Here is a 223,229-nt window from a genome sequence, read left to right as displayed (position 1 = left end):
GCTCAAGCACGAGGGACACATCAGTCACGGCGGGCACGGAACCGTAGCGCACGGTGGCGCTTTCGACATGCAGTGCCAGAGGTGATGCGGTCATCATTCGACCCCCAGATAAGCGGCCAGGACGGCCGGATCGTTGCGGATGGCTTCAGGACGGCCTTCGGCAAGCTTGGTGCCGAAGTTCAGCACGATCAGGTGGTCGGTCAGATCCATGACGAACTGCATGTCGTGTTCGACGATCAGGATCGTGACCCCTTCGGCGGCCAGGGAGCGCAGCAGCACGAGGAGCGACTGCTTCTCCTGATAGCGAAGACCAGCTGCCGGCTCGTCCAGAAGCAACAAAACCGGATCCATGCAAAGTGCGCGTGCGATCTCGATCACCCGCATCTGGCCGAGCGCAAGCGAACCCGTCTCCAGGTGAGCCACATCCGCAAGACCGACCCGCTCAAGCGCCGACATGGCTTCTCCCCTGATCTTCCTCTCCTCGTTCCTGTTGAGCCGGAACATGCTCCGGATCGGTCCCGCGGAACTGCGCAGATGTGCACCGACGGAAACGTTCTCCAGCACGGACATGTCGTTCACCAGCTTCACGTGCTGGAATGTCCGGGCGATGCGCCTGCTGGCGATTGCGCGGGAACTCAGCCGTCCGATGGCCTCGCCCAGGAAATCGACCTGTCCGCTGCTGGGATGGACTATCCCGGTTATCAGATTGAAGGTCGTGCTCTTGCCCGCGCCGTTCGGGCCGATCAGGCCGACAATGGACCCGGCTTCGACGTCGAAGTGGACATTGTTCACCGCAACCAGGCCACCATACCGCTTCTCCAGCGCCCGGACCTTGAGGATGGCGCCTTCGCCCCGGGGCTTCTGCGAGATTTCCAATCTTGCGGCCGATGCTTGCGGTTTAGCGGATTTCGGAAACAGGAACGTCAGACGACGCATGATCATCGGCCACACGCCATCGGGCGAGCGCACGAGCAGAAGCACGAGGATCATTCCGAAAACGATGATGTGGTAGTTGCCGCCGCTCCCGAAGATGAGCGGCATGAGATCCTGAAGATAATTGCGCGCCAGGATGACGGCGGCGGCGCCGAAGATCGCTCCGAACACGTTTCCAGCCCCGCCGATCACCGCCATCAGAAGATATTCGATCCCGGCGCTGAGACCGAAGGGCGAGGAACTCACGGCGCGCAGGAAGAGCGCGTAGAGCCATCCGGACAGTCCTGCAAGAACGCCTGCATAGACGAACACGAAGAGCTTGAGCCTGGCCGTGTTCGCGCCGAAAGCCTCAACGACGGTTCTGCCGGTCCGCAACGACCTGATGACGCGTCCGGGCCGGGAATCCAGCAGATTGAGGGTGAGAACGACGACCAGTGCGACAGCGGCCCAGATGACCGGATAGAAGTCGCGCGGGTCGACAAGCGAGATCGAGCCTATCGACAGCGGTGGTATCCCCGACAGGCCGCCATATCCTCCAAGCGTGGAGGACGCGCCAAAGTAATAATAGATGGCGAGACCCCAGGCGATCGTGCCCAGCGGCAGGAAATGCCCGGAAAGCCGGATCGTCATGAGGCCCAGCACGAGCGAAGCCAGCCCGCTCGAAACGAGCGCCACCGGAAGTGCCGACCAGGCCGACCATCCGTAGTTCAGGCAGAGGATCGCCGTGGTGTAGGATCCCACGCCCATCAGGGCGGCCTGACCGAAGGATGTCATCCCGCCGACACCCGTCAGGACGACAAGGCCGATGGCGACAAGGGCGGCCATGCCGATATAACATGCGAGCAGTACGATCGACCCCGATGGGACAAAGAGAGGAACAAGCAGTGTTGCGGCTGCCGTCAGCAGCGCAACCAGACGGGCGACGGGGCTCATCAATCGTGATCCTCTTCTGCTGTGAACAATGAGCGGAGCAACAGTGCCGGAACGATAAGACCGAACGTGATGACTTCCTTGTACTGGCTGGCCGTGAACGACGCGAAGGACTCAAGCACACCCACGCCGACCGCGGCCATTGCCGTGATGGGGAAGCTGGCGAGAGCGCCGATGACGGCGGCGACGAAGCCCTTGAGGGCGATCGTGAACCCGGTGTCGTAGTAGATGGTGGTCACGGGACCGATGAGTATTCCGCAGAGCGCACCGATGAAGCCCGCAATGATGAAGGCCGATTGACCTGCCAGGGCAGGCGGAATGCCGACAAGCTGCGCGCCCAGCCTGTTCACCGCGGTGGCCCTCAGGGCCGTACCCTGGAATGTCTTTCCGAAGAACATCCTGAGGACGAACATGACGAGCACCGCCGTCCCGAGAATGATGATCTGCTGGGCGGTCAGGCGGATCGCACCGATCGATGCCGCCCCTGTCGCGAGCGGCGGTGCGCGCAGACCGTCCGCTCCGAAGAAGACGAGGCCGAGGCCGAGCAATACCAGATGCACGCCCATCGAGACGATCAGGAGAACCAGCACCGAAGAATTGGCGACCGGCTGGTAGACGATGGTGTAGAGGTAGCTCGCGAGCGGCACCACGATCAGGAATGTAAGGACGACGTCGACCGGCAGCGGCAGCGCGGTCGGCGCAAGCCAGATCGTGCCGAGCGCGAGCAATGCCGGATAGAAAACATAGATCGCCAGGACCCGCAGCACCTGCAGCGAACCTAGATGGCTTCGACGCCGATAGAGGTTCATCGCTCCGGCCACGATGCCGGAGACCAGCGTAAGCCAGATGATCTTTGGTACGACATCCGCCTGTAATGCAATGAATGTCAGCGCGCCATACGCGACGAATTCCCCAAGGAAGACGGCGATGACACGGGTGAGCGTGAAGATCAGCACGAGCGCAACGCCGACAAGCGCATAGACCGCGCCGCTGATCAAGCCGTCCTGCGCCAGGAAAAGAGCAATATCGAAATCCATCTCGTCTCCGGAGACCGGGTAGGAAGGGCATGGGAGGAAAGGCAGGCGTGCGGGAGGCGGCACTGCCGCCTCCCGCACTATGCGCCTACTTTGCGATTTTCCAGGTTCCGTTCTGAACGACGGCCATCACGCGGCTGGCATCGCTGTTGGAGAGGTCGTGAAGCGTCGCCGAACCACTGTAGCTGCCGTGAACTCCCGGCACGCCGTTGAGGTTCTCGATCGCGGTCCTGAGCGCGGCCCGGAACTCCGGCGTTCCCGGTTCGGAGCCGGATTTGAGGGCGGTCGATGCCGCTGCGGCGACGATGAGGCTCGAGTCGATCAGATATCCCCCGAACGGCGATACGGATCCCGCGCCGAAGGCAGCCTCGTACTGGCTCGTGTATTTAAGCGCCGGGGCCTTGGCAGGATTGGAATCATCGAGTTGGGAAGCCACGACGATGGGGCCGACCGGAAGAAGCGTGCCGTTGGCCGCGGCCCCTCCCACCTTGAGGAAGGCCGGGCTGGCCGATCCGTGCGTGTGGTAGATTGCTCCCGCGTAACCGCGATCGGCCAGCGCCAGGTTGGGACCAGCGGCAGGCGCACCGGAAGCGACGACAAGGACGGCGTCCGGTCTCGCTGATGCGACCTTGAGTGCCTGGGCCGCGACGCTGGTGTCGTTGCGGGCGAATCGCTCAACTGGCCCGACCGTGATCCCCGCTTCCTTTAGCAAGGGGCTAATGGCATTGAGCCAGAGGTCACCGTAAGCATCGCTGTAGCCGATGAAGCCCACTGTCTTGATACCGCGCGTCTTCATATGCTCGACGATCGCCTTCGCCATCAGGCTGACGGGCTGCGGCACCACGAAAGTCCATTTGAACTGCTCGTCCTTCGTCCCGACCGGGCCGATCGAGAGAAACGGGGTCCTGGTCTCCGCCGCCACGGCCGCCAACGCCGCCGCCACAGGAGTAGCCGCCCCTCCGATAAGAACGTCGGCCTTCTGTTCTGCAAGGCACTTGCGCGCATTCTGCGTGGCCGCGCCGGGATCGGTCGCATCGTCCAGGACGGTGTACTTCACGGCCTTTCCATCGATCTCCTTCTGCAGGAATTGCACTGACGACTGCTGCGGAGCGCCGAGGGCGGATGCAGGTCCGGTGATCGAGAGCAGTGCGCACACGGAGACATCCGCATGGGCGAACGCTGTGGATCCGAGCAAGATGCCGGCGGACAGCAGGATTTTAGTGGTTTTCATTGTGTATTCCTCCCAAGGGCCTCCTCTGGCCCGGTTGCTACGCCGCCGCGCCCCTCGCGCTAGCGGTATCCGTTGTCCGCGATTTCGAACGCCCTAGAACTGCATCGATGACTTCCGCAAGCTGCGCCGTGGCCTCGTCTCGGTTCGCGAGGCTTGCCTTGCGCCGCCAGGCAATCACGCCATCCGGGCGAACGAGCAGCGCTCCACCTTCTTCAATTTCTCGCAAGCGAGCCCAGTAGAAGTAAGGATCACTGTAGCGCCCTACGCCAACGCGAACACAGCGAAGGAACGGCAGATCAAGAGCGGCGACGGCCTGTTCCCAGGCATCTCCGGCGATCCCGGTCACGAGCGTGAAGCAGCCGTCGCCCACGACATCGAGCGTCGAGATCCGCTTGCCGTCGGGGCCGACCAGCCAGGCATGCGGGATCTTGGCACCTGGTCGCGAACTCGGCTGGTGATAGAGCTGCCTGTCCCTCGGCCAGTTTTCCGGCTCGGTTTCCCCTACGATGCCCTCGGATGTGTACCGCTGGTTCATCTCGGTCCCTTCGGCGTTGAACTCGTAGTTCTTCAGCTCCAGCGCTTCGGCCATCTTTCGACGCGCCTCCACCCCTTGCTCGTCGGCCGCGAAAAAGCCTTCGAGGAAATGCTCGAGCTTTCCGGAAAAACCTGACGGCTTACCATAGAAAGCCGTCCGCATCGGAGCATAGTCGAGACGCGACTGGTTGGCCCGTTCCACGATCTGGCGTCCGACAGGCGCGCGCTCGTCGCTGTAGGATGAAAGGTGGTCGAGGCTGGCATATCCCTTGACGACGTAGGCGAGCTTCCAGGCAAGGTTGAAGCCGTCCTGGACCGACGTGTTCAGACCAAGCCCGCTCGACGGCGGATGACGATGGACGGCATCGCCGCCGCAGAACACGCGGCCACGGGAGTATTCGAGCGCGTACTGCTGGTTCACGTACCAGGGCGAGATCGACAGGATTTCACATTCGAGGCCAGGATCGCCCACCAGGCTCCGGATCTTTTCGAGAGCGTTCTCCCTGCTGGTGTCCGGGTCACCCTTGGACATGTCGAAGCCCCATCCGGCGATCCACTCGGTCCAGGGCTTGACCGCACGCAGAAGCCCCATTCCGATCTCGCCGAAGCCAGCTTCCGGATTGACGATCCAGTGGAGGATGCTCGGCCGGTGAGCGACATATCTGGAGAGGTCGGCCCTGAACTGGACGTAGACCGTCCCGGCTCGCGCGAGAACGCCCTCGAACGGCAGCCCGATATCGGCAGCGACCTGGGACCTTGCACCGTCCGCGCCGACGAGGAAGCGCACGCGCTGCTCGTAGTCCTGCCCGGAGATGTGATTGCGAAGCCGGACGGTCACGCCTTCCGCATCCTGCTCGTGGCTCAGATATTCGGTGTTGAACGACATCTGGGCGCCGCTGCGGGCGGCGGCATTGACGAGGATCGGCTCCATGACGGGCTGCGGTACATCGAGCATGGGACACGGGCTCGCCTCGATGTAGTCACCAAAGCGGAGGTCACCCGTGCCCCATGTCTGAAGCCTGGCGATCTCGGGACCGGCGAAACTCGTGGTGAACAGGGTGTCGCCCATCTTGTCCCAGGGGGTGGCCTGCTGCTTGAGTTCTTCCTCGATGCCCAAGCTCCGCAGTACTTCGACCGTTCGCTGGTTGGTGATGTGCGCCCGCGGGGTATTGGCCAGCCAGTTCCACCGGCTGATCGCATGGACGCGCACCCCGTATTTGGCGAGAGCAAGCGCGGTGGTCGCACCCATCGGCCCCGTGCCGACAACAAGAACATCGGTGTCAAATTCACGCTGTGTCATCTGTTGGATCCTAAGCTTTCACGTGCCCGAGCTGGCCGGATTTAACGGCGGCCTCGCTCGCCGACTTGGACGGATGGTCGGAGGTCGCGTCCTGCAGGGCGGCCTCCCTTCTGCCCCATGGCCCGGGAACGAGCATAAGGGCGACGATCGAGATGATGGAAACGCCGACCATGTAGGCGAATAGCGGCAAGGTCGACTGGTATGAGGCGTAGAGGGCGCTGGCGATCAACGGAGCGAATGCCGATCCCAGTATCTGCGACAGCGTGTAGCCGATCGAGGTGCCCGAGTAACGGACCTGGGGGCTGAAGATCATCGAGAACAGGGATCCCGTAGCACCGCCGGCGGGCGACATCGCGAGACCGAAGATCAGCACGAGCGCGAAGGTGAAGTAGAGCGGGTTGCCCGTGTTGATCAGCCACAATGCGGGTCCGATCGACAGGGCCATTGCCGCAGCGCCGATCATGTAGGTGGTCTTGCGCCCGATGCGGTCGGACAAGGCGCCGAAGACCGGGTAGAGCACGGTCGCGACGACGGCTGCCACCAGCACGGCTTGAAGAGCCTCGCCGCGCGGGATATTCATGACGCTGGTGCCGTACGACACAAAATAGGACATGGATATGTAGGCAAAGACACCCTGGCTGAGGTAGATGCCGGCCACCAGCAGGATCTCCCGCGGATGTGTCCGGAGCGCTTCGACCGCGGGCATCTTCACGGCCTGTTTATGTTGCCTGACCTTTTCGAAGGCAGGGCTCTCGTCAATTTTCATACGGATGATGAGGCCGACCAGCACAAGAAGCGCGCTGACGAGGAAGGGAAGCCGCCAACCCCAGCTATAGAACAGTTCATCGGGCATGCCCGCCACGAGCATGAAGGCGAAGGTCGCTAATCCTGTTCCGGCTGGCGCACCCATTTGCGGGAACGCTCCGAAGAAGCCCTTCTTGCCCTTTGGTGCATGCTCGACCGCCATCAGTACCGCACCGCCCCATTCGCCGCCGACACAGAAGCCCTGTATCAGCCGGAGCAGGGTCAGCAGGATCGGTGCGGCGATCCCGATCGAGGCGTATGACGGAAGAAGCCCCATCAGCACGGTCGATAAACCCATTCCGACCAGCGATATGACCAGCATCTTCTTGCGGCCTATGCGGTCGCCGAAATGGCCGAACACGACACCGCCGACAGGACGCGCGAAGAAGCCCACGCCGAATGTCGCGAATGCGAGCAGCGTTCCCATCAGGGGCGACGCGTCGGGGAAGAAGATCCGCGGGAAGACGAGCGCCGCGGCCGTCCCGTAGATGAAGAAGTCGTAGTATTCCACGCTCGTCCCGATGAAGCTCGCTATAGCGACCTTGGCTGGCGAGCCGGAACGTTTTTCCTGGGTCATTCGTATTCCTCCCGAATGAAGTGCCGGACAGACATGCCGTCCGGCGAAATGCTGAAGCTACGCCCGCTGCGCCGTCCTCGCGGCAAGGTCGAGCGCCACGTCGACGATCATGTCCTCCTGGCCTCCGACCATCCGGCGGCGGCCCAGCTCGATGAGTATCTCGCGAGTATCCACGCCGTATTGGCGGGATGCGTTCTCGGCATGCCGCAGGAAACTCGAATAGACCCCTGCGTAGCCAAGCGACAGGCTTTCCCGGTCGACCCGAACCGGGCGGTCCTGGAGCGGGCGGACCAGATCGTCGGCCGCATCCATCAGCCCGTAGAGATCGCAGCCGGTCTCGATCCCCTTGCGGTTGAGAACCGCGATCAGCGCTTCCAGAGGTGCGTTTCCGGCCCCTGCCCCCATGCCAGCCAGGGAAGCGTCCGCCCGGACGGCTCCCGCCTCGATCCCGGCGACGGCATTCGCCACGCCCATGGTGAGGTTGTGGTGGGTGTGAACACCAATCTCGGTTTCCGGTCGAAGGGCGTCACGGAGCGCTTTGACGCGAAACGTGTATTGCTCCGGAAGAAGGGCACCCGCCGAGTCCGTCACGTAGACGCATTCCGCACCATAGTTCTCCATGAGCCTGGCCTGTTCGACCAGCTTCTCCGGCTCGGCCATGTGCGACATCATCAGAAACCCGACCGTGTCCATGCCCAGCCCGCGGGCCGCCTCGATGTGCTGCCGGGACACGTCTGCTTCGGTGCAATGCGTGGCGATACGAACCGATCGCGCTCCCGCCGCATGGGCTTCCTTCAGATCATGGACCGTGCCGATGCCCGGAATAAGAAGGACCGTCACCACCGAATGACTGCAGACCTCGCTCACAGCAGCGATCCATTCGATGTCGCTATGGAGCCCGAAACCGTAGTTGAACGTGGATCCCGCAAGACCGTCGCCGTGCGTGATCTCGATGGCATCGACCTTCGCGGTATCGAGAGCCCGAGCGATGGCTTGGGCCTTTTCGAGCGTGTACTGGTGGCGGATCGAATGCATGCCGTCGCGGAGCGTGACATCCTGGACATAAAGTTTGTTGGGATTTGCACGGGCCATTATGCGACCTCCTTCGAAAGCGTCTCGGCAGCCCAGTGGTCTGCCGTCATGAGCGCTGCGGATGTCATGATGTCGAGATTTCCTGCATAGGCTGGAAGATAGTGGGCAGCTCCCTCGACCTCGAGCAATATCGTCGTCTTGAGGCCAGAGACCGGGCCAATTCCGGGCACCATGACAGGAGCGTTGTCGCCGATGACCTCGAACTGGACTTTCTGCTTGAGGCGGTAACCCGGAACGTAGCCCTGAACCGTCTTCACCATGTCAAGGATCGATGCCTCGATCGCATTGCGATCTCCGCCCTGCGAGAGAACGAAGACCGTATCACGCATGATGACCGGAGGATCTGCAGGGTTGAGGATGATGATCGCCTTGCCACGCTCCGCGCCGCCGAGGGTTTCGATCGCCTTCGAGGTGGTTTCCGTGAATTCGTCGATGTTGGCGCGCGTTCCGGGCCCGGCAGACAGAGACGAGATCGACGCGACGATTTCTCCGTACACCACCCGGTCGGTGGCACGCTTGACGGCGTAGACCATCGGGATGGTCGCCTGCCCGCCGCAGGTCACCATGTTGACGTTCGGCTCGTTGAGGTTGGCATGGCCGTTGATGCTCGGGATCGTGAACGGCCCGATGGCAGCCGGTGTCAGATCGATGACCTTCTTGCCGTCCTTTTGCAGAAGCGCGTTGTTCGAGACATGCGCCTTCGCCGAGGTCGCATCGAAGACGATCTGGATATCCTTGTATTCCGGCATGCGCAGCAGGCCGTCGATACCCTCGTGCGTTGTCGCAACGCCCAGGCGCTGGGCCCGTGCCAGGCCATCCGATGCCGGGTCTATGCCCACCATGGCGCCCATCTCGATGTTTTTGGAGGTGCGCATCACCTTGATCATCAGGTCGGAGCCGATATTGCCCGAGCCGATGATGGCGCATTTCACCTTTGTCATGTCTTCGATCCTCCGTTCATCCTCGCGTCCCGCAGAATTGCAGGTGCGGCGGTCTGTTCGCGGTCACGTCACCGGACGGCGTTCTTTCCGACTTGCTGTTGTTTCCGGCTGGCGGACTAGCCGTCTTCCTTGCCGAACAGGGCGCGGACGACGCCGAGCCCTTCGATCGATGCCTCGAAGCGGTCTCCGGGATTGATCGGGACCATCGGCCCCAGCGCTCCAGTCATGACCAGATCGCCAGCCGCGAGAGGCGTGCCCAGTCTGGCCATCTTCCTCGCCAGCCAGAGAGCCGCGTTCAAGGGGTGCCCGAGGCACGCGGCTCCATCACCGGTGGAGACGACCTCATCGCCACGCTTCATGGACATCTTCACGAACTTTAGATCGAGACCCGCCAGCGGGGTCGGCACCCCACCGAGCACCACCATGCTCGACGAAGCATTGTCGGCGACGGTGTCGTTGAACCGGATGTTCCAGCCAGCGATGCGGCTGCCGACCACCTCGATGGCGGGAAGAGCGAAGTCGATCGCCTGGATCAGTTCGACGAGGGTGAGGTCTTCGGCCGCAAGATCCTTCTTGAGGACCAGCGCGACCTCGGCCTCGGCCTTCGGTTGCAACAGGCGATCGAAAGGGATCAGTTCGTCGTCACCGTAGACCGTATCGGCGAAGATCGTTCCGAAATCCGGCTGGTCAACTCCGAGCTGGGCCTGCACCACTTTCGAGGTAAGACCGACCTTTCGTCCGACCACGCGGCGGCCATTCGCCTTCCAGTATTCGACGTTGACCTTCTGGATCGCGTATGCGGTCTCGCCATCGTCGTCGGGCATGCGCTCGCGGATCGCCGGGATGGGCTTGCGCTCCTGTTCCGCCTGCCTCAGTTCCGTTGCGAGCGTCTCGATCAGATCTGCAGATGTCATCGTTCCTCCGAATGCCCGGACTCGGCTGCTCAAGAAGCATCCATCAGCCGAACGCGCCCACTTGCGGGCGTGACTGCGTATATTCATGAATTGCTGTGAAACGCCGGGCCTCCCAGACCGAACCGATGACCTCCTCGTCTCACGGTGTGCGCCGATCTATAAACCGCATTGCCAAACTGACAATTCTCATGTCAATTCTGTGCACTCAGTGCACACATTCGAATGCTGGCAGGAGGAGATTTTGGACGAAAGCCCGTACAAGATGGTGCAGGGCCTGTCGCGTGGCCTATCGATCCTGCGGGCGCTCAATCAGGCGGACGGCGGTTGGGCCAGCGTGCGTGAACTCGCACAGGCGACAGGCCTGCATCGAACGACAGTGCGTCGACTTCTCGAAACGCTACAGAGCGAGGGCGTGCTTCGCCGCTCGGCATCCGATGACAGCTATCGGCTGACCCATGAGGTGCGCGGATTGAGTGATGGATTCAGGGAAGAGGAATGGATTTCCGAGGTCGCCTCTCCCGTCCTCGGCGAACTCTTGGTGAAAGTGGTGTGGCCTTCGGACTTCGCGACATTGGACGGCGCAGACATGCGGGTGCGGGAATCGACGCACCGCTTCTCCCCGCTATCGTTCCACAAGGTGACCGTGCGCCGGAGACTGCCTCTGGTCACGACAGCCGCCGGGCGTGCCTATCTGGCATTTTGCGGGGATGATGAACGCGAGGATCTTCTCGGTCGCCTTGCCGCTATTCCTGATTCTCCACTCCGCGGACCAGGCAGGCAGGCGCTCATGGTGCTACTGGCTCAGCACCGCGAAGCAGGACATGCCTACAACAATGGCGAGTGGGCGACCGAACAGCGTATACTCGCTCTCGCGGTTCCGGTGATGCAGGAGGGCAGTGTGGCGGGATGCATCAACATCGTCATGCTTCGATCCGCGCTCTCTCTGGCGGAGGCGCGGAAGCGGTATCTTTCCCATCTGCATGCGGCGGCCCATAAGATCGAGGAATATCTGATCGCGCCGCGCTGAAAAAGGGGGCCGTTTCCAGCCCCCTCCCCGTGATCCATATTGTTTTCAGACCATTTGGCCACCTCAAATTACTTGAGGTGTAGCCCGGCTGAACCGGTTGTGTCGCGGCCGCGGCTTCCCGGTCTCGTGTCGATCGGATCTCCATACCAGGTAAGGCCATCCGGGAACGCCTCTTCCTTCCACTCGATAGGCTCCCAGTCCGGGTCGAATATCAGGTAGCCGCCCGCGTAGAGTTCGACGCGGTGGTCGGATGCCGGATCGTGGACATAGAGATACATTGCCTGCCCGATCCCGTGCTTGCCCGGACCTGCGCTGAACGAGACGTCGAGATCCTTCAGGACGTCGGCAGCAACCAGGCTGTCAGAGAAGTCCTGGAGGTTGAATGCGACGTGATGGAGCTGGGCCTTCTTTTCCTGCCTGTTGGCGACGATCGCAAGATCGTGCATCTGCGGCGTGACTGACATCCAGGATGCCATGACGGTGCCGGGGCTTTCCGGCAGATAGGCGAACTCGCGGCGCTTGAAGCCCAGGTTGTCCCTGACCCACTGCTCCGCCTGGTTGATCGTCGATGGCGAGGTCTGGATGTTGAAGTGATCGATGCGGCGGACACCGAGGCCACGGCGCTTGGAGGAATTGGACGGAAGCCGGGAACGCATGTGCTCAGGCGCGAGCGGCTTGGCGATGTCGTAGTAGAGTTCGAACGGATGGTCGCCGCCCGGTAGAAGGAAGCGGATGGCCGTTCCGCGGCCGATTTCGGTTTCAGCCGGAACTTCGAGAACCTCGATTTCCTGACGCTTCAGATCCTCCGCGAACAGTTCAACGTCCTGAGGCCGACGGACCCTGAACGAATACGCGTTGACGATCGCTTCCGCCTGTTGCGTCAGGACCAGGGAGTGATGGCCGAGTTCCTGATGGCAGCGGAGGTAAGATACGTTTCCGCGGCGCTGGACTTCTTCCATGCCGAGCGTGTCCCGGAAGAACCAGAGGGATTTCTCCAGATCAGTCGTGCCGAGGTTGATGCCGCCGCATTGCGCTATCTGCGGGCCTGGATCGTATTTGTCAGACAGTTTTGTCATATTCTCCTCCTGAGTTTGCATGCCTGTCCGGAAGCGAACACAGGTTCACGCGAGGTGTTTAACCTCAAATTCCGGGCGTGGTTCGGGTGCCGCTGGCGCGGCATGGGACGGACATAGACGAAGGGCGGGGCAGGCAGCCGATGCCCTCCCGCAGCATGCCGTTGGGGCAACGTCTTACAAACGCTGACTGCCAATTCAACGCGCAACTCCTCAACGTGCACTATGTGCTCAACCGAACCCGCTGGGCGCATGATCCAAAGGGGGACGAAGAAATACCATCAAGAGTGTGCACTTAGTGCACGGGAGAAGCATTGCATTTGCGGGGACATCAAGCAGCCTGCTAACACGGCAAAGCCAATGACGCAGAGCCGTCGGGCGTCGAGAGGGAGGCTCGGCAGACGTGTGTGAAACGCACTGCGTACGACCCCGTCACTCGCCTCCCCTACAATTGAACAAGCCGTAGGAGCCCGCTCAATGAGCCAGGAATTCACCGAATCCGCGACAAGCCGCTTCGTCAATATCAAGGAAGGCGATGGCGAGCTGAAAATCCACTATAACGACTGCGATCCGGGCAATGGCGGCGAAACAGTTGTTCTGCTCCACGGTTCCGGCCCCGGTGCGAGCGGATGGGCGAACTTCAATAGGAACGTCGCCCCGCTGGCGGAGGCAGGTTTCCGTGTCATCCTTCTCGACGCTCCTGGCTGGAGCAAGAGTGACACTATCGTGTCGACAGGATCGCGTTCGGAGCTCAACGGCCGGATCCTCAAGGGTCTGATCGACCATCTCGGACTCGAGAAGATCCATATCGTGGGTAACTCCATGGGCGGCCACAGCGCCGTCGCCTTTGCACTCGCCAACCCTTCGAACGTCGGCAAGCTCGTGCTGATGGGCGGCGGGACCGGCGGTGTGAGCTCGTTCGTACCCATGCCGACAGAGGGCATCAAGCTCATCGGCGCGCTGTATCGCGATCCAACGATCGAGAACCTCAAGAAGATGATGGCGGTCTTCGTCTACGACACATCCGCGCTCACCGAAGAGCTCTATCAGGCGCGTCTCAACAACATTCTGTCGCGCCGCGATCATCTCGAGAACTTCGTGAAGAGCACCGCCGTCAATCCCAAGCAATTTCCCGACGTTGGCCATCGCCTCGACGAGATCAAAGCCGAGACTCTGATCATCTGGGGCCGGAACGATCGGTTCGTATCGCTCGACGTAGGCCTTCGCCTCGTTGCAGGCATCCCGAATTCCGAACTGCACGTGTTCAACAACTGCGGACACTGGGCACAGTGGGAGCACTATCAGAAATTCAACCGAATGGTCGCGGAGTTCCTGACCAGGTGATCGGCAGCGGGGGAGCGCTGTCGGATCCGGCTCGACTTTTTCAAACGCTCAGGGAGGAGCAAAACATGCGTGCAATCCATAGCCCCCTCAGTCCATTTGCTGCTGCGATTTTGTCGCGGGACCCGGAAGCGTTGCGATCCTCGGATTCGATATCATCCCGTTTTTTCGGAGCTTGCTGGATCGGCCCCGACCAAATCAACGCAAAGTTCAACGCCGACACGGACCAGAAGCTCGGTCTCAAGGCAAAAAAGCTGCTGCGTCCGTTCAGGAGGTGAAAGGAAGCGGCGGTGCCGAGTTTCTACGACGATAGATTTCAAGAGGAGGACACTATGCTTCACATGATGAAGGCGGCAAGACTTCATGCCGTCGGAACGAATTTTTCCATCGACACCATCGATATCCCGAAACCGGGTCCGCACGATGTGTTGGTGAAGGTGAAGGCATGCGGCATCATACCGAACATGAAGAATGTCATGGCGCATTATTCGGAATGGTTTCCCTATTTGCCGCTCCCGCCGCTTCCCGCGATCTACGGACTGGACGCTTCGGGAGACGTCGTGGCGGTAGGAGAAAAAGTGAAGTCGATCTCGAAGGGCCAGCGGGTCTACGTCAACCCGGGCACATCATGCGGATCCTGCCACGCATGCCGCTGCGGCCAGCCGATCAACTGCGATGCCTATACCTTCCTGGGATATTTCGGATTCGGTCCGCGATCCGAGGAGCTGTTCCAGGACTATCCCTATGCGGGTTTCGCCGAATACATGACGGCCCCGGCATCCTCTCTGGTGAATATCCCTGACAGCGTCTCATACGAGGCGGCCGCCAGGACCGGTTACCTCGGCACGGCGTACTCGGCCCTTCGTAAAGCTGGCGCGAGATCTGGCCAGACGGTCATCATCAGTGGCGCGACGGGAACACTTGGTCTTGGAGCCGTGCTTTCAGCTCTCGCGATGGGAGTCACCAGGATCTTTGCCGTTGCCCGCAACAGAGAACTCCTCGAAAGGGTCCGCAATCTCGCACCCGGAAGGATCGAAGTTCTCTCCGCGGGAACAAAACCACTCGGGGACTGGGTCAGACAGCACACCGATGGTCTTGGGGCGGACATCTTCATCGACGCGGTCGGTCCCGGGGCGCCACATGCGCTTTCGTTGGAGGGTATAGGCGCTCTTCGGCGGGGTGGCAGGATGGTCGATATCGGCGGCATGTCCGAGCCCCTGCCGCTTGAGATGTTCCGGCTGATGTGCTTCCAGATCAGCGTGATCGGATCCCTGTGGTTCGATGTGTCTGAAGGCGAGGACATGATGCGGATGGCGCAGGCGGGAACGCTTGACCTGTCGGTGTTCGAGCATCGAACGTTCTCGCTCGATCAGATCGGCGAAGCTCTCGACGCCGTTGACAACAGGGCCGGCGGCTTCAGCAACGTCGTCGTAATGCATGCAGGAGCATAGCCGATGAGTTCGAAACTGATCGTCGTTGACAACCGTGATGGCAAGTCTCAGACCGTGTCCGAAAGTGATACGCCCTCGAACGCCTTCGCGTCGGTACCGGGTTTCGATCCAGCAGTCGTCTGGGGAACTGCAGCCTCGGCATCCCTGCCCTGGGACGGGGTGAATTCCGCCACCACAACCAGGTCTCTGATGCCGCCGACGGGAGGCACCAGGCTGTGGCGGGTGGTGTTTCCGCCTGACAGCGTCATGGCCTCTCCTGACTTCGATCCGGGAAAGGCCGGAGCCGAATACGCGCAGCGTCTGCCCGGTTTCATCGAACATTTCGAGCCCGACAATCCGGGAATGCATACCACTCCAACCGTCGACTATGACATCGTCCTCGAGGGAGAGATTTCTCTGGAACTGGACGACGGCAAGCTGATCGACCTCGAACAGGGCGACATCGTCGTGCAGCATGGTACCAGACACGCTTGGCGCAACCGGGGTACCAAACCCGCAACGATGATCTTCGTTCTGATCGGCGCCGAGTCGAAGGGCTGAGCAAAGTCAGCGTATGGACGTCCGGGCGGAGATCCTCATCTCCCGCCCGGACGCCTCACCTGCTTTGCCGAACGAAAAACAGGTGGCATTCCCGCAGGGCAAGCGCGGCATCCCTTATCGCTTTCTTTTCCTCCCTGGCTGCGCCAGCGACGTGGATCGCTGGAAGCCGCGAGGCAGACGCGAGCAGGTCGTGACAACAGCAGTATGTCGGCAATAAACAAGCTCACTCCGGCCGTACGCAGGACACTCAATCGCCGCGATGTGAGGAATAGGAGCGAAGAATGAGCCCCATGTCGTCCCGAAACAGTGGGGTATCAGTGCAAAACGCACGCCAGGATATCCAAAGATGGCCTATCTCATGCTTACACAGTGCTTACATGCAACCACCACCATGGTCGTGTAAGCAAAAAAGCGCGCCGAAGGACACTTTTTAAGCTCTTGATTTCCTTAAAGAAAATTGGAGCGGGCGAAGGGATTCGAACCCTCGACCCCAACCTTGGCAAGGTTGTGCTCTACCCCTGAGCTACACCCGCTCGCGCCAGTCATTCCGGAAACCGTTCGTTTCCGTCAGGCAGGCGCTATATGGACCAACGCTCCGGAGATTGCAACAGGGAAATTTGCTTCTTTGTGCAAGATATTTTCCGGGTCCCTCCAAAGCTGTGGATGAAGTCAACGCCCGAGGCGTGTGACGCTGATCAGCGAGGCAAACAGCGCGAAGCCGGACGCGAAGAAGAGAATATAGGGTGTCGCTTCCACGCCCCATTGCGACAGCAGAAAGGCGACGAATGCCGCTCCCAGCGATTGGCCGAGAAGGCGCGCCGTGCCCAGCATGCCGCTGGCGGCACCGCTGCGTGAGCGTGGCGTGGAGGTAATCATCATGCGATTGTTCGGTGCCTGAAAGAGGCCGAAACCAATTCCGCAAATTGCCATGCGCCAGCATATATCCGGGATCGACGGATGTTCCGGCAGCATGCCGACCAGAGCAAGGCCGATGGCGAATATGATGAGCCCAAGCAGGCCCAGAATTGCCGGTGAATGCTTGTCGGACAGTTTGCCCGAAAGCGGCGCGACGATGGCAAGCGCTATAGGCCAGGGCATCATCAGGAAACCAACCTCGATCGGCCTGAAGCCAAAGACGACCTGAAAGAGGAACGGCAGCGAGATGAACGCCATCATCTGCGCCAGAAACGACATGATCGAAGTGCAGATGGAAAGCGTAAAGACGGGAATGCGCAAGAGGTCGAGCGGCAGCAGCGGATCGGCCATGCGTAGCGACCGCCGTGTGAGGAGAACAGCCGCGGTTACGCAGCCCACCGCCTGCAACAGCACGACGAAGGAACCGATTTCGTTGCCTGCACTGTCGATGGTTGTGACCAGAAGACCGAAGGTGAGCGCTGACAGGATGGCGCTGACCACGTCGAATTTGCGTACGGAGCGCTCATTCTCGGGCAGGCTTTTGAGGCCCATCACGACGGCAGCAACGCCGAGTGGAATATTGATGACGAAAAGCCACGGCCAGCTCAGGGACGATAGCATGACACCGGCAAGCGTCGGCCCGATAGTCGACGAAACGGCGACGAAGAGTGCATTGAGGCCGATGGCTGTACCGAATTTCGCCTGCGGCACCGTATAGCGCAAAAGGGCGGTGTTGACGCTCATCAGGCCTGCTGCACCCAGTCCCTGTATGATGCGGGCGAAAGTGAGCGCTTCCAGTGAGCGTGAGAAAACGCAGGCGACGGAAGCGACGGTGAACAATGCCACGCCGCCAAGATAGACACGCCTGTAGCCATAGATTTCGCCAAGTGCTGCAAGCGGAAGCAGGGTGACCACAATTGCAAGCTGATAGCCGTTGACGATCCAGATCGAGGCTGCAGGACCAGCCGAAAAATCGGCGGCAATCGTCGGGAGGGCGACATTTGCGATGGTGCCATCGATGACGGCAAGCGTCAGGCCCACCATCAGGGTTGCCCATGCCCAATAGATTCTCGGCTTGGGCAAACCGTCCGGAGCGACGGACGTGCCTTGATGGATCGCGGTTTCGTGCTTCATATTATGACCAGTATTCGGATTAATATGGCTGGCGCTTCCATGTTCGCCGGAACCGCTTCAAATGCCAAAAATAAAAACAGGTTTCCTGTAACCTTAACCCTGTTGGGAAGGTCGGCAAGTTATCTAGCCGAAAATTGCCGGACGAAAACTGTTTTCGGCCCATAAACTGGCCGAGTAACGCTATTGTGTGCCATTTTCCGCCTGAACCGGCAGTTTCATGACATGCGCATACTTGTGCGGATTGAAGCTCAGATAGAGCGGGCAGATGCTCGCGACCAGAACGAGATGCATGATCCAGCCGGAAGCAAACGAACCGGTCAGGCCATGCAGGAAAGCGGTCGCGACGGGCCCGAGTGCCGCGATCAGAAAGCCGCCGCCCTGCATCATGGCAGCCAGTGCGCCTGCTTCTTCCGGTTTGGGCAGGTGATCGAGCGATGTAATCATGGCGAGTGCGAAGCTGCCGCCGAGACCTGCGCCGCAGATCGCAGACCAGAAGAAAGGCGAAAGCTGGGGTGCCAAGGCAAGGCCTGCGAAGCCAACTGCCTGCATAGCCAATGTCAACAGCAGCCACGGGCGGCGGTCGGTACTGTGGCGCGCGACGAGCGGCAGTCCGAAAGCCGCTAGCGCCTGTGCAACAGCCATCGCCGCGACGAGATTGCCGGTGGTGGAGGCAGCAAGACCCAGCGATTGATAATAGGGCGCGAGCCAGGCGACCATGGACGAGTAGCCCGCATTGACGAGACCGAAAGCAGCCATCAGCACCCAGGTGCGAGGGCGCTGCAGCAGGTGCCCGGTTATTCCGGATTTTTTGCCCGACGATGGCGTCTCGCGGAGAATGGGCAGTGCCGTTAGCAAGGCCAGCACTGCGGGAATTGCAAGGACGGCAAGGGCGAAGCGCCAGTTATGCTGGCTGCCTGCAAGCCATGGTGTCAGCCGCGCGCCGAGAGCTCCGCCGCCCATGATCATGGCAGAATAGAGCCCGGTCACGGTGGCGATGCTCGACGGGAAATTGGCTTTGATGAGGCCGGGCATCAAGGCCTGAATCATTGCAACGCCAGCACCGCACAGAACGGCGGTTAGCACTAGCGAAACGCCGTCCGGCACAAAACCGCGCAGGAGGGAGCCTGCTGCAAGAATGGCAAGTGCTGCGAACATGCTGCGCCGGGTGCCGAACAGCAACTGGATACCCGGAGCCGCGAAAGCGCCAAGCCCCATCAGCATCATTGGCAGGAAGGTGAGTAGGGACAGCCCACCGAAACCCATGCCGGTATCGGCCGCAATATCCGAAAGCACCGGCCCCGGCGCGGTCAGGAACGGACGCAGGTTGAGGCCGATCAGGACGACGAGCGTGATGAGGGCGAGGCTTGCTGTGTTCTTGCTGCCGGTCGCCGGATGAATGGTAGTCTGCATGTTTCAGGCGCCAGTCTTCTTCTTGCTTTCCCATACTTGGTAGAGGTCAGGATCGTTTTCCGGCGGGGAATGTTCGAAACTGATGCCTGTCTGTGCGCCGAGGGGCTTGGCGAGTTCAACGGCGATTTTTGCGGTTGAAAGGCCGAAGGGTTCGGCCTGCTCATTGGAATAGGCGAAGCGGATTTTTTCAATACCCGCCATGCGCATCGCGGCAAAGCACATGGGGCAGGGCTGGCCGCTGGCATAGACTTCACAGCCGTCGAGACGTGGCGATTGCAACGTCTTGCCCGCCGCGCGCAGTGCCAGCAATTCGGCATGGGCGGTCGGATCGCAATCGGCCTGCATGCGATTGACGCCTGTGGCGATGACCTTGCCGCCCTTGACGACCACGGCGCCGAACGGGCGTCCGCCTTGTTCGACATTGTCGAAGGCGAGCCTTATGGCCTGATCGAGATATGTGCGGTCGTTGCTCATTTCGCGCCAGCCTTTTCCAGCATGGTCACCATCGGCGCAAAGCCGCGGCTGCGGGCATGCTGAAGCGGCGTGACGCCGTCATTATCTGCCAGATTGACGTCGGCCCCTGCATCAATGAGAAGCTTCACGATATCGACGTGGCGCTGGCCGCCGTCGCCGAGCATGATGGCTTCGAGGAGCGCCGTCCAGCCAAGATTATTGACGTGATCGACCTTGACGCCCGCCTCGATCAGCGTGCGCACCGTTTCGACATGGCCGCGTTCGGAGGCGGGAATGAGTGCAGTTCCGCCATAGCGATTGGTGCTCTTCAGGTCCGCACCGTGCGCAAGCGTCATCTTGAGGATTTCGAGGTGTCCGCGCGCGCCAGCATAAAGATAGGGGCTGTCCTTGATGGCATCCTTGGCATTGACGTCGGCGCCAGCATCAATGAGCGCATGGGCGACATCGACATGATTGGCATGGGTGGCCGCCAGAAGCGCCGTCTCGCCATTCTTGCCGTGCGCTTCGAGGTCCGCTCCGGTCTTGATGGCTGCATTGACCGCAGCCAGATCGCCAGCTGCTGCGGCCTGAAGAAGAGACGTTTCGGTCTGTGCATGGGCTTGGGCTGCGGCGTGGTGGCCCGGCAATGTCGGTTCGGTCATAACTATCGTCCCTGCAATCAATGCCAAGGCACTCAAGCTGAATATTGTTTGACGCATCGGCTGGTTCTCCTGCTTGTTGCGTTCATACAAGCAGGGTGTCATATTTGGAAATTAAATGTTGAACTGATATCCAGTGGGTTCATGAATACTTCTTTCAATCTCGATCTTTTGCGGGCCTTTGTGGCTGTTGTCGACAGCCGTAGTTTTACGGCTGCGGCCTTGCAGCTGCACTCGACCCAATCGACCATAAGCCAGAAGATCATGCGGCTGGAGGAAGCTGTTGGACAGGCGCTTCTGGAACGTGCCCGGCATGATGTGCGCCCGACGGATGCAGGCGAAAAGTTGCTGGGCTATGCGCGCCGTATTCTGCACTTGCATGACGAGGCGGCAGCCGCGATGACCGGCACAGCACTTGCTGCCGTGTTCCGCCTCGGCCTGCCGGAGGATTTCGCCTCACGGCTGGTTACGCCTGCGCTGGCGCGTTTCATGCGCACACATCCCAACACGAAACTCGAAGTGACGAGCGGTCTCAGCCGTGACTTGCAGAAAGGTTTCGAAACCGGTGAGTTTGACCTTGTCATGGTGAAACAAAAACGTGGCGAAACGGTTGGGACCATGCACTGGCCGGAGCCGCTGTCCTGGCTCGATAGCGCCGATTTTCCCGTTTCCCACGTTGATCCGCTGCCACTCGTCGTGTTTCCACCGAACGGGCTTTATCGCAGCGACATGACGGAGGCTCTCGATCGGGTGGGCAGGCGCTGGCATGTGGTTTTCACCAGCTCCAGTCTGGCGAGTATTCAAAGTGCGGTCGCCGAGGGGCTGGGTGTCAGCCTGCTGCCGACGCGTGTTGCGCTTCCCGGTCATCAGGTGGTGCCTGCCGCAGCAGGATTGCCGTTCGTCGAGCCGATGGAAGTTGTCATCCGGCACATGGACAACGGCCCCGACCAGATCCGTCAGCTTGCCGAAATGCTGGCGGAGATTGTCGGAGACTGAGAAGGTTTCAGACAGGCCGCGGACCCGTGCTTTCCCTCGACAATTGCTTGCTCTGATTGATTGTATCGTTTCGAGTGCCTTTCACGAAATTTCCGGTCTTTCATTCTCTGTTTAATTTCTGAAAAGCACATCCGTTTTCAGATTGACTGATTTTGTATCCAGGATATTGTGTCCAGAAAAGTTGGGAGGCTTTTCTATTGGCGGCTTTTGAATGGCGCAGTCAGACCCGTTTGCTGGACGAAGTGGCAGAGGCGCTTCGGGAGCGAATCTATGCGGGCGTTTATGCGCCGGGCGCGATACTCAGGCAGGAACATATAGCAGCAGAGTTCGGCATCAGCCGGACGCCCTTGCGTGAAGCCTTGCGCGTTCTGGAGCGTGACGGGCTGGTCATTCACCTGCCAGGTCGGGGGGTGCGTGTCGCTTCTGCCGATCTCACTCGCCTGATCGATGCTTATGCCGTGCGCGAAGTGCTGGACGGTGTGGCCGCGCGCTTTGCCGCCGAGCGGGCGAGCGATGCGGATATTGCAAAACTGCGTGCGCATGTTGCGGGGCAGGGCACGGTCGTCGATCCATGGGATGCGAAAGCCTATACCCAGTCCAATGTTGATTTCCATATGGCGGTGATGAACACCGCGGGCAATGCCTCGCTGATCGCCTTCGTGCCGCTTCTGCGGATGACATCGCAGGTTTTTGCGCCTTCGTTCTCGTTGTCCGTGGACAGGGCGCGCGATGCAATCCGCGAACATGGTGCAATTGTCGAAGCCATTGCTGCACGCGACGGCGAAGAAGCCGAGCGGCTGGCGCGGGCGCATATCCGCGCCACAACCGCGAGACTGGAGGCGGAAATGCCTCTTCGGGAGAACGAAAATGAAGCATGAGAACAAGACGGGAGGAGCCGGCTTGCTCCGTTATGGCAATTTCATCGCAGGCGAATGGCAGGATGCCGTTGGCGGCGAGTATATCACGCTCCGAAATCCTTCCGACGGCAGCGATCTTGCGCTGATTGCGCGCGGCACCAAGGCTGATATCGATCTGGCGGTGGCTGCAGCCCGTAACGCGCTTTCCGGCGATTGGGGCAAGCTGACGGCGACCGAGCGCGGTCGTGTGCTGCACCGCATGTCGGAAGAAGTGCTGAAGAACATTGATCTTCTGACTGATCTGGAATCAAAGGATGTCGGCAAGCCGGTCGGCCAGGCCCGTGCCGATGTGGTGGCGCTGGCGCGTTATCTCGAGTTTTATGGCGCTTCCGCCGACAAGGTGCATGGCGACACGCTGCCCTATCAGAACGGCTTTACGGTTCTGTCTATCTATGAGCCGCATGGCGTCACGGGGCACATCATTCCGTGGAACTATCCGATGCAGATTCTGGGTCGCAGCCTTGGCGCAGCGCTGGCCATGGGCAATGCAGCCGTGGTCAAGCCTGCCGAGGAAGCCTGCCTGACCATACTGGAATTTGCGAAGATTGCCGAAAAGGCTGGTCTGCCGGTCGGTGCGCTCAATGTCGTCACCGGGCTTGGCGCGGAAGCGGGTGCAGCGCTTTCCGAACATCCTGACGTCAACCATATCTCGTTTACTGGCTCCGTTCGTACCGGCGAGGCCGTGCAGGCAGCGGCTGCGAAGAACACCGTGCCGGTGACGCTGGAACTTGGTGGCAAGTCTCCGCAGATTGTCTTTGCTGATGCCGATCTCGACCGCGCTTTGCCGTTTCTGGTCAATGCCGGTATCCAGAATGCCGGTCAGACCTGCTCGGCTTCGTCGCGCATTCTGGTTGAGCGGAGCATTTATGAAGATGTCGTGGCGCGCATGAGCGAACGCTACCGTGTGCTGAAAGTCGGCCCTGCCAGTGCCGATCCGTCGGTCGGTCCGGTGGTGTCGCAGCGCCAGAAGGCGATTGTCGAAACCTATCTCGAACTGGCGCAGGAAAGCGGTCTGGCCATTGCCGCGCAAGGCGTGCTGGCTGAAGACGCGCCGGAAGGCGGGGCCTATGTGTTGCCGACGCTGATCCGGGACGTGCCTGTCGATCATCGTCTGGCGCAGGAGGAAATCTTCGGCCCGGTGCAGGTCATCCTGCCGTTCGATACCGAAGAAGAAGCCATCGCGATTGCCAATGGCACATCCTATGGCCTCGTCTGCGGCATCTGGACCAATGACGGCGGACGTCAGTTCCGCCTCGCGCATGCCATCCATGCCGGTCAGGTGTTCATCAATAATTATGGCGCTGGCGGCGGCATCGAACTGCCTTTCGGCGGCGTCAAGAAATCCGGCCATGGCCGCGAAAAGGGTTTTGAGGCGCTTTACGGGTTTGCCTCGCTGAAGACGATTTCCGTGTATCACGGCTGAAAATAGCATTCGGGAGAATTACAGTGTCGCTTGAAGGTAAGGTCGCGCTCATCACGGGAGCAGGTTCGGGGTTTGGCGAAGGCATGGCAAAGCGCTTCGCTGATGGTGGCGCAAAGGTCGTCATCGTCGACCGCGACAAGGCGGGAGCCGAGCGCGTTGCAGGCGAAATCGGCGATGCGGCGCTGGCCGTGGCGGCCGATATTTCCAAGGAATCTGATGTCGATGCAGCAGTGGAAGCCGCTTTATCGAAATTTGGCAAGGTCGATATTCTGATCAACAATGCCGGTATCGGTCACAAGCCGCAAAATGCCGAACTGGTGGAGCCGGAAGAGTTCGACCGCATTCTCGGCGTCAATGTGCGCGGCGTTTATCTGATGACGCGCAAGCTCATTCCGCATTTCAAGGGCAATGGTGCCAAGGGCGAAGACTGCGTTATTCTGAATGTCGCTTCGACCGGCGCTGGGCGCCCGCGCCCGAACCTCGCCTGGTACAATGCCACCAAGGGCTGGGTCGTTTCCGTGACCAAGGCGCTGGCTATCGAGCTTGCTCCAGCAAAGATTCGCGTGGTTGCACTGAACCCGGTTGCCGGTGAAACGCCGCTTCTCACCACCTTCATGGGCGAAGACACCGAGGAAATCCGTAAAAAATTCCGCGATTCCATCCCGATGGGCCGCCTGTTGAAACCCGACGATCTGGCTGAAGCGGCGGCTTTCCTTTGCTCGCCCGCTGCCTCTATGATTACCGGGGTTGCGCTCGACGTGGATGGCGGGCGTTCGATTTAAAAAAGAGACGAGGGGAGCCAAAGAGGAACAATGGGTAAACTGCTGAAAGCCGGGCTGATAACAGCCGCGATGCTGGCATCGATCAACGGTGCATTTGCAAAAGATACGCTGGTGGTTGGCGAAGTACTGGAACCGCCGGGCCTCGATCCGACGGCCAATGCCGCCGCCGGTATCCGGCAGGTTACCTATGCCAACCTTTATGAAGGTCTGGTGCGCATTGTCGAAGACGGCACGGTGAAGCCGCTTCTGGCTGAAAGCTGGACTGTTTCCGACGACAAGAAAACCTATACGTTCAAGCTGCGTCAGGGCGTGAAGTTTCATGACGGCACGCCGTTTGACTGTTCGGTCGTGAAATTCTCCTATGAGCGCGCTGTCGCGCCGGATTCCACCAATGCGCAGAAGGGCCTGTTCGCGCCGATTGAAAGCACGCAATGTCCTGACCCGGCGACCGCCGTTGTCACGCTGAAGCGCCCGACCTCGAATTTCCTGTTCAATATGGGCTGGGGTGACGCGGTCATGGTCGCGCCGAATTCGGCTGCCGACAACAAGACCAAGCCTGTGGGCACGGGTCCGTTCAAGTTCAAGCGCTGGGTGCAGGGCGACCGCGTCGAACTAGAGCGCAACCCGGATTATTGGGGTGAACCTGCAAAGCTTTCCGCCGTCACGTTCCGCTTCGTGAGCGATCCGTCGGCTGCTGCGGCTGCCATCCTTGCCGGTGACATCGACGTGTTCCCGATGTTTCAGGCGCCGGAGCTTATCAGCCGCTTCAAGAGCGACGACAAGCTGCAGGTCGAAGTGGGCGATACGGCAGGCAAGGTGCTGCTGTCGCTCAACAATGCCAAGGCGCCTTTCGATAATGTGAAGGTTCGTCAGGCGCTGGCTCATGCCATCGACAGCAAGGCGCTGATCGAAGGTGTTTATTCAGGTTTCGGCACGCCCATTGGCTCGCATTATGCGCCGGTCGATCCGGGCTATGTCGATCTGTCGGAAACCTATCCGTATGATCCGGCCAAGGCGAAGCAGTTGCTGGAAGAGGCTGGCGTTCCGACTGGCACATCGATCACCATCACGCTTCCACCTCCGGCCTATGCACGTCGCGGCGGTGAGATCATTGCGGCCATGTTGGCGGAAGTTGGCATTCAGGCCAATCTCGTACCGATCGAGTTTGCACAATGGCTGGATCAGGTGTTCAAGCGCTCGGATTTCGATGCGACGATCATCGCGCACACCGAAGCGCGCGATCTCGATATCTATGCCCGCGACAAATACTACTTCAACTATAACAACCCGGAATATAAGGCGCTCTACAAGGCCTATGCCGAGGCTGGAAGTGATGAGGAACAGCTCGAACTCGTGAAGAAGCTGCAGGAAAAACTTGCTGCTGACGAGCCGAATATCTTCCTCTATGCACTACCGAAAATCGGTGTGTGGAACAAGAATGTGAAGGGTCTGTGGAAGAACATGCCGATTCCGGCTGACGACCTGACGCAAGCCTATTGGGCTGAATAACAAGGTTCGCCCCGTCGTTTGCTCGGCGGGGCGGTTTTACGCGAATGGCCGCGCACCCCATAAAGATAAGGGGAGGGCGTGCGGCGAGTTGGAATGTGGAAAGCGGATATCCGTCTTTTCAAGGAGGTCGCTTTGCTGGCTTACATATCCGGGCGATTGGTTTCGCTCCTGCTTACGACGCTTGCGGCTTCCGTCATCGTCTTTCTGCTGATGCAGGTGCTACCGGGGGATCCGGCGGCGGTGATCCTCGGTATCAATGCGCAACCTGAAACGCTGGCAGCACTTCACAAGCAGCTCGGCCTCGATCAGCCACTCTGGTGGCGTTATCTCGAATGGATTGGCGGTTTTCTGAAAGGTGATTTCGGAACGAGCTATACTTATTCCGTGCCGATCAGCGAACTGCTCGGACCACGCATTATGGTCACGCTGCCGCTGGCGCTTTTGTCCATGGTGCTGTCCGTTGCTGTTGCCATTCCTGTTGGCGTCTATGCGGCGTCCAAGCGTGGCAAGACCGGTGATGTGCTTTCCATGGGCGTGGCACAGGTCGGTGTTGCAATTCCGAATTTCTGGCTCGGTCTTCTTTTGATCCTGTTCTTCGCCTTGCAGCTCGGCTGGTTTCCGGCTTCGGGTTTCGCCGGATGGGAGAATGGTTTCTGGATAGGGATACGCTCACTTTTTCTGCCTGCGCTGGCCCTTGCCTTGCCGCTTGCTGCAATTCTGGCCCGCGTAACCCGATCTGCCGTCATTGAAACGCTGGGTGAGGATTTCGTGCGGACTGCGCGCGCCAAGGGGCTCACACGTAACGCAGCACTCTGGCGTCACGCAGTGCCCAATGCACTGATCCCGGTTGTCACCATCATCGGCCTGCAATTCTCCTTTCTGCTGGCAGGAACCATCATCATCGAAAATGTCTTCAATCTGCCCGGCCTTGGAAGGCTGGTGTTTCAGGCCATCGCGCAGCGCGATCTCGTCACCGTGCAGTCACTGGTGACGCTGCTTGCCGCTTCGGTGATCGCGGTCAATTTCATTGTCGATCTTGTCTATGGCTTCATCGATCCGCGCCTTTCGACGGGAGGCAGCCGATGAGTGAAACGCAGACTCTCCCGAAACCGGGTGTGTTCAAAACAGTGCTGCTGAGCCGCAGCCTGGCTGTCGGTACACTGATCACAGTCATCCTCGTCGCGATGGCCGTCATCTCCTATGTCTGGACGCCCTATTCGCCGACCGCCATGAACTTCCGTGACAAGTTGCAGGGTCCGAGTTTCAGCCATCTGTTCGGCACGGATAATTTCGGGCGCGACGTGTTTTCCATGATCATGGTCGGCGCTCGCAATTCGATTGCCGTTTCCATCATCGCCGTGTTGGTCGGTGCGGGCATTGGCATACCGCTTGGGGCTTTCGCGGCTGCACGTGGCGGCATGGTGGACGGTTTCGTCATGCGCATGACCGATCTGGCCTTTGCGTTTCCGGCGCTTCTTACCGCTGTCATCATTACCGCGATTTTTGGCCCCGGCGCCGTCAATGCCATGATCGCCATCGGCATTTTCAATATCCCGGTGTTTGCGCGCGTCACGCGTGGCGCATCACTGGGCCTATGGAAGCGCGAATATGTGCAGGCTGCGCGTTGCGCCGGGCGTGGCGACGTGGCAATCACGCTTTTGCATGTGCTGCCCAATATCAACCATGTGCTGATCGTGCAGGCGACGATCCAGTTCGCACTCGCCATCGTTGCCGAGGCGGGCCTTTCCTATGTCGGGCTTGGCACCCAGCCGCCGATGCCAAGCTGGGGCAAGATGCTCAACGATGCACAGACCTTTATCTATGACGCGCCATGGCTCGCCATTTTCCCCGGCCTTGCCATCACGCTCGCCGTACTTGGCCTCAACATGCTGGGTGACGGATTGCGCGATGTGCTTGATCCGCGCGTCAGGAGGCAGAGATGACAACACCTTTGCTTGAAATGGACAATATGTCCGTTGAATTGCCTATCGGTCTCAAGGTTGCGGATATCGTGTCCGATATCACGCTGACGCTCAATCGCGGTGAACGCCTTGGTGTGGTGGGTGAGTCCGGCAGCGGCAAGTCGATTACCGCCCTTGCTGCCATGGGTCTGCTGCCCGATCGGATGCGTGTGCGCGGCACGTTGCGTTTCGACGGGGAGAATCTGGCAAGCAAGCCGGAAGCGGAACTGTGCAGGATGCGCGGACGGCGCATGGCGATGATCTTTCAGGAGCCTATGACGGCGCTCAATCCGGTCAAGACCATAGGTGCGCAGATTGCCGAAGGTCGCCGTCTGCATTTGGGCGAAAGCCGGGCCGATGCGGAGCGGAAGGCGCGCGAGCTTCTGGATCGCGTGGGGCTGCCTGCGCCGCGCTTTAATCTCGATCTTTACCCGCACCAGCTTTCAGGCGGACAACGCCAGCGCGTGATGATCGCCATGGCGATTGCCTGCGAGCCTGATCTGCTGATCGCCGACGAGCCGACCACCGCGCTCGACGTGACCGTTCAGGCGCAGATTCTCGATCTCATGGATGAGCTGATCGACGAAACCGGCACGGCCCTGATGCTGATTACGCATGACCTTGGCGTGGTTTCGGAAATGACCGACCGTATTGCGGTTATGTATGCGGGCCGCATCGTTGAGACCGGGCGCACGGAAGCCGTCTTCCATCGTATGGCGCATCCTTATGCAAGGGGACTGTTCCAGGCTTCTCCGCATGGGGCAGCGCTTGTGCGCAGCCATGGCACGGGACGCCAGCGCCTTGCCGCCATTCCCGGCGTGGTGCCCGATCCGCTGGCGCGTCCGCCCTATTGCACCTTCGCCGACCGCTGCGCCTTCGTGCAGGACGATTGCCGAAAGGCGATACCGGGGCTGGATTTCATCGCTGAGAATGACGGCGTCGCGCATCGCGCCGCCTGTATTCACCCGCGAGACGGCGAGGTGGTGTTATGAGCAACATGATTTTGCAGGTGCGCGATGTGGTGCGCGAATATCAATTGCCGCGCGCATCATTCTTTTCACGAACGAGCGCGTTGCGCGTTCTGCATGGTGTGAATGTCGAGATCGAAGCAGGCCAAAGCCTTGGCATTGTCGGTGAAAGCGGTTCCGGAAAATCCACGCTGGCTCGCGCCGTGATGGGGTTGGAACGCCCGCAATCGGGGCAGATTCTCATCAACGGTCAGGATATCTACGCGCTGGATCGCTCGGGCCTGCGTGAGGCACGCAAGGGCTTTCAGGCGATCTTTCAGGACCCCTACGGTTCTCTTGATCCGCGCCATACGGTCAAGCGTATCATTTCCGAGCCGATTGTTTCGCTGGAGCGTGGCACAAACGCCAAAGAACGTGACGACCGCGTGGCTGAAGTGCTGGAAGCGGTTGGGCTGCCCAAGGCTTCGGCGGAAAAATATCCGCATGAGTTTTCCGGTGGGCAGCGCCAGCGCATTGCCATCGCGCGCGCCCTGATCACCAAGCCGGCGCTGATCGTCGCCGATGAGCCGGTTTCGGCACTGGACGTTTCCATCCAGGCGCAGGTGTTGAACCTGATGATGGATTTGCAGGAGAAGTTCGGCCTTTCCTATCTTTTCATCAGCCACGATTTAGGCGTCGTGCGCGCCATCACCGACCGCGTGGCTGTCATCTATCGCGGGAATATCGTTGAGCAGGGGCCAACGAATGAGGTCTTCGACAATCCGCGGCATGATTATACGCGCGCGCTGGTTGATGCCGTGCCAAAGCCTTTCTCCGGTCGCCGCAAGCGCGTGCGGCGATCCGATGCCACACTGAAATTGCCTGAGTGATTTGAGGAAATATCCAATGTCGAATCTCGCCGATTTGTCAGCTGTTGAACTCGTGTCCGCCTATAAGACGAAGTCGCTTTCGCCGGTCGAGGTCACGGAAGCCGTCATCACCCGTATCGAAGCCTATGAGCCGAAGCTCAATGCACTCTGGGCTTACGATCCGGATGCGGCGCGGGTTTCGGCAAAGGCTTCGGAAGCACGCTGGTCGAAGGGGGAGCCCGCCGGACCCATCGACGGGGTGCCGCTGACGATCAAGGAAAATATCGCGACCGAGGGAACGGCGGTTCCGCTTGGCTGCGCAGCGCTGCCGCTGAAGCCTGCCGTCGCCGATGCCCCGCCTGCGGCGCGCACCCGCGAGGCTGGCGGCGTGCTGCTCGCCAAGACCACCATGCCCGATCTCGGAATGTTGTCGTCGGGCCTGTCGAGCTTCCACAAGCTTGCGCGCAATCCGTGGGATTTGAACACCAATCCGGGTGGATCGAGCGCTGGTGCGGGCAGCGCCGGTGCGGCCGGTTATGGTCCGTTGCATATCGGCACTGATATTGGTGGCTCCATCCGCCTGCCTGCGGGTTGGTGCGGTCTTGTTGGCCTGAAGCCGTCCTTCGGGCGTATCCCGATCGATCCGGCCTTTCTTGGTCGCGTTGCGGGGCCTATGACCCGCACGGTTGCCGATAGCGCGCTTTATATGTCGGTTCTGTCGAGACCGGATCGCCGCGACGGCATGAGCCTGCCCCCGCAGGATATCGACTGGATGAACCTCGGTATCGATGTAAAGGGCTTGAAGATCGGCCTTTGGTTGGATGCCGGTTTTGGCGAAGAAGTTGGCGAAGAAACGAAAGCTGCCGTGGAAGCATCGGCAAAGCTTTTTGCCGATGCTGGTGCGATCATCGAGCCGGTTGCACCATTCCTCAATCGCACCATGATCGACGGTCTTGATCGTTTCTGGCGCGCACGTTCCTGGTCGGACATCAAGAAGATGACGCCGGAAAACCGTGCGAAAATCCTGCCTTATATCTATCAGTGGACAGAGACGGCGGAAGGGCTTTCCGGCGAGGAAGTCTATCTCGGCTTTGCCCAGATGGACGCCATGCGCAATGCAGCACTTGCAGCTTCCAAGGGCTTCGACTTCATCATTTCGCCTACCTCGCCGATGGCAACCTATCCGGCGGAATGGGCCTCACCGGTCAACGATCCGCAGCGCCCATTCGAGCATATTGCTTTCACCGTGGCGATGAACATGTCGGAACAGCCGGCGATTTCGATCAATTGCGGTTACACGTCGACAGGACTGCCCATCGGCCTGCAGATTTTCGGCCAGCGTTTTGATGATCTGGGTGTGTTGCGCCTCGCCAAGGCATATGAAGAGATGCGGCCAGCGCAGCGCTCCTGGCCAGTTCTCTAGATTTCGCCTCTGGCTGCCTGCAAATGGCGTCGCTCTGCGCTTCCGGTGTTCATGTATGTTAAGTACACTCCGCTCCGGTTCTCGAGTGCCACCATTTTCGGCTACCCATAGATGGAATCACTCGCGTTGCGAGAAAAAGGCGATTTCAAACCGCCTTTTTATTTCTTCGGGCGAAGCGGCGCACGTTCCTTGTAACGGTCCATGGCGGTGAGCTTCTGGATCAGCGGATCGGCGTCGCGCCATCTATAAATCTCGGTGCGCAGATATTCGAGTTCAGCTTCGAGTTCCTCTTCGCCGATTTCCGTCCACCATGATTTTGGACGTCCATCTGTGCCATCCGACCAGCGATAGCCACGCGTCTTCAGGTGGTCTTTCATTTCGAACGGACTGTTCTCTGCATAGACACGCATCCGCGCGCGCTGGCTTGCCTTCAGCAATTCGGCAAAGGGCGTGGTGTCGCCAGACTGTTCTTTCAGTACCGCGAGCAGGGCCTGACAGTCATCTTCGGCCCGATGGCCATTATGGAAATAGCCGCTTTGGCCGATCAGGTAGCCAAGCTTGGTGCCTTCAAAACCGCGTGCGGTCCAGTCGATCTCCTTGACCGAACAGGCCCAAGGCTTGTTAGCGAAAGCGATTGAGAAACGCTCGAGAAATGGGCGGTCAAAACCGGCATTATGCGCGATAATGATGTCGGCTTCGGCGATGAGCGCATCCAGCTTCTCGCGCGGGATCGTCTGGCCCTTCACCATGTCGTCGGTAATGCCGGTGATGCGGGTAATGTCAGCGGGTATTGGCTTAGATGGCTGCTGCAGCGCACCGAACGTGGCGCAAACATCGCCGATGGAGCCGTCGTCCGCATAGCGGAAAGCAACGGCACCGATCTCGATGATTTCTTCCTGCGCGGGATTGAGGCCGGTCGTTTCCGTGTCGACGACGACGCCCAGTCGCGGAAAGGCGATCCGGTCGGCATCCGGTACTGTCGGTGGTGGATCGAGCCGCTGCAGGATGCGGTAACGTCCGCTGTCTTTCAGGCGCTGCACCATTTCCGCTTCATCGATGCCGGTCGTCTTGCCGGGCTTGGCGCGGGCAGGGCGCAGTTCTGCCCGTTCCTCTCCTTCCGCAGGGGAAAGAGCAAAAAGGTCGAACTGATGGCGCATGGAACTTCTCCGCATGGGGGAACGGGTTTGGCAAAGAATGCCATTTTGCGGTGCTGCAACCAAGGCCGCAATCGTATAAGTAACAGGTAATCATCCTGTCGAGCGGTAGCAAGGCGGGGCGCTGCGCCGGGAAAGGCATGAGGAGGGACTTCGTGGCAGATTATGATTATTGCGTCATCGGCGGCGGCATTGTCGGGCTTGCGACAGCAAAAGCCATGCAGGAAGCGGAGCCGGGCGCAAGGATCATCCTGCTGGAGAAGGAAAGCGATTTCGCGCGCCACCAGACAGGACACAATAGTGGCGTCATCCATGCCGGTATCTATTACCAACCGGGTTCATTGAAGGCGCAATTGTGCCGGGCAGGTGCGGAAGCCACGAAAGCCTTCTGCAAGCAATATTCCATTCCTTTTGAAAGATGCGGCAAGCTTCTGGTCGCGACCTCTCAGCAAGAAGTCGACCGCATGGAGGCGCTCGCCAAGCGCGCGGTCCAGAACGACATCACCTTCCAGCATGTGGACCAGCAGGCTTTGCGCAAGGTCGAGCCTGCGGTTGCAGGCCTCGGGGCACTGCTCGTTCCGGCGACGGGCATTGTTGATTATGCGAAAGTATCGCGGGCGATGGCTGCGGAAATCATTGAGCGCGGCGGTGTCGTGCGGCTCAATGCGCCGGTTACGGCAATCCGGGAGGATGGCAAGGGCGTTACGGTAATGGCAAATGGCGAGACCTTGCGCGCTTCCAAGCTGGTCGCTTGCGCCGGGTTGCAGTCAGACCGCATTGCGCGGCTTGCCGGGTTGGATATCAGCCATCGCATCGTTCCTTTTCGCGGTGAATACTACACCTTGCCGAAATCGAAGGCGAATATCGTCAAGCATTTGATCTATCCGATCCCCGATCCCGACCTGCCATTTCTCGGCATTCACCTGACTCGTACGATTGACGGCGGTGTCACGGTCGGCCCGAACGCAGTTCTGGGTTTTTCGCGAGAAGGCTACGACAAAGGCAGTTTCCGTGCAGGCGATGTCGCGGATATGTCGACATTTCCCGGCTTCTGGAAGATGGCGATGAAGAACTGGCGCTCGGCTCTAGCCGAATTCAGCAATTCCGCGTCTCGCACACGCTATCTGAAAGAGTGCCGCAAATATTGCCCGACGCTGGAGCTTGCCGACCTTGGTGCGCCGGGCGCCGGAATCCGGGCGCAAGCCGTTCTTGATGACGGTACGCTGGTGCATGATTTTCTCTTCAAGGAAACGGAGAGAATGCTGCATGTGTGTAATGCGCCGTCACCGGCCGCGACGTCTTCCATACCCATCGGCCGCATGATCGCCGAAAAGCTTCTGGGGATAAATCTGAAGGTAAAAACGACATAAAAAGAGATCGTCGCCGAAGGATGTTGTTTTCAATTTATTTTTAGCAATCGCTTATTCTCAGTGTTGCTCTTTTAGGTTTTAGTGTTCATCAATATTGCAAGCTTACAACTTGACTTTGACGCTGGTTTGTAATTGCACATTGGGTTCAATTTGAAATAGCGTTTTAGCATTCTCATTTTCAACCGATTTAGGGCCTGTTCGTGAAGTTTGTGCCGCCGCTGGTAGTATTGCTGTTTGCTGCGACGATGTTAGGCATTTGGATGCTCGACACGAAGCGCAGGCATCTTTTGCTTTTCGGCCTGAGCTTCGCCAGTTTTGCTTTCGGGCTTCTGGTTCCTATCTCGCTGGTCTCGGACCGCCTGGCCCTGACCTCGCCGATTGCCACGACTTTCCATTTTCTGGGCGGCTGGCTGCTTTGCGAGGGTGTAATGATACGCATGGGCGGACGTTATTCCCGCCTTGCATCAGGCCTGATCGGGCTCGGTCTTCTTGGAGCCATGGCCTATTTCATTGCGAATGATACGAGCTATTCGCGGATTGCGCCCACTGTCCAACTGGCTCTGGGCAGTCTGGTGGCCGTGCTTTGCATTCAGGCGCGCAATCTTGCACGCCGAAGCTGGATTGAGCGCGTGCTGTTTGGTGCATTGTTGTTGTTGATGGTGCATTTCTATGCACAGGCTGGAATGGCGCTTGGGCTCCCCGCCGACATCACGCGACCGTCAGAACTCATTCATTCGCGCTATTGGCAGGGCATCATGATATTCGGTGCCTTTGCGGGTGTCTTTGCCGGTCTGGTTCTTCTGGTGGTGACGACTTCGGATGTGGTCAAGGAATTGCAGGCAGAGCGTGACTCCGATCCGCTGACCGGTGTTCTCAATCGTCGCGGCCTTGAGCGTCATGCGACTATGCGTTTGGCCGAGGCCCAGCGTGGTGATCATGGGGTCATTATCGCGGATATAGATCACTTCAAGTCGATCAATGACGAGCTGGGTCATGCAACCGGCGATCAGGTGCTGGTTGAGTTTGCCTGCATTCTGCAAACAGTGGCAGCAAATACAACGATTGTCGGTCGCGTCGGTGGCGAAGAATTTGTTCTTCTGGTCCAGGGGGATGCCGAAACATGTGAACGACTGGGCGATAGGCTTTGCGGGCGCGTGGCCCGACACAGTTTTCCCATGTTGCCTGCAGACCGCCGGATGACATGCAGTTTCGGCATCGCCATGGTGCGCGGCGCTGAAACATTATGGGAAACAGCAGCACGTGCCGATCTTGCCCTGATGCGGGTAAAGCACCGTGGACGCAATCGCGTTGCGGTGGAGGGGCTGGAATTCCCGAGCGCCAAACAGGGCGCTTATCTGCTGACCGCTTGAGTTGGTTTCCGAAGCCAGCTGAACCGGATTTTTTCATTCCGTAAAGGATTTGGTTACCATAATTGACGATGTTGGAGATGACCTTCCAGTCACCGCTTTGCCATGTCTTGTTCGTCTTTTTGCCGAACTGACATGCAAAGCGGTGCCGCGAAAGTTGATTTCCACTCGGATTTTGTATCATGGCGTGTGTAACAGAAGTGTATGGCTACGCAGCTCCGCGCAGCAACGGCATCAGACTTCCGCTCGGTTTCAAAGGTTTTACGCGCGTTGCGATTTTCGCTGCGACGGGACTTGTGGCCGGAAGCTGGATGATGACCGCGCTCGGCACGCTGGAAACGGTCGTGCCGGCCTTTGCGCCTGTTGCCCCGATCATGCGCCGTGTTTCCCTGACCGCGCCGCAGGCACTTGCCGTCGTTGATCACAAGATCGCGCCATCGCGGCGGATCAGGCAGAGCTTCATCGATGCTTACACTGCTGATGCGGCCTATTCCAACCTCGACTGGCACCGGGCCAAAAACGTAAACGATCAGCCGATCATTGCTGACATCGGTCCCGATTCCGTGATCGAGGACAAGCCTGTCGATACGGCATCCCTCATCGAATTGCGTGCTGATCGCGTCAGGCGCGACGAGCCTGTTGTGGCGAGTGTCGAGCAAGAGCAACCTGCCGCGACGGCTGGCGTGACTGTGGCTGCCTATGCGCCAGTGCCGACTGCACCGAACACTGCGGCGGCCTTCAACAAGATTGATCCGCTTTCGCAAGCTGAAGAAATGGATGCCGCTGAAAGACAGGCACATCTTCCTACCGGCAATGCCGTTCCTGTTCCGCAGCTTGCTCCGGATCAGAAAACCGACATGGCCGCAGAGGATGAAGCCAGCCGGGATGCATTCCTGCCCGATGATGTGCCGCTGCCGGGCGCCAAGCCTTCGCTGCGCCGCTCCCGTATGCATGAGAAGACCGAACTCGCCTATGCGCCGGAAAGCGGTGCAACCGAAGAACCGCGCCCCGGCCTGTTCAGCCCGCTTCTCAATCAGGCTGCACGCAGCAAGGTTGCTATCTATGATATTTCTGCAGCCACTGTTTACCTGCCGAGCGGCGAGCGCCTTGAAGCCCATTCCGGTCTCGGTCCGATGCGCGACAATCCGCGTTATGTGAACCAGAAAAACCGCGGGCCAACGCCGCCACATACCTATGATCTGCGCATGCGCGAGGCTTTGTTCCATGGCGTCGAGGCAATCCGCCTCACGCCTGTCGACGGCAACAACCGCTATAATCGCGATGGCCTTCTGGCGCATACTTTCATGCTGGGGCGCCGTGGCGATTCCAATGGTTGTGTCGTGTTCAAGGACTATCCGCGCTTCCTGCGCGCCTTCAAGCGCGGCGAGTTCAACAAGATGGTTGTGGTGACACGAATGCAGTCTTCGAAGCCTGCGCGGATCGCATCGCTTTTCTGATAAATTGTCCGTCAAAACAAACAGCTAGAGCGCCGATCTGATTCAGTCTGATCGAAACACGCTCCAATGCAACTACGCAAGGAATTGTGATCCCCAATTCCTTGCGGGGCACACCAGAATTGATAGAGGTCTTTCATCGAAAACCGATGGGAGATTTTTATGAAGCTTTACTACAAGGTCGGCGCTTGTTCGCTCGCACCCCACATCATTCTGAGCGAGGCGGGCCTGCCTTATGAGCTGGAGGCCGTGGATCTCAAGGCCAAGAAGACAGCGGACGGTGGCGACTATTTTGCAGTCAATCCGCGCGGCGCGGTTCCGGCGCTGGAAGTGAAGCCCGGCACTGTCATCACGCAGAACGCGGCAATTCTCCAATATATCGGTGATCATTCCGACGTTGCGGCATTCAAGCCCGCCTATGGTTCAATCGAACGCGCACGCCTGCAGGAAGCGCTGGGCTTCTGTTCGGATTTGCATGCGGCCTTTAGCGGCCTGTTCGCGCCCAACCTGAGCGAGGAAGCGAGGGCGGGCGTCATCGTCAACATCAATCGTCGTCTGGGTCAGTTCGAAGCCATGCTGTCGGACAAGAACCCCTACTGGCTTGGCGATGACTTCACTCAACCAGATGCTTATGCGTCGGTGATCATCGGTTGGGGCGTTGGTCAAAAGCTCGATTTGAGCGCCTATCCCAAGGCGCTGAAACTGCGCGAACGTGTGCTGGCCCGCCCAAACGTGCAGAAGGCATTCAAGGAAGAAGGCCTGAACTAAAAATCACAGCCGGAGGTCCAAACCTCCGGCTGTTTTATTGCCTGGGTTGCGGATGCGGTAACCAGTCTACCGTCTTGAAAGAGGTAACTCGCGTCTGTTGTGGGGAAAATCAAATGGCGGAGAGAGAGGGATTCGAACCCTCGATACGGTTTCCCGTATACACGCGTTCCAGGCGTGCGCCTTCAACCACTCGGCCACCTCTCCGTCTGCCTTGCTGTCGGGAAACCGTGTCTCACGGTGAAAACTGACTGCAAACGTGACACCGCTTTTCGAAACAGGCGCTGGTTAATCGCCAACTAGCGGGTGCGGCGCGAATATAGCCAGAAAATGCATATGTTCAACAGCTATTTGCAAGTTTTTGCGTCTAAATCGCAGAGCCTGTGCAAAGAGCGATATCAACGAGATAACTGTCTGAATTTATTATATTTTATTTTAATCGTGCAATAGTGTTCCAGCTTGGCTTTGAGCCTGACGGGTTCTGTGTGCTATGCTTTAGCAACATCAAAAAGACAAATCTTCGGGAGACCGGTCAGAAAACCGGCGTCGAAATCAAGGTAGGAAATCCGGGGCAGAGAATCGTGATCCGATTTGTATTGCGTAGTTTTGCGGTTGTTTTTCTGGCTTTGGCGGTGATTTTCGCGGTCCTTGATGGCGCGCGTTCCGTCGGCGCGTCGCAGTTCATAGCGAAGCCGCTTTTTTCCATGTGGTCGCGCAACGCGCCCGAGACATTGGCCGATGCAGAAACGTTCGTGACACACTATATAGGGGCAGGAGTCTGGAATGCCGTCTGCATCCCTTTGCTTGAGCGACCGGGTTGGCTTCTTTTCGGCATTCTCGCCCTTTTATTCTATGCAATCGGTCATCGTCGGGAGCGCCCTCTGGGACGCTTCACCGCTCGATAATCAGGAGGTGGATACCATGAGTTTCTTGGACAGCTATCGCAAGAAGACGCAGATGCCTTCGACGGATGAAGCTTTGCCGGGACGCGCGCAACCGATCCCGACATCTACGACCCACTTCGTCAATGGTCGTCCGCTGAAAGGACCATGGCCGGAAGGCTATAAGCAGGTTCTGTTCGGAATGGGCTGCTTCTGGGGTGCCGAGCGCCTGTTCTGGCAGGTGCCAGGCGTATATGTAACGGCTGTCGGTTATGCGGGCGGGGTCACACCCAACCCCACCTATGAGGAAACCTGCACGGGGCTGACCGGCCATGCGGAAGTTGTGCTGGTCGTTTACGATCCGAAGGTGGTGAGCCTTGACGAGCTGCTGACCCTTTTCTGGGAGGAGCATGATCCGACGCAGGGCATGCGGCAGGGCAACGATATCGGTACGACCTATCGTTCAGTCATCTATACTTTCGACAAGACAGATCGTGATGTGGCGGAAAAGAGCCGGGAAGCCTATTCGCAGGCGCTTGCCGGTCGTGGTCTCGGTCCGATCACCACGGAAATCGAGGATGCGCCGGAGCTCTATTATGCCGAGGATTATCACCAGCAATATCTGGCGAAGAACCCGAACGGTTATTGCGGATTGCGCGGCACTGGCGTGAGCTGCCCGATCCCGCTGGCACAATAAGCGGGCTGTAATCAACAGATCGCGCGGTCCTTACCGCGCGATTTTCTTTTTCATGATCAGCATCCCGGCATAGTCGCCTTCCAGATGCTCGAAATCGCTCCAGCCGATCTGGCGGTAAAGGTCGGGCTTGTCTGTGTAAAGATAAGCTTCCGCATAGCCGAGTTCCCGCGCGGCATCCTCGATGGCGTCAACCAAACCTTTGGCAATGCCTTTACTGCGATAGTCAGGCGCGACGAACACACTTGCCACCCATGGCTTCAGATGCGGATGTGTTTCCAGATCGTTGTGGATCAGAAGGGCAAGACCGGCGGGTTGTTCGTTCCAGAGGGCAACTCGCGCCACCTGTCCATCGTCTTCGCGGGAGATGTCGTTAAAAGCCTTGACGGTCTGTTCGAGGGTGGAGCCGCTAAATTCACCCCATTCCGCATGGTTCCACGCGGCACAAATGGGCACGAGATCGGGGCGGTCGGCGAGGGAGGCAATCTGAAGCATGGTGTTACCAGTGCGGTGGTTTGGTGACCGGTACGTCCGGAGCAGTCTGTTCTTCCAGTTCCAGAAAGCGGTCGGTCAACGCGCCGAGCTTCTTGGAAAGCCGGTCTATGGTTTTCCATTGTTCGGCCAGAACGGATGACAACTCGTCGATTGTCTTTTCCTGTTCGGCTACGCGAATTTCGAGCTCGGTCAGGCGCTGGTCCGGTGTCATGGCTGGCTTCCATTGGTATTTGGGCGTCGGTGGTCAGCGGGGTTTAGCCGCTTTCGATCCATATCGGAAGTACGGTATCACATCATTGCGTCAGCACGAGTACGCCGTTTGAAACTTCATAGTGACGCAGACGTTTCAGAAAGCTCATGCCGAGAAGCGTATCGGACAGGGCATCGTCGCGCAGAACCATGGCCTCCACATCCTCTACACGAATACGCCCGATTTCGATGCTGGGCAGGATGGCGGATGCAGCGACGGTTTCGCCATTGGCGGTCGAAACGCGATACTTGAAATCATCGGGTTTGAGCGACAGGCCGATGCGTCGTGCAGCGTTTGCGTTGATCGCAACCACGCTCGCCCCCGTGTCCACCATTGCACGAAGGGATTGCCCGGCAATTTTTATGTCCGTGATGAAATGGCCACGACTGTCCGGTGTGATCTGCGTGCGGCGTCCGCTATAGGCGGCGGGGTTTTGCGAAGGAGCAGTTGAAGCTGTCGCTGACGTGCCTGAACCGGATTCTGGCTGTTGCCTGAATTTTTCAAACAGAAGCGGGAAGGCAATTGCCAGTCCCGCAAATACCAGAAGGATCGTAAAAACCCGCGCCATACTGCCCCCGTTTCCAGGTACATTAGCAGGCGCGGGTTAATGCTTACTTCGTACCGTACATACGGTCGCCGGCATCGCCGAGACCGGGAACGATATAGCCCTTTTCGTCGAGGCGTTCGTCGATGGAGGCCGTGAACACGTCGACATCCGGGTGGGCTTCGGTAAAGCGCTTGATGCCTTCCGGTGCAGCCAGCAGACAGAGGAAGCGGATATTGGTCGCGCCGCGTTCCTTCAGCTTGTCGATGGCTGCAATTGCCGAATGTCCGGTGGCGAGCATCGGGTCGACCACGATGATGAGGCGGTTGACGATGTCTTCCGGCGCCTTGAAGTAATATTCGACCGGCTGCAGCGTATCGTGATCACGATAAAGGCCGATATGGGCGACGCGCGCGGCGGGCACCAGATCGAGCATGCCTTCGAGAAGACCATTGCCTGCGCGGAGGATCGAGGCGAAGACAAGCTTCTTGCCTTCAAGGACCGGCGCATCCATTGGCATCAACGGGGTTTCGATCGGCATCGTGGTCAGTTCGAGATCGCGTGTCACTTCATAGCAGAGCAACAGCGATATTTCCTTCAGCAGCCGCCGAAAGCTGGCTGTGGACGTTTCCTTCTTGCGCATGATGGTGAGCTTGTGCTGGACAAGCGGATGGCTGACGACTGTAACGCCCATGATCTTTCCACTGTTCTTGTTATCTTTTTGACTTTAGCGGCAGTTTGCGCCGGAGAAAACGCCGGGCCAAGCGCGCGCACACAGTTTTATGTCTCTTTGGCCATTTTTAAACGCTAACGCAAGACAGTTCACAAGTGCCGGATCACAAAAGGGGTAGTGGAGGACGGTCTCTGCTTGTATCGTCTGGCACAAGCTTTATATGCATTACGGAAATCGTTTTCGTCTTAATATTCAAAAGCAGGATGAGCTATGAGCCAGCAGAACGGCAATGCGGACCGCGTGGGCGCACAAGGTGGCATGGAGCATTCATTCGGCTTCAAGGCGGTTGACGAAAGCGAAAAGCAGGGTCTGGTCAACGACGTTTTCCATAAGGTCGCCAGCAAGTACGACGTGATGAACGATCTCATGTCGGCGGGCATGCACCGCGTTTGGAAAGATGCGATGATCGCATGGCTGGCACCATCGAAGCGCCCAGGCTGGACCTCGCTCGACGTTGCAGGCGGCACCGGCGATATTGCTTTCCGCATTGTGGAGGCTTCCGGTCGTCAGGCCCATGTCACCATTCTTGATATCAATGGCTCGATGCTCGGCGTCGGTCGTGAACGGGCGATCAAGAAGGGCCTTGCCGACAATCTTGAATTTGTTGAAGCCAGTGCCGAAGAGCTGCCATTTGAAGATGCGAGCTTCGATGCTTACACGATTTCGTTCGGCATTCGCAATGTTCCACATATCGACAAGGCGCTATCCGAAGCTTATCGCGTGTTGAAGCCGGGCGGTCGTTTCCTTTGCCTCGAATTCTCCGAGGTTGAACTGCCGGTTCTCGACAAGGTTTACGACCAGTGGTCGTTCCACGCCATTCCGCGTATCGGCAAGATGATTACCGGCGATGCCGATTCCTACAGCTATCTGGTCGAATCGATCCGCAAATTCCCCAAGCAGCAGGATTTTGCCGCGATGATCGAGAAGGCTGGTTTCGAGCGCGTGAGCTATCGCAATTTCACTGGTGGCATTGCCGCGCTGCATTCCGGCTGGAAGCTTTGATTGTGCCTGTGGTGAGTTGGGGTCAGGAACGGGGCATCGGGGCATGAGTAATCTATCCGCCGCTTTCCGGCTGATGCGGGCCGGATGGGTTTTGACACGTGAAGGCGTTATCAGCGCCTTGCCGGTGGAAGGGCTCTCTGGCCTTCCGGCATTCGGACACAAGATTGCCGGTCTTCTGGCGCGTCCGCGCGCACGCCACATGCAGCGTTCCGAGCGTATGTCGCGGGCCATGAACAAGCTTGGTCCGTCCTATGTGAAGCTCGGCCAGTTTCTTGCAACACGGCCCGATATTGTCGGGCGCGATGTCGCTGCCGATCTCGAACTTTTGCAGGACAGGCTCGACTTCTTCCCGCAGGTCGACGCAGTTGCTGCTATCGAAGGTTCGCTTGGCCGCAAGATTGACGATCTTTACCTGCATTTCGATGCGCCGATAGCAGCGGCGTCGATGGCGCAGGTTCACCCGGCTGAAATCATGAAAGACGGAACGCGCCAGAAGGTTGCGGTCAAGGTCATTCGTCCGGGCGTGCGCCAGCGTTTCGTCCGCGACCTTGAAGGTTTCTACATGGTCGCGCGCATGCAGGAGCGTCATGTTCCGTTTACGCGCCGCCTGCGCCCGGTTCAGGTTGTCGAGACGCTGCAGCAGACAACCCGCATCGAGATGGATCTGCGTCTTGAAGCGGCAGCGCTGTCCGAGATTGCCGAGAATATCAAGGGCGATGCTGGGTTCCGCGTTCCACAGGTGGACTGGGAGCGCACCGGTCGCGATGTGCTGACGCTCGAATGGATCGACGGCACCAAGATGTCGGATATTTCGGCGCTGGCCGCTGCCGGTTTTGATCTCAAGAAACTGGCCGAAACGTTGATCCAGTCTTTCCTGCGCCATACGCTGCGCGATGGCTTTTTCCATGCCGACATGCATCCGGGCAATCTGTTCGTCGATCCGCAAGGCATTATCGTTGCGGTCGATTTCGGCATCACCGGGCGGCTCAACAAGCAGCAGCGGCGTTTCCTTGCCGAAATTCTCTATGGCTTCATCACGCGTGATTATATGCGCGTGGCGGAAGTGCATTTCGAAGCAGGCTACGTGCCGCACACCCACGATGTGGCAAGCTTTGCGCAGGCCATCCGCGCCATTGGCGAGCCGATCCATGGTCAGCCGGCGGAAACCATTTCCATGGCCAAGCTGCTCACGCTGCTGTTCGAAGTGACCGAGCTTTTCGACATGGAGACCCGACCGGAACTTCTGATGCTCCAGAAAACAATGGTCGTCGTGGAAGGGGTGTCGCGTACGCTCGATCCGCATTTCAACATGTGGAAGGCTGCGGAACCGGTGGTGGGCGACTGGATCGCCAAGAATCTCGGACCGCAAGGTATGCTTGCCGATGCGAAGGACAGCGCTTATTCGCTGCTGCATTTCACGCGCAAGACGCCGGAACTTGTTGCGCGTGTGGAACGGGTTTCCGTTGCTCTGGACGATATGGCAGCGAACGGATTGCGCTTTGACGAAGCGACGGCAGAAGCTATCGGCCGGGCTGAAGCGCGCCACTCACGTTGGGGTCGCATCGCGCAGGTGGTGATTGCGGTCTCGCTCGCAGCGATAGCGATTAAGCTTTATATTTGGCTGTAGGATCAATTTTAAGGTGACATCTACCTTCTAAAGTGATTTCAATGATTGCACTTGTAACAAGCAGGTGCAATCAAATGGCCAGCATTACCATCCGTAATCTCGATGATGACGCCAAGGAACGGCTGCGTATCAGGGCAGCGCAGAACGGGCGCTCCATGGAAGAGGAAGCGCGCATTCTGTTGGCCGGGCAGGATATAGCTCCGCAGGCTGTTGCAGTGTCTCCCGGCGCGGGTGCGTCGCTGGCCGGGCAGCGCATTCTTCTCATTATCGGTGGTGGCATTGCCGCCTATAAGACGCCGGACCTCATCCGCCGTCTGCGTGAACGTGGCGCGCATGTGCGCCCGTTGATGACGGCTGCAGCGCAGCAATTCGTGACACCGCTGACCATTGGCGCCGTTTCTGCCGATCATGTCTTCACCGATCTGTTCTCGCGTGAGGACGAGCAGGATGTCGGGCATATCCGGCTTGCCCGCGATGCGGACCTGATCGTCGTCGCGCCCGCGACCGCTGACCTTATGGCGAAGATGGCGAACGGGCTTGCCGATGATCTGGCCAGTGCGGTGCTGCTTGCTCGCAAAGTTCCAGTGCTTGTTGCGCCTGCCATGAACCCGGCCATGTGGGACAATCCCGCGACGAGACGCAATCGTCTGACGCTCGAAAAAGACGGCGTTCGCTTCATCGGCCCGGAGAGGGGGGAGATGGCGGAAAGCGGTGAAGCCGGAACCGGACGAATGAGCGAGCCACTGGCGATTGTCGCGGCGATCGAGAACCTGCTTGCTCCGCAGGCAAAGCCGCTTGCAGGCAAAACCATTGTCATGACGTCCGGCCCGACGCACGAGCCAATTGATCCGGTGCGCTACATTGCCAACCGTTCGTCGGGCAAGCAGGGCCACGCTATTGCGGCGGCGCTGGCGCGGCTTGGTGCGACGGTGCATCTGGTGTCCGGCCCGGTCACCATTCCTGACCCCGAAGGCGTCGATGTCATTCATGTCGAGACGGCGCGTGAAATGAAGGCTGCTGTGGAGCGGCATCTTCCTGCCGATGCGGCAATTATGGTTGCAGCGGTTGCCGACTGGCGCACGGCCAATGAAGCCGGACAGAAGATCAAGAAGAAACCCGGTGAAAGCGCGCCGACGCTTGCCATGGTCGAGAACCCGGACATTCTGGCCGGTGTCGGCCATAGCGACAAGCGTCCCGGCCTCGTCGTCGGCTTTGCAGCAGAAACGCAGGACGTGGCCGAAAACGCGAGAGCCAAGCTTGAAAAGAAGGGCGCGGACTGGATCGTCGCCAACGATGTTTCGCATGCGCCGGATGGCAGTAGCGTCATGGGCGGCGACCGCAATCGTGTCCGCATTCTAAGCCGTTCCGGCATCGAGGAATGGCCGGAAATGAGCAAGGAACAAGTGGCTGAAAAACTGGCGGAGAAGATTGCTGAGCGGCTTTTGGAAACGAAAGGCTAAGCGTTTTTGGGCGATGCCGGTTTAGAAAAACTCGTCCAGCAAACGGTAATAGGCAATTTTCGTTTCGTCGATTGCCGGGCCGCCATAAATGTCGAGAAAAGGCTGTACCCATTCGTCGCCCAGATTGTAGCGAATGCTCCAGCAGGCTAGTGCGAGATCCTGATGGCGGTCTGCACGGCCGAGCCTGCCACAGTCGATAAAGCCGGTGAATGCACATTCGCTGGCCATGAAATTTGGCAAGCAAGCATCGCCGTGAGTCACGACCACATCTTCCTGTGACGGTTTCAGGCGGCAAAGTTCGGTGAACAGGTCTTCGGCGCTGCGGCCTTCGCGCTCGTCATCGAAATCATCTTCATCGACGGCACCGGCTTCGACCCGCTTGCGCGCGTCTTCAATGCGACGGTCCAGCCGGTGGTCGAAGGGACAAGCGGCGGGATCGACGCTGTGCAGCGCCTTCAAGGCTGTCGCGAGAATGGAGACGATGCTGTCCGCCGGGAGAGTGCCGACAGATGAGGCGAGGTCCGATCCGGCAAGGCGCGTCATCAAAAGAAAGTGGTGGTCGGCCTGCGTCTCGTAAGCGACGACCTTGGGGCAAGGCAATCCCTGCCTTGCGAGCCATTCGAGCCGGGCGCCTTCACCGGCAAGTTCGCTGACGGTGCTGGCCGGTTCGATTTTCAGAACGAGCGGTTCATGTTCGTCATGATCGAGAAGCAGGACATTGGCGGTCGAGCGGCCAAGCTCATCCTGCTGGCTGCTATAACCGGCAAGCCGATGCAGCAACGCATCGGGCAAATCGAGAGCAGCCAGAACAGGATCGGTCATATCACCATACCGTATCAGGCCTTGTCGCGGACCTGATAGTCCTTGACGGTGGCAAAGCGAATATCCTTCCAGCGTTCGGCTTCGTAATTGAGAGAGAAGCCGTTCTGGGCAAGGAAGACCGGATCGTGATCGAGGTCATGGGCGATATCGGCACGATGCGAGGCGATGAAACGGTCGAGTTCGGCCGGATCATCTGCCGTAATCCACCGGCAGACCGAGAAGCGCGACATTTCAAAGCCGACCGGCAGCGAATATTCCACTTTCAGGCGTTCGGTCAGAACGTCGATCTGAAGAGCGCCGACAACGCCGACAATGGCTGGAGAACCGTCATCAGGCACGAAGAGCTGTACAACGCCTTCTTCAGCCATCTGCTGCAGCGCTTCACGCAGCTTCTTGGCTTTCATGGCGTCGTCCAGACGCACGCGGCGCAGGATTTCCGGCGCGAAGTTCGGCACGCCACGGAACAGGATATCTTCACCCTCGGTCAGCGTGTCGCCGATGCGCAGCGTGCCGTGGTTCGGAATGCCGACCACGTCGCCCGCAAAGGCTTCGTCGGCAATCTGGCGCGAACGTGCGAAGAAAAATTGCGGCGCAGACAGGCTCATTGGCTTGCCGGTGCGCACCAGCTTTGCTTTCATGCCGCGCGACAGCTTGCCCGAGCAGACGCGCAGGAATGCGATGCGGTCGCGGTGGTTCGGGTCCATATTGGCCTGAATCTTGAACACGAAACCGGTCATCTTGTCTTCGGTGGAGCCAACCATGCGCGTGTCGGCCTGCTGGTCGCGGGGTGAGGGGCCGAAATCGCAGAAAGCTTCGATCAGGTCGCGCACGCCGTAATTCTTCAGCGCCGAACCGAAATAAACCGGCGTCATATGACCTTCGCGGAAGGAGGCGAGGTCGAACGGACGGCAGACGCCGCGTGCCAGTTCCACACCTTCCAGCCATGCCTCGCGTTCGTTTTCAGGCAGCAGCGCGGCGGCTTCTTCCGGGCCGCTGACCTTGGTCGGCTGCTCTTCATTGTCCTGACGACGCATCGTGTCGTTATGCAAGTCAAAGGTGCCTGCAAAGCTCTTGCCTGAGCCGATAGGCCAGGTGATCGGAGCCGTGTCGAGCGCCAGCTTTTCTTCGATCTCGTCGAGAATTTCGAGCGGATCGCGCGCTTCGCGGTCCATCTTGTTGACGAAGGTGACGATTGGAATGTCGCGCATACGACAGACTTCGAACAGCTTCAGCGTGCGCGGCTCAATACCCTTGGCGGCGTCAATGACCATGACGGCGGAATCCACGGCAGTCAGCGTGCGGTAGGTATCGTCCGCAAAGTCTTCGTGGCCCGGTGTATCGAGCAGGTTGAAGATGCAGTCCTTGTATTCGAAGGTCATCACCGAGGTGACGACCGAGATGCCGCGGTCGCGCTCGATGTTCATCCAGTCCGACCGGGTCTGGATGCGGTCCTTCTTGGCCTTCACCTCACCGGCGAGCTGGATGGCGCCGCCGAACAGCAGCAGCTTTTCGGTCAGCGTGGTCTTACCGGCGTCCGGGTGCGCGATGATCGCGAATGTGCGGCGCTTGGAAACGGGATGGTCAGCGGGCATGAAGAAACTCGTGATGGCGAAACGTTGGGCTGCGCGTGAAAGCGCGCCGCGAAGATGTTGGGGAGCATCTAGCAGGACTTGGCCGAAAGGTCGAGTTCAAATGAAAAAGCGGCGCAGTGCGCGCCGCTTTGCCAGTGATCTGTGATGTTTATCGGCTCTTGATGCCAAGGCCGAAGGCAATAAAGGACCAGCCCTGGAAGATCAGGTCTATCGCCAGGAAAAGACCAAGAATGAACAGGCTGTTGACCGGCCATTGCATGGCGATGATGAGACCGAGCAGCATGGTGATGACACCGGCTGCGACGATCCAGCCCCAACCGGCGGACGGTTTCGATTTGAAGCCTAGCCAGATGCGGAAAGCACCGGAACCGAGAAGGGCTGCTGCCAGAAGGAAGGTCATCACGCCAGCCGCTAGCACCGGATTGATGAAGGCGACGATACCGGCTGCCGTGTAGAGCAGGCCGCTCAGGAGCCAGAAGAAGAAGCTGCCCCATGTTTTGACGCCGAAGGCGTGAATGATCTCGATGACGCCGCCAATCAGCATCATCAGGCCGACATAGTAGACCGAGACCACGGTGGCCAGAACGAGATTACCGAAGGCGATGCCTCCGAGGATCAGCAGTGCGACCCCAAGGGCGACGAACCACCCCCATTTGCTGGAAAGTTCCTTTGGAAAGGTCGGGCGGTCGAAATCATTATGAGCTGTTGCCATGAGACGTCCCTCAAATTGTCATGCCTCGGGAACAATATAAGGCATGTCCGGGATTTGACCAGCTTTTGTGCGAGGCGTGTGGGATCATCGTTGTCTACTCTGTTCGTTCGCTCGACCGCGCATTATATCTCTTTGCTATTGCAGTCGTTTTCCGCTTAAAGTTCATGTGATGTTCGATCTCGTTTCCCACTACTGGCCGCATATCCTGTTCGTTCTGTCGGGCGTTCTGGGCGCGATTGCCGCCATTCACGCGACGATGACGAAGGACGAGGTACGCACGGCCATCGGCTGGGTAGGCGTGATTGTGCTGTCGCCCATCGTCGGGGCGGTGGTCTATGCCATTGCGGGCGTGAACCGTATCCGGCGGTCGACGCTCACCCACCAGCGCGCCAATATGGGCAAGATCGCGCTCTATCACCTGTCGCATTTCGATACGACGAACGACCTCGTGCGCGCCGCCTTCGGACGTCAGTTCGGGGCGATGAAGATATTGGGCGATGCCGTCAGCCTCTATGATTTCACCAGCGGCAACAGCATCGAGATGCTGGAAACGGGGGACGAAGCCTACGCCGCAATGCTCGACGCGATAAGCAGAGCCGAGCGCAGCATCATGCTGGAAACCTATATTTTCGACCGGGACGCCATTGGCGAAAAATTTGCCGATGCTCTGGGTGATGCGGTCAAGCGCGGTGTGGAAGTGCGGGTGCTGGTCGACGCTGTCGGCGCGCGCTATTCCTTTCCGAGCATCGTGAAGCTTTTGAAGGACAAGGGTGTTGCCGTCGATGTGTTCAACGGCAACATCATCATCGGGTTGCGCCTGCCTTATGCGAACCTGCGCACCCACCGCAAAATTCTCATTGTTGACGGCAAGATCGCCTTTACCGGCGGCATGAATATCAGAGCGGGTTTCGTGCGTGCGATCGCGGGCAAAGCGGTTGCCTTCGATACGCATTTCAAGCTTGAAGGCCCGGCGATTGCCGATCTCTTCCATATTGCATCCGAAGACTGGCGCTTTGCGACCGGCGAACTTCTGACCGGCGAGGCATGGAAGATAGCGCCGCCGGAAAACCCGCCGGGAACGGGAACGCTGGTGCGTGTCGTCGGGTCTGGCCCCGACAAGAATGTGGAAACCAACCAGCGCATGATGATGGGCGCTTTCTCGATTGCCGAGCAGCATATTCTCATCATGACGCCTTATCTTCTGCCGGACCGTGAACTGATCAGCGCGCTGGTGACGGCGGCGCGGCGCGGCGTGTCAGTCGATATCGTCGTGCCGGGCGTCAACAATCTGAAGCTGGTGGATCGCGCCATGCGTGCGCAGTTCGACCAGCTGTTGAAGGATGGTTGCCGCATCTGGCGGGCAGGTGGCGCTTTCAATCATTCGAAACTGATGACCATCGACGGTGCTTGGTCTTATGTCGGATCGTCCAATATTGATCCGCGCTCGCTGCGACTGAATTTCGAGGTCGATCTTGAAATTCTCGACCGCGACGTGGCGCGTCAGGTGGAAGAACGCATCGGCAAGGTGATCGAGGGTAGCCGCGAGGTCAATCTTGCGCGTCTCAAGAACAGGCCATTTCTGGAGCGGCTTCTGGACCGGATTATATGGCTGGGTTCGCCCTATCTCTGAGAGTTATCCCGTCCTGCTCGTGAAGATTTCCGGGCTGAATTCTTCCAGCAGGTTCGTTGCCGATTTGAGGTCAAGATGCGCCTTGATGGGCAGGTGATCGGATGCCAGGCGCGCCAGTGGCGTGTTGTGTACTTCAACCGATGTGACGAGATTGTGCGGTGCTCCGAGCACGCGATCCAGCGCAAAAACCGGGAACCGCGACGGGAAACTCGGGACTGCTGTGGCGACATGGTTGAATGTCGGCATGAGGGCAGCGAGTGACGAGCGCTTGCCGATGCGCCATTCGTTGAGGTCGCCGATCAGCAAGGTCGGCACCGTATCGGCTTCCTGCAAGGCAGTAAGAATACTTTCGGCCTGCTGCTCACGGGAGCGTTTCAGAAGACCAAGATGCGCGGCGATCACGCGCAGGGGGCCTGCCGGAAACTGCAGGTCCGCAACCAGTGCACCGCGCGGTTCGACACCGGGAAGCTTGAGCTGCTGCACATTGCGCACCACACCTTCACGGAACAGAAGCACATTGCCGTGCCAGCCGTGGCCCTTGGGCATTGTCGCGGTAATGGGGACTGGAACGAGCCCATGGCGGCGCTCAAGCAGGCCGAGATCAAGCAGGCCGGAACGCTCGCCGAAACGCCTGTCGGCTTCCTGCAGGGCAATCACATCCGCGTCGATTTCACTGATGACTTCAGCCGTTCGTTGCGGGTTGAACTGTTTGTCGATACCGATGCATTTGTGGACATTGTAGGATGCAATGACGATATCACCGCCGGTAATATTGGCGTTGAGCGGCCTGAAACCCGGCCTGTTCCGGATAGCAGTCAGGATGGACTTCGATATCCGGTTTGGTTCTTTCTTTTTCAGCACCCGTTTTTCACCTGTCAGGTATTCTGTTCTGAAAGACTATGACTATACCGGAGAAATGAACCGGCGATCAGTCTTTATATAGTCAGATTGTATCTCTGTTTGAATAGCAATTCCCTACACAATCAGGCGATCTCAATATCCGAACGCAGAGGATGCTGGCATAGTTCCCAACCTCATCTTGCAATGAAACGGATCAGCCTGTCAGTGAGGCCGGTATAGGGCGGCTTGATGAGGTCGCTCGGAGCCGGGGCATATTTGGTCAGGACGGGCATTGCCTTGGAAAAGGTCAGAAAACCGTCATGGCCATGATACTGGCCCATACCGCTTGCACCCACACCGCCGAATGGCAGGCTGCTGCAGGCGAAATGGTAGAGCGTGTCGTTGACGCAGACGCCACCCGCAACGATACGGCTGAGCATCATTTCAATTTCTGCAGTGTTATCGCTGAAGCAGTAAAGCGCCAGCGGACGGTCAAGCTTGAGAACAAAGCCGATTGCATCGTCGAGCAGGCGATAGCTGATGATCGGCAGAAGCGGACCGAAAATCTCCTCCTGCATGATCGTGCTGTCGGCGGCAGGTTCCAGCACGAGCGCAGGCGCCATTGATCGCGGCTGTTCGGAGCTTGCCGGAAGCTCAATGACGGCCTCGCTCCTGTTTGCGGCATCGGCCAGGAGTTTCGACAGCCGCGCTTCCTGAGCATCGTTGATGATCGTCGTGCGGTCTTTTTCCGCTGATACGCTGCCGTAACGTGCCTGCATTTCGCCTCGCAGAAGGTTCACGAATTCGTCGCGCTTGCTGTGATGGATCAGAACATAGTCAGGCGCGATGCAGGTCTGCCCCGCGTTGAAGAATTTTCCCGTCGCGATCGCTCGGGCGGCGCGTTTGAGATTGGCGTTTTCGCTGACGATGGCAGGTGACTTGCCGCCAAGCTCAAGCGTCACCGGGGTCAGGTTTGGTGCCGCCGCCGCCATGATCTTGCGCCCGACAGCAGTGGAGCCGGTGAAAAAGAGATGGTCGAATGGCAGCGATGCAAATTGTGCTGACAGGGAAGCATCGCCAAGCGCCACGGTAACACGATCCTCCGGGAACACATCGGCAAGCAGGCTTTGCAGGAATTCGGCGGTGCGTGGCGTGTGTTCTGATGGTTTCAGGAAAACGTGGTTCCCGGCTGCAATTGCCGCGACAAGCGGCGCCAATGCCAGATTGACCGGATAATTCCACGGCGCGATGATCCCCACCACGCCGAGCGGAACATAACGGATTTCGGCCTTGGCGGGCCACATTTTCCAGCCTGCCTTACGGCGTTTCGGTTTCATCCAGCGCTTGAGATTGTGCAGGGCATCATCAATTTCGGAAAAGACGACACTGGCTTCACCGAGCAGGGTTTCGTGCAGCGAGCGATTCCCAAAATCCGCGCTGATGGCCTTCGCCATTTCATCCAGTCTTGCTTCGAGCCGCTCGCGCAGGCGCTTCAGGTCGTCCAGACGCTGCTCATAGGCAGGGCGGTCTTCAAGCCATGCGTGACGCAGGCGCTCGAATGAGAGCTGCAATGCCTGTTCTTCAGTTGTCATAGGCAAAATCCTCCGTTGAACGGGCAAAGAGGAATTGCGCAGCATAATAGGTTGCAAGCACCCACAGACCGTTCAGCGGAATGTCGAGGCTGAAGCGTCCATAAGCAAGCAGCGTGTCGCTTGCCATGAAGAAGAGGCCGCCTGCTGCCGCGAGCCATGCGGCATAGCGCTGTGGCGTTTCCGGCTCGGTGCCGAGCGCGCGGCTCATCGCCTGCGCCGCCATGATGCCGAGCGCTGCGGCATAGATGACGACCGGGATTTTCATCGACGTCGGCAGCGACGACCAAAGGCCTGCTATGATGGCCAAGGCCGCGATGGCAAAAAGGACGAAAACGCCTTTATGCGCGGCAAAGCGCGTATGGCGGCAAAGCGCATAGATATAGGCGCAATGGGTGATGAGAAAGCAGATCAGGCCCGCCATGAAATAATCGCCGGGCAACATCAGGAAAAAGTCCCCGAGTGCTGCAAAAGCCAGGCCAAAGGCGACGGCAAAGCCATAGGATTTCGATTTGGGGCGTTCGGCGCAAAGGACGGCGGCGAGCAGCAGCAGGGTTGCGGTTGGCTTGGTCAGATAGTGCAGCCAGCGCCAGGCGGAATCCTCGCCACTATAGCCCATGAGACTGCCCGCAATGGCGCAGATCGCGCAGAACAGAAACAGGCCGTAAAGCGTTCTGTTTCTCCCGAATTCCAGCAAGCCTTTACGGCGCATATTCGCTCCCCGTTATTATATTTGTAAGCAAATGAATTTGAGCAAAGGACGTCGGATTGTGCCGCCAATTGCGAGATCAGCGCAATAGGCACAATTCATAGGGCTGTTGACAAAGCCTTGCCGAAGGGGCGGGTTCTCTACTCCAATGGTTCGGGAAGCCCGGCTGGAATCAGGAAAGGTTCTTACGTCGCTCGATTTCTTCTTCCGATGGGTGGTCCATCGCAAAAGATCCGGTCTTGAGTTCGCCTGAACGCTGATAATTGGCAATGATGACGCCGCTGGGCGATGTGGTGGAGCTGACCAGCTTGAAGGCTGATGGCACGGATTGCCCGTCGAAGAGACGCTTACCTTTGCCAAGGATGACCGGATAGATCAACAGCCGCAACTCATCGACCAGATCGCTGGCAAGTAACTGATGGACCAGTTCGCTGCTGCCCGAGACTGACAGGTCAGGGCCTTCGGTGGCCTTGATGGCTCTCAATGAGGCGATGATATCGTCGCCCAGCAGTTCACTGTTCTGCCAGTTCAGGCTTTCCGGCCTGTGCGTCGCGACATATTTCGTTACATCATTGAACATTTTGGCGATCTCGCCTTCGCCGGATACGAAGCCGGGGTCGTTGGGGTCTGTTACCTGATGCGGCCAGTGGGCAGCAAAAATATCGTAGGTGCGTCTGCCCAAAAGCAGGTCGAACGGCTTGGAAAAGCTTTCACCCATGGCTCCGGCAACCACATCGTCCCAATAGGGCACTGTCCAGCCGCCATATTCGAATTGGCCGGTACGATCTTCCTCCGGCCCACCTGGCGCCTGCATCACGCCGTCGAGGCTCAGAAACGTTCCAACAATGATCCGTCGCATGATTTTCCTCCCAGAAAGCCCGCCACGCGGGGCCTACCTTACAAGGTAGGGGCGGATCAGGATAGATGCGGGCTGTCAGGAGGTATTTCTGCCGCCTTGCGTCTCTTGCGCTCTAGGAACGATGCCAGATCGTCGCTTTGTTTTTCTGCCAGCCGTTTCGGTGCAGCAGGGGTGTGTCGTCATCAGCCAGTGGCCAGCCGATGCACAGATAGAGGCTGAAGCGCCAGCTGGGCGGAGTCTTGAAAAGCGTTTCCATTGCATGTGGATCGAGAATGGAAACCATACCGACGCCAAGCCCGAACGATCTTGCCGCCAGATTGAGATTCTGGACCGCCATTGCCGTGCTGTGCTCCAGGGTATTGGCCATGGATTGTCTGCCGAGGCCTTGCCCTTCGACGGGCGCAGTCTCGGTAAAAATGGCAAGCTGCACTGGAGCAACGCGGATGCCTTCCAGTTTCAAATCGCGGTAATGCTCCGCGCGCGAGCCTTCATAGATTTGTGCGGCCGACCGGTTGGCTTCCAGAAAGTTGTCGTGCACCGCTGCACGTATTGCAGCAGTTTCAACTGAAATCACGCGCCAGGGGCGGGCATTGCCGACGGAGGGAGCATAATCCATCGCTTCGTGCAAAGCATCGATGATTCCGCCGTCTATGGCTCTATCGCTGAAGTGACGGACATCGCGCCGCCATTTCAGCAATTCGAAGAAAGCGTCGCGTTCGGAGGGAGAAAACTGCATCGACTGCCAAATCTGTTGGTCGGATTAACCGGCTTGAAGCTTGATCCTGTCGGGACGACAATCCAGAAACAAAAAAGCCCGCTTGCGCGGGCTTTTTGAGGTGCTTCTGGACCTTGGTAGTGGTCTGAAGACTTGGAAATGGTGCCCAGAAGAGGACTCGAATCACCTGGATATTTCTCTTCTGAATCAACGGTATAGCCTTTTGTCCGCCTAAGTCATACCGTGTTTCGTACCGTGCATCCCTACTCATAACCAATTGATTTCAATCAGTATCAATCGGTATCAGTCCAGAAACGTATCGTTGAAGTTCTCGATCAGGTCAATGCGTTCAGGCCCGACGTGATACTCCCCTCCACGTTTCCGCACGACGATTTCCGTGCTTCCTCTGACTTGTTCGCCGTATTTGGAGATGATTTCAGTCGGGAAACGAAGCGCGTCAATTTTGAAAGGTTCTGTCTGGGTTACGCCCACAACGGAACACTTCTCGTACTTGTTCGTAATGGTGAAACGAGCCGTGCCTGTTTCGTCAAAAGCCGTCCCGCTGCTCACATGAACACGATGCTGGCGACCTTTGATGATGGCATAGAAATCGACGTAAGCTGCGGCTTCATCCGTGACCTCGGGGATGGCGCATTGCCACCCGCCAAGTTGAATGAAACCGATGAGGCAATTGCGAAGCCCGTCGCCCATCACCTGCAGTCTCTGCTTCAACGCACCGTCGATTTCAGGGATATTGCCGCTCAGTAGCCAGGCAGGATCGACGCCCAACACCTTTGCCAGAACTGTAAGCTTCTTATTCCGGGGACGAGAGTGTCCGTGATACCAGCGATGGACTGACTGCAAGGTGACATCCGCACCATTCGTTTTCAGTTCTCGCATCAGCCACGTTAGACGCCCGTCCATCAGGCCGGGTGCGCGGGGATGGTTATCAAGGGTGACTTCCATTCTTTTTGCGAAGAGTGGGTCGACCGCTGGCTCTTTCAGAGTACCGTCGTGCTTTGTCATTTTTGTAATCCCATTACTCTGCGTTACGTAACGGGTAGTGACAAAATGGCACGTAGTCAATTTAAAAGTTACTAGTTCCTTTAAAAGTTAGCTCGTGATTCTCTATATTTGTCAATAAGGTTAACGCGGAAAGCTCGCATAATCGAGTCTTGAGTCTGCGAGCGGTCGCTGAGTAGCAGCAGCATATCTTCGTCATATGTCCCGCGTGCGATAATGTGGTGTACCGTGACAGGACGCTTCTGCCCCGGTCGATGAAGACGCTTTCGGAACTGCAAATAAATTTCCAGATCGTGCAATAGACCGTAGAAGACCATGATGTTGCCGCCGAACTGCAAGTTCTGTCCGTGCCCCACCGACTGAGGGTGCGCGAGCAGCATGTCAATTTCGCCGTTGTTCCACGCGGCCTTCTGCTTGCGCACGTCGCCTTGTCCGAAGACTATGGCTTTTTTGAAGCGCTTCTGGATGCGGGCGAGGTCAAATTTGAAGTTGTAGCCGACGAGGATCGGCTGGCCGTTGGCTTGCTCGACTATCTCTTCAAGCGCGTGGAGCTTCTCGTCGTGAATGTGGATGTCACGTCCATCTTCGTCATAGATCGAGCCGTTGGCCGCCTGCAGGAGCTTCCCGGCCAGGACGCCATTGTTAACCGCCTCAACATCCCAAAGCTCTGACACGAGTGTCTTCTCGAAGCGGTGATACTCTTTGAGCGCCTTCGGCGGCAGATCGACCTTGAACGTTTTTGGCAGCAGTGGCGGGAGTTCTGGATAATCGTCGTCGTCGAGCGAGAACATAATGTCGCTCAGCTTGTCCGTGATCTGCTTCTCGGCACCCTGCCGGGGCGTCAGATTCCAGCCCATGTAGTCGGCCTCGAACCAACGCTGCTCGAACTTGGTGCGACTGGTGCCAAGGCGCTCGCCCAGGTCTGCGATGTAGGCGAGGCCCCATAGGTTACGCAGTCCCTTCGGCGCCGGTGTGCCAGTCATCAGAACAATGCGTTTGGTCAGTTTCCGGGCTTTAGCCGCAGCACCGAAGATGCTCAACTGTTTGAGCTTGGTGCGCTTTTTTGCGTTCTTGAACACGGAAGCCTCGTCGACAATGATCATGTCGTAAGGCCAATTCTTCCCATTGCCGAAATAGTCCCAGAGCCAAGGCAAGGCTTCCTTGTTGATGATGTGGACTTCGGCCCCGTCAGTGGCGATCCTGCGGCGTTTCCACTCCTTCACCTTGCTTTTGTGGCGGTTTGCCCATTTAGCGGCATCTGACGCCGCAAGCCCGATGGTATCGCGGGCGAACCGATACTCACTCTGTCGGCCGGCGATGACATCATCATCTTCATCCTCTGCGCGAATGAGCGACCAGTCGATGTGTGAGAGGTGTGCCCAATCTGAGAACTCATCTGGGAAGGTGGCTTTCGCGACGAGGAGGGGGGCTATGATGAGGACGCGACGAACGATGCCGTCTTCGAGGAGGTCATCCATCGCAGTGAGGGCGGTGACACTTTTCCCGGCGCCCATGTCCCATGCTAGGATAGTCGCCTCGTTGTCGTAAATCTGATCTACGCCCCACTTCTGGTATCTGCGCATGTCGCGTCGCCGGATGCCATTGCTCATGCCAGATCCTCGATGTCAAACAGGCGACGGGCCTGCGAAACCGTGCTGACAACGCGGACGTCAAAACCGAGGGCACGGAGCCGTTTGTGCTCACGTGCTTGTTGCTCGCTCGGTTCCTTTCCGGGCCGCTTATGCTCAACGATTATCAGTCGCCCGTTTGGTCCAAAATACCAATCGTCCCCGGCGCCGCGTCGCCCCTGATAGACCACTTTTCGATGCAGGAAACCTGCCCGCTTGGCCGCTTTGTTGGTGGTTTGAACGACTTCCCATTCGCCCACATCTTTCGTGAACCGGGGCCTCATCAAGCAGCCTTCTTTTTCTTGATAGGCTTGCCGATCAGGTCGTCGTGATAACCAATGTCTTGCAGAATTTGCCGCGCATCGCGGACATAAGCTGCAAAATCGACATCCGACGGAAATTCATCAGGAAGCTCCATCAGCGGACGGCAGCCGTCGCTCTGAGGCACCCGGTTGAGGTTCGTCTTGTAGTGGAGCGCACCGAGAGATTGCGTGGAGCGGTAGTAGCGGACAGCCTTGCCGAGGTACTCAGCGCCACTGGCGTCGAATTTAACACCGGGCTTCAACACCTTGCCGGTCTTCTCGCTGATGCGCTCGAACTCGACTTCCCTCACTCCGTATATCGCCCCGCCGTTGACGGTACGGACAGTGACGAACTGACGAATATCTCGGCACTTCCTGATCGTTTCTGAGATCGGGGTGCCGTGTTCGAGGAACTGAGCGACGGCCTCCGAGCAGATGTCGTTCGCCGGGTTGACCTTGGCCTCGAGTCCGGACTTCGCGTAGAGACCCTTGCGCTTGGTCCCGCCACCGGCCTTGAGCGCGAAATACGAATTGACGCTCGACTGGTACATCGCCTTGTAGGGCGTCTCTTCCATCTCAAACGAGGTGGCCTTCTGCCAGTCCGCGATGATCTCGCGCATCAGTTCCAACTGTGACTCATGTGGGCGCACGACGATGCCGTCGGTATTGCCGCTGGCGACCGAAATGCCTTCGTCTTCGAGCCATTCGATCAGCATCAGCAGCGACAACTGGCCCGTGAGGGTCACGGTCAACATCAGATCGTGCGAACACAGAACGGAATATGGCGATCCGAGCTTCCCGAAGGAGCCGTTGATCATGATCTTGCCGCCTTCATTGGCGACGTTCTCGACCTGCCACTCTGCTTTGAGTTCCGCCAGACGCTCTTCCATAAGCTCCGATGGTCCGTTTGCCTGCTTGATGCGGGCTTCCAGATCGTCGATTTCTTTTTGCAGGGCCTTGGCTGCGGCCTTCGCCTTGAGGCGACGTTCGACGATGGCGCGGTAAACCTTGAGGAACGCCTTGCCGAGATGCTTCGGATACAGGCCGAGATTGAGGATAATGTTCGGGTAGTAAGAGGCCACGTCCACGTCGAAGAGCAGATAGCCATTATCGGCGAGCAACTTCCGGTTCTTCTCGGACGAGTGCAGCCCGCCGATCCCCAGGCGATAGATGCTGTCGCCGATCCGTATCTCCGCTTCCGAGAGGAAGTCTGGCATCAGCACCTTGCCCCCGAGCGAGATGCGGAAATCCCAATCCTCGATCATGTCGAGAATGCGGTTCAGATCGGGGTTACGGAACTTGATGTAGCTCGGCGCCCGGTAGCGGAATTTCATGCCGCCATGCAACTCGGGCTTCTTCACGCGCTGGCCGAGGAGCTTCTCGACCTGCTTTTTGATTACTGCTTCTGCAAGCTGCGCGTCGGACTTTGAGCGCAACTCCAGCCCGTACTGCTTCCCCATGGCGGTGCGCAGATCAAGCTGCGTCTTCAGGTTCTTATGGAGGAGTTCGGTAGCTGCGAGGTCGTTTTTCCAGTAGGAATAGACGTTCTCAATCTCTTCGTCGCTGAGCCGTAGGTTCGGATCATATGGCAAGTCCTGCATGCGCTTGCCATGCATACGACCATTGTAGATTTTCAGTGATGCTTTGCCGGGGGCGACTTCTATGAGGTCGATAAAATCGAGGTTTCGCGGCACTGTGATGCCGTACTCGTCTTCGGCTTCCCACGATTTCATGCCACCGACGATGATGTCGTCGCGCAGTTCCCTGAGTTCTCGGACGGTCAGACCGGCGATAGCGCCGTAGATAATGAGAAGATCGAAGCCGTTCAGATTGAAACCGATGATCCGGTTGCGGCGCATGAACTCGCGCAACCAATTCCGATCTTCTTTTGACAAGCGCTCGTCTGGACCGAATGCCTCAACAGACCAGACCTTCCCGGTCGCTTTGTCCCTGAAGCCGATCAGAAGATAATTCGGATAAATCTCTGTGTCGTTGATGCAGGTCTTCTTCATGCCGCCCTCAGAGCGGCGGGGCGGAATTGATCCGCCCACACACGCTAACTTTTAAAGTGATTCTCTGGTCAAGCCAGATCGTCTTCGTCGCGGGAACGACGACCACCACCACGACGGGAGCTACGATCATCGTCGTCGCGAGAGCGGCGGCTGCGGCGTTCGTCCCGATCATCGCCACCGTAGTCATCACGGTCGCGGGAACGGCGACTGCGGCGTTCGTCCCGGTCGTCACCCTTGTCACCGTCATCATCCCTGTCGCGGGAGCGACGGTTGCGGCGGTCATCGTCACCGTCATCGTCCCTATCGCGGGAGCGGCGGCCACGGCGGTCATCGCCACCGTCATCGTCGTCATCACGGTCACGGGAGCGACGGCGCGAACCGCGATCATCATCCTTGTCGTCGTCATCGTCCTTGTCGCGAGAACGACCACCGCGACGAGAGCCGCGATCATCGTCATCCTTGTCGCGGGAACGACCGCGACCCCGGCTGCTGCCGCGATCATCGTCGTCATCATCGTCGAACTCATCGGGATCGAGCGGTGCGGCACCGAATGCATCGCCGTCGTCACGGAATCGAATACCTTCCAGCGAGGCGTTGATACGCTTGCCGAATTTGTTGTCCTGCGCCCAGACACGGACAATCATGTCCACGAAGCAACCCGAATACGGAGCCTCGTCATCGCCTTCCTGAACGTCCACTTTGTCGCTGTCGAGAATGCGCGGCTTCTTGGCATTCGATGCCGAGACGAACATCATGCCGTCGTAGCCGTCGTAATCCATGTTGCTGCCGTCTCGCAGCGGGAGCTTCGCTTCAGGGAACTTAGGCGTTTTTCCGCCAGACCATTTGTGCGCATCGATCACGTAGTCGATGGCGTCTTCCATCTTAGCGATATTGGCCTTCCCCTCGCGGGTATCGGGGTCGAGCAGCGCGTTCGCCGAGAATTTCGGCTCACTCTGACTTTCCCCGTCACTGCCGCCGTATCGCTTCGCCTTGTAGATATCGGCGAAGGACAGGCGCACGTTCTTCAACTGAACGCGAGCCGGGTCTTTCTTCTTCTCTGCCATGATTAGAGCCTCCTTTATGGCGTCTTTCACTTTAAAAGTGATCCTAACTTTAAAAGTGATTCTCAGTCGTCGTCATCGAACAGGTCGATGATCGTGGAAACGGCTGGACGAGCGTCTTCCGCTGGCACCAGCACGGGTTTCTTCTCGCCGTTATCGACGAGACGTTTCAGCTTCATGTATTGCTTTTCGGGCAGGGTTTTTTCCGCCTGCGTCGGCGAGATCACCTTCTTGCTGTAGACCTCTTCATCCGGCAGCAGATTTTTGAGCCGAGCCTCTGCGGTCTCGTTGTCCTTCCACTTGCGCGGGGGAGAACGACCTTCGACAGCTTTCAGGCCGGGCGTGGGGAAGCCCTTGAGGGCGTCGTCCAGCGTGTCGGCGTGAAGTCGATCGAGGAATTTGTTGATCATGGGGCGGTGCTTCACAATGAAGCTCCGGCGCTCCGGTGTTATCAGCGACGGGCGCGTCATACGCATTGGCAGATCGTGCTCGGCTGCCTCGTCCATTTCGTCGAACTCGTCGATGAGCATGTCCAGATTGAACTTCTGGTATGTCTCACACGTCATCTTCTTCGCGCCGGGACAGTAGGTGCTGTCGCAGTGATCGCCTGCGGTACACGGTGCATTCGGGTCACGAGTCAACCGGGCGCGTTTCTTCACCCAATCTCCGAAGTCGAGGAGTTCATCCAGGCTGATGTCCCATTCGCCACCACCACCGGGCGCACGAGGTTGCCAGATGATGAGCCTGAACGTCTCTATGTCGGGATACCGGCCACGGATATAATTGTCATAGACCCCGAGGCCATAGATGCGAAGCTGGTCGTTCTCGACTGGCGAGACAGGGATGTAACCGAACTTGTGATCCCACACCGTCACGCGACGCTTGCCAATGATAATCACGTCAGAAGTGCCAAACTGACCCGGCATCCACCGACCCAGATCGACACGCTTTTCTATGAGGAGTTTGCCCGGTATCGCGTCGATTTCATCGAGACCGAACTGCAACATTTCGGCGATTTCATCGGTCACTTCGAGGGTGACGTTGTTGAGCTTGTGCGTCTCGCCAATGAAATCATAAGCGTCCAGGTCGTCGTGCAACGCCCGTTCCATCAAGCCGTGCAGAAGTGTCCCTTCGTCCGCCGCGTCATTGGAATCGTCTTCTTCTTCGAGGGCTTCGATGAAGTTGACCGATCCGAGGCAGCGGAGCCATCTACGGGACGCTGAGGGGCTGAGACGGGCGTGCGCACGCGGAGCCATCAGGACTCCATCTTTGCTCGCACGAGGCAATCTTTTGCTTCGAGGAGTTTACGCAGCCCCTCATCTTTTTCGGCGCAATCAGGGAGCGTATCGTCCATCTCGCGAGCGAGGTCGCCGATGGGCTTGCTCACTTCCCGCAAGCGCGGAGGAAGATGCTCATATGCGAAATATTTCAGGATATGTGATGCCATTGGATGCTCCTGCGGCTGGTTGAGTTATTGGACCAGACGGAGCTTCGGCTCCCGCGAGCGCTTGGCTGCGGTGATCTGGCTACTTGTGATGAGAAAATGGTCGGCACGAGCTTCTGCCGATTGGCGCGCTTCGGTGTCGTTCGGGTCAGTCGGCCCATCCCAATTGAGAAAGACCTGCACGAAATGTTCGCGCAGCGCCCTCGAATAACTGCTCATGATGTTCTCCATGATCTTCAGGGGAACGGCGGATGCGGCTGCTGCTTGGGCTAACCGCATGGCGAGCCGCCGCTCACCAGAAGACCCCGCAGAGCAGGGTCGCTTGGCTCAGCCGATGGCGCTCTCGGGCCACCAGTTTTCAACAAGACGGCCATCGCCTGCCTTGTAGCGAACGAGGTAACGATCTTCGTCGATCTCATATTCAGCGCGCCCGACAACGACGCCCTGTTCACCGCTCATGGCGAGGGTGACAGTCTGACCGAGTTCTAACTTCCACTTCTTCATGCTGTTCTCCTTGCTGCATAAAGACCCTGTGTAATCACAGTGTCTAACTTTAAAAGTGATTCAAAGATCAAGCGAGATCGTCGTCTTTGTTACCGGAGTCGCCGTCGTCACCGAGACCTTCAAACGGGTCTTCACCGGCCTTGTAGGTTTCGAGCATGTCGAGAGCCTTCTGGCGGTCGCCTTCTTCGATCTCGCTCATCTTCTTTACGCCGAAATGGCCGACAATATCGACGACGAGGGCGCGGCGATCCTTGTATTCAGCCTCGTTATCCACGTCGAGGAACTCTGTGGTCGCTTCGCCCATTTCTTTTGCAGAAGGCACCTTTTCCTTCTTCGAGGAGGCGCGGGAGCGGGAAGCAGCCTTCGGTTTATCCTCGGCCTTCGGCTTGTCGTCGCCCTTCGCCGAGGACTTCGCGGCAGCGGCCTTATCGCCCAGACCGCCCTTCGCCGCCGAAGTCAGGAATTTCAGCAGTTCGCTGTTTTCCTTGATGGCTTCACGAAGTTCAGCGATTTCCTTTTCAAGGCTCATAGAATGTTCTCCTGTTTGGGTTTTTAGCAGTCTCGTCTGAGAATGTGCTCCACTAAAATCACTTTAAAAGTAAGTTGTCAATTATTAAAATCACTTTTATAGTTATCACAAATCGCTACTCTGAAAGGTATGAAATGCGCAATGTAAAACCTGCGGTCGCCATCGGTCGTTTCGTCAATGGTCGTCAACCGAGTGCCCTTTACAAACTGCTTGTCGAGAAGCTCCCAGAGCACCGTTTTCAGGAAAAAGGTCGCGATATCCTCGATGTCGAGAAGATCGCGGCTGACTTGGTGGTGAAGAACAAGCAGACCGTCTATGTTTGGACGAAGAAAAACTGCATTCCGGCGAATCGGATGCGGCAGTTCATTGCTTTGGTTGGCTCCAAACTGACGGTCGAAGACCTGACGCCATTTATCACCAGCAAATAACTCCCCCTGTTTCCTCTTAAAAGACCGGAAATTAGGGGGCGAAATGCATAGTTCTATGATCTTGCAGTCCGTTTTCGGACGCGCAGACCCTCTTCGTCACATTCCAAGCCTTCATGCGGAGGCGAGACATTGTTGAAAGAGGCTATACGGCTGGCGAAAGCTGGCTTTTCTGTCATTTGGCTGAAAAACCGTTCAAAAGCGCCGGTCGGCAAAGACTGGACCGAACTGCCGACCATGAGTGTCGCGGAACTGGACAAGACATACGTCCCAGGCCGCAACATTGGCGTTCGTCTCGGCGAACCGTCCCGAATCGAGGGCTTTTACCTACTCGTCATCGATATGGACATCCGTGACGAGGGATACACGCGGATCGCGCGTAAAAAGCTCGTCGATCTGCTGCAATTGCCAGATTCTGAGGCGCTATATGACTTCCCCACAGTTATTTCCGGCTCAGGTGGTGAGTCCCGACACTTCTATCTGCTGTCTGAGAAGCCTTACAGGTCGAAAAAGCTATGGCATAGTGATGAAAAGATCGAAGGCGCCGACGGCAAATTGCACTGGTGCGCCGAGATTGAGTTGTTCGGCACCGGCAAACAGGTCGCGCTTCCGCCCTCAATTCACCCGGATACGGGTAAAGAATATCGATGGGAAAGTCCGTTTGACCCAGAGCAGACACTCATTCCGACCATCGAACCCGATCTTCTCGATGAACTGACCGGCGAAGACGATGAATATGATGTCGAATTGGACGCCGATCCGCTCGGGATCAGCTATGCCGAGGCCGAAGACTACCTGAAGCATCTCGATCTGCCAGACTGGTGCGACGACCGCGCCGGATGGGTAAAGGTCGGCATGGCGCTGCACCACGAGTTCGGCGGTGCGGTCGAGGCAATGCACGTTTGGGCCGACTTTTCGAAGCAGTCGCGTAAATATCAGGCGCGAGTGCTCAAGGATCAGTGGCGCTCATTCAAATTCAGCAAGGAACGGCCCGTCACCTTCGCCAGCATCGTGCAGGCGTCGAACGACTGCCGGTGGCAGGCAGAATATGATGCGATCGCCGACGAGTTCGACGACATCGAGGATGAAGAGCCGGAGACAGAACCCGAGATCGACATCGCCGACGAGTTCGATGACTTGCCGCCGCGCGAGGGTAGGGAGAAGTCAGATCAGCCGAAGGTAAAGGGAGTTCCGAGACGCCTCCTGACGATCCCCGGCAAGCTTGGCTTGGCCGTCGATCACTACAACGCAACATCCACCCAGACGCAGCCACAGTTCGCCGTGCAGGCAGCGCTCGCCCTCGGCTCCGTCGTTGTGGCGCGCAACTGGTCGACCACGCTCGACAATCTCGCGTCGATGTATCTCGTCAATCTGGGTGCCACCGGCTCGGGCAAGGAGTTCGGGCGTAAGTTCCTGAGTCGCGCGCTCACCGAAGCAGGCGTCGCCCATCTGATGGGGCCGAACAAGTACGCCTCCGAAGCTGGTATCATGGGCGAGCTTGCCTGGAAGCCGCGTCACGTCACCGTTTATGATGAGTTCGGCAAACTTCTCGCCAGCACCGGCAAGTCGTCGAACACGAACCTCCGCGATGCACAGACGATGCTCATCTCCCTGTTCGGCATGCTTGATGGCGTGGCTCTGCCGACCTCCTATTCAACGAACGGAAAGTCGAAAGAGCAGGTCGAAGCGATGCGCTCCATGATCGTGAAGCGTCCCGCCGTCACCATGCTCGGCCTATCGACCCCGGAGACATTCTTCGACGCCCTGTCGCAAGATGATGTCGCCAACGGCTTCCTCAACCGTCTTCTGGTCGTCAATAGCCGTGAGCCTCGTCGCGTGGAGCAACCGCGTCGCTGGAAGCAGATCCCGAAGGCATTGCAGAAGTGGATCGTCGAGTACGGAAACCCGGATGGCGATGATGATTTCCTTGCTCAGGAGAGTGCGACAGAGGTCGACGAGCCTATCGAAGTACCGTTCTCGGATCGGGCGCTACGTCGGCTCGACGAGATCGCGCAGGAAGTCGTCGACCTGATGAACCAATATGAGCCATCGCGGCTGGATGGCATGTTCTCTCGTTCTCGCGAGATAGCGATGCGTATCGCCTTGGTCGTCAGTGCTTCATGCAACAGCAAGCGCATCGAGGAAGATCACATCAATTGGGCGTGGGACTACGTTATTTTCTACACGAAGGAAATGGTAGCCAACACGAGAGAGATGATGGGCAGCGGAAACGTTGTCCGTGTCGCTGACCATTTGGCGACGGTCATCAATGCTGCCGGTGCGAAGGGTGTCGGCATCGGAACCCTGATGCATGGTGACGTGACATTCGGTCGAATGAGCGAGCGGGAGGTGAACGAGGTGATTTTCAGACTCGAAGCCAAGCACAACATTTTGAGTGTCGTTCCGCGCGGTCGCGGTCGTCCGACGAAGAAATTCGTGCACGCTGATTACGTTAAGGCGAAAGACGACAGATAGTGCGCAACACGCAAATTGAGAAAAAGAGGCCCGCTTCGAGCGGGCTTTTTTGTATCCGCAGTTTCGTGTCGTGAATCTCGCGCCCGATTTGTTGCGGAATATCCGCGGTGCGCAACGCAGAAAATAAACATAGCTGGACTCCCTGTAAAATAAGGAATCTCGAAGTGTTGCGGACTATTTTCTGAATTTCCGCGGGGAGGCGCACATGTACGAGGTGCGAAGTGCGAAAACACGCAGTTCAACATAGAGGCACAGCCCCCCGCGGATATTCAGAAAATAAAACACACATAAGATAATGTATTGAAACTACAGTGTTTTTTAGCATTCGATTTTCTGCATTGCGTCCCGCGGATATTGCAGAAAATCATTTTGGGCGATCTTGTCGATTCCAAAATCAAAACGCTCATCACCCCCGGCTCTGCGCCCCCCGCGGACCACACCCCCAGGAGGAGGGACCCGAAGCCGGGCACGTGTCTATCAGTGTCAAGCGGCTTCACGCGCTATCAGGCAGCACAACGCGCGCCCGGTCACGCTCTATCAGTGTCAATGTGTTTCAATTGCTATCAGTCACGCGCAATCACATTCACATATTGTCAGGCTATATCAGGCGCGCACTAGCAGGCTCATGCACCTGCAGTCATGCACATGCACGGGCTTGATTGTTCATGGTCTCAATTGAAACGATTGCCTAATCCATCCTCGATCTAGGCTCATGGTTTAGCTCTATAGGCTGCATACCAGGCGCGCATATGAAGCGATGCACCTGCAGCGCGTCATAACTGGCGCCTTGCCGCTCACTTTTATATTGACATAATCACTTTAAAAGTTATTATGCCTACACGAACTAACAAGGAGTCAGTCATGCCCGCCGTGCCAGCCTACCGCCTCGCAAACGCCACCATGTCAAAGGCAGACAAGGCCGCTCGCGCATGGGTCAATGGTTCCCGCCCTGCCGCTCGCAACGCCTGCCACACGCTCGCGCCTGTCATACATGCCAGCACAACGGATAAGGCTTTCGATTATCGGTTCGCGGCCTTGAGCATGGTTGCCGTCATGGCGTCCGCCTTCATAGGCGCATCGCTCGCGCTTATCTAAACAATCACTTTTAAAGTTATTCGGAGTCACACAATGATAAAGACGTTCGCACTTATCGCGCTCATTCACGGGCAAGCCTACACGATGGATTATGACATGTCCTATGACGACTGCCGTCTAGCAATGGCGGAAGGCGTTTCAACCATTCAAATCGACGTGGACTCGTGGATTGACGCTAAAGGCGCTCAAATCATGTGCGTTGTCGATAACGCTGAATAAGGGGAACGGATATGAAGACACTTGCAGATTTGCAGCGCGAGCTATCCGAAACCGATGACGGCCAAACGTTCATGAAAGCCGGTTTCGAGGTCGCACATATGGGCGGCGGTTGCCTCGCGTGGGAGCGTTATCAATTCGGACTTGGCTTGACGCTTCGCATTACGGAGTCGGAAGGCGTTGACGTTCGGTTAGGTGACGCGCATGCGGATAACCCCGACAAGCCCGATGCATGGTTGATAGGGCTTTACACGTCCGAGCATTGCGAGGGCTTCTATATGGAAGCGGCGACTGCAGGCGAAGCCGTGGCGGCATGCCTTGCGCTTGTATTCCGGTTCATTGTGAAGCGCGACCTTGCCGCTCATCTGGTCGACATAGACGAACGGAACGCGGCCTATAAGGCGGCGGGCAAGCTGGACATTTGCGCAACGCATGATTTCAGCGATGCGAACATGCTTATGCTGGAAGCGTGGGAAAAGTTCTGTTTGAAGCCGATGCGCCCGCATGTGCAAGCTGATGCGGATTTGTGGAACCGGGCTTGGATCATTGCCCACTCGCGGCCTTTCAAGGAGTCCTGATATGGATAATCAATGGATCATAGTTGCCGGTTCAATGGGTGGCGGTTTCTTCTTTCATGGGCCTTTCGATAGCCCGGAAGAGGCGCAAGAACATGCCACTTCGAACGGTTTCGGCACATGGGAGGTTTCGCCCTTGCAAGCGCCGCATGAGTCCGATTGCCCGGCAGTTGACGGCATGGGTTGCCGTTGTGGGGAAAGCAATTAGCGCGCCCGGCCTGTCACTTTAAACGTTATTCGAGGAGTCAGAACGATGAATGAAGCCCTTAAAACCGCTTGGCATGATAACACCGTCCGCATGCAGGATGAGCCTTTGACGTTGCTTGTGCAAAGCTATCGCTGGCACCGCTTGCGCAATCGCGCATGGTTTTCGCCTCATGGGCCGGTGCGAGGTCCGATTGATGCAGTCACGGCGTTGCGCAATGCCCGCGAGGATGTTGAAGCCGGAAAGCGCCGCTATCCGTCCGAGTCCGGTCCTGCAGTGTCATGGCAGTCAAACGACAAGCCGCGCTCATCCGATCGGCTTGCATATGTGGAGTCGCCTGAAAAGGCAGGCTTGCGGTTTGTTGGGCGCGTCATGGCCAATTGTGGCGGGCGCAACGGTATATGGGACACTCGCGACGATTCGGGTTGGTTTACCGATCCAAACGCTGATGTTTTCAAGGATGGAACCGGCCTTTGCTATGGCCTTGTGTATCAGTTGCCGGGCAGGGGCGGCAAAGCCCGCTTTGTTGCCGGTTATCAGTTTGGCGGTTGCGACGGCGGGCCTATGATCGACTTTGGAACCGTGTTTGAAGAGCCTGCAGCAGAACTGGTCTTTGGTAGATACGGCAATTACTGGTCATGGCAGGATAACCCGCGCGAAATGGATGCGGCTTTGACTGCCGCCCGATCCGCCGATCATATGGCGAAGCGCGAGGCGGAACATGAGCGCGAATATCAAACGGCATGGCAGGCGGGCAATCTTTACGCCACGGCAAAAGAGGAAGTAGCCGACAATCGCGTGACGTGCCTTGCGTTGCTGGCGGATCGACGGAAAGCCCGCGCGAACGGCCTAGCCGGTTATGACGCCATTTGCGCGGCAATTCGTGACAAGGTTTCAGGCTATCTTTCCGACATATCGGACGCTCGCGAGAAAATGGCAAAGCTTGCCAGTGGCGATTATCAGAAAGGTGAAACCTGGTATGGCTTTTTTACGGGCGACGCCAGACTCCGCGCGGCTTTCAATGACGGCGCGGGCGAAACAGTTTTGAAGTGAATCACTTTTTGCGCTTGCATAATAACTTTTAAAGTGATTATGTGTTGCCAGACAAACACGGCAAAGGAGTCATGCCATGAAAAATTATCCAGTCGTTTCGGAAGAATACGCGCATTCAATCAATGGCGTTTCCGGGCGCATGTTCGCCCGCACAATCGGCGGCAATAACTACAAGTCGGAAACGTTCACAAGTCAAAAGTGGAGCGCAAGCCGCGAGTATAAGGACGGTTCCGCAAAGTTGCGCATGCGGGTTAAAATCCGCTTTGATGATGAATATCGCAATGGGCATAACACGTTTTCAATCACATGCGTTATTGACGAATGGCGTGGGAATGCATGGCGCGACTATGGCGGCGGCGAGGCTCATGATGAGATTGCGCGGGTATTTCCAGAATTGGAACCGCTGATTAAGTGGCACCTTTGCAGCACCGATGGTCCTATGCACTATGTTGCAAATGCCGTCTATTTCGCAAGCAACAGGGATCATAACGGCCTTTTGGAAGGCGAAAAGCGCCAGATTATAAACGGTAAATCTAAGCTTCCAGCATGGCAACTTGTGGCGATTGACGCGAGCGGTGCGGAAATTCCGCTCTATTCGCTTGAGAAATACGCGGACGCGGCAGAAATGCCGAACGTTCCCTATACGCTGGAATATCGCCCATGGTGCCGAGTTGGTGAAGGCAAAGCCCGTGACTTTGATGCGGCGCGACGTGCCGCAGTTTGGCCGGAAGCTACTGAAGAACAATTGAGCGCGGATAAGGCCGAATTGACGGCAATGTTAAACGCCCGCTTGCCGGAAGTAATTGCCGAGTTGCGGAACGATATCGAAGGCGCGGGCTTCCACTGGAAAGCCTTGAAAGCTTTGGATGAATAATCACTTTTAAAGTTATCACTTAACATTGTGAGGAGTCACACAATGGCAAAGCCGATCATGCTTCTAACCACTATCCCGTTTGACGGGTTTTACCATTCCATTTGGTCTAGCGAGATTGACACGCAAGAAGAGTCGCATGTCGAATATCAGGCCGACGAAGGTCAAGCCGAGGATGGAGTCGCGGAAGAATTGCGACTTGGTCAAAACGAAATTGCGCAAATCCTTTTCGATGTTACAGAATATCGCGCCGCATATCTGAAAATCGCGCAATGGTATGCGGAAGCGTTCGACTCGTGGGCGGGCGAACAATTGGGAATGACGCGCAAGGCTAAGCGCAATCGGTATGATTATCAGACGGAAAAAACCGTTGTCGAAACTTATGACGCGGATTCCATCGGCCTGAAATTCGAGTCGATGGACTCGCCACGTGAATACAATTTCGCGACCGATCGGATTTTCTGCCATATCCCGCTGAAAACCGTCCGCGCCTTATTCAAGGCCAGCAAGGCCGAAAATCATATCAGTTTGCGCGCTGCTATCCGCGAGCGCTTCACAAGCTATGACGGCTTCATATCTCATTATGATAACGCGCTGGATTCGTGGTTAGCCAAGCCTTTGCAGGAATGGGACCATAACGAAATTGAAACGTTGCTTGTCGCCATGACGGGCGAACCGGAAACGATGGATTTTTATTATCGCATGGGCGACTCGTGGGGTTATCAGGCATGGGAAAGCGCCGTTGACTGGTCGCGATACGACGCAAAAGTCGCGGAATTGCGCGCTGAAAAGCTTGCCGATATTCAGGCCGATAACCCGGATTATGTGCCGCCGTATCGTTGCCCGGAAACTGCCGACATGTTTGCACGGGAGTCGCGGGTATGAGATTCGCAACGTTCTATAAGCATTCAACCGGATATGTTGCCGGGTCTATTCCGCCCCGATTCGACGGTGAAAAGAAACCTATTCCCGCATTGGGATCGGACGGGATTTATATCTTTGACGGGCGCTATTCAATTGATAGTTGCGCCGCTATTGCCCGCGACATTTGCCGCAAGCGTTCATTCATAGGCTTCACGCTTGAAAGCGGCGAATCCTTCACGCGCTCGCATGTTGTTCGTAAACTGGAATTGTTGGAGTCGCGGCCATGAAATGCGGCGATAAAGTCAGATACACGCAAGCCTATTTGAGCGCGCCATGGGCGAAAGGCCGCGACGGCATTTATGAGGTGTTAGCCGTTCAATCCAACGGCTTAATCCTCATTCAAAAGCCGGAATTAGTCGGGCTTGTTAGCTCGCGTGAAGCTTATCCGGAATGGTTAGAACTGGCGGAGTCGTCAAATGTATAAAGAATCTATCATTGAAACGAAGGCTCAGGCGCTGGCGCTCATTAACTGGAAAAGCAATTTGCTTTTTTACCGCGATGAAAGCGGACATGCGATTCACGCCAACAAAGAAAAGGTAGAGTCGGCGTGGGGCTTAGTGGATTTTTTCACATGCACCTATCCGAACCCGCGACGGCTTGAACCTATTTCCGTTCGCATGCTTATCGGCGCTAACGCCTATGCATGCATAACGAAGGGCGGACGGAAAACCGACATACTTTTGCAAGCCGGTAAAAGCGCTCAATCGTCATTGCGTGAATATGCCGTTGAACAACGCGAGCGGGCAAAGCGGATTCTGGAAATGGCCGATTTAGCGGCAATGGCCGCTGATAAGCTGGACTCGGAAAAGGAGTCGCGCTCATGATTAACCCCTATGTGGGCTTTTTGATCGGTTGCGCCGCGTTCGCGGTATGGCAAGCAATCAAGGCGCAAAGCTTGTTACCGCTCGCAATCGTCGCCTTATTGGCTTTCATGTTAAAGCCTTTCCTACCGCCTCGCGATTGACTCCCGCGAGGTACAACGAAAGCCCGGCAGGAATGACTCCCTTGCCGGGCTTTTGCTTGTCTGGTTGATCCCGTGAAGCATTGCCGCCAGCGTTCGAGTCGCTTAGCTAATGGCGACGTGAACCTTTAACCCGATAGCCAATGTGCGATTGTGCCACGGCCTACCGTTTGATTGTTCGCAATCTCTGTCAATTCAAAGCCCGTTCCCATGTGGAGTCGGGCTTTCTTTTTGCCCGTGTTTAGGCCGATCCCGTCGCGCCTTTACTGCCGATTCCGGCCGTATTTCCTAATCGAACCATTAAAGCCCGCTGGCGCGTTTCTTGTGTCTGGCTTGTCATTCCCTATCCGAGTCCATTGCCACGCGCTGGCAGGTGGATTCCGTGACGGGTAGGTGCCGCCTGGACGCGATGAATGACCGCCTGGCCGCCCATTTCGAAGGGCAGTCGGGCCGGTTGCATCCCGTCCTCCTCGATCGAGGATCGACCGGGAACAGGCCGCGCCGGATCTGCACACGCTACCTTGGAGCTTTGGCGTCAGTTCTGGCGGCGCTACCTTGGAGCTTGAGATGGCGTCGTTACCTTGGCGTTCCAGACGGCTAAGCGATCCGCTACCTTGAAAAAATCTTCGGAGAAATGCGTTGGTGATATTGCCAACGGCAGAGATTGTTGGTATAAACACCAACATGAAAGCAACACGTATCCTCAACGACCGGAGACAGATCAGCGACAACATGTTCGCTCAGATGGTCATCTGGCATGTGCCTGCCCCGTTGAAGGGTAGCGAGCACCAGTTCAAGTACCGTCTGGCCTTCGTCGTCGATGGAGTATGCGTGATGCGCTACGACAACGAGGCAGGCAAGGGCGATCACAAGCATATCGGTGAGCGCGAAGTGCCTTACACCTTCGAGGGTATCCGGCAGCTTCTTGAGGATTTCAGGGCAGACATGGAAGGATGGATCGATGAACACGCTTAGAGTCAGAGTTCAGACTTACGACGACACCATTGCCGAGGTCGAGGCTCGGGCTGCAATGGCGGCTGCGGGCAGGGCCGTCGAGGATCGCTCGACGTTCACGTTCGACAATTGGAGCGTACTGGTCAAGACGCTCTCGGCTACGCGCATGGAGATCATCCGAGCGATGAGCGGTCGAGGCGCGATGAGCGTCAGGGAGATCGCCCGTCGAGTTGGTCGAGATGTGAAGAACGTCCACGGAGACCTCGACGCGCTGGCGAAGAGTGGCCTCGTCGACAAGGGGGACAGCGGATTTGAGTTCCCGTTTGATCGCATCCACGTCGAGGTCGACATCGAGGCTGCGGCCTGACCTGCGGAAGCGGATAAACGAATCCGTTCTGTAGTTCTGCCAAAACGAATCCGTCTGTGAGTTTCGGCAAAACGGATTCCGCCGTGAGTTGAGCCATACGAATCCGCGCATGAGTTCGAGCCGATCCTGAGAAATGGAGTCGGAAGCGACTTTGTGCTTGCTGAATAACTTTAAAAGTGATTATATAACTTTAAAGGAGATCGACAATGCAATTCATATTGGAGGTTCCAAGCGCTCAGTTCGTCAGCGTCTACGAGCCGATCTATTCGCAGGACTTCCCCTGCTATTACAGCGTCAGTTTCGACCACCGTTTGCTCCCAGATAAAGCGCAGGAGTTGCTACGTCCGGAGATCGCAAGCTCGTTGAGCAAGCCGCTCGCACTACCCTCGCATGGGCTGCTGCGCGCATCCTCGCAGCGCCGACCACTCGTGATCCCGCTGAGAGGTCATTGGGATGCTGTCCAGAGGGTGCTGATGGACGCCGACATGTGCAACCTGAAGCGCGATCTGTTGCTCAGGGATACGCCGGCCAAGCTCAATTGCCGCATCTACGAGTATCGCAGTTCACACGGAAGCGGACATAGCATCGCCCTTGAGTCCGTCCAGGTGGACGGCAGCGCCATGCGCCAGCGGTTCAACCTGCTTATTGAGGAAGCCCGCGCCCTCAATGACGAGACCGAAGAAGATGAAGCGGAGAATGAGGTGGCGCTATGAACAGCCTGTTTCGCGACCTCCTCGCTTTAGGTGCGAGCCTCGTCGGCAATTTGCCCGCAGGGTCAGACCTTAGCAGCATCCGGCATCCACGAGCGCCCTATAAGCAGCGTCTCACGAAAGCTGAGAGCAAGAAGCGCCAGACCATCAAGGCAAAGCGCGCCAAGGATAAGGCGAACCGTAAGAGGGCACGGGGATGAAGTGGGAAACCGTTGATGCTCGGCAGGAACGGGCCGATAACCTGACCGTCTATCATATGAAACATGACCATAAGAATGGCTGCTGGCGCATCGTGTTCAGGGACGAGCACGGCGAGGACATAGCCCTCAAAGTCGCGTGGCTCACGATCTTCTGGAACAGTGACGGCAAGCCGGTCGATGATGGTCATCTTAAAATTGGCGACATCGTGAGTGTCGTAGCGGACAACGAGCACAAGGTTGCCCGCAGCATCCGGTTCGTCACAGGCATCGAGGATGCTGTGAAGAAGGCCGTTGAGTTCGCCCGCGACTACCTCGGCGACAAAGAGGACGCCACCTACGTTCGGCGCAGAATACAGGTTAAGGCATTCCTCGAATCTGTGGGTAAAAACAAGGTCAGCGAACTCAGTGCAACCGAGGCCGAGCGCTTTGTGCGAGAAATTGATCGCCTGACTTTCTCGGTTTCCCACGACGAGGTGCGAAGCCAACTGCCGGAGATACTGACTGAACATCTCAACGCCCTCGTAATGGCCGCCGCGACCTACGGAATGTACACAGCCCAGGGCGTCAATGTCGATGACATCGAAGCTTCGATCAAGAAGCAAGAGAACGCGCGCAGAGGTCTTGAGACTATCATTTGGGGGCTGCTGATATGAAGTGGGAATCGATCAACGACCGCGAGGATCGCTCCGATAAGCTGACAGTGGTGGGAGGGCGTTTCCGTACATCTCACGCCGACTGGTTCATCACATTGGCAGATGAGAAGGGTGCGCAACTCGAACTCAACGTCAACAAATTCACACAATTCGTCGACTCGACGGGCGGATCGGTCATCAGCCTCAGTGACAATGATGTGGTGCGGGTCATAAGCGACAAGAAGCACAAATACATGCGAGCCGCGATGATCGTCACGTCTGCGCAGCCGGTCGAGTTGGTCGACCATCTGCCGAAGCCTGTTAGGCCCGTGAGGGACGCCACGAAGGCCGAGCGCACCGAGATCGACCTCATCGCCGCCGGTTTCGTCGACGCATGGACCCCGCCGAAGGACGTGCGCAATGCCTTCATCGACATGATCGACGAGGCCGAACTGACCGAATCTGTGGCGTTCCTGATCACACAGGCGATTTTGCAGGATAGGGGGTTGAGATGAACCTTACTCTTATGATTTTCGAAAACAGCATCATGGCACACCGGGCCGGGTTCAGGGGGCACAGGCATCCTCATGATGCCGACTTGGTTGCATGGTGGCCTGCGGCAGGGGAAACCTCGATCTCTGCGATGCGGTTTCCACGCATCATCGTCTCGGCGGAAACACGCCTCCCCGGTGAATATGAGCACTTCCTGCGCTCAGGTCAGCGCGTATTCGAAAACCCGATCTGGATTGAGCTATGAGTGACCGCCTTGATGAAGCCTTCGAACAACTCCGGCGATACGCGGGCGAGCCTGACGACCGGGTGCTGAGATTGGTCGAGGTGCTCACTGACATCAACGATGATCTGCACAACATGCGCAGTCCGGAAACAGTAGCCGAGGGCATTATGAAGGCGAACGAATTACTGGTCGAAATCGCCTTCAAGCCGGAGCTTGTGTTCACCGTCCATCAGGACAAATAAAAAGGCCGCCCATCACAGGGACGGGCGGCTAGTCTGGAGGCTCAGGAGCAACCAAAGCCTCCTCTCAGAAGTGAAGAATGAATTACGGCGCTTTTGGCGCTTCGCCGGTCTTGATCGTAGTGGCGATCTCTGTGAACTTCGTCTTCAACGCATCGCCGAGACCGGTAAAGGCCGCGATAACAATGACTGCCATCAGAGCGGCGATCAGGCCGTATTCGATTGCTGTAGCGCCACTTTCATTCTTACGAAACTTGCGGAAAATCTTCATCATGGTAATGCCCTCGTTTAACCCTATACCCTGTTACCTTAATTATTCGTTTCGAGGCGTTTTGCTTCGATGGGGCTATTACTACCTTAGATTTGTTTCGCCTCATTTAAGAGTTGTAGTTAAGCCGAGATTAAATACACGTATTTCGTGAAATTGATAAAATGTCGCAGGGGCGAATATGACCGAGAGTGAATTCATCGCGGAGATCATCCGATTGAAACAGGGCGACAAGGCGTTTCTGCTTTGGTGTGAAGATGAGGAGTACGGCCGTCGTCCGTGGCTCGCCGCCATCGGCAATAAGTCACCACATGTCGGCATCGGAGAGGCGCTAGCTTATGGAAATCAATACGTGGATTTCTGTGCCGAAGGGGCTACCCCGCTCGAAGCCATCGCAAATCTCCATGCCTTGCTCAAGGGAGCGGCGAAATGAATAAGACCGACACAACGACGGACTACAAAAAGATGCTCGCTGACATCAGAGAGAACCACCGTCGATGGCGCGAATGTCCGCGTCATCTGTACCGGGCATGGGACGCGAACAAACACAGGCTCGGTCAGAAGCACACCTGTCTCAATTGCGGATCGTCGAAGTCACTCACCGACATCGGTTGTTACATCGAGGGTTACCGGGCCGCAGGTGGCGATCCCAATGACATCATGCCGGGGTACGCATAAGAAGTGAAAAGGGACGCCGAAGCGCCCCTTTTTTCTAATTAGTTGCTGCCGGATATTCTCTGCCGGGCAGTTGTGAGGCGTTGGATTGCTTCACTCAATTCAACCAAACGTTCACGCTCAGCTTCCACGATTTCCGGCTTTGCATTTGCGACGAACTTCTCATTCGAGAGTTTATTCCCTACGCGCTCTATCTCCTGAGCGAGCTTGGTTAGTTCCTTGTTCAGGCGAGCGTCTTCTGCCTTGAGATCGATAAGGCTGCCGAGCGGGATGCAAATCGTGGTTTGATCCAACATTAGCTGTGCGGATGAGCCGGGGGCCTGTTCCGCGAAGGAAATGTCTTCAACGCGAGCCAGACGCTGGATTGCTGCCTCATGGCGCTCGAAGCGCTGTTCCACCAATGCATTTGCATCCAGTACCACAATAGGAGCCTTTGCGCTGGCGGGGACGTTCATTTCAGTGCGAACCGAACGAATGCCGGTGACGAGATCAACCAGCCAGTTGATGTCCGCTGCGGATTCCGCATCCTCGAAGGTGAGGGTCGGCCATTCTGCGAGCGCCAGCACGCTTTCACGCGGCTTGTCCTCGTTGGCTGTAAGCGACCACAGTTCTTCCGTCATGAACGGCATGAACGGATGCAGCATCTTGTAAATCTGATCCAGACAATATGCTGCGGTCCCCTGAGCTTCCGCCTTTGCGAACTCATCATCGCCCATGAAGATTGGCTTCAGGAGTTCGAGATACCAGTCACAGAACTGGTTCCAGACGAACTTATAGGCCGCTCCTGCAGCATCATTGAAACGATAGCCTTCAATGCCTTCGGTAACAGCGCGCGTCGCTTTGGTCAGTTCCGTGAGAATCCAGCGGTTGACGGGAAGTTCCGTCTCTTCTGGCCGGAAATTCGGATTGAGCTTCACGCCGTTCATTTGAGCGAAGCGGGTCGCATTCCAGAGCTTGGTGCCGAAATTGCGATAGCCAGCAATTCGAGCAGGGTCCAGCTTAACGTCGCGGCCCTGAGCGGCCATGATTGCAAGGGTGAAGCGGAGCGCGTCGGCGCCGTACTCGTCGATAAGCCCGAGCGGATCGATGACATTGCCCTTCGACTTCGACATCTTGGCGCCGTTCTTATCACGCACGAGGGCGTGCATGTAGACGGTGTGGAATGGGATTTCCTTCATGAAGTGAAGTCCCATCATCATCATGCGAGCGATCCAGAAGAAGATCAGGTCGAAGCCCGTAACCAGCACACTTGTCGGATAGTAAGTCGCGAGTTCTGGCGTCTTGTCCGGCCAGCCGAGCGTCGAGAAAGGCCATAGAGCAGAGGAAAACCACGTGTCGAGAACGTCGGTGTCGCGTTCCAGCGCAACATCTTCGCCATAGTGAGCACGCGCGGAAGCCTTTGCTTCCTCTTCGCTCTTTTCAACAAAGCAATGGCCATCGGGACCGTACCAGGCCGGAATCTGGTGTCCCCACCAAAGCTGGCGAGACACGCACCATGGCTGAATGTTTTCCATCCAGTCGAAGTAAGTCTTTTCCCAATTGGCCGGGATGATCTTGGTCTTGCCTTCGCGAACAGCCGCCATGGCCGGTTTCGCCAGTTCGGCTGCGTTCACGTACCACTGGTCAGTCAGATAAGGCTCGATTGGCACGCCGCCGCGGTCGCCGTGCGGAACCATGTGCGTATGGTCCTCGATCTTCTCAAGATACCCGTGCTCATCCATCAACTCCACGATGCGCTTGCGAGCCGCGAAACGATCCAGTCCGTCCAGATCATGGATCAGAGACTTCAATTGCGGACTCAGTTCGAGACCTTCAAGGAAGTCGGCATTATCCTTGATTGTGATCGACGCATCTGGTGTCAGAATGTTGATTGCACGCAGGTCGTTACGCTTGCCGACTTCGAAATCGTTGAAATCATGCGCAGGTGTGATTTTCACCGCACCGGAACCGGCTTCCGGATCTGCGTAATCGTCCGCGACAATCGGGATATGGCGACCGACAAGCGGAAGAACTACGTCGTTGCCGACCAGAGCGTGGTAGCGTTCGTCGTTCGGATTGACGGCGACGCCCGTGTCACCAAGCATTGTCTCAGGGCGTGTTGTGGCGACGACAATATAAGTGTGCGGGTTTTCCGGATCGAAAGGGACGTTTTCTAGCGGATAGCGGAAGTGCCAGAGGTGTCCCTTGGATTCCTTCGACTCGACTTCGATGTCGGAGATCGCGGTCAGAAGCTTCGGGTCCCAATTAACCAGCCGCTTGTCGCGGTACATTAGACCTTGCTTATAAAGTGTGACGAAGACTTCTAGAACAGCGCGAGATAGACCTTCGTCCATCGTGAAGCGTTCGCGGGACCAGTCGCAGGATGCACCGAGGCGGCGCAGCTGATTGGAGATCATGCCCCCAGACTCGGCCTTCCATTGCCAGATGCGTTCGATGAACTTCTCACGACCCATGACGTGGCGGTTTGGCTCCTGCCGTTCCGCCAACTGACGCTCGACGACCATCTGCGTTGCGATGCCAGCATGATCCATGCCGGGCTGCCACAGCACGTTCTTGCCACGCATGCGCTCGAAGCGGACCAGAATGTCCTGAATTGTGTTGTTAAGCGCGTGCCCCATATGCAGTGAGCCGGTGACATTCGGGGGAGGGATTACGACGGCAAACGGGTCCGCGCCGGGCTTCGCTCCTGCGCCAGCCTTGAATGCGTTGGCATCTTCCCATCGTTTAGCGATCTTCGGCTCAATCGCCTCGGCGTCGTATGTCTTCTCAAGCATGAAACTGTCCGGTGTGAAAAAGTATGGATAAGTTTGCACGCCTATTAACAATTAAAGCTACTAAAATCACTATCTAAGTCAGAGATTGGCTCCTCGCGGCGCTCAGTGGATGATCCCTCTTGACTCTCATGGGGAATGTTCTCTTTATGTTCTCATGCAGATTGAGACCCTCGGAGACGCTTTTACCCACAGCGCACGCATCACCATGTTTTGCAACCATGGGAAGCGCGACGGGATGTATTCGATACGCGAGTGTCAGTTCGAGGTCGAACTGGACTTGATGACGTTGTTGTGCACGCGCGGGCGAGCCATGCCGATTTCAATGCTGCGTGAACGTCTCAAATGCCCGCGCTGTGGCTCCCGTGAGGTGGTATTCGTCATGAAGTTTCCCGATCTGCCTAACGCACAGGCTGCCCGCATCGTCGGAGCACGACGCTAAAATTATCGATAATCACTTTTAAATTGACTTTCCTTCTATTATCACTTTTAAAGTGATTATGAATAAGGAGAACGTTATGCAGATTCGAGAAGGTGGGTATTACAAACAACGCAACGGAACAGTCCGCGGCCCGATGCAGATCGTAGAGGGTGAGGGGTTCACGATCGAGGAAACGAAAAGCGCCAATCCGAGGCCGATGCGATGGCGGCTGAATGGGCAGTATATGCCTAGGTCGGAAGAGCTAACTAACGAGAACGTCGATTTCGTCGAAGAACTGGCCGTGTTCCCGATGCCGGAATTGTCACCTCGCGACAATACGGTGGCGAACGACGAAGACGGCTACATCCTTGAGTTTGCTTCGGACTACTACGCCGACTCGGATGACGACGGGCTGTATCTCTTCACGCGCAGCCGCCTGCTCGACATGCTCAAGGTGCGCGACGGATACAACAAGCGCGTGGTGAGCCTGAACGTCTCTGTCGACACGACTGAAGCGCGGGACAAACTGAGCGAGGCGCTTGAGCAGATTGCCCTCGAACGCATCATGATCAGCCATCTGGCCCCACTCGTACCAGCACAGATCATTAACATCAGCCCGAGGAAGATTTACTCGCTCGCTGCCGGTCTGGCGCAGAGCATCACCGACAGCATCACTGTCCATGGTTTCGAGAACGACCGCGATGCCGCGACTGTTCTCGCGAACCAGAAGAAGACAATCGAGTCTGCCATCGCCGAACGCATGCTGAACTTCCTCAATATGGAAGGCGTTTCGACGTTCCACGACGGCGGTGTCGTCAAGGGGCCGCTAGAAGGTGCCATTCCGGCGATATTGAGCACTGAGACGACCATTTCTCGCGAAGACGCCAAGCGTTGGTCGAAGCTCGGCGTCGATATCAAGCCAAATAAAGCACCTGAACCAGACAATCGTCCGCGAACCTTTTGCCATGAAGAGCAGAGAAAGCGGGGATGGGTGACAGAGGTATTGGTCCGCGCCGACGACAGAGCGTCGGAAACGCTCCACCTCTGCAAGCCTGCACCTGCTCCGGTTCCGATGCCGGGTAGTGTCTGGTCGCACAAGAACGGCAACCGCTATGCCGTAGTGCTAATCAGCAACGCGGACAGCGAGCGGCAGGATAAGTACCCTGCCACCGTCGTCTACCGGAATGTGGAGAACGGCAAGGTCTACAACAGGAAACTCTCGGACTGGCATCGCTCCATGACAGAGATTGGGGCACCATCGTGAACGACAAGATTATCATCGCTCCAAAGGGTCGTCTCACATTCGGCGATCTGGTTCCACCGAAGCCGCGCAGCGTTATTGACGATCTGCTCGGCCCGAACCCGAGCGCCGACGCCAAGATGGTCTATCTGACCAATCCTCCGTCCGACTGTGCGGTAGAGTATAGGACTCACCACACAGTCGACGGCCTCACGGAAACGGTGCCCGCACGATATAAGTTTAGCGGAGCCGACGAACGTCATTTCCCCGATGTCGAGGACAATGCGATCCCGCTGGCGATGACTCGGGAGCCGACCTACCGCGCCGGGTTTAAATTGCGTCCGTATCAGGTGGAGGCCCTCGAACAGATCAAGGAGATAAGCACTCAGACCTATGAGCGCTACCAAAATGCCATAGATGAGATGATCGCCGTGCAGTTCCTCGTTCCGGCCCGGCATTTCGGCAAGACAGTCACCGCGACAACGGCTGCCGAGACTGCTCTCCGTGCGGAGGAAATGATGAGGAAGGTCAGGGGGTATGTCAACGACATCCGCGCCAACAAAACCCCCGCCAACATCGTCTATAGCAAATACGCCACCAAGCCCACGAGCGAACGCCTGTTCCCGTTCAGCCGTCATCGTTCGCATCGCATCGAGAAGAAGCTGATCAAGCGCTTCGGCGGTGTCTATCGACAGGAGCATACGATCTGGAGGATGGGCTACCTCATCATCGCTCATCCGTCTTTCCAGGCAGAGATTGAGGCGAAGCTTGCGAAGATCGCGGAGGCAGATTGAGCGATGGCCGTCTCCCGCGTCTACAACATGAAGCGCGACCAGATCGTCTGTGACGACTGCGGAGGCGTCCAACTTCGAGGCATGGCGACCAGGCACATATTCGGCGACACGCTGCGGCTGTGCGTCACCTGCGTCGAAATTCACGACAAGCACCCCGAGGTAGTCTCGGAACTCGAACGCAACACTTGGATGGATGAGCGCGAAGATGACTATTAATAGTGAGGCATCGGCATGAGCAAATTCCTTCTCACCGAAGAGATGGTGCTGATCTGCGCAAAGAGGGCCGTTCGACCGCACAGCATCTACATCAATGATGAAGTCAAACGGGAGCATTTGAGGCACGTAGCGGCTCGCGGCACAGGGCACCCGCCGAGTAGAGGCATGGTGTTGCGGCGGCTTCGCTCCCTCGCTGCAAAAGGCTTTCTCAGAGAGTCGGCCTTCCCTGACGGCAACTACGGCTACGAGTGGGCGATCAGAGAATCCATCAAGTACACCAGAGACAATCTCCCCGACGTGCTGGCTTTCACCGGGAAACATTCGAAATGGGGCGAATGGTTCTCTTCGTTCGAGGACTACCAGCGACATGTCGATGAGAACGGCTCTCGTTTCCTGATCGTCGGGGGCAACGGCACCCGAACCGCTGTGCCTGGCGACTGGATCATCAAACACCCTGACGGGTATTTTAGCATCGTCTGTTCGCAATCAATGACATCTTAGGGGGCGACGATGCCATCCGATAAAAGCAAAAACACCGAGTCACGTCGTCAACGGCAGGAGCGCATCCGCGCCGATCCTGAATTATACGCCCGTCATCTGGAACAGCAACGCCGACACAACGAGAAGCGTAAGGAGGCTCGGAAAGAGTATATGCGAGCGTACAACGCTTCGGAGAGGGGCAAGGAATCGGTCAAGCGATATAGGTCGACGGACGCCGCGAAAGAAGCGTGGTCTCGTTACAACAATTCGGAAAAGGGCAAGGCTCGCTGGCGAACTTACAATCGTTCCGAGCGTAGACGCGAACTTCGGAGATTATGGGCGAAGACTACGAAGACAAACTTGCCATTGGGTGAGTTCATGCAGCGTCAGTTGCAGGCAGAACCCCTTTATGTGCAGGCATCGAAGCTTGCCCCAAAATACCTCCCCAAAGACGTGCGGGAAGATTTTATCACAGAAGTCATCATCGCGGTTCTCGAAGGTAGCGTAACAATTGAAAACGTTTCGAAAAATATAACTCGTTTTATCCCCGCTCATCACAAAGACAGTTTCAAGACTGTCTCCATGGATCAGACGATAGCAGGCACCGATAATCTAAAGCTTTCGGACAAAATCGCCTCTGACGTCTTTCACTTTTGAATGGATATAACTTTTAAAGTTAGGATGGAGAATTGAAATGACCAAGCCGAAGATTTTCTGGGACCGTTTCTTCCCGAAATACGAGCAGATCGACCGCTACAACGAAGGCGGCGTGATCGACGGCGACGAGTTGGCAGCAACACTGATCGAATCCGTCGCGCCATACCGAGCCATCGACGATGATTGCCGGGATAAGCTCAAGGTCGATTTCGACAGGTTCGTCCTACAGGAAGCCGTTCTCGTCGAGGAACTCATGTTCCGAGAGACCCGGCTCATGGAAGTGCGTCGAAGCAAGATGGCAATCAAGGCCGCCCTCGATGCCCTCGCTCCTGAAAAGAAGGTCGCTGACGGTTACACCGGGGCTGCGTGATGAAGGGGTGGCATGAACTCAGCATTAAAGAGAAGCACAATGCTATCGAAAAGGTCTACGGAGAGGATGGCGGGAGCGCTTCTGCCATCGCCGCGCGCATCTCCCACGAGACAGGCTTTCAGGTGAGCCGAAACGCGGTCATCGGTTTCTACGCCAGACACCCGCACCTGCACACTTCGCATCCGTTCACAGGCATGCGCGTTGGCGCGGCGCTCAAAAGGACTGCGAAGGCTTTGCCGAACGGCCCACTTCGTCGATCCCCGCGGACAACGAAGCGCCTGTTCGGTGTCCTCGACCAGATCGGGCAACGCGAACCCGAGCCGCCGGCGAAAGTCGAGCCGACTGAGGCGGAACTCTATGACGCGACCGCACTGCGCCTGACTGTCCTCGAACTGAAAACTCGCCAGTGCAGGTATGCCGTCACCGAAGTTGGCCCACATCTGTTCTGCGGGCATCCGACCGAACCCGGCTCAAGTTGGTGCGATCATCATCACAATCGCATTAAACGACCGGCGCCGGAGATCGTCAAAAAGAAGAAGAGGAATCCTCGCTATGCGTGATCCGATCACATTCACTCCTATCATGAAGCAGATTGCGCAAGCTCTGTATGGGCATGGCGGCGAGATGACACCGAAGGAGATCGGTCAGAGCATTTTCCCGAAGATGACTGCCCAACAACTCACGGGCGCCTTGCGTGCGTTGCGTGTCAGCGGGTGGGCCGTCCGTCGGAAGGAAACCACGGGTCGCGAACAGTATGGGCATCGTTCCTTCCCGACGATCATCAGATGGTATCGCCTGACCGCCGAAGGCCGTCGTGCATGGTCAGACTATCTGATTGAAAGTCAGATGTACCGGAAGCGAACCGTCACCCGCGACATGCTGAATGGTCCCTGTGAACACGACTGGCTCAATCACTATAGTGTTGAGAACGGTGACCTGCCTGACGCCCGGTTGTGCCTTGCCTGCGGCGAGTACGAGCAACTTGTCCGTCCGACTCGATTCCCCGATCTGCGCGACCAACTGATCAACCAGAGCCTTCTCGGCCTCGACTCGGTCGAGCGTGCGTCGTGGCGTGAGCGCGCCTGGTCGAAGGTGCTGAGCGGCTGCCGCAACATCACCGATTTCATTTTCTTCCGTCACTAACCTTTAAGGTGAGAAAATAAATGGCGACTATACTTCGCACCAGAGTTTGGAAGCACAGAGAGACGCCCGAAGCGATCTGTATATCGCATCCGAATAAGCCACTGAAAACATTGTTCCTGCCTAAATCGGAACTTCGCGACATCTCCGAGTTCGGCCTGAAAAAGGGCTACGCGGACATTACGATACCGGACTGGCTGGCTGAAAAACACGATCTTTGATTATTGTATAATCACTTTTAAAGTGATAATAACGTTAGTAAGGAGAGCGTCATGACCAGTGAAGAAAAAATCGCAGAAGCTCGTGCCTTCATGGGCGAGGATCACCGCGCTAAGTTCGCCGAGAAAATTGATGGCGGCATTGCAGTTACAATGCAGGCCCCCGGCTACGACTCCCTTGCTCGTATCCTCGGCGAGGCGTTCGTTCAGTCAGCCTTCGGCAAGGGCAAAGAGCGCCACGCGAACGACCAGCCATTCGACGACCAACCGATTAATACGATCCCCAAGCTGCTTGGTGACGTCGGCATCGGTGGCCCAACCAATCAGGTCATCAAGAAGACGCAGGAAGCCGTGGGTATGTATCTGCGCGGCAAACACGACGCAGCAATCGCCGAGATGCTCGGCGTCATTGTCTACGCTGCGGGCACGATCCGCTTCATCGAAACAAGTATGAAGTCGAAATCACTTTAAAAGTTAGGAGTCGATAATGGCGCGCAGACGCGATGACGAAGACCTCGCCGGAAATGGCGATGACATGCGCGGGCATAACAGCGGTTCCTCTGGCGACGATATCACGTCGGATGCCTCGACAATCGCAGTCGGTCAGCTTCGAGCTTACATCGAACGCATCGAGCGTCTCGAAGAAGAGAAGCAGACTATCGCTGACGATATTAAAGAAGTTTATGCGGAATTGAAGGGTAGCGGGTTCGACTCGAAGACTGTTCGCCGTATAATCAAGGAACGTAAAAAAGAAGATCATGTGCGTCAGGAAGAAGAAGCAATGCTTCAACTTTACATGGACGCACTCGGCATGAGTTGAGTTCTGCCGATGTCGATCAAACTCAGCATGCCTCAAGCGATCATTCTTGATTCTCTTTCGAACGGCCCGATGCATGGCGTGAAAAAGACGCCTCCGGTGATGGTTCTCGTGAGCAAGAGGCTTGCTGAGTTCATCGGTCCTTCCACCCTCCAGATCACGGAAGCGGGTAGGCGTTTCCGAAAGGGAGAAAAATGAGCGATCAACTCGCCACTGAGCTTCGCCGCGCGATCAAGAACGGCCTCCTCCATATCAGTCTACATCGTCGATGGGATGGCAAAGTCTGGTGCGCTGGCTACCGGAACACTGACAACTCGAACGTCCAGTACAAGGAAGACCCTGATCCCGAGAAGGCGCTGATCACCGCGTTGCGGGCAGGCATCCGCGATGTGAAGGAGCATGCTCCGAGAATGGAGCCTCGGGCGAAAGCGCCTGCAAAACCAACGCGCCGTCGCGACATCGAGGATCTGGCATGAGTGATTTCCTGAAAGATTATCTGCCGTGGCTGCTTTCTGTGATCACCATCTACATGACGGTGCTCGCGGGGAATAGGTCGAGGCATGCGTGGCTCGTCGGTCTCGTCAATCAGGCCCTCTGGCTTGTCTGGATTATTTCGACTTCGGCCTGGGGACTACTCCCCATGAACGCAGCGTTGTGGATCGTTTATGCGCGCAACCATTTTAAATGGAAAGCGGCATGACCGAGTTCGAGAAGTTCTACAACGGCGATTTCCAAGCCGCCCTTGAGACTATCGAACCCGAGAAGGGTCTGTTCACTTGGGCTGATACTTGCATCACCGAATGCAGTTGGGATCGGAAGATGGCCTTCCTGCTTTGGAACGCACTCGGTCGCCCGGATGCCCGCATGGTCGATCTCGACTGGAACGATCTCCATCCAAGCTCGCGACAGAAAAAAGAAGCATCCGCGAAGCGCATATCGCGCCGCCGCGACATTGAGGACTTGGCATGATCCCTGTCATTATTGAATCACCGTTCGCCGGAAGGTCTGCCCATGAGCGCGAGCGCAACATCGGCTATGCCCGCCGTTGCATGCGCGATTGCCTGGAACGTGGGGAAGCGCCATTCGCATCACACCTGCTCTACACGCAGGAAGGTATTCTCAACGACGATATTCCAACGCAGCGCGCACTCGGGATTGAGGCGGGCTTGATGTGGGGGCAGTACGCCCTGAAGACGGTGGTCTATGTCGATCTCGGTATCAGCCAAGGCATGCAGCAGGGCATCATGTCTGCGCAGACGTTCAATCGCCCCATCGAGTATCGCCGATTGCTCGGTGAGATCGAATGACGGCGTGGGCTTATTACAACGAGTTCGATCCTCATGCCGCTGAGTGGTTGCGCAACCTTATCAAGAATGGGCTGATCGCCCCCGGAGAAGTCGATGGACGTGACATTAGAGAAGTGCAGCCCGACGATCTACGAGGCTTTACTCAGTGCCATTTTTTCGCTGGAATCGGCGTTTGGAGCTACTCGCTCCGGCGCGCAGGCTGGCCCGACAGCCGCCCCGTCTGGACAGGTTCATGCCCGTGCCAAGGGTTCTCATCATCGGGACTACAACGCGGCTTCGACGACGAGCGACATCTCTGGCCCGACTGGTATCGTCTCATTCGAGCCGAGCGGCCACCTGTCATATTCGGAGAGCAGGTCGCAAGCGCTCTCATCGTCGGCAGAGCGAACTATAAGGCAGGCGAGCATGGACCTTACGGACTCTATGGCTCGGATAGCGAAACGGAAAACCCGACAGCTTGGCTCGACCTTGTTCAAACTGATTTGGAAAGATCAGTTTACGCCGTGGGGGTCCAAGTTACCGCTGCTGCGGGCAGTGGGGCACCGCATATCCGTCAGCGCCTCTTCTTTGTTGGAGAACGGCTGGAACACGCCGCGAGCGACGGACGGGACGAACGGTGGTCCGAACCAAGCGGGGGGAGCCTTGTCAGCAGACGCGGCTTTGACCGGATGGGCAACGGCGAGCGCTCAGGACTGGAAGGACTCACCGGGCATGGCGACGGAGACGGCAGACGGTCGCGTGAGACTGGATCAGTTGCCACGTCAGGCGCATCTGGCCGGGTGGCCGACAACAACCTCAACGGACGCGACGCGCGGATCACCGGAGACGGACGACGCGAAGAAAGCCCGCGGGGCGAAGACCGGCACGTCGATGATCGACGCAGCGCATCTAGCGGCATGGCCGACTCCGATAGCGGAAGAGGCCAAGGCGGGGACGCATTGTGCGAACCAGACTACGGTGTCAATGGCATCGAGCCTAGCGGCATGGCCGACTCCTTGTCAGAAGGACGGAATAAGCGGGCCGGATTTGAAACGCCGCAACACGGGCGAACCGAACTCGGATGTCGTGACAATGGCCCACCTAACAGGCTGGCCGACGCCATCGGTAGACAACTTCCGCAGCAGATCGGGCGACCGGAAGGGGGAGATGAGGACAGACCAGATCGTCCGCACCTTGAACGAGGCACCGGGCGGCCCGGCCCGACTAACGGTTTCTGGGGAGATGTTGACTGGCTTTTCTGCCGGGATGGGAAGTGGAGGCCAGTTAGACCCGGCACACTCCCTCTGGTTGATGGGTCTACCTTTCGAGTGGATTCTGGCAGCCCCTACGAAGGCAAATCTCGCCAAGAACTCCTCAAAGGCGCGGGCAACGCCATCGTCTCGGAAGTCGCAATCGACTTTATCGAAACCTACGTCGAAGCCAGCGGGCGCTATATTGACGCCGATGACGAAATTGTTGTGTGCACTTAATCACTTTTAAAGTGACGAGCAAACTATTAAAGTGATAAGGAGGTTCTATGAAACGCTATAATGGGTGGAGGGCGTTCAATGAGCCAGCCACAGTTTGACCGAAATCCCCATCTTCGTGCCATCCGGCCAGAACTGGATAGCTGCGGTTTCCCGTGGTCAGTCTCGAACGGCAAGAAGCACGCGAAGGTATTCATCGGCGGCAAGCTCGCACTCGTGATCTCACACGGGGCAGGGGTTAGCTCGAATCCAAGAACAATAAAGAACGCCCGCGCGCATATTCGTCGGGCAGTGAAGGCATTATCATGATCGTACTATGTGAAGGGGATAGTCGCGAGGTCTTGCAAGGGATGATTGCTCGCGGAGAACAAGTCGACTCCGTCTGCTGCGATCCGCCATACGGACTGAAAAGCGTCGTCAAGCGGTTCGGCAAGGAAGGCTATAAGCCTGCGAAGTTCGGTCGCGATGGCGCATTCTCCCGCGCATCTGCCGGTTTCATGGGGCAGCAATGGGACGGCACCGGCATCGAGAACGACCCAGAGTTCTGGGGCCTCGTGTATCAGGTGCTCAAACCGGGCGGTTATATCGTCGCCTTCTCATCCAGTCGAACTTATCACCTCATGGCGACGGCTCTCGAAGTGGCAGGTTTCATCACACATCCGATGATCGGGTGGGTTTATGCCAGCGGCATGCCGAAGGCTCACAATGCTGCGATGGCGATTGACAAGGCTCTAGGTGCCAAAGGGGATCGCGTTGCGCGCGGCAATCCAGTGCGTCGGATTCGTCCCGCTGCCGACCAGAATAAGGACGGCACGTGGGAAAAGCTCGAAGACCGCGAGTATCAGCCGGGCGAATACGTTCCTGCCTCCGAGGAGGCTCAGGCGATGGACGGCTGGTATTATGGCGGTCAGGTCCGCAAGCCCGCGATGGAACCGATCTATGTCGGACAGAAGCCATTCTCGGAGAAAAACGGCGCGCTGAACATCCTGAAGCACGGGACCGGCGCCGTCAACATAGACGCTGTGCGCATACCGTCAGAAGGTGGCAAGCATCGCGAGGGCGAGGCGTCACAGACACGCGATTACCGTGACTCCGGTTCGACGAATTTCGCAATGAAGCCCGGCCCACGCGGCGGCGATCCGAAGGGTCGCTGGCCTGCCAATCTCATCCACGATGGATCTGCGGAAGTCGTTGCCCTGTTCCCAGAGAGCAAGGGTGCGAAGGCTCCCGTAAAAGGCACCGAGCCGTCTGAGCCGACGAAGGACATCTATGGCAAATTCGCCGGCCGTGTTCCCGGCACCTTCTACGGCGACCACTCTGGATCGGCTGCGCGCTTCTACGAGAGCTATCCGTTCGAAGGTATGCCGATCTTCTATCACCCGAAGGCCAACAAGCAGGATCGAGCCGGTTCGGGTCATCCGACGATCAAGCCCGTCGGTTTGATGCGGTCGCTCGTTCGGCACATCACGCCTATCGGCGGCATCGTCCTCGACCCATTCGCGGGCAGCGGTTCGACAGGGGAGGCGGCAGAACTTGAGGGTTTTAGTTGCGTCCTGATCGAGCGAGAGCAGACATATTGCCGCGACATACGCAGGCGCTTCGGAATTAGTGAGCCAGTTACTATTTCGATCACAGAGTATTTAAGCGCGTTAGGTTTTAGTGATCTCCGCGCGTGAGTGACCCCCGATGGGGAGGAAATGAAAGTGAAAGGGCGGATGGCCGCCGAAATTCACCAAGGCAACACATCGTTCTAGGAGTATCTACAGTGTGCATTTTGCAAAGGCATCGGGCGCTCGCATCGACTTTGAGTTTCATCTCAGTTGGTGACGATGGGACAGTCAAGTATTGGGCGCCTGCCCGTACTGAAGCGTGGGGTGTCGATTGTGCAGCGGGGCGCAAAGCTGCTGTTGAGCTAACCACCTACATTAAGGAAAGCCAGGATCAGAGAATTATGGCTTTGGTCACTTCGGCTATTGCTGCGGAGGAAAAACTGGCGGAAGGCGTTGAAGTGGGCTTCTTCACGGCTCTGTCGCAAATGGCAGTTCGCGGGCTATTCGGATGAGTCCTACTACCCGTACTCGATTGATCGTGCTCAAGGAGACGCTGGAAAGCTGGTATGTCTCCTTAGCACTGTTTTGTATTCAATTCGGGTCGGCGCTGTTGGTCGCGTTTTCATCATGGCGATGGTTTTCCGTCCCTCTGTTCGCATTAGCGGCTGCTGACGGTTTTCAGTTCATCCGCCGCTTTTCGATGTCAAAGCGAGCCAAATTACGCCAATCATCCCGCTTGTGAGAATGGCGATGGCGGTCATCAGAGATTGCTTCTTTACTGTAGCAACTGACTTCCGCCATTCGCGTAGATGTCGCATGTCCGCCTGCACTTCGATAGGGTCTTGGGTATCGATACCAAGTGTCAGAAGAGTCTGGCGGACTGCTTCTTTCGCAGCGTGCTCAGCCGTATCTTTGACCAGTTCTCGAATTTCTTCGTTGTTGATCATCTCGTTCTGGTCCCGCACAGTTCTTTCCACACAGCGTTTCTCGCCTTTGCTTGGCGAATGGTTTCGTCTGTATCCTTTTCCGACCACATGATCGGTTCGGCGTTATCACAGTAGATTCTAATCCCGGCGCTTGAATCCGTCGTCGTCGCGCAGCCGGCTAGGATCGGCAGTGAGAGAGCGATCACGAGCGGCCCGAGCGCGCTTAGCGATATGATCCGCATATTCCTTCTCCCTTTTGATGCGCTCCTGCCAACCATGCTGTTTTCCGCGACGGTAGGAGAGGGCGACGAGGAGCGATGTCCCGACTGCAAAGGCTGCGATGATCGCGCTGCGAACGCCGAAGGTGCGACTGACAAATATAAAAACAGTCAGCAGCGTGGCGGTTGCAGGGAAGGCCCACAACCACCATGGAACGTCATAGCCGAAGAAGTCGGAGAACACCGACATTACGGGGTAGGGGTTTCGAGTGCGGTGACGCGGGTTTTGAGGTCCGCTACATCGGCGAGCAGAGCATCAATGCGCGGATCGGCACCTCCACTGCCACCAGTCTGCAGGGCTTTTACCGCTTGGTCGATCTTCTCGAAGCCGTCGCGCACCGAGCGCTGCATTTGAACGTGGCCGGAGGTCCGGAGGGGGAGCTTCAGGTGTTCGGTTTCAACCTTCATGTCTCTATTCCTTAGTTGGTTGGTTAATTATGCGACGCCTTCATAGGTGCGCCGGGACTTGAGCCAGCCGTAGCCAGCCCAAAGGATACCTCCGACGATCAGCACAGCGCCGACCGTGTAGAGTCCGTTGGAGATGTGGTGGAAAATGCCGTCAGAAGCCCCGAGCTTGTCGGCGACATCGTTGATCTTGTCCGCCGCAGCGACGACACCTATGCCGCCGACGGTCCCAGTGCCGCCAGTGGTCGTCTCGGGGAGATTGATCATCGGCACGGCGCCGACCTTCTCGTCGATTGAGGAGCGGTAAAGGGAGAGGGTTTCCATGGTCTTCGGACCAGCAACGCCATCAGCTTCGAGTCCGTTGATGGTCTGGAAAGCCTTCACACCGTCGCGGGTAGCAGGTCCGAAATCACCATCGACGGTGACGCTGATACCGGCGCGCACTAGAAGCTGCTGCAATTCGCGAACGCGAGCGCCCTTCGAGCCGAGGCGCAGCATCGTGGTCGCACTACCCTTGGAGGTATTGACGACGTTGTTCGATGAGATGCGCGGATCTGCGAGTGCGGTCTTGTACGCGGCTGCGAGCTTCGTGTGGTAGCCGTTCTTGGCGTAGTTCGAGCCATTGTAGGCACGAGCGAACGCAGACCAGTCTCGACGTTGGATTTCGTCAATGAGGGAGTTCACTTTGATGAAGGCCAGCATGACTTCGACCTGCCCCTTGAAACCAGAGCAGCAGCGGTCGAACATCTTGAAAGGGGATGTGAAGCCGAGGGCCTGCCAGTGCGATCCCATGACCTGCCCGACACCCATGGAGATCGACGAGTACGCGGCGTCCTTGTCGATCTCCGCTGCTCGCTTCAGGAGGTCATAGCGTGCAGATTGGGTGGACGGATTTTTAACGGCACCGGCAGTCGGAGATGCGAGGCTCGCCTTGACGGCTTGATCACGCCTCGCGCCTTTGAGGAAACGATAGAAGTAATGCCCTTCCCACCGGATGACGGGCAAGCTTGTACCGGTCGCGAAGATCACACCATTACTCTCGACGGCGATGACCGCAGCCAAAGCAGCCACCTCTATTTCAAATGGCTTTGCGAGCGTCACGAGATCGCTAATTTGAGAGTCTGAGAGGCGCATGACCTGTTCCGTTCAAGATGCATGGAATCACTTTTAAAGTAATCCTACACTTTAAACGTTATTCAGTCAGCGCGCCTACAAGGGCAGTTAGCCGATCTGGCCGATGATCTGGCCGGAGTTCTCTACAATCTGGACGTTACCCGAGCCTGTCAGTGCGTAGCCGGGAGCACCGCCGCCGCCCATTCCGAAGGATTGTGGCGATGGGGCTGAACGCTATGCGAGAAAGCCGATAGTCTGGAAGCTAAAGGAACCAGATGCCGGGAGACTCAACGGCGTCAGACTGCCATCCGCTTCCTGCTCATAGAAGTGAAGCTCGTTCGTCCATACCTGCCATTTCGCCACCACCGGCTTTGTGTTCCCAAGCCCCTCAACATGGACTGGCACAGGCAGGTCCAGGCCCATCACATTCGGGTAAGGCATGACAGGTGCAACCATGGCCCCAACTCCGGTATGCCCAGACCACACCAGGAAGCCACAAAGGAATGTCGTTTCGCCACTGCGCATGCCCCACAGGGAGTTACGGCTATAGGTGCCTTCGCCGGGAGTATCAGAGCCTGCGACCCGCAGATTCCCCCAATAGCCTGTGCGGAACGTGCTCATCCGACCGTTGCCGTCCGGCCCCACGGTCTCGAACGTTTCCGCGAAATCGCCGGAGCCGAAGTTGATGCCGCGCCCCTTGATAAACAGCGCCTTCGTGTAAGGGTCGTCGTCAAAGGCAGAGTGAGCCGCAACGCCTCCGGACTGCAGGGCGACACTGGCGATCTTTGAAAGCGTCTCGTAACCAAGGGAGGACATATGAACGTCCTGCAGCTCACCTTCGCCGTCAGGCATCCAGTATTTCGGCTCTGAAAGCGTGGCGGAAGGGATGAAGACTGCTCCACCACCAAGCCTCGCAACAAGCGTCCGCAGGGTCCGGTTAAGGCTGGAATAAGTCTGCCACTCAACGCGGGGTGCATCCATTATGCCGAAGATAGCCGTTCGCGTTGCGCGCCAATCGAACCACGCATTGGTGTCGAGGGCTTCCATGAAGCGGAGGTAGTTCTCAATGTAAAGGTTCACGAGGCTAGGCTCAGAATCATCCTCCCCCTGCCACCAGAAAAAGTAGTCGAACGGCTTCTCGACGCCGATCTGCGCGAGGGCTGCCTGCACGTTCGCCACCAACGTATCCCGAGCGGCAATAGGCGTGTTGTCCGACCAAGCGCTCAAAGATGTGCCGCCGAAAGAGACATTGACGACGTAAACGTCCCGGCCAGGGTTCTCCTTCGCGATATTATTGGCGAGACACATCGCAACACTGACTTCGGTAGCCGCAGGCTTACGGAACGCGGTCCCGACTTCGCCATCCCATCCTGCAAAGTTCCAATAATGAAGGTTGCTGGCGTAATCGATGTTGTTGGCCGTCTCGTTGTAGACGTAAGCCATGTTCGACTGACCAGAAGCGAGGATCAGAATTGGTTCCTTATTCACTGGCGAACCGCCTCCGCTTGAAGAAGCGAAGCCGATATGCGGATTCTCAGTGTTGACAGAGATCGCCATAACAAAACCTCAATAGCTCATGACCACAGCTTCGACAGGAGAAGCTGTCGAACGTATGTAAACTTTGCTGCCTGCCGGGATGTCGCTCGCTGAGAACGTCTGCGTTCCGGTGATAATGAGACCAGATGCTTCCGCAGCAGGCGCATCCTCTGAAATACAGATCATGAGACGGCCCTGGGTGCGAAGCTGAACGGCAACACTCGCCGCGTCGTCTACCGCGAGTGTCCACTCGCCGGTTGCGTTGATTGTTTCGGTTTTCGACATGGCAACCACCTGCTCTCATCTTTGATAAGGGAATCACTTTTAACGAGATTATATACTTTTAAAGTGATTCACGCTGGAACTGAGAAACTGCGCTCAACGCCGATGTGTCGGCTGCACCTCTTCTGAGAAGAAGACGGTGTTCACGATAGAAGGGACTGCGATCCGCACCTCGGGCTTGAGGATCACGTAAGCGTTCGCCTTCGAGACCTTCGCACCCGAAGGCGGCTTCAGGACCACCAGTCCGTTAAGCTTTGAAACATCGGAGGTCATACCGTTACTCCGATGCCGAACTGCAGGGCGGTCCCATTAATGTTCGCTGGCTGCCAAGGTGCGTCCGTAGCCGGGTTTAACGGCCACAAAGAGCGGTAATTAGCCCACCCGACACCCAAGGCTTCAGGGGTATCCGCGTAATTCTGACCGCCGAGACGGACGAAATTGCTGATAGTCGCCGTCAAGTCTGAAAGCGCATAACTGCTCAAACTGACGCCCACGATCTCGAAGCCAGCCGGTACGTTCCACGACGCGGGCTTGAAACTCGACCGTGCACTTTGGTCAGCACTGATCTTGGTGTCGTTGTTGAGCGTTGTTTCGTTGATGTCCGCGAACGTTCCAGAGAACTCGGAGAGATCACCGGCAGCAGCCGGGGCCAGCGTCTTCAATTTCCATCCAATGGTCGGCTCATCTGCGACGATAACCTGCGAATAGAGCCATCCCCATGACGTATAATTCGAACTCGGCGAAAGCCTGAAGTTGGTCATCGTGTACGTCTGGACAATTGCGAAAGTTTCGCGATGCAGGAGTTCGCCGGCCGAGTAGAACTCCACAGTAACACTCAACCCGTCGATTTTCGCATGAAGATCGTAGTCGCTAGGTTTTTTAATTTTAGGGAATGTGAAAGTGCTGCCCTTGATGTAGGTGCCAGTCCCATCATCGACCTCGAAATTAGCGTCCGAGCCAACCAACGATGCTTGAAGTGTGATGCGAGCCCTGTTGAGTTCGGCTGACCAGAACCCACACATAGGGTAGATAGTGGTGCCGCTTTCCGTACCGATGACCGCACAAAAATGCAGCCAAGCTTCGGTCGCGTTGAAAGGCGTCTTTGCTTCCAGGCGAGTCGTCGCGCGTATCGCTACACGAGAATAGGCGGTTTCCATGTAGCCCGAATGGTTGGCGTAACTACTCTGAGCGCCCCCAATGAAGTTGAAGTCGATGTCTTCGGCGCCGACAAAAAGAATGCCCATGGATCGTCACCTCACAAAGACAGTTTCAGAGAGATAGCAACATCAGCAAGAGCCGCATCGGCTGTCGCTGGTGCTGAAATGCTAAGCAGGTCGCCCGCGATGAAGGCGACACCCGATGCTACGGTGAAAGTGCCGTCAGTGGCGTTCGCAGCAAAGTCGACCGTTCCGACGGACGTGCCATTTTTCAGAAGCGCGAAGGACTTGGCGGCAGATGGCGCTGTCCCGGCCTTTGCCACGCTACCCGCTGCTCCGACCGAGAGCGATGCGTCAAACAGCATAGGGTAGTCCAAGAGCTTCTGACTGACGCCGAAGGTGCCGGGCACGTACACACTGACAGCGGCAGAGGTCGCCCCACCACCACTCGTCACTTCGGACCAATCGCCGTCCTTCCGACCATAGGTTTTGCCGTCCGATGGGGCGTCAGGAATACCCTCGTTATCGGTATCATCCACCCACGCCGATCCGTCGAAGTGTGCGAATGACGAAGTGTCAGCCAGCCACGCGCGCCAGCCAGCCTTCGGTATCAGGTACACCCACGCACCGTTGTCGCGGATCGCAATCTTGTTCGCATCGGCGCCGCTCGGCACAATATAAATCTGCCCGTCGGCCGGCGACGCAGGGAGGGCTGTAACCTTTGAGAGCACACCCATCTGTGTGACGGCTGAGAGCATGCGCAGATTACCGTCCATCCCCGTGTCCCATCCGTCAGAACCGGGGAGCCAGAAGCCGGTCAAACCGAGTCCTGGAAGTTGCCGTTCAGCCATTTCAGCCTCCATAATTCATGCCATAGGCGAGGCCGTAACCACCTTCGGCGACCTGAACCTTGATTTCGTGACCTTGCAGGGATTCGAGTCCCTCGCGCTTCGACGTGACGCGGACGATGCCGACAGACTTGCCCCCGAACGACCCCTTTGGCAGATCGAAGTTGGTGCCCGCGATTCCGTCATGCGTGGTGATGACGTTACCTACGACATCGAGGACGGATACAGTCGTCGTCTGTCCGCTCTCCGGGTTGACCGTCGCTTCGTCCCACCGCAGCACGACGGCATCTTCCATCTCGCGATTGCGGTTCGACCAGGTGACGGTGATGGCGGTAGCTTCGACTGCATCGACGAGGCCATTGGCAATCCCGTTGATTTTAACATTCGCGGGACGGCTCGGCAGCCAAGGGCGCTCTGTCAGTGTCGCTTCGAGCGTCGGTGCGTCCTCGACAGACAACATGCCCTTCGACGTGATGGTCAGAAGACGGTACTCAACTGCCTGCCCTCCGACGCGGATTTCGGCATCGGCGATAATGCTCTCGCCGTCGACGAACCAGATCGGGGTGCCCGCAGCCCATTCCTTCGGCGTGGTATCGAGGACACCGCGATTGATTGTCAGGACGTTGCCGCTGATGTTCGTGACGACGACAAGTTCCATGTCTTCGTCGGTTGTACCGAGGACTCCGAACGAGCCGACGGTGACGCCCAATCCCTGAGAGAGATCGTTGATCGCGACGGTGCTGGTCGATGCGAACGGCAGAGCGTTGTCGATATGTCCCCGAGACGTGATCGCGAGTTGCGCGCCAGCCTGCCATTCAATTTCCCCGGCCGGATTGGCAGCTTCATATGCGAGGAGGAACTCCTTCGTGTCGCTACCAGGCTGCGCACCGAGAACAGCCGAGACGACCTGCGGGTAACTGCCGGTCGTGGTGTCATCGGCGAGGTTGCGGACCCAGAAATACGGCATCGTCATCGCCAGCGACCAAACCATAGGGGTAGGCGTTTCTGATGGGTCAATCCATTCAGAAGATGGCGGCGTCACGTAATGCGCCTGCGGCAGAGAGAACACGTCTTCGACGAGTTGAACCCGGATCGCAGAGTCGCTCGTTTTGCCGTAGTCGACATTGCCGACGCGCATGACGACTTCTTCCATGCCATGCTCAGGCCATGTGACCTTCACGACGCTGCCGGGAACGGTCTCCCACGCATCGCGATTGACGATGGCTTCGCAACTGGCGAGAGGGGACGAGGCTACACGCAGATCACGCGCAGCAACCATCATTGCTGTATCGGCGTTGCGGATGCCCTTGTAGTCTTTCGGGCTGCTGACAACGCCACCCTGCATCGCAATGTTGCCGAGATCCTGAATGGTGACGGTTTCGGTCTCCTCGCTCTCAGGGTTAGTCCATGAGACGACGATTTCGTTGGTCGTCTCACCCCATAGTTTGCGGGCGAAGTTCGAAAGCTTGGCGTTGTCAGGGTTGATGACGAAAAGGTCTGCTTCGTTGTAATCTGCCCGGATCAATTTTAAAGTAATCAGTCCGTCACGCGGGTTGACGAAAAGCACACCTTCGATGTGGTTGATGACATTCGTGATGAAGTTCTCGATGGTCTCTTGCTGCGTCCAAAGCAACGACATTCCGAGGCCCTCGTTGAACAAGGTCTGCGCGGAGTCGAGGAACGACTGGATGTTGATGGCCTGCGGTGAGCCGCCCATCCCCCAATCGGTGTTCGTCAGGCATTCGTAGATGATGTGCGCGCCGTTGGCGTCGTCTCCGATCATCGCCGTCGCAGTGTCGAGGCCGCGCGGACGACGTTTTACTGTCACCCACGTCCCTGGAAGATAAGGGGTGTTCGCTCGCCAATAGAAGCCGCCGTTGCCCGCGCCCCCGCCGCCGAACATACGGATGACCTCACCCAATGGCGTCTGCGGCAACTCGCCGTTGTCATAACCGAGGGCTTGTCCGTTGTGGAAGAAGATAGACGAGAGACCGCGATATGCGGGGCATGTGTCACTCGTGAGACCAAGTTTCGCTGCCAGTATCTCGGGGAAGGACTGCAAGGAGTCGCCGGAAAGATAGGTCGCTGTACCCTGAGCGCCACCTTCCTTTTTCAGTCCGCCGAAAAGCTCACTCTTGTTGATCGCGATATCGACCGAGTTCGTAACGCTACCCGTCCACGCATCTTTTTTGTCGATCTGGATACGGCTGATCTCATCGACGGGGCCAATACATAAGCCGTAGTGAATCGACATATAGTATTGAGTGACCTCCATTTTGGGCGATTTAGAACCCACGGCGTTTCCTCGTCAGTTCGACGGCGCGCAAGCCGAGGGCGTCGCCCATCTCGATCAGCGTCGAGGCTGCGATGCCGTTCTTCAGGAAATGTTTGAAATCGAGGTCGTGATCGAGGAACCAACGTCGGACACCAGAAGCGCACATGCCGCACTTCCGCAAGTCCTCCATGCTGATGATGAAGTCGTCGCTCATGCTTTGATCTTCTTCTTCGCGTAACGTTTCTCACCGAACCACAGGACGTTCAGGCCTTTGATGGTCATCTTCCCGAACGGTACAGGCATGGGCTTCCCGGCTTCCGCAGTCGGGTCGTCCATGTCCTGAATTTCAGGGGATGCCTGCTTCGGCTTCGGCATGATGAGGTACGAAACCACCATCAATGCCAATGCGATGATCAGGCCGAGAAAGAATCCCATCAATCACCTTAGAATCACTTTGAAAGTTATTATACACGCAATCAATAGAACTGATTGCTGAGACCGATAGGGTTCTTGGTGGGGATCGCGAAGCAGCCGCCGAAGTTCTTGATGTTGTTATGCAGGAAGTGGCAGTCCGTCTTCTCGTCAAGGCCGATGCCGTTCGAGTTCTTCCACAGGCCATGATTGCAACCAAGAATGACGCGGATCGGGGAACCAGCTTTCAGATCGCGAGTAGTGCCGGAAACAATAAGATGCCGACCATCGCCTACCTGCAGGATCGTGCGGATTTCGGTGTCTCCGCCATTGTTCTCCCATTCCACCATGCCATTGACGTACTTTGTGGCTCGCTCAGGCGTAACCCATCCGTCTGGTAGAACGATGGTTGTGCCGCTGACAGACTCCACGGTCGCACTCATTGTTGCTGCGGCCTTCGACGCCTGACATCGCTCGCCATAGAGAGCATGTGGGCAAGAGTATTGATAATGGCGTCGCAGCCCAATGCGCTTGAGCGATGTCGACACCGGCTCGCACGACAGCACAAGTTCGTGCGTGTCACGCTTCGCACTGACCACTCGGCCGGCGAACGCGACGAGAAACTGAGCATCGGGATCGCTCAGGTGCCCCTGATAGATCGTGATATTGACGACCTGCGAGGGCGGATAGACGCGGAAGTGTTCCGCGAGCGGGATGTTCAGCGTAGCTCGCACTTCAAGTTGAGACTTGTCGAGTGTGCCGCTGGCTGTGATTTTGCCGCGAGTGATCGCAATCGGCGTGTATTCGATCCCGCCGTTGATGATCTTTTTCTCAGCATCAGTGTAGGCATAGAAGGAGTTCGGCGCCGATCCATAGCGCACGAGGAAAAGGTTCGTTGGACGGCCCTTGTAACGGGTCTTCTCGATTCCACCAAAGCTCATGGTCTATCCTTCCGCATCGTTATATTCGAGCGTCTTCATATTAAGCGCGAACTGCGCCGCCTCGTCGGTGACGTACTGGATCGTCATGCTGTCCGACGCGAGACGCCACAGCGGCATCCAGCAAATCTGACGAATGTTGTATTGGCTGAGTTCGATGGGCCACGGCTCCGTGACCTGAATGATGCTGTCATTCCCATCGGCATCGTCGACCTGATAGATACTCTGCACATGGCGCAGCAGGTACGAACCGTCATCGAGAAAAACGATGAGATCGCGATAGACGGTGCCGTTCACGTAGTCGTCGGAGGTGCCAGACCCCTCGATGCGCAGGTTTGCCGTGCTGGCGGGCGAGGGCACCTTGATCACAAGGTCTTCCGTGAAGGTCGGCATAAAGAACTCGCCCACCTGACCGTTCTGGCGACGGAAGAAATCCGAGTATTCCTTCACATCCCCGACATCGACACCGAGATACTCGGCCTTGTGGAGCCGGTCGTTGAAGAGGATCGGCAGGAAGTTGTCGATGCGACCGATGCCATAATCCACCTGCTCGATGGCGGCGGCGAACTCAGGCGAGACGGACGAACCCCAATTCGGTCGCTTCAGGAATACTTCCCGACCCAGATGCATCACGGCAGGCTCAGCCGGATCGGTCCAATCTTCGACGCCGGGATCGGCATTGAAGGTGAGCGCGACGGTCGCGGTACGGTTCGTGTGCTGCGTAGCCTGAATACTCGTGGCGAGACGACCGGACGACGCCGAGAACAGACGCGATCCCGCGATCCAGTCGCCCTCGATCGAGGACGAGAATGACACCACGTTACCGCTGACGCCTTCGACTGTACGCAGAAGTGCTCGCTGGCGGTCCATCAGGCAGATCAGGCTACCCTGTTTCAGCCAATCTGGAACAGTCTCGACCGAGACACTGCTGAAACCATTGTATGCCGGATCGGCGAGGCGAGCGGTGCGGCTGAACTCAGGGACGATGGTGCTGCGCTGCTGCCAGACAGACATGTGTCGGATGAAGCGGCGGAAGCGATCTTCGTGGACGAGAGAGTTGAACGAGAACGACTTGCGTGGCGTCTGACGCAAAGCTCGGCGCTGTTCCTTGCCGGAGTCCGAGGTGATGATCTCGCTGCGGTATTCGAGTGTGACCTCGAAGCCGTTGTCCCAATTTGGCGGGAACTCCCAGAGGCGCGAGCGGATGCCGACGGTACGGAGCTTGACAGTTTCGACAGGAAGGAACTGAAATGTGAACTCATCATCGATGGATGGCTGCCCATTTGCGTCCACCCAAACGTCGAAAAATGCACCCCCGAGCGCATGGAATGTCGTCGGGGTCTTGAGGCCCGACAGAGAGATAGTCGTATCATCTGGCATCGTGATCTGGTTAAGCGTCGTGGGACGAAGATGCGCGTTCCAGACATACACCTGTTTAGAGGTCGTGGCCGTTATAGGTCCGAAGTCCAATGACGTAGGCACGAACCAGACGCGCTCATAATAGTCCTCGAAGTACGACCGCATCCGTGCGCCAATATAATTGCGCGGCAGAAAGTTTACCGGCTGTTCGACGTAGAACGCGCCATAGTCCGCAACTTGTGCATGCAGAACACCATGCTCGCCGACGACGAGGCCGAGTGTCGGCTTGATGGTGTTCTGTGCGACAGGGAACAGATTTGCCGGGAAGGGGAGCGCACCGGGAACAGTGACCATTAATCCCCCCTATATGCGTAGCCGAGATAGTAGCTGCTTTCGCTGACCGGATAACGGTAAGTGTTCGTAGGCCCGCGCGTGTATAGGTCGTTAGTCTTGCGATGGGCTGCGAAAACATACCACGTCTCACCACCGACTTCCGCCACACTCTGGGCTTCCAACTCCTCGATGTTGATCATACGGACGCCGGTCGGGCATCCGATGGGGATGAAACGAGCGTCACCCGTCACCGGCTGAGAAACGAGAAGGTTGATTGGGGTCAGAACACTCGCGCCAGCGAGCGCGTTCTTCCCCTTCGCGACGTAGAGGTCGTTGAACGAGTCTCCGAAGCCGCCGAGAGCGTCAGTGCCGTCGAAGGCTACCCCCCAATTCTCAGATCCAGTGATTGTCGCAGAGCGACGGAAGTGCCGCCATTTATTAGCGTTGTCAGCATGTTCCACATGGACCCCACCCGAAGCGTCCTGAGTCCAAACATTGTTGTATCGCCTGAATAGATAATGGCAGCCGGAATAGGAGGCACCGCCGTCATCGTACCATAAACGAGTGTCGTAGACGGTTTGACCAACATTGCCGTTCGAGGAGGCAATTACCTCCCCGCCAGTGTAATTCCCGATCTTCTCCATGAAGCCGAAATAGAGATGGCGATAGAGATTGTAGCCATATTCAACGACGATGGCGATGTATGGCTCAGGATCGAGGCGGCTGATCAGGAACAATTTCGTAGGCGTCTGCGTCACACCTACGTTCGGGGCGGCGGCTGTCGAAAAGATTGGCGAACGCAGAACAGCCGACTTGGTATTGTAGGGAGGGGTCACGCACGTCCAGCGCAGACTATGGTTGAGACCGTCGATGTCCGCAGTCAGTGTGAACGCAAGGCCGCCCGGCCCGGCACCCTCGTAGTTCGGATGGCGAAGCGTGTTCGTGTCAGTTACGTTCCATCCGAGGCTTGAGGCAAATGCGGAGACGATAGCCGGGATGTCCGTGATCGCGTTGATTGAATATTCCTGATAAGCCATCGTTCACTCCAAACGCAGGGCGCAATAGTCCTTCGTCGTGGTGCGGTAGACATTTTGCACGACGAGATGGTCTATCGAGTCAATTTCAATGATATTTTCGGAGGCATTGCCGACGCCGGGGACCGCATAAAGACCGTCGAGAACGCCGAAGTTCTGAATGCTGGGGGCGCTCTGAATGAGCGTGAAAGGCAACAGCGCAAAACCGCCACCGTAATTCTGTGTGATGCGGGAGCGGATGTCATCCCAACCGTAGCGGTCGCCGCTATAGGCGTAGTTGTTGTAAAGTTTCCATCGATTGGTTCCGTCCGCGTCGCCCTGATTGACCATTCGAGGAGCAATGTTGATTCGAGCGGTCGTATCAACACCGGCTACATTCAGCCACTCTCCGGTTGGCGACAGCATCCATGCGTTAGTATAGGTGTTGGCGTCCCCGTACGTGTTGTAAGGGCCGTAAGGGAAAATGGCGTGGAGGTTCGACTGTGTGCGCCAACTCGTAACAGGTGTTGCGCTGCTACCTGAATAATTGTTCGATGAGCCGCCGATGAACATCGGATACGGATATGCGAGCGGGTTCGCGTAGGGCAGGAAAAACCCGGCATAGGCCATCTGATAGACCGTGCTCATGTTCACTACGACGATGAAGCGACGACCGCTGGCGACGAACCAGTATTTCATCGGCGATCCATCGAGCCAGATGCGCACTTCCGGCGACATGTTAATATGGGTGTTCCAGGACGTGGAGTCGGGCAGGTAGCCCGTCATGCCTCTGATGCGGATATTCTTTGTGTCGGTGTCTGCGGTGTCAGTGCGAGCCAGACCGACGTAGATGCTGTCCGTCGCGGACGCACCCGGTCCTTTCAGAACGACGCGGGGTTGGCCGCTTTCCGTGTAGGTCTTGACGACCTGCCATGCTTCCTGATCGGCGACGAGTTGGGGGTTCGTCGTCAGGAAGGCGATGAGCTTGTCCCATAGATCGATACTGTTTGAAGCTGTGCCCGATTGAAAAGCCATATCCTTATCCCATTGCAGCCTTGAACGCGGCGGGGTTTGCCCGCACGAAATTCAGGATGGTTTCTTCGCCGATGGCGCTATGCATCGCTTCCGATAGGAAGCTGGCGGCATCGAACATATTGACGATTTTGGTGCGACCAGACGCCCCGTCGGAGCCTCCCTTGCCAAGGTTCTTAGAATGGCGAGCATCCTGTTCAGTGAGCACTTCCTCGCCCACTTCGAGGATCGCCGGAACTTCATTCGGCTTGAGACCGGCAATACCGCCAGTGTGATAACGGGTAGCGCCAGCAAACCAGCCGGGAGCGACGGTTCGAGAGCCGCTGACAGATTGACCGACGATGCCGCCCGTATGGGCAACGATGGACATGATGCCACCTGTCAGAGCGCGACTGATTGACTGCAAGGCGTTGAACATGATCTGCTTGAGGATCATCTTCGCGATTTCCATCAAGAAGTTCGCCGCGAACTGACGAAATGCAGTACCGAGGGCCTTGAGAGCATCCTCGCCATTGGCGACAGCCTGTGCGAAGGAGTCGAACGCACTGATGATGCCGCTTTCGAGGTTGGAGAAGATGGCCGACTGCATTTCGCCGGCTGTCATCGCCATCTTCCGCATGCCGTCACCGGCTGCGGTAATTTTCCCCTTCATCGCTTCAAGCTTGCCGATGGTCGCGTCAGCAGTAGCGCCACCGAGCGCCTGATGCATGGCGATGGCTTTGTCGATGGCTTCCTGCAGCTTAGTGTTTACGCCAGCAAGCTCAGCGTTGACCTCTTTGACTTTCTCAGTATTACCTTGATCCTGGTAGGACTTGCGCGTGGCGAGGAGTGCGTTTCGCTGCTGTTCCAGCAGGTTAACTTCCTTCATCGCCTCTTTAATCTGTTTGTTTTCTTCCTTCTCAGCTTTTTTGAGTTGCTGTTTGTCCCAAAGTGCGCCCGTCTGTTCGCGGATAATCTTGAGTTCTTCCTCAGAGACCTTGGGGTTCTTTGCCTTTTCGTCGTGGATGGCCTTCTCTATGGCCGCTTCGCGCTCCTTGCCGACGTTCTTTAGATCCTGCTGAGTGATCTCGAATTTCAAGTCTTCGATACGCTGCTTCGTGCCTTCCGCCGCTTTCTTCTCGGCTTCGGCCCGTTTCTCGGCGTTGCGGAGGGCCTTGTCGGTGTCCTCGCCCGAAGCGAACATCGCGGCCTCGGCCTGACGACGCTTAAAGTTCGGCTTTCCCTGTTCGGGGTTATCGTCTTTGAGCCTGTCGATTGCTGCGGCGATTTCCTTGGTGGAGCCGCCAGCGCGGATAACCTTAGCAACTCGCTCTGGGAGAGAACCGTAGTTGTACGCCAGCGAGGTCAAAACGGCCTGCTGCTTCTCCGAGAGTTCGTTGAACTTGTCGACGCCGATGGACCGCTTAATGCCTTCCTGAAAAGCCTTGATCCGGGTCACGAGGTCTTTCATCGCATTGACGCGAGAGGTGGTGTTACCCTTAACAACCTTCTGGATGGAGCCGTCGTCCAGCGTCACCGTGTCCGAGCCGTAGCCGATCCGATAATGGTTGACGTCCCATTTGGCCGTCGGGGTATATCCTTCCTTTTCGACGATCAACTTGACAGCTTCTTCGAGCTTCTTCTCAACACCTGTCATGTCGATGTTGATCTGAGCTTGATCGATAAGACGCTGCTGATCCTGCGTGTACGGGCCGAAGCCGAGGCCCTTCACAAAGTCGTCGAGTTTCGCTTGATCCTTGAGACGCTTCATCTCATCCGCGAGTTCGGGGATTAGACCCTTGATGCCGTCAAGGGACTCCTTGTACTTATCAGCGGCTTCCGATCCTGCTTCGAGGGCCTTGGCGTTGTCCTTCGCAGCCTCCGTCATTGCGTCGAGCGGCCCAGGTATATCGGAGATTGTGCCCGCGAGGCCGTCTAGCGTCTGGCGCTTCTTGTCGGCGGCGTCCTGAGCCTGACCAAGAGCAGTCGTTTCTTCTTCGAGTTTCCTCGCGATATCGATAAGGCCCTGAACGAACGTTCTGGCTCCGGTGTCGTCGAGACCCTTATAGATGCGCTCAAGTTCTTCGCGATATTTCTTCGCGTCGATCTTGCCGTCAGCCAATTTGACACGAAGCTCTTCGAGTTCGCTGGTGACACTGCTCCACCCACCAAACCAAGACTTGATACTAGGCGCAATGGTGCCAACGAGTTCGGATTTCGTTTTGTTGACGACTTCCTGCAGTCGGCTGACGTTCGCGTCGAGCTTGTCGAGCGGCATGTCGGCGAGGGCCTTCGCCCAGGCTCCGGCGCCACCCTTCACTTCCTCGTACTTGCCGACGATCTCGTTCATCAGCCGCTTGTGTTCTTCAAGCGCGCTCGTCGCAGTGTTAACTTCACCGGCCCATTTTGAGATGTAGTCCGTGGCGAAGTATGTGCCGACGGCAATGGCGATACCGGCAGGGCCACCCAGAGCGGCAAGCAGACCGCGTGCAGCAACCGCAGCAGCGGTCAGCCCGCCGCGCAATACGGCGAGTCCGGCGCTCCACGCGGTCGACATAGCAGATGCAGCCGCCATACGAGCTTCGGACAGACTGGTCGTCGTCGCGTAAATTTTCGTCGCAGCCTCGGCGAGTTTGGTCTTGGCTGTCGCGAGATCGAGGTTCTTTATGTATGAGACGAGACCCGTACCGCTTCCGAGGAGTGCGAAGAACCGGCTGGAACTACCGAGCGCGACATTCTGTGCGGTCGCCAATCCCTTTGTCTCGGTGCTCAGTGTAGCCATATTGCGAGAAGCCGCCACTGCGCTATTCGCGATACCTGCGAGCCACGAGGCAGCCTTCATCGTCACGAGGATACGAACGACGCCAAGCACGAGGTCCATGTTGTCAAACAGAACGTGCAGAACATCGACGAGTCTGCCTGCGGCGGCACCAAGCGACAGGAAGAACTGGACACCTTCTTCGCTCTGGAACCACTTGTTCATATCGATGAGCAGGTCGGTGAAGCTTTTGATGAAACCACCGTTGGCGAACGCCATCTGCGCTTTGAACAGATTATTGCTGAAAAGGCCGATCTGCGTCGTCGTGGAGCGCAGGGCTTCCGCCAACTGAGGGCCGAACCGCTTGTCGAGTTCATCCGCAAACTTGAGGAAGGTGTCCTGATTGGCGATGACCTCGCCCTTTTTCATCATGTCGTCGAGTTCGGCGGTCGTAACCCCGATGGCGTCGGCCATGATGTTGAAGGCGCCCGGAAGCTGGTCGCCAAGCTGGCGGCGCAATTCTTCCGACTGGATTTTGCCCTTCGAGATCATCTGCTGCAGGGCGAGGAAGATCAGCGACATTTGCTCCATGGAGAGCTTGTTGACGCGACCCGCTTCTGCGACCTTCAGGAAGATTTTGCGTGTGGCTTCCGATTCAAAATTGGCAGCCTTAGCCGCGACAGCGAACTTGGAATATTCACTCGACAGAACGTCGAAGCCGATACCGAGGCGACCGGCCTGCCGTTCGAGCCAGCCGAGTTCGTTTCGGATGGCTCCGGCATCCTGATTGAAGACTGCACCAAGTCGGTTCTGCGCGGCTTCCATCTTCTGGTAGGCCGTGATGACGCTACCGATGTTCCCAATGGTCCCGTAGAGACCGGCATACGCGGTCGCCAGTGACAGGATTTCGCCCCGGAGACGCTGGAATACCGACATCGCCTGTCGCGACTCACGGGCAGCACCACCGAAGAGACCGCCAGAACGGCTGCTCTGCTGCATGCTTTTCATAGCAGCAGCCGCTTCGTGGAACTCCTTTTCCGCAAGGTTCGCCGCACTCGCAAGGTTGCGCAATTGCTGCGCCTCGGCGGCGGTGGACGAGCCTGACGCTGAGACCTGAGACTGGAACCGCTGCACTTCTGCGCGAAGAAGCTCATAGCGCTTACGGGCTGCTTCGACGGCATCAGCCTGCTTGCGCATAGACGCCGCCTGCTCGGCGTTCGCGAACGTACCCGATCCAGTGGAGTAGCGCTTGACGGCAGCATCGAGGGCTTCGGTGCGCTGACGAGCAGCTTCCAGATCCTGACCGATCTGTTTCAGCGGTGCGGTGCTGGCGGCAAACTCGGCAAATGTCGATTTGGCGGTGCCCTGCAATGCGTGGAGCGCGCTCTGGTTTGACTTATATTCGGCCTTCGCCGCCGCAGCGGCGGCAGCCACCTGTTTAAAGGCCGCAACCTGTGCTTGCGTAGGCTGAGCGACGCCGCGCATTTCGGTAGCAAGACGTTTAGCTTCGTCTTGCAACGTCCGCCACGTCTGCTCTGTCTTGTCCATCTCAGCGCGCTGATCACGGAAAGCGCTCGCCATCTTCGGATCGACAAAGGAACCGCCGCCAGTCGAATAGCGCTGCATGGCAGCCATCGTCTTGCCGAGGCGTTCGGCCTGCGGGACGAGGGAAGCAAGGGATGCGGCGAGATCGTTCTGTTTCGTGGAGACGTTGCCGAGGGCGGCGGCGGCACCATTGACGGTGGTGCGAAGCTGCGCGAACTCCTGCTCGCCCTTTGCGAGGTTGGTGATCTGCCTATCAAGAGCAACCTTCGAGTCCGAGGCTGCGTTGGCAAGCTGGTTCTGATTCTTCGTGGACTCGCGAATCTGCTTGTCGAGAGCGGATGCTTCCGCCTTCGTCTGCTTATACGCTCCGTTCAGTTTGTTGTAGGCTTCAACATTGCTGTTGACTGCGGCCTGCGCCGCATCGAGGGTTGCCTTGGCAGACGCGACTCCAGCGTCACGGCCAGCCGTACCAGCTTTGACCTTGAGCGCGTCGTTGTACGCCTTGCGGGCCTGTGTGAGTTCTTTCTGTGCCTCTGCATTTTTCAGCGTAGCCTTGCGCGCAGCTTCCATTTCGGTCCGCTGCTGCTTCTGCTTCTCATTGAGAGCGTTAGCTTGCTGTTCAAGGGCTTTGGTGGATTCGGCGGCGTCACTCGCGGCCTTCGAAAGTTCGTTGAACTTGGCTTCTGCGCCGCTCACACCTTGCTTGAGATTATTGACAGCAGTGCCCGCGCGGTCGAGGTAGCCCGCAACTTTGTCGAGGGCGCTAAGGGCCGTCACCTGCGAATTGAGCTTCTGGAACTCCTGTCCCAGACGGCCAATCAGGTCGTCCGTTTTCGACGCGGACGACCCGACTTTCTTCTGCGACTTTTCGAGATCGTTGAGGGCGCTACTGACGGATTCAATGGTGCGGGTCGCTTCGTTCTTCGCCCGAATAATGAGTTTTACGTCGCGATCTGCCATACCCGAATCTCACTTATAGAGTGATGCATTAACTTTAAAAGTGATGACCCACTCAGTCGCTTCCCGTCAGTTCCTTGATCTTCTTGTCGAATGCCTTGCCGCCCTTTTTCGAGAAGAGTGACGAGGCCGCCAACTGAACCAGAATTGCCCTTGTCGCTTCCTCGCGGTTTACGCGCTCAACGACAAACTCTGATTCCACGAACACCTTCCCGAATGGATAGCGAGATGCGCGAAGGTGTCCGTGCGCAATCAAAAGGCTTACTTGCCTGCGGACCCCAATGAGCCAATCTTCGATTGATTCAGGTCGATCATCAGATCGGTGGTTCCGCTCATGACGCGGATGACGGCCTCGATGAATTTTTTTGGGCCGCCCTCTGCGTCGAAGGTCAAGGTTGCGATCTTCTCAAGGGCATCAAGCTGAGCGTTGAGCGGGAGCTTCGCAGCTTTCGCAATCATCGCTGGCTCATCGGCTGCGCATGCAATGATCTCGGCGACCAGCATCGGAGCAGCTTCGAGGAGCGTCATGCCAACGTCAGCGCTGAATGCCGCAGGGAGACCCCCTTTAGCTGGATCGGCGTTGTACTTGGCGAAGAAGGCCCGGATTTCAGGACCACGATGTCGGAGCAGCAGGGTCAAGTCGTCCAGGCAGATACCGCGAACCGAGAAGGACTTTCCTTTCGGAAGAGCAACCTCTTCGGTCGCGGTATCAAAATCAGCGAGTGCCATAGTGTTCTCCTGTTATGGCGATGGTGTCGGAGCAAGCCCGACGGTTAGGCCGTGTAAGGACGACCGTCGATGTAGATGGCTTCCTGCGGTGAGTTCTTGAGGATCTCGATGCTGAACGGAATCTGCTGCCACTCGTCGCCCTTGAGATTGTAGTCGCCGTTCGGGGAGAGCTTCACATACGGCATGTACCAGTCGAAGTTCGTACCGACAGGGTTGTACGCGATGTAGCGCAGAGCACCGGAGACGGCTTCCGCACCGGAGATAATGCGCTCACGGGTGCCGGTCTTCGTGGTGTAACTGACACGGATGTTGGTGCCCGCAGCGATACCGCCGCCCTTGACGATTTCGAGGCGAGCGAGATCGTAGTTGATCACGTAGTCGGTGCCCTTGACGTAGGTGGCAGGGGTGCCAGCATCGTCAGTGACGGTAAAGTCCTGATCGGCGTCAATGAGACGAGCGCCTGCCGGATTGCTCGCGGTCATGCCAAGCTGGTAGGTGAGGCCGGGGATAACGCCGTTATGGGCTTCATCAGTGACCGCGCCACCAGCAATTGTCAGAGCAGACGTACTGCCGAGGAAGAAGAGGGCGATGTTTTCAGCCGACACGTTGTCCGTGACCAGAGAACCGGAGCGGTTCGTCTGAGTGGTGATCGACTCATCCTTTTCGTTGACGCCGTGGTCAGAGTCGAAGTGGTCGAGCGTTTCGGACTCGATAGTGGCGTTGAACTCAGGCGAGTTGCCGATGTAACGCTCACCTTCTGGGATGCGGGTTCCGGGCTTGAAACGGGAGAACCAAAGCTCACCACGGCCAAGAGTAAGGTTATTCGCCATTTCGATAATCTCCTTAAAAGTAATAGAATCACTTTAAAGGTGATAATACACGAAAGCGGACGATCACTCGTAAGGTTTGTCCAGCTTTTCCGCGAGTCTGAGCGTGAGCGTGAGCCAGAAAAACGCCTTGTCGGACACCTCGTCAGGCGGACGCACTGATCCCTGACCGATCTGCATCTCTAATACCCGCCCACCCATACCGAACATGTCGGGCTGCCGGTCGTTTCTGCGGAGCTTCTCTGTCGCCAGCACGGCCTTCACTTCGGCCATGAGATGGTGAGCGGGATCACTCGGGTTTTTGAAGTCGTCTTTCACGAAGCCCTGAATAAGAAGCTCCCAATTACCACTCGAATTGGGGTTAGCGCCTCGGCTCAGGATAACATCAAGGGGGATCGGGGCTTCGAGGATGGAGATCATCGGGAGAGGGTCTCGCGGCCCATAACGCATCCGACCACGGAAGACGCTATTTGCCATATTGTGCTGGAAGCCATTGTCGAGCGTGATAGTTTCGAGGGTGTCGCATAGCGCCTTGAGGACGCGAAGGCGGAATGGTTCGGTGCTCATAGCCGTAAATCCAAAAGTCGAGAGAACTCAGATTCGAGGAATCGCTCTGCATCAGGCGTCACATCTTTGCGGACGCTCTTGAACGCCTGGTCGACCGAAGGCCCGTAGAGCAACCAAAGGCCATCTGCGACACGGACTGGCTTGTATGCTGCGTCCGGTCGTGTGCCCTTCTTCGTGCGGATAGCGAGACCGAGATTGTTCTTCGTATCGATATCTGAGCCGGAGCGAAGCGCCATTAGGAATGCTTTGGGCAACTCAATGCTGCGGCCCTTCTTCACGGAAACGGTGACACCTGTCTTGCCAGCCGCCCCGTTTGTCACGAACCGGGCGAGCGAGGTTGCCCTTCGCCGGCCGGTGATGATCGCTTCGAGGGAGTTGCTATTTGCGCGCTGCGTTACGGTGAGCCTGCCGCTGGACGGCTTCAGGTAGGACGCGGGGAAGTTAAGCTGGCGGCGGATTTCTTCTGCCGAGTCTGTACGCGCTCTGTCAGCCGTACCGTTGATGGCGCGATACGCCGCTTGCGTGATACGAGGATCAAGCTGTTTGTCGAGATCGACCAGATCGCTGAGACCCTCTACGAACAGCGCATATTCAAGCATCAGGCACCTTCGGGTAGCGGAAAGCCAGCGGTTTCTTCTGGACGGAGCCGCGAAACGGTGGCGGTAACGGTGATGTCGTCGGGTTCAAGCGGAGTGTCGACCCTGTAGGCAACTCCCGGTTCGAGGGAGATGACGGCGTTCCGAGCGGGGTTGACTTCCGACAATAGGAAAATGACGCGCGGGGTGATGGACTCCATCTCCGCATAGTTGAAGTTCGTGCCCTTTAGGTCGCCAAGAGCCATCCACTTCTCATGCGGACGAACCGTGATCTGGATAGCGGCATCCGGCTCATCCTCCATGAAATACATAGCAGGACTACTCATGTCCTCGTGGAGGGTGCGCCGGGCGTCGCGCATCTGCTCGCGAAACACTCCCATCAGAACTGCTTCTTATAACGGGGCGTGCGGCGGGAAGTTCGCTCAGGCTGATCGCCGACGATCTCCGGTTCCGAGATTTCGCTCGATACCGGAGAAGCGATAGAGACACGCTTGACGGCACCTGCTCGGATGAGTTCCGCTTCCAGATCGACGCCGATGTGGATATCAGCAGGGATGTCTTTCCCCGACTTAACGAGTCTGCGGTCGTCCTGTGGTCCAAGCTCGATCTCGTGGATCGCTACGAGTTTGCTATCCGTCATGTGTGTCTCCTTACGGATCAGGCGAGGTCGTCGTCCTTGGCGGGCGTCTTGTCGCCACCATTGGAACTACCGTCGTCCTTAGCGGGCGTCTTGACCGGAGCGGCAGCTTTCTTCTCAGAGGACGCTGCTGCCTTCTTCGGCGCCGGAGTCTTCTTCGGCGCCGGAGTCTTCTTCGGCGCGGTCGTTTCCTCGATGGACGGTCGATAGGTGTCGTTGGCCTTGGCTTCGGCGACTTCGCCGATGGTGGCCTTACGGGCGTAACCTTTCTTTTCCCACTTCGGGAACTCGTCGGGATCGAAGTCCGCCAAGACGGTCCCTGCTGTTGCCGTGGCCTTTACGCCAGCGGAGGTGAGGTATTTCAGTGTCACGAGCGCATAAGCGTTCATTGTCGTTCTCCCGTTAAAGGTGATTGGTCCCTGCAAAAAGTGATTCTGCAGGGACGATGAAATTGAACCGATTACTGATCCAGAACGGTCGCCTTGAAGGTGCGGTTCGGGAAGCGAGGGATCGGGAGCGGAGCCGACTGTGTGAGCAGGTTAAGCTGAGAAGGATTATCCTGCTCGTACTGCTTCTGGAAGATGTCGGTCGGGGCGCCCGATCCGTTCCCGATAGCCTTCAGGTCGTAGATAGCGCCGAACGCCATCACGCCATCAACACCGGGGGCCGACAGGAACACGTCGTTCGGATCAAGCATTTCGTGGACGTTGCCGTCCGCGTCATACTGCTGATCCGAATAAGCGAACACGTCGATGGAGCCGCCGTTGCCGCCGAGACGACCGAGATAGGTCGGCACGTTCTGATCTTCATTGTAGAACTGAAGACCACGGGTGAACTGCGTACCTTCACCGCCACGGATCTGCGTGTCGAGTTTATCGACGATCGAGGCGTTGTTGGCGAAGTACGGGGCGACGTTAGCGCCGACGATCATCTGCGTGAGATTGCCGCCGAACTTCGACTTGCGCGCCGTGTCGATATAACCCTGCACTTCGGCAAAGATATCGAGCGACGGGTCGGACCAGTCAGCACCTGCGCCATAAGCGACGGTGTGGGCGGGGTTACGACCGAAGTCGATGATCACCGACGGATAAGGCATACCCTGATCGGCGTGGTATTTGATCTCGACGCGACCGTCGATGGTCGAGCGAGCGCAGAGCCAATCCCAGGTGCGCTCAACAGCAGTGAGGTGCTCCTTGCTGACTTCGGCGGTACGAGCGTCGAAGCGAGCGTCCATGCTGAGCATTTCGCCGGTCAGGATTTCCATCGGAGTGACGGTCGTCGCTTCTTCCGGGCGAACAGCATCGAGGAGTTTGATGTAACCAGGCGTGAAGGATTCGAGACTTGCGCCGCGTTCCGTCATGATCGGCTTGCCCAGGCTGCTCGGCAGAGCGAACGGTGCCATGATGCGATGGCCACCGATCTCGCCGAAGTGAATCTCCTTGTTACGGGAGAAGTGACGGCCCTTGTAGTAAGTATTCCGCCAGTAGCTGGTAGCGCCTTCCAGCTTCATATCCTTGCGGATACCGATCAGGTCGCGCTGCGTCCAGAGTTCCAAACTCATTAGAGTCTTCCTTGTCGATTCAGTGTTGCGTCAGAACCGGAATGCTACGCCCCTTATGGGGTGTAGCTCTTCGGCGTACCGATACGGATCTGCGTGGGAGACGGCGCTCCCTCGAATGCCATCAGCTTGTCGCCGTCGGTGGCATAGGAGGCATCCCAGACGAGGCGCTTGTGATTGAAGTGGCCTGCGCGATAGATGCCAGTGCCGACGAGAGGTGCTGCGCCGGTCGTCACCGCAATCGGCAGCACGCCGATGGCCTCAACAGTGCCCTTGACAGCAGGAACGATTTCCATGTTGGCGTTGAAGCCGACGACGGTGTTCGCCTTGAGCGTCTGGTTGGCGGCGATGACGTATTCGAACGTCAAAGCAGCGGGATGCATGCTCAGAAAGAGCGCGCCGAGAGGAGCAGCGATGGTGTCCTTCCACTGAGAAGGAATGCCGACAGTGTGCTCCTGATTTGGAATTTCGATAGCCATTGAACTACCCTTTTCAAGAGTTGAGGGAGGATGGAGGGCGGCGGTTAAGCCGCCTTTCCCATCCAGCCCATCATGCGAGCGGTACGCTGCGCACGGGTTTCTTCGGAGCCACCTTTGCTGCCATCGGCGCCGACTTCGGGATTGCCGGATTCCTTCATGGCCTTGCTGAAATCAGCACCCTGTTCGGCTGCCGTCTTCTTGCCTTCCTGTTCGGACGGCTGTTCGGCGGATGCCTGTGGGGCTTCTTCCGGCAGCTTGGCGATGAAAGCCGTGGCCGCTTCGACGCTCATGTCGGTGTCGAGGGCAGCCGCAAATGCGGCGGCAGGACGCTTCTTGCCAGCTTCGGAATCGAGGATGGCCGAGATGCGCTGACGCTCCTCGATTGCACCTTCCTTCTTGCCCTGAGCAATGCCTTCGCTGCGAGCGGTTTCGATGGCGGCCTGATCGACCGCCGCAGGGGTTTTGTCACCCATCTGCTCTTCTCCTTCACGGTTAGAAAGATCGGCCACGAATGCGGCCATGGCGTCATCAAGCGGACCAACTTCATCAGCCAGGCCGATAGACATTGCCTCGGAGGCTGAATAGGTGAGCGCTTCGGTCCCCCGAACCACGTCCTCATCCAGCCCACGGTTTCGCGCCACTGTGGCGACGAACACTCCACCAAGCTCGTCAATGCGAGCTTGAATACGGGCCTTCACCTCGGGCTTGAGAGCCTCATAGGGATTCCCATCAACTTTATGCTTGCCGAAATGGATGAAGGTTATCTTGTAACCGTTCTCCTTCATCATCTCGCTCACATCGAAATGCGCGGTGACGACGCCGATGGACCCGACGCCGCCTGTGCGAGACATGACGAGCTTGTCCGCGACCGAGGCGATGGAATATGCCGCCGAGTAGGCGAACTCACTCGCGAAGGCTCGGACTGGCTTCTGTCCGCGCATGGCGAACATCCGGTCCACCATGTCAAAGTTGCCAGCGACATCGCCGCCCGGAGAATGGATCAGGAAGGCGATACCACGCACTTCCGGGTCGTTCTGACCACGCTGGAAAGCGCGCCAGATGTAATCGTAGCCGGTGGCCCATGAGCCGATCTGCCATGCGAAGTCGTGCAGCAGAACACCCTTGACCGGGATGGTCAGGATGCCGTTGCGAACGCTGTAGGGACGATACGCTGCGCGCCAGTTGTCGGGCGCGGGCCAGAAGTTATCGTCGTTGTCGTTGGATGAGCGTTCCGTCATCAGCTTCGAGAAGTCTTCCATCTTCGAGAGCGCCGAGAGGCAGCCTTCGAAGGTGTGCTGACCTTCAGGTGCTACGAGAGCAGGGGAGTCCTTGAAACGAGCGAGGAGTGTCTCAAGCATCGGCGTTATCCTCCGAGCCGTCGTCTTTTTCGTCTTTGGCCTCTTTCTCACGAGGGGCGCCGGTTGTGGCGTTCATCGTGTTATCGTCTTCCATGAAAACGAGGCCGCGTTCTTTCGCGAGGGCTTCTTCGCGCTCAAGCTGAGCGAACACCTTGCGCCAGTCCTTGCCGAGGCGAGCGAGTTCGTCTTCACGGGTCGAGAGGCCGTATTTCAGGCGCAGCACGGCAGCCTGCGTTTCCTTCAATTCGTCGATCTGGCCGCGCGATGCGCCGATCCATTCGCAAGCGCCATAAGCTTCGCGATTGAGACCTTCCCAGAAACTCGGCGCCCGGCGAGGCATGGAGGTGATCTCACCCTTCGCGAATGCCTCTTCGAGCCAGAGCCAATAGATGGCGGTTGCAAGGCGGTCGGCGGTCATCCGCTTGCTCGCCTGCATTGTCTTGTGCGTCTCGTTCATCGCCGCACGCGCGGACGAGTAGTTCGTCCGACTGTAGTCCTTCGAAAGCTGTTCGTAGGACACACCGAGCATCGCGGCGATGTAGCGGAGGAGCGACTGTTCGAACTCGGTTCCGAGAGGGCCACCCTGACCGGCAGGGCGAAGCTGCAATTTCGTGCCCGGCATCAGATGCGGGATTTTCACCCCGTCGATGCTCAGGTTCTTCGCGTTCGACATGTACTCGGCGATGGTGTCCATGTAGCCGCCAGCGAACGAGCGCACAGCCTTTGCTACCGTACCCGCATCCAACTGACCGCCACCGAGCATCTGGAAGACGGCTTCGCTCGGCAGGTCGGACTCAATCGACGCTGCATATGTCGCGTTGACGACCGCGTTTTGCAGAACAACATCACGGAAGCGCTTGGTGATGCGCGTCTCTTTCAACGCAGATACCATTCGCGAGACGCCACGGCTCTGATCCGGGCGGAACTGCTCGAAGATGTGTATGACCTGCTGACGACCCCATGGCTTGCGCGCGGCGACGCGCTTCCATTGGTAGGAGTCGGGGTTCATGAAATCCGTCGGATGAGCCTTGCGGATATGATAAGCGAGCGGCTGACCATACCTGTTGCGCTCAACGCCACCTCGGACGCGATCTGTCCCGCGCAGGTGAGGCGGCGTCGAAAGACGATCCGTGTCGATCATCTGCATTGCGGTGTTGAACGGTCGACCGTCCTCGATCCACTCTGCTGTCGTGAGAATTTCCCCGGTGATGCCGGATAGGCCGACGCCGAGGCGAACGAACGCGGTGAAATTGTTGATGCCGGAAGCATCGACATAATTGTTCTGGCTCTCGGCCCAGAGCGTGAATTTCGCTTCGACCTCTTCCTGAAACTCTTCCTCCCAGACCTCATCGAGACCGAGCACCTTCGTGTTCGGCTTTGAGTTGAGGAGGAACATCGAGCCGACGATGTTGTCCTTGCGGATTTCCGAACCGGCAGCGGCATACGCATCGTTTCGCGCCGTATCGCGGACTCGAGCATCAATGATCGGCTTATCATGCAAAAGATCAGAGTCGGCTGAACGGATGGATGGCGACCACAGAGCGACTTCCTTGTCGAAGCGGCTGGCGGCGTCATAAGCTCCACCCACCATGGCGCGTTCATTTCCCCCGCCAGCGACGGGCAGGAGAACATCCCCCGTCGCTGGCGAGGTCGCCTGACCGAGATCAAGCAATTCCATCATTTCAGGATCGTCGGCGAGGAAGCTCATGGAAACCAAACCCCCATCGGCCCGACGGTGGTGAGGAGTCCGAGTTGGCGCTTCAGGTCTTGGATGTACGCGGCGAGGCGATAGGCGTTGATCGCCGTATATTCGACACGTTCCGAGTTCTGATCCACGAGAACGCGCGCAGATTTGCCGGTCAGCAAGAGATGCTGAGCGCGCTCTGCTTCCGCCAATCTCTGTTCAAGTTCCGCCTTCGTTGCCAAACCGATTCTAACCTCCGAATTTGAGGCAAGCATATATCACTTTAAAGGTTAGTCATCACCTTAAAAGTGATTATTCAACCAAGCTTGGCCGCTAGCGCTGCGAAATCGATACCCTCATCTTGACCCTCTGTGGCAAAGGGCAAACCTTCCTTCATGGAGAACACCATGTCGTTGTCATCCCACAGCGCCGCCCACGATGGCGGGTTTTCCCAATCGATCCGCTCGATGCCGATGTGACGATTTGTGAGGCAGATGCCGATGCAGTAGACCAGCAAGTCCCAGGCTTCGTTGCGGAGCTTTTTCGGGTTTTCCCATCCCTTGTTCGGCACCTTCACCTCAACGGTGAGTTCGGTGAAGAACCAGTCTGGCAGCCACTTCGGGAAATACACCGACGAGGACTGCCCGTCGATGCGATCCAGCATACCGTCCAGTTGATCTTTGAGCATATCCACGTTGAGCAGCAGCACCGGCACCTCGCCACGAGCGCCTGCGTGACGGTCTTTGCGGTCACTGTCGGGATATGACAGCGCGGTGCGCGGTGCGGTGCGTTGAGGATTGCCCTTGATCAACTGGAAACGACTATGGTGATTGGCGGGATGCTCGTCACGCAGCCAGCGCCAGAACGCATAGGCCCTTGGCGTCACGCCCTCGCGGCCACCGGAGTCACAGGCGATAGCTTTGATACGCATGCGACGATCACTGCCGTCGGCAAGGGGGTAGGTCTTTTCGATGACCTGTTCGACGAGGACATGCCAGTCTTCCTCATAGGCATGCGGTGCGAGCGGATAAGGGTGCCCGTCTTCGTCGAGGCGCTTCGACTTTTTGATGCGGAAGCGGTCGATGACCGTGATCGAATTGTCAGCGCTATGGCCGTGCACCTGAACGATGAACATGCTCTTCTGCACGTCGATCGAGGACGTGAGGAAGCGGATGCCGTCGGGGACGACCTTCTCGCCGATATCTTTGGCGCGAGCTTTCAGGTGCTCAGGGAGACGGTCGCCCACGAGGATTGGCGGCGTGAACGGGTTGCCCTGGTCAGTGTTGACGGTCTTCTTGAGAGGCCCCATGTCGAGGTTCTTCTCATAGTCCTCCCACGCCTTCAGGTAGTTGTAGACGATCTCCTTCCACGACATGAAGGCAGCAGCCGAGCCTTTGAGCCAGAACGAGGCGATCTTGGCGCTTCGGGCCGTACCTTCAAGGCGTCCACGCACTTCTGCTTCATTCTTCTGGCGAGGAATCCATAACTGTCCGTCTTTCACCCACTGAGCGTTGCCGAGGTTGATCTGGTTGAGTTCGTGCTTTCCGGGCTGGCCGGGGCCGGGATCGTGCGTGTGGTCGTAGCCGCAATGAGGGCATCGCATCGTAGCCATTTCTGCGGCCTCAACCATGTCCTCGCTGTCAGGGTAGACCAGATGCTTGAAATCGCCCTCGAAGGGTTGCCTGCAGTCTGCGCAGCGCCAATAGAACCGACGGCGGTCGCCACGGTTATAGAGGCTGAGAATACCGAGTGTCGGCGGGGCCTCATGGGGGCTTGTCGGCATCCATCGATGGTTCGTGACCTCGTAGCCGGGTGACGACTCCGCTACGGTCATCGCCTTGCGCATGAAGGTCTGGGTGCGCTTCTGGCCGAGGTCGAACGGAGGACCTTCGCCAGCAATATCTTGTTCCATGCGGTCATAGTCTTTGAACCAGACGCGACGGAGGGTTTTGCCGGAGAGTTCCGTAATGGTCGGCCACTTCACGAGCAGCCGCATATTCACAAAGTTGATGTCATGCGTGTTCAGGTTTTGCCTGCCGCGCATGAGCTTCGCACCCACCTTCTTCGAGTGCCGGAGGAACTTTCGAAGTTCACCCTGCGACCATTCGCGAGCAGTCGCCTGCGTCATGTCCACAACCATCATGTCGCCCGGATCGGTCATGACCGAATGGGCGAGCCAGTTATTGAAGGCATAGGATTTACCGCAGCGGGCCGGGCCAGCGAAGATAACGCCGTTGTAAAATGGCGACTCCATCTCGTCCATAATGTCGACGAGGTACGGGGCGATGGTGTTGTCGAAATAACCGTTGTGCGTAGCTTCGCGCAGATAAACGAACTTCTCGGCGGACTGCGAAACCGATCTGCGCTCAGGGGGCTTGATGCCCTCCGAGAGCGTCTTGAGCATGTCGCCGAACGTGCGGAAATGATAACTCATGCCAAATCCTCGTCGTCTGCGTCCTCTTCCTGCCCCAATTGATTCAGGGTCGTGTCGCCATCAGCAAAGCGCAGTATCTCGCTGTGAATTTCGTCCTGCGCTTGGTCCACGAGATTGCGGACCATCTGCCATTGCTTCACATCGAGGCCGCCGAGACGCTCAACGGTGTCGGGGATAAGTTGAAGTCTGTCTCGAATGTTGCCGAGCACTTCGGCAAAAACCGCCATGACGCGCTCAGTGTCCCAAAGTTCGCCGGCCGAACGCTTCCAGCGCTGCTCTTTCAGCTTGGCATTCCAAAAACTCTCTCGCAGCTTTTCCGGCAACTTCTCCGGCTTGACCTTCGAGAGATACTCCTCGATGTCGATTTTCGGCTCGACGAGATACGCAGCAGCGTCCCGTAGGTCGTAGAGTGGATTGCCGTAGTCACCGCTGCTGACGACACGGCAGCCGCGAATGCGCTGCTCGACGACGTGACGGGTCAATCCGAATGCTTTGGCAAGCCATTGCACGGAGACGCCGTTGATGACTTTGTAGAGATCGCGAGATGACGTGCTGAAACCGCCCGTCTCCTCTTCTTCCTTTTGTTCGCGCCGCGCTTCCCCACGGGCGTTCAAGCGACCGGCCTTTTCTATCGACCGGATAACTCTTTCTTTCTCAGCCTTGAAAGCCTTCCGTTCCAAACGCGCTCGTTCGGAGGCTGAGATGACGACCTCGCCCTTACGAGGGCGACCGGGGCCGCGCTTTAAAGGCGCTCCTTCTCCGGCCAGATCGGCGAGGTCACGCGCCCTTTCTTCCTTCCAGTTGCTCATGCCAGATCATCGATTTCCCTACGTGAACGACGCTGACCGCCCGACTTCGAACGGCTGTTATCAAGCCACTTCCGAAGTTCAGCGCTCGACCAGACATTGGTCGCGCCGAGTTTCATAGGGGAGGGGAACTTGCCCTCTTTGATGAGCCGGTAGAGGGAGACCTTCGAGATCGGAAACAAGTCCAGCACCTTGTCGATGCGGAGCATCCGTAGGTCTTCGTCGGGATGTTCGGTGACGTTCATACTCTTCTCGCACGTTAACTTTAAAAGTGATTATCACTTTAAAAGTTATTTTGCAAGACGCCAGAAGTTACCAATTGACACAGTTTGGAACGGGGAGACGCCAATCTCCCCTGATTGATTAAGCTAGAGCGAGGCAGTCGATGATATTAGCCCATCGGTGCATGAGCTTCACACGCTCATCCCAGAAGGTGTTTCGATTGTACGCACGTCGTATCGTATTGGCATCAACATGCGACAACTGCATCTCGATTACTTCCGGGTCGAATCCGCGACCGTTGAGAATCGTGCTGGCTGATGAGCGAAATCCGTGGGAGGTCATCTCCTCCTTTGTGTAGCCCATCCGACGCAAGGCAGAGTTCATTGCATTTTCCGACAGCGGCTTCTCGATTGTCCGCAGGGACGGGAAGACCCATTCGCTTTTCGGATGCGTCTCCCTCATGGCAGAGAGAATGCCCATGGCCTGTGGCGACAGAGGAACGTGGTGAACACGGCGCATCTTCATCCGTGCTGCCGGTATCTCCCAGACCTTCTCTTTCAAATCGAACTCGTTCCACTTCGCCAACCTGACCTCTCCGGGCCGGGAGAATGTGTACGCTGTGAAGCGGAGGCATTCCCGCAGAACAGGCCAGCCGGTGTACTCCTCGATGGAGGATATCAGGTTGCCGAAGTCAGCCTCGTTCACGATAGCCGCCATATGTGTCACCTTTGGCGGCAGGATCGCATCCCGCAGCACATAGGTCGGGTCGTGCTCGGCTCGAAGGGTAGTGATGGCGTGGCGGAATACCGCGCTGATCGTTGAGCGGGCACGACGGGCCGTCTCTCGCTTCCCCGCACTTTCCAGCCGACGCAGGATCACGAGTAGTTCTGCGGCCTTGATGTCAGCGATAGGTCGCTTGCCTATTTCCGGGCAGACGATCTCTTTCAATATCCAGCGCTTCTTCGCCAGCGTTATTGGCGCGAGGGGCGGTTCGCGCTCTTCCAGTCGAGCCAGAAGTTCATCACAGATGCTCTCGAACGTATTGGCTCGGCCAATTTCATCCGCGATCTTGTCGAGCTTCTTTTTGACAAGGGGGTCCAGACCCTCGGCGATAAGGCGCTTGGCCTCGTCGCGGGCAGAACGGGCATTTGCGAGGCCGGTGTCAGGATAGCGTCCGAGGGCCATGGTCTTGCGACGGCCAGCGAACACGTAGTCGTACCGCCAGAGCCGGGAGCCGCTCGGTGCGACATAAAGGTAAAGCCCGAAGGTGTCGGCCAGCTTATAGGGCTTTTCTGCCGCCTTGGCGTTCCGAATCGTCAATTCTGTGAGTGCCATTCCGATAACTCCCTCGGATCATGGCACGGTATCGTTTCTGGGGGATTTTAGTCCGTACCGTGTCTGATACCGTGCTTCGACCGTGATAGTAGGTCGAACTTGTTGAAACGAATTGACACGGGTTGAAACACAGTCACCAGTCCATCTAGTTGATTTTCAACCGATTTCAGGCCCCGTTTGAAACGGGTTGGTAGTACCTGAAACCGATTGAAAAATAGAACTGGTGCCCAGAAGAGGACTCGAACCTCCACGCCCTTGCGAGCGCCAGCACCTGAAGCTGGTGCGTCTACCAATTCCGCCATCTGGGCGACGAGGACCCATCTAAGGGGTCGACCTGTCTCTGTCAATCGCGTTTTCGACATTCAGCCAGCTTTTTTTCAGCCAATGCTTTTTTCGCGTTGAAATGAGGGACGAGCGCGCTGGCGCGCCCGACGAATTCACAGCCAAACAGCTATCAGGCTTCGAGAATTTCCTTCGAAGCGACAGTCGAATCGGCATTGAGCCGGTAAACGACCGGAACACCGGTGTTGAGCTCCTGCTTGAGAATCTGTTCCGGTGTCAGACCATCGAGCGCCATGATCAGTGCGCGGAGCGAATTGCCGTGGGCTGCAACCAGAACGGTTTCGCCGCGCAGCACGTGTGGCTGCACCGTGTGCAGATAGTACGGCCAAACGCGCGCGCCGGTATCCTTCAGGCTTTCGCCGCCCGGAGGCGGGACGTCGTAGGAACGGCGCCAGATATGGACCTGTTCCTCGCCCCACTTGGCGCGGGCATCATCCTTGTTGAGGCCGGACAGATCGCCATAGTCGCGCTCGTTCAGGGCCTGATCGCGGATCGTCTTGAGATCAGACTGACCGAGCTGGTCCAGAATGTGCTGGCAGGTCACCTGCGCACGCGACAGCGCAGACGTATAGGCGATGTCGAACTTCAGACCGGCAGCTTTCAGGCGCTGGCCTGCGGCCTTGGCCTCGGCATGGCCCTGTTCGGTCAGGCCCGGATCGCGCCATCCGGTGAAGAGGTTCTTGAGGTTCCACTCGCTTTGACCGTGGCGGACCAGGACGAGAGTACGAGACATATGCAACGCTCCGTTAGAGAGCGCATCCCGAAAAGTGTGAAGCGGTTTTCGGATAAGATGCGCGATAAGACAAAACTCTGGAGAGCTGATCTGAACAGGTCGGATCGGCGCTCCGGTGGAAACGATCAGTCGTTCAGCCCGAGAACATCGAGCATCGAATAGAGACCGGGCTTTTTGCCATGGGCCCAGAGTGCAGCCTTGATGGCACCGCGTGCGAACACCGACCGGTCTTCGGCATGATGGGAGAGAACGACGCGTTCACCGGGACCGGCCAGAATCACCGAATGATCGCCGATGACCGAACCGCCGCGCAATGTTGCAAAACCGATGGAGCCGGTTTCGCGCGGGCCGGTATAACCGTCACGCACGCGCACGCTGTTTTCCGCCAATGCAATGTCGCGCCCCTTCGCTGCCGCTTCGCCGAGAAGCAGCGCGGTGCCGGACGGTGCATCGACCTTGTGCTTGTGATGCATCTCGAGAATTTCGATGTCGAAATCCGCAGGATCGAGCGCTTGGGCTGCTTTCTGCACCAGAACGGACAGAAGATTGACGCCGAGGCTCATATTGCCGGATTTGACGATGGTGGCATGGCGGGCGGCGGCGCGGATTTTCTCGTCGTCTTCAGCCGAGCAGCCCGTCGTGCCGATGACGTGCACGATGCGCGCTTGCGCAGCAAGCCCTGCAAATTCCACGCTTGCCGCAGGGCTTGTGAAATCGAGGACGCCCTGCGCCTTGGCAAAGACCGGCAACGGATCGTCGGTGATTGTCACGCCGAGCGGGCCAATGCCGGTGACTTCGCCCGCATCCCTGCCGAGAAGTGGCGAGCTGGAGCGTTCGATGGCACCGACCAGTTTCGCGCCTTCGATGGTCTGGATGGTCCGGATCAACGTCTGGCCCATGCGTCCGCCAGCGCCGACGACGACGAGGCCCACTTCGCTGTTCTGCGTTTCTCCGCTCATCGGGGTTCTCCTGTCCGCAATTCTTCTGCCGTTTTTTCGGTGATGATATCGCCGTTGCCGCTCTGCAATTGATAAAAGCGGGCATAAACGCCGTTCTGGATGCCGATCAGATCGTCGTGACGCCCTTCTTCCACCACACGACCAGCTTCCATCACCACGATGCGATTTGCATTGACCACCGTGGAAAGACGATGGGCAATCACGATTGTGGTGCGGTTCTGCATGATGCCTTCCAGCGCTTGCTGGACCCGCTTCTCCGATTCGTTGTCGAGGGCGGAAGTCGCTTCGTCGAGCAGGAGAACCGGCGCATTGCGCACGATGGCGCGAGCGATCGAGACGCGCTGGCGCTGGCCGCCAGAAAGCGTCACGCCGTTTTCGCCGACCGGCGTGTCGTAGCCCTGCGGCTGTTGCAGGATGAATTCATGCGCATGGGCAAGTTTCGCCGCCTCGATGATTTCCTCATCCGTCGCGTCCGGGCGGCCATAGCGGATATTGTCGGCAATGGTGCCTTCAAACAGATAGGGCTGCTGCGAGACATAGGCGATGGCATGGCGCAGCGACTGCTTCTTGACCTGTGCGATATCCTGTCCGTCGAACAGGATCTTGCCGCTGTCGAGATCGTAGAAGCGCTGGACAAGATTGATGAGCGTCGATTTGCCCGCGCCTGACGCGCCGACCACGGCAGTGGTTTCGCCCGCCTTGGCGACGAAGCTGACGCCGTGAAGCACCGGCGCGGTCTCGTTATAGGAGAAATAGATATCCTCGAAGCGGATTTCGCCAGGACCGGCTTTCAGTTCCACGGCGTTTGGAAGATCGCGCTGGCGCGGCTCTATATCCAGCACTTCATAGATCATGCGCGCATTGACGAGCGCCTTTTCCAGCCCGACCTGAAGGCGGGCGAGGCGGCGAGCCGGATCGTAGGCAAGCAGCATTGCGGTGATGAAGGCAAAGGTCGCGCCGGGAGGCTGCTGTTCGAGAATTGCGCGATAGCCGCTATAGGCCAGCACGCCGGAGACGGCAAAACCTGCCAGCATTTCAGAAATGGGCGTCGTGCGCTCGGAGACCTTGGCGATCTTGTTGCTGCGGCCTTCGGACTGGTCGATGAGCTTGCCGATCTTGGCGCGTAGCTGATCTTCCATCGTAAAGGCTTTGACGATGGCAATGCCCTGAATCGATTCCTGCATCGCACCCAGCAAATGGGAATTGAGATGCACGAGATCACGGGTGACGGAGCGAATGCGGCGTGAAATATAGGCAACGGCGAGAATAAGCGGCGGTCCGATCAGGAAAATCGCAACGGACAGAACCGGGTCCATGTAGAACATCATGCCGACGAGACCGACGAGTGAGATGAAATCGCGCGCGATCGACGAAATCGTCATGTTGAGCAGATCGCGAATGCCGGAAACGTTCTGATTGATCTGCGCTGCCAGATGACCGGAACGGGTGTCGTTATAGAAATCGAGACCGAGCTTCATCAGATGGTCGAAAATGCGCTTTTGGTAGCGCGCGACCAGATTGTTACCGATCTTGGCCAGTTCCACAGCCTGTATATAGCCGGAAATGCCACGCAATACGAAGATGGCCAGCAATGTGCCACAAATGACCCAGACCAGAGCGAGATTTTGCTCATAGAAGATCTTGTCGATCATCGGCTTCATCATATAGGCCAATGCGCCATTCGATCCGCCGACGATGAGCGATGCCAGAATGGCGATAATGTAATTCTTTTTATATTCGCGGATGTTTTCCGACATCATGCGCCGGATTACGCGGGTGGCTTCGCCCGTATCGATCTTCTTGTTTTTCTTCTTAAATAGACTCACGTGCAAAAGCGCTTTTTGTCTCTTAGCCCTCCGGCAGGTCCGGCGGCTATCGTTGAAAAATACGACTTCCCATACGGAAACGCTGCACTGAAAAAGCCATCGGCAATTTCAGTGCAGCGTTTCTATAACGTTATCCGTGCGGCTTGACCATCCTCAAGCTTTGCCGGTCAGAGCGGGATGTTTTTAAGCTGAACCATCATCCCGCTCTAAGTTTTTGTTTGAGCATGATTTTACCCGAAAACCGGTTCCCACTTTTCGGAATCATGCTCTAATGCGCCAGCGGCGTCCTTCGGTCGAAACTTCGAAACGGGCGGGGGCCTGCGCAAAGGCGGAAAGCCCTGTGAGGGCTGCAAGCTGGTGCGTGATCACGCGGACAGGAATGTCGCGCATGATGGCCTTGTGCGGGGCTTTGTCTTCGAATGCTTCGCGAAAAGCGCCGGACTTGAGCGCAGAAAGGATGCGCTGCGGAATGCCGCCGGAAAGATAGACACCGCCATGCGCCATGAAGATCAGCGCCAGATCGCCTGCAACGCGTCCGAGATAGGTGACGAACAGATGCAGGGTTTCTTCCGCCTGCGCATTGCTGCCATCGAGCCCTGCTGAAGTGATGTCGGCAGGTGTTTCCAGCGTTGGCGTCACCTTGTCGGCGGCACATATGGCAAGATAGAGATTGCGCAGGCCGCGGCCGCACAGGATCTGTTCGCCAGCGACGCGGCCGTCGATGCGTTCGATATGCGGGAAGACCTGATAATCGCGTTCAGTGCGTGGGCCGATATCGATATGGCCGCCTTCGCCAGGCACCGGCACCCATGCATGGCGTGTGCGGACAAGACCGGCAACGCCAAGCCCCGTGCCCGGTCCGAGTACGACGCGGGTGGCAATCACTTCTTCCGGCTTGCCGCCAATCTGTTCCAGATGATCGCTGCCGAGAGACACGACGGCAAGCGCCTGCGCCTCGAAATCGTTCAGTACGGTCACGTCCTCGAAACCGAGATCGGCGATCATCTTCTTCGGACGCACGACCCAGTCGCAATTGGTGAGGTCGATTTCGTCACCGTCGACGGGACCGGCCACGGCGAGAATTGCGGAGCGTGGCCGGATCGAAGTGTGATCAAGAATGGCGCTCTGTATCGCCTCATCGATGGTTGCATAATCCGCCGTCTGGAGAACGGGAAATTCCTTCGGCTCTGCATTGGAATCCACCAGGATAGCAAAGCGGGCATTGGTGCCGCCGATATCGCCGACGAGTACTGGAAACCGGAAACCTTGTTCGACCAGCTCTATCTCTTTGTTTTCATGCATGTCTTTGTCCCAAAGCCGGTTCCCACTTTTGGGAGACATGCTGTAGTCGCCAGCATGTCCTCTCCCTGGTCATGTCTTCCGCCCGCAGTGGTCTTCCGCGGGCGAGCCTGTCTTGTGCAGGATTAGAGCGCGTTTCGATCTGATTGAATCAGATCGGTGCTCTAATCATTTGTTTTTACGCGCATCTTTTCCGAAAACCATTTCACACTTTTCGGGATGCGCTCTAATCAAGCGCCTTGATCAGCTTTTCCGCTGTCGCGCGATTGAGCGCCATTGGAATATCGTAGACGCTGCCAAGGCGTGTCAGCGCCTTCACATCGACATCGTGCGGAAGCGGGGACAGCGGGTCGATGAAGAAGATGAGCACTTCCACCGTGCCTTCTGCGATCATCGCGCCGATCTGCTGGTCTCCGCCGAGCGGCCCACTTTTCACACGCTGAATGCTGAGTGAAGGACAGGCATCCAGAATGAGGCTGCCAGTTGTCCCCGTCGCCACGATGTCAAAGCGGGCCAAAGCCTGCTCATGCGCTTTGGCGAAGGCGACCATGTCATCCTTCTTCTGGTCGTGGGCGATCAATGCGATGCGCAGGCGTTCCGTCATGAATGAGCAACCTTACGAGTTGATAACCTTGTCATTAGCATTCTAAATCGTTTTAAATCTATAGCGAAGTGCCAAAGACCTGAAAAGCGCTAAAAGCCGTTACTGCACGCCATAGGTGACATCCGCAACCGAATTCGGCGCAGGGCCGTTGAGGACGGCGGCACAGGCCTTCGGCAGATCGGAAACCATCACCGGACGCGGCTTTTTCGGCGGTTCCTTCGACGGTTTTGCAGGTTTCCATGGCTCGTCGGTAAACCACCAGGCGAGCGACTTGTCACAACCGTCGCCAGCAGCCACTTTCGGCTGTCCCTTGCATTGAGGCGAACCGGGCTGGCAGGTCAGGCGCACGTGGAAATGGTAGAAGTGCCCCCAATAGGGGCGAACCTTGCCGAGCCAGCTTCGGTCGCCCGTCACTGTGTCGCAAAGCTGCTTCTTGATGCCCGGATGCACGAAGATGCGCTCGACTTCCGGATAGCTTGCGGCATGCTTGATGAGGGCCGTGCGGGCAGGGGTCCACTTTTTCGGGTCCACATAAAGCGAATCCGGCTTCAGCATCGAAACGGCGGAAACGCTCTCGCGTTCGGCATCGGAAAACCGCTTTTTCGGCATCGGTGTCAGCCAGATATCTGCATCGAGGCCGACCTGATGCGAGGCATGGCCGGTGAGCATCGGGCCGCCGCGCGGCTGCGAGATGTCACCGACGAGCAGGCCGGGCCAGCCGTCCTGTGCTGCATCGCGGGACAGTTTTTCCAGAAGACCGATCATGCGCGGATGACCCCAGCGGCGGTTGCGCGAAAGGCGCATGACCTGCCAGTTCGGTCCATCCGTCGGCAATGCCACAGCACCGGCGAGGCATCCTTTGGCATAAAAGCCGATGGATTGTGGCTGCTGCGTCAGCACAGGAAGTCTTTCACCGCCGAAAGCCTGTTTGGCCGGCATGTCTTCCGCCATGGCCATTGGCGCGAAGTCGGGCGCGATCATTGCGGCCAGCGAAGCTGCGAGAATGATCTTGTTCAATCTGTTTGCGATCATGGGGCAATTCCATGTTTTGCCTACAGCATCGGCCCGAAAATCGATTTCGATTTTCGGAAAGACGATGCGTAGATTCGATCGGTTAGAGCATCCTTTGTGCGTCCATATGGACGCATGGCGCTCTAGGGGCTGCGGCTGCGAATCAAGGCAACCGGATTGCGGGCATTATGCTGTGTCCACGGCAGGGCTTCAATGGCGGTCGACAGTTTGTGCTGCCGACCGCCATTTCCTTCAGCTCTTTCGTAGCCTTGCAAGCATGGCCAGAACCAGCAACGGCATGAAGGTGCAGAAGGTGATCAATGGCCAGGCAGTATCGCCAGGCAGGAAAATGACCAGTGCGGTTCCTGCGAGACTGACGATCAGGCTCTGAACACAGAAATAGACTGCGACCGCCATGCCCGCATTGTCGTCAAAAGCTGCAAGCGCACCATTTGCCGTCATCGATGCGGTGAGAACGATCCCGATAGCGGCAAGCCACATCGGGACGATGAGGCTTGTGAATGATGGTTGCAGCAGTGTCTCTCCCGCCAGAAGCAGGAGCGCGCTGGCAAGGAGCACGACCATGCCAAGGGCCACGCTAGTACGGGCACCCCATTTCTGCGTCTGGCGCGGCAGGATGCGCGTGGCGGCGATCATGACGCCGGCAACGCTTGCGAAGGCAAGGCTGAATTCTGTTTCACCGAAGCCGCTGCGTTCGATCAGAATGCGCGGTGCGGTAGAAAAGAATACGAAGAACGTGCCCATCGCCGTAGCGAAGCCGAGCGTGTAGGTCCAGAAGCGGAAATCCTTTATGATCCGCCCCAGACTGCCGGCGTTTGGCGCATCGCCGGTCGGTCGTGTCTCGTGCCAGTGGCGCAAGGCGCGCCATGTTGCGATGAGACCGAACAGGCCCAGCAATGCGAAGATTGTCCGCCATCCGAAACCCTTTGCAATCAGTGCACCGGCAATCGGGCCAAGCGCAGGGACGAAGGAAAGCATGGCGCTGAAAAGGCCGTAGATCGTCGCGCCTTCGGGACGCGTCGCATAGACGTCGCGCACCGTTGCGAAAGTGGCGACAAGTGCTGCCGAGGCGCCCGTTGCCTGTACGAAGCGAAGCGCCACGAATAGCGCGGCATTGTCGGTAATCGCCAGCGTGAAGGACGAAAGGGCGAAAACCAATCCGCCACCAAGTAGGATGGGCCTGCGTCCGAAGCGGTCCGACAACGGGCCGAACAGCAGTTGCCCGACACCCAGCATCACCATGTAGAGGCTGAGCGTCAGCTGCACCATGGCGGGTGTCGTTTGCAGGATGGCGGGCATGGACGGCACGACCGGCAGGTAGATGTCCATGGCCAGCGAGGCGAGAATGTCGAAAGGGGCCATCAGCGCGAGCGCAAATGGCAGGGAGTAGCTCCAGCGTGGAGTTTGTTTGTTATCAAAAGGCATGACGAAGCATCCGCTCGAGAAAGAATTCGGGCGGCGATCTGCCTTCTTTACAACGCGTGTCTTATCCGAAAATCATTACACACTTTTCGGGATGCGCTTTAAGGGAAATTGGTCCGGGGCAGATGCCGCAACAGGTCGGAAAGGCTGTTGCGGCTTATCTGGTTGCGAGTTCGGTGCTGCTCATTCTGTTTTGTCCCGGTTCAATTGCGGACGCATTTTTAACAGCCGCATCTGAACAATGCAAATCAGTGCCAGCTATCGTCGCGCCACATCGCCGAAAAGGCGGTCTTGTAGTCGGGATAGGCAAATTCATAACCGAGACCCCTGATGCGCTGGTTGGAGACACGCTTGTTCTCGCCATAGAAGGAGCGCGCCATCGGCGTCATGTCGGCTTCCGCGAAGGGGACCTCCGGCGGCGGCGTCATGCCCATCAGTTCGGCTGCATAGGTGACGACATCCTGTGGCGGGCTTGGTTCATTGTCGGTGATATTGAAGATGCCGCCTGTGTTGGTCCCCGCCAGAAAACGCAGGCTACCGGCGATGTCATCGACGTGGATGCGGTTGAAGACCTGATTGTCTTTGATGATACGCCGTGCAGTACCGCGTTCCAGATTAATGAAGGCGTTGCGGCCCGGCCCGTAAATGCCGGAAAGACGCAAGATTGCGAGTGGCGTTCCGTGCCGTTCGCTCAATTGTCCCCATGCTTCTTCGGCTTCTACCCGCTCCAGACTGCGGCGGGACGCGGGCTTGCAGGGAGCAGTCTCGTCCACCCATTGGCCCTGATGGTCGCCATAGACGCCGACCGTCGACAGATAGCCGATCCAGCGAATGGTGTTGTCGGGGCGACGAAGCGCTTCTTCTACAACGGCGACCGCCGGGTCGCCGCTTTCGCCGGGCGAAATCGAAACGACCACATGGGTCGATTGGGCAAGCCGGTCCAGAAGGTCGGGCGAAGGTGTTTCACCGTCAAAGAGCATCGGCTTTATGCCCGCCTTTTCAAGGAGCGGGAATTTCTGCTCGTGCCGCGTTGTCCCGTCGATGCGTTCCGCCTCACCTGTCATCCTTTGAGCAAAGGCCTGGGCAGAATAACCGGCTCCGAACAGAAAAACGCGCATCAAACTTCCTCCATAGAGCGCCGTGCGCCCGTTGGGACGCACAAAGGACACTCTAATCCATTGAATCTACGCATCGTGCTTTCCCAAAATCGCTTCCGATTTTCGGGTCGATGCGGTGGTCCACTCTGCTTGCACCGTAGCATCCTCTTCCGATGAGGCCAGACGTTTCTGCATTTCAGCCACATGGTCGGGATTGGCCAATTGCTTCAAGGCCCATATAGCTGCGCCGCGCACGACAGGCGCTTCGTCTTCCAGCAGTCGTTCGACATCTGGCAGAAGCGTTTTATCACCGGAGTTACCGGTGGCGATCAGCACATTGCGGAGGAAGCGGTCGCGCCCGATCCGTTTCACCGGGGAGCCGGAAAACAAGGTGCGGAAAGCGGGGTCATCCAATGTCAACAGATCGGCCAGACGCGGCGCTTTCAGATCGTCACGGGCTTTCAGCTTCATTTCGCTGGTCGCCTGCGCAAACTTGTTCCAAGGGCAGACGGAAAGGCAATCGTCGCAGCCATAGATGCGGTTGCCCATCGCCTCGCGGAATTCGTGCGGGATCGGCCCCTTGTTCTCGATTGTGAGATAGGAAATGCAGCGTCGCGCATCGATGCGATAGGGCGAGGGGAAGGCCTTGGTCGGGCAGGCGTCGAGGCAGGCGCGGCAGGAGCCGCAATGGTCGCGTTCAGGCGCGTCGGGCGGAATTTCCGCCGTTGTGAAGATGGAGCCGAGGAATAGCCACGAGCCAAGCTCGCGGCTTACCAGATTGGTGTGCTTGCCCTGCCAGCCGAGCCCCGCGGCCTCAGCCAGCGGCTTTTCCATGACGGGCGCGGTGTCGACGAAGACTTTGACATCCTGTCCGGCGCGCGCGGCAAAACGGCTCGCCACATGCTTGAGCTTGCCCTTGATGATGTCGTGATAGTCGCGGTTTTGCGCGTAGACCGATATGGCCGCGCGATCCTGTTGCTCCAGAATGGCGAGCGGGTTGGCATCCGGCCCGTAATTCATCGCCAGCATCATGATGGAACGGACTTCCGGCCACAGCACGCTTGGATCGCTGCGGCGCGCCTCGGTTTCCTCCATCCATTCCATGTCGGCGTGGTGGCCATCGGCAATATATTGGCGCAGCCGTTCGGGCGCTTGCGGAATTGCATCCGGCGTAGTGAAGGCGACGGCATCGAAACCGACCGCCTTCGCCTCTTCGATCAGGAAGCGCTTCAGCTTTTCGGTTTTCGAATTAGAAGTCGAGGTCGCCATAATGGGCCACCGGGGCAAGCCCGCGCACGCGGTCAGAAAGCAATGGGCGGAAGGCCGGACGCGATTTCATGCGTGCATACCAGTCACGCGCCGCTTTGGTTTCGCCCCATTCAATTTCGCCGAGGTAGTCCAGCACGGAAATGCATGCTGCCGCAGCCATGTCGGCATAGCTTGGATGCGCGCCACCCAGCCAGTCGCGCGTTGCAGCCAGCCAGTCGATATATTTCATGTGCTGGCGGATATTGGTGCGGGCAGCGCGAATAGCAGTAGAATCCGGCGCGCTGCCGCCCATCTCGGCAGCCATCTGCAATTTGAACACACGTTCGCGCGCGATGTGGCGTGTGACTTCATTTTCGAATTTCAGTAGAAACCAGTCAACGAGGCGGCGCACTTCGGCGCGCTCCATCGGGCTTTCCGGCAGAAGGCGGCGGCTGCGTTTCAAGGCGCCGCGTGTCTCGTCCAGATATTCGGCAATCACCGTCGCGCCGACGACCGGAAGGTCATTTTCAGCCAGAAGAACGGGCAGGGTGCCCGCCGGGTTCAGCGCCAGAAATTCTTTGCGACGCGACCACGGTCGCTCCTCGATCAACTCCGCTTCAACGCCATACTCGCCGAGGATGAGCCGCACATAGCGCGAACCCGAAGACATGGGATGATGAAAAAGCGTAAGCATGATCGACGCGATACTCTCGACTGAAGCTTGAATTGAACGTCCGGAGATAGCACGGCGGCTGGCGTTTGCGCATGCAGCAGGCTATTCCTGCTACCGAGCGATTCGACGCCGCCTCAACGGAATATAAAGTCTATAAGGGCTATGTCCGCGAGAGACAAGCAATCGCTTGAGCGTGTCTCCCGAAAGTGGGAACCGATTTTGGGATAAAGACATGCGTAAAACTAAGGAAATAGAGTGTCCTTTGTGCGTCTGTGATGACGCACAAAGGACACTCTAGAAGTGCTCGTTTTTGCCTCGGCAACCGCAATCGCGGCCCGGTCTTGCTGCCATCATGGTGCCCAATATTCTAAGGTGCTGACTTCATGGATGTTTTTAATCTGCTGGAAGCCGCGTTTCTCGGTCTTATCGAAGGCTTGACCGAATTTATCCCGGTTTCCTCCACCGGACATTTGCTGCTGATCGGCCATTTTCTTGGTTTTGAATCCACAGGAAAAACCTTCGAGGTTCTGATCCAGCTTGGTGCCATTCTGGCCATCTTGACCGTCTATTCGGCAAAACTTTTGAAAATCCTGACCGATTTTCCCCGCGATGCCCGCACGCGGCGCTTCGTCTTCGGCATTCTGGTTGCCTTCCTGCCCGCTGCCGTCATCGGCGCGCTGGCGCACGGCTTCATCAAAAGCGTGCTGTTTGAAACGCCGATGCTTGTCTGCATCATGCTCATCATCGGCGGTTTCATCCTGCTCTGGGTGGACCAGCTCAATCTGCGTCCGCGCTATCATGATGTGATGGATTATCCGCTGCCCATGTGCCTCGCCATCGGCTTCATCCAGTGCCTGGCCATGATACCAGGCGTGTCGCGCTCCGGCTCCACCATTGTCGGCTCGCTTCTGCTGGGGGCCGACAAGCGCTCGGCGGCGGAGTTTTCGTTCTTCCTCGCTATGCCGACCATGGCAGGCGCTTTTGCCTATGACCTCTACAAGAGCCGCAATATCCTGTCGCTCAACGATGGTGCGCTGATCGGGGTCGGCTTCGTAATGGCTTTCATCTCGGGCGTTTTCGTCGTGCGCTATCTGCTGGACTATGTGTCCCGCCACGGCTTCAAGCTGTTCGGCTGGTGGCGCCTGATCGTCGGGTCGGTGGGGTTGGCCGCGCTTCTCGTCTGGGGGTAAGCTTTGCCATTATTTCCGCGCTGACAGCCTGCAAATGGCACTCTTCTGCGCTTCCGGTGCTCATGTACCATAAAGTACACTCCGCTCCGGTTCTCGAAGATCACCATTTTCGACTCGTCAGCACGAAAATCCTGACAAAGCTTGGCGCATAAAAGCCAAGCAAAAGAAAAGGGGCCTTTCGGCCCCTTGTTCATTTTCCGATGAGCGGAATGTCTCACGCAAAACCGGTTTTGGTGTACTGGCCGGCAACGCGGTAGCGCCACAGATAGGATGGCAGCACGGCGTCGACGCCTTCCGGCGTGATGCCCATGCCTTCCAGCGTGCGGCCTTCCTTGATCGCCTTTTCGGAAACGATATTGTCGAATTTCAACAGCGTCACCTGATCGTTGGTGAGCATCGGGTTCGGCAGCAGGCCGAGGATCGATGCCTGCAAACGGGCAACCCACCAGGGCATGGAAATGATGAGGCGCTTGCGGGCGATGACGCCGAGCATGTCCTTCATCCAGTTCTTGAACGGCTGCACATCCGGGCCGCCGAGTTCATAGACGCCACCCGGCATCAGCTTGCCATCGACGGCGCGGGCGACGGCTTCCGCAACGTCACCGACATAGACCGGCTGGAGCTTCGTTTCGCCGCCGCCGATAGCTGGCAGGAACGGCGAGAAGCGCGCCATGTTGGCGAAGCGGTTGAAGAAGCGGTCTTCAGGACCGAAAATGATCGAAGGGCGCAGGATGACGCTTTCCGGCAGAACGGAAAGAACTGCGTTTTCGCCTTCGCCCTTGGTGCGTGCGTAATCCGATGGCGAATTGACGTCGGCCGCGAGCGAGGACAGATGCGTCATGCGAATGCCTGCGGCCTTGGCGGCTTCGGCGATGTTCTTCGCGCCCAGCACCTGAACGGTGTTGAAACGCTGGCGACCGCTTTCAGCAAGGATGCCGACGAGGTTCACGACATGGTCGGAACCCTTGACGACATGTTCGACCGAAGCGCGGTTGCGGACATTGGCCTGCACCATCTGAATCTGGCCGACATTGCCGAGCGGAGCCATGTAATAGGCAACTTCCGGCTTGCGCACGGCAACGCGCACGCGATAGCCGCGCTTGGTGAGACTTGCGACGACCGCGCGCCCGACAAAGCCGGAGCCGCCGAAAACGGTGACCAGTTTCGGCCTGTTGTGGACTTCGTTCGGTTCGGTCTTCATCCTAAACTCCTGCATGAAAGCCAGCTGCGCCGCTTGCATTGAGCGGCGGCGATGCATCTATATTGCCGGTGATTTATCGCCTTTTGGCCACAAGGCAAAGGGGACTTGTTGTCACGATCATGATAGCAGGACTTTTTCCCATGTTCGTTTTTTTGTTTCAGCGTGATCTTATCCGAAAACCGCTTTGAGATTCCGCTTCTTGCTGTTAAATCGCGCGCATGAGCACACCACTTGACCATATTCGTAATTTTTCGATCGTCGCCCATATCGACCACGGCAAATCGACGCTGGCCGACCGCCTCATTCAGTTGACCGGCGGGCTGGACACGCGCGAGATGAAGGATCAGGTTCTCGACTCGATGGATATCGAGCGCGAGCGCGGCATCACCATCAAGGCGCAGACCGTCCGTCTCAGCTACAAGGCGAAGAACGGCGAAGATTATGTGCTGAACCTGATCGACACGCCCGGACACGTCGACTTCGCCTATGAAGTCTCGCGCTCGCTGGCTGCGTGCGAAGGTTCACTTCTGGTGGTGGACGCCTCTCAGGGCGTGGAAGCGCAGACGCTGGCCAATGTCTATCAGGCCATCGACAACAACCATGAAATCGTGGTTGTGCTGAACAAGATCGACCTGCCCGCTGCCGAGCCTGAGCGCGTCAAGCAGCAGATCGAGGAAGTGATCGGCATTGATGCCGCACAGGCCGTGCACATTTCTGCCAAGACCGGCATCGGCATCGAGGATGTGCTGGAAGCCATCGTCACGCAATTGCCCGCGCCGAAGGAAGGCGACCGCAATGCGCCGCTCAAGGCCATGCTGGTCGATAGCTGGTATGACAGCTATCTTGGCGTTATCGTTCTGGTGCGCATCATTGATGGCGTCCTGAAAAAGGGCCAGACCATCCGCATGATGGGCACGGGCGCGAAATATCCGGTGGAACGCACCGGCGTGTTCACGCCGAAGATGGTTCAGGTGGACGAACTCGGTCCCGGCGAGCTTGGCTTCATCACCGCTTCGATCAAGGAAGTGGCCGACACCCGCGTCGGCGATACGATCACCGAAGATCGCCGCCCGACGAACAAGATGCTGTCTGGCTTCAAGCCCGCGCAGCCGGTCGTGTTCTGCGGCCTGTTCCCGGTCGACGCGGCGGATTTTGAAGATCTGCGCGCTGCCATGGGCAAGCTGCGCCTCAACGATGCGTCGTTCTCGTTTGAAATGGAAACCTCTGCTGCGCTTGGTTTCGGCTTCCGCTGCGGGTTCCTTGGTCTCCTGCATCTGGAAATCATTCAGGAGCGTCTTGAGCGCGAGTTCAATCTCGATCTCATCACGACCGCGCCTTCGGTTGTCTATCGCCTGAACATGCAGGACGGTTCGCAGAAAGAGCTGCACAATCCGGCCGATATGCCGGATGTGGTGAAGATCAATGCGATTGAAGAACCTTGGATTCGCGCGACCATCATGACACCGGATGATTATCTCGGCGCGATCATGAAGCTCTGCCAGGAGCGCCGTGGTCTGCAGATTGATCTGACCTATGTCGGCCCGCGCGCCATGATCACCTATGATCTGCCGCTCAACGAAGTGGTGTTCGATTTCTACGACCGTCTGAAGTCGATCTCGAAGGGCTATGCTTCGTTCGACTACAATCTTTCGGATTACCGTGAGGGCGATCTGGTCAAGATGTCGATCCTCGTGAACGAGGAGCCGGTCGACGCGCTTTCGATGCTGGTGCACCGCTCGGCGGCGGAAAAGCGTGGCCGCGCGCTGTGCGAAAAGCTGAAGGAACTGATCCCGCAGCACATGTTCAAGATCCCGATCCAGGCGGCCATCGGCGGTCGTATCGTGGCGCGTGAGACGATCTCGGCACTGCGCAAGGACGTGACGGCCAAGTGCTACGGCGGCGACGTGACGCGCAAGCGCAAACTTCTGGAAAAGCAGAAGGAAGGCAAGAAGCGCATGCGCCAGTTCGGCAAGGTCGAAATCCCGCAGGAGGCCTTCATACAGGCGCTCAAGATGGGCGATGATTGATCTCAAGTTGTTTTAGGGGCGCTTCGGCGCCCCTTTTTATTTCTGTTGTTTCTTGAATATTTTATAAGGAATTATGCATGTTCGGACTATTGAAAGCGTTGATTGAGTTTTGTCATTCGATACTGAAAATTTTTGTGGAGCGATCGGAAAGAGCAGCTCATAGCATTGAGAAAGAGGAAGAAAGTCGCCGTAGCAAAGAGCAAGAAGCGTTGCAGTGGCTGAACCATCATTTGCCAGCATTGGAAAATGCGGCGCGAGATGCATATTCTTTCATTCTGCAAAAGTCGTCTGAACAGGTTCCGGTAGACTATTCGGGAGCGGCTTATCCATTTGTTGAAAAGTTGAACACTTTCCCATCAGATGACCGGAACGCTATTAAGGTACGTTTTCAACTGCTTCGTGGGAAGGACTCCAAGAGAGCTTGGGCGAAGTGTAAATCTTATGTTGATTTATGGGAAAAATGCATGGGGCAGTTTCCTGGTAATGTGCCGGATTTTCCATATGATATCGAGAAATTCTATAAGGTTTGTTGTGTTTTCAAAACAGTGACGGGAACTAAGTAATACGGATGTGCTGAACATGTCTCCATCGATCTCCATTACCTACTGCACCCAATGCAACTGGCTGCTGCGTGCTGCGTGGATGGCGCAGGAACTGTTACAGACTTTCGGGCAGGACTTAGGCGAAGTGGCGCTGCGTCCGGGGACCGGCGGGGTTTTTGAAATCCGTGTTCATATGCCGGACGGCAGTGAAGAACTCATCTGGGAGCGCAAGCGTGACGGCGGATTTCCGGAAGCCAAGGTGTTAAAGCAGCGCGTGCGCGATCTGGTCTGGCCGGAACGCGATCTCGGTCATTCGGACCGGCCAGCCAATACTTGATGCTATCGGCCCTTTCGACAGGCTGAGAATGAGGGTCGAGTTGTGCGTTTCCTCGTCCTTCGAGACGGCGCTTCGCGCCTCCTCAGGATGAGGGAAATAACAGCGTCGCTATTCTGAGCCGAAGAAATTAGTCCTCATCCACCACGCGCAGGCGCATTTGAGTGGGAGTGTTTTCCGTCTGTCTCGTTTGCGGGCGGGATGCCTCCTCTGCGGGTGCAGGGCCAAATTCCAGCGCTTCGATCTTCGCGCCGCGCCGGGTGACCTTGTTGGACGACACCAGAATATCGTCAATATCCTTGTTGGCCTGCACAAAGTGCGTTTGCAGCTTCCGCACGCGCTCGTCCAAACGGCCCACATCTTCCATCAAGCGGATCACCTCGCCCTGAATCACATGCGCCTGCTCGCGCATGCGGGCATCCTTCAGGATCGCCTGAATGACCTGAATCGACAGCATCAGCAGCGACGGCGAGACAATGACGACCCGCGCCCGATGCGCACGCTGGATCAGGGCCTCGAAGTGCTCGTGAATATCGGCGAAGATGGACTCCGACGGCACGAACAGAAAAGCCGTATCCTGTGTTTCGCCGGGGATCAGATACTTGTCCGAGACATCCTTGATATGCACTTCCATGTCGCGGCGGAACTGGGCGACTGCTGCCTTGCGCGCCTCCGGCTGTTCCGTTTCGCGCATCGAATTCCAGGCTTCGAGCGGGAATTTTGCGTCGATCACGAGCGAGGGCGCATTGTTCGGCATCCGTACAAGGCAGTCGGGGCGGGTGCTGTTGGAAAGCGTTGCCTGAAACTCGTAGGCCCCCTGTGGCAGGCCATCGGCAATGATCGCTTCCATGCGCGACTGGCCGAAAGCGCCGCGCGTCTGCTTGTTGGCGAGGATCGCCTGCAATTGCACCACCTGTCCGGCGAGCGACTGGATATTGTTCTGCGCCGTGTCGATGACGGCGAGACGCTCCTGCAATTTGGCGAGATTTTCATGCGTCGAGCGGGTCTGTTCGGTCATGGTCTGGCCGATGCGATGCGTCATGCCGTCGAGCCTTTCGCGGATCGACTGGTTGAGTTCCGCCTGCCGTGAGCCGAATACCTCGGCCATGGTCTGCATCCGGCCCTGCATCTCGGCCTGTGCCTTCAGGATTTCCGCCATGCGATATTCCGCATCGCGGGCACGGTCTTCGGCCTGTGCTTCCGCAACCGCACGAAGCCGGGCGGAACGTGTCGCCGCGATCAGAAAAATGGCAAGACACAGCACCAGCACGACGATACCCGCCAGCAGGATACTCCCCAGCGTGAAGGATGTGGCACCGAGCTGCAGAATCGGCTCATTCAGGAGATTCTGGTTTTCCATGAAGAGAGCTTAGCTGATTCGTATCGTCTTGATGAGATCAAAACGAGAACATTTTGCAAAGTGTAATTGACGATTCTCGCGTGAGCCATTACGTGAAAGCCCATGTCTGTAAAACCGCTTGTCATCCTTCCCGATCCCGTCCTGCGCCAGGTTTCCAAGCCTGTGGAGCGCTTTGACGACCAGCTGCGCAAATTTGCCGGCGACATGTTCGACACCATGTATGATGCGCCGGGCATTGGCCTCGCCGCCATTCAGGTAGGCGAACCGATCCGCATGCTCGTCATCGACCTTGCCAAGGAAGATGAACCGAAAGCGCCGCATGTCTTCATCAATCCCGAGATTGTCGGCGTGACGGATGAAGTCAGCACCTATGAGGAAGGCTGTCTTTCGATCCCGGATTATTATGCCGAAGTGGAACGGCCAGCCGCCATCAAGGTCAATTACTTCGATGCAGATGGCAAACAGCATCTGATCGAAGCCGACGGGCTGATGGCTACCTGCCTGCAGCATGAGATCGATCATCTGAACGGCGTGCTCTTCATCGATCATATTTCCAAGCTGAAGCGCGATATGGTCATCAAGAAGTTCAAGAAGCTCGCCAGCCAGCGCGCGCCCGGGAAAGTGCTTTAATGCGTGTCGTTTTCATGGGGACGCCGGAATTTTCCGTGCCGATCCTCACCGCCATCATCGGTCACGGTTATGAGGTTGTTGCGGCCTATACGCAGCCGCCGCGCCCGGCGGGCCGTCGCGGGCTGGAGCTGACCAAGTCACCGGTGCATGAAAAGGCCGAACAGTTCGGCATTCCGGTGTTCACGCCGAAGAGCCTCAAGGGTGCGGAAGAGCAGGACGTTTTCGCAAGCCTCGAAGCCGATGTTGCGATTGTCGTGGCTTATGGCCTGCTGCTGCCGCAAGCCATTCTGGATGCACCGCGCCTCGGTTGCTATAACGGCCATGCCTCGCTGCTGCCGCGCTGGCGCGGCGCGGCTCCGATCCAGCGTGCCATCATGGCAGGCGATAGCGAAACCGGCATGATGATCATGAAGATGGATGCCGGGCTCGATACCGGTCCCGTTGCCATGGCCGAAAAGGTTGCGATCACGCCGGACATGACGGCAGGCGAACTGCATGACCGTCTGAGTATGATCGGCGCCGACCTGATGATCCGTGCGCTGGGCGCGCTTGAGCGTGAAAGCCTTGCCTTGCAGCCGCAGGCGGAAGAAGGCGTCACCTATGCCGCCAAGATCGACAAGGCCGAGGCGCGCATCGACTGGTCGAAGCCGGCACAGGACGTGCACAATACCATTCGCGGTCTGTCGCCCTTTCCGGGGGCATGGTGCGAGATGGAAATCAATGGCGCTGTCGAACGTGTGAAGCTTCAGCGCTCGGCGCTGGGTGAGGGGTCCGGTGAACCGGGCACGGTGCTGGACGATCGCCTGACGGTTGCCTGCGGGGAAGGGGCCGTGCGGCTCGTTACGTTGCAGCGTTCCGGCGGCAAGCCATTGCCCGCGCAAGAATTTCTGCGTGGCGCACAGGTTTCGAAGGTTCTGTAAGCGGTGCCGCGCTACAAGCTCACTGTCGAATATGACGGCACGCCCTATGTTGGCTGGCAGCGGCAGGAAAACGGCCATGCGGTACAGAATGCCATCGAACTGGCATTCAAGAAGTTCTGCGGCGAAGATTTGACGCTGAGTGCGGCTGGCCGCACCGATGCAGGCGTGCATGCAACCGCGCAGGTCGTGCATGTCGATCTCACCAAGGATTGGGGTGCAGGCAAGGTGCGCGATGCGGTCAATGCGCACCTCGTCATGGCGGATGAGCGCGTCAGCATCTTGAATGTCGAGAGGACGACGGACACATTCGATGCGCGTTTTTCAGCGCGTGCCCGGCATTATCTCTATCGTATCCATAATCGCCGTGCGCCTCTGGCGGTTGATTATCAGCGCGCATGGTGGGTGCAGAAGCGACTTGATGCTGAAGCGATGCACGAAGCAGCAAAGCGGCTCCTGGGCGAGCACGACTTCACGACGTTTCGCGCCACGCAATGCCAGGCCAAGAGCCCGGTCAAGACGCTTGATCGGCTCGATGTCACCCGCAATGGCGATTATGTGGAAATGCGCGTTTCGGCGCGGTCCTTCCTGCACAATCAGGTCAGGTCCTTCGCAGGCAGCCTGATGGAGGTGGGTGTTGGCCGCTGGACGGCGGATGATCTGCAAGCGGCTTTGGAAGCCAAAGATCGCAAGGCCTGCGGGCAGGTTGCCCCGCCCTATGGGCTTTATCTGATTGGTGTGGACTACGCCTTTCCGTACTGAGACCCGAAGCGCGCTCTAGGGAATCAAGAGCAAACTTCCGGATGATTTTCCCGTCTCCAGCGCACGATGGGCCTGTGCTGCCTCGCTCAGCGGATAGGTTGCCCCAATCGTTCCAGTCAGTCCCTTTTCCATGATGTCGAAAAGCTTGGAGGCGGAGTTTCGGTAGTTATCCAGATCGTTGATGTAAGCGATCACGCTTGGCCGGACGAAAGAAAGATCTGCTTGATTGCCGAGTGCATCAATGACGCTCTGGGAGATTTTTCCACCGGCCTGACCGATGCTCGCCAGAGTTCCAAGCGGGCGCACGCATTGTGCCGTTTTGGCCAGAGTTTCTCCACCGATCCCGTCATAGGCGACGTGAACGCCCTGTCCATCCGTGAGACGCCGGGTGGCTGTGACGAAATCGCAATCGCGTCCGACGAGCACATGATCGGCACCATTTTTGCGCGCGATTTCGGCTTTATCTTCCGAGCTGACGGTTCCGATCACAGTTGCTCCAAGAGCCTTGCCCCAACGGGTCAGCAAAGTGCCCAGCCCGCCTGCGGCTGCATGCACCAGCATGATTGTATCCGGGCCAACGGGAAATGTATTGGTGAGGAGCATGTGGGTGGTAAGACCGCGCAGCATGGTCGCTGCTGCCGACTGCGAGGAAATTGTGCTGGGCAGTAGCAGTGCTCTTTGGGCCGGTAGAAGCCGGGTTGAAGCATATGCCCCCACTGGCAGGCCCGCATAGGCAACCCTGTCGCCTGGCTTGAGGTCGGTTACATCCGATCCGACAGCTTCCACCACACCTGCACCTTCGACGCCGAGCACTGCCGGAAAGGACGGCAGCGGATAGAGGCCGGTCCGATGATATATGTCGACAAAGTTCACGCCGATTGCCTCGTGGCGAAGACGTATCTCGCCCGCATCGGGGCTTCGGGGTGTCTGCGGGACTGTCTGAAGCAGCCCTGCTTCACCTGTTTCGTTCAGAATGATCTCGTAGTCCATCAGTCAGCCTCCGTTGCAATCCGTGGCAGTATCGCGGATAGAGAAACGGGAAAAAATTGCCGATTTGATCGCAGCATATGGGAAAAATTTCACAATGGTGAATTGGGAAAGCGTGCGTTACTTTGTGGCTTTGGCCGATACGGGGACTCTGTCCGGTGCCGCCCGATTGCTCAATGTAGAACATGCGACGATTGCGCGACGTGTGGCAGCTCTGGAATCCGAAACCGGTTTGAAACTGGTTGATCGTCGGGGGCGACGTTTTCTGCTGACGGAAGACGGCGAGCGGATTGCGGCGATTGCCCGCAAGATGCAGGACGAGGCACAAGCCATCAGCCGTTTCGGCGCAGTTCGGGATACGGGCATAAGCGCTACCATCACGCTCACCGCGCCGCCGTCCTATGCGGTTGCAAGACTGGCGAAGCCGCTCGCTGCCGTGTCAGAACAATATCCGGGTATCCATATGCGTGTGATGGGAGAAGCACGCTTCAGTTCACTGAACCGTCGGGAGGCGGATATAGCTATTCGCCTGACGCGCCCGACAACCGGCGATCTCACCATTCGCAGGCTGGGCGAGGAAGCTTTCCGCCCTTATGCGAGCCGGGATTATCTGGCGCGAACTCCTCCTGAAGAATGGCAGTTCATCGCTTATGATGAAAGTCTGGAAGACGCTCCGCAGCAGGCCCATTTGCTTGCTTTGGCTGGTGCCCGGCCAATCGCCCTGCGCGCCAATACGCTGGAGATGCAGCTCGCTCTTGTAAGCGAGAATGCGGGCATAGCCATGTTGCCTGATTTCATGGCTGAGACGCAGGAGCAGCTGGTGCCAGCGTTGCCGGATCATGCCCCCCTCACACGCGAGGTGTGGATGGTCGTTCATTCCGATATGAAGACGGTTCCGGCTCTCCGTGCCGTCATGGCCGAGATCGCCAGCGCCCTCAATCATCCCGTGCCGATATAATGGCTTTCGCTTTAATAGGCGTGCGGATCAAAGCCGATCCCGAGCAGTTGCTGCAGCAGGACGGTCAGGAACAGTGAGCCAAAGACGATGCAGGCGAAGAATGGTGCCGCATAGGCATGAGGCCGCTGCAGCGCGACAAAAGTCAGCCGGTAGCTCAGCACAATGGATGCGCCGAACATGATGAAGGCAAACAGTGTCGCGATGTCGAACCGTCCGGGAAAGAAGAGCTGTAGCAGTGTAATGGGTGCGAAGACCCACGAAAGCAGCGCGCTGCCCCAGTTGGTGGCAATCACGAAAGCCGCATAATGCTTGGCAATGCCGATCCGCTTGGCGATAAGGCCGATGATGACGAGCGGAATAATCCAGGCCGCTATGTCCACGAAGGCTGCGCGCGTGACGATGGCAAAGCGCAAGCCTGCTTCCTCGCGACCTGCCGTCAGATCCGCAGCATAAGCGACCCAGCTTGCGAAGAGCGGCGGCAGTGCAATCGCTATCGCAAAGAAGGACGACCAGAAGCCCTCGGCGGAAATGTCGAGATAGCCCAGTCCTTCCTTGCGCCCGAGCATCATTTTCCAGACGCCCCAGAAATATCTGAAAATATCGTCCAGGCTTGGCATGAGATTCCCAATTTTTCGCGTAATCCGGGCGGAACAGTCATGCGACTTTCCGGGACTATGCGTTACCCAAAGAAATCGGCGATGAAGCGTTCATAAATCTGTGTCAGGCCTTCGAGGTCGGCAAGGGCTACGCGCTCGTCAACCATATGCATGGTCTGTCCGACAAGGCCGAACTCGACCACCGGACAGTAATCCTTGATGAAACGGGCATCGGACGTGCCGCCTGATGTCGACAGTTCCGGGCGTTTGCCCGTTACGGCCTCGACGGAATCTGTCAGTGTGCCGATCAGCTTTTCGTCACGGGTCAGGAACACATGGCTCGGATGCTCGCGCCAGGTGAGTTCGTATTTGATCGGTGTTTCGCGACCCGGCCGCAAGCGATTGTCGCGGGCGGCTTTTTCGAGGCGCGCGATGATTTCGGCCTGCAAGCTCTCTGCCGTCCAGGTGTCATTGAAGCGGATGTTGAACGAGGCCGTTGCCTTGTTCGCAATGACATTGGTGGCCTTGTTGCCGACGTCGATGCTGGTCACTTCCAGATTGCTGGCCTGGAAATTGGCCGTCCCTTGGTCGAAAGCTGGATAAAGCAGGCTGTCGACCAGCGTGGTAATGCCACGCACCGGGTTTTCGGCCAGATGCGGATAGGCGGCGTGGCCCTGCACGCCATGGACGGTGATCGTGCCGGACAGCGAGCCGCGCCGTCCGATCTTGATTGCGTCGCCAAGCGCATTCGGGTTGCTCGGCTCTCCGACGATGGATGCATCCCAGCTTTCGCCACGCTGCTTCGCCCAGTCGAGAAGCTTGACTGTGCCATTGATGGCCGGGCCTTCCTCGTCACCGGTGATGAGGAAGGAAACACTGCCCTTGATGCTGCCGTGCTTTTCGATGTGACGGGCAACTGCGGCCACGAAACAGGCAACGCCGCCCTTCATGTCCACCGCACCGCGACCGTACATCACGCCATCTTCGATCACCGCTGAGAAGGGTGGGTGTTTCCAGTCGCCTTCATTGCCGGGCGGCACGACATCGGTATGTCCCGCAAACATCAGATGCGGGCCATTGCCCGACTTGCGTGCATAAAGGTTTTCGATGTCGGGCGTGTCTTCATCGTGGAAGACAGGTCGTTCCACCGAAAACCCCATCGGCTTCAACATCGCTTCCAGCGCCGTCAGCGCACCGCCCTCGGCAGGCGTTACGGATGCACAACGGATGAGGGCGGCAAGGTTATCGGCGGGATTGACGGCTAAGCTCATGAGATCGGGACTTTTTTGAAAAGGGAATCGTCTGACGGCGAGATTATCGCGCATCCCGAAAAGTGCGAAGCGGTTTTCGGAATAAGATGCGCGTGAGAAACCAACTGCATCCCGAAAAGTGCAAAGCGTTTTCGGAACAGGATGCGCGTTGAAAAAAACAGGCCGGAAACCGGCGGATGAAACAGCAATCCGATGGTTGCGCGCAGGCGGCATCGTTTCGCCTTTCACTTGTTTTTCTCAACCGGTTTCAATTTGGGAACGAAATTTCCTTGACCGGAGGGGTCCTGTCATCGTTAGTTAAAAATAAGTTGATAACGAGACCCGCAAAGGGCCGCTCAACGGGGACTCTTTTTAAATGGGAAACTGCGCATGCGTTTTGTCACTTCTGCGATAGCAGGCATGATGGTGCTCTTCGGGGCGACGACAATACCGGCCAAGGCCGCGCAATGGAGTGAAGCAGGCGGGCTTACAAGCATTCCTTACGGACACAAGGAGTACTGCGATCGTAACAAGCGCGATTGCGGTGCGCATCGCGTATTGCCGCCGATGAAGATGACCCCGCAGCGCGCGAAGCTGCTGCAATCGGTCAGCAGCTCCGTCAATCGCCGCATCAAACCGGTCTCCGATCAGGATAATTATGGCAAGCGCGATTACTGGACCATTCCGGTCAACGGCAAGGGCGATTGCGAAGACTATGTCCTGATGAAGCGGGCCCAGCTGATGGCGCGGGGTATCAGCCCGTCACAGCTTCTCATTACTATGGTACAGGGCAGCGAGCCGCATGTCGTCCTGACCGCCCGCACAGATCATGGCGACTATATCCTCGACAATCTGCGCGACGAGGTGTTGCCGGTCGAGAAAACTTCGTACCGCTATATCAAGATGCAGTCGCCTGCCAATTCCGGTCAGTGGGTTTCCATTGCCGGGCGTTCGGTCGCTGTTGCAAACAACTGATCGGGGTTACAGCGTTCAATCAAGAGCTGGTCCAATTGAATGTCATCAAGCCGCATTTCGATGCGGCTTTTCTTTTGAGTATGGGCTGATTTGACTGGCTGAACGATGCCAGCCGCAAATCAGGGTGTCATTTCGACGAAGCTTGCGTCGTTTGCAAAGGACCGATTTCGCGAAAAATCGCATCATTGTTCACTCTCATTGGACAATATATTGGGACAGACTGTTCGCTCTTTTTGAACAAAAGACACTTTGTAACAGTCGTGTGATTGCTGGTATATCAATTAAATATTTGATTTTGTTATTATTTTATAATTTCAATTATCGTCCTCCAAGAAAATGGCCGCACAAATGTGTGATAAAGAAAACATTTTCGTGACTGGAACTTTTGCCCACTGTCACCCATTTCAGCTGCATCGGAACGACGAACAAACGCCGCTCCACTTTCCAAGGAGATAGGAAAATGAAGAAGATTGTTCTTGCTGCCGCTGCTCTTGCTCTTACCGCTGGTGCCGCTTTTGCAGAAAACCCACATGTCGGCGAACCTGCCGATCTCTATGCAAATGACCGTACGCCGGTTGCAACGCAGAGCCAGAAGCTCGACTACACGGCTCCTGCCTCGATCAACAAGGCAACGGTTTATCAGGATGGTTCGGCTCACCGCTTCGGTGACGCATCGCCTTCCTCTTACCAGAACTAAAAGTCCGCTCGGACTTTTGGCCTCTCCGGTCCAGACGGACCGGGCATGAATGAAATACCCACATTGCATGTATTCCCGAAGGTGTCGGGGCATTTCCTCCCAGATGTGCCTGACACCGTAGGGCGGGCCACGAAGGCCCAGCTAACCAAATGTCCCCTCTATGCCTGAGATGCAGTCTCAAGGTTCAGCCGGTTAAGCACCGATGCCGGGGACGCCATGGAGAAAAGGAATAAAGAAATGAAGAAGTTTGCTCTCGCCGCTCTTGCTGTCGCTCTTAGCGCAGGTGCTGCCTATGCCGAAAACCCGTTCGTTGGCCAGCCGCCTGCAATGGCTGCTCAGGACAAGGCTTTCGTTCTTCCTGGCGAAACGCCGGTCGCTTCGACCCGCAGCAACATCGACTATACGGCTCCGGCTGCCATTCGTCAGTCTGCGCCAGTTAATCAGGACGGCTCGGCTCATCGCTTCGGCGACGCTTCCCCGTCCAGCTACCAGAACTAATTTGTTCTGACGGCTGAGCCTGTCGGTCGCCCTGCATCGTCCGTTGCGTTCCTCCCCCTCACGCATGTGACACGCGGGGCAGCCGAAGGGCTGCCAAGAAATCTCCCCGGAGGATGGCGTCAGTGTCTCCCCGGACTGCCCGGATCAGAGGCATTGCGCCATCCGAAGGGGCGACCATTAAATGCAAAAAGGCGACGCCAGCAGCGTCGCCTTTTGTTTTTAAGCACGCTCTCAGTCATTGTCGAAACGCGCTATCCATTTGTTTTAAGCATGTCTTTATCCCGAAACCGGTTCCCACTTTCGGGAGACATGCTCTAGTGGTCTGATTCCGACATTTGCATCCTCGGGATATGAGCGCCGAGCAAATGTCGAAATCAAAAAGACCACTAGTAACCTTATGAATCTAGTGGATTTTTCGAATTTGACGTTTGAAACGAGATTTATATCGGACGGGTATCAAACGTCAAATTCAATCCACTAGTCACGCAGCAATTCGTTGATCGAGGTCTTGGAGCGGGTCTTTTCATCGACACGCTTGACGATCACGGCGCAATAGAGGCTCGGACCCCAGTTTTCGCCGGGAACGTTCTTGCCCGGCATGGTGCCTGCAACGACGACCGAATAGGGCGGCACTTCGCCATAGAAGACTTCGCCGGTTGCGCGATCCACGATCTTGGTCGATTTGCCGATGAAGACGCCCATGCCGAGGACCGAACCTTCACGCACGATGCAGCCTTCAACGACTTCCGAGCGGGCGCCGATGAAACAATTGTCTTCGATGATGGTTGGACCGGCCTGCATCGGTTCCAGAACGCCGCCGATGCCGACGCCGCCGGAAAGGTGAACGTTCTTGCCGATCTGTGCACAGGAGCCGACGGTGGCCCAGGTGTCGACCATGGTGCCCTCATCGACATAGGCGCCGAGATTGACGAAGGATGGCATCAGGATCGCGTTTGGCGCGATATAGGCCGAGTGGCGCACGATGCAGTTCGGTACGGCGCGGAAGCCTGCCTTTTCGAATTCATTGGCTGTCCAGCCGTCGAATTTCGACGGCACCTTGTCCCACCAGGAGGACTGGCCGGGGCCGCCCTTGATGACTTCCATCGGGTTGAGACGGAAGGAGAGCAGAACTGCTTTCTTCAGCCATTGGTTGACTTGCCAGTTGCCGTCCGCCTGTTTTTCTGCGACACGGGCTTCACCGCGGTCGAGCAGAACGAGCGATTGTTCGACGGCTTCGCGCACTTCGCCGCGCGTTGCCGTGTTGATACCGTCGCGCTCGTCAAAAGCCTTGTCGATTGTCTTCTCAAGGGAGGCGAGGTCTGGCTTGGTCATAGGGTGCGATCTCCATGAAGGGGCGGCGGAAGGCAGGCGTGGACAAGTCCGGCCTGTTTGCTGGGAAATTGATTAAGCGAAGGCGCCATGAGGGTCAATGTCGTTCGTGATCCGATTGCAGTGCCACGTTTGAGACAGATTAAGCATTTAGCGCCAGAATGGATGCTGTTATACCAAAACCCGATGAGCTTGACTCATCGAGTTTTGGATAAGCCCGTGCGGCAATTGAGCATTTTCAGGGCGCGATGCGTCAGCATCTCAGCGCCCTGGTATTACGCGTTGAATGGCGATAATGAAGGAGCAGGTGAGAGCATGAACCCGATGGAGAAGTCTGGCTGGACGCCATTCCCGAATTCTGAGGAAGCGGTCAAGCAGGCGCGCACCGTACCGCAGACGCCACAGACCGAAGCCCCTGCCTATCGCCTTGCTTTCACGGACGATGATTTCCTGACGCGGCGCGAACTGCGGCCGATCCGGCTGCAGCTTGAGCTTCTGAAACCTGAAATGATTCTGGCCGACCGGGGTATCAAGTCCACTGTCGTCATGTTTGGTGGTGCGCGCATTCCGGAGCCCGGCGGCGAGGCATGGGCAGCCAAGAACGAGGTTCAGAAGAAGAACCTTGAAGCCAATGCGCATTATTACGAAGAAGCGCGCAAATTCGCGCGGCTTTGTTCCGAATATTCGGCAACGACCTATTATCGCGAATTCATCGTGGTGACGGGCGGCGGTCCCGGCGTCATGGAAGCAGGCAATCGCGGAGCCGCCGATGTCGGTGCGCCGACGATCGGTCTCAACATTGTGCTGCCGCATGAACAGGCGCCCAACGCCTATGTTACGCCTGACCTTTGCTTCAACTTCCATTATTTCGCGATCCGCAAGATGCATTTCCTGATGCGGGCCAAGGCGATCTGCGTGTTCCCCGGCGGCTTTGGAACGATGGACGAGCTTTTCGAGGCGATGACCCTGATCCAGACCAACCGTATGGAGCGCGTGCCGCTGATCCTGTTTGGCAAGGAATTCTGGACGAAGGCGATCAATATCGAGTTTCTGGCCGAGCAGGGCACGATTTCGCCTGCCGATATCGAACTGCTCAACTTTGTCGAAACCGCCGACGAAGCCTGGGAGCAGATCAAGGATTTTTACAAGCTCTGATTGTGTCCTGAGGGACTGATGGAATCGCGCCCGGTTTTCTTAAGACCGGGCGTTTTCGTTTTCGTCATAGGCACGAGGGCGGTGAACGAGTGTCACCAGCACGACCGAGATAATCATCAGGAGATACCACGAGCCGAGCTTGCTCATTGAAACGAGTTCCCAGCCATTGCGCTGGTTCGGATAAAGCCAGGCCTTCGACCATGTGCCGATGTTCTCGGCAATCCAGATGAAGAGCGAGGTCAGCAGAAAGGCGACCAGCAACGGCATTTTGTGCCGGAAGCGGAAGACGCGGTAATGCATCGTCGTGCGCCAGAAAAGGACGAAGGTCGCAGCAAACAGCAGCCAGCGCATATCCCAGATGAAGTGGTGCGCGAAGAAATTGATATAGATTGCGGCGGCCAGAACAATGGTCATCCAGAGCGGTGGATAGTGGTTCAGCCTTATATCGAAGATGCGATTGATGCGTGCCATGTAGGAGCCGACAGCCGCATACATGAAGCCGGAAAACAGAGGAACGCCGCCAATGCGGAAGAAATTCTCCTCCGGATAGACCCATGAACCGGCATGGGTCTTGAACACTTCCATCGCTGTGCCGACCACATGGAAGATGAGGATGACCTTGGCTTCCTCCCACGCCTCCAGCTTGAAGACCAGCATGGCAAGCTGGATAGCAAGGGCGGACAGGAACAGGAAATCGTAGCGCGTGATAAACCCCGCGCCGCCATCCGGCCAGAACCAGCGGGTGAGGATGATGAGCGCCAGCATGGCGCCCCCGAAAAGGCAGGCCCATGCCTGTTTCAGCCCGAAGACCAGAAACTCGATCAGCGCATCGCTGATCCGGTGACGGGGCAGATTGTCGAGAAGGCGGTGGGCGGCCTTGTCGATGCGTTTTTCAAGGCCGGTGAATTGCCTATCTTCGTGCAATGATTTCTTCCAGAAACCGGGTCAGATTATCGGTCACATAGTCCACCTGATCGGTGAACTCGGGATCGCTTTCCCATATCTCGGAAAATGTAGGCTCAAAATTGTTCGGCACGACCAGCACCGTTTTCATGCCGAGGGCTTTGGGAACGACCAGATTACGCGCCAGATCCTCGAACATCACGGCCTTGCCCGCATCGATGCCAAAAGCGCCGAGGAAGCGGTCATAGGTGACCCGTTCAGGCTTCGGTGTCAGGCCAGCTGCGACGATATCGAAAATATCGTCGAAATCATCGAGGATTCCGAGCTGGCTGGCAGCGCGTTCGGCATGGCCGCGATCACCATTGGTAAAGATGAAGCGACGACCCGGCAGCGCCTTGATCGCCCGTCCCAACGCCGGATCGGGCGTCAGCCACGTATAGTCGATATCATGGACTTGTCTCAGAAAGTCGTCCGGATCGATCTGATGGCACTCCATCAGACCTTTCAGCGTGGTGCCATATTCGAGATAGAACTGCTTCTGAATCTTGCGCGCTTCGTCACGCGGCAGTTTCAGCAAAGTCTCGACATAGCTCGTCATCTTCACGTCGATCTGCGAGAACAGATTGGCGGCGTGCGGGTAGAGCGTGTTGTCGAGGTCGAACACCCAGTCAGTGACGTGGGCGAAAGCAGCTCTGTCCGGAATATCGGTCATGGTCGATCCCTTATGGCACGATAAGCGCGCATCTTATCCGAAAACCGTTTCACACTTTTCGGGATGCGCTCTACGGCACGATCAAGGTGCCGGCACCATGTTCGGTGAAAAGCTCAAGCAGTACGGAATGCGGGGTCTTTCCGTTGAGGATGACGACGCCTTCGACACCACGGCGGATTGCTTCGATGCAGGTTTCCACCTTGGGGATCATGCCGCCGGAAATGGTGCCGTCCTTGATGAGCGCCTGCGCATCGGCAACGGACAGTTCCTTGATGAGGTTCTTGTCCTTGTCCAGCACGCCCGGAACATCGGTCAGGAACAGGAGGCGCGTTGCGGCGAGCGCCCCGGCAATCGCGCCTGCGAAAGTGTCGGCGTTGATATTGTAGGTATGGCCGTCGCGACCCGGTGCGACCGGTGCAATGACCGGGATCATCTCGGAGCGGGCCAGAAGATCGAGAAGCGTGCGATCCACTTCCGCCGGTTCACCGACAAAGCCGAGGTCCAGCACCTTCTCGATATTGGAATCGGGATCGATGACGGTCTTGTGCGCTTTCTGCGCAAAGACCATGTTGCCGTCCTTGCCGCAAAGACCGATTGCCCATTCGCCTTCGGCATTGATGAGGGCGACGATTTCCTTGTTGATGGAACCGGCCAGAACCATTTCCACCACTTCGACGGTCTTTTCGTCGGTGACGCGCAAGCCGCCTTCGAAGCGGGATTCGATGCCGAGCTTGGTCAGCATAGCCTGAATCTGCGGGCCGCCGCCATGCACGACAATCGGATTGATGCCCGACTGTTTCAGAAGCGCGATATCGCGCGCGAAGGCCTTGCCCAGTTCCGGATTGCCCATGGCGTGGCCGCCATATTTCACAACGACATGCTTGTTCTCGTAGCGCTGCATATAGGGCAGGGCCGCGGATAGGAGTTGCGCTTGCATTTCGGGATTTTCAAGTGTCGTCATCGCGGGCTCCATGGCTGGCGACAGGGCAAAAAGAGGCAGGCTTTTCTAGACCGGATTCATCGCAATTGGAATCCGCAGATGCTTATTTTTCGCTTTCCCGGTCGCGATTATTTGAATTTGCAGCCCGAAATGTGCCCAACAAAAAGCCGGTCTGCGCTCTATGCAGGTTTTTTACCCGGAATGATTTTCAGAGACCGCATCATGCGCAAAATATTCCTCACTGTTCTTACCTGCCTGCTTGGCACATCAGCATCCTGTGCTGCGCCTGCAGCAACGACTGAAACGATCATCCTCATCCGGCATGGAGAAAAGCCCAAAGGTGGCATGGGACAGCTCAGCTGTCGTGGGCTCAATCGTTCCTTGAAACTGCCTGCCGTCATTGCAAAAGATTTCGGCAAGCCCGATGCCATTTTCGCGCCCGATCCTGCCAAGGAAAAGAAGGATAGCGGCATTTCCTATGCCTATAACCGACCGCTGGCGACGGTGGAGCCGACCGCCATCCGTTTTCAGATGCCGGTCGATACGCGCTTCGGCTATGACGAGATCGGGAAGCTGCAGGTCGCACTCGAGCAGCTGCAATACAGCAATGCGACGATACTGGTCGGCTGGGAACACAAGCAGCTCTACAAGCTGGCCAGAAATCTGCTCAAGGACAATGGCGGAGATAAAGCTGCGGTGCCGAAATGGCGCGGCAATGATTTCGACAGCATCTATGTGCTGCATATCCAGCGCGGCGACGGGCACACGACTGCCCGTTTCGAGCGCCTCAATGAAGGGCTGGACGGGCAGCCTGAAAGCTGCCCGAGCTAGAGCATGTCCCCAAAAGTGGGAATCGGTTTTGGGATTAGGACATGCGTGAGAATAGGTAGTATCAGGCTTCCTTGATAAGCAATGCGATTGCTGCACGCAGCTCGTCGAGGCCTTCGCCCTTTTCCGACGAGGTCGCGATGATGCCGGGAAAGCAGGCTGCACGCTTGTAGGTAAGCTTGTGCGTTTCTTCCAGAAGGCGCGGTACGCCAGCGGGCTTGATCTTGTCGATCTTGGTCAGCACGATCTGGTAGGAGACAGCCGCCTTGTCAAGAAGATCGAGCACTTCCGCATCGTTCTTCTTGATGCCATGGCGGGCATCGATCAGCACATAGACACGTTTCAGTGTGGTGCGTCCGCGCAGATAATCGAACACAAGGCGCGTCCAGGCATCGACCTGTGCTTTCGGTGCTTCGGCGAAACCGTAGCCCGGCATGTCGACCAGTGCCAGCGGCGGCAGATCGCCGTTTTCGCCGGAATAGCCGTCCGGCACGAAATAGTTCAGTTCCTGCGTGCGGCCCGGTGTGTTGGACGTGCGCGCAAGGCCCTTCTTGTTGACGAGCGCATTGATGAGCGACGACTTGCCGACATTGGAGCGGCCTGCGAAAGCGATTTCGACCGGACCTTCCGGCGGCAAGAATTTCATCGATGGCACGCCACGGATGAAGATCCACGATTTCTTGAAAAGCAGGCGTCCTTCCTCGACGAGTGCCGCCTGGACTTCCCGGACCGCATCCGCCGCTGCCTGAGCGGCCCTGATCGCCGCTTGCTTCTTATCCTGCTGGTTCAATGGTTCTGTCCCGGTCGGTATGTTCTCTTGTGTACACGCATCAATGTTATGAGCCGTATTGTCAACATGAAGGCACAAAAAACCCCGCCGAAGCGGGGTTCTTTCAAGTCTATTTCTTCGCCTCTTTCGGCTTTCGCTTGAAGAGACCCTTGAGATTGTCGAAGAGCTCGATCTTCACGCCCTGGCGCTTCATGATGATGCCCTGCTGGGTGATGGAGAGCAGGTTGTTCCATGCCCAGTAGATCACGAGACCAGCCGGGAACGAAGCCAGCATGAAGGTGAAGATCACTGGCATCCAGGTGAAGATGGCGGCCTGCGTTGGATCCGGAGGCGTCGGGTTCATGCGCATCTGCAGGAACATGGTGATGCCCATCAGGAGCGGCCAGACGCCGATCATCAGGAAGTGCGGCACGCCGAAAGGCAAGAGGCCGAACAGGTTGAAGAGCGAGGTCGGATCGGGCGCTGCAAGATCCTGAATCCAGCCGAAGAACGGCGCATGGCGCATTTCGATGGTGACATAGAGCACCTTGTAGAGTGCGAAGAACACCGGAATCTGCACCAGCACCGGCCAGCAACCGGCGAGAGGATTGATCTTCTCTTCCTTGTAGAGCCGCATCATTTCCTGCTGCTGCTTCATCTTGTCATCCGCATATTTCTCGCGGATTTCAGTCAGCTTCGGCTGCACCAGCTTCATGCGTGCCATCGACTTGTACGACTTGTTGGCAAGCGGGAAGAACAGGCCCTTAAGGAGAACAGTGACGACCAGAATGGCGACGCCGAAATTGCCCGAGAACTTGTAGATCCAGTCGATGAGGTAGAACATCGGCTTGGTGATGAAGTAGAACCAGCCCCAGTCGATCAGCAGTTCGAACTGCTTGATACCGAGCTTTTCTTCATAGGCCTTGATGTTGGAAACGACTTTAGCACCGGCGAAGACGTGGTTCTTCAGCGTCTGTGCCTGGCCGGGTGCAATGGTCATCGGCGCGCCGAGGAAGTCGGTCTGGTAGCGCGGGCGATCATTGGTGAAATGCGAGAAGCGACCGGTGAACTTTTCGTCCTGCGGTGGAACGAGCGTTGCCGCCCAGTACTTGTCGGTGATGCCGAGCCAGCCACCGCTCACGTCCTTGAACGAGATGTCCTTGTCGTCCTCGACCTTGGAATACTTGATTTCCTGCAGGCCGTCCTGACCCATGACGCCGATCAGGCCTTCATGAAGCACATAGGTGGCGCTGGCATGTTCCGGCTGGTTGAAGCGGGTCACGCGGCCATAGGAGGCCAGCGAGATCGGCGCGCCGGTATTGTTGGTGATCGTGTCTTCAACGGCGAACATATAGGCGTCGTCGACCGAAATGACGCGCTTGAAGGTGATGTTCTTCTCGTTGGTATAGGTCAGCGTGACCGGCGTGGATGGCGTCAGCTTGTTGTTGCCTTCCACGGTCCAGACCGTGTTCGGACCCGGAACCGGGCCGGTCGTGTCGTTGCCGGTGAAGCCGAGTTCGACGAAATAGCCCTGCTTCAGCGCCGAGGGCGCAAGCAGTTCGATCTGAGGCGAATTATCATCGACGGTCTCGTGATATCTCTTCAGGAAGAGATCATCGAGGCGCGCGCCGGTCAGGTTGATCGAACCGCGCAGCGAAGGCGTATCGATTTCGACGCGCTGCGTCTGGGCAACGGCTGCCTCGCGGGTCAGCGTGCCGCCAGCGGCTGCAACATCGCTATGGCCGGGAATATTTCCGGACGTGGCGGGCATCTGCGGCGTGTCGCCACTTTGCGCCTGTTGTTGCGTCGCCTGTTGTTTCTGCTGCTGCTGCTCCTCAATGCGTGCCTGCTCCCGCTGGGCTTCCGTTTTCGGACCCAGATAAAACACTTGCCACAGCGTTAGCACGAGGATGGACAGGGCAATGGTGATGAAGAAATTACGATTATTTTCCATTGACGGGTCCTGATTCCGGTCTTTCCGTTCGGCGTTTCCCATCGCCCCGCCGTTCACCCTTCGCCTTGATGCGGCGGGAGAGTTCTTCGGTCAGTCGCGAAAAGGGCGCAGTGAGGGCTTGCTCGCGCGCTACGATCACATAGTCGGTCGAAGGCGCCATGTCACGCCCTGCGTGACAACGAACCGCTTCTCTCAGCCTGCGGCGGATGCGGTTTCGTATCACGGCGTTGCCGTTTTTCTTCGTTACGGTGAAACCTGCACGGGGTTTTTCGCCGATTTTGGCGGTTTGCGATTCTTCTTCGGTCCGCTCGCGGACTTCGAGAAGAAACAGTGGACCACGTCGCTTTTCACCATTCCTCAAAGCCAAAAACTCCGCTCTCTTGCGAAGGCGGAGTATTTGTTTCGGCTTGTTCATTTCTTTATTCACCGCGCTGCAGCGCGGGAAAAGATTAAGCGGAAAGCCGCTTACGGCCGCGCGAACGGCGAGCGGTGAGAACCTTGCGGCCGCCGGTGGTTGCCATGCGTGCACGGAAACCGTGACGACGCTTGCGGACGATCTTGGATGGCTGGTAAGTGCGCTTCATTTATTTAATACCGCGGTGTGCGGCCCTTCTTGATTCTGTTTTTCCGTTGAACACGATCTTGTCCGAAAACTGTTTTCCACTTTTCGGGATCACGCTCTATTGAACAGGAGCTGGTTCTTGTCCCTTGCGACGGACAGCACAAAACCATCCGTAAAACCGCGCGGGCGAACGTGACGCGGCTTATAGGGGGAGGGGGGCAAAGAGTCAATGGTGACGGGCGCTAAAGCTTGTCTCCCAAAAGTGGGAGCCGCCTTCGCGGGGAAATCAGTCCACTGGACTGATTTCTGATCCCGCTACGATGGGAAAAAGACATGCTTGATATGATCACAGCTGTGCTTCAATCGCAGCCTTATCGATGACTGACCAGACTTTCCTTATGAGCGTATTCTCGAATTCATAGAAGACATTCTCTGCGAACCGGACCCGTTTACCGTTGACCGGAAGACCGAACAGTAGCCCCTTCGGCGTGCAGTCGAACTGAAGCCGGCTGGCAATATAGGGCGGCTCGCTGACAAGCAATTCTATGTTGAAGCGCAGGTCGGGAATCGCCTCGAAATCCTGTTCCAGCATCGTGCGATAGCCGCCAAGTCCCAAAGGTCTGCCATTATGAATGGCCTCCTCGTGCACATAAAGTCCGAGGTCGTCCCAGTCCTGCCGGTTCAGGCATGCAATATAGTCGCGATAAATCTCGGCGAGTGGTTCCGACATGGCTGTCCTCCTCTTCGGAGCGGTTCCAGTTGGAGCGGTGTCGCTGGAACTGCTCTTTTTACTGAAATTGCATCATTCGGACCGGCATTGGCATTGCCAAAGCAGACTAGGGCTTTAATAAGGATGCGCAACATTTTCACATGCGGGACTGGTCCCGCAGAAGAGCATTATTGAGAGGAGTTCACCATGAGCATCCGTCGCATTGGAGTCGGCCCGCGCATGAGCCAGGCCGTAATTCACGGCAACACTGTTTATCTCGCCGGTCAGGTGGGAAATCCGGGCGCCAGCGTTACCGAACAGACCAAGGCCGTTCTGGCCGAGGTGGACCGCCTTCTCAAGGAAGTGGGCTCCGACAAGACCAAGATCCTTCAGGCCATCATCTGGCTCGCCGACATGAAGGATTTTGGCGAAATGAACGCTGTCTGGGATGCATGGGTCGATCCGGCTCACACGCCTGCCCGCGCCACCGGCGAAGCAGCGCTGGCAACGCCTGACTACAAGGTTGAAATCATCATCACCGCTGCGGTGTGAGCTGTTTTTGATTGACCTGAAAATCCGCCGGAGCAGTCGCTTCGGCGGATTTTTTATTCGCGGATACGTTGCGAAAAGCCGTCGCGTCCACCCGCGAGCGCTCTTGCGTCGATTGACGCGCGTTTGCGCGCTTCCTCCAGCGCGCCGCCATTCTCGATCCAGCCGTGATCGTACAGATAACCGGGCAGGTAGCCTGACAGGAGGATGCGGTAGTCGAACGGGAAGGTCGGATCCAGCACCCGCGCCATGTGGAAGATGATCGTGGTGCAGTTCGCGGTCAGCGTATTATAGAATTTCGGCTGCTCTGCCAGCTCATTGCCAAGCTCGACATAGGACAGGAAAAGTTCGCGCGCGCCCACCGGCGGCAGCTTCACGCGGTAGCGATAGACGTTTTCCTTGCGGACATTGGTGCGCAGATAAATGATGTCCTGCTCTTCGGCGGCAATCATCGCCAGCTCATATTTGCGGAAGAAACCGGCGATGGGCGAATAGACTTCATGGTGTTCGCGGCGGATTTCGCCGGAAAAGACCACATGACGGCCATCCTCGAAACCGAATGACAGAAGCGTATGGGCGATTGCCGGGCCCGACCAATAGGACAGATAAACGTCCACCGTCGCAATCTTGCTGAGGTCGTAGGTTTCCTCTTTCCAGTTGGGCGTAAAATCTTCTGTCGTTCGCCAGGTGAAATCGCGGACATTGGAAAGGGTGACGATGTCGCCATTGATCTTTCCCGTCACCGTGCGTGCGACGTCGGGCGCCCAGATGCGGTTGAGGGAGGGGCGGACTGTAGACCATGCCCCCAGCATCACCAGCGCCAGAAGGCAGAAGACCAGTCGCCTGCGCCAGCAGCTGTAATGTCTTTCGCCTGCAATCACGCCCAGAGCGATCAGAAGCCAGACGGCGATGATCGATCCGCGCATGGCATCGCCGAAGGGCAACTGGAACCACATGGCAAAGCTGGCCCATATCGCAAAGATAAGGACGAATAAAATGAAGACGAACTTGCCTGCGATGCGGACGGGAGCCGATTTCAGGAGAGATGACATATGCATTCCGTATTCGTCGGTTGCCGCTGTCAGGAATTATTCTGTGTGCGGAAATCGGCGGGATACTGACATGATTTGCATCCCTATGTCATGGGGTAACGGTTAGAATAGTAAATTTAAGTTTCTACATTAGAAACCGTAGAAAGTTATTGGTGTGTCAGGGCTTATTTCTTTACTGCCATTGCTTCGCCGCGCGGGCGGGAAACAGGCTTGCGGTTGCGGGCGTGCGGACGCACCAGACGCCATAGAAGCAGTGCGCTGACGATCCCGGCATAGATGACCGGTTCGGCAGGCCAGCTTTTCACCGACATGATGAAATGGATCGCGCCGCCAGCGATTGCGACATAGACCAGCTTGTGCAGGCTGTTCCAGCGGCGGCCGAGCTTGCGGATCGACCAGTTGTTGGAGGTCAGCGCCAGCGGCACCAGCAGGACCAGACTGATCATGCCGATGGTGATGAAAGGCCGTCGCACGATATCGGTGACGATGGCGGAAATGTTCAGGCCCTGATCCAGCACCATATAGGTGGCGAAGTGCATCAGCGCATAATAGAAGGCGAGCAGGCCGAGCGCCCGACGGTAGCGCAGAAAAGCCATGCCTGTCAGGTCGCGGATCGGCGTTACCATGAGGGTCAGAATGAGAAAGCGCAGAGCCCACAGGCCAAGCGTGTGTTCGAAAGTCTTGACCGGATCGGCACCAAGGTTACCGCTTGCGCCCAGATAGAACGTCCAGACTGCCGGAACGAAACCGACCGCATAGAGCAGCCAGATCTTCCATTCACCGGGACGAACTGTCTTCTTTTTGCCTGTCTGGGCCGGTGCTGCCATGTCAGTAATTCACCTTCAGGTCCATGCCCGCATAAAGCGAGGCGACTTCCTCGCCATAACCGTTGAACGGCAAGGTGGGGCGGCGGCCCGAACCCAAAAAACCGCCTTCGCCAATACGCCGTTCGGTCGCCTGGCTCCAGCGCGGATGATCGACCTCCGGATTCACATTGGCATAGAAGCCATATTCGTTAGCGGCCTGCTGCTGCCATGAGGTTGGCGGCTGCTTTTCGACAAAGCTGATCTTCGTGATCGCCTTGATCCCCTTGAAACCGTATTTCCAGGGCGCCACGAGCCGGATCGGCGCGCCGTTCGCATTGGGCAATGTCTCGCCGTAAAGGCCGACCGAAAGGATCGTCAGCGGATGATTGGCTTCGTCGAGACGCAGACCCTCGATATAGGGCCAGTCGAGAACCTGAAAGAGGCCGGTCTGGCCCGGCATTTCTTCCGGTCGCACCACGCCGGTAAAGGCGATGTATTTGGCGGAACCAAGCGGCTCCACCTGCGACAGAAGGCTTGCGAGCGGAAACCCGATCCACGGAATGACCATCGACCATGCCTCGACGCAGCGCATCCGATAGATGCGTTCTTCAAGCGGCATCCTGGCAATCAGTTCCTGAATGTCGAATTCCTTCGGCTGTTTCACGAGGCCATCGACGGTGAGCTTCCAGGGCAGCGGCTTGTAGCTGCCGGAATTGGCGGAAGGGTCGCTCTTGTCGGTGCCGAATTCATAGAAATTATTGTAGGTCGTGACAGCATCCTGCGGTGTCAGCTTTTCATCGACCTTATAGGCGGAAGCCTTCGCCTTGAGCGGTTCGGCAAAGGCGGTTGATGCAACACCAGCCGCGGCCAGCGCACCCGCGCCGACCATGAAGTTGCGACGGTTCAGATAGAAGCTCTTGGGCGTCACCGCATCATAAGTGAGACGGGCGGATGAAAAACGCCCGGGTTTGAAGCTGCTCATGGTCTCTCCCACTTCCAAAACGATTAGCCTGCTGTTGCAGATACGATCCCACGTAAAGGCGTCAAAAGCATGGATAATTTGCGAACACGATGTTGTTCACGCATTGTTGAGATCGCGTGAAGGCGTAACAGAATTGTAACACAATGTAACTTTTCGTGCATTCTGCCATATTCTCGCTAAAACTCTGCTGTTAACGGCATTACATTAGCGCATCCCGAAAGCGCTTCCCGCAAAAGCATGGGCGATTTCGGAGAGATGTGTCGGGTCATGTGATTATCGCCGGCAGGGGTGGGGACGCACCCGGGAAGAGCTGCCTTCAAACCTTCGTTAACGTCTCATTGGCTATATTGAGATCATGGTAAAGAAGATGTTTATTGCCGCTTTGGCGGCAGCTGCATTCACGGTGGCGGCCGGCTCGGCTCTGGCCGAAGGACAGCCCGTTTCGACGAACGGTCAGGGCAAGGTTCTGAGCGCTATTGCTGCATCGATGAAAGAAGAGCAGGGCGCTCCCAAGCTGGGTGAAGGCGTGACAATGCGCGAGAAGAAGATGGATACGGAAACGACCCCGGAACAGAATTTTTCGCGCAGCAAGCAGTTCATTCATCGCTTCTACAAACCGGAAAATGCTTCGAATGAACTGGTGATCCTGCTGCACGGTTCGGGCGGTAATGAAACCAGCCTTGTGCCGCTGGCTTCCAAGATCTGGCCGCGCGCCACACTGCTCGGCATTCGCGGTCGCGTGATGCAAGATGGCGGTACACGCTGGTACAAGCGCATCTCGCCGGTCAAGTTCGACCAGAAGGACGTGAAGCTCGAAGCCAATGCATTCGTGACCTTTTTGACGCGTCTGGCCGATGACAAGGATCTCGACCTCACCCACGCAACCTTCGTGGGCTATTCGAACGGCGCCAATCTTCTGGCTGCAACCATGATGCTGCACCCCGATCTGGTGAAGCGCGCCATTCTGATGCGCTCGATGCCGGTTCTGGATAACGCCCCTGTCGCCAATCTGAGCAAGGCGCGCGTTCTGACCATCACAGGCGAAGAGGACAAGCTCTACTCACCGTTTGCGCCAGCGCTTTCCGCACTTCTGCGCTCCGGTGGCGCCCGCGTCGATGCCCGCACCATCGATGCGGATCATATGCTGGGTGAAAAGGATATCGCCGCCATCACTCAATGGGTGGCATCGCTCGGACCAGATGGTGCGCCTGCGGTTGCAAGACGCGGACAATAATATCGACTTGATTGAAGCCCGGTCAGTTTCTCTGATCGGGCTTCGCGATCATGCATCTGCGCGGTAGCGAAAGTGACCGGTAATGGGAAACTCAAACAGACAGTCTTCAATCCGGGTTCCCGCACCAATATTGTGAACAACCAACAGACGTGTGCCCTCGGCATTATAGCGCTGTGTAACGATGGCTATATGCGGCAGGTTTCCCGGAAGCATCTGCGCGACGAGATCGCCGGGACGATAATCCTCAGCAACTTTTGTAACCGGTAAGGCCGCTTTGCTCCTGTTGAAAAATACGGCAAGGTTCGGCACGCGACGGTGGTCGATATTCGGGTCGGGGCGCTTCAGGCCCCAGTTTCTCGGATATTGCGTGAAAGCTTTCCGCATATCGTTGTGGACCAAGGCCTGCAGGTCCGCATTCAACCCCTGCCGATAGGCGCGGATGATGACATCGGTGCAGACGCCTCGATCGAGAGGAACGTCCCCGCCGGGATATTTCAGCTGCGTATAGGCGGGGTCATAGTGAACCGTCGTTCCCACCTGGCTTTCCGCTGCCGCAATCAGCTTTTGCGCCCACGGTTCGACCTCAGCCGCAGGGGCGGTTGCGAAAGTCTTTTCAACGAGCAGATTTGTCGAAAAGACTGCCGATACTCCGCCGAGGACAATAGAACGACGTGAAAGCATACTGAAATTCTCTTCCTCCTGTATGAACAGGATAAAACCGCTGAAGATCGATTACGATTGTTGGTCCGGTGTTGGTATGGTCTATTAGCAACTCTAGATTTAAATAAGGAAATCGTATGATTCTAAGAAGTGCAAAAGGTTCTTCTGTCCTGATGGCCGTAATTGGTGCGGCTCTTGTGGCAGGCGGGTTTTATTACCAAGCCAGTGGTTCGTCTGTTTCCAGCGCGGATCAACAGCGCTGCGAACAAATCATCCAGAATATTTATGGTGATAATGCCGATGCCAAATCGTCGTTGCTGCCGAAATGCAACGAGCCCGGCATGGTCGCGATGATGGATGCCAGGGCTGGCGGCTCTGGCGCGTCGGAAGCTGCCGCAGCCATTGCCTCTGCCAATCAGACCGACATAACGTCGAATGCATTGGGTTATGGGGTGATGGGCGTCGGTGTTGCGCTGGTGATTTCGGGTCTTTTCGGTGTGGCTCGCGCCAAACGAAACGGTCAGGTCTGAGGATCTGCAAGCAGTCTGCTTGTGTAGATGAAACGGGGAATCAGTCCATTGGACTGTTTCCCCCGCGACCTGCGGCTTCTGTTCAGGGTTTAGAGCGCCGATCTGATTGGATCAGATCGGCGCTCTAATCATTTGTTTTTACGCGCATCTTTTCCGAAAACCGTTTCACACTTTTCGGGATGCGCTCTAATCCGCTATCGAAACCACACCGCAATCCCCGGCCTCGGAGCCGAAGACGAGGCGTTGGCCCTGTTCATCCCAGCCCATGCTGGTGATTGCGCCCTTGCCGGGGCGGCGCAGCAGAACTTCCTTGCTGTCGGCGAAACGAGCAACCAGGATCATGCCGTCATTATAGCCGATGGCTGCAATGTCCTCGACCGGATGGCAGGCAACGGATGTCACCATGCTATCGCCACGAAGACCGAGTTCCAGAGGAGCCTTGCCCATCGGGCCGTCCTTGCCCGCAAAAGGCCAGACGATTGCTGCCGGGGCGCCGGAGGTGGCCAGCCACTTGGCCTTGGCGCTCCACGACCAGTCTTTCACCTTGGCCGGATAGCCGGTCATGCGCATGTGCTTCGTATCTTCGAGACGCCAGCCATGCAGGGCATTTTCTTGCATCGAGGTGATGAGGAAGCGACCATCGGGTGAAAAGATTGCGCCGATATGTGCGCCTTTCCATTCCAGTTCGACAGGTTTCGCCGCTGTTCCGGTCCAGATCAGGGTTGCACCATTATAGCGGGCAATCGCCAGCCGCTGGCCCTTTGGCGCAAAGGCAATGCCTTCGACGCTGCGTTCCTGCGCAAATTCCTGCACCTTGCCGTCAGACGTGCGCACCCAGGCGGTGCGACCCGATGCAAAACCGACAGTTCCGCCGGGGCCTGCTGCCACGGCGGTCATCCATTTGCGCGGGATCTTCGCAAGTTCAGTTACCGTCCCATCGGCGTCGGTACGGCACACGCGACCGTCTTCGCCGCCAGTGATGAGCGACTTTCCGTCAACGGAAACGGTCGCGCTCAACAGGCCGTCATGGACTGCAGAGGTCTTGCTGCCGTTATTGAGCTGATGGATCGAGCCATCGGCCATTGCGAAGAAGGGAATGCCGCTGATAAAGCGCGCATAAAGACAATGACCTTCAAGGTCGAGCGGAGCTACTGTAGGCATCGGCTTCCGGTATTGTTTATTGATGAGAGCATTTCCAGCAGAAGCGGTTTTGCCGGAAATGCATAGAAATAGGCGGTTAAGCGGTTTCCCGGTTCGAACAGAACCGGAAGCGCTTTATCGGGCCTGACTGTTTTCGAAGCCGGCCTTCAGGGCGGCGGGGTCGAGTTCACGTCCGATGAAGACGAGGCGGCTTTCACGCTTTTCGTCTTCCTTCCAGGCACGCTGGTGGTCACCTTCGATGATCATGTGCACGCCCTGCACCACATAGCGGTCCGGATCGTCCTTGAAAGCGATGATGCCCTTGAGGCGCAGAATGTTCGGTCCTTGCGTCTGGGTGATATTCTGAATCCACGGGAAGAATTTCGCCGGGTCGATTTCACCAGCCCTGAGCGACACCGACTTCACCGTCACATCATGGATCGGTGAGGCGTGATCGTGGTGATGGTCATGATCGCAGTCGGGACCGCACACATGGTCATGGTCGTGATGGTGGTCATGATGATCGTGATCATGCGCATGATGATGATGTCCATGGTCGTGACCATGATGGTCATGATCATGGTCGCAATCCGGTCCGCATACGTGATCGGGATGATCATGGTCGAGAAAGTGCGGATCGTTGTCCAGAACGCGCTTCAGGTCGAAGGCGCCGCGATCCAGCACGCGGTCCAGCGGGATGGAAGCGCGCTCGGTGCGGTGGATGATGGCATGCGGATTGATGGCGCGAACGGTCGCCTCGATGGCCGCCAGCTCCTGCGGCGTCACGAGATCAGTCTTGTTGATGAGCACGACATCGGCAAAGGCGATCTGGTCTTCCGCTTCGCGGCTGTCCTTCAGGCGCAGCGGCAGATGCTTGGCATCGACAAGGGCGACAACGGCGTCGAGGCCGGTCTTGGCGCGCACGTCATCATCCATGAAGAAGGTCTGCGCAACCGGAACCGGATCGGCAAGGCCGGTCGTTTCCACAACGATGGCGTCGAAACGACCCGGACGGCGCATCAGGCCTTCCACCACGCGGATCAGGTCGCCACGCACGGTGCAGCAGATGCAGCCATTGTTCATTTCGTAGATTTCTTCGTCCGACTCGACGATCAGGTCGTTGTCGATGCCGATCTCGCCGAATTCATTGACGATCACGGCGTAACGCTTGCCGTGATTTTCGGTCAGGATACGGTTGAGAAGAGTGGTCTTTCCCGAACCCAGATAACCGGTCAGAACGGTCACGGGAATGCGGCCAGCTTCAGTGGTCGTCTTGGTTTCAGACGGAGCTTCGGTTTGGGCTTCAGCCTGGCTCATGGTTATGCCTCTTGAAGTTGTGGCCTTTTGAAATCGTGGTCTGGGATGGCCAGTGCGCGACCAGCGCGAGCGGCACAGCACCGAAACCTCGGATAGGACAATTCATATAAGGGAAGGGCAGCGTGAATGCCATATGCAATGCTATAATATTACATTCGCCTAATCACATTCACGCCAGTTGGAACACGGGCCTTGCAGTGTCTAACCTGCCTGATTGGCGAGACGTTGCAATTCGAACCGGGCGAGATCGAACCTGTCGACATCGCGCAGCAGTTCGATAAAGCCCGTCACCGCGTTGGTGATCAGCCTTTCCCCGGCTTCTGCCGTTGCGGCAGCAGCGTTGCCAGCAACCCCTTCCGGGTTGAGATCGTGCATCTTCCAGCCGAAGGCATGAGGGCCATAGGCGCGCAGGAACTTGAATTCCTCGGCGTAACGTGACTGGGCGTTGGAGAAATTGCGTGCCTTCGACATGTCCACCAGATCGGGGCGCAGCGCCAGCATCACCGATGTCTCGATGAAGCCGCCATGAATATCGAGCGCTTTTTCCTCCGGCGTAATCAGGCCTTCCGGCAGACCGAAACGGGTCCAGCTCGTGGCAACCGCCAGCATGTCGAGCCGCGTGCGCAGTTCCGTTGCGACAATTGTCATCAATGGCGAATTTCCGCCATGCGCGTTCAGCATGACCAGTTTGCGAATGCCGCCAGCGTGAAGGTTTTCACCAATGCCGATCCACTGGTTCACGGCCTCGGCAAAGGCGAGGCTCTGGGTTCCTTCGGTATCCATGTGTTCGATGGAATAGCCGACCGGCTGTGCGGGCAGAAAATTGACGTTCAGTTCGGCAGGCAGCGCATCGCTGACACGCGCGACAATGCCTTCGGCGATGATCGTATCCGTTTCAAACGGCAAATGAGGCCCATGCTGTTCGTGAGCGCCAAGGGGCAGAACGACAATCATGTCGCTGTTTTGATCGCGCAGGTCGGTCATGTTTTCCTCGCTTTATTTGTTTTATTGGGTCCTGACCCTAACGTCCGTTAGCCATGACAGCAACCGGGCCTTGTTGTTTCATAAGTCGGACAATATTTTACGATATATGGATGGATGGGACTATCGATCAGGCGACAGTAACTGGTTTATTTTGAACAGCGTATCTTGTCCGAAAACCGTTGGATGCTTTTCGGGATGCGCATCAAAGTGCCAACAAGGGCGAGGTGGCGATGAGCAAGGACAATAAGGCGGTTGTACTTTACCGGCTGCAATCCGTGGCAAGACTGTCGCGGACGGTGCTGGCCACGCGGCTTCTGGAACAGGGGCTTTATGCGGGGCAGGATGCAGTCATGTTGCAACTGGCTGCGGAAGACGGGCTGACACCCGGCGTTCTTGCACAGCGGCTGGGTGTGCGTCCGCCGACCATCACCAAAACCATTGCGCGTCTGCAGGGGCAGGGGTTCGTGGCGAAGCGCGCCTCGGAAACCGATCAGCGCCAGTCGCATGTCTATCTTACGCAGACGGGTCTGGAGACCATCAAGGCAATCGAGAAATCCATTCGCAAGACCGAGAAGGACATGCTGAAGGGGCTCGACAAGAAAGATCGCAAGACCTTCCTCAAGATGCTGAGCCGGATGGAGAGCAATCTTGCGCTTCGCGGTGTCACGCGCATTCCCGATGAGCCTGAAACGGAAGTGCTTGAAGAGGACGACGTGGAATAGGCCTGTCGCTTATCAAGCTCTAACTATTTGTTTTGACGCGCATCTTGGCGGGAAACCGTGAAACACTTTTCAAGATGCGTGCTATCGAAAATGCTTCCAATTCAAGGTTTGCAATGGCATAACCGTTCGCAAGACGAACGGTCGCGTCTCACCTTGTCAGGTTGCGGCCGCGTCTCCGACTGCGGCACGGACCATTTTGGGGAGGCGACTTGGCCCAGAAAATAAAGCTATCGACCATCGCGGATGCGCTTGGTGTTTCGACAGCCACAGTTTCGCTCGCTTTGCGCGACAGTCCCCTCGTTGCCGACCAGACTCGCGAGAAGATCAAGGAACATGCCCGCGCCATCGGTTATATCTATAACCGTCGCGCTGCGAGCCTGCGCACCTCACGCTCCGGCATTGTCGGCGTCGTGGTGCATGACATCATGAATCCGTTCTTCGCGGAAATTCTCAAATCCATCGAAACGGAACTGGACCGGTCGCGGCAGACCTTCATCCTGTCCAACCATTACGATCAGCTCGAAAAGCAGCGCACCTTTATGGATACGCTTTTGCAGCTCGGCGCGGATGGGGTCATTATGTCGCCCGCTATCGGCACGCCGCCGGAAGACATCCAGCTTGCGGAAGATAACGGCCTGCCGGTCGTGCTGATCGCGCGTAGCGTCGAGGGTGTTCATGCGCCGGTTTTCCGGGGTGACGATGCCTATGGTATCGGCCTTGCCACCAATCACCTTATTTCGCTCGGTCATACGCGCATCGCGATGATCGGCGGTACGGATCAGACCTCGACGGGTCGTGACCGTTATCGCGGCTATGTGCAGGCCATGGAAAAGGCCGGGCTGGAGGTTCGCCCCGACTGGCGCATTGCCGGGCCGCGCACGAAGCAGGGCGGCTTTGAAGTCGCGCCGCAATTTCTGGCGCTGAAAGACAAGCCGACGGCTGCGGTCTGCTGGAACGATCTGACCGCCATCGGCCTGATGAACGGCATTGCTCGCGCCGGGCTGGTGCCGGGCGAGGACATTTCCGTGACCGGCTATGACGATCTCGAGGAAGCGGCGATCGCAACGCCAGCGCTGACGACCGTCTGGAACGGACAGCGTGAAGTGGGACGCCGTGCCGCTCGCGCACTGCTGGACCAGCTCAACGGCGTCGAGGTTTCTTCGATGCAGGAACTTATCAAGCCGGAACTGCATATCCGGCAATCGACATCCAAGCCGAAACACGGCTGATTTCCCCCGCTCCGGCCCCGGTTGCAGCCTTTGGGTTAACCGGTCGCCGGTCCCTCACGAACTGCGACATGCTGTCCAGAGGAATCCAGAGGAATATTGTCATGACCAAGCGCGACGCAACCGTTCTGGTGCTCGGAAACTTCAATGATTATGCCGTCGAGCGTCTGTCCGGTGAGTTTTCGGTGCGCCGCATACCACGCGGTGACGCGGCGCTGGTCGATGCCGACTGGGCAGGCGACATATATGGTATTGCCAGCATGTCCACCGTCGATGCGGCGCTGATCGATGCATTGCCCAATCTGAAAATCATCGGCAATTTTGGCGTCGGTTACGATGCGGTCGATGCAAAACATGCCGGCGTGAAAAATGTCATGGTCACCAACACGCCGGACGTGCTGACCGACGAAGTAGCCGATACGGCGCTTGGCCTTCTGATTGATACGGTGCGGGAATTGTCGAAGTCGCAGGAATTCCTGCGTGCAGGCAATTGGGTGAAGGAAGGCCGCTATCCGCTGTCGAAGCTATCCTTGCGTGGGCGCAAGGTCGGCATTTTCGGCCTTGGCCGCATCGGCAAGGCGGTCGCCCATCGTGTCGAAGCTTTCGGACTGCCGGTTTCCTATCACAATCGTCGCAAGGCTGAAGGCGTCGCCTACGATTATTATCCGACCCTGCTCGAGCTGGCCAAGGCGGTGGACACACTTATTCTGGTCGCACCGGGCGGCGCGGAAACCGCAAAGGCAGTCAATGCCGAAGTGCTGAAGGCGCTCGGTCCGGACGGTGTGCTGATCAATGTCGGGCGCGGTTCGCTGGTTGATGAAGATGCGCTGGCCGCAGCGCTGAACGATGGCACCATCGCTGCTGCAGGTCTGGATGTTTTCGCGAACGAACCGTCAGTGCCACAAGGCCTGCTTGATGCGCCCAACACGGTTTTGCTGCCGCATATCGCATCCGCATCGCAAAAGACCCGTCAGGCCATGGCGGATCTGGTGATCGACAATCTCATTGCATGGTTCGACACCGGCAAGGCGATCACGCCGGTGCCGGAAACGGTGCATGTGCAAGGCTAAAGCAGTCTGTCAGGCGAGTAGGGGAATATGTTTTGATTGCGGATGACCGCAACGAACTTTTACCCCTACTGTCCTACTGCCTGATGTTGACGCACAGCCTCTCCGAACGCCTCGAATATCTTGCGCGACGGAGCATCGGAATGCGCCCAATATTCCGGGTGCCACTGCACGCCGACGACAAATCCCTTCGCATTCTTCACGGAGACGGCTTCAACCGTACCGTCTTCGGCCACAGCCTCGACTTCAAGCTGCGGTGCAAGCTTGTCGATGGCCTGACGGTGAACGGAGTTCACGCGCACGCTTTCTTCTTTGAGGATTTCCGCAAGGCATGAGTTCGGGTTGAGCTTGATCGGGTGCTGGATGGCGAAGCGCTCGGCCTGGCTTTCGGATTCCGGGGCGCGGTGGTCCATCCGGCCTTCCATTTCCTGAATTTCGGTGGCGAGCGTGCCGCCCAGTGCGACGTTCAGCTCCTGTATGCCGCGGCAGATGGCCAGCACCGGAACACCTTTTTCGATGGCTGCGCGGATGAGTGGCAGCGATGTCGCATCGCGGGCATTGTCATAGGGCTCGAACGCGGCGCTCGGTTCGACGCCATAAAGCGCCGGATTGACGTTGGATTTGGAACCTGTGACGAGAACGCCGTCCACCGCATCCAGAATGGCATCGAAATCCATCTTGTCGCCAAAACTTGGCACCAGAAGCGGCGTTACACCTGCGACGTCGATGGCGGCTGCCAGATATTGCTGGGGTGCTGCGTGCCAGGTGTAGTTTTCAAATGGCTTCACATCTGTCGGTACGGCAACGAGAGGGCGAGAAGTCTTGGGCATAATGTTCGTATCCACCAGTCGGATTATGCTCTTATCTGCTCTGTTCCTTACTTCTCCGCAATGGGTCGCGCAATCACGAACAGGTGTCGTCTTTCGGCTGCGCCATAGGTCTTTCGTCGTGCCTTCTGTGTATTGTGTTGATTTGAACCGATTTTTACGGTCGAAGATGGTTCAAATGCCGATCTCTATATTCTAGGAAGGTATAAAGAGGGATTGGCAGTTGAGGGGATGAATGACTGACGATCAGCTTTTTTCCGTCAGGGGCAAGGTTATTGCCGTGACGGGAGGGTCTTCGGGGTTGGGCCTGCGCATGGTTCATGTGCTGGCGGGGCACGGTGCGCGCGTGATTTCGATCTCGCGCACCCATGCAGGCGAAAGCATTTGCCCATCGGGCGGCGAAGTGCTCGAAATCATGGCGGATGTAACCCATCCGGATGAAATCGTGCGTGCTTTTGATGAAGCGGAAGAACGCTTCGGACCGATAACGACGCTCTTCAACAATGCCGGTGTCGCGCATATGGCACGCGCGCTCGACACGACGCGCGATATGCTGGAGCATATATTCGAGGTCAATGTCGCAGGCGCCTTTTTTGTGGCGCAGGAAGCCGCACGTCGCATGATCGAGCGCGGCGAGGGCGGCTCCATCGTCAATACGACCAGCATTCTGGGTGAGCGTCCGCAGAAGGGGGCTGCCGCCTATTCCATGTCCAAGGCCTGCGTGACGCAGATGACGCGGGCGCTGGCGCTGGAATGGGCCGCGCACGATATTCGCGTCAACGCGATTTCCCCCGGATGGTTTCCAACGCGAATCAATGAAGATCAGCTGCAAGGCCCTGCCGGGGGCTACTTCAAAGGGCGGAACCCGATGCGGCGCCTCGGCGAGCCTGAGGATCTGGACGGGGTTGTGCTGATGCTGGCTTCCGATGCCAGCCGCTATATGACGGGTTCCGTCATCACCGTGGATGGCGGTCATCAGCTCTGACAAGGTTGGAAGTTTCTTTAGCGGTTATTTCCCGCGTCGTGACTTGTATGGCAGGTTTTTTCTCTAACGGACGGGGGTCTGGCGGTAGAATATCCACATCGACTAATCTGGATTAATTCTCGGGAATGCGGAAACTAACCTGTCCCTGTTCTCCCATTTTAGCCATTTCAGTAATATTAGGACGACTAAAACATGTATGCCAATGGTTGTGATTGCCCGTTGAGGGTTGTGCGTCTGTGGTTTTCCTTAAAAAATATCTGAATACATCTTATGGTGGTTGTCGTGACAGCTTGTGGTTTAATATCCCGAAAGATATTTTTAAGTCATTAGTGCGATATTGCCTCCCCGTATAAGGGATAAATGCATCGATATGTGGCAAAGCCGTAAACCTGAGATACCTGCAGATGTGCGGCTATCTTTTCTCAGAGCGCTGTATGGTAATCGTACCACGCTCTGGTTTGGCTTGCTCGCGCACGTTGTAGCCTGTGTCGTCATCTATGTGAAAACCGATGACTGGCGCTATCTGGTTTTTGGCGGTGTATTTGCCATCATTGCTGTTGGTCGCATCTTCGATATGCACAAGTTCGACCAGGCAAAACAGCAGTCGCTGTCCCATGCCGATCTCGACCGCTGGGAAACACGCTATCTGATCGGTGCGTCCGCCGTCTGCCTGACGCTCGGCATGTTGTGTTTCTTCTCAAGCTATGTGCTCAGGGATTCCTTTGCCGAACTTGCCAGCCTGACCGTGCTGCTTGCTTCGGTCGTTTCCATTGTGGGCCGCAATTATGCATCGGCGAAAGCCGTTGTTCTGATGTCGGCCTGCACGCTGATCCCGGTTCTGGCCGGGCTTATTCTGGCGGGAACGCCGTTTCACGTCATCATTGGCCTGCTGCTGATCCCGTATTTCCTGTCCAACATCCAGATGGCAAACGGTCTGCGCGAGTTTCTCTTCGCTGCAGTCATGGGCAAGCGACGCCTGTCCATTGTGGCCGGGCGTTTCGATGCTGCCCTCAACAACATGCCGCAGGGCTTGCTGATGTTCGACAGCCAGCAGCGCATTGCGGTCATCAACAATAAGGCCAAGGCGATGTTGCAGATCGCTGAACACACCAAGCTGCATGGCCGCAAGCTCGATGTTCTGCTGCGCTATTGCGCGAAGAAGGGACTGTTTCCGCAAAACGACCTGAAAAGTGTGCATGTGCGCATGCAGGATCTTCTGCTGGGCAAGCGCACGCGCGATATTTTCCAGCTTTCGAACCAGCGTTATATCGAATGTATCGGCAATCAGACCCTCAATGAGGGGGCCGTCCTGATGTTCGAGGATGTGACGCAGCGCGTGGAAGCGGAAGCGCGCATTCAGCATATGGCGCGTTATGACGGCCTGACAGGCCTGCCGAACCGCAATTATTTCGAAACCCTGGTGCGATCCATGCGTTCCCACCAGCAAGCGGGCACGCAGGCTGCGCTCATCGTCATCGACATCAATCATTTCAAGCATGTCAACGATACGTTGGGGCATCATACCGGTGACGTATTGCTGCGCCTGTTTGCAGAGCGGCTGAACTCGCTCGATCCGCAGCGTTTCGTCGCGTCACGCTTCGGCGGCGACGAATTCGTGGTGTTCGTCTTCAATCTGCGCAGCGAGGCCGACGTTGCAGGCGTGATGGATCATATCATGACCGTCGTGACCGGCGTCTACGATCTCGACGGCGATCAGGTGCATATCGATATCAGCGCTGGCATCGCGATCGAGGATATCGGAAGATGCGATGTCGGCAGCATGCATATCAGCGCCGATCTGGCGCTCTACGAAGCCAAAAGCATGGAAGACAAGCCCTGGTCGATCTTCATCGATGCGATGGACACCAAATATCGCGGGCGCCAGAAACTCAAAGCCGATTTGCGGCTTGCCATCGAGCATGGCGAGATCAAGGTCGTCTATCAGCCCATCGTCAGCGCGCAGTCCCTGCGCGTTGTTGCGTGTGAAGCGCTGGCGCGCTGGGAGCATCCGCAGCTTGGCTTTGTGCCGCCTGCGGAATTCATTCCGCTTGCGGAAGAAATGGGCATCATCACCGACATTACCCGCTTCATGCTGGCGCAGGCCTGTGCCGACTGTCTGTCATGGGGCGACCGCATCGGTGTTTCGGTCAATCTTTCGGCCATCGATCTGAAAAGCAATGACATCGCCCGCGACATCGCCAATGCCTTGCAGAAATCGGGCCTTCCGGCTCACCGCCTTGAGGTGGAAGTGACGGAAAGCGCCATCATCTCGGACCGCAACAAAACTTCGATGGTGTTGCAGCGGCTCAAGAACGCCGGGATCAATATCGCACTGGATGATTTCGGCACCGGCTATTCCAGTCTCAGCTATCTCAATACCTTGCCATTGACCAAGGTGAAGGTCGACCGTTCCTTCGTGCGCGACATTACCACCGACCGGCGCTCGCTCATGCTGCTTCGCGGCGTTACACAGCTTTCGCACGAGCTTGGGCTGGGCGTGACAGTCGAAGGTGTCGAAACAGAGGAACAGCTTGCGCTGATCCGTGTGGCGGCGGGTGCCGATCTCGTACAGGGCTATCTTCTCGGTATGCCTGTGCCTGTGGAAGCGATCAGCGCTATGACCACGAAAGCCGCAGCGCGCCGCGACGGCGGGCGAACCGTCGCCTGATTATTTCAGATTTAACTGTTTGTATTGGACGAGCTTCTCGCGGTTTTTCAAAGTACTGCGAAGTGTTCGGCATGTCTCATCTACGATGCTCAATGTCGTTGCCACTTCTCGTTTAAATCACAGGAATTTGAATATAAATATAATAATTGGGATTTTTTGAGATGCACGTATCATGCTCTTAATGTCTTAGGAGGATGTATATAAGTATTTCGTTATTTGCTTATAAAATGTCTATAAAATTCAATTTGAATATTTAAAGGGGAGGCGATGAAACGATTTTTTCGCTATGCTTTATATGGACTGATCGGGCTTGTTGTTCTTGCCGGTGTTGGTACTGCGGTCTTCTGGAAGAAAATCCACGAAAGCTGGGCGGTCTATCAATATGCCCAGATGTTCAAGGGGCCGGAAATTTTTGAAAACTTCCGCAACGTTTACAGGCGCTATCCATCGGTGCGCATCCCGCATGAGGGTGAAGTCAGCCAGCTGGTGAAAGAAGAGCGGCCCTTGCCGGAGACTTTTGTCTACAAGGGTGAGACCCGCAAGATTTCCGACTGGCTGAAGCGCGGCGGCACGACCGGTTTCATTGTTCTGAAAGACGGCGTGATCGTCCACGAGGAATATGATCACGGCAATACCGAGGCCACCCAGAGCATCGCATTTTCCATGTCGAAATCTGTCGTTTCCTTCCTTGTCGGCAATGCCGTTCGGGACGGTCTGATCGATATCAACCAGCCAGTCGACCGCTATGCGCCGGTGCTGGCCGAGGGCGGATACAAGGGCGTGACGGTCAAGAACGTGCTGCAGATGGCGTCTGGCATCGGATTTAACGAGAACTATGGTGATCTCAATTCCGATATCGTTCGGTATGCTGTCGAGCTTCTGACTGGCTCGATCACAAATTTCACCGCACATCTGAAAAATGAACGCCCGCAGGGAACGCTCAGCCACTATGTGTCGGCGGATACGCAAGTGCTCGGGCTGGTTTTGGAAGGCGCGACTGGTGTTCGTTTTCAGGATTATTTGAAGGACAAACTCTGGTCAAAGCTTGGAGCGGAAGCCGATGTCTATTGGGCGGTGGATCCCACGGGTGAAGCTGCTGCCGGGGCCGGCATGAATGCCGTGCTTCGCGATTATGCACGTTTCGGCCTGCTCTATCTCAATGAGGGTCGCAACTTCAAGGGTGAGCAGCTTGTGCCGGCGCAATGGGTGCACGATTCGGTAACGCCGGATGCGCCTTATCTGATGCCCGGTCGCAAGGATGCACTCGGCAAAATCCCGTTCGGCTATGGCTATCAGTGGTGGACGCCGGTTGACTGGCAGGGCGACTATAGTGCCGTTGGCATCTATGGGCAGTTCATCTATGTCAATCCTGCCAAAGGTGTCGTCATTGCCAAGACCTCGGCATATTCCAATTACAATGTCGACGGGCAGGATATGAAGGACGAAACGATGTATGCGTTTCAGGCTATCGCCAACGCGCTTTGAAGGCTCGTTTTCAAATCAAGGCAAATTCGTGAAATGGCCCCAGATGGGCCATTTTGCATTTTTATCTCGTTTGGCGCGCGCAAAAGCACAATCCAATTATGGCGAAGGAGTGTTTTTTGTGGGGCAATAAAAAGGCAGTGCAAAAAGTTATATCTTTACACGCTGATAAAGGCGCATATTCTGCGCACTGATTTGTGGGGTGCGGAAAATCGATTGCATGACGAATACAGCTGTTACAGGCGATAAACCGCCATTGTCCAATTTCGCGCGACAGCTGTTGCAGTTTCTCGACCGGGTGGAATATCGCCGCATTGTCCATGCGGAGGACCTCGAGGAAATCGGTCGTCTGCGTTACCGTTCCTACCGAACCCGCAATGTCATGCATGAGGCGGAAGTGCCGTCTATCGTTGATGATATCGACCGCGACAGCCATGCCTTCGTCTATGGTGTGTATGTGGACGGGCAATTGGTCAGCACGCTGCGCATCCATCATATTACGCCCGATCATCGTCGCGGCACGAGCTATGCACTGTTCCCGGATATTCTTGATCCGCTGCTCAATAGCGGTATGCATTTTGTTGATCCGACCCGTTTTGCCGCCGATCCCGAGCTATTGAGCGAATACCCGGCCATTCCCTACATCACGCTGCGCATCGCGGCGATGGCATCCGAATTTTTCGCGGCAGATCAATGTCTTGCCTCGGTGAAGCCGGAACATATGGCGTTCTACAAACGCATATTCGGCACCTCTGTCATGGCCGATGCGCGCGAACATGAAGGCTATGGAATCAGGGTCGGGCTTGGTTCCGCACCTATCCGCAATATTCGCGATGCGGTGGCGGTGCGCTTTCCGTTTTTCAAGTCGCAGCCGCATGAACGCCATGCGATGTTTGGTGACATGCGCAGCAGTTCCGTGCCGCTGACGATTTTGCCGACGGCGAAATATACTGGCCTCGGCGTATAAGAATCTAAAAACATCGCCGGATATTAAACAATTAAATGTAGCCAGAGGGGTGGTTTCGCTTTACGAAGATTGCGGAACCGCTTCTGCGGAGAGAGGGTAGTGCGACGAAAAGCCTTGCTGTCAAAGCATCGGTTTGTTCGGTCGCACATTGAAGATTGCAGTTATTTTCGCTTAACATGACGGTGTATGGGCGGAAATTCTGAATGGGTGGAACTAAAATGGCAGAACATCATACGACGGCTCCGGCTGAACTTGGCGCACCGATGGATTATTCCGAGCATGAGAAAACTTATGCCGGTTTCACGGGCCTGGTTAAATGGGGCACGGTGGCGCTCGTCGCCCTTATGATTGCCATGGCGTTCGGCTTTTTTGCTGGTGGTTTCTTCTCCGCGACCGTTCTTTTCATTCTAGTTTGTGTCGCTGCCTGGTTCATCCTCTAGCGCATCCTTTCGCCGCCGGATGGAGACCAACCGGTGGCGCACGATGCAGCTTTGGTGCTGAACCGGGATTAACCCGCACGATTTGATCGAATGCCTTGGCATGGGGTACCGTGCCGAGGGTTTATGCATGTCTGTAGTTCATTTTTAGAGCGCATCCCGAAAAGTGTGAAACGGTTTTCGGACCAGATGCGCGTTACAAAACAATAGTTAGAGCGCGTTTCGATCTGATTCAATCAGTTCGAAACGCGCTCTAAAAGGGCTTCTTCCCGGAAGCCCGTAATGCCGCCTGACCGGGGGAACCCCGGAAGAACGCCACGAAAGGGAAACCAGCTTGGCCCAGACGTTATTTATCCCGAAAGAGAGTGACCCCAGCGAGACCCGCGTTGCTGCGTCGGCGGAGACGGTGAAGAAGTTCATCGCGCTCGGTTTCGACGTTGTGGTGGAAAAAGGCGCTGGCGAGAAATCGCGCATTCCCGATGCCGAGTTTACGGCAGCCGGTGCCCGCATCGGCACAGTGGCGGATGCCAAAACGGCGGATGTGGTACTCAAGGTGCGGCGTCCGACGGATGCGGAACTCAAAGGGTATAAATCGGGCGCAGCGCTTTTCGCCATGCTTGATCCCTACGGCCATGAAGACGCTGTAGCGGCCCTTGCCAAGGCTGGCATTTCCGCTTTCACGATGGAGTTCATGCCGCGCATCACCCGTGCGCAAGTGATGGACGTCTTGTCGAGCCAAGCAAACCTCGCCGGTTATCAGGCGGTGATCGATGCGGCGGAAGTCTATGACCGCGCCATGCCGATGATGATGACGGCAGCGGGCACCGTGCCTGCCGCCAAAGTGTTCGTTATGGGGGCAGGCGTTGCCGGTCTTCAGGCCATTGCAACGGCGCGCCGTCTCGGTGCTGTCGTGACGGCAACCGACGTTCGCCCCGCCGCCAAGGAGCAGGTTGCTTCGCTCGGCGCGAAGTTCATCGCCGTTGAGGACGAAGAGTTCAAGGCTGCGGAAACTTCCGGCGGCTACGCCAAGGAAATGTCGAAGGAATATCAGGCGAAGCAGGCCGCACTTGTTGCCGACCATATCGCCAAGCAGGATATCGTCATCACAACGGCGCTCATTCCGGGGCGTCCGGCGCCGCGTCTGGTTTCCAAGGAAATGGTTGCTTCCATGCGTCCGGGTTCCGTGCTGGTCGATCTCGCGGTCGAGCGCGGCGGCAATGTCGAAGGCGCAGTTGCAGGCGAGATCGCTGACGTGAACGGCGTCAGGATCGTCGGTCACCTCAATGTGTCGGGCCGCATCGCCGCGAGCGCATCGCAGCTTTATGCACGCAACCTGATCGCCTTCGTCGAAACGCTGGTCGACAAGGAAGCCAAGGTCCTGAAAATCGACCCGGAAGAAGAGCTGGTCAAGGCTACGCTTCTGACCCATCAGGGCAAGATCTTGCATCCGGCGTTCGCCACGGCTGAGACAGCAGCGGCTCCGGCTGTCGCTGAAAAGGCTGCAAAGCCAAAGGCCGCGCCGAAACCGAAAGCGGAAAAACCGGCAGCAAAGGCAGCGGCGCCGAAGGCGGCTGCCAAGCCTGCCAAAAAAGCACCTGCAAAGGCGCCGAAGACGACGTCTTCCCCCAAGTCTCCAGTTGATGGAGGAGAGGCATAATGGCCGATACAAATCTCGACAAAGCCCTTGAGGGCCTTAATCAGGCGGCAGATGCCGTAAGGCAGGCAGCGGAAAATGCAGGCGGTCTGGGTGATGCAGCAGCGGCTGCCGCACATGCCGCATCGGGCGGTGCGATCGATCCGTTCGTGTTCCGCTTTGCGATTTTCATCCTGTCGATTTTCGTCGGCTACTATGTTGTGTGGTCGGTCACGCCTGCACTGCACACGCCGCTGATGGCCGTCACAAACGCCATTTCATCGGTGATCGTGGTGGGCGCGCTTCTGGCCGTCGGCCTTTCGCTTTCGGGCTGGGCAACCGGCTTCGGTTTCATTGCGCTCATTCTGGCGAGCGTCAACATTTTCGGCGGCTTCCTGGTCACCCAGCGCATGCTCGCCATGTACAAGAAAAAAGAAAAGTGAGGCTGAACCATTATGAGCGTTAATCTCGCAGCCTTCCTTTATCTCGTCTCCGGCGTGTTGTTCATTCTGGCGCTGCGCGGCCTGTCGCATCCGACGACCAGCCGTCAGGGCAATATGTACGGCATGATCGGTATGGCGATTTCCATCGTCACCACGCTTCTGCTGGCGCGTCCAAGCTTCGGCGGTCTGGCTCTCATCGTGGTCGGCATCGCCATTGGCGGCGGTATCGGTGCCGTCATCGCACGCCGCATCGCCATGACGGCCATGCCGCAGCTTGTTGCCGCGTTCCACTCGTTGATCGGTCTTGCCGCCGTTCTCGTGGCCGCTGCCGCAATTTACTCGCCGCATTCCTTCGGTATCGGCGAAGTGGGCCAGATCCACGGTCAGGCGCTGATCGAAATGTCGCTGGGCGTGGCCATCGGCGCAATCACCTTCACTGGCTCGATCATCGCCTTCCTCAAGCTTGATGGTCGCATGTCGGGCAAGCCGATCATGCTGCCGGGACGTCATGTCATCAACGCCGCTTTGGCCGCAGCCATCGTGTTGCTGGTCGTTGTGCTGGTAAACACCGAAAGCCATTTCGTGTTCTGGCTGATCGTGCTTCTGTCGCTGGTGTTCGGCGTGCTGATCATCGTGCCAATCGGCGGCGCAGACATGCCGGTCGTGGTCTCCATGCTCAATTCCTATTCGGGCTGGGCAGCGGCAGGCATCGGCTTCACGCTCGGCAATCTGGCGCTGATCATCACCGGCGCGCTGGTCGGCTCTTCGGGCGCGATCCTGTCCTACATCATGTGTAAGGGCATGAACCGTTCGTTCATCTCGGTCATTCTCGGCGGCTTTGGCGGCGATACGTCCGGCGGTCCGGCTGGCGAGGTCGAACAGCGCCCGGTCAAGCAGGGTTCTGCCGACGACGCGGCCTTCATCATGAAGAACGCTTCCAAGGTCATCATCGTGCCGGGCTATGGCATGGCGGTGGCGCAGGCCCAGCACGCGCTGCGTGAAATGGCCGACAAGCTCAAGGCCGAAGGCGTGGAAGTCAAATACGCCATCCATCCGGTGGCCGGTCGTATGCCGGGCCATATGAACGTGCTTCTGGCCGAGGCCAACGTGCCTTACGATGAAGTGTTCGAGCTGGAAGACATCAATTCGGAATTCGCGCAGGCCGATGTGGCTTTCGTGATCGGCGCGAACGACGTCACCAATCCGGCGGCGAAGACCGATCCGAAGTCACCGATCTTCGGCATGCCGATCCTCGATGTCGACAAGGCTGGCACGGTTCTGTTCATCAAGCGCGGCATGGGCTCCGGCTATGCGGGCGTGGAAAACGAACTGTTCTTCCGCGACAACACCATGATGCTCTTCGCCGATGCGAAGAAGATGGTGGAGAGTATTGTGAAAGCCCTCGATCACTAGGCCTTCGATATTCGGGTTCTGGCGGCCTGCAAATGGCGCGGTTCTGCGCTTCCGGTGCTCATGTACGTTAAGTACACTCCGCTCTGGTTCTCGAACCTCACCATTTTCGGCACGCCATTTCCCCGAATCTCATAAGGCCGGGGTGCCCGGTTGGAAAACAAAAAGGCGGCTTCGAGCCGCCTTTTTGTTTGAGTTTTCGATCGGGCTTCAGCCGTAGATCATCTTGTCCTGCAACGCGCGCAGTTCGGCGATCTTGGAGCCCGGCTGCGGTGCCGCATTGGCATAGGTGATGAGTTCGCCCTTCCTGATCGGCGCGATGACCGTGCCGTTCTGGAGCAGGCCGCAGGGGATGGCCTTGGCCGCATGCGCTTCAGGCGTCGTCATGATCCACGAGCGGTAGCAATATTGCCCGATGGCATCCAGATGATCGCCGGGCTGCAAGTCCTTCTTGGCGACGGCGCAGACTTCCGCCACAGGCTTTGGCAGCGGCACCATATCGGTCTTGCCGTGCAGCACGACACGAGCGACGGTGAGCGGTACTTCCAGCGAGGTGAGGTGGAAAGGCCGATGGAAGGTGAAGTAGGGGCCTTTGCCCATCTTCAGGTCTTCCAGACGTTCGACAAGGCGCGGATGTTCCATCTTGGCGATGACGAAGACACCGGGCGACACGCCGCGCCCGATGGAATAATCGACCACGCCGGTCTTGTTCAGAACACCGCCGTCTTCCTTCGGAATCAAAGTGCGGTTCAGCTCGTCAATGGCTGCCTTGGGGCCATGCATGCCCGCAATATCCGGCACAAGGCCGGTTGCATTGGCGATGGCCGCCATTTCAACCATCGTTTTGGAACCATCGACGAACTCCACCAGCAGGCGGACATTCATATTCCGGCGGTCGGCTTCTTCCTGATAATCGTCTGGGATCGCGTCGAAATTGAGCGGATTGTTCTTGCCTTTGCCAGCGGCCACGACCTTGTGCCCCATGGCGGAAACGAACTCGATCAGTTCCATGCAGGATGACGGCTCGTCGCCCGCGCCAAGGGAATAGATCACGCCGTGCTTGTCGGCCTCGGCCTTGAGGTAGGGCCCGATGGTGACATCCGCCTCGACATTCATCATGACGAGGTGCTTGCCGTTACGGATGGCCTTGATGCCGGTCTGAGCCCCCACTTCCGGAATACCAGTCGCATCGATGATGACATCGAGCAGCGGGTTGGAAAGGATCAGGTCATTGTCATCGGTGACGGCGATCTTGCCGCTTTCGATGGCGCTGGTCATTGCGGATTCTGTGCGGGCTTCTCGCGCGTTTTCCTCGTCGCCATAGGCGGTGCGGACAGCTTTGAAAGTGTTGGGCAGTCTGCGGGCAGAAAGAGCGCCGACTTCGATGCCCTGCATCCGCGCCACCTGCGTGACGATGTCGGTGCCCATTTCGCCAGCGCCAATCAGACCGATGCGGATCGGCTTGCCGGTTTCCGCTCGCGCTGCGAGATCGCGCGCCAGTCCTACCAGTGCCACATTTGTCGTCATGAAACTCTCCGCAAAACTTCAAGGCCGCTTCTTCGCGGTAATTTTGTCACGCTTATGTTGTTATAGATGCGTATTGGATGAACAGTCTCTATATCAACACTGACAGACGCGCATCCCCAAACTGCGCGACAAAATATGCATCCCTTTAGTGGGCCACTGGAGCCAAAATGAGCAGCGTATCCCCTTTCGATCTCGTGATCTTCGACTGTGACGGCGTTCTTGTCGATAGCGAGCCGCTTTCCTGTCTGGCTTTCGAGCAGGTCTATGCCAATCACGGCATGAAGCTGCCGGAAGGAACGGTCGCCAAGGGCATCGGCATGAAGCAGGCCGATATCATGAAGATGATTGAGGACATGACCGGGCACCGTCTGCCGGAGGAGGCCACCAGCCAATTCTGGCCCGAGACGAAAATCCTGTTCGCGGAGGCTCTGCAGCCAACCATCGGCATTGCCAATTTCCTGCGCGATCTGCCGCAAAAGCGTTGCGTTGCATCGTCGTCGCAGCCGGAGCGTATCGCGTTCAGCCTGGAAAAGACCGGCATCAGCCATTATTTCGGCGATGCCGTTTACTCGTCCAGCATGGTCAAGCGCGGCAAGCCGGCGCCAGACCTGTTCCTGTTTGCAGCCGACAAGATGGGCATCGATCCGGCGCGTTGCGTGGTGATCGAGGATTCTCCCTTCGGTGTCGAAGGCGCTATCGCGGCAGGCATGACGGCATTCGGCTATACGGGCGGCGGACATACTTATACCGGGCACGCCGAAAAATTGACGGGCAGGGGGGCGCATAGGGTTTTCTCGCACTGGGATGATATAGCACGGGAAATTCTGGTTGCCGCCTGAGTGTCTGATCCAAAAGTCGCCATGCCGGACTGCAAATGGCAATTTCTGCGCTTCCGGTGCTCATGTACATTTAAGTACATTGCGCTCCGGTTCTCGAAATCACCATTTTCGCCATGGCCTGCCACTTTTTGATTCAGACACCAGGCTTTATTGGTTAAACACAAGGCAAATCACATCAGCAGGAATAGCCAGCGAATGAAAGACGCAATCACGCTCGACCAGTTGCGCGAGGCAATCGGCACGGAAGTCGGATGTTCCGAGTGGCGCGAAGTCACGCAGGAAATGATCAACCAGTTCGCAGATGCGACCGACGATCATCAGTTCATCCATGTCGACCCGGAACGCGCCGCCAAGGAAACGCCGTTTGGCGGCACCATCGCGCATGGCTTCCTGACGCTGTCGCTACTCTCTACGCTGGCTTACGAAGCGCTTCCGATGCTGGAAGGTGCTACGATGGGCATCAATTACGGCTTCGACAAGCTGCGCTTCATGTCGCCAGTCAAGACCGGCGCCCGCGTGCGCGCCCGCTTCAAGCTGGCGGATGCGGATATCCGCCCGTCAGGTCGCGTGGTCAATCATTATGATGTGACGCTGGAAATCGAAAACTCGCTGAAGCCTGCGCTGACGGCCACCTGGCTGACGATTGCCGTCGTGGAGCCGTCGGAGGCTTAAGCAGTTCAAGCCGCTTCGCTATGTCGAACTGGAAGCCGTCCTTCTTCATCGAGAGGGGCGGCTTTTCCTTTGTGTTCGGTCATCAGCTCGCGGAAGAAGAACGGGCCGTGCAGGAACATGCCGAAATCGTAGAAGTTCTTCTTCTCCGCCCCGCGCATGTAAAGCAGATGCATCAGGAAGAAATTGCCCTTCGACCGCTTGTAGCGGTTTTCGCTGTGCACGTTCTTGAAGCGGATGCGGTTGATAAGCGGCGGGTTGGTGGTCTCTAGCTTCAGAACCTTGGCCGGGTTCGAGCCGTAGAAGTGGATAATGTCGGTCAGCACCTGGAATTCCGACCACAGGACCGGGCTTTCCTCGATCACCACGCGCGCGTCCTCGCGTAGCGACTTTGCCTTTGGGTGAAGGGCGATCATCATCAGGCATGAGCCGATGGCGAGCAGCGACACGGGCTGTTTTGCCAGAAGATCGGGACGCTCGCGCTGCAGATCGGCAAGCGCTTCCACGGCTGGAACCGTGCCAAGACTATGCGCAACGATGATGACCTCATCGGCATTGCTGGCTTCGATCTTCTGCTTCAGGGCTTCCGCAAAAGCCTTGCGCCGCTGGTTGAGCTTCTCGTTGCGCCCGTGGATACGATCATAGGCCGCAGACCAGTCGTCGAGCAGATAGGACATGAAAAACCGGTCGCCGGGTTTGCGCACGAGCAGGGTTGCGACGACGGCGGCAAGCGGAACCGACCACAAGAGATGCAGCGCGGAAAGGCCTGCTGCCATCGGTGTGAAAGCGAGCAAGGCAGCGATAGTCAGAATCGCCAGCGACAGCAGAAATGGCCACAGGAAAAACAGGACAAAGCGCCAGCTCGTCGTCAGATAGCGCCACAGCGTTCCGGTGAAGAGGATGTTCAGGAATGCGTGAAAGCCGGTCAGCATCCGCTTCGGTGTGGAGCGCGCGGCGTAATCGTCAAAAATATCCGCAGTGCCGAACTGGCAGAATTCGGTTTCCGTCTGCCAGCCATTGCCCACGGTGACGGCAGTGGTCGTGCCGCAATCGTCAGGCTCCTCGGTCATGGGCGGAAGCTTGGTCTTTGCCTTCCACAGGCGGTCGAAATCCTTCAGGGCCTGCGCGTGGCGCACGCGGACGGCTTTCGGGTGCAGGCCTTCATAGCCTGTGAACTGGATAACGAGTCGTTTGCGGAGGGACATCAGGAGAATCGGATAAATTGAGAGGAGGCATTATCGGTTTGCTGGCAAAATGCTATGCATAGCTATTGAGGCCGAATTATGCGGGAAACGCGTGCCGCATAGCCTATTCGCGCGGTTGCGGCCATAGTAATTCGTGTGCAAGCCGGTATTTCACGCAAGCCGGTGGGCAAAGTTGCATCTTGAGGTGGACAGGGTGGGCTCTTTCTGGTATTAGCCACGACCAATTTGCAGCGTATCCGTTGCGAAGCTTGGGAGCCTTTGGGCGTTGCTCGGCCGGTCAGACCGGCTGAAATCGTTAAAAGACCCCCTAACGGCCTCAGGCTTAACCGAAATTCTAACCGATACGGGAATACACGTGCAGGTACTCGTCCGCGATAATAATGTTGATCAGGCTCTCCGCGCTCTCAAGAAAAAGATGCAGCGCGAAGGTATCTTCCGCGAAATGAAGATGCGCGGCCACTATGAAAAGCCGTCCGAAAAGCGCGCTCGCGAAAAGGCAGAAGCCGTTCGTCGTGCACGCAAGCTGGCCCGTAAGCGCGCTCAGCGTGAAGGCCTCATCGGCGGCCGTCCGGGCGCTCGCTGATCGACCTTGAAAACAGGCGCTGCTGGACAGCGCCTTTTTTGCTTTCCGGTGCTGGCTTCAGCTTGCGCCGGATTTTGCACGTTTTGACTTCAGATATTTGAGATGTTTCCCGTGCAGTGTGAAACGATTTTATGTCGGCTAGTGGATTGAATTTGACGTTTGATACCCGTCCGACATTAATCCCGTTTCAAACGTCAAATTCGAAAAATCCACTAGATACATAAAGTTACTAGTGGTCTTTTTGATTCCGACATTTGCTCAGCGCTTATATCCGAGGGATGCAAATGTCGGAATCAGACCACTGGATGTATTTTCATAACTTCGAGCCTCTATTTTTAATGCAGCGTTACGAAAAGTTTCTGGACTTCTTGCACACCATTATGTGTAAAAACAAATAATTAGGATATTCAACTGTCAGGCGGGCTATCCGAAGGCAAGCCAAGCTTAAGAACATGCCGCCTTTTTGCTGTTTTTATCTGCTGGTTGAGACCAGTATAGTACCGTAACAGACAGAATAGCCCGGCATGAGTTAGCTCCGGAAACCGGGCTGGCACGGGATGGAAAAGAGGCAGAAGGGCCTTGCGCCCCTATGCGAGCTGAAAGGAATGCAGTCGTTGCCCACGCGCTTGAAGATGATGCAATCGTCTGGAACAGGTCGAAACGGCCTTCTCATTGCCGCCGCACTTCTGGCTTTGACCGTTGCTGGCTGCCAAAGCTCCACAACCACCGCACTCAGCACTGTCGATAAGGCGCAGGGGTCGAGCGAGAACATCAGTTCGCTGACAAGCGTGATCCAGAGCAATCCGCGCGATCCGGAAGGCTACAATGTGCGTGGTTCCGCCTATGGCAAGTCCGGGCGCTACAAGGAAGCGCTGCGCGATTTTGATCAGGCAATAGCGCTCAATCCGAATTTCTATCAGGCCTATGCCAACCGCGCGCTGGTCTATCGCTATATGGGTGACAGCACCAAGGCCGTGCAGGATTACAGCAAGGCCATCCAGCTAAATTCGCAATATGACGCTGCCTATATCGGGCGCGGCAATGTCTATCGTCAGGCCGGTCGTCTTGATCAGGCGCTCAGCGACTTCAATCAGGCTATTGCCCTGCAGACCACCGACGGTCGCGCCTACCATAATCGCGGCCTGATCTATCAGGCCAAGGGCCAGCACAAGCAGGCCATCGAGGATTTCTCCAAGGCAATTTCGCTCAATTCCACGGCGCCGGAACCTTATAACGGTCGCGGCATTTCCTATGTGGCGCTCGGCGACTACGACAATGCCTTCGACGATTTCAACACAGCCATTACGCTCGATCAGAATATTGCGGAAAGCTGGGCCAATCAGGCGCTTGTCTACGAGCACAATGGCGACAAGGCCAAGGCTGCAAATTCCTATTCGCGCGCGGTACAGCTTGATCCGAAATACCAGCCTGCAAAAGACGGTCTGGCCCGCACACGCGGATAACCTTCGATCTTATCAAGAATTGAAGAGTGATAGCGGCGTTTTCCAAAATCGAAAGCGCCGCTTTTCTTTATAGTTGGCCGCGATATATTGAATCTTATGTCGCTCTTCGATCACATCGGATTCAAAGCCCGTAACGTCAATCGCAGCCTTTCCTTTTACGAAAGCTGTATGCCCGAACTTGGCCTGGAGGTCATTGCCCGATCAGGCAGCGGTTTCTTCGTCAGTGGGGGAGAGCGGGCGCCGGTTCCGTTTCTGTGGATCCATGGCAGCCACGATGGGGCAGGCGCTGGCGAGGGCAAGCCCGGCGACCGCCTGCACCTGATGTTTACAGCCGGAAGCCGCGAGGCGGTGGAGGCGTTTCATGAGGCCGCGCTGAAGGCAGGCGGCAGGGATAGTGGCGGCCCCGGCTATCAGGGACCGGAAGAGATGGGCTATTACGCGGCACTGGTCTTCGATCCCGACGGAAACACGCTGGAAGCGGGTTTCCGCGAGAGGAAAAGATAAGCGGACCAGTAAAGGGTCAGGCGCGCAGGTTGCGCTTGTCCAGACGGCTCACCAGCCGGTCGCCGATCCACTGGATGCCGCAAACCATGATGATGAGGATGATCACGACTGCGATCATGATCTGCGTCTCGAAGCGCTGATAGCCATAGCGAATGGCAAGATCGCCGAGACCGCCAGCACCGATGGCGCCCGCCATTGCCGATGCGCCGACCAGAGTGATGATCGTGACCGTGAAGCCCGCGATGATGCCCGGCAGGGCTTCCGGAACCAGCACTTCGCGCACGATGGTCCAGCGGTTTGCACCCATGGAGCGCGCGGCTTCGATGAGGCCGTGGTCCACTTCACGCAACGACACTTCCGCAATACGCGCATAATAGGGAATAGCGGCAATGGAAAGCGGCACGATGGAGGCCCATGTGCCGATGGACGTGCCGACGATGAAGCGCGTGACGGGAATGAGCGCCACCAGCAGAATGATGAACGGAACCGAGCGGAAGCCATTGATGATGGCGCCGAGGATCGTGTTCAGCGTCAGGTTCTGTGCGAGGCCACCCCGTTCAGTCAGGATCATGATGAGTGCGAGCGGCAGACCGACGACAAGCGAGATCAGGCTCGAAAAGCCGGTCATGATGATGGTCTCCCAGAAGGAGCGCCAGAGAAGATCAAGCATCGCCTGAGACATAGCCGAGTACCTCCGTGGCGTCTGCATGGGTGTTGAGATAGGTGATTGCGGCGTCGAACTTCGCTTTGTCCTCAGCGGGCAGGCTGATGAAGAGCGTGCCGACTGGCTCTCCCTGGATCGTGTCCATGCCGCCATGGATCAGTTGCGGCACAAGGCCGGTGGTCACTGTCACATCGTTGAAGAAGGCGCCTTTTGCGGCTGCGCCCGACAGCTTTACCTTCAGCACGGCGAGGGCGCCGGATTTTTCCAGCTGGTCGCGCCAGACGGCAGGCAGTTCCGGCGTCAGCACCTGCAACATGCTTTGCGTGACGGGCGATAGCGGATTGGCGAAGACTTTCCAGACCGGACCTTCCTCGGCGATAGCGCCGTGGTCGAGCACGATGACGCGGTCGGCAATGCGGCGGATGACTTCCATCTCATGCGTGATGAGCAGGATGGTGAGACCGAGCTTGGTGTTGATGTCTTTCAGCAGCGCCAGAATGGACTGCGTGGTTTCCGGGTCGAGCGCGGATGTCGCTTCGTCCGAAAGCAGCACAGCCGGTTCGGCAGCAAGGGCGCGGGCAATGCCGACGCGCTGCTTCTGACCACCGGAAAGCTGGGCTGGATAATGCTTTGCCTTGTCGGAAAGGCCGACCAGTTCCAGAAGTTCCGCGACACGCCTGGCGCGTTCGGCCTTCGGCTTGCCCGCGATCTTCAGCGGCAAAGCGATGTTTTCCGCAACCGTCTTGGCCGAAAGCAGATTGAAATGCTGGAACACCATGCCGATGCGGCGGCGCAAGGGGCGCAGTGCGTCTTCGCCAAGACCAGTGATTTCGCGACCTTCGATCAGGATCGAACCGGCGTCCGGCTTTTCAAGGCCGTTGACGCAACGGATCAGCGTGGACTTGCCCGCGCCGCTGCGACCGATGATGCCGAGAATTTCGCCGCGCGCGACGGAAAGCGAAACGCCATTGATAGCTGCCGTATCGCCGAACATTCGGCGCACGTCTTTCATCTCGACGATGGGCGCTGATGTGGCGGGTGGCTTTTCAATGGTCACGGTCGTTTCTTCTATGTCTGGATAGGCCGCTGCGAACAGCGGCTGTTTTATTAAGGTTCAAGGAAGGATGATGCCTCGCTCAAGCCATCAGCTTTTGCTGTGGCGATGCTTTAGGGCAATTTTTGTCGGTACGTCAATAAAAGCCGCGCCGGAAACGGTTCCGGCGCGGTCTTTCAAGCTTCAAAAGCGATTATTTCCAGGCCGGGATGCCGGTGCCCTTGTAGGCACGGTCGATTTCGGCCTTCACGGCGTCGTTCTGGAACGAAGCCACGAGGTTTTTCACCCATTCGGCGTTTTCATCTTCGGTGCGGACCGCGATGAAGTTGTTGTACGGGTTGTTTTCCTTCGATTCCCAGCCGATTGCCTCTTCCTTCTTGAGGCCTGCCTTTGCTGCCCAATCGTTGTTCACGATGGCTGCATCGAGGTCATCGATGGAACGGCCGACAACACCGGCGTCGAGTTCCTTGATCTCAAGCTTCTTCGGGTTTTCAACGATGTCGATCGGGGTGGCCAGAATGCCTGCATCCGGCTTCAGCTTGATGAGGCCTTTCTCTTCCAGAACGCGAAGGGCGCGGCCTTCGTTTGACGGATCGTTCGGCACGCCGACGACCGCGCCTTCCTTCAGTTCGTCAAGGCTCTTGTGCTTGCGCGAATAAATGCCGATCGGCCAGACGGCGGTGTAGCCGGCGACGCTGATCTTGTAGCCGTGCTGCTTGACCTGCTCATCGAGATAAGGCTTGTGCTGGAAGGCGTTGGCGTCGATTTCCTTGCGTTCCAGAGCTTCATTCGGCTGGTTGTAATCGTTGAAGGTCACGCGCTCGATGTTGAGGCCGTGCTTCTTGCCTTCTTCGGCAACGACTTTCCAGACGTCTTCGTCTTCACCGCCCATGATGCCGACCTTGATGGTCTTGTCTTCTGCGTGGCTCGGTGCCGACGCGAAGCCGACAGTCAGTGCGGCTGCGGTGAAGAGAAGGGCTTTCAGACCGGCGCGACGGGTCAGCGTGTAGCGGGAAAGGACTGACGACATTTTGTTTTCCTTGTTTAAAAACTTTGGAGAGCCGGTCCCGGAAAGCGATCTTTTGAGATGATCTTTCTCCCCCTGCCCACCTTGTTGCCGATAATTCCCTTTTGTCAGGCAATAAACAAGGAAAATTATTTCAGAATTTGCCGAAGCCATGATGCCGAAATTGCGTTCACGAGACGGTGAGCGGATTGCCATTTCCGCTGACCGGGCACTCGGAAATCTGGTTCTAGCGGTTATCGGCGATAATCATCTGTGCGGCCTTCTCGGCGATCATGAGAGTCGGCGAGTTGGTGTTGCCGGAAGTGATGGTCGGCATGACCGAGGCGTCGGCAACGCGCAGGCCCGCAATGCCATTGAAGCGCAGGCGCGGATCGACGATTGCTTCCGCATCCTGCCCCATGCGGCAGGTGCCGACCGGATGGAAAATCGTGGTGCCGATATCGCCCGCCGCCTTTTCCAGCTGCTCCTGCGTTTCGTAAGCAGGGCCGGGCTTGAATTCCTCGGGGCGGAACTTCTGCAATGGAGCCTGTGCCACGATATGGCGCGTGATGCGGATTGCGTCGGCGGCAACGCGGCGGTCGCTTTCGGTGGTGAGATAATTCGGCCTGATTGCCGGTTGTGAACGATGATCCGGTGACTTGATGTGGATCGAGCCGCGACTGTCGGGGCGCAGATTGCACACGCTTGCCGTGAAGGCAGGGAAGGGGTGCACAGCCTCGCCGAATTTTTCCAGACTGAGCGGCTGCACGTGATATTGCAGATTGGCGGTCTCGTAGGACGGGTCGGAGCGGGTGAAGACGCCGAGCTGGCTTGGCGCCATGGACATAGGCCCCGAACGGCGCAGCAGATATTCCAGCCCGATCATTGCCTTGCCGACAAGCTTGCTTGCCTTTTCGTTGAGCGTCGGAATACCGGTAACCTTGTATGCGCAGCGCAATTGCAGGTGATCCTGCAGGTTTTCGCCGAGTTGCCTGCGCTCCAGCTTGATCGGAATGCCCGCTTGCTGCAGCACGTCGCCGCGCCCGATGCCCGACAATTCGAGAATTTGCGGCGAGCCGACCGCACCGGCAGCAAGAATGACCTCACGCTTTGCCTTCACCGTGCGGGTGGTGCCGTTCTGGTCGAAGGTGACGCCGGTGGCACGCAACTCCTCGATCTCGATGCGGCGCACATGCGCACCGGTTTCGACGGTGAGGTTCTTGCGATCCAATGCCGGGCGCAGAAAGGCTTTGGCCGTGTTCCAGCGAATGCCGCGCTTCTGGTTGACCTTGAAATAGGACACGCCTTCATTGTCGCCGCGATTGAAATCGTCGGTGGCGGGGATGCCCGCCGAGACGGCTGCATCGCGGAAGGCATCCAGAATATCCCAGTGCAGGCGAGCGCTCTCGACGCGCCATTCGCCGCCCGCGCCATGCAGATCGCTGGCACCTGCAAAATAATCTTCCGATTTCTTGAAGAGTGGCAGGACATCGTCCCAGCCCCAGCCTTCGCATCCGGCCTGACGCCACAGATCGTAATCGCGGGCCTGACCGCGCATATAGATCATGCCGTTGATCGACGAGCAGCCGCCAAGCACCTTGCCGCGCGGATAGCCGAGCGAACGACCGTTCAGCCCCGGCTCGGCCTCTGTGGTAAAGCACCAGTCGGTGCGTGGATTGCCGATGCAATAGAGATAGCCGACCGGGATGTGGATCCAGGCGTAATTGTCCTTTCCGCCTGCCTCCAGCAGCAGCACGGAGCGATTCTGGTCTGCGGAAAGCCGGTTCGCGAGGGCGCAACCTGCCGTGCCCGCGCCAACCACGATGTAATCGTAGGTGTCGGTCATGATCTCATATCCAGTAAAAGGCGGAGCCGCTATCGAACGAGCGTGCGGCTCCCGAAATGTTGGTTAGCCGAAGAGTTTCTTTCCAATTCGCGATGCATAGAACTCGCCTACGATTCCCTTACGGAAGAGGAGGACGCATGCCATGAAGATGACGCCCGTCACGATCGTTACCGGGAAGTCGGATGTTGCGAGATAGTTCTGCAGCGCGACGACGAAGGCAGCGCCGACGATGGGGCCTATGAGTGTTCCGATACCGCCCAGAAGCGTCATGAGGATCACTTCGCCCGACATCTGCCAGCCGACATCGGTCAGCGTTGCAAACTGGAAGACAAGCGCCTTCAGGCCGCCTGCAAGACCCGCGAGTGCTGCCGACATGACGAAGGCTGCAAGCTTGTAGCGGTTGACGGAATAGCCGAGCGAAACCGCGCGGTTCTCGTTTTCGCGTACCGACTTCAGGATCATGCCGAAGGGCGAATTGATGATGCGCCAGATAACGAAGACACCAAGGACGAACACGGCCAGCACGAAATAATACATGTTCATCGGCTGGTTGAGGTCGATGATGCCGAAGAGATATCCACGCGGCACGCCCTGCAATCCGTCTTCGCCATGGGTGAAGGTGGCTTGCAGGCAGAAGAAGAAGAACATCTGCGCCAATGCCAGCGTAATCATCGTCGAATAGATGCCCTGACGGCGAATGGCGAGATAACCGATGACGAGGCCAAGGGCGGCTGCGGCGAGAACGCCGAGTACGAGGCCGAGTTCCGGCGTGACGCCCCAGATTTTCACCGTATGGGCCGTGATATAGGCCGCGCCGCCGAAGAAGGCTGCATGGCCGAAGGACAGAATGCCAGTATAGCCCAACAGAAGGTTGAAGGCAGAGGCGAACAGCGCAAAACACAACATCTTCATCAGGAAGATGGGATAGACCATGAAGGGTGCTGCTAGCAGCCCGACGAGGGCAATGCCGAGCACGATGATCGAGAGGCTGTTGACGGCAGGCGCTTTGCTGTCGCGCGGGGTCGCAGTTGCCTTGAGAGCGGTATCAGCCATATCAGGCCTCCTTCCCGAACAGTCCGGCGGGTCGAACCAGAAGGACGATAGCCATGATGACGAAGATGACGATGCTGGAAGCCTCGGGGTAGAAGACCTTGGTGAGGCCTTCCGCCAGCCCCAGCACATAGCCGGTGATGATGGCGCCAAGGATCGAGCCCATGCCGCCGACGACCACCACGGCAAAGACCACGATGATGATGTTGGACCCCATTAGCGGGCTGACCTGATAGATCGGCGCGGCCATGATGCCCGCAACACCGGCAAGCGCCGCACCCAACGCATAGGTGAAGGTGAGGAGCAGTGGCACATTGATGCCGAAGGCTTTGACCAGTGTCGGGTTTTCGGTGGCGGCGCGCAGATAGGCGCCGAGCTTGGTCTTTTCGATCAGGAGCCAGGTGCCGAGGCAGACGAAAAGCGAGGCGACGACGACCCAGGCGCGATAGTTCGGCAGGAACATGAAGCCGAGATTGTGCCCGCCCGCAAGCGAAGGCGGCACGGCATAGGGCTGACCGGCAGCGCCATAATAATAGCGGAACGTGCCTTCGATCACGAGGGCAAGGCCGAAGGTGAAGAGCAGGCCATAGAGCGGATCGAGATTGTAGAGCCGCGACAGGGCCACGCGCTCGATGATCGCGCCACCAAGGCCGACGATAAGCGGAGCGAGGATCAGCGCTGGCCAGTAGCCGATGCCGAGCCAGCTCAACAGCAGATAGCCGACAAAGGCACCCAGCATATATTGCGCGCCATGAGCGAAATTGATGATGCGCAGAAGCCCGAAGATGATGGCAAGGCCGAGACTCAGCATGGCATAAAAGGAGCCGTTGATGAGGCCGACCAGCAGCTGCCCGAGAAGTGCCTGCAAAGGTATTCCAAAAATCATTGTCATCGTGTCATACCCCCAGCGCTTCGTTGAGCGCCGCCATGCGGGCGGGCAGTTCGGCGGTGGGGAAGTTTTCCGTCACCACGCCATGATCCATGAGATAAAAGCGGTCGGCGACCTTGGCGGCGAAGCGGAAATTCTGCTCGACCAGCAACACGGTCATGCCACGTTTTTTCAACTCCACCAGCACATCGCCGATGCGCTGCACGATGACGGGCGCAAGACCTTCGGTCGGCTCGTCGAGCAGCAGCACCTTGACCCCGGTGCGCAGGATGCGCGCAATTGCCAGCATCTGCTGTTCGCCACCCGAAAGCTTGGTGCCGGGGCTGTTACGGCGCTCATGCAGATTGGGAAAGAGTTCGTAGATTTCGTCAAGCGACATCGTGCCCTGACTACCTTTGGCGACGACAGGCGGCAAAAGCAGGTTTTCATGCACGCTCAAGGTGGCAAAGATGCCGCGCTCTTCGGGCACAAAACCGAGACCGGCATGGGCGATGCGATGCAGCGGCACGCGCATGATGTCCTTGCCGTCGAGCGTGATGGTGCCGGTGCGCTTGCGGATGATGCCCATGATGGCACGCAGCGTCGTCGTCTTGCCGACGCCGTTGCGGCCCAGAAGCGTGATGGTTTCGCCGGGCCAGATATCGAGGTCGACGCCGTGCAGGGCATGGCTTTCGCCATACCAGGCATTGAGCCCGCGCACGGATAATAGCGGTTGGCCTCTATTCATGTTCGGTTCCCATATAGGCGGTGCGCACGCGCTCGTCCTTGGAGACGGTGGCATAATCGCCGGAGGCGAGAATTTCGCCGCGCTGCAGCACCGTGACGTGGTGGGCAATGTCGGCCACCACCTTGAGATTGTGTTCGACCATCAAGACCGCGCGATCCTTCGCCACATCGGCAATGAGGGCGGCAATGGTATGGACATCTTCATGGCCCATGCCCGCCATCGGCTCATCGAGCAGCAGAACCTTCGGATCGAGCGCCAGCGTGGTGGCGATTTCGAGCGCGCGCTTGCGGCCATAGGACAGATCGGCGGCCAGCGCATGACGGGCATCGGCAAGGCCGACCCGCTCCAGAAGCTCGATGGCCTGTGCGTCGAGCCGGTCGAGTGCTGACAGCGAGCGCCAGAACTGTGTGGCAAGCCCATTGGGACGCTGCAATGCGACCTTTACATTTTCCAGCACGGTCAGGTGCGGAAAGGTGGCCGAAATCTGGAACGAGCGCACCAACCCCATGCGGGCCACCTTGGCCGGATCGGTCTTGGTGATGGTTTCGCCCAGAAGCGTGATCTCGCCACTCGATGGCTGCAAGAACTTGGTCAGGAGGTTGAAAACCGTGGTTTTGCCTGCGCCGTTGGGGCCGATCAACGCGTGAACACGAGCATGTTCCACATCGAGGTCGACATTCTTGACTGCATGAAAGCCGCCAAAAGACTTGCCCAGTCCTCGTGCCGACAGAACGGTCTTGCCGGATGAGCCGCCATCGTTCGGCCCTGCTTCATGCAGGGCCGTCATATTGCCAGTTGCTGCGTTCATTCAACCAGCCTCTTTTTACTGCGTTACCAGCGGGCAGCCGCTTTCTTCCGGCTTCATGTAGGCCTGATCGCCGGGAATGGTTGCAAGAACCTTATAGTAATCCCAAGGCGCCTTGCTTTCATCAGGCTTCTTCACTTCCATCAGATACATGTCGTAGATCATGCGTCCGTTGGCGCCGACCTTGCCGTGACGGGCAAAGACGTCTTCGACCGGCATTTCATGAAGCTTCTTGGCAACGGCCTCGGTTTCGTCGGTTCCGGCTTCCTTGATCGCCTTCAGATATTGAGTGACAGCGGAATAGGTGCCTGCCTGAACCATGTTCGGCATACGGCCCGTGCGCTCGAAGAATCGCTTGCCGAATTCGCGCGATTCATCGTCGCGATCCCAGTAGAAACCTTCGGTCAGCGTCAGGCCTTGAGCGGCTTCGAGGCCGAGACCGTGCACTTCCGACAGGGTAAAGAGCAGGGCCGCGAGGCGCTGGCCACCGGCAACGATGCCGAATTCAGCCGCCTGCTTGATGGCGTTGGACGTATCGAGACCTGCATTGGCAAGGCCGACCACCTTGGCGCCGGAGGCCTGTGCCTGCAGCAGGAAGGAGGAATAATCGGTGGTTGCCAGCGGGTGGCGCACGGAACCCAGAACCTTGCCGCCCTTGGATTCGACGAATTTGCTTGTCTGCTCTTCCAGCGAGTAGCCGAAAGCATAGTCGGCAGTGAGGAAGTACCAGGTATCGCCGCCCTGCTGCACAAGCGAGCCGCCGGTGCCGACTGCAAGCGCATGGGTGTCATAGGCCCAATGGAAGCCATAAGGCGTGCACTGCTTGCCGGTCAGTTCCGATGTGGCCGCACCTGTGTTGATGGTGATCTTCTTCTTGTCCTTGGACAGGGCCTGTACGGCGAGGCCGACCGATGAGGTTGTCAGTTCCATGATGGAATCGACCTGCTCGGTGTCGTACCACTGGCGCGCGATGTTCGAGGCGACGTCCGGCTTGTTCTGGTGGTCCGCCGTGATGATCTCAATCGGCGCATCGAGCACTTTGCCGCCGAAATCTTCAGCCGCCATCTTGGCAGCCTCGAACGACCATTTGCCGCCGAAGTCGGCATAAACGCCGGATTGATCGTTCAGAATGCCGATCTTGACCTTGCCGTCGGAAATTTCCGCTGCCGACGAGATAGCCGTGGCGGCGAAAAGCGCTGCCGTTGCAAGTGCGAGACATTTCATGAAGTGCTCCTCCCAATAACACCAAAACCGCCACGGAAAACCCGCACGGCATTCTTCAGAGCGCCATGCATCCTTACGGACGTACAAACGACGCTCTAAACTATTGAATCTACGCATTGTGCTTTCTGAAAATCGATTCCGATTTTCCGGCCAATGCTGTAGTGAAGCAGTCTTTCGAGATCAGGAAACGGCTTTTCCTCTGTGCCGTTCGCCCTCTGCTTCCGCCCGATTTGTTCCTCCGCCCCGGGCGTTTCTTTCTTTATTGCAGCTCCTGACGCAAACCTGTCTGGCATTTTCGACGGAGCTACTTTTTGAAACGGTAGCATTGACAAATGCGTACACGAACAACAATTTTTGAACACCGTCTGTTCGAAAACGTACAGATAGAGAGGCGGGGGCCACTGCAACTGTTTGGGAGGGGTGCATGCGGCAGTTCACATGGGACGATCTGCAATATTTTCTGGCGGTTGCGCGCACCGGCCAGCTCTCCACGGCGGCGCGGCAATTGCGCACCAGCCATGTCACTGTTCTGCGCCGGATCGACCGGCTGGAACAGGCCCTTGCGACCAAGCTTTTCGAGCGCAATCCGCGCGGTTATCTACTGACGCCCATCGGCGAACGGCTGGTGAACTCTGCCGAGGTCATGGAGCGCGAGGCGATGAAGTTCCAGACCGAGGCTACCGGCAATCTGGCGGCGCTGTCAGGTGTCGTGCGTCTCTCGACGCTGGAAGGTTTCGGCAATTTCTTTCTTGCCGACCGTCTGCCTGTGCTGGCGCAATCCTATCCGAGCCTGTTCGTGGAAGTGGTGACGATCCAGCAGATCATGTCGCTGTCGCGCCGCGAGGCGGAATTGTCGATCACGCTGCATATGCCGCGTACCGGGCCCTATCACAGCGAGAAGCTGACGCCTTATCGGCTCTTCATCTATGGTCATCGCGATTATCTGGAGCGGCATCCGCCGATCAGGACGCGCGAGGATATGGCCCGGCATCCGTTCATTGGTTACATCGACGACATGGTTTTCACGCCGGGCCTTGATTACATGCGCGAAATCCTGCCAGGGCAGCGCTGCACCTATCAAAGTTCCAGTATTCATGCGCAACTGATCGCCACGCAGATTGGCTATGGCTTGTGCGTGCTGCCTTACTTCATCGCCAGCCGGCATCCGGAATTGGTTCCGGTTCTGCCGCGCGAGATGCATCTGGTGCGTGAATATTGGATGAGCTGTCACATCGATGTGGTGGCTGCACCGCGAATCCGGGTGCTGAGCGATTTCATGATCCGCGCTGTGCGCGAATCTTCAGCAATCTTCCTCGGGGAACCCCTGCTACGGGCATGATATTGTAATGAGATTGTCGTTCGTTACTGATCAGATAGTGCCGCCGCCAATGGCGAAAATGCAAGTAATGACGAGTGCGGTAAAGCCGAACCCGATAATGAATAGATTAAGCGTCTTCATGTCCCCTCCTTTTCAACCCGGAGGCGTTATGTTCGACTTATGGTAGAATGTCTACCTTAAATTGTAGTAGTCCAAACTAAAGTTGTATAACTGAATTTCAGACGGTTTCGCGCTCGATATCCCGGCGAAGCACGATTGCTGTAGTGAGATCCTCTACAGTTTCATGAGTGGCGATGAGATCACGCAGGCTGTTGAGGCGGTCTATGGTGGGGACTTCAACCTCGACGATCAAATCGAGCTGGCCACTCACCGACGATACCCGGCGCACCTCGGCATGGCGCGCCAACTCATCGAGAAGGCCAAGCGCCGGTGTACGCTTGAGGCTGACCAGAATCATGGCGCGGATGACGTTCCTGTCGATCTGGCCGATGTCTGCCCTGTAACCGCGAATGACGCCATTTTTCTCAAGATTGGCGACACGCTCTCCGGTTGCACTGCGCGAAAGACCGATGCGTCCCGCCAGGGTTTTCAGCGGAATGCGCGCTTCCTTGGAGAGAATGGCCAGTATCTCGCGATCCTTCGCATCCAGTTCCCGCATGGTCGGTTCTTTCGTATTATCGTAAATGTGCCGGTCCATTCCGGCAAAGTGCCGGTCTGACCGACGCCTTGTCTGATGCCTGAAAATCGCGGACATGCCAAGCTCATCCTGTTACTTCCCATTCATATTCAACCCGTGAAGCGCCTCCCATGACCGATATTTCGCATCCCGCCCCCGATTTTTCTCCGCAAGAGGCTGAAGTGCTGGCCCAGCTTCATTTCGGCGTGACGGCGAGTGCCTCGCCGCTCGACAGCGAGCGTGATCGCAATTTCCGGCTGAAGACGGGCAATGGATCGGGGGACTGGATTCTGAAGGTCGTGAATGCCAGCGAACCGCGCGTTGAAAGCGAATTCCAGACCGCGCTGCTGCAGCATCTGGCCAAGGCTGATCCGGCGCTTGCCGTACCGCGCCTGAAGGCGAGCCTGTCGGGTGAGGTGCTGGCCTCTATCGAAAAGGAAAAGGGCAAGCCCCATGCGCTGCGGGTGGCAAGCTGGCTGCCGGGCACGCCGCTGGCCGAGGTCAGGCGCACCAAGGCGCTGATGCACAATCTGGGCGGTGCGCTGGGGCAGCTGGACCGCGCCTTGCAGGGCTTCATTCATCCGGGCGCCTTGCGTGATTTTGACTGGGATGTGCGCCACGCCGGACGGGCGCGTGACCGTCTGCATTTCATCGACAAGCCGGAAGATCGCGCCGTCGTCGAGCGCTTCCTTGTCCGTTTCGAGCGCGATATCGCGCCGAAGCTGCCGCTCCAGCGTGCACAGGTGATCCACAGCGATGCCAATGACTGGAATGTGCTGGTTGATCCGCAGGATAATGAACGTATTGCCGGGCTGATCGATTTCGGCGATGCGGTTCACACCGTTCTGGTTGCCGAAGTGGCAATTGCCGCTGCCTATTCCATTCTGGATATGGACGACCCGATTGGTGCAGCTGCGGCCCTCGCTGCCGGGTTCCATGCGAAATATCCGCTTTTGCCGCAGGAAATCGATCTCATATTCGATCTGATTGCGATGCGCCTCGTCACCAGCGTCACGCTGTCGGCTTCGCGCCGCGAGAAGACCGGCGACAATCCTTATCTTGCGATCAGCGAAGCACCTGCATGGCGGCTTCTGCACAAGCTTGATGCCATGAACGCGCGCTTCGCCACCGCCATCCTGCGCAAGGCATGCGGTTTCGATGCTGTCGACGGTGCTGGTGCAGTGCGTGACTGGATCAGCGCCAACCGAAAGAACCTCGCCCCCATCGTCCGCCCGCATCCGGCGACCATGACCAAGGCGCTGGTGCCCTATGGCGACCCGGCCCATGTGATGACGGTCGATTCTGCCGGGCAGCGCCCAAAGGAAGCCACCGCCTGGTGGGATGATTTCTGCACCCGCAACCATGTGCAGCTCGGCATCGGTCCATGGGGCGAAAAGCGTACTGTCTATACCGATGAGGCGTTTCGTTCACGCTTTGTCGAAGGCGAGCGGCGTGTCCACCATCTGGGCCTTGACCTGTTCATGCCTGCAGGCACGCCCGTCTACACGCCGCTTGCAGCTATTGTGAAAAGCGTCGAGATCGAGACCGCGCCACTTGGCTACGGCGGCCTGATTGCGCTGGAACATCAGTCGGAAGGCTGCCCGCCTTTCATCACGCTCTGGGGCCATATGGCGCATGAGGCTGTGTCCCGCCTGAAGCCGGGGCAGAAACTGGCCGCCGGTGATCTCGTCGGCCAGATGGGCGACATGCACGAGAATGGAGGTTGGACACCGCATCTCCATTTCCAGATTTCGACGGATACCGGCCTCACGGCAGCGGAAATTCTGGGCGTCGGCGAACATGCCTATCTTGATGTTTGGGCCGATATCTTCCCGGATGCCGCAGCTCTTGCCGATATTCCGGCGGAAGCCTTTCACCAGACCGGTCGCACGCGCGCCGAGATCGTCAGCGCCCGCAAGGATATTCTGCTGCCGAACCTCTCCATCTCCTACTCCGAGCCGATCAAGTTTGTGCGTGGTGAAGGCGCATGGCTGATCGACAATCGGGGCCGCGCCTATCTCGATTGCTTCAACAATGTCTGCCATCTCGGCCACGCTCATCCGCAGGTGGTGGAGGCGATTGCCAGACAGGCCGCAATCCTCAACACCAATACGCGCTATCTGCACGACAACATCGTTTCCTATGCGGAGCGCCTGACGGCGACTTTGCCCGAAGGTTTGACGGTGGCCTCGTTTGCCTGCTCGGGCAGTGAGGCGAACAGTCTGGCGCTGCGTATGGCACGCGCGCATTCGGGCCAGCGCGATGCGCTGGTGCTCGACTGGGCCTATCACGGCACGACCCAGGAGCTGATCGATCTCAGCCCTTACAAGTACAAGCGCAAGGGCGGCAAAGGACGTCCGGATCACGTGTTTGAGGCCGTCATCCCTGACAGCTACCGCGCGCCGGAAAATTGGCCGCTGGCAGAACATGGCAAGCGCTTTGCTGAAAGTATTGCCGAGCAGATCGAGGCCATCAAAAGCCTTGGACGCGGCCCGGCTTATTTCATTGCCGAGTCGATCCCGAGCGTCGCCGGTCAGGTCTTCCTGCCGAAAGGCTATCTGCAGGAAGTCTACGCGATGGTGCGGGCGGCTGGTGGTGTCTGCATCGCGGATGAGGTGCAGGTTGGCTTCGGTCGTGTCGGCAGCCACTGGTGGGCGTTCGAAATGCAGGATGTGGTGCCGGATATCGTCACCATGGGCAAGCCTATCGGCAACGGCCATCCGATGTCGGCAGTGGTAACGACCCGTGAAATAGCCAGCAGTTTCAACAATGGCATGGAATATTTCAACACGTTTGGCGGCAATCCGGTTTCCTGCGCGGCAGGTCTGGCAGTGCTGGATGTCATTGAGCGCAACGATCTGCGCCGCAACGCGCTTGATATCGGCAACTATCTCATCGACGGGTTCCGCTCGATGCAGAAGCGCTTCGATATCATCGGTGATGTGCGCGGGCAGGGGCTGTTCCTCGGTATCGAACTGGTCACGGATCGCAAGACCAAGGAACCGGCAACGGCTCTGGCCAAGAAGATCAATGATGGCGCGCGCGAACGCGGCATTCTGATGGGGACTGAAGGTCCGTTCGACAATGTCCTGAAAATGCGCCCGCCGATGATCTTCACGCGTGCCAATGCCGATCATCTGCTGAGCGTTCTGGAGGACAGCTTCGCGGCTGCACTGAAGTAGTTCGTAGTCGGATAACTGAACAAACAACAAGCCCGGCGGCGTGCTGCCGGGCAATGGATCGGCTTTTTCGAAATTCTGGGCCGAAATTCTGGGCCGAAACTCTGGCCTGAAACTCTGGGAGGAGGAACAATGAAAAAAATAGTTTTGGGTTCGTTATTGGCGGCGGGCTTTGCCATGTCCGCTCAAAGTGGGGCGCAGGCGGATACGCTTTCGACCGTGAAGGAGCGCGGCAAGATCAATTGCGGCGTCAGTCAGGGCGTTGCAGGCTTTTCGTCGCCAGACGATCAGGGCAAATGGACCGGCTTCGATATTGATTTCTGTCGTGCGGTATCGGCGGCAGTCTTTGGCGATCCTGACAAGGTGAGCTTCATTCCGCTTTCGACCAAGGAACGCTTCACGGCGTTGCAATCCGGCACGGTCGACCTGCTTTCGCGCCAGACCACCTGGACGCTTTCGCGTGATGCGGGCATGGGCATCCATTTCGTCGGCACCGCCTATTATGACGGTCAAGGTTTCATGATCCGTAAGGATCTGGGTATCGATAGCGCCTTGAAGCTCGACGGCGCTTCGGTCTGCACCGAGCAGGGCACGACCACCGAACAGAACGCCGCTGATTTTTTCAGCGCCAACAGTATCAAGTATGAACCGGTGGTGATTGATTCTGCCGATGGCATCCTGAAGGCATTTGAAACGGGTCGCTGTGATGTTTACACGACCGACGCGTCCGCACTTTATGCGCAACGTCTGAAGCTTGCCGAACCTGATGCTTTCACCGTTCTGCCGGAAGTGATTTCCAAGGAGCCGCTTGGACCTGCCGTCCGCCAGGGCGACGATAAATGGTTCAACATCGTTCGCTGGACGCTGTTTGCAATGCTTGAGGCAGAGGAACTGGGCATTACGCAAGCCTCCGCTGATGCGGATCTGAACTCCAAGAAGCCGGACGTGCGCCGTTTCCTCGGATCGGAAGGCGATAGCGGCCAACAGCTCGGCCTTGAGCCGAAATGGGCCTATAATGTCGTCTCCAAGATCGGCAATTATGGCGAAATGTTTGAACGCACCATCGGCAAGGGCAGCCTGCTCAAGATCGACCGCGGCATCAATGCGCTGTGGAACAAGGGCGGGCTCATGTATGCGCCGCCTGTAAAATAACCGGTTTACAGCTCTTCGAGCAGGTCGCCGGAGGCTTCGATATCACGCAGGCGCTTTCGTCCGGAAGCGCCTGCTTTTTCAATGGCCCGCGTGGTCAATAAATGGCAGAGCGCCATGACCGCAACGTGATTGAACAACGGGCCGGGTGCCAGTGTCTGGCAATGAAAATGCCATTGCGCGGAAGCCCGGAACGGCGCGCCTTCATCGGTGATGTAGAGAAGTTTCGCACCACGCTTTTCGATGGCGGCAAGGATGTCGTCCATTTTTGCAATACGGCGGCGAAGCGCGAAGACGATGACCATATCGTCAGGGCTGATGCTGGCAATATATTCGCCAAGTGTTTGGCCCGGTCCGGGAACCGCAACGATATTGTCCACCACCTGTATCATCTGCCATTGCAGATAGGCCGCAAAAGGCTGGCTGCTGCGAAAGCCGAATACCCATGTCTTGCGTGCGCCGAGCATTGCTTCCACAACGGCGTCGATCTGTGTTTCGCGTATGGAAAGAAAGGTCTTTTCCAGATTGGCGATGCCCTGACCGACATGCGAAGACAGGGACTGGCCGCTCTCCGCATCGGTGGCACTCGACAGAAACAGACGCGATCCCGTCTGTTTTTCCTCACGGGCATGGCGTCGGGATTCTTCATAGGTGTCATAACCGAGGCGCTGTACGAAACGCGTCACGGTCGCGTTGGAAACATGGGCGAGAGCTGCCAGTTCCGACGCCGAATAGCTCGCCAGTTCCCCTGGAAAATCACATACGAATTCACCCAGCCTTTTTTCGGCTGGCGGCAGTTCGTCCATAACGTCTCTTACGCGGGTCAGAAAGGACTTTTCGGTGGGTTTCATGTGCCGCCTGATGAAATCATATTTTCAGATTGCCTAACTATTAGCAGCTTTTGACTATTTTTGCATCTTTTTCGCCTAAGCTTTGAGCAGATTATCTATCTGAAAATAAACGATAAAAAATTGCTTGTAAAAATTGATTTTCTGATGTTTGATTATGAAAAAATAATTTCATACGGCTAATATCATGGGAGTTGGACCGTTATGGCAGGGGAACAAATGATACAATCCGGTGCGACGTCACCGGCCATCAAGCAGATGGAAAATGCATTGGGAAATATCGGCGTGACAACTGCGCACAAGCAGATTCTCGCGCTGATCCTGATCGGCTGTCTCTTTGACAGTTTCGAGCAGAACACGATTGGCCTCGTCGGGCCGATCCTTCGCGAACAATGGGGTCTGTCGGGCGCCGATATCGGCTTCCTCAATACCATCACTTTCGCAAGCGCGGCCATTGGCCGTCTCTTGTCCGGCATTCTTGGCGACCGGTACGGCCGCCGTGTCATGCTGACGATCAATCTTCTTCTCTTCACCGTCGGTTCCGCACTTTGTGCGCTCGCACCGAGCTTCGGCTGGCTCTGTCTCGCACGCGCCATCGTCGGCTTTGGTGTCGGCGGCGAAATTTCGACTGCCGTTACGATGCTTGCCGAATTCTGTTCGCCGAAGTTCCGTGGAACTGCAGCCGGTCTCGTCAATGTCGGCGCAGGCGGTTTCGGCAACTTCCTCGCCCCGGCTTTCGGCCTGCTGGTTTTCACGCTCTTTCCGGGCGACGACAACTGGCGCTGGCTCTTCGCTGTTCTGGCGATCCCCGCTTTCCTCGTTGTTTTCTTTCGCCGTTACGTGCCTGAAACACCGCGTTTTCTGGCCTCGCAAGGCAAGATCGACGAAGCAAACAAGGTGCTTTCCATTCTGGCGTCCGGATCACTCCGACCCAAGAACCTGAAAGTCACTGAATATCTGTCGAAGTCGGAAGACAGTGACACCAAGCCTGTCAAGGGCAATTGGAGGGAACTGTTCCAGGCGCCTTATCTTGGCCGCACCGTCCCTGTGGCGATCGCGATCCTGATGAGCTACGGCGCACAGCTTTCCGTCCTGACGCTGATGCCAATGATTTTCGTTTCGATGGGCTACACGCTTTCGGGCAGCCTTCTTTACAGCATGATCATCCAGAGCGGCAGCGTGCTCGGTGCCATTGCAGCATCGGCATTCGGCTATTACTTTCCGCGCAAGAAAGTTCTCAGCCTGGGTGCGGTCTGTGCCTGTGCCGCAGCGCTTTCGATCATCTATCTGGGCACGAACATCTATCTGGTGCTGTTCTTCGGAGCGCTGTTCCAGTTCTTTGTCCTGTTGCTCAACACGTCGATCTGGATTTACGCGCCGGAACTCTATCCGACCCGTATCCGCGGCTTCGGTGTGGCACTCATCCTCGCGAGCGGTTCGGCTGCCGGATCCTTCGTGCCGACGATTGCGGGTGCCTTGTTCGACACATACGGAATGCTTGGTGTCTTCGGCCTTGCCGCATCGATGTATGCCATCTTCGCATTCTGCATCCAGCTTGGGCCGGAAACCTATGGTCGGTCCATGGAAGACTTGACGCAGCCGGCGGAAGCCGACGAGCCGACGGTCGATTTCACAAAAACTGCTAAAGAACAGGCCTGAACATGACTGCATCATCCCCCTATGTCCTGCTGATCAATCCAAACAGCTCAGAGGCAACGAGCGGGATGATGCTCGATATTGCCAGGCGGAAGGCGAACGGGCGGCTTCGGATCGAAGCCGCCACTGCGACACGCAGCCCTTCGATGATCGTCAATGACGAGCAGCTGATGGCTTCAGCGGCGCAAGTCATAGAAATCGGCAGGGGGCAGAATTCAAACTGCATCGGGGTCATTGTCAGCGCTTATGGCGATCCCGGTGTCGTGCATCTGCAGGAGAGCCTGGCCGTGCCGGTTCTCGGCATTTGCGAGGCCTCGATGGTCGAGGCAACACGGAATGGACGACGGTTCGGCATTGCGACGGTAACGCCGGATCTTGCCGATGCGATAGCGGCGCGGGCGGAAAGCCTAGGCCTGTCGCATCTTTATACGGGTATTCGCTGCACGCCCGGAGACCCTGAGAAGCTGGCGCGCGATGGCGCGCGTCTGCGTACAGAACTGGAAGCGGCGGTACGGCTTTGCATCATGGATGGAGCCGAAGCGGTCATCATCGGCGGTGGGCCGCTCGGGGAAGCTGCGGAACAACTGCGTGGCGGCTTCGATATTCCGATTGTCGCGCCGATCTCGTCAGCGGTGGAGCTGATGATCGAAGCGCTCGACAAACAGCAGGTCTGTGGAGAAGCGCAGGCCTGATCGTGGGATTGCCGGGACATTCGTTCCGGCGACCGAAAGGCATTTTATCGGTGCGGTACACCCCCTTGCACCGGATCACAGATAACCCGGGGGCGTTGTGATTGAAAATGTCTTTGTGCACGCTTCCTTCTTGGCCGAGAAGAAAGCGTGCTTTTTTATTTGGCGTCCGTCTATCGCTGCTTGGCCAGACCCTGCTCGCGCATCTGGCTGAGGCTCATCTTCGGTGAAAGCGCTTCCGGATCGATGCGGATTTCGATGAGGCCCGGCTTGCCGGACTTTTCGCAAGCCTCGAAGGCAGGGGCAAAATCAGCCGTCTTTTCCACCACTTCGCCATGCAGGCCATAGGCGCGGGCAAGCGCTGCGAAGTCAGGATTGGCGAGGCCGGTGCCTGAAACGCGGCCCGGATAGGTGCGCTCCTGATGCATACGGATGGTGCCATACATGCCGTTATTCACGACGATGAAGATGGCATTGGCACCATATTGCGCCGCCGTTGCCAGTTCCTGACCGTTCATGAGGAAACAGCCGTCGCCTGCAAAGGCAACAACCGTGCGTTCCGGCGCGGTGAGCTTGGCCGCGACCGCAGCCGGTACGCCATAGCCCATCGAGCCGTTGGTGGGTGCCAATTGGCTGCGATAGGTGCGGTACTGGTAGAAGCGATGCGGCCAGGCGGAATAGTTGCCTGCGCCATTGGTGATGATGGCGTCGGCTGGCAGATGTGCGCGCAGCCATTCCATCACTTCGCCCATCTGCACATCGCCGGGGATGACCGGCGATTTGATGTTGTCGCGGTAATCGGCATTGGCGCCGTCGGTCCATGATTTCCAGCGCGGATCGGCAACCGGCGCAAGCTTTGCCGCCGCCGCACAGAAGGCAGGCATCGAAGCATTGACCGGAACGTCTGCATGATAAACGCGACCCAGCTCTTCTGCGCCCGGATGGATATGGACGAGCTTTTGCTGCGGCACCGGAATGGAGACGAGTTCGTAGCCCTGTGTCGTCATTTCGCCGAGGCGGGCACCGATTACGATCAGCAGATCGGCATCGCGAACGCGCTGCGCCAGCTTGGGGCTGATCGAGGTTCCCATTTCGCCCGCATAAAGCGGATGGGTGTTGTCGAACATGTCCTGGCAGCGGAAAGATGCGGCGACCGGCAGGTGCATGTTCTCGGCAAATTTCCGCAGGTCAATGGTGGCTTCTGCGTTCCAGCCGCCACCGCCGACGATTACCAGAGGCCGTTCGGCCTTTGCAAGAAGCGCCTGCATGTCCTGCAACTGATCAGTGCCCGGATGCATCTGAACCTGTTTAAAGGCTGGTGCGTCGCTGACGGCGGCATAGGATGTCAGCATGTCTTCCGGCAGGGCGATCACGACCGGGCCGGGGCGACCGTTGACGGCGCGGTGGAAGGCTTGGCTGACCAGTTCTGGAATGCGGGCGGCATCGTCGATCTGGACGACCCATTTGGCCATCTGGCCGAACATGCGGCGATAGTCGATTTCCTGAAATGCCTCGCGCTCGACCTGATCGCTGGCGACCTGACCGATGAAGAGCAGCATCGGCGTTGAATCCTGAAAAGCTGTATGCACACCGACAGAGGCGTTTGTTGCGCCGGGACCGCGTGTGACGAAGCAGATGCCCGGCTTGCCGGTCAGCTTGCCATAGGCTTCCGCCATATAGGCCGCGCCGCCTTCCTGCCGGCAGACGATCAGGTCAATCGCGTCGCTGGAATCATGAAAGGCGTCAAGCGCAGCGAGATAGCTCTCGCCGGGGACGCAGAAGACCCGGTCGGTGCCGTGGATGCGCAGCGCATCCACCAAAATCTGGCCTCCGGTACGGGCATTGGGTTTGCTCGTCATTGTATGCATTTCCTCAATCTCACCATGTCTCGCTCGCCATTCCGGCTCGCCTTGCAAGGACGGTTTCTCCGCCTCTTTTCAAAAAGATCCTCCCGAAAACCGGGACAATCCATGTGTTGGGGGAACGGGAACTCATGGTCAGACGCACCCAAATGGCCGACAGGTGCATAAACCTCAGTCTCGCGGCAAAGTTTACGTTCAGCCGCCTGCTTCTCCTCCCAGTCAAGCACGCTGATATGAACATAGCCAGCGGTGCGAATACAGATTAAACATCATGACTAAACTGTATGAACTCATGATGCACCGGTATGGAGGAATGGCGATGGCCAGGGAAAACACGGGTAAGATCCGCGTCGGTATTGGCGGATGGGCCTATGAACCGTGGGACAAGAGCTTCTATCCTGAAAAACTGTCGAAGAAGCGCCAGCTTGAATATGCATCGAGCAAGCTCACATCCATCGAGATCAACAGCACTTATTACGGTCCGCAGAAACCCACGACCTTCGCCAAATGGCACGATGAAACGCCGGAAGGCTTTGTGTTTTCGCTGAAGGCACCGCGTTTTTCCACCAATCGCCGTGTCCTGGCGGAGGCGGGTGAGAGCATTGAACGGTTCATGACCGGCGGCATGATGGAACTGAAGGACAAGCTCGGCGTGGTCAACTGGCAATTCATGGGAACGAAGAAGTTCGACCCCGTGGACTTCGAGGCGTTTTTGAAGCTTCTGCCGAAGCGTGTCGACGGGCGCGATGTGCGCCATGCGGTGGAAGTGCGCCACGACAGTTTCAATTCACCGGACTTCATCGCCTTGCTGCGCGAATATGGCGTAGCGGTGGTGATTGCAGGCGACAGCGACTTTCCGCAATTCGCCGATATGACCGCACCTTTCGCCTATCTTCGCATCATGGGAACGAAGGAAAGCGAGCCGCTTGGCTATGGTGAAAGTCATCTCGATCAGTGGGCTGCACGCGCCAAGGCGATAGCAGCGGGAGAACCCGCCGAAGGGTTGAAGACCGTGACGCCGCCTGTTGCGGACCATATCGCCCGCGATGTCTATCTCTATGTGATCAGCGGCTATAAGGCGCATAATCCGCATGCGGCCATGGCCTTGATCGAACGGACAAAATGATGCCTCGTGGCGGCTGTTGATTTTCATCTGAGTCGCCTGAGCATCATGTCAAAATTCGATCTTTCCGCGCTTGAAACCTTCGTTCGCACCATTCCGCAGCACTATAAGGGACCGGGTGGTGCGGTCGCGGTGCTGAAAGATGGCAAGGTCGTGCTGCGCCATGCATGGGGCTTTGCCGATCTTTCCACTCGCAAGGCGATGACGCCCGAAACGCGCATGCCGATCTGTTCGGTCAGCAAGCAGTTCACCTGCGCCGTTCTGCTCGACAGTGTCGGCGAGCCGGAAGTTCTTGATGATGCGCTTGCCGCCTATCTCGACAAGTTTGCTGAAAAGCGTCCCAGCGTGCGCGATCTTTGCAACAACCAGTCGGGCCTGCGTGATTACTGGGCGCTGACGGTTCTGTGCGGGGCCGATCCGGAAGGCGTCTTTCTGCCCGAACAGGCACAAAGCCTGCTGCGCCGCCTGAAGACCACGCATTTTGCACCGGGCACGCATTATTCCTACTGCAACGGCAATTTCCGCATTCTGGCTGATCTGATCGAGCAGCATACAGGCCGGTCGCTTATCGAACTTCTGTCGGAACGTATTTTTCAGCCTGCGGGCATGAAGACGGCAGAACTTATCCCCGATACCGCGCTGTTCGACGAATGCACCGGCTATGAGGGCGACACGGTGCGTGGCTTCCTGCCTGCCGTCAATCGCATCCACTGGATGGGTGATGCCGGTATCTGCGCGTCGCTGGACGACATGATTGCCTGGGAGCAGTTCATCGATGCGACCCGCGACGACGAAAGCGGAATCTATCGTCGCCTGAGCGGTCTTCAGACTTTCAGCGACGGTGCTGCTGCTCCCTACGGCCTCGGCCTCAAATTCGAGGAAACGGGCGGCAAGCGCCTGACCGGCCATGGCGGGGCTTTGCGCGGCTGGCGCTGCCAGCGCTGGCATTGCGCCGATGAGCGCCTTTCGACAATCGCTATGTTCAATTTTGAAGGCGGAGCTTCCGACGTCGCCTTCAAGCTGATGAACATTGCGCTTGGCGTCCCGACATCGGAACAGGTTCGCGTTGCAGCCGATGCCGTATGGTTCGGCTCATGGCTCGACCATGAAACCGGCCTCGTGCTGAGCCTTGAAGATGCCGGACGCGGACGCATGAAGGCACGTTTCGGCACTGGCCCGGAAATGATGGACGTCGTGGGCGAGAACGAAGCGCGTTCCTCGATGACCGCGATCCGCCGCGATGGCGACACGATCCATCTGGCGCGCGAGGACGAAAATCTGAGCCTGACAATGCAGCGCCTGAAAGGCGCGGCGAAGCAGGATATTGCGGGGCACTATCGCAGCGACGAACTTGAGGCCGATCTTTTGATCGTCGATGAGGGCGGTGCTTTCTATGGGGCCTTTGAAGGGTTTCTTGGCAAGAGCGATATGTATTCGCTCTATGAGGCGGGACCGGATGTCTGGCTGCTGCCGGTGCAGCGCTCGATGGACGCGCCGTCGCCGGGCGAATGGAAACTTGTCTTCCATCGTGACGCCAAAGGCGAGATAACAGGCATGACCGTCGGCTGCTGGCTGGCACGGCATGTGGACTACAGGAGAATTCAGGAATGAGCGAACTGAAAGTCAGAACCCGCGAGACGGGTGCCATCGCCGAAATGCCGCATGGAAAACTGCCAGTCATCACCACGCCGACCGGCGGCGTGGTCGAGCTCGTTACGAGTGTCAGTCAGGCCGGCTTCAATCCGCTCGATCTCATCTATTCGTCGGTCGCTGCCTGCATGGCGCTCAGCGCGCGCATTGCTGCCACCAAGCTCGAACTGAAGGAAAAGCTGACCGATGTGCGGGTGGAAGTGAAGGGCGACAAGGCGCATGAAGGACCGTCGCGTATCGAACGGTTCAACATCACCTTCCATTTCGGCGGTGACCTCACCGACGACGAAAAGCATCGTCTCGCCGAAATGGCTGAGGAAATCTGCACGGTCAGTAATACGCTGCGCGGCGAGCCGCAGTTTGATCTGAAGGTATCGTAACCTTCAGATCACATCGCGGATGCGATCGACGCCGAGCTTGATAACGCTTTCCATGGCCAGACGTGCTTTTTGTGGATCACGCGATGCAATGGCGTGGGCAATGCGCAGGTGATTGGCCGCGCATTCGGCAATGCCTTCTCGCGATGAGGCGGGTGATGAAAGCTGGAACGAGATTGCCAGCGCCGCTTCGATCAATCCGCTGACCGAGCGCATGAACGGATTGCCCGACATGCGCGCAATGGCCAGATGGAATTCCAGATCAACCTTGGCGATGGACTCCGGCGTGTGGTTCGGATCGTCAAACTTGGCGGCGAGCGCGTAAAGCTCGACAATCTCGTCACTGGTGGCGCGTTCAGCCGCGGCCGCTGCGGCTGCCGGTTCCAGTGCCATGCGCATTTCCGCCAGATGGTCCACGAAGACTTCATCGAAGCCTGCCTCGAAGCGCCATGTCAGCACATCGGGATCGAAGAAATTCCAACTCGCATGGCCCAGAACACGGGTGCCGACCTTGGCCTTGGGTTCGATGAGGCGCTTGGCGGCAAGGGTTTTCATCGCCTCGCGCAGAACGGTGCGGGAAACGCCGAAGCGTAGCGACAATTCATGGTCGCCCGGAAGGATGGACCCTGCAGGAATGGTTCCCGCGACGATGCCGCGGCCCAGTTCACCCACCACGACAGCGTGGCTGTTATGGCGTTTGCGTCCGGTTATGGCCGTTTCCAGCAATCCCAATTCAGGCCTCCTTCATTCGTTGCCTGGCTAGCTATTTGTTTCAATGCGCATCTTGCCCGAAAACCGGTTCCCACTTTTCGGGATGCGCCTTAGATCCGAGAACCACGCAAGTCCTCGTTGCAGAGCAATGAACAGGAACAGCAATATACCGATTGCTATTTTCGTCCACCAGGAAGACAGCGTTCCGTCGAATACAATGTATGTCTGGATCAGCCCCTGTATGAGAATGCCGACGAATGTTCCGGCCACAAGGCCTGCGCCACCTGTCAGCAATGTCCCGCCGATCACCACCGAAGCGATGGCATCCAGTTCTACCCCCACCGTCGCGAGCGAATAGCCGGACGAAGTATAAAGCGTATAGACGATCCCGGCGAGGCCGGAAAGGATACCCGACATCGTATAGATGCCGATTGTCGTGCGGGCAATCGGAACGCCCATCAGCTCCGCCGACTGCTGGTTGCCGCCAAGCGCGTAGATATTGGCGCCGAAGCGCGTGCGATGCGCGATGATGCCGCCAACGATGAAGACCGCGAGCATGAGCATGGCGATGAATGTCAGCCTGCCGCCGCCCGGCAGGCGGAAATAAAGCCCCTGCAATGTATCGAGAAACGGATGCGCGATGGGCACGGATTGCGTCGAGATGAGGAAGGCCGCACCGCGAGCCAGAAACATGCCCGCAAGTGTGGCCACGAAAGGCGGGATCCGCAAGAAATGGATCATCATGCCCATCCACGCCCCGAACAATGCGGCGATCACAAGAACGAGGCCGAATGCCACGAGCGGATGCACGCCGAGCTGCCCGATCATCACGGCAACGAAAACGCTGGTGAAGGCGATGACCGAGCCGACCGACAGGTCGATGCCGCCGGAAAGGATCACGAATGTCATGCCGACGGCGGCTATGCCGAGGAAGGCGTTGTCGGTCAGAAGATTGCCGACTACCCGTGTCGACAGCATGTTCGGAAACTGGACGATGCAGATCGCATAGGCGAGCAGGAAGATTGCAACCGTCGTCAGGAAGGGCAGATTGCGCAGTGCTCTCATTGCCGTGCTCCCTGCTGGCTTTGACGGACCGGATTGGCTCCATTGCCCTTGCGTTCCGAGCGCAGGAAGGTAATGAGCTGGACAATGGCCGGCGACTGGAAGGTGAGCACGATCACGATGATGACGGCCTTGATGATGAGGTTGAATTCCGGCGGAAAGCCCGCCATCAGAATGCCTGTGTTGATCGACTGGATGATGAGCGCGCCGAGCAGCGAAGCCATGATCGAGAAACGCCCGCCATTGAGCGAGGTGCCGCCGATGACGACCGCCAGAATCGCGTCGAGTTCAAGCCACAGCCCGGCATTGTTGGCATCTGCGCCGCGAATATCCGCCGCCGCGATCAGCCCCGCAAGGGCAGCGCCGACGCCAGAAACTGCATAGACGCTGAACAGGAGAAAGCGTGCTTTGACCCCCGCCAGCATCGCTGCGCGACGGTTGATGCCGGTCGCCTCGATCAGGAAGCCAAGCGCACTGGTACGCACTGCGAGGCCCACGACCAGACCGGCCAGAATCCATATGAGGACCGGGATCGGAATGCCGAGGAAGGAGCCGGAGCCAAGCGCTGCAAAGGAGTCATTGTTGAAGGTCAGGATCGCGCCTTCGGTGATAAGCTGTGCGATGCCGCGACCTGCCACCATCAGGATAAGCGTCGCGATGATCGGCTGGATATCGAAGACCGCAACCAGAAAGCCGTTCCACAAGCCACACAGAAGGCCCACGCCAAGCGCTGCCGGAATGACGATTGCAAGCGGATAGCCCGCAACGATGAGCGACGCGGCAAAGGCGCCGCTGATCGCCATGACGGCACCGACTGACAGATCGATGCCGCGCGTTGCGATCACCAGTGTCATGCCAACGGCCAGAATGGCAACGGGCGCTGCACGCACCAGAATATCGATCAGGCTTCCATAGAGCCGCCCGTTCTGGAAGGAAATGTCAAGAAAGCCGGGTGCGATGATGGTGTTCACCACCAGAATGAGCACAAGGGCGGCCAGTTGCGGCGCCAGTCTTTTGAGTTTTCTGGTCATGCGGGCAATCATGCTGCAGCTTCCTTTTCGCTTCCGGTCTCTGCGATTGCACGCACGATATTGTCGGCAGTGATTTCCTCGCCCTTCAGTTCCGCCACATGGCGACGGTCGGACAGGACGATGACGCGATTGGCAACGGCGGCAAGCTCCTCGAATTCCGACGAGATGATGACCAGCGACATGCCTTCGGCGCAAAGTTCGCCGATGAGCTTCAAGATTTCAGCATGGGCGCCGATATCGATGCCGCGCGTCGGCTCATCGAGGATCAGCAGGCGTGGGTCGGTGGCAAGCCAGCGTGCCAGTATGGCTTTCTGCTGGTTGCCGCCGGACAGGAACTTGATCGGCTTGTCAGGATCAGGCGGGCGAATATCGAGCGCCTTGATGTAACGCTGCGCAAGCGCCGTCTTCTCGCGTGAGGAAATCGGTCTGGACCATCCGCGCTTCGCCTGAACCGCCAGCGCGATGTTCTCCGCCATCGAGAAATCGCCAATGATGCCGTCTGTCTTGCGTTCTTCCGGGCAGAAGGCGAAGCGCTCCGCAATGGCTGCAACAGGTGAGGGGAGCCTCGTTTCCTTGCCGTCGACGGTCAAGGTGCCGCTATCGGTCTGATCGACACCGAACATCAAAAGAGCGGTTTCGGTGCGGCCGGAACCGAGCAGCCCGGCAATGCCAACGGCTTCTCCCGGCTGGATCGAGAGATCGAACGGCGCAACGCTGCCTTGTCTGCCGAAGCCTGCAAAACGGATCGGGGCAACCGTGTCGCGGCTTACTTCCTCGGTCAGCTGGCGGCGCACAGTCTCCTGCAACTGGTGGCCGAGCATCATGGAAATGAGATCGGTGCGCGGCAGTTCCGACAGGTTGCGGCTGCCGACCAGCCGTCCGTTGCGCAATACGGTGGCGCAATCGGCGATGGCGTAGACCTGATCCAGAAAATGGGTGATGACGATGATGCCGAGGCCTTCTGCCTTCAACTGGCGCAGCACGCCGAACAACATTTCGACTTCGCGTGCATCGAGACTGGCGGTCGGTTCGTCAAGGACGAGCACCTTGCCCGAGAGATCGACGGCACGTGCAATCGCGATGATCTGGCGGATGGCGACTGAATAGGCGGACAGAGGCACGCCGACATCGATGGTGAGGCCATAGCGGGAAAGAAGGTTCGTCGCATCTTTTTCCATCCGGCCCCGGTCGACCAGTCCGAAACGTTTCGGCTGGCGTCCCAGGAACAGGTTTTCTGCTACCGTCAGATTTTCGAGAAGGTTGACCTCCTGATAGACCGTGCCGATGCCAAATGTCTGCGCTTCCGCCACGGAGGTAGGTGCAATCGGCTGGCCCTCAAGCAGGATCGAACCGCCGAAGCCGTGGTAAGCGCCGGTCAATATCTTGATAAGCGTGGATTTACCCGCGCCGTTTTCGCCAAGCAATGCATGGATTTCCCCGCAGTTGAGCGTGAAATCGACATGGTCGAGCGCTGTCACGCCCAGAAAGGATTTGGTGATCGAACGGGCTTCAAGAAGCGGCATTGCGGCCGCCGATGGAGCGTCTTTTGCAGCCATGGCAGTCTTCCATTGCATTTTGCAAAGGTTATTCCGGGCCGCGACAAACGCGGCCCGAGGACGAGAGGATCAGTAGCCGAGACCCTTCTTGGCTTCATAGACGGCCTTCGGGTCGTCAGCCTGCGTGTAGAGCTTCGACTCCGTCTGGATCCACTTCGGCGGAACGGTGCCCTTGTCCTTGAAGGCTTCAATCGCGTCGAAGGCCGGGCCTGCCATGTTCGGCGTCAGTTCGACGGTCGCGTTGGCTTCGCCGTTCGCCATGGCCTGGAAGATGTCCGGCACGGAGTCGATCGACACGATCTTGATTTCCGTGCCCGGCTTCAAGCCAGCTTCCTTGATTGCCTGAATGGCGCCGACAGCCATGTCGTCATTATGGGCATAGACGGCGCAGATATTCTTGCCGCCGCCTTCGGCCTTGATGAAGCTTTCCATGACTTCCTTGCCCTTTGTGCGGGTGAAGTCACCCGTCTGCGAGCGGGAAATCTTGATGTTGTCATGACCCTCGATGGCGTCTTCAAAACCCTTCTTGCGGTTGATGGCGGGCGAGGAACCGGTGGTGCCCTGAAGCTCGACCACATTGCACGGCTTGTCGCCCACATCCTTCACCAGCCAGTCACCGGCCACCTTGCCTTCATGAACCTGATCGGAGGTTACGGCGGTCAGATAAAGGTCTTCCGGAGAATCGATCTGGCGGTCGAGCAGGACGACCGGAATTTCGGCTTCCTTGGCTTCCTTCAGAACGGCGTCCCAACCTGTGGAGACCACCGGTGCGATCAGGATTGCATCAACCCCTTGAGCGATGAAGCCACGAACGGCCTTGATCTGGTTTTCCTGCTTTTGCTGTGCATCGGCGAACTTGAGCGTATAGCCGCGTTTTTCGGCTTCCTGCTTGGTCAGGGCCGTTTCTGCAGCACGCCAGCCCGATTCCGAACCGATCTGCGAAAAGCCAACCGTCAGCGATGCAGCAGATGCGCTCGAAATCAGGGCAAAAGAAAATGCGGCCGTCAGGGCCGTCAATGTGCGTTTCATGATGGTTCCTCCCAATAAGGCCCTCCCGGCCTTCGCATTTATGAAGCATATAATATTACTTTATGGCAAGCGCCTTTCGACGTTTCCCAATAAAATGCCGGTGCGACAAACGCGCAATATTGCTATTTACATATATAAAACAAAGGCTTGTATTCGTTCGGGAGGGGCAGGGCTCGCGAACTGCCCCGGTGGGGGCGTCTGCTTGCTTGACAAAGCGGGTGACGGCAAAATAGTCATATTAATAACACGAACCGTAAATTGGCGCCTTATGGCGTTTCTCAAGCGGTCGGGGTGAATTCCGCAACGGGTATGCGGAAAATGGGAGGTTTAATGTTGCGTCTGGTCCAGTTCCGCGATGAAAGCGGAGAAATGCGTGTGGCTGCCTGCAGTGAGGAGGGAGCGGCGCATGTCGTCAAGGGCGTAGCAACGACCTATGAGCTAGCCTCGGCAGCCATTGCAGCGGGTATCAGCCTTGAGGCACAAGTCGTACGCAGCGGCAAGGGCGAAGCCGTCGATATAGACGCCGCTCTGGCTGCGGGCCGCGTCGGCCTGCCGATTACCCATTCTGACCCAGCACATCTGATTGTTGCCGGCACGGGCCTCACACATCTTGGCTCTGCTGACGGTCGCGACAAGATGCACAAGGCAGCACAGGCCGCCGAAAAACCGACCGATTCCATGCGCATGTTCCTGATGGGTGTCGAAGGCGGCAAACCGAAGCCGGGCGAAACCGGCGTGCAGCCGGAATGGTTCTACAAGGGCGACGGTTCGGCGCTGGTGGCAACCGGCGGCGAACTGGTTTCGCCTTCCTTTGCGGAAGATGGCGGCGAAGAACCGGAACTGGCGGGCATCTACCTGATCGGCCCGGATGGTACGCCATTCCGGCTTGGCTTCTGCCTTGCCAATGAATTTTCCGATCATGTGACCGAGAAGCAGAACTATCTCTGGCTTGCCCATTCCAAGCTGCGTCAGGCCGCGTTGGGGCCGGAGCTTTATGTGGGCAACCTGCCTGACCATGTGGAGGGCGTTTCGCGCATTCGTCGCAGCGATCAGGTGATCTTTGAAAAGCCGTTCCTTTCGGGCGAAGCGAACATGTCGCACACGATTGCCAATCTGGAACACCATCATTTCAAATATGGGCTGTTCCGCCGTCCGGGCGACATTCATGTTCATTTCTTTGGCACGGCAACCTTGTCGTTTTCGGAGGGCGTAAAGACGGAAGCTGGCGACCAGTTCGAGATTTCCGCCAAGCCATTCCGTTATCCGCTGGTCAACAGGCTGGCGCAGGCAGCGGCGGAAGATATTGCTGTGAAGGCGCTCTGAAATGGTGGCGGAATCGAACATCGCTCTCGCAATCGTCGGTCTGGGCAAGATTGCGCGTGACCAGCATCTGCCGTCCATTGAAGCCGTTGATGGCATTGAGCTGAAAGCCATTGCCAGCCGCAATGCCGGGCTGGATGGCCTGCCGTCTTTTCACGACATCGATGAGCTGCTGGGCAGCGACATTGCCATTGACGCGGTGTCGCTCTGCACACCGCCGCAAGGGCGCTTTAGCCAGGCCTACGCAGCCTTGAAGGCGCGCAAGCATGTGATGCTGGAGAAGCCTCCGGGTGCAACCATTTCGGAAGTGCAGGCGCTGGGGCGTCTTGCGCAAGCGGAAGACGTGACGCTTTACGCCACGTGGCACTCGCGCGAAGCCGCAGCGGTCGAGCCGGCGCGGGAATTCCTGAAAGATGCGGAAATTCGTTCGGTTTCGGTCACGTGGAAGGAAGATGTCCGCCACTGGCATCCCGGCCAGCAATGGATCTGGGAATCGGGCGGTCTTGGCGTGTTCGATCCTGGCATCAATGCGCTTTCCATCGTTACGCATATTTTGCCGGAGCGCTTCTTCCTGACGCAATCCGATCTTTATTTTCCAGAAAACCGTGCGGCGCCCATTGCAGCCGACCTCCAGTTTCAGACCGAAAGCGGCATTCCGGTTTCGTTCGAACTGGACTGGCGGCAGACCGGCCCGCAGACCTGGGATATTCGTGTGGAGACCGATAAAGGCACGGTTCTGCTCAGCCGTGGAGGCAGCCGCCTCACCATCGCCGGGACCGAGAAAATGGCCGAGCCGGACCGCGAATATCAACGACTTTACAAGCGTTTCGTGCAATTGATCGGCGCGGGGCGTTCGGATGTTGATCTCGCTCCACTGACCCATGTGGCCGATGCGTTTCTGCTCGGAAAGCGGCATGTCGTCGAAGCTTTTGAAGATTAGGAATCGAGGTTGTCGTAACGCGGCCTCTCACCCACGCAGGACAATGAAATGAACAAGCCCGTCTCTCCGAAAACGCCAAAGCTCCGCTCGCGCGCCTGGTTCGACAATCCTGATAATGTCGATATGACGGCGCTCTATCTGGAGCGCTACATGAATTATGGCCTGAGCCAGGAAGAGTTGCAGTCCGGTCGCCCGATCATCGGCATCGCGCAGACGGGCTCCGACCTCTCACCTTGCAACCGTCATCATCTGGAACTGGCCAAGCGCGTGCGCGAAGGTGTTCGCGAGGCGGGCGGCATTGTCATTGAATTTCCGGTTCATCCTATTCAGGAAACCGGCAAGCGCCCGACCGCAGGTCTGGACCGCAACCTTGCCTATCTTGGCCTCGTGGAAGTGCTTTATGGCTATCCGCTTGATGGCGTCGTGCTGACAATCGGTTGTGACAAGACCACGCCTGCCTGCCTGATGGCAGCTGCAACCGTCAATATTCCGGCGATTGCTCTGTCGGTGGGTCCGATGCTCAATGGCTGGTTCCGTGGCGAACGCACAGGTTCGGGCACCATCGTCTGGAAGGCACGCGAGCTGCTTGCCAAGGGCGAAATCGACTATCAGGGCTTCGTCAAGCTCGTTGCTTCCTCGGCACCATCGACCGGCTATTGCAATACGATGGGCACGGCAACGACGATGAATTCGCTTGCCGAAGCGCTTGGAATGCAGTTGCCGGGCTCGGCCGCCATTCCGGCGCCTTATCGCGACCGTCAGGAAATTTCTTATCTATCGGGACGCCGCATCGTTGAAATGGTGCATGAGGATTTGAAGCCGTCGGACATTCTGACCAAGGATGCCTTCGTCAATGCCATCCGCGTCAATTCCGCTATTGGCGGTTCGACCAATGCGCCGATCCATCTGAACGCTCTGGCCCGTCATGTCGGCGTGGAGCTGACGGTCGATGACTGGCAGAAATATGGCGAGGAAATTCCGCTTCTGGTCAATCTGCAGCCTGCCGGTGAATATCTTGGCGAAGATTACTACCATGCGGGCGGTGTGCCAGCAGTCGTCAATCAGCTGATGGGGCAGGGCCTCATCAATGAAGATGCGCTGACCGTCAATGGCAAGACCATCGGCGAGAATTGCAAGAACGCGACCATCGAAGACGGCAATGTCATCAAGACCTACGATCAGCCGCTGAAGAAGCATGCCGGATTCCGCGTGCTGCGCGGCAATCTGTTCTCGTCGGCGATCATGAAGCTCAGCGTGATTTCGGACGAGTTCCGCAATCGCTACCTGTCTGACGACAAGGACCCGAACGCCTTTGAAGGTAAGGCGGTCGTGTTCGACGGGCCGGAAGATTATCATCACCGCATTGACGATCCGGCACTGGAAATCGACGAGAATACGGTGCTGTTCATGCGTGGCGCTGGCCCCATCGGTTATCCAGGTGCGGCGGAAGTCGTCAACATGCGCGCGCCGAATTACCTTCTGAAAAAGGGTATCAGCTCACTGCCATGCATCGGCGACGGTCGCCAGTCGGGCACGTCGGGTTCGCCTTCGATCCTCAATGCCTCGCCGGAAGCTGCTGCTGGCGGCGGTCTGGCTATTCTGAGGACCGGTGACCGCGTGCGTATCGATCTTGGTCGCGGCAGCGCTGACATTCTGATCTCTGACGAAGAACTGGCCGAGCGTCGCAAAGCTCTCGAGGCTGCCGGTGGCTACAAATATCCGGAAAGCCAGACACCGTGGCAGGAAATCCAGCGCGCTGTTGTCGGCCAGATGGAAACCGGTGCAGTTCTCGAAAACGCGGTCAAGTATCAGGACATCGCGCATACGCGTGGCCTGCCGCGAGATAACCACTAAGGTTCCCCGGATGGCTCTCGATAAAATGCCATTTGCGGCAGTTGCGGACTGGGGCACCACCCGGTTCCGCCTCTGGACGCTGGATGTCGATGGCAATGTGCTGGGCGAAAGCCGTGGCGATGACGGTCTGCTGCAGGCAAAGGAAGCCGGTTTCGAGCCAACGCTCAAGCGGCACCTTGCTTCTGTCGGCGCGTCGGACGATCTGCCGGTGGTGATCTGCGGCATGGCCGGTTCGCGGACCGGCTGGATCGAAGCGCCCTATATGAGCTTGCCTGCCGGGCTGGATGGTATCGTGAAGGCTGCGGTGCGCGTGCCCGCGCACCGTCACGTCATCATGTTGCCGGGCGTCGCGCGTCGGGACGAAACGGCACCCGATGTTATGCGTGGCGAGGAGACGAAGCTTCTTGGACTTGTGCACGGGGGCACGCATGATGCGGTTGTCGTCATGCCCGGCACCCATGCCAAATGGGTGCGGATTGCCGACGGTGGCCTTGCCGATTACCGAACCTTCATGACCGGTGAAATGTTCGCTCTTTTGAAGGAAAAATCGGTACTGGCCGGTGCGCTGGAAGGTGCCGCGGCGGTCGATCCGAATGGTGTAGCTTTCGCTGCGGGCGTCAGGGCGTCGCTCGAAAACCCGGCACTGATTTCCAACGCGCTGTTTTCCATTCGCGCAGGCTGGCTCGTCCATGATCGCAAGCCGACCGACCAGCTGGCCCGTTTGTCGGGCTTGTTGATCGGGCTGGAAGTGGCAGGTGGGCGTACGCTTTACGGCAAACCCGAAGAAGTGCTGCTCCTTTCAGACGACACGATGGGTGCGCTCTATGCCAGCGCGCTTGAAATCGCCGGGCTGACAGTCAGGCGCGTTGCAGCCGATGAGCTGGTGCGTGACGGCCTGTTCATGGCTGCAAAACACGCCTTCGGAGGAGTTGCGCAATGAGCGACCGCATTGCATGGCCAAAGCTGCGCTATCCGCTGGTCGCTATCCTGCGCGGCATTCGTCCGGAAGAAACGGAAGCAATCGTCGGAGCACTGATCGAGACGGGTTTCGAGGCGATTGAAATTCCGCTCAATTCGCCGGAGCCTTTCGTTTCGATTGAGAAGGCGGCGAAGCTTGCGCCTGCGGGCGTGTTGATCGGGGCCGGGACCGTGTTGAGCGTCGAAGATGTGGACCGTCTCAACGATGTCGGCGGCAGGCTTCTGGTCAGCCCCAATGTCGAGCCGGATGTCATCCGTCGTGCCGGACAGCACGGCATGGTGACGATGCCCGGCGTTTTCACGCCGACGGAAGCCTTTTCGGCGATCCGTGCAGGCGCATCGGCGCTGAAATTCTTTCCGGCCAGCGTACTCGGCGCGGACGGTATCAAGGCGATATCCGCCGTCTTGCCGAAGGATATTCCGGTCGGCGCCGTGGGCGGTGTTTCCGAGGCTGATTTTGCGACCTATCGGGCAGCGGGAGTGAGCTGCTTCGGACTCGGTTCCAGTCTTTACAAAGCCGGACTGACGGTTGCTGAGGTTCGCGAACGCGCCGAGCGCGCGGTTGCGGCATGGGACAAGATCGCGGGCTGACGGCCCTTTGAGAACTTGTTCCGGAGGAATTCCGCATGGCCGGAAGGCGGGGGCGGAAATTTTGGGAGAACGACAGGCGGAAAAGCCTGTCCCAATTTGGGAGTGAGACAATGGCAGGCAT

The 223,229-nt window shown here is 57.5% G+C and carries 235 protein-coding genes and 3 tRNA genes (2 of these 238 running past the window's edge); 111 read left to right on the top strand and 127 right to left on the bottom strand.

Annotation, left to right across the window (positions count from 1 at the left end; translation table 11 throughout):
• The 9 genes from KWJ32_RS15825 to mhpD form a co-directional block, all read right to left on the bottom strand.
• A protein-coding gene (locus tag KWJ32_RS15825) for an ABC transporter ATP-binding protein (RefSeq protein ID WP_256886134.1) crosses the window boundary here: on the bottom strand, positions 1-94 show its beginning. Its footprint begins 623 nt before the window's first position; 94 of the gene's 717 nt are visible here — the first part of the coding sequence; it begins with the start codon at positions 92-94; the stop codon falls past the left edge of the window.
• Entirely contained in the window at positions 94-1,866 is a 1,773-nt protein-coding gene (locus KWJ32_RS15820) for a branched-chain amino acid ABC transporter ATP-binding protein/permease (RefSeq protein ID WP_256886128.1), read from the bottom strand. Before KWJ32_RS15820 ends, KWJ32_RS15825 begins: the two co-directional genes overlap by 1 nt.
• Positions 1,866-2,900 carry a branched-chain amino acid ABC transporter permease gene (locus KWJ32_RS15815; protein ID WP_256886127.1) on the bottom strand — a complete coding sequence of 345 codons (1,035 nt, stop codon included), beginning with the start codon at positions 2,898-2,900 and terminating at the stop codon, positions 1,866-1,868. The genes KWJ32_RS15820 and KWJ32_RS15815 overlap by 1 nt, the downstream gene beginning before the upstream one ends.
• 85 nt (positions 2,901-2,985) lie before the next feature.
• Positions 2,986-4,128, bottom strand: a complete 1,143-nt coding sequence (locus KWJ32_RS15810) for an ABC transporter substrate-binding protein (protein ID WP_256886126.1) — start codon at positions 4,126-4,128, stop codon at positions 2,986-2,988.
• 37 nt (positions 4,129-4,165) lie between these two features.
• Complete coding sequence (locus KWJ32_RS15805; protein WP_256886125.1) at positions 4,166-5,962, bottom strand: FAD-dependent monooxygenase; 1,797 nt, start codon at positions 5,960-5,962, stop codon at positions 4,166-4,168.
• A 10-nt stretch (positions 5,963-5,972) separates the two neighbouring features.
• Positions 5,973-7,343, bottom strand: a complete 1,371-nt coding sequence (locus KWJ32_RS15800; protein ID WP_256886124.1) for an MFS transporter — start codon at positions 7,341-7,343, stop codon at positions 5,973-5,975.
• Positions 7,344-7,400: 57 nt separating this feature from the next.
• Positions 7,401-8,435: a 4-hydroxy-2-oxovalerate aldolase gene (dmpG, locus tag KWJ32_RS15795; protein WP_256886123.1), complete on the bottom strand. Its 1,035-nt coding sequence runs from the start codon at positions 8,433-8,435 to the stop codon at positions 7,401-7,403.
• Complete coding sequence (locus tag KWJ32_RS15790; RefSeq protein ID WP_256886122.1) at positions 8,435-9,376, bottom strand: acetaldehyde dehydrogenase (acetylating); 942 nt, start codon at positions 9,374-9,376, stop codon at positions 8,435-8,437. The genes dmpG and KWJ32_RS15790 overlap by 1 nt, the downstream gene beginning before the upstream one ends.
• 116 nt (positions 9,377-9,492) lie before the next feature.
• Positions 9,493-10,290 carry a 2-keto-4-pentenoate hydratase gene (gene mhpD, locus KWJ32_RS15785; protein ID WP_256886121.1) on the bottom strand — a complete coding sequence of 266 codons (798 nt, stop codon included), beginning with the start codon at positions 10,288-10,290 and terminating at the stop codon, positions 9,493-9,495.
• Between the two features lie 241 nt (positions 10,291-10,531).
• Between mhpD and KWJ32_RS15780 the strand changes: the two genes are divergently transcribed.
• Positions 10,532-11,317 (top strand): DNA-binding transcriptional regulator, encoded by a 786-nt coding sequence (locus tag KWJ32_RS15780; protein ID WP_256886120.1) that lies wholly within the window; start codon positions 10,532-10,534, stop codon positions 11,315-11,317.
• Between the two features lie 68 nt (positions 11,318-11,385).
• On the opposite strand, the gene KWJ32_RS15775 is transcribed toward KWJ32_RS15780, so the two are convergent.
• On the bottom strand, positions 11,386-12,393 hold the full coding sequence (locus KWJ32_RS15775; protein WP_256886119.1) for a VOC family protein: 1,008 nt from the start codon (positions 12,391-12,393) through the stop codon (positions 11,386-11,388).
• Positions 12,394-12,867: 474 nt separating this feature from the next.
• Between KWJ32_RS15775 and KWJ32_RS15770 the strand changes: the two genes are divergently transcribed.
• From KWJ32_RS15770 to KWJ32_RS15760, 3 genes are all read left to right on the top strand, one after another.
• Entirely contained in the window at positions 12,868-13,734 is an 867-nt protein-coding gene (locus KWJ32_RS15770) for an alpha/beta fold hydrolase (RefSeq protein ID WP_256886118.1), read from the top strand.
• 329 nt (positions 13,735-14,063) lie between these two features.
• Entirely contained in the window at positions 14,064-15,182 is a 1,119-nt protein-coding gene (locus KWJ32_RS15765; RefSeq protein WP_256886117.1) for an alcohol dehydrogenase catalytic domain-containing protein, read from the top strand.
• A gap of 3 nt (positions 15,183-15,185) precedes the next feature.
• Positions 15,186-15,722: a cupin domain-containing protein gene (locus KWJ32_RS15760; protein ID WP_256886116.1), complete on the top strand. Its 537-nt coding sequence runs from the start codon at positions 15,186-15,188 to the stop codon at positions 15,720-15,722.
• A gap of 458 nt (positions 15,723-16,180) precedes the next feature.
• Here the strand turns inward: KWJ32_RS15760 and KWJ32_RS15755 are convergent.
• The 5 genes from KWJ32_RS15755 to KWJ32_RS15735 form a co-directional block, all read right to left on the bottom strand.
• Positions 16,181-16,255: transfer RNA gene (locus KWJ32_RS15755), tRNA-Gly, on the bottom strand.
• A 136-nt stretch (positions 16,256-16,391) separates the two neighbouring features.
• Positions 16,392-17,771: an MFS transporter gene (locus KWJ32_RS15750; RefSeq protein ID WP_012091384.1), complete on the bottom strand. Its 1,380-nt coding sequence runs from the start codon at positions 17,769-17,771 to the stop codon at positions 16,392-16,394.
• A 180-nt stretch (positions 17,772-17,951) separates the two neighbouring features.
• The gene (locus KWJ32_RS15745; protein ID WP_012091385.1) at positions 17,952-19,181 is read right to left on the bottom strand and encodes a cyanate transporter; all 1,230 of its coding nucleotides are present in this window, start codon (positions 19,179-19,181) and stop codon (positions 17,952-17,954) included.
• A 3-nt stretch (positions 19,182-19,184) separates the two neighbouring features.
• Entirely contained in the window at positions 19,185-19,655 is a 471-nt protein-coding gene (locus KWJ32_RS15740; RefSeq protein ID WP_012091386.1) for a nucleoside deaminase, read from the bottom strand.
• Entirely contained in the window at positions 19,652-20,296 is a 645-nt protein-coding gene (locus KWJ32_RS15735) for an ankyrin repeat domain-containing protein (RefSeq protein WP_012091387.1), read from the bottom strand. The genes KWJ32_RS15740 and KWJ32_RS15735 overlap by 4 nt, the downstream gene beginning before the upstream one ends.
• Before the next feature lie 141 nt (positions 20,297-20,437).
• On the opposite strand from KWJ32_RS15735, the gene KWJ32_RS15730 reads away from it, so the two are divergent.
• From KWJ32_RS15730 to KWJ32_RS15685, 10 genes are all read left to right on the top strand, one after another.
• Entirely contained in the window at positions 20,438-21,289 is an 852-nt protein-coding gene (locus KWJ32_RS15730; RefSeq protein WP_151610245.1) for a LysR family transcriptional regulator, read from the top strand.
• Positions 21,290-21,486: 197 nt separating this feature from the next.
• Complete coding sequence (locus KWJ32_RS15725) at positions 21,487-22,167, top strand: GntR family transcriptional regulator (RefSeq protein WP_012091389.1); 681 nt, start codon at positions 21,487-21,489, stop codon at positions 22,165-22,167.
• Positions 22,157-23,629, top strand: coding sequence for an aldehyde dehydrogenase family protein (locus tag KWJ32_RS15720; RefSeq protein WP_012091390.1), 1,473 nt, complete (start codon positions 22,157-22,159; stop codon positions 23,627-23,629). The genes KWJ32_RS15725 and KWJ32_RS15720 overlap by 11 nt, the downstream gene beginning before the upstream one ends.
• A 23-nt stretch (positions 23,630-23,652) precedes the next feature.
• Positions 23,653-24,411 carry an SDR family oxidoreductase gene (locus tag KWJ32_RS15715; protein ID WP_012091391.1) on the top strand — a complete coding sequence of 253 codons (759 nt, stop codon included), beginning with the start codon at positions 23,653-23,655 and terminating at the stop codon, positions 24,409-24,411.
• A 30-nt stretch (positions 24,412-24,441) separates the two neighbouring features.
• Complete coding sequence (locus tag KWJ32_RS15710; protein WP_012091392.1) at positions 24,442-25,920, top strand: ABC transporter substrate-binding protein; 1,479 nt, start codon at positions 24,442-24,444, stop codon at positions 25,918-25,920.
• 132 nt (positions 25,921-26,052) lie between these two features.
• Positions 26,053-27,006 (top strand): ABC transporter permease, encoded by a 954-nt coding sequence (locus KWJ32_RS15705; RefSeq protein ID WP_040130064.1) that lies wholly within the window; start codon positions 26,053-26,055, stop codon positions 27,004-27,006.
• Positions 27,003-27,863, top strand: a complete 861-nt coding sequence (locus KWJ32_RS15700; protein ID WP_012091394.1) for an ABC transporter permease — start codon at positions 27,003-27,005, stop codon at positions 27,861-27,863. The genes KWJ32_RS15705 and KWJ32_RS15700 overlap by 4 nt, the downstream gene beginning before the upstream one ends.
• Positions 27,860-28,873: an ABC transporter ATP-binding protein gene (locus KWJ32_RS15695; protein WP_012091395.1), complete on the top strand. Its 1,014-nt coding sequence runs from the start codon at positions 27,860-27,862 to the stop codon at positions 28,871-28,873. Before KWJ32_RS15700 ends, KWJ32_RS15695 begins: the two co-directional genes overlap by 4 nt.
• Complete coding sequence (locus tag KWJ32_RS15690; RefSeq protein WP_012091396.1) at positions 28,870-29,718, top strand: ATP-binding cassette domain-containing protein; 849 nt, start codon at positions 28,870-28,872, stop codon at positions 29,716-29,718. Before KWJ32_RS15695 ends, KWJ32_RS15690 begins: the two co-directional genes overlap by 4 nt.
• A gap of 16 nt (positions 29,719-29,734) precedes the next feature.
• Complete coding sequence (locus KWJ32_RS15685; protein ID WP_012091397.1) at positions 29,735-31,120, top strand: amidase; 1,386 nt, start codon at positions 29,735-29,737, stop codon at positions 31,118-31,120.
• A gap of 158 nt (positions 31,121-31,278) precedes the next feature.
• Here the strand turns inward: KWJ32_RS15685 and KWJ32_RS15680 are convergent, their stop codons facing one another.
• Positions 31,279-32,277: a 3'-5' exonuclease gene (locus KWJ32_RS15680; RefSeq protein WP_012091398.1), complete on the bottom strand. Its 999-nt coding sequence runs from the start codon at positions 32,275-32,277 to the stop codon at positions 31,279-31,281.
• Between the two features lie 152 nt (positions 32,278-32,429).
• Here KWJ32_RS15680 and lhgO point away from each other — a divergent pair, with 152 nt between their 5' ends.
• The 4 genes from lhgO (at position 32,430) to gst (ending at position 37,233) form a co-directional block, all read left to right on the top strand.
• On the top strand, positions 32,430-33,644 hold the full coding sequence (gene lhgO / locus KWJ32_RS15675; RefSeq protein ID WP_151610244.1) for an L-2-hydroxyglutarate oxidase: 1,215 nt from the start codon (positions 32,430-32,432) through the stop codon (positions 33,642-33,644).
• Between the two features lie 200 nt (positions 33,645-33,844).
• A complete protein-coding gene (locus KWJ32_RS15670) occupies positions 33,845-35,014 on the top strand; it encodes a GGDEF domain-containing protein (protein ID WP_012091400.1) in 1,170 nt (389 codons plus the stop codon).
• Between the two features lie 179 nt (positions 35,015-35,193).
• Complete coding sequence (locus KWJ32_RS15665; protein ID WP_012091401.1) at positions 35,194-36,468, top strand: DUF2778 domain-containing protein; 1,275 nt, start codon at positions 35,194-35,196, stop codon at positions 36,466-36,468.
• Positions 36,469-36,627: 159 nt separating this feature from the next.
• A complete protein-coding gene (gst, locus tag KWJ32_RS15660) occupies positions 36,628-37,233 on the top strand; it encodes a glutathione transferase (protein WP_012091402.1) in 606 nt (201 codons plus the stop codon).
• Positions 37,234-37,347: 114 nt separating this feature from the next.
• On the opposite strand, the gene KWJ32_RS15655 is transcribed toward gst, so the two are convergent.
• Positions 37,348-37,437, bottom strand: a tRNA-Ser gene (locus KWJ32_RS15655).
• 374 nt (positions 37,438-37,811) lie between these two features.
• On the opposite strand from KWJ32_RS15655, the gene KWJ32_RS15650 reads away from it, so the two are divergent.
• Both KWJ32_RS15650 and msrA read left to right on the top strand, forming a co-directional pair.
• A complete protein-coding gene (locus tag KWJ32_RS15650) occupies positions 37,812-38,135 on the top strand; it encodes a hypothetical protein (RefSeq protein ID WP_012091415.1) in 324 nt (107 codons plus the stop codon).
• A 16-nt stretch (positions 38,136-38,151) separates the two neighbouring features.
• The gene (msrA, locus tag KWJ32_RS15645) at positions 38,152-38,808 is read left to right on the top strand and encodes a peptide-methionine (S)-S-oxide reductase MsrA (protein ID WP_012091416.1); all 657 of its coding nucleotides are present in this window, start codon (positions 38,152-38,154) and stop codon (positions 38,806-38,808) included.
• Positions 38,809-38,838: 30 nt separating this feature from the next.
• Here the strand turns inward: msrA and KWJ32_RS15640 are convergent, their stop codons facing one another.
• From KWJ32_RS15640 to upp, 4 genes are all read right to left on the bottom strand, one after another.
• Positions 38,839-39,300 (bottom strand): GNAT family N-acetyltransferase, encoded by a 462-nt coding sequence (locus tag KWJ32_RS15640; RefSeq protein ID WP_012091417.1) that lies wholly within the window; start codon positions 39,298-39,300, stop codon positions 38,839-38,841.
• A 4-nt stretch (positions 39,301-39,304) separates the two neighbouring features.
• Positions 39,305-39,511: a SlyX family protein gene (locus KWJ32_RS15635; RefSeq protein WP_010659381.1), complete on the bottom strand. Its 207-nt coding sequence runs from the start codon at positions 39,509-39,511 to the stop codon at positions 39,305-39,307.
• Positions 39,512-39,593: 82 nt separating this feature from the next.
• On the bottom strand, positions 39,594-40,118 hold the full coding sequence (locus KWJ32_RS15630) for a TIGR02281 family clan AA aspartic protease (RefSeq protein WP_012091418.1): 525 nt from the start codon (positions 40,116-40,118) through the stop codon (positions 39,594-39,596).
• Between the two features lie 43 nt (positions 40,119-40,161).
• The gene (gene upp, locus KWJ32_RS15625) at positions 40,162-40,788 is read right to left on the bottom strand and encodes a uracil phosphoribosyltransferase (protein ID WP_006467614.1); all 627 of its coding nucleotides are present in this window, start codon (positions 40,786-40,788) and stop codon (positions 40,162-40,164) included.
• 249 nt (positions 40,789-41,037) lie between these two features.
• Here upp and ubiE point away from each other — a divergent pair, with 249 nt between their 5' ends.
• From ubiE to coaBC, 3 genes are all read left to right on the top strand, one after another.
• The gene (ubiE, locus tag KWJ32_RS15620; protein ID WP_010659383.1) at positions 41,038-41,829 is read left to right on the top strand and encodes a bifunctional demethylmenaquinone methyltransferase/2-methoxy-6-polyprenyl-1,4-benzoquinol methylase UbiE; all 792 of its coding nucleotides are present in this window, start codon (positions 41,038-41,040) and stop codon (positions 41,827-41,829) included.
• A 43-nt stretch (positions 41,830-41,872) separates the two neighbouring features.
• On the top strand, positions 41,873-43,456 hold the full coding sequence (gene ubiB, locus KWJ32_RS15615) for a 2-polyprenylphenol 6-hydroxylase (RefSeq protein WP_029929369.1): 1,584 nt from the start codon (positions 41,873-41,875) through the stop codon (positions 43,454-43,456).
• A gap of 74 nt (positions 43,457-43,530) precedes the next feature.
• Positions 43,531-44,916, top strand: a complete 1,386-nt coding sequence (coaBC, locus tag KWJ32_RS15610; RefSeq protein WP_231771240.1) for a bifunctional phosphopantothenoylcysteine decarboxylase/phosphopantothenate--cysteine ligase CoaBC — start codon at positions 43,531-43,533, stop codon at positions 44,914-44,916.
• A gap of 21 nt (positions 44,917-44,937) precedes the next feature.
• Here coaBC and KWJ32_RS15605 read toward each other — a convergent pair whose 3' ends face one another.
• The 3 genes from KWJ32_RS15605 to KWJ32_RS15595 form a co-directional block, all read right to left on the bottom strand.
• Positions 44,938-45,738, bottom strand: a complete 801-nt coding sequence (locus tag KWJ32_RS15605; protein ID WP_012091421.1) for an APH(3')-II family aminoglycoside O-phosphotransferase — start codon at positions 45,736-45,738, stop codon at positions 44,938-44,940.
• A gap of 14 nt (positions 45,739-45,752) precedes the next feature.
• The gene (locus tag KWJ32_RS15600; RefSeq protein WP_010659387.1) at positions 45,753-47,330 is read right to left on the bottom strand and encodes a peptide chain release factor 3; all 1,578 of its coding nucleotides are present in this window, start codon (positions 47,328-47,330) and stop codon (positions 45,753-45,755) included.
• 148 nt (positions 47,331-47,478) lie between these two features.
• Positions 47,479-48,042 carry an HdeD family acid-resistance protein gene (locus KWJ32_RS15595; RefSeq protein ID WP_010659388.1) on the bottom strand — a complete coding sequence of 188 codons (564 nt, stop codon included), beginning with the start codon at positions 48,040-48,042 and terminating at the stop codon, positions 47,479-47,481.
• A 169-nt stretch (positions 48,043-48,211) separates the two neighbouring features.
• Between KWJ32_RS15595 and cls the strand changes: the two genes are divergently transcribed.
• Positions 48,212-49,672 carry a cardiolipin synthase gene (gene cls, locus KWJ32_RS15590; protein ID WP_010659389.1) on the top strand — a complete coding sequence of 487 codons (1,461 nt, stop codon included), beginning with the start codon at positions 48,212-48,214 and terminating at the stop codon, positions 49,670-49,672.
• A 3-nt stretch (positions 49,673-49,675) separates the two neighbouring features.
• Here the strand turns inward: cls and KWJ32_RS15585 are convergent, their stop codons facing one another.
• The 15 genes from KWJ32_RS15585 to KWJ32_RS15515 all read right to left on the bottom strand — a co-directional run bounded on the left by KWJ32_RS15585 (position 49,676) and on the right by KWJ32_RS15515 (position 62,887).
• Positions 49,676-50,533, bottom strand: a complete 858-nt coding sequence (locus tag KWJ32_RS15585) for an endonuclease/exonuclease/phosphatase family protein (protein ID WP_010659390.1) — start codon at positions 50,531-50,533, stop codon at positions 49,676-49,678.
• Positions 50,534-50,706: 173 nt separating this feature from the next.
• Entirely contained in the window at positions 50,707-52,104 is a 1,398-nt protein-coding gene (locus KWJ32_RS15580) for a coniferyl aldehyde dehydrogenase (protein WP_012091422.1), read from the bottom strand.
• A complete protein-coding gene (locus KWJ32_RS15575) occupies positions 52,094-52,813 on the bottom strand; it encodes a lysoplasmalogenase (RefSeq protein ID WP_012091423.1) in 720 nt (239 codons plus the stop codon). Before KWJ32_RS15575 ends, KWJ32_RS15580 begins: the two co-directional genes overlap by 11 nt.
• Before the next feature lie 169 nt (positions 52,814-52,982).
• Positions 52,983-53,669: a dihydrofolate reductase family protein gene (locus KWJ32_RS15570; RefSeq protein WP_040129111.1), complete on the bottom strand. Its 687-nt coding sequence runs from the start codon at positions 53,667-53,669 to the stop codon at positions 52,983-52,985.
• A gap of 112 nt (positions 53,670-53,781) precedes the next feature.
• Positions 53,782-54,405 (bottom strand): 5,6-dimethylbenzimidazole synthase, encoded by a 624-nt coding sequence (gene bluB, locus KWJ32_RS15565; RefSeq protein WP_012091425.1) that lies wholly within the window; start codon positions 54,403-54,405, stop codon positions 53,782-53,784.
• 282 nt (positions 54,406-54,687) lie between these two features.
• Positions 54,688-55,410: a hypothetical protein gene (locus KWJ32_RS15560; protein ID WP_256886115.1), complete on the bottom strand. Its 723-nt coding sequence runs from the start codon at positions 55,408-55,410 to the stop codon at positions 54,688-54,690.
• An 80-nt stretch (positions 55,411-55,490) separates the two neighbouring features.
• Complete coding sequence (locus tag KWJ32_RS15555) at positions 55,491-57,017, bottom strand: SNF2-related protein (RefSeq protein ID WP_256886114.1); 1,527 nt, start codon at positions 57,015-57,017, stop codon at positions 55,491-55,493.
• Positions 57,014-57,319: a hypothetical protein gene (locus KWJ32_RS15550; RefSeq protein ID WP_256886113.1), complete on the bottom strand. Its 306-nt coding sequence runs from the start codon at positions 57,317-57,319 to the stop codon at positions 57,014-57,016. The genes KWJ32_RS15555 and KWJ32_RS15550 overlap by 4 nt, the downstream gene beginning before the upstream one ends.
• Positions 57,319-59,349 carry a hypothetical protein gene (locus KWJ32_RS15545; RefSeq protein ID WP_256886112.1) on the bottom strand — a complete coding sequence of 677 codons (2,031 nt, stop codon included), beginning with the start codon at positions 59,347-59,349 and terminating at the stop codon, positions 57,319-57,321. Before KWJ32_RS15545 ends, KWJ32_RS15550 begins: the two co-directional genes overlap by 1 nt.
• 68 nt (positions 59,350-59,417) lie before the next feature.
• Entirely contained in the window at positions 59,418-60,413 is a 996-nt protein-coding gene (locus KWJ32_RS15540; RefSeq protein WP_256886111.1) for an ssDNA-binding protein, read from the bottom strand.
• A gap of 62 nt (positions 60,414-60,475) precedes the next feature.
• Positions 60,476-61,666, bottom strand: coding sequence for a DUF2800 domain-containing protein (locus tag KWJ32_RS15535; protein ID WP_256886110.1), 1,191 nt, complete (start codon positions 61,664-61,666; stop codon positions 60,476-60,478).
• On the bottom strand, positions 61,666-61,857 hold the full coding sequence (locus tag KWJ32_RS15530; protein WP_256886109.1) for a hypothetical protein: 192 nt from the start codon (positions 61,855-61,857) through the stop codon (positions 61,666-61,668). Before KWJ32_RS15530 ends, KWJ32_RS15535 begins: the two co-directional genes overlap by 1 nt.
• Before the next feature lie 24 nt (positions 61,858-61,881).
• Positions 61,882-62,073, bottom strand: coding sequence for a hypothetical protein (locus tag KWJ32_RS15525; protein WP_256886108.1), 192 nt, complete (start codon positions 62,071-62,073; stop codon positions 61,882-61,884).
• A 108-nt stretch (positions 62,074-62,181) separates the two neighbouring features.
• The gene (locus tag KWJ32_RS15520; RefSeq protein ID WP_256886107.1) at positions 62,182-62,358 is read right to left on the bottom strand and encodes a hypothetical protein; all 177 of its coding nucleotides are present in this window, start codon (positions 62,356-62,358) and stop codon (positions 62,182-62,184) included.
• Positions 62,359-62,425: 67 nt separating this feature from the next.
• A complete protein-coding gene (locus KWJ32_RS15515) occupies positions 62,426-62,887 on the bottom strand; it encodes a hypothetical protein (protein ID WP_256886106.1) in 462 nt (153 codons plus the stop codon).
• Between the two features lie 134 nt (positions 62,888-63,021).
• Between KWJ32_RS15515 and KWJ32_RS15510 the strand changes: the two genes are divergently transcribed.
• The 19 genes from KWJ32_RS15510 (at position 63,022) to KWJ32_RS15420 (ending at position 75,528) form a co-directional block, all read left to right on the top strand.
• Positions 63,022-63,315, top strand: coding sequence for a hypothetical protein (locus tag KWJ32_RS15510; RefSeq protein ID WP_256886105.1), 294 nt, complete (start codon positions 63,022-63,024; stop codon positions 63,313-63,315).
• 132 nt (positions 63,316-63,447) lie between these two features.
• The gene (locus KWJ32_RS15505) at positions 63,448-65,787 is read left to right on the top strand and encodes a PriCT-2 domain-containing protein (protein ID WP_256886104.1); all 2,340 of its coding nucleotides are present in this window, start codon (positions 63,448-63,450) and stop codon (positions 65,785-65,787) included.
• Positions 65,788-66,648: 861 nt separating this feature from the next.
• Positions 66,649-66,882 carry a hypothetical protein gene (locus KWJ32_RS15500; RefSeq protein WP_256886103.1) on the top strand — a complete coding sequence of 78 codons (234 nt, stop codon included), beginning with the start codon at positions 66,649-66,651 and terminating at the stop codon, positions 66,880-66,882.
• A gap of 33 nt (positions 66,883-66,915) precedes the next feature.
• Positions 66,916-67,101, top strand: a complete 186-nt coding sequence (locus KWJ32_RS15495; RefSeq protein ID WP_256886102.1) for a hypothetical protein — start codon at positions 66,916-66,918, stop codon at positions 67,099-67,101.
• A gap of 11 nt (positions 67,102-67,112) precedes the next feature.
• The gene (locus tag KWJ32_RS15490; protein WP_256886101.1) at positions 67,113-67,676 is read left to right on the top strand and encodes a hypothetical protein; all 564 of its coding nucleotides are present in this window, start codon (positions 67,113-67,115) and stop codon (positions 67,674-67,676) included.
• 1 nt (position 67,677) lies between these two features.
• Entirely contained in the window at positions 67,678-67,881 is a 204-nt protein-coding gene (locus tag KWJ32_RS15485) for a hypothetical protein (RefSeq protein WP_256886100.1), read from the top strand.
• A 45-nt stretch (positions 67,882-67,926) separates the two neighbouring features.
• Positions 67,927-68,931 carry a hypothetical protein gene (locus tag KWJ32_RS15480; protein ID WP_256886099.1) on the top strand — a complete coding sequence of 335 codons (1,005 nt, stop codon included), beginning with the start codon at positions 67,927-67,929 and terminating at the stop codon, positions 68,929-68,931.
• A gap of 139 nt (positions 68,932-69,070) precedes the next feature.
• Positions 69,071-69,805 (top strand): hypothetical protein, encoded by a 735-nt coding sequence (locus KWJ32_RS15475; RefSeq protein WP_256886098.1) that lies wholly within the window; start codon positions 69,071-69,073, stop codon positions 69,803-69,805.
• A 42-nt stretch (positions 69,806-69,847) separates the two neighbouring features.
• Positions 69,848-70,687, top strand: a complete 840-nt coding sequence (locus tag KWJ32_RS15470) for a hypothetical protein (protein ID WP_256886097.1) — start codon at positions 69,848-69,850, stop codon at positions 70,685-70,687.
• 262 nt (positions 70,688-70,949) lie between these two features.
• Complete coding sequence (locus tag KWJ32_RS15465) at positions 70,950-71,150, top strand: hypothetical protein (RefSeq protein ID WP_256886096.1); 201 nt, start codon at positions 70,950-70,952, stop codon at positions 71,148-71,150.
• Positions 71,143-71,550, top strand: coding sequence for a hypothetical protein (locus tag KWJ32_RS15460; RefSeq protein ID WP_256886095.1), 408 nt, complete (start codon positions 71,143-71,145; stop codon positions 71,548-71,550). Before KWJ32_RS15465 ends, KWJ32_RS15460 begins: the two co-directional genes overlap by 8 nt.
• Positions 71,551-72,371: 821 nt before the next feature.
• Positions 72,372-72,662, top strand: a complete 291-nt coding sequence (locus tag KWJ32_RS15455; protein ID WP_256886133.1) for a DUF6516 family protein — start codon at positions 72,372-72,374, stop codon at positions 72,660-72,662.
• Positions 72,649-73,008, top strand: a complete 360-nt coding sequence (locus KWJ32_RS15450) for a helix-turn-helix domain-containing protein (protein WP_256886094.1) — start codon at positions 72,649-72,651, stop codon at positions 73,006-73,008. Before KWJ32_RS15455 ends, KWJ32_RS15450 begins: the two co-directional genes overlap by 14 nt.
• Positions 73,009-73,214: 206 nt before the next feature.
• The gene (locus KWJ32_RS15445) at positions 73,215-73,721 is read left to right on the top strand and encodes a hypothetical protein (RefSeq protein WP_256886093.1); all 507 of its coding nucleotides are present in this window, start codon (positions 73,215-73,217) and stop codon (positions 73,719-73,721) included.
• Positions 73,718-73,918, top strand: a complete 201-nt coding sequence (locus tag KWJ32_RS15440; protein ID WP_256886092.1) for a hypothetical protein — start codon at positions 73,718-73,720, stop codon at positions 73,916-73,918. The genes KWJ32_RS15445 and KWJ32_RS15440 overlap by 4 nt, the downstream gene beginning before the upstream one ends.
• On the top strand, positions 73,915-74,571 hold the full coding sequence (locus tag KWJ32_RS15435; RefSeq protein WP_256886091.1) for a hypothetical protein: 657 nt from the start codon (positions 73,915-73,917) through the stop codon (positions 74,569-74,571). Before KWJ32_RS15440 ends, KWJ32_RS15435 begins: the two co-directional genes overlap by 4 nt.
• Positions 74,568-75,065 carry a hypothetical protein gene (locus tag KWJ32_RS15430; RefSeq protein WP_256886090.1) on the top strand — a complete coding sequence of 166 codons (498 nt, stop codon included), beginning with the start codon at positions 74,568-74,570 and terminating at the stop codon, positions 75,063-75,065. The genes KWJ32_RS15435 and KWJ32_RS15430 overlap by 4 nt, the downstream gene beginning before the upstream one ends.
• Positions 75,062-75,307: a hypothetical protein gene (locus KWJ32_RS15425; protein WP_256886089.1), complete on the top strand. Its 246-nt coding sequence runs from the start codon at positions 75,062-75,064 to the stop codon at positions 75,305-75,307. Before KWJ32_RS15430 ends, KWJ32_RS15425 begins: the two co-directional genes overlap by 4 nt.
• A complete protein-coding gene (locus KWJ32_RS15420; RefSeq protein ID WP_256886088.1) occupies positions 75,304-75,528 on the top strand; it encodes a hypothetical protein in 225 nt (74 codons plus the stop codon). Before KWJ32_RS15425 ends, KWJ32_RS15420 begins: the two co-directional genes overlap by 4 nt.
• Positions 75,529-75,610: 82 nt before the next feature.
• On the opposite strand, the gene KWJ32_RS15415 is transcribed toward KWJ32_RS15420, so the two are convergent.
• Positions 75,611-75,799, bottom strand: coding sequence for a Flp family type IVb pilin (locus KWJ32_RS15415; protein WP_256886087.1), 189 nt, complete (start codon positions 75,797-75,799; stop codon positions 75,611-75,613).
• Positions 75,800-75,974: 175 nt separating this feature from the next.
• Here KWJ32_RS15415 and KWJ32_RS15410 point away from each other — a divergent pair, with 175 nt between their 5' ends.
• Positions 75,975-76,226, top strand: coding sequence for a hypothetical protein (locus KWJ32_RS15410; RefSeq protein ID WP_256886086.1), 252 nt, complete (start codon positions 75,975-75,977; stop codon positions 76,224-76,226).
• Positions 76,223-76,471, top strand: a complete 249-nt coding sequence (locus KWJ32_RS15405) for a hypothetical protein (RefSeq protein WP_256886085.1) — start codon at positions 76,223-76,225, stop codon at positions 76,469-76,471. Before KWJ32_RS15410 ends, KWJ32_RS15405 begins: the two co-directional genes overlap by 4 nt.
• Before the next feature lie 38 nt (positions 76,472-76,509).
• Here the strand turns inward: KWJ32_RS15405 and KWJ32_RS15400 are convergent, their stop codons facing one another.
• Complete coding sequence (locus KWJ32_RS15400) at positions 76,510-79,242, bottom strand: valine--tRNA ligase (protein ID WP_256886084.1); 2,733 nt, start codon at positions 79,240-79,242, stop codon at positions 76,510-76,512.
• A gap of 235 nt (positions 79,243-79,477) precedes the next feature.
• Between KWJ32_RS15400 and KWJ32_RS15395 the strand changes: the two genes are divergently transcribed.
• The 20 genes from KWJ32_RS15395 (at position 79,478) to KWJ32_RS15300 (ending at position 90,041) form a co-directional block, all read left to right on the top strand.
• On the top strand, positions 79,478-79,681 hold the full coding sequence (locus tag KWJ32_RS15395) for a hypothetical protein (RefSeq protein ID WP_256886083.1): 204 nt from the start codon (positions 79,478-79,480) through the stop codon (positions 79,679-79,681).
• Positions 79,682-79,757: 76 nt separating this feature from the next.
• The gene (locus KWJ32_RS15390; RefSeq protein WP_256886082.1) at positions 79,758-80,924 is read left to right on the top strand and encodes a hypothetical protein; all 1,167 of its coding nucleotides are present in this window, start codon (positions 79,758-79,760) and stop codon (positions 80,922-80,924) included.
• Positions 80,921-81,694 carry a hypothetical protein gene (locus KWJ32_RS15385; RefSeq protein ID WP_256886081.1) on the top strand — a complete coding sequence of 258 codons (774 nt, stop codon included), beginning with the start codon at positions 80,921-80,923 and terminating at the stop codon, positions 81,692-81,694. Before KWJ32_RS15390 ends, KWJ32_RS15385 begins: the two co-directional genes overlap by 4 nt.
• Positions 81,695-81,697: 3 nt before the next feature.
• Positions 81,698-81,910, top strand: a complete 213-nt coding sequence (locus tag KWJ32_RS15380; protein ID WP_256886080.1) for a hypothetical protein — start codon at positions 81,698-81,700, stop codon at positions 81,908-81,910.
• 15 nt (positions 81,911-81,925) lie between these two features.
• Positions 81,926-82,411, top strand: coding sequence for a hypothetical protein (locus KWJ32_RS15375; protein ID WP_256886079.1), 486 nt, complete (start codon positions 81,926-81,928; stop codon positions 82,409-82,411).
• A gap of 9 nt (positions 82,412-82,420) precedes the next feature.
• Positions 82,421-83,047: a hypothetical protein gene (locus KWJ32_RS15370; protein WP_256886078.1), complete on the top strand. Its 627-nt coding sequence runs from the start codon at positions 82,421-82,423 to the stop codon at positions 83,045-83,047.
• Between the two features lie 37 nt (positions 83,048-83,084).
• On the top strand, positions 83,085-83,417 hold the full coding sequence (locus tag KWJ32_RS15365; protein WP_256886077.1) for a hypothetical protein: 333 nt from the start codon (positions 83,085-83,087) through the stop codon (positions 83,415-83,417).
• On the top strand, positions 83,417-83,977 hold the full coding sequence (locus KWJ32_RS15360; protein ID WP_256886076.1) for a GcrA family cell cycle regulator: 561 nt from the start codon (positions 83,417-83,419) through the stop codon (positions 83,975-83,977). Before KWJ32_RS15365 ends, KWJ32_RS15360 begins: the two co-directional genes overlap by 1 nt.
• Complete coding sequence (locus KWJ32_RS15355) at positions 83,970-84,560, top strand: hypothetical protein (RefSeq protein WP_256886075.1); 591 nt, start codon at positions 83,970-83,972, stop codon at positions 84,558-84,560. Before KWJ32_RS15360 ends, KWJ32_RS15355 begins: the two co-directional genes overlap by 8 nt.
• A gap of 20 nt (positions 84,561-84,580) precedes the next feature.
• Entirely contained in the window at positions 84,581-84,778 is a 198-nt protein-coding gene (locus KWJ32_RS15350; RefSeq protein ID WP_256886074.1) for a hypothetical protein, read from the top strand.
• Between the two features lie 51 nt (positions 84,779-84,829).
• Positions 84,830-85,246, top strand: a complete 417-nt coding sequence (locus KWJ32_RS15345) for a hypothetical protein (protein ID WP_256886073.1) — start codon at positions 84,830-84,832, stop codon at positions 85,244-85,246.
• A 64-nt stretch (positions 85,247-85,310) separates the two neighbouring features.
• Positions 85,311-85,595, top strand: a complete 285-nt coding sequence (locus tag KWJ32_RS15340) for a DUF2312 domain-containing protein (protein WP_256886132.1) — start codon at positions 85,311-85,313, stop codon at positions 85,593-85,595.
• 9 nt (positions 85,596-85,604) lie between these two features.
• Positions 85,605-85,790: a hypothetical protein gene (locus KWJ32_RS15335; protein ID WP_256886072.1), complete on the top strand. Its 186-nt coding sequence runs from the start codon at positions 85,605-85,607 to the stop codon at positions 85,788-85,790.
• On the top strand, positions 85,787-86,068 hold the full coding sequence (locus tag KWJ32_RS15330; protein ID WP_256886071.1) for a hypothetical protein: 282 nt from the start codon (positions 85,787-85,789) through the stop codon (positions 86,066-86,068). The genes KWJ32_RS15335 and KWJ32_RS15330 overlap by 4 nt, the downstream gene beginning before the upstream one ends.
• Positions 86,065-86,292 carry a hypothetical protein gene (locus KWJ32_RS15325; RefSeq protein WP_256886070.1) on the top strand — a complete coding sequence of 76 codons (228 nt, stop codon included), beginning with the start codon at positions 86,065-86,067 and terminating at the stop codon, positions 86,290-86,292. Before KWJ32_RS15330 ends, KWJ32_RS15325 begins: the two co-directional genes overlap by 4 nt.
• Positions 86,289-86,561 (top strand): hypothetical protein, encoded by a 273-nt coding sequence (locus KWJ32_RS15320; RefSeq protein ID WP_256886069.1) that lies wholly within the window; start codon positions 86,289-86,291, stop codon positions 86,559-86,561. Before KWJ32_RS15325 ends, KWJ32_RS15320 begins: the two co-directional genes overlap by 4 nt.
• The gene (locus tag KWJ32_RS15315) at positions 86,558-86,899 is read left to right on the top strand and encodes a hypothetical protein (RefSeq protein ID WP_256886068.1); all 342 of its coding nucleotides are present in this window, start codon (positions 86,558-86,560) and stop codon (positions 86,897-86,899) included. The genes KWJ32_RS15320 and KWJ32_RS15315 overlap by 4 nt, the downstream gene beginning before the upstream one ends.
• Complete coding sequence (locus KWJ32_RS15310) at positions 86,896-88,368, top strand: DNA cytosine methyltransferase (protein ID WP_256886067.1); 1,473 nt, start codon at positions 86,896-86,898, stop codon at positions 88,366-88,368. Before KWJ32_RS15315 ends, KWJ32_RS15310 begins: the two co-directional genes overlap by 4 nt.
• Positions 88,369-88,446: 78 nt before the next feature.
• Positions 88,447-88,674, top strand: coding sequence for a hypothetical protein (locus KWJ32_RS15305; protein WP_256886066.1), 228 nt, complete (start codon positions 88,447-88,449; stop codon positions 88,672-88,674).
• Positions 88,671-90,041, top strand: coding sequence for a site-specific DNA-methyltransferase (locus KWJ32_RS15300; protein ID WP_256886065.1), 1,371 nt, complete (start codon positions 88,671-88,673; stop codon positions 90,039-90,041). The genes KWJ32_RS15305 and KWJ32_RS15300 overlap by 4 nt, the downstream gene beginning before the upstream one ends.
• Positions 90,042-90,598: 557 nt before the next feature.
• Here KWJ32_RS15300 and KWJ32_RS15295 read toward each other — a convergent pair.
• From KWJ32_RS15295 to KWJ32_RS15075, 45 genes are all read right to left on the bottom strand, one after another.
• Complete coding sequence (locus tag KWJ32_RS15295; RefSeq protein ID WP_256886064.1) at positions 90,599-90,862, bottom strand: hypothetical protein; 264 nt, start codon at positions 90,860-90,862, stop codon at positions 90,599-90,601.
• A 117-nt stretch (positions 90,863-90,979) separates the two neighbouring features.
• Positions 90,980-91,309, bottom strand: a complete 330-nt coding sequence (locus tag KWJ32_RS15290; protein WP_256886063.1) for a hypothetical protein — start codon at positions 91,307-91,309, stop codon at positions 90,980-90,982.
• Positions 91,309-91,527: a hypothetical protein gene (locus tag KWJ32_RS15285; RefSeq protein ID WP_256886062.1), complete on the bottom strand. Its 219-nt coding sequence runs from the start codon at positions 91,525-91,527 to the stop codon at positions 91,309-91,311. The genes KWJ32_RS15290 and KWJ32_RS15285 overlap by 1 nt, the downstream gene beginning before the upstream one ends.
• 27 nt (positions 91,528-91,554) lie before the next feature.
• The gene (locus KWJ32_RS15280) at positions 91,555-92,658 is read right to left on the bottom strand and encodes an N-acetylmuramidase domain-containing protein (RefSeq protein ID WP_256886061.1); all 1,104 of its coding nucleotides are present in this window, start codon (positions 92,656-92,658) and stop codon (positions 91,555-91,557) included.
• Positions 92,659-92,871: 213 nt separating this feature from the next.
• Positions 92,872-94,125, bottom strand: coding sequence for a sialate O-acetylesterase (locus KWJ32_RS15275; protein WP_256886060.1), 1,254 nt, complete (start codon positions 94,123-94,125; stop codon positions 92,872-92,874).
• Positions 94,126-94,203: 78 nt separating this feature from the next.
• Positions 94,204-94,458 (bottom strand): hypothetical protein, encoded by a 255-nt coding sequence (locus tag KWJ32_RS15270; RefSeq protein ID WP_256886059.1) that lies wholly within the window; start codon positions 94,456-94,458, stop codon positions 94,204-94,206.
• 93 nt (positions 94,459-94,551) lie between these two features.
• Positions 94,552-94,728, bottom strand: coding sequence for a hypothetical protein (locus KWJ32_RS15265; protein ID WP_256886058.1), 177 nt, complete (start codon positions 94,726-94,728; stop codon positions 94,552-94,554).
• On the bottom strand, positions 94,725-95,699 hold the full coding sequence (locus tag KWJ32_RS15260; RefSeq protein WP_256886057.1) for a hypothetical protein: 975 nt from the start codon (positions 95,697-95,699) through the stop codon (positions 94,725-94,727). Before KWJ32_RS15260 ends, KWJ32_RS15265 begins: the two co-directional genes overlap by 4 nt.
• Before the next feature lie 11 nt (positions 95,700-95,710).
• Positions 95,711-96,463 carry a DUF2793 domain-containing protein gene (locus tag KWJ32_RS15255; RefSeq protein ID WP_256886056.1) on the bottom strand — a complete coding sequence of 251 codons (753 nt, stop codon included), beginning with the start codon at positions 96,461-96,463 and terminating at the stop codon, positions 95,711-95,713.
• Position 96,464: 1 nt separating this feature from the next.
• Positions 96,465-98,714, bottom strand: coding sequence for a phage tail protein (locus tag KWJ32_RS15250; RefSeq protein WP_256886055.1), 2,250 nt, complete (start codon positions 98,712-98,714; stop codon positions 96,465-96,467).
• Between the two features lie 31 nt (positions 98,715-98,745).
• Positions 98,746-98,949, bottom strand: coding sequence for a hypothetical protein (locus KWJ32_RS15245; protein WP_256886054.1), 204 nt, complete (start codon positions 98,947-98,949; stop codon positions 98,746-98,748).
• Positions 98,946-99,170, bottom strand: coding sequence for a hypothetical protein (locus tag KWJ32_RS15240; RefSeq protein WP_256886053.1), 225 nt, complete (start codon positions 99,168-99,170; stop codon positions 98,946-98,948). Before KWJ32_RS15240 ends, KWJ32_RS15245 begins: the two co-directional genes overlap by 4 nt.
• Positions 99,171-99,211: 41 nt before the next feature.
• Complete coding sequence (locus KWJ32_RS15235; protein ID WP_256886052.1) at positions 99,212-100,087, bottom strand: DUF2163 domain-containing protein; 876 nt, start codon at positions 100,085-100,087, stop codon at positions 99,212-99,214.
• A gap of 3 nt (positions 100,088-100,090) precedes the next feature.
• Positions 100,091-101,797: a hypothetical protein gene (locus KWJ32_RS15230; protein WP_256886051.1), complete on the bottom strand. Its 1,707-nt coding sequence runs from the start codon at positions 101,795-101,797 to the stop codon at positions 100,091-100,093.
• A complete protein-coding gene (locus tag KWJ32_RS15225; protein WP_256886050.1) occupies positions 101,797-102,813 on the bottom strand; it encodes a hypothetical protein in 1,017 nt (338 codons plus the stop codon). The genes KWJ32_RS15230 and KWJ32_RS15225 overlap by 1 nt, the downstream gene beginning before the upstream one ends.
• A gap of 3 nt (positions 102,814-102,816) precedes the next feature.
• Positions 102,817-103,824: a hypothetical protein gene (locus KWJ32_RS15220; RefSeq protein WP_256886049.1), complete on the bottom strand. Its 1,008-nt coding sequence runs from the start codon at positions 103,822-103,824 to the stop codon at positions 102,817-102,819.
• Positions 103,825-103,828: 4 nt separating this feature from the next.
• Positions 103,829-109,063, bottom strand: a complete 5,235-nt coding sequence (locus KWJ32_RS15215; protein ID WP_256886048.1) for a tape measure protein — start codon at positions 109,061-109,063, stop codon at positions 103,829-103,831.
• Between the two features lie 52 nt (positions 109,064-109,115).
• Positions 109,116-109,262: a hypothetical protein gene (locus KWJ32_RS15210; protein WP_256886047.1), complete on the bottom strand. Its 147-nt coding sequence runs from the start codon at positions 109,260-109,262 to the stop codon at positions 109,116-109,118.
• A 59-nt stretch (positions 109,263-109,321) separates the two neighbouring features.
• Positions 109,322-109,789: a hypothetical protein gene (locus KWJ32_RS15205; RefSeq protein ID WP_256886046.1), complete on the bottom strand. Its 468-nt coding sequence runs from the start codon at positions 109,787-109,789 to the stop codon at positions 109,322-109,324.
• Positions 109,790-109,833: 44 nt separating this feature from the next.
• Positions 109,834-110,619, bottom strand: coding sequence for a hypothetical protein (locus KWJ32_RS15200; protein WP_256886045.1), 786 nt, complete (start codon positions 110,617-110,619; stop codon positions 109,834-109,836).
• A 63-nt stretch (positions 110,620-110,682) separates the two neighbouring features.
• Positions 110,683-111,183: a hypothetical protein gene (locus KWJ32_RS15195; RefSeq protein ID WP_256886044.1), complete on the bottom strand. Its 501-nt coding sequence runs from the start codon at positions 111,181-111,183 to the stop codon at positions 110,683-110,685.
• The gene (locus KWJ32_RS15190) at positions 111,180-111,782 is read right to left on the bottom strand and encodes a phage tail protein (RefSeq protein ID WP_256886043.1); all 603 of its coding nucleotides are present in this window, start codon (positions 111,780-111,782) and stop codon (positions 111,180-111,182) included. Before KWJ32_RS15190 ends, KWJ32_RS15195 begins: the two co-directional genes overlap by 4 nt.
• Entirely contained in the window at positions 111,782-112,159 is a 378-nt protein-coding gene (locus tag KWJ32_RS15185; RefSeq protein WP_256886042.1) for a hypothetical protein, read from the bottom strand. The genes KWJ32_RS15190 and KWJ32_RS15185 overlap by 1 nt, the downstream gene beginning before the upstream one ends.
• Entirely contained in the window at positions 112,159-112,419 is a 261-nt protein-coding gene (locus KWJ32_RS15180; protein ID WP_256886041.1) for a hypothetical protein, read from the bottom strand. The genes KWJ32_RS15185 and KWJ32_RS15180 overlap by 1 nt, the downstream gene beginning before the upstream one ends.
• 17 nt (positions 112,420-112,436) lie before the next feature.
• Positions 112,437-112,805, bottom strand: a complete 369-nt coding sequence (locus KWJ32_RS15175; protein ID WP_256886040.1) for a hypothetical protein — start codon at positions 112,803-112,805, stop codon at positions 112,437-112,439.
• 71 nt (positions 112,806-112,876) lie between these two features.
• Positions 112,877-113,977, bottom strand: coding sequence for a major capsid protein (locus KWJ32_RS15170; RefSeq protein WP_256886039.1), 1,101 nt, complete (start codon positions 113,975-113,977; stop codon positions 112,877-112,879).
• Between the two features lie 53 nt (positions 113,978-114,030).
• Entirely contained in the window at positions 114,031-114,453 is a 423-nt protein-coding gene (locus KWJ32_RS15165) for a head decoration protein (protein ID WP_256886038.1), read from the bottom strand.
• Positions 114,454-114,497: 44 nt separating this feature from the next.
• Positions 114,498-115,811, bottom strand: a complete 1,314-nt coding sequence (locus KWJ32_RS15160; protein WP_256886037.1) for a S49 family peptidase — start codon at positions 115,809-115,811, stop codon at positions 114,498-114,500.
• Positions 115,804-117,519 (bottom strand): phage portal protein, encoded by a 1,716-nt coding sequence (locus KWJ32_RS15155; protein WP_256886036.1) that lies wholly within the window; start codon positions 117,517-117,519, stop codon positions 115,804-115,806. The genes KWJ32_RS15160 and KWJ32_RS15155 overlap by 8 nt, the downstream gene beginning before the upstream one ends.
• A complete protein-coding gene (locus KWJ32_RS15150) occupies positions 117,516-117,737 on the bottom strand; it encodes a gpW family protein (RefSeq protein ID WP_256886035.1) in 222 nt (73 codons plus the stop codon). Before KWJ32_RS15150 ends, KWJ32_RS15155 begins: the two co-directional genes overlap by 4 nt.
• Before the next feature lie 74 nt (positions 117,738-117,811).
• On the bottom strand, positions 117,812-119,929 hold the full coding sequence (locus KWJ32_RS15145; RefSeq protein ID WP_256886034.1) for a terminase gpA endonuclease subunit: 2,118 nt from the start codon (positions 119,927-119,929) through the stop codon (positions 117,812-117,814).
• The gene (locus KWJ32_RS15140) at positions 119,926-120,738 is read right to left on the bottom strand and encodes a DUF1441 family protein (RefSeq protein ID WP_256886033.1); all 813 of its coding nucleotides are present in this window, start codon (positions 120,736-120,738) and stop codon (positions 119,926-119,928) included. The genes KWJ32_RS15145 and KWJ32_RS15140 overlap by 4 nt, the downstream gene beginning before the upstream one ends.
• A complete protein-coding gene (locus tag KWJ32_RS15135; RefSeq protein ID WP_256886032.1) occupies positions 120,735-120,980 on the bottom strand; it encodes an AlpA family phage regulatory protein in 246 nt (81 codons plus the stop codon). The genes KWJ32_RS15140 and KWJ32_RS15135 overlap by 4 nt, the downstream gene beginning before the upstream one ends.
• 118 nt (positions 120,981-121,098) lie before the next feature.
• Positions 121,099-122,292, bottom strand: a complete 1,194-nt coding sequence (locus tag KWJ32_RS15130; RefSeq protein WP_256886031.1) for an integrase arm-type DNA-binding domain-containing protein — start codon at positions 122,290-122,292, stop codon at positions 121,099-121,101.
• A 221-nt stretch (positions 122,293-122,513) separates the two neighbouring features.
• Positions 122,514-122,600: transfer RNA gene (locus KWJ32_RS15125), tRNA-Leu, on the bottom strand.
• A 146-nt stretch (positions 122,601-122,746) separates the two neighbouring features.
• On the bottom strand, positions 122,747-123,367 hold the full coding sequence (locus tag KWJ32_RS15120; protein ID WP_010659395.1) for a 2,3-bisphosphoglycerate-dependent phosphoglycerate mutase: 621 nt from the start codon (positions 123,365-123,367) through the stop codon (positions 122,747-122,749).
• Between the two features lie 125 nt (positions 123,368-123,492).
• Positions 123,493-124,326 (bottom strand): 4-hydroxy-tetrahydrodipicolinate reductase, encoded by an 834-nt coding sequence (gene dapB / locus KWJ32_RS15115; RefSeq protein WP_012091426.1) that lies wholly within the window; start codon positions 124,324-124,326, stop codon positions 123,493-123,495.
• Complete coding sequence (locus KWJ32_RS15110; RefSeq protein WP_012091427.1) at positions 124,323-126,152, bottom strand: ABC transporter ATP-binding protein; 1,830 nt, start codon at positions 126,150-126,152, stop codon at positions 124,323-124,325. Before KWJ32_RS15110 ends, dapB begins: the two co-directional genes overlap by 4 nt.
• A 261-nt stretch (positions 126,153-126,413) precedes the next feature.
• Positions 126,414-127,454: a glucokinase gene (locus tag KWJ32_RS15105; RefSeq protein ID WP_012091428.1), complete on the bottom strand. Its 1,041-nt coding sequence runs from the start codon at positions 127,452-127,454 to the stop codon at positions 126,414-126,416.
• Between the two features lie 223 nt (positions 127,455-127,677).
• Positions 127,678-128,055 (bottom strand): methylglyoxal synthase, encoded by a 378-nt coding sequence (locus tag KWJ32_RS15100; RefSeq protein ID WP_010659399.1) that lies wholly within the window; start codon positions 128,053-128,055, stop codon positions 127,678-127,680.
• A 99-nt stretch (positions 128,056-128,154) separates the two neighbouring features.
• Positions 128,155-129,087: a penicillin-insensitive murein endopeptidase gene (gene mepA / locus KWJ32_RS15095; RefSeq protein WP_012091429.1), complete on the bottom strand. Its 933-nt coding sequence runs from the start codon at positions 129,085-129,087 to the stop codon at positions 128,155-128,157.
• Positions 129,088-129,318: 231 nt separating this feature from the next.
• Positions 129,319-130,512 (bottom strand): CmlA/FloR family chloramphenicol efflux MFS transporter, encoded by a 1,194-nt coding sequence (gene cml / locus KWJ32_RS15090; RefSeq protein ID WP_012091430.1) that lies wholly within the window; start codon positions 130,510-130,512, stop codon positions 129,319-129,321.
• A gap of 245 nt (positions 130,513-130,757) precedes the next feature.
• Complete coding sequence (locus KWJ32_RS15085) at positions 130,758-131,627, bottom strand: SDR family oxidoreductase (RefSeq protein WP_012091431.1); 870 nt, start codon at positions 131,625-131,627, stop codon at positions 130,758-130,760.
• 66 nt (positions 131,628-131,693) lie between these two features.
• On the bottom strand, positions 131,694-132,875 hold the full coding sequence (gene queG, locus KWJ32_RS15080) for a tRNA epoxyqueuosine(34) reductase QueG (RefSeq protein WP_012091432.1): 1,182 nt from the start codon (positions 132,873-132,875) through the stop codon (positions 131,694-131,696).
• Complete coding sequence (locus tag KWJ32_RS15075) at positions 132,856-133,548, bottom strand: glutathione S-transferase family protein (protein WP_010659404.1); 693 nt, start codon at positions 133,546-133,548, stop codon at positions 132,856-132,858. Before KWJ32_RS15075 ends, queG begins: the two co-directional genes overlap by 20 nt.
• Before the next feature lie 362 nt (positions 133,549-133,910).
• Between KWJ32_RS15075 and KWJ32_RS15070 the strand changes: the two genes are divergently transcribed.
• Complete coding sequence (locus tag KWJ32_RS15070) at positions 133,911-134,717, top strand: undecaprenyl-diphosphate phosphatase (protein WP_010659405.1); 807 nt, start codon at positions 133,911-133,913, stop codon at positions 134,715-134,717.
• 214 nt (positions 134,718-134,931) lie between these two features.
• On the opposite strand, the gene KWJ32_RS15065 is transcribed toward KWJ32_RS15070, so the two are convergent.
• Entirely contained in the window at positions 134,932-135,918 is a 987-nt protein-coding gene (locus KWJ32_RS15065; protein ID WP_012091433.1) for a complex I NDUFA9 subunit family protein, read from the bottom strand.
• Between the two features lie 218 nt (positions 135,919-136,136).
• Here KWJ32_RS15065 and lepA point away from each other — a divergent pair, with 218 nt between their 5' ends.
• The 3 genes from lepA (at position 136,137) to KWJ32_RS15050 (ending at position 138,824) form a co-directional block, all read left to right on the top strand.
• The gene (lepA, locus tag KWJ32_RS15060) at positions 136,137-137,945 is read left to right on the top strand and encodes a translation elongation factor 4 (protein ID WP_010659407.1); all 1,809 of its coding nucleotides are present in this window, start codon (positions 136,137-136,139) and stop codon (positions 137,943-137,945) included.
• A 77-nt stretch (positions 137,946-138,022) separates the two neighbouring features.
• Positions 138,023-138,508, top strand: coding sequence for a hypothetical protein (locus KWJ32_RS15055; RefSeq protein ID WP_040129115.1), 486 nt, complete (start codon positions 138,023-138,025; stop codon positions 138,506-138,508).
• 10 nt (positions 138,509-138,518) lie between these two features.
• Positions 138,519-138,824, top strand: coding sequence for a SelT/SelW/SelH family protein (locus KWJ32_RS15050; RefSeq protein ID WP_040130069.1), 306 nt, complete (start codon positions 138,519-138,521; stop codon positions 138,822-138,824).
• A 127-nt stretch (positions 138,825-138,951) separates the two neighbouring features.
• Here the strand turns inward: KWJ32_RS15050 and KWJ32_RS15045 are convergent, their stop codons facing one another.
• Positions 138,952-140,181, bottom strand: coding sequence for a DNA recombination protein RmuC (locus tag KWJ32_RS15045; RefSeq protein WP_012091435.1), 1,230 nt, complete (start codon positions 140,179-140,181; stop codon positions 138,952-138,954).
• 102 nt (positions 140,182-140,283) lie between these two features.
• On the opposite strand from KWJ32_RS15045, the gene def reads away from it, so the two are divergent.
• From def to truA, 3 genes are read left to right on the top strand one after another with little or no spacing between them, the layout of a single operon-like run.
• A complete protein-coding gene (gene def, locus KWJ32_RS15040; protein WP_010659411.1) occupies positions 140,284-140,811 on the top strand; it encodes a peptide deformylase in 528 nt (175 codons plus the stop codon).
• Positions 140,811-141,731 (top strand): methionyl-tRNA formyltransferase, encoded by a 921-nt coding sequence (gene fmt, locus KWJ32_RS15035; protein WP_012091436.1) that lies wholly within the window; start codon positions 140,811-140,813, stop codon positions 141,729-141,731. The genes def and fmt overlap by 1 nt, the downstream gene beginning before the upstream one ends.
• A gap of 3 nt (positions 141,732-141,734) precedes the next feature.
• Positions 141,735-142,490, top strand: coding sequence for a tRNA pseudouridine(38-40) synthase TruA (gene truA / locus KWJ32_RS15030; RefSeq protein ID WP_151610243.1), 756 nt, complete (start codon positions 141,735-141,737; stop codon positions 142,488-142,490).
• 15 nt (positions 142,491-142,505) lie between these two features.
• On the opposite strand, the gene KWJ32_RS15025 is transcribed toward truA, so the two are convergent.
• Positions 142,506-143,480, bottom strand: a complete 975-nt coding sequence (locus KWJ32_RS15025; RefSeq protein ID WP_151610242.1) for a quinone oxidoreductase — start codon at positions 143,478-143,480, stop codon at positions 142,506-142,508.
• Positions 143,481-143,574: 94 nt separating this feature from the next.
• Here KWJ32_RS15025 and KWJ32_RS15020 point away from each other — a divergent pair, with 94 nt between their 5' ends.
• Positions 143,575-144,435: a LysR family transcriptional regulator gene (locus tag KWJ32_RS15020; protein ID WP_012091439.1), complete on the top strand. Its 861-nt coding sequence runs from the start codon at positions 143,575-143,577 to the stop codon at positions 144,433-144,435.
• A gap of 11 nt (positions 144,436-144,446) precedes the next feature.
• On the opposite strand, the gene KWJ32_RS15015 is transcribed toward KWJ32_RS15020, so the two are convergent.
• Positions 144,447-145,052, bottom strand: coding sequence for a hypothetical protein (locus KWJ32_RS15015; protein WP_151610241.1), 606 nt, complete (start codon positions 145,050-145,052; stop codon positions 144,447-144,449).
• A 62-nt stretch (positions 145,053-145,114) separates the two neighbouring features.
• A complete protein-coding gene (gene dapE / locus KWJ32_RS15010; protein ID WP_125334343.1) occupies positions 145,115-146,302 on the bottom strand; it encodes a succinyl-diaminopimelate desuccinylase in 1,188 nt (395 codons plus the stop codon).
• A gap of 402 nt (positions 146,303-146,704) precedes the next feature.
• Between dapE and KWJ32_RS15005 the strand changes: the two genes are divergently transcribed.
• The 3 genes from KWJ32_RS15005 (at position 146,705) to KWJ32_RS14995 (ending at position 148,451) form a co-directional block, all read left to right on the top strand.
• Positions 146,705-147,256 carry a transglutaminase-like cysteine peptidase gene (locus tag KWJ32_RS15005; protein ID WP_010659419.1) on the top strand — a complete coding sequence of 184 codons (552 nt, stop codon included), beginning with the start codon at positions 146,705-146,707 and terminating at the stop codon, positions 147,254-147,256.
• Positions 147,257-147,716: 460 nt separating this feature from the next.
• Positions 147,717-147,953 (top strand): hypothetical protein, encoded by a 237-nt coding sequence (locus KWJ32_RS15000; RefSeq protein ID WP_010659420.1) that lies wholly within the window; start codon positions 147,717-147,719, stop codon positions 147,951-147,953.
• Positions 147,954-148,190: 237 nt separating this feature from the next.
• Complete coding sequence (locus tag KWJ32_RS14995; protein ID WP_010659421.1) at positions 148,191-148,451, top strand: hypothetical protein; 261 nt, start codon at positions 148,191-148,193, stop codon at positions 148,449-148,451.
• Positions 148,452-148,928: 477 nt separating this feature from the next.
• Here KWJ32_RS14995 and dapD read toward each other — a convergent pair whose 3' ends face one another.
• Positions 148,929-149,783: a 2,3,4,5-tetrahydropyridine-2,6-dicarboxylate N-succinyltransferase gene (dapD, locus tag KWJ32_RS14990; RefSeq protein ID WP_010659422.1), complete on the bottom strand. Its 855-nt coding sequence runs from the start codon at positions 149,781-149,783 to the stop codon at positions 148,929-148,931.
• 312 nt (positions 149,784-150,095) lie between these two features.
• Between dapD and KWJ32_RS14985 the strand changes: the two genes are divergently transcribed.
• Positions 150,096-150,935 (top strand): LOG family protein, encoded by an 840-nt coding sequence (locus KWJ32_RS14985; protein ID WP_012091443.1) that lies wholly within the window; start codon positions 150,096-150,098, stop codon positions 150,933-150,935.
• Between the two features lie 39 nt (positions 150,936-150,974).
• Here the strand turns inward: KWJ32_RS14985 and KWJ32_RS14980 are convergent, their stop codons facing one another.
• From KWJ32_RS14980 to argB, 3 genes are all read right to left on the bottom strand, one after another.
• Positions 150,975-151,859, bottom strand: coding sequence for a DUF817 domain-containing protein (locus tag KWJ32_RS14980; RefSeq protein ID WP_012091444.1), 885 nt, complete (start codon positions 151,857-151,859; stop codon positions 150,975-150,977).
• Positions 151,846-152,550 (bottom strand): pyrimidine 5'-nucleotidase, encoded by a 705-nt coding sequence (locus tag KWJ32_RS14975; protein ID WP_151610240.1) that lies wholly within the window; start codon positions 152,548-152,550, stop codon positions 151,846-151,848. Before KWJ32_RS14975 ends, KWJ32_RS14980 begins: the two co-directional genes overlap by 14 nt.
• Before the next feature lie 70 nt (positions 152,551-152,620).
• Positions 152,621-153,511, bottom strand: a complete 891-nt coding sequence (argB, locus tag KWJ32_RS14970) for an acetylglutamate kinase (RefSeq protein ID WP_010659426.1) — start codon at positions 153,509-153,511, stop codon at positions 152,621-152,623.
• 201 nt (positions 153,512-153,712) lie between these two features.
• Between argB and KWJ32_RS14965 the strand changes: the two genes are divergently transcribed.
• Complete coding sequence (locus KWJ32_RS14965; protein ID WP_231771239.1) at positions 153,713-154,321, top strand: hypothetical protein; 609 nt, start codon at positions 153,713-153,715, stop codon at positions 154,319-154,321.
• A gap of 61 nt (positions 154,322-154,382) precedes the next feature.
• Here KWJ32_RS14965 and yihA read toward each other — a convergent pair whose 3' ends face one another.
• The 5 genes from yihA to KWJ32_RS14940 all read right to left on the bottom strand — a co-directional run bounded on the left by yihA (position 154,383) and on the right by KWJ32_RS14940 (position 158,333).
• Positions 154,383-155,186, bottom strand: a complete 804-nt coding sequence (gene yihA, locus KWJ32_RS14960) for a ribosome biogenesis GTP-binding protein YihA/YsxC (RefSeq protein WP_029376035.1) — start codon at positions 155,184-155,186, stop codon at positions 154,383-154,385.
• Positions 155,187-155,217: 31 nt separating this feature from the next.
• Positions 155,218-157,041: a membrane protein insertase YidC gene (gene yidC, locus KWJ32_RS14955; RefSeq protein ID WP_010659429.1), complete on the bottom strand. Its 1,824-nt coding sequence runs from the start codon at positions 157,039-157,041 to the stop codon at positions 155,218-155,220.
• Positions 157,031-157,456, bottom strand: coding sequence for a ribonuclease P protein component (gene rnpA, locus KWJ32_RS14950; protein ID WP_010659430.1), 426 nt, complete (start codon positions 157,454-157,456; stop codon positions 157,031-157,033). The genes yidC and rnpA overlap by 11 nt, the downstream gene beginning before the upstream one ends.
• 34 nt (positions 157,457-157,490) lie before the next feature.
• A complete protein-coding gene (rpmH, locus tag KWJ32_RS14945; protein WP_010659431.1) occupies positions 157,491-157,625 on the bottom strand; it encodes a 50S ribosomal protein L34 in 135 nt (44 codons plus the stop codon).
• Positions 157,626-157,949: 324 nt separating this feature from the next.
• Entirely contained in the window at positions 157,950-158,333 is a 384-nt protein-coding gene (locus KWJ32_RS14940) for an ester cyclase (protein WP_012091447.1), read from the bottom strand.
• 186 nt (positions 158,334-158,519) lie between these two features.
• On the opposite strand from KWJ32_RS14940, the gene KWJ32_RS14935 reads away from it, so the two are divergent.
• A complete protein-coding gene (locus KWJ32_RS14935) occupies positions 158,520-158,864 on the top strand; it encodes a RidA family protein (protein WP_061345609.1) in 345 nt (114 codons plus the stop codon).
• A 53-nt stretch (positions 158,865-158,917) separates the two neighbouring features.
• On the opposite strand, the gene KWJ32_RS14930 is transcribed toward KWJ32_RS14935, so the two are convergent.
• From KWJ32_RS14930 to msrP, 3 genes are all read right to left on the bottom strand, one after another.
• Positions 158,918-159,913, bottom strand: coding sequence for a DUF4105 domain-containing protein (locus KWJ32_RS14930; protein WP_185755999.1), 996 nt, complete (start codon positions 159,911-159,913; stop codon positions 158,918-158,920).
• A 164-nt stretch (positions 159,914-160,077) separates the two neighbouring features.
• The gene (gene msrQ / locus KWJ32_RS14925) at positions 160,078-160,740 is read right to left on the bottom strand and encodes a protein-methionine-sulfoxide reductase heme-binding subunit MsrQ (RefSeq protein ID WP_151610239.1); all 663 of its coding nucleotides are present in this window, start codon (positions 160,738-160,740) and stop codon (positions 160,078-160,080) included.
• A gap of 1 nt (position 160,741) precedes the next feature.
• Positions 160,742-161,701, bottom strand: coding sequence for a protein-methionine-sulfoxide reductase catalytic subunit MsrP (gene msrP, locus KWJ32_RS14920; RefSeq protein ID WP_151610238.1), 960 nt, complete (start codon positions 161,699-161,701; stop codon positions 160,742-160,744).
• Positions 161,702-162,056: 355 nt separating this feature from the next.
• On the opposite strand from msrP, the gene KWJ32_RS14915 reads away from it, so the two are divergent.
• Positions 162,057-162,935 carry an alpha/beta hydrolase gene (locus tag KWJ32_RS14915; RefSeq protein ID WP_010659437.1) on the top strand — a complete coding sequence of 293 codons (879 nt, stop codon included), beginning with the start codon at positions 162,057-162,059 and terminating at the stop codon, positions 162,933-162,935.
• Between the two features lie 48 nt (positions 162,936-162,983).
• Here KWJ32_RS14915 and KWJ32_RS14910 read toward each other — a convergent pair whose 3' ends face one another.
• On the bottom strand, positions 162,984-163,616 hold the full coding sequence (locus KWJ32_RS14910) for a DUF1287 domain-containing protein (protein ID WP_151610237.1): 633 nt from the start codon (positions 163,614-163,616) through the stop codon (positions 162,984-162,986).
• A gap of 116 nt (positions 163,617-163,732) precedes the next feature.
• Here KWJ32_RS14910 and KWJ32_RS14905 point away from each other — a divergent pair, with 116 nt between their 5' ends.
• Positions 163,733-164,125 (top strand): hypothetical protein, encoded by a 393-nt coding sequence (locus tag KWJ32_RS14905; RefSeq protein ID WP_125299987.1) that lies wholly within the window; start codon positions 163,733-163,735, stop codon positions 164,123-164,125.
• 186 nt (positions 164,126-164,311) lie between these two features.
• Here the strand turns inward: KWJ32_RS14905 and KWJ32_RS14900 are convergent, their stop codons facing one another.
• The 3 genes from KWJ32_RS14900 to KWJ32_RS14890 all read right to left on the bottom strand — a co-directional run bounded on the left by KWJ32_RS14900 (position 164,312) and on the right by KWJ32_RS14890 (position 167,566).
• Positions 164,312-165,286, bottom strand: a complete 975-nt coding sequence (locus KWJ32_RS14900) for a WD40 repeat domain-containing protein (RefSeq protein ID WP_012091453.1) — start codon at positions 165,284-165,286, stop codon at positions 164,312-164,314.
• A gap of 114 nt (positions 165,287-165,400) precedes the next feature.
• Positions 165,401-166,582 carry a GTP-binding protein gene (locus KWJ32_RS14895; protein ID WP_010659441.1) on the bottom strand — a complete coding sequence of 394 codons (1,182 nt, stop codon included), beginning with the start codon at positions 166,580-166,582 and terminating at the stop codon, positions 165,401-165,403.
• Positions 166,583-166,783: 201 nt separating this feature from the next.
• Positions 166,784-167,566 (bottom strand): creatininase family protein, encoded by a 783-nt coding sequence (locus KWJ32_RS14890; protein ID WP_012091454.1) that lies wholly within the window; start codon positions 167,564-167,566, stop codon positions 166,784-166,786.
• 230 nt (positions 167,567-167,796) lie between these two features.
• On the opposite strand from KWJ32_RS14890, the gene KWJ32_RS14885 reads away from it, so the two are divergent.
• The 3 genes from KWJ32_RS14885 to KWJ32_RS14875 all read left to right on the top strand — a co-directional run bounded on the left by KWJ32_RS14885 (position 167,797) and on the right by KWJ32_RS14875 (position 170,584).
• Positions 167,797-168,288, top strand: a complete 492-nt coding sequence (locus KWJ32_RS14885) for a MarR family transcriptional regulator (protein WP_012091455.1) — start codon at positions 167,797-167,799, stop codon at positions 168,286-168,288.
• 209 nt (positions 168,289-168,497) lie between these two features.
• Positions 168,498-169,517 carry a LacI family DNA-binding transcriptional regulator gene (locus tag KWJ32_RS14880; protein WP_006471199.1) on the top strand — a complete coding sequence of 340 codons (1,020 nt, stop codon included), beginning with the start codon at positions 168,498-168,500 and terminating at the stop codon, positions 169,515-169,517.
• A 101-nt stretch (positions 169,518-169,618) separates the two neighbouring features.
• Complete coding sequence (locus KWJ32_RS14875; protein ID WP_012091456.1) at positions 169,619-170,584, top strand: 2-hydroxyacid dehydrogenase; 966 nt, start codon at positions 169,619-169,621, stop codon at positions 170,582-170,584.
• Positions 170,585-170,649: 65 nt separating this feature from the next.
• Here KWJ32_RS14875 and KWJ32_RS14870 read toward each other — a convergent pair whose 3' ends face one another.
• Positions 170,650-171,426, bottom strand: coding sequence for a gamma-glutamyl-gamma-aminobutyrate hydrolase family protein (locus KWJ32_RS14870; RefSeq protein WP_040129122.1), 777 nt, complete (start codon positions 171,424-171,426; stop codon positions 170,650-170,652).
• Between the two features lie 217 nt (positions 171,427-171,643).
• Between KWJ32_RS14870 and KWJ32_RS14865 the strand changes: the two genes are divergently transcribed.
• The 8 genes from KWJ32_RS14865 to KWJ32_RS14830 all read left to right on the top strand — a co-directional run bounded on the left by KWJ32_RS14865 (position 171,644) and on the right by KWJ32_RS14830 (position 181,436).
• Positions 171,644-172,393 carry an SDR family oxidoreductase gene (locus KWJ32_RS14865; protein ID WP_012091458.1) on the top strand — a complete coding sequence of 250 codons (750 nt, stop codon included), beginning with the start codon at positions 171,644-171,646 and terminating at the stop codon, positions 172,391-172,393.
• A 370-nt stretch (positions 172,394-172,763) separates the two neighbouring features.
• Positions 172,764-175,061, top strand: a complete 2,298-nt coding sequence (locus KWJ32_RS14860; RefSeq protein WP_010659447.1) for an EAL domain-containing protein — start codon at positions 172,764-172,766, stop codon at positions 175,059-175,061.
• 267 nt (positions 175,062-175,328) lie between these two features.
• On the top strand, positions 175,329-176,546 hold the full coding sequence (locus KWJ32_RS14855; RefSeq protein ID WP_012091460.1) for a serine hydrolase: 1,218 nt from the start codon (positions 175,329-175,331) through the stop codon (positions 176,544-176,546).
• A 217-nt stretch (positions 176,547-176,763) separates the two neighbouring features.
• Positions 176,764-177,510 carry an acetyltransferase gene (locus KWJ32_RS14850; RefSeq protein WP_010659449.1) on the top strand — a complete coding sequence of 249 codons (747 nt, stop codon included), beginning with the start codon at positions 176,764-176,766 and terminating at the stop codon, positions 177,508-177,510.
• A gap of 218 nt (positions 177,511-177,728) precedes the next feature.
• A complete protein-coding gene (locus KWJ32_RS14845; protein ID WP_010659450.1) occupies positions 177,729-177,950 on the top strand; it encodes an aa3-type cytochrome c oxidase subunit IV in 222 nt (73 codons plus the stop codon).
• Between the two features lie 331 nt (positions 177,951-178,281).
• Positions 178,282-179,604 (top strand): Re/Si-specific NAD(P)(+) transhydrogenase subunit alpha, encoded by a 1,323-nt coding sequence (locus tag KWJ32_RS14840; RefSeq protein ID WP_012091461.1) that lies wholly within the window; start codon positions 178,282-178,284, stop codon positions 179,602-179,604.
• Complete coding sequence (locus KWJ32_RS14835) at positions 179,604-180,023, top strand: proton-translocating transhydrogenase family protein (protein ID WP_012091462.1); 420 nt, start codon at positions 179,604-179,606, stop codon at positions 180,021-180,023. Before KWJ32_RS14840 ends, KWJ32_RS14835 begins: the two co-directional genes overlap by 1 nt.
• Positions 180,024-180,035: 12 nt before the next feature.
• Positions 180,036-181,436 carry an NAD(P)(+) transhydrogenase (Re/Si-specific) subunit beta gene (locus tag KWJ32_RS14830; RefSeq protein WP_012091463.1) on the top strand — a complete coding sequence of 467 codons (1,401 nt, stop codon included), beginning with the start codon at positions 180,036-180,038 and terminating at the stop codon, positions 181,434-181,436.
• Positions 181,437-181,643: 207 nt separating this feature from the next.
• Here KWJ32_RS14830 and KWJ32_RS14825 read toward each other — a convergent pair whose 3' ends face one another.
• Complete coding sequence (locus KWJ32_RS14825) at positions 181,644-182,960, bottom strand: 1-deoxy-D-ribulose 5-phosphate reductoisomerase (protein ID WP_012091464.1); 1,317 nt, start codon at positions 182,958-182,960, stop codon at positions 181,644-181,646.
• A 167-nt stretch (positions 182,961-183,127) separates the two neighbouring features.
• Between KWJ32_RS14825 and KWJ32_RS14820 the strand changes: the two genes are divergently transcribed.
• Together KWJ32_RS14820 and KWJ32_RS14815 are read left to right on the top strand one after the other, a co-directional pair.
• Positions 183,128-183,799 carry an HAD family phosphatase gene (locus tag KWJ32_RS14820; protein WP_012091465.1) on the top strand — a complete coding sequence of 224 codons (672 nt, stop codon included), beginning with the start codon at positions 183,128-183,130 and terminating at the stop codon, positions 183,797-183,799.
• Between the two features lie 195 nt (positions 183,800-183,994).
• The gene (locus tag KWJ32_RS14815; protein WP_012091466.1) at positions 183,995-184,471 is read left to right on the top strand and encodes a MaoC family dehydratase; all 477 of its coding nucleotides are present in this window, start codon (positions 183,995-183,997) and stop codon (positions 184,469-184,471) included.
• Between the two features lie 5 nt (positions 184,472-184,476).
• On the opposite strand, the gene KWJ32_RS14810 is transcribed toward KWJ32_RS14815, so the two are convergent.
• A complete protein-coding gene (locus KWJ32_RS14810; RefSeq protein WP_012091467.1) occupies positions 184,477-185,673 on the bottom strand; it encodes a hypothetical protein in 1,197 nt (398 codons plus the stop codon).
• Between the two features lie 355 nt (positions 185,674-186,028).
• Between KWJ32_RS14810 and rpsU the strand changes: the two genes are divergently transcribed.
• The 3 genes from rpsU to KWJ32_RS14795 all read left to right on the top strand — a co-directional run bounded on the left by rpsU (position 186,029) and on the right by KWJ32_RS14795 (position 188,223).
• Positions 186,029-186,256: a 30S ribosomal protein S21 gene (gene rpsU, locus KWJ32_RS14805; RefSeq protein ID WP_010659458.1), complete on the top strand. Its 228-nt coding sequence runs from the start codon at positions 186,029-186,031 to the stop codon at positions 186,254-186,256.
• A gap of 605 nt (positions 186,257-186,861) precedes the next feature.
• Positions 186,862-187,719: a tetratricopeptide repeat protein gene (locus tag KWJ32_RS14800; RefSeq protein WP_010659459.1), complete on the top strand. Its 858-nt coding sequence runs from the start codon at positions 186,862-186,864 to the stop codon at positions 187,717-187,719.
• Between the two features lie 96 nt (positions 187,720-187,815).
• A complete protein-coding gene (locus KWJ32_RS14795; protein WP_012091469.1) occupies positions 187,816-188,223 on the top strand; it encodes a VOC family protein in 408 nt (135 codons plus the stop codon).
• Positions 188,224-188,239: 16 nt separating this feature from the next.
• Here the strand turns inward: KWJ32_RS14795 and KWJ32_RS14790 are convergent, their stop codons facing one another.
• From KWJ32_RS14790 to KWJ32_RS14750, 9 genes are all read right to left on the bottom strand, one after another.
• Entirely contained in the window at positions 188,240-188,905 is a 666-nt protein-coding gene (locus KWJ32_RS14790; protein WP_010659461.1) for a methionine ABC transporter permease, read from the bottom strand.
• Positions 188,886-189,944: a methionine ABC transporter ATP-binding protein gene (locus KWJ32_RS14785; protein ID WP_040129125.1), complete on the bottom strand. Its 1,059-nt coding sequence runs from the start codon at positions 189,942-189,944 to the stop codon at positions 188,886-188,888. The genes KWJ32_RS14790 and KWJ32_RS14785 overlap by 20 nt, the downstream gene beginning before the upstream one ends.
• A 190-nt stretch (positions 189,945-190,134) precedes the next feature.
• Positions 190,135-190,971: a MetQ/NlpA family ABC transporter substrate-binding protein gene (locus tag KWJ32_RS14780; protein ID WP_010659463.1), complete on the bottom strand. Its 837-nt coding sequence runs from the start codon at positions 190,969-190,971 to the stop codon at positions 190,135-190,137.
• Between the two features lie 223 nt (positions 190,972-191,194).
• A complete protein-coding gene (locus KWJ32_RS14775) occupies positions 191,195-192,793 on the bottom strand; it encodes a GMC family oxidoreductase N-terminal domain-containing protein (RefSeq protein ID WP_012091471.1) in 1,599 nt (532 codons plus the stop codon).
• A 63-nt stretch (positions 192,794-192,856) separates the two neighbouring features.
• A complete protein-coding gene (locus tag KWJ32_RS14770) occupies positions 192,857-193,846 on the bottom strand; it encodes a branched-chain amino acid ABC transporter permease (protein ID WP_012091472.1) in 990 nt (329 codons plus the stop codon).
• Between the two features lies 1 nt (position 193,847).
• Positions 193,848-194,735, bottom strand: coding sequence for a branched-chain amino acid ABC transporter permease (locus KWJ32_RS14765; RefSeq protein ID WP_010659466.1), 888 nt, complete (start codon positions 194,733-194,735; stop codon positions 193,848-193,850).
• Positions 194,736-194,739: 4 nt separating this feature from the next.
• Positions 194,740-195,459: an ABC transporter ATP-binding protein gene (locus KWJ32_RS14760; protein ID WP_010659467.1), complete on the bottom strand. Its 720-nt coding sequence runs from the start codon at positions 195,457-195,459 to the stop codon at positions 194,740-194,742.
• Positions 195,452-196,267: an ABC transporter ATP-binding protein gene (locus tag KWJ32_RS14755; RefSeq protein ID WP_010659468.1), complete on the bottom strand. Its 816-nt coding sequence runs from the start codon at positions 196,265-196,267 to the stop codon at positions 195,452-195,454. The genes KWJ32_RS14760 and KWJ32_RS14755 overlap by 8 nt, the downstream gene beginning before the upstream one ends.
• Before the next feature lie 15 nt (positions 196,268-196,282).
• Entirely contained in the window at positions 196,283-197,488 is a 1,206-nt protein-coding gene (locus KWJ32_RS14750; RefSeq protein WP_012091473.1) for an ABC transporter substrate-binding protein, read from the bottom strand.
• A 424-nt stretch (positions 197,489-197,912) separates the two neighbouring features.
• Here KWJ32_RS14750 and KWJ32_RS14745 point away from each other — a divergent pair, with 424 nt between their 5' ends.
• Positions 197,913-198,827 carry a LysR family transcriptional regulator gene (locus KWJ32_RS14745; protein WP_012091474.1) on the top strand — a complete coding sequence of 305 codons (915 nt, stop codon included), beginning with the start codon at positions 197,913-197,915 and terminating at the stop codon, positions 198,825-198,827.
• 217 nt (positions 198,828-199,044) lie between these two features.
• Here KWJ32_RS14745 and KWJ32_RS14740 read toward each other — a convergent pair whose 3' ends face one another.
• The gene (locus KWJ32_RS14740) at positions 199,045-199,485 is read right to left on the bottom strand and encodes an Lrp/AsnC family transcriptional regulator (protein ID WP_010659472.1); all 441 of its coding nucleotides are present in this window, start codon (positions 199,483-199,485) and stop codon (positions 199,045-199,047) included.
• A 149-nt stretch (positions 199,486-199,634) separates the two neighbouring features.
• Between KWJ32_RS14740 and KWJ32_RS14735 the strand changes: the two genes are divergently transcribed.
• Together KWJ32_RS14735 and KWJ32_RS14730 are read left to right on the top strand one after the other, a co-directional pair.
• Positions 199,635-202,685, top strand: a complete 3,051-nt coding sequence (locus tag KWJ32_RS14735; protein WP_012091475.1) for an aminotransferase class III-fold pyridoxal phosphate-dependent enzyme — start codon at positions 199,635-199,637, stop codon at positions 202,683-202,685.
• A gap of 129 nt (positions 202,686-202,814) precedes the next feature.
• Positions 202,815-203,834: an amino acid ABC transporter substrate-binding protein gene (locus KWJ32_RS14730; RefSeq protein ID WP_012091476.1), complete on the top strand. Its 1,020-nt coding sequence runs from the start codon at positions 202,815-202,817 to the stop codon at positions 203,832-203,834.
• A gap of 5 nt (positions 203,835-203,839) precedes the next feature.
• On the opposite strand, the gene KWJ32_RS14725 is transcribed toward KWJ32_RS14730, so the two are convergent.
• The gene (locus tag KWJ32_RS14725; RefSeq protein WP_010659475.1) at positions 203,840-204,682 is read right to left on the bottom strand and encodes a MurR/RpiR family transcriptional regulator; all 843 of its coding nucleotides are present in this window, start codon (positions 204,680-204,682) and stop codon (positions 203,840-203,842) included.
• A gap of 201 nt (positions 204,683-204,883) precedes the next feature.
• Between KWJ32_RS14725 and KWJ32_RS14720 the strand changes: the two genes are divergently transcribed.
• Together KWJ32_RS14720 and KWJ32_RS14715 are read left to right on the top strand one after the other, a co-directional pair.
• Positions 204,884-206,338, top strand: a complete 1,455-nt coding sequence (locus KWJ32_RS14720; protein ID WP_010659476.1) for an MFS transporter — start codon at positions 204,884-204,886, stop codon at positions 206,336-206,338.
• Between the two features lie 2 nt (positions 206,339-206,340).
• A complete protein-coding gene (locus tag KWJ32_RS14715; protein WP_012091477.1) occupies positions 206,341-207,027 on the top strand; it encodes an aspartate/glutamate racemase family protein in 687 nt (228 codons plus the stop codon).
• A gap of 170 nt (positions 207,028-207,197) precedes the next feature.
• On the opposite strand, the gene KWJ32_RS14710 is transcribed toward KWJ32_RS14715, so the two are convergent.
• Positions 207,198-208,883, bottom strand: a complete 1,686-nt coding sequence (locus KWJ32_RS14710) for a thiamine pyrophosphate-binding protein (protein ID WP_151610236.1) — start codon at positions 208,881-208,883, stop codon at positions 207,198-207,200.
• A 322-nt stretch (positions 208,884-209,205) separates the two neighbouring features.
• Here KWJ32_RS14710 and KWJ32_RS14705 point away from each other — a divergent pair, with 322 nt between their 5' ends.
• Genes KWJ32_RS14705 through KWJ32_RS14695 form a run of 3 tightly spaced genes read left to right on the top strand, consistent with a single transcriptional unit; the run spans position 209,206 to position 212,039 of the window.
• A complete protein-coding gene (locus tag KWJ32_RS14705) occupies positions 209,206-210,012 on the top strand; it encodes a DUF72 domain-containing protein (protein WP_010659479.1) in 807 nt (268 codons plus the stop codon).
• A 45-nt stretch (positions 210,013-210,057) separates the two neighbouring features.
• Positions 210,058-211,620 (top strand): D-aminopeptidase, encoded by a 1,563-nt coding sequence (locus KWJ32_RS14700; RefSeq protein WP_012091479.1) that lies wholly within the window; start codon positions 210,058-210,060, stop codon positions 211,618-211,620.
• The gene (locus KWJ32_RS14695) at positions 211,617-212,039 is read left to right on the top strand and encodes an OsmC family protein (protein WP_012091480.1); all 423 of its coding nucleotides are present in this window, start codon (positions 211,617-211,619) and stop codon (positions 212,037-212,039) included. The genes KWJ32_RS14700 and KWJ32_RS14695 overlap by 4 nt, the downstream gene beginning before the upstream one ends.
• Positions 212,040-212,042: 3 nt before the next feature.
• Here the strand turns inward: KWJ32_RS14695 and KWJ32_RS14690 are convergent, their stop codons facing one another.
• The 5 genes from KWJ32_RS14690 to ytfQ form a co-directional block, all read right to left on the bottom strand.
• Entirely contained in the window at positions 212,043-212,768 is a 726-nt protein-coding gene (locus KWJ32_RS14690) for a FadR/GntR family transcriptional regulator (RefSeq protein ID WP_010659482.1), read from the bottom strand.
• A gap of 27 nt (positions 212,769-212,795) precedes the next feature.
• Positions 212,796-213,812 carry a galactofuranose ABC transporter, permease protein YjfF gene (gene yjfF / locus KWJ32_RS14685; RefSeq protein WP_012091481.1) on the bottom strand — a complete coding sequence of 339 codons (1,017 nt, stop codon included), beginning with the start codon at positions 213,810-213,812 and terminating at the stop codon, positions 212,796-212,798.
• Positions 213,809-214,852 carry an ABC transporter permease gene (locus KWJ32_RS14680; protein ID WP_012091482.1) on the bottom strand — a complete coding sequence of 348 codons (1,044 nt, stop codon included), beginning with the start codon at positions 214,850-214,852 and terminating at the stop codon, positions 213,809-213,811. Before KWJ32_RS14680 ends, yjfF begins: the two co-directional genes overlap by 4 nt.
• The gene (locus tag KWJ32_RS14675) at positions 214,849-216,396 is read right to left on the bottom strand and encodes a sugar ABC transporter ATP-binding protein (RefSeq protein ID WP_151610235.1); all 1,548 of its coding nucleotides are present in this window, start codon (positions 216,394-216,396) and stop codon (positions 214,849-214,851) included. Before KWJ32_RS14675 ends, KWJ32_RS14680 begins: the two co-directional genes overlap by 4 nt.
• Before the next feature lie 69 nt (positions 216,397-216,465).
• Entirely contained in the window at positions 216,466-217,425 is a 960-nt protein-coding gene (ytfQ, locus tag KWJ32_RS14670; protein WP_012091484.1) for a galactofuranose ABC transporter, galactofuranose-binding protein YtfQ, read from the bottom strand.
• Positions 217,426-217,755: 330 nt separating this feature from the next.
• Here ytfQ and araD1 point away from each other — a divergent pair, with 330 nt between their 5' ends.
• The 6 genes from araD1 to chvE form a co-directional block, all read left to right on the top strand.
• The gene (araD1, locus tag KWJ32_RS14665; protein WP_040129134.1) at positions 217,756-218,748 is read left to right on the top strand and encodes an AraD1 family protein; all 993 of its coding nucleotides are present in this window, start codon (positions 217,756-217,758) and stop codon (positions 218,746-218,748) included.
• Position 218,749: 1 nt separating this feature from the next.
• Complete coding sequence (locus KWJ32_RS14660; protein WP_012091486.1) at positions 218,750-219,685, top strand: Gfo/Idh/MocA family oxidoreductase; 936 nt, start codon at positions 218,750-218,752, stop codon at positions 219,683-219,685.
• A 48-nt stretch (positions 219,686-219,733) separates the two neighbouring features.
• Entirely contained in the window at positions 219,734-221,539 is a 1,806-nt protein-coding gene (locus tag KWJ32_RS14655; RefSeq protein WP_012091487.1) for an IlvD/Edd family dehydratase, read from the top strand.
• Positions 221,540-221,549: 10 nt separating this feature from the next.
• Positions 221,550-222,479, top strand: a complete 930-nt coding sequence (locus KWJ32_RS14650) for a 2-dehydro-3-deoxygalactonokinase (protein WP_012091488.1) — start codon at positions 221,550-221,552, stop codon at positions 222,477-222,479.
• Positions 222,476-223,108, top strand: coding sequence for a 2-dehydro-3-deoxy-6-phosphogalactonate aldolase (locus KWJ32_RS14645; protein ID WP_012091489.1), 633 nt, complete (start codon positions 222,476-222,478; stop codon positions 223,106-223,108). The genes KWJ32_RS14650 and KWJ32_RS14645 overlap by 4 nt, the downstream gene beginning before the upstream one ends.
• A 110-nt stretch (positions 223,109-223,218) precedes the next feature.
• Positions 223,219-223,229, top strand: the beginning of a protein-coding gene (chvE, locus tag KWJ32_RS14640; RefSeq protein WP_010659493.1) for a multiple monosaccharide ABC transporter substrate-binding protein. 1,054 nt of this gene lie beyond the right edge of the window; only the first 11 of its 1,065 coding nucleotides appear in the window; it begins with the start codon at positions 223,219-223,221; its stop codon lies beyond the right edge, outside the window.

Origin of the sequence: Ochrobactrum sp. BTU2 (assembly GCF_024539785.1) — a bacterium.
Taxonomy (GTDB): domain Bacteria; phylum Pseudomonadota; class Alphaproteobacteria; order Rhizobiales; family Rhizobiaceae; genus Brucella; species Brucella anthropi.
Note: the sequence above shows the minus strand (reverse complement) of the source record. Positions and strands in the feature narration are given on the sequence as shown.

Excerpts from the sequence above, each read along its gene's own strand:
- KWJ32_RS15820 (WP_256886128.1), bottom strand. The coding sequence starts at position 1,866 with ATGAGCCCCGTCGCCCGTCTGGTTGCGCTGCTGACGGCAGCCGCAACA.
- KWJ32_RS15815 (WP_256886127.1), bottom strand. The coding sequence starts at position 2,900 with ATGGATTTCGATATTGCTCTTTTCCTGGCGCAGGACGGCTTGATCAGC.
- KWJ32_RS15810 (WP_256886126.1), bottom strand. The coding sequence starts at position 4,128 with ATGAAAACCACTAAAATCCTGCTGTCCGCCGGCATCTTGCTCGGATCC.
- KWJ32_RS15805 (WP_256886125.1), bottom strand. The coding sequence starts at position 5,962 with ATGACACAGCGTGAATTTGACACCGATGTTCTTGTTGTCGGCACGGGG.
- KWJ32_RS15800 (WP_256886124.1), bottom strand. The coding sequence starts at position 7,343 with ATGACCCAGGAAAAACGTTCCGGCTCGCCAGCCAAGGTCGCTATAGCG.
- dmpG (WP_256886123.1), bottom strand. The coding sequence starts at position 8,435 with ATGGCCCGTGCAAATCCCAACAAACTTTATGTCCAGGATGTCACGCTC.
- KWJ32_RS15790 (WP_256886122.1), bottom strand. The coding sequence starts at position 9,376 with ATGACAAAGGTGAAATGCGCCATCATCGGCTCGGGCAATATCGGCTCC.
- mhpD (WP_256886121.1), bottom strand. The coding sequence starts at position 10,290 with ATGACATCTGCAGATCTGATCGAGACGCTCGCAACGGAACTGAGGCAG.
- KWJ32_RS15775 (WP_256886119.1), bottom strand. The coding sequence starts at position 12,393 with ATGACAAAACTGTCTGACAAATACGATCCAGGCCCGCAGATAGCGCAA.
- KWJ32_RS15770 (WP_256886118.1), top strand. The coding sequence starts at position 12,868 with ATGAGCCAGGAATTCACCGAATCCGCGACAAGCCGCTTCGTCAATATC.
- KWJ32_RS15765 (WP_256886117.1), top strand. The coding sequence starts at position 14,064 with ATGCTTCACATGATGAAGGCGGCAAGACTTCATGCCGTCGGAACGAAT.
- KWJ32_RS15760 (WP_256886116.1), top strand. The coding sequence starts at position 15,186 with ATGAGTTCGAAACTGATCGTCGTTGACAACCGTGATGGCAAGTCTCAG.
- KWJ32_RS15750 (WP_012091384.1), bottom strand. The coding sequence starts at position 17,771 with ATGAAGCACGAAACCGCGATCCATCAAGGCACGTCCGTCGCTCCGGAC.
- KWJ32_RS15745 (WP_012091385.1), bottom strand. The coding sequence starts at position 19,181 with ATGCAGACTACCATTCATCCGGCGACCGGCAGCAAGAACACAGCAAGC.
- KWJ32_RS15740 (WP_012091386.1), bottom strand. The coding sequence starts at position 19,655 with ATGAGCAACGACCGCACATATCTCGATCAGGCCATAAGGCTCGCCTTC.
- KWJ32_RS15735 (WP_012091387.1), bottom strand. The coding sequence starts at position 20,296 with ATGACCGAACCGACATTGCCGGGCCACCACGCCGCAGCCCAAGCCCAT.
- KWJ32_RS15730 (WP_151610245.1), top strand. The coding sequence starts at position 20,438 with ATGAATACTTCTTTCAATCTCGATCTTTTGCGGGCCTTTGTGGCTGTT.
- KWJ32_RS15720 (WP_012091390.1), top strand. The coding sequence starts at position 22,157 with ATGAAGCATGAGAACAAGACGGGAGGAGCCGGCTTGCTCCGTTATGGC.
- KWJ32_RS15710 (WP_012091392.1), top strand. The coding sequence starts at position 24,442 with ATGGGTAAACTGCTGAAAGCCGGGCTGATAACAGCCGCGATGCTGGCA.
- KWJ32_RS15700 (WP_012091394.1), top strand. The coding sequence starts at position 27,003 with ATGAGTGAAACGCAGACTCTCCCGAAACCGGGTGTGTTCAAAACAGTG.
- KWJ32_RS15695 (WP_012091395.1), top strand. The coding sequence starts at position 27,860 with ATGACAACACCTTTGCTTGAAATGGACAATATGTCCGTTGAATTGCCT.
- KWJ32_RS15690 (WP_012091396.1), top strand. The coding sequence starts at position 28,870 with ATGAGCAACATGATTTTGCAGGTGCGCGATGTGGTGCGCGAATATCAA.
- KWJ32_RS15685 (WP_012091397.1), top strand. The coding sequence starts at position 29,735 with ATGTCGAATCTCGCCGATTTGTCAGCTGTTGAACTCGTGTCCGCCTAT.
- KWJ32_RS15680 (WP_012091398.1), bottom strand. The coding sequence starts at position 32,277 with ATGCGCCATCAGTTCGACCTTTTTGCTCTTTCCCCTGCGGAAGGAGAG.
- KWJ32_RS15665 (WP_012091401.1), top strand. The coding sequence starts at position 35,194 with ATGGCGTGTGTAACAGAAGTGTATGGCTACGCAGCTCCGCGCAGCAAC.
- gst (WP_012091402.1), top strand. The coding sequence starts at position 36,628 with ATGAAGCTTTACTACAAGGTCGGCGCTTGTTCGCTCGCACCCCACATC.
- msrA (WP_012091416.1), top strand. The coding sequence starts at position 38,152 with ATGAGTTTCTTGGACAGCTATCGCAAGAAGACGCAGATGCCTTCGACG.
- KWJ32_RS15640 (WP_012091417.1), bottom strand. The coding sequence starts at position 39,300 with ATGCTTCAGATTGCCTCCCTCGCCGACCGCCCCGATCTCGTGCCCATT.
- KWJ32_RS15635 (WP_010659381.1), bottom strand. The coding sequence starts at position 39,511 with ATGACACCGGACCAGCGCCTGACCGAGCTCGAAATTCGCGTAGCCGAA.
- KWJ32_RS15630 (WP_012091418.1), bottom strand. The coding sequence starts at position 40,118 with ATGGCGCGGGTTTTTACGATCCTTCTGGTATTTGCGGGACTGGCAATT.
- upp (WP_006467614.1), bottom strand. The coding sequence starts at position 40,788 with ATGGGCGTTACAGTCGTCAGCCATCCGCTTGTCCAGCACAAGCTCACC.
- ubiE (WP_010659383.1), top strand. The coding sequence starts at position 41,038 with ATGAGCCAGCAGAACGGCAATGCGGACCGCGTGGGCGCACAAGGTGGC.
- ubiB (WP_029929369.1), top strand. The coding sequence starts at position 41,873 with ATGAGTAATCTATCCGCCGCTTTCCGGCTGATGCGGGCCGGATGGGTT.
- coaBC (WP_231771240.1), top strand. The coding sequence starts at position 43,531 with ATGGCCAGCATTACCATCCGTAATCTCGATGATGACGCCAAGGAACGG.
- KWJ32_RS15605 (WP_012091421.1), bottom strand. The coding sequence starts at position 45,738 with ATGACCGATCCTGTTCTGGCTGCTCTCGATTTGCCCGATGCGTTGCTG.
- KWJ32_RS15600 (WP_010659387.1), bottom strand. The coding sequence starts at position 47,330 with ATGCCCGCTGACCATCCCGTTTCCAAGCGCCGCACATTCGCGATCATC.
- KWJ32_RS15595 (WP_010659388.1), bottom strand. The coding sequence starts at position 48,042 with ATGGCAACAGCTCATAATGATTTCGACCGCCCGACCTTTCCAAAGGAA.
- cls (WP_010659389.1), top strand. The coding sequence starts at position 48,212 with ATGTTCGATCTCGTTTCCCACTACTGGCCGCATATCCTGTTCGTTCTG.
- KWJ32_RS15580 (WP_012091422.1), bottom strand. The coding sequence starts at position 52,104 with ATGACAACTGAAGAACAGGCATTGCAGCTCTCATTCGAGCGCCTGCGT.
- KWJ32_RS15575 (WP_012091423.1), bottom strand. The coding sequence starts at position 52,813 with ATGCGCCGTAAAGGCTTGCTGGAATTCGGGAGAAACAGAACGCTTTAC.
- KWJ32_RS15570 (WP_040129111.1), bottom strand. The coding sequence starts at position 53,669 with ATGCGACGGATCATTGTTGGAACGTTTCTGAGCCTCGACGGCGTGATG.
- bluB (WP_012091425.1), bottom strand. The coding sequence starts at position 54,405 with ATGCAGTTTTCTCCCTCCGAACGCGACGCTTTCTTCGAATTGCTGAAA.
- KWJ32_RS15560 (WP_256886115.1), bottom strand. The coding sequence starts at position 55,410 with ATGACAAAGCACGACGGTACTCTGAAAGAGCCAGCGGTCGACCCACTC.
- KWJ32_RS15555 (WP_256886114.1), bottom strand. The coding sequence starts at position 57,017 with ATGAGCAATGGCATCCGGCGACGCGACATGCGCAGATACCAGAAGTGG.
- KWJ32_RS15550 (WP_256886113.1), bottom strand. The coding sequence starts at position 57,319 with ATGAGGCCCCGGTTCACGAAAGATGTGGGCGAATGGGAAGTCGTTCAA.
- KWJ32_RS15545 (WP_256886112.1), bottom strand. The coding sequence starts at position 59,349 with ATGAAGAAGACCTGCATCAACGACACAGAGATTTATCCGAATTATCTT.
- KWJ32_RS15540 (WP_256886111.1), bottom strand. The coding sequence starts at position 60,413 with ATGGCAGAGAAGAAGAAAGACCCGGCTCGCGTTCAGTTGAAGAACGTG.
- KWJ32_RS15535 (WP_256886110.1), bottom strand. The coding sequence starts at position 61,666 with ATGGCTCCGCGTGCGCACGCCCGTCTCAGCCCCTCAGCGTCCCGTAGA.
- KWJ32_RS15530 (WP_256886109.1), bottom strand. The coding sequence starts at position 61,857 with ATGGCATCACATATCCTGAAATATTTCGCATATGAGCATCTTCCTCCG.
- KWJ32_RS15525 (WP_256886108.1), bottom strand. The coding sequence starts at position 62,073 with ATGAGCAGTTATTCGAGGGCGCTGCGCGAACATTTCGTGCAGGTCTTT.
- KWJ32_RS15520 (WP_256886107.1), bottom strand. The coding sequence starts at position 62,358 with ATGAAGAAGTGGAAGTTAGAACTCGGTCAGACTGTCACCCTCGCCATG.
- KWJ32_RS15515 (WP_256886106.1), bottom strand. The coding sequence starts at position 62,887 with ATGAGCCTTGAAAAGGAAATCGCTGAACTTCGTGAAGCCATCAAGGAA.
- KWJ32_RS15510 (WP_256886105.1), top strand. The coding sequence starts at position 63,022 with ATGCGCAATGTAAAACCTGCGGTCGCCATCGGTCGTTTCGTCAATGGT.
- KWJ32_RS15500 (WP_256886103.1), top strand. The coding sequence starts at position 66,649 with ATGCCCGCCGTGCCAGCCTACCGCCTCGCAAACGCCACCATGTCAAAG.
- KWJ32_RS15495 (WP_256886102.1), top strand. The coding sequence starts at position 66,916 with ATGATAAAGACGTTCGCACTTATCGCGCTCATTCACGGGCAAGCCTAC.
- KWJ32_RS15490 (WP_256886101.1), top strand. The coding sequence starts at position 67,113 with ATGAAGACACTTGCAGATTTGCAGCGCGAGCTATCCGAAACCGATGAC.
- KWJ32_RS15485 (WP_256886100.1), top strand. The coding sequence starts at position 67,678 with ATGGATAATCAATGGATCATAGTTGCCGGTTCAATGGGTGGCGGTTTC.
- KWJ32_RS15480 (WP_256886099.1), top strand. The coding sequence starts at position 67,927 with ATGAATGAAGCCCTTAAAACCGCTTGGCATGATAACACCGTCCGCATG.
- KWJ32_RS15475 (WP_256886098.1), top strand. The coding sequence starts at position 69,071 with ATGTTCGCCCGCACAATCGGCGGCAATAACTACAAGTCGGAAACGTTC.
- KWJ32_RS15470 (WP_256886097.1), top strand. The coding sequence starts at position 69,848 with ATGGCAAAGCCGATCATGCTTCTAACCACTATCCCGTTTGACGGGTTT.
- KWJ32_RS15465 (WP_256886096.1), top strand. The coding sequence starts at position 70,950 with ATGAAATGCGGCGATAAAGTCAGATACACGCAAGCCTATTTGAGCGCG.
- KWJ32_RS15460 (WP_256886095.1), top strand. The coding sequence starts at position 71,143 with ATGTATAAAGAATCTATCATTGAAACGAAGGCTCAGGCGCTGGCGCTC.
- KWJ32_RS15455 (WP_256886133.1), top strand. The coding sequence starts at position 72,372 with ATGAAAGCAACACGTATCCTCAACGACCGGAGACAGATCAGCGACAAC.
- KWJ32_RS15450 (WP_256886094.1), top strand. The coding sequence starts at position 72,649 with ATGAACACGCTTAGAGTCAGAGTTCAGACTTACGACGACACCATTGCC.
- KWJ32_RS15445 (WP_256886093.1), top strand. The coding sequence starts at position 73,215 with ATGCAATTCATATTGGAGGTTCCAAGCGCTCAGTTCGTCAGCGTCTAC.
- KWJ32_RS15440 (WP_256886092.1), top strand. The coding sequence starts at position 73,718 with ATGAACAGCCTGTTTCGCGACCTCCTCGCTTTAGGTGCGAGCCTCGTC.
- KWJ32_RS15435 (WP_256886091.1), top strand. The coding sequence starts at position 73,915 with ATGAAGTGGGAAACCGTTGATGCTCGGCAGGAACGGGCCGATAACCTG.
- KWJ32_RS15430 (WP_256886090.1), top strand. The coding sequence starts at position 74,568 with ATGAAGTGGGAATCGATCAACGACCGCGAGGATCGCTCCGATAAGCTG.
- KWJ32_RS15425 (WP_256886089.1), top strand. The coding sequence starts at position 75,062 with ATGAACCTTACTCTTATGATTTTCGAAAACAGCATCATGGCACACCGG.
- KWJ32_RS15420 (WP_256886088.1), top strand. The coding sequence starts at position 75,304 with ATGAGTGACCGCCTTGATGAAGCCTTCGAACAACTCCGGCGATACGCG.
- KWJ32_RS15415 (WP_256886087.1), bottom strand. The coding sequence starts at position 75,799 with ATGATGAAGATTTTCCGCAAGTTTCGTAAGAATGAAAGTGGCGCTACA.
- KWJ32_RS15410 (WP_256886086.1), top strand. The coding sequence starts at position 75,975 with ATGACCGAGAGTGAATTCATCGCGGAGATCATCCGATTGAAACAGGGC.
- KWJ32_RS15405 (WP_256886085.1), top strand. The coding sequence starts at position 76,223 with ATGAATAAGACCGACACAACGACGGACTACAAAAAGATGCTCGCTGAC.
- KWJ32_RS15400 (WP_256886084.1), bottom strand. The coding sequence starts at position 79,242 with ATGCTTGAGAAGACATACGACGCCGAGGCGATTGAGCCGAAGATCGCT.
- KWJ32_RS15395 (WP_256886083.1), top strand. The coding sequence starts at position 79,478 with ATGTATTCGATACGCGAGTGTCAGTTCGAGGTCGAACTGGACTTGATG.
- KWJ32_RS15390 (WP_256886082.1), top strand. The coding sequence starts at position 79,758 with ATGCAGATTCGAGAAGGTGGGTATTACAAACAACGCAACGGAACAGTC.
- KWJ32_RS15380 (WP_256886080.1), top strand. The coding sequence starts at position 81,698 with ATGGCCGTCTCCCGCGTCTACAACATGAAGCGCGACCAGATCGTCTGT.
- KWJ32_RS15375 (WP_256886079.1), top strand. The coding sequence starts at position 81,926 with ATGAGCAAATTCCTTCTCACCGAAGAGATGGTGCTGATCTGCGCAAAG.
- KWJ32_RS15370 (WP_256886078.1), top strand. The coding sequence starts at position 82,421 with ATGCCATCCGATAAAAGCAAAAACACCGAGTCACGTCGTCAACGGCAG.
- KWJ32_RS15365 (WP_256886077.1), top strand. The coding sequence starts at position 83,085 with ATGACCAAGCCGAAGATTTTCTGGGACCGTTTCTTCCCGAAATACGAG.
- KWJ32_RS15360 (WP_256886076.1), top strand. The coding sequence starts at position 83,417 with ATGAAGGGGTGGCATGAACTCAGCATTAAAGAGAAGCACAATGCTATC.
- KWJ32_RS15355 (WP_256886075.1), top strand. The coding sequence starts at position 83,970 with ATGCGTGATCCGATCACATTCACTCCTATCATGAAGCAGATTGCGCAA.
- KWJ32_RS15350 (WP_256886074.1), top strand. The coding sequence starts at position 84,581 with ATGGCGACTATACTTCGCACCAGAGTTTGGAAGCACAGAGAGACGCCC.
- KWJ32_RS15345 (WP_256886073.1), top strand. The coding sequence starts at position 84,830 with ATGACCAGTGAAGAAAAAATCGCAGAAGCTCGTGCCTTCATGGGCGAG.
- KWJ32_RS15340 (WP_256886132.1), top strand. The coding sequence starts at position 85,311 with ATGCGCGGGCATAACAGCGGTTCCTCTGGCGACGATATCACGTCGGAT.
- KWJ32_RS15335 (WP_256886072.1), top strand. The coding sequence starts at position 85,605 with ATGTCGATCAAACTCAGCATGCCTCAAGCGATCATTCTTGATTCTCTT.
- KWJ32_RS15330 (WP_256886071.1), top strand. The coding sequence starts at position 85,787 with ATGAGCGATCAACTCGCCACTGAGCTTCGCCGCGCGATCAAGAACGGC.
- KWJ32_RS15325 (WP_256886070.1), top strand. The coding sequence starts at position 86,065 with ATGAGTGATTTCCTGAAAGATTATCTGCCGTGGCTGCTTTCTGTGATC.
- KWJ32_RS15320 (WP_256886069.1), top strand. The coding sequence starts at position 86,289 with ATGACCGAGTTCGAGAAGTTCTACAACGGCGATTTCCAAGCCGCCCTT.
- KWJ32_RS15315 (WP_256886068.1), top strand. The coding sequence starts at position 86,558 with ATGATCCCTGTCATTATTGAATCACCGTTCGCCGGAAGGTCTGCCCAT.
- KWJ32_RS15310 (WP_256886067.1), top strand. The coding sequence starts at position 86,896 with ATGACGGCGTGGGCTTATTACAACGAGTTCGATCCTCATGCCGCTGAG.
- KWJ32_RS15305 (WP_256886066.1), top strand. The coding sequence starts at position 88,447 with ATGAGCCAGCCACAGTTTGACCGAAATCCCCATCTTCGTGCCATCCGG.
- KWJ32_RS15300 (WP_256886065.1), top strand. The coding sequence starts at position 88,671 with ATGATCGTACTATGTGAAGGGGATAGTCGCGAGGTCTTGCAAGGGATG.
- KWJ32_RS15295 (WP_256886064.1), bottom strand. The coding sequence starts at position 90,862 with ATGATCAACAACGAAGAAATTCGAGAACTGGTCAAAGATACGGCTGAG.
- KWJ32_RS15290 (WP_256886063.1), bottom strand. The coding sequence starts at position 91,309 with ATGTCGGTGTTCTCCGACTTCTTCGGCTATGACGTTCCATGGTGGTTG.
- KWJ32_RS15285 (WP_256886062.1), bottom strand. The coding sequence starts at position 91,527 with ATGAAGGTTGAAACCGAACACCTGAAGCTCCCCCTCCGGACCTCCGGC.
- KWJ32_RS15280 (WP_256886061.1), bottom strand. The coding sequence starts at position 92,658 with ATGCGCCTCTCAGACTCTCAAATTAGCGATCTCGTGACGCTCGCAAAG.
- KWJ32_RS15270 (WP_256886059.1), bottom strand. The coding sequence starts at position 94,458 with ATGTCGAAAACCGAAACAATCAACGCAACCGGCGAGTGGACACTCGCG.
- KWJ32_RS15265 (WP_256886058.1), bottom strand. The coding sequence starts at position 94,728 with ATGACCTCCGATGTTTCAAAGCTTAACGGACTGGTGGTCCTGAAGCCG.
- KWJ32_RS15260 (WP_256886057.1), bottom strand. The coding sequence starts at position 95,699 with ATGGGCATTCTTTTTGTCGGCGCCGAAGACATCGACTTCAACTTCATT.
- KWJ32_RS15255 (WP_256886056.1), bottom strand. The coding sequence starts at position 96,463 with ATGGCTGAACGGCAACTTCCAGGACTCGGTTTGACCGGCTTCTGGCTC.
- KWJ32_RS15250 (WP_256886055.1), bottom strand. The coding sequence starts at position 98,714 with ATGTCGATTCACTACGGCTTATGTATTGGCCCCGTCGATGAGATCAGC.
- KWJ32_RS15245 (WP_256886054.1), bottom strand. The coding sequence starts at position 98,949 with ATGAGCGACGACTTCATCATCAGCATGGAGGACTTGCGGAAGTGCGGC.
- KWJ32_RS15240 (WP_256886053.1), bottom strand. The coding sequence starts at position 99,170 with ATGGGATTCTTTCTCGGCCTGATCATCGCATTGGCATTGATGGTGGTT.
- KWJ32_RS15235 (WP_256886052.1), bottom strand. The coding sequence starts at position 100,087 with ATGAGCTTTGGTGGAATCGAGAAGACCCGTTACAAGGGCCGTCCAACG.
- KWJ32_RS15230 (WP_256886051.1), bottom strand. The coding sequence starts at position 101,797 with ATGGTCACTGTTCCCGGTGCGCTCCCCTTCCCGGCAAATCTGTTCCCT.
- KWJ32_RS15225 (WP_256886050.1), bottom strand. The coding sequence starts at position 102,813 with ATGGCTTATCAGGAATATTCAATCAACGCGATCACGGACATCCCGGCT.
- KWJ32_RS15220 (WP_256886049.1), bottom strand. The coding sequence starts at position 103,824 with ATGGCTTTTCAATCGGGCACAGCTTCAAACAGTATCGATCTATGGGAC.
- KWJ32_RS15215 (WP_256886048.1), bottom strand. The coding sequence starts at position 109,063 with ATGGCAGATCGCGACGTAAAACTCATTATTCGGGCGAAGAACGAAGCG.
- KWJ32_RS15205 (WP_256886046.1), bottom strand. The coding sequence starts at position 109,789 with ATGGCACTCGCTGATTTTGATACCGCGACCGAAGAGGTTGCTCTTCCG.
- KWJ32_RS15200 (WP_256886045.1), bottom strand. The coding sequence starts at position 110,619 with ATGGCGAATAACCTTACTCTTGGCCGTGGTGAGCTTTGGTTCTCCCGT.
- KWJ32_RS15195 (WP_256886044.1), bottom strand. The coding sequence starts at position 111,183 with ATGAGCACCGAACCATTCCGCCTTCGCGTCCTCAAGGCGCTATGCGAC.
- KWJ32_RS15190 (WP_256886043.1), bottom strand. The coding sequence starts at position 111,782 with ATGCTTGAATATGCGCTGTTCGTAGAGGGTCTCAGCGATCTGGTCGAT.
- KWJ32_RS15185 (WP_256886042.1), bottom strand. The coding sequence starts at position 112,159 with ATGGGAGTGTTTCGCGAGCAGATGCGCGACGCCCGGCGCACCCTCCAC.
- KWJ32_RS15180 (WP_256886041.1), bottom strand. The coding sequence starts at position 112,419 with ATGACGGATAGCAAACTCGTAGCGATCCACGAGATCGAGCTTGGACCA.
- KWJ32_RS15175 (WP_256886040.1), bottom strand. The coding sequence starts at position 112,805 with ATGAACGCTTATGCGCTCGTGACACTGAAATACCTCACCTCCGCTGGC.
- KWJ32_RS15170 (WP_256886039.1), bottom strand. The coding sequence starts at position 113,977 with ATGAGTTTGGAACTCTGGACGCAGCGCGACCTGATCGGTATCCGCAAG.
- KWJ32_RS15165 (WP_256886038.1), bottom strand. The coding sequence starts at position 114,453 with ATGGCTATCGAAATTCCAAATCAGGAGCACACTGTCGGCATTCCTTCT.
- KWJ32_RS15160 (WP_256886037.1), bottom strand. The coding sequence starts at position 115,811 with ATGCTTGAGACACTCCTCGCTCGTTTCAAGGACTCCCCTGCTCTCGTA.
- KWJ32_RS15155 (WP_256886036.1), bottom strand. The coding sequence starts at position 117,519 with ATGAGCTTCCTCGCCGACGATCCTGAAATGATGGAATTGCTTGATCTC.
- KWJ32_RS15145 (WP_256886034.1), bottom strand. The coding sequence starts at position 119,929 with ATGAGTTATCATTTCCGCACGTTCGGCGACATGCTCAAGACGCTCTCG.
- KWJ32_RS15140 (WP_256886033.1), bottom strand. The coding sequence starts at position 120,738 with ATGAGCAACTGGAAGGAAGAAAGGGCGCGTGACCTCGCCGATCTGGCC.
- KWJ32_RS15135 (WP_256886032.1), bottom strand. The coding sequence starts at position 120,980 with ATGAACGTCACCGAACATCCCGACGAAGACCTACGGATGCTCCGCATC.
- KWJ32_RS15130 (WP_256886031.1), bottom strand. The coding sequence starts at position 122,292 with ATGGCACTCACAGAATTGACGATTCGGAACGCCAAGGCGGCAGAAAAG.
- KWJ32_RS15120 (WP_010659395.1), bottom strand. The coding sequence starts at position 123,367 with ATGTCTCGTACTCTCGTCCTGGTCCGCCACGGTCAAAGCGAGTGGAAC.
- dapB (WP_012091426.1), bottom strand. The coding sequence starts at position 124,326 with ATGAGCGGAGAAACGCAGAACAGCGAAGTGGGCCTCGTCGTCGTCGGC.
- KWJ32_RS15105 (WP_012091428.1), bottom strand. The coding sequence starts at position 127,454 with ATGCATGAAAACAAAGAGATAGAGCTGGTCGAACAAGGTTTCCGGTTT.
- KWJ32_RS15100 (WP_010659399.1), bottom strand. The coding sequence starts at position 128,055 with ATGACGGAACGCCTGCGCATCGCATTGATCGCCCACGACCAGAAGAAG.
- mepA (WP_012091429.1), bottom strand. The coding sequence starts at position 129,087 with ATGATCGCAAACAGATTGAACAAGATCATTCTCGCAGCTTCGCTGGCC.
- cml (WP_012091430.1), bottom strand. The coding sequence starts at position 130,512 with ATGCCTTTTGATAACAAACAAACTCCACGCTGGAGCTACTCCCTGCCA.
- KWJ32_RS15085 (WP_012091431.1), bottom strand. The coding sequence starts at position 131,627 with ATGCGCGTTTTTCTGTTCGGAGCCGGTTATTCTGCCCAGGCCTTTGCT.
- queG (WP_012091432.1), bottom strand. The coding sequence starts at position 132,875 with ATGGCGACCTCGACTTCTAATTCGAAAACCGAAAAGCTGAAGCGCTTC.
- KWJ32_RS15075 (WP_010659404.1), bottom strand. The coding sequence starts at position 133,548 with ATGCTTACGCTTTTTCATCATCCCATGTCTTCGGGTTCGCGCTATGTG.
- KWJ32_RS15070 (WP_010659405.1), top strand. The coding sequence starts at position 133,911 with ATGGATGTTTTTAATCTGCTGGAAGCCGCGTTTCTCGGTCTTATCGAA.
- KWJ32_RS15065 (WP_012091433.1), bottom strand. The coding sequence starts at position 135,918 with ATGAAGACCGAACCGAACGAAGTCCACAACAGGCCGAAACTGGTCACC.
- lepA (WP_010659407.1), top strand. The coding sequence starts at position 136,137 with ATGAGCACACCACTTGACCATATTCGTAATTTTTCGATCGTCGCCCAT.
- KWJ32_RS15055 (WP_040129115.1), top strand. The coding sequence starts at position 138,023 with ATGTTCGGACTATTGAAAGCGTTGATTGAGTTTTGTCATTCGATACTG.
- KWJ32_RS15045 (WP_012091435.1), bottom strand. The coding sequence starts at position 140,181 with ATGGAAAACCAGAATCTCCTGAATGAGCCGATTCTGCAGCTCGGTGCC.
- def (WP_010659411.1), top strand. The coding sequence starts at position 140,284 with ATGTCTGTAAAACCGCTTGTCATCCTTCCCGATCCCGTCCTGCGCCAG.
- fmt (WP_012091436.1), top strand. The coding sequence starts at position 140,811 with ATGCGTGTCGTTTTCATGGGGACGCCGGAATTTTCCGTGCCGATCCTC.
- KWJ32_RS15025 (WP_151610242.1), bottom strand. The coding sequence starts at position 143,480 with ATGGACTACGAGATCATTCTGAACGAAACAGGTGAAGCAGGGCTGCTT.
- KWJ32_RS15020 (WP_012091439.1), top strand. The coding sequence starts at position 143,575 with ATGGTGAATTGGGAAAGCGTGCGTTACTTTGTGGCTTTGGCCGATACG.
- KWJ32_RS15015 (WP_151610241.1), bottom strand. The coding sequence starts at position 145,052 with ATGCCAAGCCTGGACGATATTTTCAGATATTTCTGGGGCGTCTGGAAA.
- dapE (WP_125334343.1), bottom strand. The coding sequence starts at position 146,302 with ATGAGCTTAGCCGTCAATCCCGCCGATAACCTTGCCGCCCTCATCCGT.
- KWJ32_RS15005 (WP_010659419.1), top strand. The coding sequence starts at position 146,705 with ATGGTGCTCTTCGGGGCGACGACAATACCGGCCAAGGCCGCGCAATGG.
- KWJ32_RS15000 (WP_010659420.1), top strand. The coding sequence starts at position 147,717 with ATGAAGAAGATTGTTCTTGCTGCCGCTGCTCTTGCTCTTACCGCTGGT.
- KWJ32_RS14995 (WP_010659421.1), top strand. The coding sequence starts at position 148,191 with ATGAAGAAGTTTGCTCTCGCCGCTCTTGCTGTCGCTCTTAGCGCAGGT.
- dapD (WP_010659422.1), bottom strand. The coding sequence starts at position 149,783 with ATGACCAAGCCAGACCTCGCCTCCCTTGAGAAGACAATCGACAAGGCT.
- KWJ32_RS14985 (WP_012091443.1), top strand. The coding sequence starts at position 150,096 with ATGAACCCGATGGAGAAGTCTGGCTGGACGCCATTCCCGAATTCTGAG.
- KWJ32_RS14975 (WP_151610240.1), bottom strand. The coding sequence starts at position 152,550 with ATGACCGATATTCCGGACAGAGCTGCTTTCGCCCACGTCACTGACTGG.
- argB (WP_010659426.1), bottom strand. The coding sequence starts at position 153,511 with ATGACGACACTTGAAAATCCCGAAATGCAAGCGCAACTCCTATCCGCG.
- KWJ32_RS14965 (WP_231771239.1), top strand. The coding sequence starts at position 153,713 with ATGCGCAAAATATTCCTCACTGTTCTTACCTGCCTGCTTGGCACATCA.
- yidC (WP_010659429.1), bottom strand. The coding sequence starts at position 157,041 with ATGGAAAATAATCGTAATTTCTTCATCACCATTGCCCTGTCCATCCTC.
- rnpA (WP_010659430.1), bottom strand. The coding sequence starts at position 157,456 with ATGAACAAGCCGAAACAAATACTCCGCCTTCGCAAGAGAGCGGAGTTT.
- rpmH (WP_010659431.1), bottom strand. The coding sequence starts at position 157,625 with ATGAAGCGCACTTACCAGCCATCCAAGATCGTCCGCAAGCGTCGTCAC.
- KWJ32_RS14940 (WP_012091447.1), bottom strand. The coding sequence starts at position 158,333 with ATGTCGGAACCACTCGCCGAGATTTATCGCGACTATATTGCATGCCTG.
- KWJ32_RS14935 (WP_061345609.1), top strand. The coding sequence starts at position 158,520 with ATGAGCATCCGTCGCATTGGAGTCGGCCCGCGCATGAGCCAGGCCGTA.
- KWJ32_RS14930 (WP_185755999.1), bottom strand. The coding sequence starts at position 159,913 with ATGTCATCTCTCCTGAAATCGGCTCCCGTCCGCATCGCAGGCAAGTTC.
- msrQ (WP_151610239.1), bottom strand. The coding sequence starts at position 160,740 with ATGGCAGCACCGGCCCAGACAGGCAAAAAGAAGACAGTTCGTCCCGGT.
- msrP (WP_151610238.1), bottom strand. The coding sequence starts at position 161,701 with ATGAGCAGCTTCAAACCCGGGCGTTTTTCATCCGCCCGTCTCACTTAT.
- KWJ32_RS14915 (WP_010659437.1), top strand. The coding sequence starts at position 162,057 with ATGGTAAAGAAGATGTTTATTGCCGCTTTGGCGGCAGCTGCATTCACG.
- KWJ32_RS14910 (WP_151610237.1), bottom strand. The coding sequence starts at position 163,616 with ATGCTTTCACGTCGTTCTATTGTCCTCGGCGGAGTATCGGCAGTCTTT.
- KWJ32_RS14905 (WP_125299987.1), top strand. The coding sequence starts at position 163,733 with ATGATTCTAAGAAGTGCAAAAGGTTCTTCTGTCCTGATGGCCGTAATT.
- KWJ32_RS14900 (WP_012091453.1), bottom strand. The coding sequence starts at position 165,286 with ATGCCTACAGTAGCTCCGCTCGACCTTGAAGGTCATTGTCTTTATGCG.
- KWJ32_RS14895 (WP_010659441.1), bottom strand. The coding sequence starts at position 166,582 with ATGAGCCAGGCTGAAGCCCAAACCGAAGCTCCGTCTGAAACCAAGACG.
- KWJ32_RS14890 (WP_012091454.1), bottom strand. The coding sequence starts at position 167,566 with ATGACCGACCTGCGCGATCAAAACAGCGACATGATTGTCGTTCTGCCC.
- KWJ32_RS14885 (WP_012091455.1), top strand. The coding sequence starts at position 167,797 with ATGAGCAAGGACAATAAGGCGGTTGTACTTTACCGGCTGCAATCCGTG.
- KWJ32_RS14875 (WP_012091456.1), top strand. The coding sequence starts at position 169,619 with ATGACCAAGCGCGACGCAACCGTTCTGGTGCTCGGAAACTTCAATGAT.
- KWJ32_RS14865 (WP_012091458.1), top strand. The coding sequence starts at position 171,644 with ATGACTGACGATCAGCTTTTTTCCGTCAGGGGCAAGGTTATTGCCGTG.
- KWJ32_RS14860 (WP_010659447.1), top strand. The coding sequence starts at position 172,764 with ATGTGGCAAAGCCGTAAACCTGAGATACCTGCAGATGTGCGGCTATCT.
- KWJ32_RS14855 (WP_012091460.1), top strand. The coding sequence starts at position 175,329 with ATGAAACGATTTTTTCGCTATGCTTTATATGGACTGATCGGGCTTGTT.
- KWJ32_RS14850 (WP_010659449.1), top strand. The coding sequence starts at position 176,764 with ATGACGAATACAGCTGTTACAGGCGATAAACCGCCATTGTCCAATTTC.
- KWJ32_RS14845 (WP_010659450.1), top strand. The coding sequence starts at position 177,729 with ATGGCAGAACATCATACGACGGCTCCGGCTGAACTTGGCGCACCGATG.
- KWJ32_RS14835 (WP_012091462.1), top strand. The coding sequence starts at position 179,604 with ATGGCCGATACAAATCTCGACAAAGCCCTTGAGGGCCTTAATCAGGCG.
- KWJ32_RS14830 (WP_012091463.1), top strand. The coding sequence starts at position 180,036 with ATGAGCGTTAATCTCGCAGCCTTCCTTTATCTCGTCTCCGGCGTGTTG.
- KWJ32_RS14825 (WP_012091464.1), bottom strand. The coding sequence starts at position 182,960 with ATGACGACAAATGTGGCACTGGTAGGACTGGCGCGCGATCTCGCAGCG.
- KWJ32_RS14820 (WP_012091465.1), top strand. The coding sequence starts at position 183,128 with ATGAGCAGCGTATCCCCTTTCGATCTCGTGATCTTCGACTGTGACGGC.
- KWJ32_RS14815 (WP_012091466.1), top strand. The coding sequence starts at position 183,995 with ATGAAAGACGCAATCACGCTCGACCAGTTGCGCGAGGCAATCGGCACG.
- KWJ32_RS14810 (WP_012091467.1), bottom strand. The coding sequence starts at position 185,673 with ATGTCCCTCCGCAAACGACTCGTTATCCAGTTCACAGGCTATGAAGGC.
- KWJ32_RS14800 (WP_010659459.1), top strand. The coding sequence starts at position 186,862 with ATGCAGTCGTTGCCCACGCGCTTGAAGATGATGCAATCGTCTGGAACA.
- KWJ32_RS14795 (WP_012091469.1), top strand. The coding sequence starts at position 187,816 with ATGTCGCTCTTCGATCACATCGGATTCAAAGCCCGTAACGTCAATCGC.
- KWJ32_RS14790 (WP_010659461.1), bottom strand. The coding sequence starts at position 188,905 with ATGTCTCAGGCGATGCTTGATCTTCTCTGGCGCTCCTTCTGGGAGACC.
- KWJ32_RS14780 (WP_010659463.1), bottom strand. The coding sequence starts at position 190,971 with ATGTCGTCAGTCCTTTCCCGCTACACGCTGACCCGTCGCGCCGGTCTG.
- KWJ32_RS14775 (WP_012091471.1), bottom strand. The coding sequence starts at position 192,793 with ATGACCGACACCTACGATTACATCGTGGTTGGCGCGGGCACGGCAGGT.
- KWJ32_RS14770 (WP_012091472.1), bottom strand. The coding sequence starts at position 193,846 with ATGGCTGATACCGCTCTCAAGGCAACTGCGACCCCGCGCGACAGCAAA.
- KWJ32_RS14765 (WP_010659466.1), bottom strand. The coding sequence starts at position 194,735 with ATGACAATGATTTTTGGAATACCTTTGCAGGCACTTCTCGGGCAGCTG.
- KWJ32_RS14760 (WP_010659467.1), bottom strand. The coding sequence starts at position 195,459 with ATGAATAGAGGCCAACCGCTATTATCCGTGCGCGGGCTCAATGCCTGG.
- KWJ32_RS14755 (WP_010659468.1), bottom strand. The coding sequence starts at position 196,267 with ATGAACGCAGCAACTGGCAATATGACGGCCCTGCATGAAGCAGGGCCG.
- KWJ32_RS14750 (WP_012091473.1), bottom strand. The coding sequence starts at position 197,488 with ATGAAATGTCTCGCACTTGCAACGGCAGCGCTTTTCGCCGCCACGGCT.
- KWJ32_RS14745 (WP_012091474.1), top strand. The coding sequence starts at position 197,913 with ATGCGGCAGTTCACATGGGACGATCTGCAATATTTTCTGGCGGTTGCG.
- KWJ32_RS14740 (WP_010659472.1), bottom strand. The coding sequence starts at position 199,485 with ATGCGGGAACTGGATGCGAAGGATCGCGAGATACTGGCCATTCTCTCC.
- KWJ32_RS14735 (WP_012091475.1), top strand. The coding sequence starts at position 199,635 with ATGACCGATATTTCGCATCCCGCCCCCGATTTTTCTCCGCAAGAGGCT.
- KWJ32_RS14730 (WP_012091476.1), top strand. The coding sequence starts at position 202,815 with ATGAAAAAAATAGTTTTGGGTTCGTTATTGGCGGCGGGCTTTGCCATG.
- KWJ32_RS14725 (WP_010659475.1), bottom strand. The coding sequence starts at position 204,682 with ATGAAACCCACCGAAAAGTCCTTTCTGACCCGCGTAAGAGACGTTATG.
- KWJ32_RS14720 (WP_010659476.1), top strand. The coding sequence starts at position 204,884 with ATGGCAGGGGAACAAATGATACAATCCGGTGCGACGTCACCGGCCATC.
- KWJ32_RS14715 (WP_012091477.1), top strand. The coding sequence starts at position 206,341 with ATGACTGCATCATCCCCCTATGTCCTGCTGATCAATCCAAACAGCTCA.
- KWJ32_RS14710 (WP_151610236.1), bottom strand. The coding sequence starts at position 208,883 with ATGACGAGCAAACCCAATGCCCGTACCGGAGGCCAGATTTTGGTGGAT.
- KWJ32_RS14705 (WP_010659479.1), top strand. The coding sequence starts at position 209,206 with ATGGCCAGGGAAAACACGGGTAAGATCCGCGTCGGTATTGGCGGATGG.
- KWJ32_RS14700 (WP_012091479.1), top strand. The coding sequence starts at position 210,058 with ATGTCAAAATTCGATCTTTCCGCGCTTGAAACCTTCGTTCGCACCATT.
- KWJ32_RS14695 (WP_012091480.1), top strand. The coding sequence starts at position 211,617 with ATGAGCGAACTGAAAGTCAGAACCCGCGAGACGGGTGCCATCGCCGAA.
- yjfF (WP_012091481.1), bottom strand. The coding sequence starts at position 213,812 with ATGAGAGCACTGCGCAATCTGCCCTTCCTGACGACGGTTGCAATCTTC.
- KWJ32_RS14680 (WP_012091482.1), bottom strand. The coding sequence starts at position 214,852 with ATGATTGCCCGCATGACCAGAAAACTCAAAAGACTGGCGCCGCAACTG.
- KWJ32_RS14675 (WP_151610235.1), bottom strand. The coding sequence starts at position 216,396 with ATGGCTGCAAAAGACGCTCCATCGGCGGCCGCAATGCCGCTTCTTGAA.
- ytfQ (WP_012091484.1), bottom strand. The coding sequence starts at position 217,425 with ATGAAACGCACATTGACGGCCCTGACGGCCGCATTTTCTTTTGCCCTG.
- araD1 (WP_040129134.1), top strand. The coding sequence starts at position 217,756 with ATGTTGCGTCTGGTCCAGTTCCGCGATGAAAGCGGAGAAATGCGTGTG.
- KWJ32_RS14660 (WP_012091486.1), top strand. The coding sequence starts at position 218,750 with ATGGTGGCGGAATCGAACATCGCTCTCGCAATCGTCGGTCTGGGCAAG.
- KWJ32_RS14655 (WP_012091487.1), top strand. The coding sequence starts at position 219,734 with ATGAACAAGCCCGTCTCTCCGAAAACGCCAAAGCTCCGCTCGCGCGCC.
- KWJ32_RS14650 (WP_012091488.1), top strand. The coding sequence starts at position 221,550 with ATGGCTCTCGATAAAATGCCATTTGCGGCAGTTGCGGACTGGGGCACC.
- KWJ32_RS14645 (WP_012091489.1), top strand. The coding sequence starts at position 222,476 with ATGAGCGACCGCATTGCATGGCCAAAGCTGCGCTATCCGCTGGTCGCT.